Source organism: Nitratireductor sp. XY-223, from assembly GCF_004959855.1.
Lineage (GTDB): Bacteria > Pseudomonadota > Alphaproteobacteria > Rhizobiales > Rhizobiaceae > Hoeflea_A.
Map to the genome: position 1 here is coordinate 1 of NZ_SPNT01000008.1, position 215,228 is coordinate 215,228.

Annotated in this window: 192 protein-coding genes and 1 tRNA gene; 114 read left to right on the forward strand and 79 right to left on the reverse strand. The window is 60.5% G+C overall.

Annotation, left to right across the window (positions count from 1 at the left end; genetic code table 11):
- Positions 1–70 precede the first annotated feature (70 nt).
- A complete protein-coding gene (locus tag E4M07_RS22145; RefSeq protein ID WP_246660566.1) occupies positions 71–280 on the forward strand; it encodes a DUF2274 domain-containing protein in 210 nt (69 codons plus the stop codon).
- A gap of 385 nt (positions 281–665) precedes the next feature.
- Here E4M07_RS22145 and vsr read toward each other — a convergent pair whose 3' ends face one another.
- Complete coding sequence (gene vsr / locus E4M07_RS22150; protein ID WP_136660598.1) at positions 666–1,079, reverse strand: DNA mismatch endonuclease Vsr; 414 nt, start codon at positions 1,077–1,079, stop codon at positions 666–668.
- A 312-nt stretch (positions 1,080–1,391) separates the two neighbouring features.
- On the opposite strand from vsr, the gene E4M07_RS22155 reads away from it, so the two are divergent.
- The 9 genes from E4M07_RS22155 (at position 1,392) to E4M07_RS22195 (ending at position 11,759) form a co-directional block, all read left to right on the forward strand.
- Complete coding sequence (locus E4M07_RS22155; protein WP_136660599.1) at positions 1,392–2,546, forward strand: DNA cytosine methyltransferase; 1,155 nt, start codon at positions 1,392–1,394, stop codon at positions 2,544–2,546.
- A 14-nt stretch (positions 2,547–2,560) separates the two neighbouring features.
- Positions 2,561–3,376, forward strand: a complete 816-nt coding sequence (locus E4M07_RS22160) for a NotI family restriction endonuclease (protein WP_136660600.1) — start codon at positions 2,561–2,563, stop codon at positions 3,374–3,376.
- 83 nt (positions 3,377–3,459) lie between these two features.
- Positions 3,460–5,373: an AAA family ATPase gene (locus E4M07_RS22165; RefSeq protein ID WP_169054343.1), complete on the forward strand. Its 1,914-nt coding sequence runs from the start codon at positions 3,460–3,462 to the stop codon at positions 5,371–5,373.
- Positions 5,370–7,298: an ATP-dependent helicase gene (locus E4M07_RS22170; protein ID WP_136660602.1), complete on the forward strand. Its 1,929-nt coding sequence runs from the start codon at positions 5,370–5,372 to the stop codon at positions 7,296–7,298. Before E4M07_RS22165 ends, E4M07_RS22170 begins: the two co-directional genes overlap by 4 nt.
- A gap of 151 nt (positions 7,299–7,449) precedes the next feature.
- Positions 7,450–8,655 (forward strand): IS110 family transposase, encoded by a 1,206-nt coding sequence (locus E4M07_RS22175; protein WP_246660557.1) that lies wholly within the window; start codon positions 7,450–7,452, stop codon positions 8,653–8,655.
- Between the two features lie 358 nt (positions 8,656–9,013).
- Positions 9,014–9,202, forward strand: coding sequence for a hypothetical protein (locus tag E4M07_RS22180; RefSeq protein ID WP_136660604.1), 189 nt, complete (start codon positions 9,014–9,016; stop codon positions 9,200–9,202).
- Positions 9,199–9,366, forward strand: coding sequence for a hypothetical protein (locus E4M07_RS29590; protein WP_246660558.1), 168 nt, complete (start codon positions 9,199–9,201; stop codon positions 9,364–9,366). Before E4M07_RS22180 ends, E4M07_RS29590 begins: the two co-directional genes overlap by 4 nt.
- Positions 9,367–9,685: 319 nt before the next feature.
- The gene (locus E4M07_RS22190; RefSeq protein ID WP_136660605.1) at positions 9,686–9,943 is read left to right on the forward strand and encodes a hypothetical protein; all 258 of its coding nucleotides are present in this window, start codon (positions 9,686–9,688) and stop codon (positions 9,941–9,943) included.
- A 202-nt stretch (positions 9,944–10,145) separates the two neighbouring features.
- Positions 10,146–11,759, forward strand: a complete 1,614-nt coding sequence (locus E4M07_RS22195; RefSeq protein WP_136660606.1) for a recombinase family protein — start codon at positions 10,146–10,148, stop codon at positions 11,757–11,759.
- On the opposite strand, the gene E4M07_RS22200 is transcribed toward E4M07_RS22195, so the two are convergent.
- Positions 11,727–11,800: transfer RNA gene (locus tag E4M07_RS22200), tRNA-Gln, on the reverse strand. The two genes, E4M07_RS22195 and E4M07_RS22200, sit on opposite strands and share 33 nt — an antisense overlap.
- Positions 11,801–12,002: 202 nt before the next feature.
- On the opposite strand from E4M07_RS22200, the gene E4M07_RS22205 reads away from it, so the two are divergent.
- The 5 genes from E4M07_RS22205 (at position 12,003) to E4M07_RS22225 (ending at position 18,392) form a co-directional block, all read left to right on the forward strand.
- Complete coding sequence (locus E4M07_RS22205; protein WP_136660607.1) at positions 12,003–13,526, forward strand: Ppx/GppA phosphatase family protein; 1,524 nt, start codon at positions 12,003–12,005, stop codon at positions 13,524–13,526.
- Positions 13,523–14,221: an RlmE family RNA methyltransferase gene (locus E4M07_RS22210; RefSeq protein WP_136660608.1), complete on the forward strand. Its 699-nt coding sequence runs from the start codon at positions 13,523–13,525 to the stop codon at positions 14,219–14,221. Before E4M07_RS22205 ends, E4M07_RS22210 begins: the two co-directional genes overlap by 4 nt.
- Before the next feature lie 33 nt (positions 14,222–14,254).
- The gene (locus E4M07_RS22215) at positions 14,255–14,704 is read left to right on the forward strand and encodes a hypothetical protein (RefSeq protein WP_136660609.1); all 450 of its coding nucleotides are present in this window, start codon (positions 14,255–14,257) and stop codon (positions 14,702–14,704) included.
- Between the two features lie 500 nt (positions 14,705–15,204).
- On the forward strand, positions 15,205–16,707 hold the full coding sequence (guaB, locus tag E4M07_RS22220) for an IMP dehydrogenase (RefSeq protein ID WP_136660610.1): 1,503 nt from the start codon (positions 15,205–15,207) through the stop codon (positions 16,705–16,707).
- A 311-nt stretch (positions 16,708–17,018) separates the two neighbouring features.
- Positions 17,019–18,392: an MFS transporter gene (locus E4M07_RS22225; protein WP_136660611.1), complete on the forward strand. Its 1,374-nt coding sequence runs from the start codon at positions 17,019–17,021 to the stop codon at positions 18,390–18,392.
- Between the two features lie 19 nt (positions 18,393–18,411).
- On the opposite strand, the gene E4M07_RS22230 is transcribed toward E4M07_RS22225, so the two are convergent.
- From E4M07_RS22230 to E4M07_RS22255, 6 genes are all read right to left on the reverse strand, one after another.
- A complete protein-coding gene (locus tag E4M07_RS22230) occupies positions 18,412–19,104 on the reverse strand; it encodes an ATP-binding cassette domain-containing protein (protein ID WP_136660612.1) in 693 nt (230 codons plus the stop codon).
- Positions 19,101–20,843, reverse strand: coding sequence for an ATP-binding cassette domain-containing protein (locus E4M07_RS22235; protein ID WP_136660613.1), 1,743 nt, complete (start codon positions 20,841–20,843; stop codon positions 19,101–19,103). Before E4M07_RS22235 ends, E4M07_RS22230 begins: the two co-directional genes overlap by 4 nt.
- Positions 20,821–21,672 (reverse strand): branched-chain amino acid ABC transporter permease, encoded by an 852-nt coding sequence (locus E4M07_RS22240; RefSeq protein ID WP_246660559.1) that lies wholly within the window; start codon positions 21,670–21,672, stop codon positions 20,821–20,823. The genes E4M07_RS22235 and E4M07_RS22240 overlap by 23 nt, the downstream gene beginning before the upstream one ends.
- Positions 21,673–21,693: 21 nt before the next feature.
- On the reverse strand, positions 21,694–22,851 hold the full coding sequence (locus E4M07_RS22245) for a substrate-binding domain-containing protein (RefSeq protein ID WP_136660614.1): 1,158 nt from the start codon (positions 22,849–22,851) through the stop codon (positions 21,694–21,696).
- Positions 22,852–22,872: 21 nt separating this feature from the next.
- Positions 22,873–24,282, reverse strand: a complete 1,410-nt coding sequence (gene iaaH, locus E4M07_RS22250; protein ID WP_206057355.1) for an indoleacetamide hydrolase — start codon at positions 24,280–24,282, stop codon at positions 22,873–22,875.
- 105 nt (positions 24,283–24,387) lie between these two features.
- Positions 24,388–24,966, reverse strand: coding sequence for a dihydrofolate reductase family protein (locus E4M07_RS22255; RefSeq protein ID WP_136660615.1), 579 nt, complete (start codon positions 24,964–24,966; stop codon positions 24,388–24,390).
- A 137-nt stretch (positions 24,967–25,103) separates the two neighbouring features.
- Here E4M07_RS22255 and E4M07_RS22260 point away from each other — a divergent pair, with 137 nt between their 5' ends.
- Both E4M07_RS22260 and E4M07_RS22265 read left to right on the forward strand, forming a co-directional pair.
- Complete coding sequence (locus E4M07_RS22260; protein ID WP_136660616.1) at positions 25,104–25,421, forward strand: metalloregulator ArsR/SmtB family transcription factor; 318 nt, start codon at positions 25,104–25,106, stop codon at positions 25,419–25,421.
- Positions 25,422–25,423: 2 nt separating this feature from the next.
- Positions 25,424–25,897 (forward strand): SRPBCC domain-containing protein, encoded by a 474-nt coding sequence (locus E4M07_RS22265; RefSeq protein ID WP_246660567.1) that lies wholly within the window; start codon positions 25,424–25,426, stop codon positions 25,895–25,897.
- A gap of 7 nt (positions 25,898–25,904) precedes the next feature.
- Here the strand turns inward: E4M07_RS22265 and E4M07_RS22270 are convergent, their stop codons facing one another.
- The 3 genes from E4M07_RS22270 to E4M07_RS22280 form a co-directional block, all read right to left on the reverse strand.
- On the reverse strand, positions 25,905–26,318 hold the full coding sequence (locus E4M07_RS22270) for a hypothetical protein (protein WP_136660618.1): 414 nt from the start codon (positions 26,316–26,318) through the stop codon (positions 25,905–25,907).
- A gap of 70 nt (positions 26,319–26,388) precedes the next feature.
- The gene (locus E4M07_RS29445; RefSeq protein WP_210237220.1) at positions 26,389–27,153 is read right to left on the reverse strand and encodes a LuxR family transcriptional regulator; all 765 of its coding nucleotides are present in this window, start codon (positions 27,151–27,153) and stop codon (positions 26,389–26,391) included.
- 94 nt (positions 27,154–27,247) lie between these two features.
- Positions 27,248–27,718 carry a hypothetical protein gene (locus E4M07_RS22280; RefSeq protein WP_136660619.1) on the reverse strand — a complete coding sequence of 157 codons (471 nt, stop codon included), beginning with the start codon at positions 27,716–27,718 and terminating at the stop codon, positions 27,248–27,250.
- Between the two features lie 215 nt (positions 27,719–27,933).
- Here E4M07_RS22280 and E4M07_RS22285 point away from each other — a divergent pair, with 215 nt between their 5' ends.
- Positions 27,934–28,350, forward strand: a complete 417-nt coding sequence (locus tag E4M07_RS22285) for an MAPEG family protein (RefSeq protein ID WP_136660620.1) — start codon at positions 27,934–27,936, stop codon at positions 28,348–28,350.
- Positions 28,351–28,371: 21 nt separating this feature from the next.
- Here E4M07_RS22285 and E4M07_RS22290 read toward each other — a convergent pair whose 3' ends face one another.
- Positions 28,372–28,722 (reverse strand): hypothetical protein, encoded by a 351-nt coding sequence (locus E4M07_RS22290; protein WP_136660621.1) that lies wholly within the window; start codon positions 28,720–28,722, stop codon positions 28,372–28,374.
- Positions 28,723–28,981: 259 nt separating this feature from the next.
- Here E4M07_RS22290 and E4M07_RS22295 point away from each other — a divergent pair, with 259 nt between their 5' ends.
- The 4 genes from E4M07_RS22295 to guaA all read left to right on the forward strand — a co-directional run bounded on the left by E4M07_RS22295 (position 28,982) and on the right by guaA (position 32,988).
- Positions 28,982–30,271 carry an RsmB/NOP family class I SAM-dependent RNA methyltransferase gene (locus E4M07_RS22295; protein ID WP_136660622.1) on the forward strand — a complete coding sequence of 430 codons (1,290 nt, stop codon included), beginning with the start codon at positions 28,982–28,984 and terminating at the stop codon, positions 30,269–30,271.
- Between the two features lie 84 nt (positions 30,272–30,355).
- A complete protein-coding gene (locus tag E4M07_RS22300) occupies positions 30,356–30,742 on the forward strand; it encodes a PaaI family thioesterase (protein ID WP_136660768.1) in 387 nt (128 codons plus the stop codon).
- Positions 30,739–31,377, forward strand: a complete 639-nt coding sequence (locus tag E4M07_RS22305; protein WP_136660623.1) for a 5'-methylthioadenosine/S-adenosylhomocysteine nucleosidase — start codon at positions 30,739–30,741, stop codon at positions 31,375–31,377. The genes E4M07_RS22300 and E4M07_RS22305 overlap by 4 nt, the downstream gene beginning before the upstream one ends.
- Positions 31,378–31,425: 48 nt before the next feature.
- Entirely contained in the window at positions 31,426–32,988 is a 1,563-nt protein-coding gene (gene guaA, locus E4M07_RS22310) for a glutamine-hydrolyzing GMP synthase (protein ID WP_136660624.1), read from the forward strand.
- Between the two features lie 277 nt (positions 32,989–33,265).
- On the opposite strand, the gene E4M07_RS22315 is transcribed toward guaA, so the two are convergent.
- On the reverse strand, positions 33,266–34,063 hold the full coding sequence (locus E4M07_RS22315; RefSeq protein ID WP_169054345.1) for an IclR family transcriptional regulator: 798 nt from the start codon (positions 34,061–34,063) through the stop codon (positions 33,266–33,268).
- A 390-nt stretch (positions 34,064–34,453) separates the two neighbouring features.
- On the opposite strand from E4M07_RS22315, the gene E4M07_RS22320 reads away from it, so the two are divergent.
- The 8 genes from E4M07_RS22320 (at position 34,454) to E4M07_RS22355 (ending at position 43,378) form a co-directional block, all read left to right on the forward strand.
- Positions 34,454–35,638 carry an acyl-CoA dehydrogenase family protein gene (locus E4M07_RS22320; protein ID WP_136660626.1) on the forward strand — a complete coding sequence of 395 codons (1,185 nt, stop codon included), beginning with the start codon at positions 34,454–34,456 and terminating at the stop codon, positions 35,636–35,638.
- Positions 35,592–36,740: an acyl-CoA dehydrogenase gene (locus tag E4M07_RS22325; RefSeq protein WP_206057357.1), complete on the forward strand. Its 1,149-nt coding sequence runs from the start codon at positions 35,592–35,594 to the stop codon at positions 36,738–36,740. The genes E4M07_RS22320 and E4M07_RS22325 overlap by 47 nt, the downstream gene beginning before the upstream one ends.
- A 45-nt stretch (positions 36,741–36,785) precedes the next feature.
- Complete coding sequence (locus E4M07_RS22330) at positions 36,786–37,544, forward strand: electron transfer flavoprotein subunit beta/FixA family protein (RefSeq protein ID WP_136660627.1); 759 nt, start codon at positions 36,786–36,788, stop codon at positions 37,542–37,544.
- Positions 37,544–38,479, forward strand: a complete 936-nt coding sequence (locus E4M07_RS22335) for an FAD-binding protein (RefSeq protein WP_136660628.1) — start codon at positions 37,544–37,546, stop codon at positions 38,477–38,479. The genes E4M07_RS22330 and E4M07_RS22335 overlap by 1 nt, the downstream gene beginning before the upstream one ends.
- 156 nt (positions 38,480–38,635) lie before the next feature.
- Positions 38,636–39,658: an IclR family transcriptional regulator gene (locus tag E4M07_RS22340; RefSeq protein ID WP_136660629.1), complete on the forward strand. Its 1,023-nt coding sequence runs from the start codon at positions 38,636–38,638 to the stop codon at positions 39,656–39,658.
- 482 nt (positions 39,659–40,140) lie between these two features.
- The gene (locus E4M07_RS22345; protein WP_136660630.1) at positions 40,141–41,334 is read left to right on the forward strand and encodes a C4-dicarboxylate TRAP transporter substrate-binding protein; all 1,194 of its coding nucleotides are present in this window, start codon (positions 40,141–40,143) and stop codon (positions 41,332–41,334) included.
- Positions 41,335–41,416: 82 nt separating this feature from the next.
- The gene (locus E4M07_RS22350) at positions 41,417–41,941 is read left to right on the forward strand and encodes a TRAP transporter small permease (protein ID WP_136660631.1); all 525 of its coding nucleotides are present in this window, start codon (positions 41,417–41,419) and stop codon (positions 41,939–41,941) included.
- A gap of 93 nt (positions 41,942–42,034) precedes the next feature.
- On the forward strand, positions 42,035–43,378 hold the full coding sequence (locus E4M07_RS22355) for a TRAP transporter large permease (RefSeq protein WP_136660632.1): 1,344 nt from the start codon (positions 42,035–42,037) through the stop codon (positions 43,376–43,378).
- A gap of 214 nt (positions 43,379–43,592) precedes the next feature.
- Here the strand turns inward: E4M07_RS22355 and E4M07_RS22360 are convergent, their stop codons facing one another.
- The 13 genes from E4M07_RS22360 to E4M07_RS22420 form a co-directional block, all read right to left on the reverse strand.
- Positions 43,593–44,450 carry a MaoC/PaaZ C-terminal domain-containing protein gene (locus E4M07_RS22360; protein WP_136660633.1) on the reverse strand — a complete coding sequence of 286 codons (858 nt, stop codon included), beginning with the start codon at positions 44,448–44,450 and terminating at the stop codon, positions 43,593–43,595.
- 102 nt (positions 44,451–44,552) lie between these two features.
- Positions 44,553–45,674 carry an acyl-CoA dehydrogenase family protein gene (locus E4M07_RS22365; protein ID WP_136660634.1) on the reverse strand — a complete coding sequence of 374 codons (1,122 nt, stop codon included), beginning with the start codon at positions 45,672–45,674 and terminating at the stop codon, positions 44,553–44,555.
- A 6-nt stretch (positions 45,675–45,680) separates the two neighbouring features.
- Entirely contained in the window at positions 45,681–46,874 is a 1,194-nt protein-coding gene (locus E4M07_RS22370) for an acyl-CoA dehydrogenase family protein (RefSeq protein ID WP_136660635.1), read from the reverse strand.
- 405 nt (positions 46,875–47,279) lie between these two features.
- A complete protein-coding gene (locus E4M07_RS22375) occupies positions 47,280–47,672 on the reverse strand; it encodes a Zn-ribbon domain-containing OB-fold protein (protein ID WP_136660636.1) in 393 nt (130 codons plus the stop codon).
- Positions 47,669–48,844, reverse strand: a complete 1,176-nt coding sequence (locus E4M07_RS22380; RefSeq protein WP_136660637.1) for a thiolase domain-containing protein — start codon at positions 48,842–48,844, stop codon at positions 47,669–47,671. The genes E4M07_RS22375 and E4M07_RS22380 overlap by 4 nt, the downstream gene beginning before the upstream one ends.
- A 116-nt stretch (positions 48,845–48,960) precedes the next feature.
- Positions 48,961–49,770 (reverse strand): SDR family oxidoreductase, encoded by an 810-nt coding sequence (locus tag E4M07_RS22385; protein WP_246660560.1) that lies wholly within the window; start codon positions 49,768–49,770, stop codon positions 48,961–48,963.
- A gap of 304 nt (positions 49,771–50,074) precedes the next feature.
- Positions 50,075–50,887: a nitronate monooxygenase family protein gene (locus E4M07_RS22390; protein WP_246660561.1), complete on the reverse strand. Its 813-nt coding sequence runs from the start codon at positions 50,885–50,887 to the stop codon at positions 50,075–50,077.
- Between the two features lie 265 nt (positions 50,888–51,152).
- Positions 51,153–51,962 (reverse strand): enoyl-CoA hydratase/isomerase family protein, encoded by an 810-nt coding sequence (locus E4M07_RS22395; protein WP_136660638.1) that lies wholly within the window; start codon positions 51,960–51,962, stop codon positions 51,153–51,155.
- A 52-nt stretch (positions 51,963–52,014) separates the two neighbouring features.
- Entirely contained in the window at positions 52,015–53,217 is a 1,203-nt protein-coding gene (locus tag E4M07_RS22400; protein WP_136660639.1) for a CoA transferase, read from the reverse strand.
- Positions 53,214–55,187: an AMP-binding protein gene (locus tag E4M07_RS22405; protein ID WP_136660640.1), complete on the reverse strand. Its 1,974-nt coding sequence runs from the start codon at positions 55,185–55,187 to the stop codon at positions 53,214–53,216. Before E4M07_RS22405 ends, E4M07_RS22400 begins: the two co-directional genes overlap by 4 nt.
- Positions 55,184–55,678 carry a MaoC family dehydratase gene (locus E4M07_RS22410; RefSeq protein ID WP_136660641.1) on the reverse strand — a complete coding sequence of 165 codons (495 nt, stop codon included), beginning with the start codon at positions 55,676–55,678 and terminating at the stop codon, positions 55,184–55,186. Before E4M07_RS22410 ends, E4M07_RS22405 begins: the two co-directional genes overlap by 4 nt.
- 5 nt (positions 55,679–55,683) lie before the next feature.
- A complete protein-coding gene (locus tag E4M07_RS22415; protein WP_136660642.1) occupies positions 55,684–56,562 on the reverse strand; it encodes an aldolase/citrate lyase family protein in 879 nt (292 codons plus the stop codon).
- A gap of 8 nt (positions 56,563–56,570) precedes the next feature.
- Complete coding sequence (locus E4M07_RS22420) at positions 56,571–57,734, reverse strand: acyl-CoA dehydrogenase family protein (protein WP_136660643.1); 1,164 nt, start codon at positions 57,732–57,734, stop codon at positions 56,571–56,573.
- Between the two features lie 895 nt (positions 57,735–58,629).
- Here E4M07_RS22420 and E4M07_RS22430 point away from each other — a divergent pair.
- The gene (locus tag E4M07_RS22430; protein WP_136660645.1) at positions 58,630–59,454 is read left to right on the forward strand and encodes an enoyl-CoA hydratase; all 825 of its coding nucleotides are present in this window, start codon (positions 58,630–58,632) and stop codon (positions 59,452–59,454) included.
- 651 nt (positions 59,455–60,105) lie between these two features.
- On the opposite strand, the gene E4M07_RS22435 is transcribed toward E4M07_RS22430, so the two are convergent.
- From E4M07_RS22435 to E4M07_RS22450, 4 genes are all read right to left on the reverse strand, one after another.
- Positions 60,106–61,191, reverse strand: a complete 1,086-nt coding sequence (locus E4M07_RS22435) for a tripartite tricarboxylate transporter substrate-binding protein (RefSeq protein WP_136660646.1) — start codon at positions 61,189–61,191, stop codon at positions 60,106–60,108.
- A 72-nt stretch (positions 61,192–61,263) separates the two neighbouring features.
- The gene (locus tag E4M07_RS22440) at positions 61,264–62,700 is read right to left on the reverse strand and encodes a sulfatase-like hydrolase/transferase (RefSeq protein WP_206057358.1); all 1,437 of its coding nucleotides are present in this window, start codon (positions 62,698–62,700) and stop codon (positions 61,264–61,266) included.
- A gap of 20 nt (positions 62,701–62,720) precedes the next feature.
- On the reverse strand, positions 62,721–64,694 hold the full coding sequence (locus E4M07_RS22445; RefSeq protein ID WP_136660648.1) for a tripartite tricarboxylate transporter permease: 1,974 nt from the start codon (positions 64,692–64,694) through the stop codon (positions 62,721–62,723).
- A 37-nt stretch (positions 64,695–64,731) separates the two neighbouring features.
- Complete coding sequence (locus E4M07_RS22450; RefSeq protein ID WP_136660649.1) at positions 64,732–65,250, reverse strand: MarR family transcriptional regulator; 519 nt, start codon at positions 65,248–65,250, stop codon at positions 64,732–64,734.
- 321 nt (positions 65,251–65,571) lie between these two features.
- Here E4M07_RS22450 and E4M07_RS22455 point away from each other — a divergent pair, with 321 nt between their 5' ends.
- The 3 genes from E4M07_RS22455 to E4M07_RS22465 all read left to right on the forward strand — a co-directional run bounded on the left by E4M07_RS22455 (position 65,572) and on the right by E4M07_RS22465 (position 69,577).
- Positions 65,572–66,468 carry a TAXI family TRAP transporter solute-binding subunit gene (locus E4M07_RS22455; RefSeq protein WP_169054346.1) on the forward strand — a complete coding sequence of 299 codons (897 nt, stop codon included), beginning with the start codon at positions 65,572–65,574 and terminating at the stop codon, positions 66,466–66,468.
- A gap of 125 nt (positions 66,469–66,593) precedes the next feature.
- Positions 66,594–68,864, forward strand: a complete 2,271-nt coding sequence (locus E4M07_RS22460) for a TRAP transporter fused permease subunit (RefSeq protein ID WP_206057359.1) — start codon at positions 66,594–66,596, stop codon at positions 68,862–68,864.
- Positions 68,865–68,917: 53 nt separating this feature from the next.
- Positions 68,918–69,577, forward strand: coding sequence for a dienelactone hydrolase family protein (locus E4M07_RS22465; protein ID WP_136660651.1), 660 nt, complete (start codon positions 68,918–68,920; stop codon positions 69,575–69,577).
- Between the two features lie 454 nt (positions 69,578–70,031).
- On the opposite strand, the gene E4M07_RS22470 is transcribed toward E4M07_RS22465, so the two are convergent.
- From E4M07_RS22470 to E4M07_RS22480, 3 genes are all read right to left on the reverse strand, one after another.
- Positions 70,032–71,303 (reverse strand): TRAP transporter large permease, encoded by a 1,272-nt coding sequence (locus E4M07_RS22470; protein WP_246660568.1) that lies wholly within the window; start codon positions 71,301–71,303, stop codon positions 70,032–70,034.
- Between the two features lie 32 nt (positions 71,304–71,335).
- Entirely contained in the window at positions 71,336–71,962 is a 627-nt protein-coding gene (locus E4M07_RS22475) for a TRAP transporter small permease (protein WP_169054347.1), read from the reverse strand.
- A 61-nt stretch (positions 71,963–72,023) separates the two neighbouring features.
- A complete protein-coding gene (locus E4M07_RS22480) occupies positions 72,024–73,052 on the reverse strand; it encodes a C4-dicarboxylate TRAP transporter substrate-binding protein (RefSeq protein WP_206057360.1) in 1,029 nt (342 codons plus the stop codon).
- A 122-nt stretch (positions 73,053–73,174) separates the two neighbouring features.
- Here E4M07_RS22480 and E4M07_RS22485 point away from each other — a divergent pair, with 122 nt between their 5' ends.
- The 12 genes from E4M07_RS22485 to E4M07_RS22540 all read left to right on the forward strand — a co-directional run bounded on the left by E4M07_RS22485 (position 73,175) and on the right by E4M07_RS22540 (position 87,777).
- Positions 73,175–74,065, forward strand: a complete 891-nt coding sequence (locus tag E4M07_RS22485; RefSeq protein ID WP_136660654.1) for a LysR family transcriptional regulator — start codon at positions 73,175–73,177, stop codon at positions 74,063–74,065.
- 406 nt (positions 74,066–74,471) lie between these two features.
- Positions 74,472–75,926 (forward strand): OB-fold domain-containing protein, encoded by a 1,455-nt coding sequence (locus tag E4M07_RS22490; protein WP_136660655.1) that lies wholly within the window; start codon positions 74,472–74,474, stop codon positions 75,924–75,926.
- Positions 75,927–75,938: 12 nt separating this feature from the next.
- Positions 75,939–77,144, forward strand: a complete 1,206-nt coding sequence (locus E4M07_RS22495; RefSeq protein WP_136660656.1) for an acetyl-CoA acetyltransferase — start codon at positions 75,939–75,941, stop codon at positions 77,142–77,144.
- A 28-nt stretch (positions 77,145–77,172) separates the two neighbouring features.
- On the forward strand, positions 77,173–78,327 hold the full coding sequence (locus E4M07_RS22500; protein WP_169054349.1) for a CoA transferase: 1,155 nt from the start codon (positions 77,173–77,175) through the stop codon (positions 78,325–78,327).
- Between the two features lie 51 nt (positions 78,328–78,378).
- Positions 78,379–78,858 (forward strand): MaoC/PaaZ C-terminal domain-containing protein, encoded by a 480-nt coding sequence (locus tag E4M07_RS22505; protein ID WP_136660658.1) that lies wholly within the window; start codon positions 78,379–78,381, stop codon positions 78,856–78,858.
- Between the two features lie 51 nt (positions 78,859–78,909).
- The gene (locus E4M07_RS22510) at positions 78,910–80,439 is read left to right on the forward strand and encodes a 3-hydroxyacyl-CoA dehydrogenase (RefSeq protein ID WP_136660659.1); all 1,530 of its coding nucleotides are present in this window, start codon (positions 78,910–78,912) and stop codon (positions 80,437–80,439) included.
- A gap of 57 nt (positions 80,440–80,496) precedes the next feature.
- A complete protein-coding gene (locus tag E4M07_RS22515) occupies positions 80,497–82,161 on the forward strand; it encodes an acyl-CoA dehydrogenase family protein (RefSeq protein WP_136660660.1) in 1,665 nt (554 codons plus the stop codon).
- 19 nt (positions 82,162–82,180) lie between these two features.
- Positions 82,181–83,410 carry a CoA transferase gene (locus tag E4M07_RS22520; protein ID WP_136660661.1) on the forward strand — a complete coding sequence of 410 codons (1,230 nt, stop codon included), beginning with the start codon at positions 82,181–82,183 and terminating at the stop codon, positions 83,408–83,410.
- Between the two features lie 260 nt (positions 83,411–83,670).
- Positions 83,671–84,258 (forward strand): hypothetical protein, encoded by a 588-nt coding sequence (locus E4M07_RS22525; RefSeq protein WP_136660662.1) that lies wholly within the window; start codon positions 83,671–83,673, stop codon positions 84,256–84,258.
- A gap of 92 nt (positions 84,259–84,350) precedes the next feature.
- Complete coding sequence (locus tag E4M07_RS22530; RefSeq protein ID WP_136660663.1) at positions 84,351–84,998, forward strand: TetR family transcriptional regulator C-terminal domain-containing protein; 648 nt, start codon at positions 84,351–84,353, stop codon at positions 84,996–84,998.
- A gap of 104 nt (positions 84,999–85,102) precedes the next feature.
- On the forward strand, positions 85,103–86,182 hold the full coding sequence (locus tag E4M07_RS22535; protein WP_246660569.1) for a pyridoxal phosphate-dependent aminotransferase: 1,080 nt from the start codon (positions 85,103–85,105) through the stop codon (positions 86,180–86,182).
- A complete protein-coding gene (locus E4M07_RS22540) occupies positions 86,179–87,777 on the forward strand; it encodes a 5-guanidino-2-oxopentanoate decarboxylase (RefSeq protein ID WP_136660665.1) in 1,599 nt (532 codons plus the stop codon). Before E4M07_RS22535 ends, E4M07_RS22540 begins: the two co-directional genes overlap by 4 nt.
- A 32-nt stretch (positions 87,778–87,809) precedes the next feature.
- Here E4M07_RS22540 and E4M07_RS22545 read toward each other — a convergent pair whose 3' ends face one another.
- From E4M07_RS22545 to E4M07_RS22565, 5 genes are read right to left on the reverse strand one after another with little or no spacing between them, the layout of a single operon-like run.
- On the reverse strand, positions 87,810–88,433 hold the full coding sequence (locus E4M07_RS22545) for a TetR/AcrR family transcriptional regulator (protein ID WP_169054350.1): 624 nt from the start codon (positions 88,431–88,433) through the stop codon (positions 87,810–87,812).
- A gap of 52 nt (positions 88,434–88,485) precedes the next feature.
- Positions 88,486–89,109 carry a sarcosine oxidase subunit gamma family protein gene (locus tag E4M07_RS22550; RefSeq protein WP_136660667.1) on the reverse strand — a complete coding sequence of 208 codons (624 nt, stop codon included), beginning with the start codon at positions 89,107–89,109 and terminating at the stop codon, positions 88,486–88,488.
- Positions 89,096–91,996: a sarcosine oxidase subunit alpha family protein gene (locus E4M07_RS22555; protein ID WP_136660668.1), complete on the reverse strand. Its 2,901-nt coding sequence runs from the start codon at positions 91,994–91,996 to the stop codon at positions 89,096–89,098. The genes E4M07_RS22550 and E4M07_RS22555 overlap by 14 nt, the downstream gene beginning before the upstream one ends.
- The gene (locus E4M07_RS22560; protein ID WP_136660669.1) at positions 91,996–92,262 is read right to left on the reverse strand and encodes a sarcosine oxidase subunit delta; all 267 of its coding nucleotides are present in this window, start codon (positions 92,260–92,262) and stop codon (positions 91,996–91,998) included. Before E4M07_RS22560 ends, E4M07_RS22555 begins: the two co-directional genes overlap by 1 nt.
- Before the next feature lie 19 nt (positions 92,263–92,281).
- Positions 92,282–93,535: a sarcosine oxidase subunit beta family protein gene (locus tag E4M07_RS22565; RefSeq protein WP_136660670.1), complete on the reverse strand. Its 1,254-nt coding sequence runs from the start codon at positions 93,533–93,535 to the stop codon at positions 92,282–92,284.
- Between the two features lie 202 nt (positions 93,536–93,737).
- On the opposite strand from E4M07_RS22565, the gene E4M07_RS22570 reads away from it, so the two are divergent.
- Together E4M07_RS22570 and E4M07_RS22575 are read left to right on the forward strand one after the other, a co-directional pair.
- On the forward strand, positions 93,738–94,622 hold the full coding sequence (locus E4M07_RS22570; protein WP_169054351.1) for a LysR substrate-binding domain-containing protein: 885 nt from the start codon (positions 93,738–93,740) through the stop codon (positions 94,620–94,622).
- Between the two features lie 113 nt (positions 94,623–94,735).
- Positions 94,736–96,274, forward strand: a complete 1,539-nt coding sequence (locus E4M07_RS22575; RefSeq protein ID WP_136660672.1) for a trimethylamine methyltransferase family protein — start codon at positions 94,736–94,738, stop codon at positions 96,272–96,274.
- Here E4M07_RS22575 and E4M07_RS22580 read toward each other — a convergent pair.
- Both E4M07_RS22580 and E4M07_RS22585 read right to left on the reverse strand, forming a co-directional pair.
- Positions 96,271–97,548 carry a Xaa-Pro peptidase family protein gene (locus tag E4M07_RS22580; RefSeq protein WP_206057361.1) on the reverse strand — a complete coding sequence of 426 codons (1,278 nt, stop codon included), beginning with the start codon at positions 97,546–97,548 and terminating at the stop codon, positions 96,271–96,273. The two genes, E4M07_RS22575 and E4M07_RS22580, sit on opposite strands and share 4 nt — an antisense overlap.
- Before the next feature lie 29 nt (positions 97,549–97,577).
- Positions 97,578–100,001 (reverse strand): FAD-dependent oxidoreductase, encoded by a 2,424-nt coding sequence (locus tag E4M07_RS22585; RefSeq protein ID WP_136660673.1) that lies wholly within the window; start codon positions 99,999–100,001, stop codon positions 97,578–97,580.
- 449 nt (positions 100,002–100,450) lie between these two features.
- On the opposite strand from E4M07_RS22585, the gene E4M07_RS22590 reads away from it, so the two are divergent.
- Genes E4M07_RS22590 through E4M07_RS22605 form a run of 4 tightly spaced genes read left to right on the forward strand, consistent with a single transcriptional unit; the run spans position 100,451 to position 104,278 of the window.
- Entirely contained in the window at positions 100,451–101,308 is an 858-nt protein-coding gene (locus tag E4M07_RS22590) for an ABC transporter permease (protein ID WP_136660674.1), read from the forward strand.
- Positions 101,305–102,090, forward strand: a complete 786-nt coding sequence (locus E4M07_RS22595) for an ABC transporter permease (protein WP_136660675.1) — start codon at positions 101,305–101,307, stop codon at positions 102,088–102,090. The genes E4M07_RS22590 and E4M07_RS22595 overlap by 4 nt, the downstream gene beginning before the upstream one ends.
- A 22-nt stretch (positions 102,091–102,112) precedes the next feature.
- On the forward strand, positions 102,113–103,207 hold the full coding sequence (locus E4M07_RS22600; protein WP_136660775.1) for an ABC transporter ATP-binding protein: 1,095 nt from the start codon (positions 102,113–102,115) through the stop codon (positions 103,205–103,207).
- A 57-nt stretch (positions 103,208–103,264) separates the two neighbouring features.
- Positions 103,265–104,278, forward strand: a complete 1,014-nt coding sequence (locus E4M07_RS22605; protein WP_206057364.1) for an extracellular solute-binding protein — start codon at positions 103,265–103,267, stop codon at positions 104,276–104,278.
- A gap of 432 nt (positions 104,279–104,710) precedes the next feature.
- On the opposite strand, the gene E4M07_RS22610 is transcribed toward E4M07_RS22605, so the two are convergent.
- Positions 104,711–105,403: a TetR/AcrR family transcriptional regulator gene (locus E4M07_RS22610; RefSeq protein WP_246660562.1), complete on the reverse strand. Its 693-nt coding sequence runs from the start codon at positions 105,401–105,403 to the stop codon at positions 104,711–104,713.
- Between the two features lie 154 nt (positions 105,404–105,557).
- On the opposite strand from E4M07_RS22610, the gene E4M07_RS22615 reads away from it, so the two are divergent.
- The 9 genes from E4M07_RS22615 (at position 105,558) to E4M07_RS22655 (ending at position 114,767) form a co-directional block, all read left to right on the forward strand.
- Entirely contained in the window at positions 105,558–106,427 is an 870-nt protein-coding gene (locus tag E4M07_RS22615) for a xanthine dehydrogenase family protein subunit M (RefSeq protein WP_136660677.1), read from the forward strand.
- A complete protein-coding gene (locus tag E4M07_RS22620) occupies positions 106,424–106,903 on the forward strand; it encodes a (2Fe-2S)-binding protein (RefSeq protein WP_136660678.1) in 480 nt (159 codons plus the stop codon). The genes E4M07_RS22615 and E4M07_RS22620 overlap by 4 nt, the downstream gene beginning before the upstream one ends.
- Positions 106,903–109,284: a xanthine dehydrogenase family protein molybdopterin-binding subunit gene (locus E4M07_RS22625; protein ID WP_136660679.1), complete on the forward strand. Its 2,382-nt coding sequence runs from the start codon at positions 106,903–106,905 to the stop codon at positions 109,282–109,284. The genes E4M07_RS22620 and E4M07_RS22625 overlap by 1 nt, the downstream gene beginning before the upstream one ends.
- 77 nt (positions 109,285–109,361) lie before the next feature.
- Entirely contained in the window at positions 109,362–110,624 is a 1,263-nt protein-coding gene (locus E4M07_RS22630) for an ABC transporter substrate-binding protein (RefSeq protein WP_136660680.1), read from the forward strand.
- A gap of 121 nt (positions 110,625–110,745) precedes the next feature.
- Positions 110,746–111,630: a branched-chain amino acid ABC transporter permease gene (locus E4M07_RS22635; RefSeq protein WP_136660681.1), complete on the forward strand. Its 885-nt coding sequence runs from the start codon at positions 110,746–110,748 to the stop codon at positions 111,628–111,630.
- Positions 111,627–112,625: a branched-chain amino acid ABC transporter permease gene (locus E4M07_RS22640; protein ID WP_246660563.1), complete on the forward strand. Its 999-nt coding sequence runs from the start codon at positions 111,627–111,629 to the stop codon at positions 112,623–112,625. The genes E4M07_RS22635 and E4M07_RS22640 overlap by 4 nt, the downstream gene beginning before the upstream one ends.
- A complete protein-coding gene (locus E4M07_RS22645) occupies positions 112,622–113,380 on the forward strand; it encodes an ABC transporter ATP-binding protein (protein ID WP_136660682.1) in 759 nt (252 codons plus the stop codon). The genes E4M07_RS22640 and E4M07_RS22645 overlap by 4 nt, the downstream gene beginning before the upstream one ends.
- Positions 113,380–114,087 carry an ABC transporter ATP-binding protein gene (locus E4M07_RS22650; RefSeq protein WP_136660683.1) on the forward strand — a complete coding sequence of 236 codons (708 nt, stop codon included), beginning with the start codon at positions 113,380–113,382 and terminating at the stop codon, positions 114,085–114,087. The genes E4M07_RS22645 and E4M07_RS22650 overlap by 1 nt, the downstream gene beginning before the upstream one ends.
- A gap of 35 nt (positions 114,088–114,122) precedes the next feature.
- Positions 114,123–114,767, forward strand: a complete 645-nt coding sequence (locus tag E4M07_RS22655) for a carbon monoxide dehydrogenase subunit G (protein ID WP_136660684.1) — start codon at positions 114,123–114,125, stop codon at positions 114,765–114,767.
- A gap of 240 nt (positions 114,768–115,007) precedes the next feature.
- Here E4M07_RS22655 and E4M07_RS22660 read toward each other — a convergent pair whose 3' ends face one another.
- The 8 genes from E4M07_RS22660 to E4M07_RS22695 are packed head-to-tail and all read right to left on the reverse strand — an operon-like array spanning position 115,008 to position 124,017.
- Complete coding sequence (locus E4M07_RS22660) at positions 115,008–115,799, reverse strand: SDR family NAD(P)-dependent oxidoreductase (RefSeq protein ID WP_206057365.1); 792 nt, start codon at positions 115,797–115,799, stop codon at positions 115,008–115,010.
- Positions 115,781–116,812: an alcohol dehydrogenase catalytic domain-containing protein gene (locus E4M07_RS22665; RefSeq protein WP_136660686.1), complete on the reverse strand. Its 1,032-nt coding sequence runs from the start codon at positions 116,810–116,812 to the stop codon at positions 115,781–115,783. The genes E4M07_RS22660 and E4M07_RS22665 overlap by 19 nt, the downstream gene beginning before the upstream one ends.
- Positions 116,813–116,826: 14 nt before the next feature.
- Positions 116,827–117,924: a mandelate racemase/muconate lactonizing enzyme family protein gene (locus E4M07_RS22670; RefSeq protein ID WP_136660687.1), complete on the reverse strand. Its 1,098-nt coding sequence runs from the start codon at positions 117,922–117,924 to the stop codon at positions 116,827–116,829.
- Between the two features lie 3 nt (positions 117,925–117,927).
- Positions 117,928–118,920, reverse strand: coding sequence for an ABC transporter permease (locus E4M07_RS22675; protein ID WP_136660688.1), 993 nt, complete (start codon positions 118,918–118,920; stop codon positions 117,928–117,930).
- A gap of 2 nt (positions 118,921–118,922) precedes the next feature.
- Entirely contained in the window at positions 118,923–119,924 is a 1,002-nt protein-coding gene (locus E4M07_RS22680) for an ABC transporter permease (RefSeq protein WP_136660689.1), read from the reverse strand.
- A complete protein-coding gene (locus E4M07_RS22685) occupies positions 119,924–121,447 on the reverse strand; it encodes a sugar ABC transporter ATP-binding protein (protein ID WP_206057366.1) in 1,524 nt (507 codons plus the stop codon). The genes E4M07_RS22680 and E4M07_RS22685 overlap by 1 nt, the downstream gene beginning before the upstream one ends.
- Before the next feature lie 60 nt (positions 121,448–121,507).
- Positions 121,508–122,491, reverse strand: coding sequence for an ABC transporter substrate-binding protein (locus E4M07_RS22690; RefSeq protein WP_136660690.1), 984 nt, complete (start codon positions 122,489–122,491; stop codon positions 121,508–121,510).
- A 56-nt stretch (positions 122,492–122,547) separates the two neighbouring features.
- Positions 122,548–124,017 (reverse strand): aldehyde dehydrogenase family protein, encoded by a 1,470-nt coding sequence (locus E4M07_RS22695; RefSeq protein ID WP_206057368.1) that lies wholly within the window; start codon positions 124,015–124,017, stop codon positions 122,548–122,550.
- A gap of 220 nt (positions 124,018–124,237) precedes the next feature.
- Here E4M07_RS22695 and E4M07_RS22700 point away from each other — a divergent pair, with 220 nt between their 5' ends.
- The 24 genes from E4M07_RS22700 (at position 124,238) to E4M07_RS22815 (ending at position 151,996) form a co-directional block, all read left to right on the forward strand.
- A complete protein-coding gene (locus tag E4M07_RS22700; RefSeq protein WP_136660691.1) occupies positions 124,238–124,978 on the forward strand; it encodes an FCD domain-containing protein in 741 nt (246 codons plus the stop codon).
- Positions 124,975–126,594, forward strand: coding sequence for a GMC family oxidoreductase N-terminal domain-containing protein (locus tag E4M07_RS22705; RefSeq protein ID WP_136660692.1), 1,620 nt, complete (start codon positions 124,975–124,977; stop codon positions 126,592–126,594). Before E4M07_RS22700 ends, E4M07_RS22705 begins: the two co-directional genes overlap by 4 nt.
- A gap of 282 nt (positions 126,595–126,876) precedes the next feature.
- The gene (locus E4M07_RS22710) at positions 126,877–128,136 is read left to right on the forward strand and encodes an ABC transporter substrate-binding protein (protein ID WP_136660693.1); all 1,260 of its coding nucleotides are present in this window, start codon (positions 126,877–126,879) and stop codon (positions 128,134–128,136) included.
- Positions 128,137–128,217: 81 nt separating this feature from the next.
- Entirely contained in the window at positions 128,218–129,339 is a 1,122-nt protein-coding gene (locus E4M07_RS22715) for an iron-containing alcohol dehydrogenase (RefSeq protein ID WP_136660694.1), read from the forward strand.
- Between the two features lie 14 nt (positions 129,340–129,353).
- Positions 129,354–130,784, forward strand: coding sequence for an aldehyde dehydrogenase family protein (locus E4M07_RS22720; protein WP_136660695.1), 1,431 nt, complete (start codon positions 129,354–129,356; stop codon positions 130,782–130,784).
- A gap of 170 nt (positions 130,785–130,954) precedes the next feature.
- Complete coding sequence (locus tag E4M07_RS22725; RefSeq protein WP_136660696.1) at positions 130,955–131,779, forward strand: AraC family transcriptional regulator; 825 nt, start codon at positions 130,955–130,957, stop codon at positions 131,777–131,779.
- Positions 131,780–132,048: 269 nt separating this feature from the next.
- Positions 132,049–133,062, forward strand: a complete 1,014-nt coding sequence (locus tag E4M07_RS22730; protein ID WP_136660697.1) for a branched-chain amino acid ABC transporter permease — start codon at positions 132,049–132,051, stop codon at positions 133,060–133,062.
- Between the two features lie 3 nt (positions 133,063–133,065).
- Positions 133,066–134,133, forward strand: a complete 1,068-nt coding sequence (locus E4M07_RS22735; RefSeq protein WP_136660698.1) for a branched-chain amino acid ABC transporter permease — start codon at positions 133,066–133,068, stop codon at positions 134,131–134,133.
- Positions 134,130–134,921 carry an ABC transporter ATP-binding protein gene (locus E4M07_RS22740; RefSeq protein ID WP_136660699.1) on the forward strand — a complete coding sequence of 264 codons (792 nt, stop codon included), beginning with the start codon at positions 134,130–134,132 and terminating at the stop codon, positions 134,919–134,921. The genes E4M07_RS22735 and E4M07_RS22740 overlap by 4 nt, the downstream gene beginning before the upstream one ends.
- Entirely contained in the window at positions 134,914–137,076 is a 2,163-nt protein-coding gene (locus E4M07_RS22745) for an ABC transporter permease (protein WP_136660700.1), read from the forward strand. The genes E4M07_RS22740 and E4M07_RS22745 overlap by 8 nt, the downstream gene beginning before the upstream one ends.
- A gap of 3 nt (positions 137,077–137,079) precedes the next feature.
- The gene (locus tag E4M07_RS22750; RefSeq protein WP_136660701.1) at positions 137,080–137,910 is read left to right on the forward strand and encodes a phosphoenolpyruvate hydrolase family protein; all 831 of its coding nucleotides are present in this window, start codon (positions 137,080–137,082) and stop codon (positions 137,908–137,910) included.
- Positions 137,911–137,922: 12 nt separating this feature from the next.
- Positions 137,923–141,102 carry a flotillin family protein gene (locus E4M07_RS22755; protein WP_136660702.1) on the forward strand — a complete coding sequence of 1,060 codons (3,180 nt, stop codon included), beginning with the start codon at positions 137,923–137,925 and terminating at the stop codon, positions 141,100–141,102.
- Entirely contained in the window at positions 141,103–141,540 is a 438-nt protein-coding gene (locus tag E4M07_RS22760; protein ID WP_136660703.1) for an SRPBCC family protein, read from the forward strand. It begins immediately after the preceding gene.
- A 32-nt stretch (positions 141,541–141,572) separates the two neighbouring features.
- Positions 141,573–142,043 carry a nuclear transport factor 2 family protein gene (locus tag E4M07_RS22765; protein WP_169054352.1) on the forward strand — a complete coding sequence of 157 codons (471 nt, stop codon included), beginning with the start codon at positions 141,573–141,575 and terminating at the stop codon, positions 142,041–142,043.
- Positions 142,044–142,053: 10 nt separating this feature from the next.
- A complete protein-coding gene (locus E4M07_RS22770) occupies positions 142,054–142,497 on the forward strand; it encodes an SRPBCC family protein (RefSeq protein WP_136660705.1) in 444 nt (147 codons plus the stop codon).
- A 2-nt stretch (positions 142,498–142,499) separates the two neighbouring features.
- Positions 142,500–143,300, forward strand: coding sequence for an FAD binding domain-containing protein (locus tag E4M07_RS22775; RefSeq protein ID WP_136660706.1), 801 nt, complete (start codon positions 142,500–142,502; stop codon positions 143,298–143,300).
- A complete protein-coding gene (locus E4M07_RS22780; protein WP_136660707.1) occupies positions 143,300–143,782 on the forward strand; it encodes a (2Fe-2S)-binding protein in 483 nt (160 codons plus the stop codon). Before E4M07_RS22775 ends, E4M07_RS22780 begins: the two co-directional genes overlap by 1 nt.
- On the forward strand, positions 143,782–145,611 hold the full coding sequence (locus E4M07_RS22785; protein ID WP_136660708.1) for a molybdopterin cofactor-binding domain-containing protein: 1,830 nt from the start codon (positions 143,782–143,784) through the stop codon (positions 145,609–145,611). The genes E4M07_RS22780 and E4M07_RS22785 overlap by 1 nt, the downstream gene beginning before the upstream one ends.
- 3 nt (positions 145,612–145,614) lie before the next feature.
- The gene (locus E4M07_RS22790; RefSeq protein WP_136660709.1) at positions 145,615–146,637 is read left to right on the forward strand and encodes a molybdopterin cofactor-binding domain-containing protein; all 1,023 of its coding nucleotides are present in this window, start codon (positions 145,615–145,617) and stop codon (positions 146,635–146,637) included.
- A gap of 3 nt (positions 146,638–146,640) precedes the next feature.
- Complete coding sequence (locus tag E4M07_RS22795; RefSeq protein ID WP_136660710.1) at positions 146,641–147,522, forward strand: MoxR family ATPase; 882 nt, start codon at positions 146,641–146,643, stop codon at positions 147,520–147,522.
- Positions 147,519–148,616 (forward strand): VWA domain-containing protein, encoded by a 1,098-nt coding sequence (locus tag E4M07_RS22800; protein WP_136660711.1) that lies wholly within the window; start codon positions 147,519–147,521, stop codon positions 148,614–148,616. The genes E4M07_RS22795 and E4M07_RS22800 overlap by 4 nt, the downstream gene beginning before the upstream one ends.
- Entirely contained in the window at positions 148,613–149,500 is an 888-nt protein-coding gene (locus E4M07_RS22805) for an amidohydrolase family protein (protein WP_136660712.1), read from the forward strand. Before E4M07_RS22800 ends, E4M07_RS22805 begins: the two co-directional genes overlap by 4 nt.
- A 24-nt stretch (positions 149,501–149,524) precedes the next feature.
- Entirely contained in the window at positions 149,525–150,373 is an 849-nt protein-coding gene (locus E4M07_RS22810) for an N-acyl homoserine lactonase family protein (RefSeq protein WP_136660713.1), read from the forward strand.
- A 36-nt stretch (positions 150,374–150,409) separates the two neighbouring features.
- The gene (locus tag E4M07_RS22815) at positions 150,410–151,996 is read left to right on the forward strand and encodes an isochorismatase family protein (RefSeq protein WP_136660714.1); all 1,587 of its coding nucleotides are present in this window, start codon (positions 150,410–150,412) and stop codon (positions 151,994–151,996) included.
- 226 nt (positions 151,997–152,222) lie between these two features.
- On the opposite strand, the gene E4M07_RS22820 is transcribed toward E4M07_RS22815, so the two are convergent.
- The 4 genes from E4M07_RS22820 to E4M07_RS22835 form a co-directional block, all read right to left on the reverse strand.
- Positions 152,223–153,236, reverse strand: a complete 1,014-nt coding sequence (locus E4M07_RS22820) for a LacI family DNA-binding transcriptional regulator (RefSeq protein ID WP_136660715.1) — start codon at positions 153,234–153,236, stop codon at positions 152,223–152,225.
- An 83-nt stretch (positions 153,237–153,319) separates the two neighbouring features.
- Entirely contained in the window at positions 153,320–154,777 is a 1,458-nt protein-coding gene (locus E4M07_RS22825; protein WP_206057369.1) for a TRAP transporter large permease, read from the reverse strand.
- The gene (locus E4M07_RS22830; RefSeq protein WP_136660716.1) at positions 154,774–155,322 is read right to left on the reverse strand and encodes a TRAP transporter small permease; all 549 of its coding nucleotides are present in this window, start codon (positions 155,320–155,322) and stop codon (positions 154,774–154,776) included. The genes E4M07_RS22825 and E4M07_RS22830 overlap by 4 nt, the downstream gene beginning before the upstream one ends.
- Before the next feature lie 142 nt (positions 155,323–155,464).
- Entirely contained in the window at positions 155,465–156,460 is a 996-nt protein-coding gene (locus tag E4M07_RS22835) for a DctP family TRAP transporter solute-binding subunit (RefSeq protein ID WP_169054353.1), read from the reverse strand.
- A gap of 224 nt (positions 156,461–156,684) precedes the next feature.
- Here E4M07_RS22835 and hisD point away from each other — a divergent pair, with 224 nt between their 5' ends.
- On the forward strand, positions 156,685–157,998 hold the full coding sequence (gene hisD / locus E4M07_RS22840; protein ID WP_136660718.1) for a histidinol dehydrogenase: 1,314 nt from the start codon (positions 156,685–156,687) through the stop codon (positions 157,996–157,998).
- A 25-nt stretch (positions 157,999–158,023) separates the two neighbouring features.
- Here hisD and E4M07_RS22845 read toward each other — a convergent pair whose 3' ends face one another.
- From E4M07_RS22845 to E4M07_RS22875, 7 genes are read right to left on the reverse strand one after another with little or no spacing between them, the layout of a single operon-like run.
- Positions 158,024–159,400 (reverse strand): FGGY-family carbohydrate kinase, encoded by a 1,377-nt coding sequence (locus E4M07_RS22845; RefSeq protein WP_136660719.1) that lies wholly within the window; start codon positions 159,398–159,400, stop codon positions 158,024–158,026.
- A 3-nt stretch (positions 159,401–159,403) separates the two neighbouring features.
- Positions 159,404–159,718: an L-rhamnose mutarotase gene (gene rhaM, locus E4M07_RS22850; RefSeq protein ID WP_136660781.1), complete on the reverse strand. Its 315-nt coding sequence runs from the start codon at positions 159,716–159,718 to the stop codon at positions 159,404–159,406.
- 4 nt (positions 159,719–159,722) lie between these two features.
- The gene (locus E4M07_RS22855; RefSeq protein ID WP_136660720.1) at positions 159,723–160,724 is read right to left on the reverse strand and encodes an ABC transporter permease; all 1,002 of its coding nucleotides are present in this window, start codon (positions 160,722–160,724) and stop codon (positions 159,723–159,725) included.
- Positions 160,721–161,701, reverse strand: a complete 981-nt coding sequence (locus E4M07_RS22860) for an ABC transporter permease (protein WP_136660721.1) — start codon at positions 161,699–161,701, stop codon at positions 160,721–160,723. Before E4M07_RS22860 ends, E4M07_RS22855 begins: the two co-directional genes overlap by 4 nt.
- Entirely contained in the window at positions 161,698–163,251 is a 1,554-nt protein-coding gene (locus tag E4M07_RS22865; protein WP_136660722.1) for a sugar ABC transporter ATP-binding protein, read from the reverse strand. Before E4M07_RS22865 ends, E4M07_RS22860 begins: the two co-directional genes overlap by 4 nt.
- Positions 163,252–163,302: 51 nt before the next feature.
- Positions 163,303–164,295 carry a rhamnose ABC transporter substrate-binding protein gene (rhaS, locus tag E4M07_RS22870; protein ID WP_136660723.1) on the reverse strand — a complete coding sequence of 331 codons (993 nt, stop codon included), beginning with the start codon at positions 164,293–164,295 and terminating at the stop codon, positions 163,303–163,305.
- Between the two features lie 40 nt (positions 164,296–164,335).
- Positions 164,336–165,145: a DeoR/GlpR family DNA-binding transcription regulator gene (locus E4M07_RS22875; protein ID WP_136660724.1), complete on the reverse strand. Its 810-nt coding sequence runs from the start codon at positions 165,143–165,145 to the stop codon at positions 164,336–164,338.
- A 172-nt stretch (positions 165,146–165,317) separates the two neighbouring features.
- On the opposite strand from E4M07_RS22875, the gene E4M07_RS22880 reads away from it, so the two are divergent.
- Complete coding sequence (locus E4M07_RS22880) at positions 165,318–167,420, forward strand: bifunctional rhamnulose-1-phosphate aldolase/short-chain dehydrogenase (protein ID WP_136660725.1); 2,103 nt, start codon at positions 165,318–165,320, stop codon at positions 167,418–167,420.
- 35 nt (positions 167,421–167,455) lie between these two features.
- A complete protein-coding gene (rhaI, locus tag E4M07_RS22885; RefSeq protein WP_136660726.1) occupies positions 167,456–168,730 on the forward strand; it encodes an L-rhamnose catabolism isomerase in 1,275 nt (424 codons plus the stop codon).
- Between the two features lie 59 nt (positions 168,731–168,789).
- On the opposite strand, the gene E4M07_RS22890 is transcribed toward rhaI, so the two are convergent.
- From E4M07_RS22890 to ehuB, 4 genes are all read right to left on the reverse strand, one after another.
- Entirely contained in the window at positions 168,790–169,518 is a 729-nt protein-coding gene (locus tag E4M07_RS22890; protein WP_136660727.1) for a GntR family transcriptional regulator, read from the reverse strand.
- A 22-nt stretch (positions 169,519–169,540) separates the two neighbouring features.
- On the reverse strand, positions 169,541–170,206 hold the full coding sequence (gene ehuD, locus E4M07_RS22895; protein ID WP_136660728.1) for an ectoine/hydroxyectoine ABC transporter permease subunit EhuD: 666 nt from the start codon (positions 170,204–170,206) through the stop codon (positions 169,541–169,543).
- Positions 170,203–170,931 (reverse strand): ectoine/hydroxyectoine ABC transporter permease subunit EhuC, encoded by a 729-nt coding sequence (gene ehuC / locus E4M07_RS22900; RefSeq protein WP_136660729.1) that lies wholly within the window; start codon positions 170,929–170,931, stop codon positions 170,203–170,205. Before ehuC ends, ehuD begins: the two co-directional genes overlap by 4 nt.
- A gap of 62 nt (positions 170,932–170,993) precedes the next feature.
- Positions 170,994–171,881 (reverse strand): ectoine/hydroxyectoine ABC transporter substrate-binding protein EhuB, encoded by an 888-nt coding sequence (gene ehuB / locus E4M07_RS22905; protein WP_136660730.1) that lies wholly within the window; start codon positions 171,879–171,881, stop codon positions 170,994–170,996.
- Positions 171,882–172,091: 210 nt separating this feature from the next.
- On the opposite strand from ehuB, the gene E4M07_RS22910 reads away from it, so the two are divergent.
- Both E4M07_RS22910 and ehuA read left to right on the forward strand, forming a co-directional pair.
- Positions 172,092–173,864 carry an MOSC domain-containing protein gene (locus tag E4M07_RS22910; protein ID WP_169054354.1) on the forward strand — a complete coding sequence of 591 codons (1,773 nt, stop codon included), beginning with the start codon at positions 172,092–172,094 and terminating at the stop codon, positions 173,862–173,864.
- The gene (ehuA, locus tag E4M07_RS22915) at positions 173,833–174,645 is read left to right on the forward strand and encodes an ectoine/hydroxyectoine ABC transporter ATP-binding protein EhuA (protein ID WP_281404996.1); all 813 of its coding nucleotides are present in this window, start codon (positions 173,833–173,835) and stop codon (positions 174,643–174,645) included. The genes E4M07_RS22910 and ehuA overlap by 32 nt, the downstream gene beginning before the upstream one ends.
- Before the next feature lie 74 nt (positions 174,646–174,719).
- Here ehuA and E4M07_RS22920 read toward each other — a convergent pair whose 3' ends face one another.
- Both E4M07_RS22920 and E4M07_RS22925 read right to left on the reverse strand, forming a co-directional pair.
- Positions 174,720–175,754, reverse strand: a complete 1,035-nt coding sequence (locus E4M07_RS22920) for a LacI family DNA-binding transcriptional regulator (protein WP_348640532.1) — start codon at positions 175,752–175,754, stop codon at positions 174,720–174,722.
- 5 nt (positions 175,755–175,759) lie between these two features.
- Positions 175,760–176,842, reverse strand: a complete 1,083-nt coding sequence (locus E4M07_RS22925; RefSeq protein WP_136660732.1) for a LacI family DNA-binding transcriptional regulator — start codon at positions 176,840–176,842, stop codon at positions 175,760–175,762.
- A 194-nt stretch (positions 176,843–177,036) separates the two neighbouring features.
- On the opposite strand from E4M07_RS22925, the gene E4M07_RS22930 reads away from it, so the two are divergent.
- The 5 genes from E4M07_RS22930 to E4M07_RS22950 all read left to right on the forward strand — a co-directional run bounded on the left by E4M07_RS22930 (position 177,037) and on the right by E4M07_RS22950 (position 182,140).
- On the forward strand, positions 177,037–178,119 hold the full coding sequence (locus E4M07_RS22930; protein ID WP_136660733.1) for an ABC transporter ATP-binding protein: 1,083 nt from the start codon (positions 177,037–177,039) through the stop codon (positions 178,117–178,119).
- Between the two features lie 43 nt (positions 178,120–178,162).
- The gene (locus tag E4M07_RS22935; protein WP_136660734.1) at positions 178,163–179,494 is read left to right on the forward strand and encodes an extracellular solute-binding protein; all 1,332 of its coding nucleotides are present in this window, start codon (positions 178,163–178,165) and stop codon (positions 179,492–179,494) included.
- 71 nt (positions 179,495–179,565) lie between these two features.
- Positions 179,566–180,543: a sugar ABC transporter permease gene (locus E4M07_RS22940; protein ID WP_246660565.1), complete on the forward strand. Its 978-nt coding sequence runs from the start codon at positions 179,566–179,568 to the stop codon at positions 180,541–180,543.
- On the forward strand, positions 180,543–181,439 hold the full coding sequence (locus E4M07_RS22945) for a carbohydrate ABC transporter permease (RefSeq protein ID WP_136660735.1): 897 nt from the start codon (positions 180,543–180,545) through the stop codon (positions 181,437–181,439). The genes E4M07_RS22940 and E4M07_RS22945 overlap by 1 nt, the downstream gene beginning before the upstream one ends.
- Positions 181,436–182,140 carry a cytochrome b561 domain-containing protein gene (locus E4M07_RS22950; protein WP_136660736.1) on the forward strand — a complete coding sequence of 235 codons (705 nt, stop codon included), beginning with the start codon at positions 181,436–181,438 and terminating at the stop codon, positions 182,138–182,140. The genes E4M07_RS22945 and E4M07_RS22950 overlap by 4 nt, the downstream gene beginning before the upstream one ends.
- 28 nt (positions 182,141–182,168) lie before the next feature.
- On the opposite strand, the gene E4M07_RS22955 is transcribed toward E4M07_RS22950, so the two are convergent.
- Genes E4M07_RS22955 through E4M07_RS22965 form a run of 3 tightly spaced genes read right to left on the reverse strand, consistent with a single transcriptional unit; the run spans position 182,169 to position 184,334 of the window.
- Positions 182,169–183,059 (reverse strand): NAD(P)-dependent oxidoreductase, encoded by an 891-nt coding sequence (locus E4M07_RS22955; protein ID WP_136660737.1) that lies wholly within the window; start codon positions 183,057–183,059, stop codon positions 182,169–182,171.
- Positions 183,056–183,592 carry a gluconokinase gene (locus E4M07_RS22960; protein ID WP_136660738.1) on the reverse strand — a complete coding sequence of 179 codons (537 nt, stop codon included), beginning with the start codon at positions 183,590–183,592 and terminating at the stop codon, positions 183,056–183,058. The genes E4M07_RS22955 and E4M07_RS22960 overlap by 4 nt, the downstream gene beginning before the upstream one ends.
- Positions 183,561–184,334: an SDR family oxidoreductase gene (locus E4M07_RS22965; RefSeq protein WP_136660739.1), complete on the reverse strand. Its 774-nt coding sequence runs from the start codon at positions 184,332–184,334 to the stop codon at positions 183,561–183,563. Before E4M07_RS22965 ends, E4M07_RS22960 begins: the two co-directional genes overlap by 32 nt.
- A gap of 91 nt (positions 184,335–184,425) precedes the next feature.
- Between E4M07_RS22965 and E4M07_RS22970 the strand changes: the two genes are divergently transcribed.
- Together E4M07_RS22970 and E4M07_RS22975 are read left to right on the forward strand one after the other, a co-directional pair.
- Positions 184,426–185,373, forward strand: a complete 948-nt coding sequence (locus E4M07_RS22970) for a 2-hydroxyacid dehydrogenase (protein ID WP_136660740.1) — start codon at positions 184,426–184,428, stop codon at positions 185,371–185,373.
- A gap of 10 nt (positions 185,374–185,383) precedes the next feature.
- Positions 185,384–186,415: an L-idonate 5-dehydrogenase gene (locus tag E4M07_RS22975; protein ID WP_136660741.1), complete on the forward strand. Its 1,032-nt coding sequence runs from the start codon at positions 185,384–185,386 to the stop codon at positions 186,413–186,415.
- A gap of 4 nt (positions 186,416–186,419) precedes the next feature.
- On the opposite strand, the gene E4M07_RS22980 is transcribed toward E4M07_RS22975, so the two are convergent.
- Positions 186,420–186,842 (reverse strand): heme-binding protein, encoded by a 423-nt coding sequence (locus E4M07_RS22980; RefSeq protein ID WP_136660785.1) that lies wholly within the window; start codon positions 186,840–186,842, stop codon positions 186,420–186,422.
- A gap of 66 nt (positions 186,843–186,908) precedes the next feature.
- Between E4M07_RS22980 and E4M07_RS22985 the strand changes: the two genes are divergently transcribed.
- A complete protein-coding gene (locus E4M07_RS22985) occupies positions 186,909–187,808 on the forward strand; it encodes an SMP-30/gluconolactonase/LRE family protein (protein WP_136660742.1) in 900 nt (299 codons plus the stop codon).
- Positions 187,805–189,220 carry an NADP-dependent phosphogluconate dehydrogenase gene (gndA, locus tag E4M07_RS22990; protein WP_136660743.1) on the forward strand — a complete coding sequence of 472 codons (1,416 nt, stop codon included), beginning with the start codon at positions 187,805–187,807 and terminating at the stop codon, positions 189,218–189,220. Before E4M07_RS22985 ends, gndA begins: the two co-directional genes overlap by 4 nt.
- Before the next feature lie 16 nt (positions 189,221–189,236).
- Here the strand turns inward: gndA and E4M07_RS22995 are convergent, their stop codons facing one another.
- Positions 189,237–189,524 (reverse strand): DUF1330 domain-containing protein, encoded by a 288-nt coding sequence (locus E4M07_RS22995; protein WP_136660744.1) that lies wholly within the window; start codon positions 189,522–189,524, stop codon positions 189,237–189,239.
- A gap of 33 nt (positions 189,525–189,557) precedes the next feature.
- Complete coding sequence (locus E4M07_RS23000) at positions 189,558–189,998, reverse strand: globin family protein (RefSeq protein ID WP_136660745.1); 441 nt, start codon at positions 189,996–189,998, stop codon at positions 189,558–189,560.
- Positions 189,999–190,114: 116 nt separating this feature from the next.
- Between E4M07_RS23000 and E4M07_RS23005 the strand changes: the two genes are divergently transcribed.
- Positions 190,115–190,975 carry a LysR substrate-binding domain-containing protein gene (locus E4M07_RS23005; protein WP_136660746.1) on the forward strand — a complete coding sequence of 287 codons (861 nt, stop codon included), beginning with the start codon at positions 190,115–190,117 and terminating at the stop codon, positions 190,973–190,975.
- On the opposite strand, the gene E4M07_RS23010 is transcribed toward E4M07_RS23005, so the two are convergent.
- Positions 190,972–191,988, reverse strand: coding sequence for a LacI family DNA-binding transcriptional regulator (locus E4M07_RS23010; protein ID WP_206057370.1), 1,017 nt, complete (start codon positions 191,986–191,988; stop codon positions 190,972–190,974). The genes E4M07_RS23005 and E4M07_RS23010 overlap by 4 nt on opposite strands.
- A gap of 135 nt (positions 191,989–192,123) precedes the next feature.
- Here E4M07_RS23010 and E4M07_RS23015 point away from each other — a divergent pair, with 135 nt between their 5' ends.
- From E4M07_RS23015 to E4M07_RS23025, 3 genes are read left to right on the forward strand one after another with little or no spacing between them, the layout of a single operon-like run.
- The gene (locus tag E4M07_RS23015) at positions 192,124–193,659 is read left to right on the forward strand and encodes a sugar ABC transporter ATP-binding protein (protein ID WP_136660747.1); all 1,536 of its coding nucleotides are present in this window, start codon (positions 192,124–192,126) and stop codon (positions 193,657–193,659) included.
- Positions 193,646–194,668 (forward strand): ABC transporter permease, encoded by a 1,023-nt coding sequence (locus E4M07_RS23020; RefSeq protein ID WP_136660748.1) that lies wholly within the window; start codon positions 193,646–193,648, stop codon positions 194,666–194,668. The genes E4M07_RS23015 and E4M07_RS23020 overlap by 14 nt, the downstream gene beginning before the upstream one ends.
- 25 nt (positions 194,669–194,693) lie before the next feature.
- Positions 194,694–195,791 carry a substrate-binding domain-containing protein gene (locus E4M07_RS23025; protein WP_136660749.1) on the forward strand — a complete coding sequence of 366 codons (1,098 nt, stop codon included), beginning with the start codon at positions 194,694–194,696 and terminating at the stop codon, positions 195,789–195,791.
- Between the two features lie 85 nt (positions 195,792–195,876).
- On the opposite strand, the gene ugpC is transcribed toward E4M07_RS23025, so the two are convergent.
- The 4 genes from ugpC to E4M07_RS23045 form a co-directional block, all read right to left on the reverse strand.
- Positions 195,877–196,950, reverse strand: a complete 1,074-nt coding sequence (gene ugpC / locus E4M07_RS23030; RefSeq protein ID WP_136660750.1) for a sn-glycerol-3-phosphate ABC transporter ATP-binding protein UgpC — start codon at positions 196,948–196,950, stop codon at positions 195,877–195,879.
- Positions 196,951–196,954: 4 nt separating this feature from the next.
- Complete coding sequence (locus E4M07_RS23035) at positions 196,955–197,824, reverse strand: carbohydrate ABC transporter permease (protein ID WP_136660751.1); 870 nt, start codon at positions 197,822–197,824, stop codon at positions 196,955–196,957.
- Positions 197,817–198,698: a sugar ABC transporter permease gene (locus E4M07_RS23040; RefSeq protein WP_136660752.1), complete on the reverse strand. Its 882-nt coding sequence runs from the start codon at positions 198,696–198,698 to the stop codon at positions 197,817–197,819. The genes E4M07_RS23035 and E4M07_RS23040 overlap by 8 nt, the downstream gene beginning before the upstream one ends.
- Positions 198,699–198,766: 68 nt before the next feature.
- A complete protein-coding gene (locus E4M07_RS23045) occupies positions 198,767–200,041 on the reverse strand; it encodes an extracellular solute-binding protein (protein ID WP_136660753.1) in 1,275 nt (424 codons plus the stop codon).
- Positions 200,042–200,268: 227 nt separating this feature from the next.
- Here E4M07_RS23045 and E4M07_RS23050 point away from each other — a divergent pair, with 227 nt between their 5' ends.
- Genes E4M07_RS23050 through E4M07_RS23070 form a run of 5 tightly spaced genes read left to right on the forward strand, consistent with a single transcriptional unit; the run spans position 200,269 to position 207,166 of the window.
- A complete protein-coding gene (locus E4M07_RS23050; protein ID WP_136660754.1) occupies positions 200,269–201,009 on the forward strand; it encodes an IclR family transcriptional regulator in 741 nt (246 codons plus the stop codon).
- The gene (locus E4M07_RS23055; protein WP_136660755.1) at positions 201,006–202,079 is read left to right on the forward strand and encodes a Gfo/Idh/MocA family oxidoreductase; all 1,074 of its coding nucleotides are present in this window, start codon (positions 201,006–201,008) and stop codon (positions 202,077–202,079) included. The genes E4M07_RS23050 and E4M07_RS23055 overlap by 4 nt, the downstream gene beginning before the upstream one ends.
- A 16-nt stretch (positions 202,080–202,095) precedes the next feature.
- The gene (locus tag E4M07_RS23060) at positions 202,096–203,994 is read left to right on the forward strand and encodes a thiamine pyrophosphate-dependent enzyme (protein ID WP_136660756.1); all 1,899 of its coding nucleotides are present in this window, start codon (positions 202,096–202,098) and stop codon (positions 203,992–203,994) included.
- A gap of 21 nt (positions 203,995–204,015) precedes the next feature.
- Complete coding sequence (locus E4M07_RS23065) at positions 204,016–205,476, forward strand: NAD-dependent succinate-semialdehyde dehydrogenase (protein ID WP_136660757.1); 1,461 nt, start codon at positions 204,016–204,018, stop codon at positions 205,474–205,476.
- On the forward strand, positions 205,466–207,166 hold the full coding sequence (locus tag E4M07_RS23070; RefSeq protein WP_136660758.1) for a dihydroxy-acid dehydratase: 1,701 nt from the start codon (positions 205,466–205,468) through the stop codon (positions 207,164–207,166). Before E4M07_RS23065 ends, E4M07_RS23070 begins: the two co-directional genes overlap by 11 nt.
- Positions 207,167–207,224: 58 nt before the next feature.
- Here E4M07_RS23070 and E4M07_RS23075 read toward each other — a convergent pair whose 3' ends face one another.
- Positions 207,225–208,187: a LysR family transcriptional regulator gene (locus E4M07_RS23075; RefSeq protein WP_169054355.1), complete on the reverse strand. Its 963-nt coding sequence runs from the start codon at positions 208,185–208,187 to the stop codon at positions 207,225–207,227.
- 272 nt (positions 208,188–208,459) lie between these two features.
- On the opposite strand from E4M07_RS23075, the gene E4M07_RS23080 reads away from it, so the two are divergent.
- From E4M07_RS23080 to E4M07_RS23105, 6 genes are read left to right on the forward strand one after another with little or no spacing between them, the layout of a single operon-like run.
- Complete coding sequence (locus E4M07_RS23080) at positions 208,460–209,413, forward strand: tripartite tricarboxylate transporter substrate binding protein (RefSeq protein ID WP_136660760.1); 954 nt, start codon at positions 208,460–208,462, stop codon at positions 209,411–209,413.
- Positions 209,414–209,448: 35 nt separating this feature from the next.
- Positions 209,449–209,943 (forward strand): tripartite tricarboxylate transporter TctB family protein, encoded by a 495-nt coding sequence (locus E4M07_RS23085; RefSeq protein WP_281404997.1) that lies wholly within the window; start codon positions 209,449–209,451, stop codon positions 209,941–209,943.
- A 2-nt stretch (positions 209,944–209,945) separates the two neighbouring features.
- On the forward strand, positions 209,946–211,478 hold the full coding sequence (locus E4M07_RS23090; RefSeq protein WP_136660762.1) for a tripartite tricarboxylate transporter permease: 1,533 nt from the start codon (positions 209,946–209,948) through the stop codon (positions 211,476–211,478).
- 15 nt (positions 211,479–211,493) lie between these two features.
- Positions 211,494–213,224, forward strand: coding sequence for a thiamine pyrophosphate-binding protein (locus tag E4M07_RS23095; RefSeq protein ID WP_136660763.1), 1,731 nt, complete (start codon positions 211,494–211,496; stop codon positions 213,222–213,224).
- On the forward strand, positions 213,224–213,565 hold the full coding sequence (locus tag E4M07_RS23100; RefSeq protein ID WP_136660764.1) for a hydroxyisourate hydrolase: 342 nt from the start codon (positions 213,224–213,226) through the stop codon (positions 213,563–213,565). Before E4M07_RS23095 ends, E4M07_RS23100 begins: the two co-directional genes overlap by 1 nt.
- A complete protein-coding gene (locus tag E4M07_RS23105) occupies positions 213,562–214,989 on the forward strand; it encodes an FAD-binding oxidoreductase (protein ID WP_206057371.1) in 1,428 nt (475 codons plus the stop codon). The genes E4M07_RS23100 and E4M07_RS23105 overlap by 4 nt, the downstream gene beginning before the upstream one ends.
- A 45-nt stretch (positions 214,990–215,034) precedes the next feature.
- Here E4M07_RS23105 and E4M07_RS23110 read toward each other — a convergent pair.
- On the reverse strand, positions 215,035–215,228 hold a 194-nt coding region (locus E4M07_RS23110; protein ID WP_206057372.1), incomplete at its 5' end, for a CoA-binding protein.

A 215,228-nucleotide genomic window follows, 5' to 3' on the forward strand; every position in this document is an offset into this window, starting at 1 on the left:
TGTCCTCGGGCAAGCCCTGCGGGAACGGTTGACCCGGACGTTTGCGTGCTCCCCCGCAAGCACGGCAGTCGTGGAAACGCCGCGCCATGATGAGACAGGTACAAAGAGTCCGGATAATGCCGCCCTTTACCGCGCCACCTACGGCGAAACCGAATCCGTCGCCGATCTCATCCCCTTCATGCTCGAGGCCTTCCTCGAAAGCGACCGCACCTTCGCCAAGGCGCAAAGGGGTGAAGGCCGACTGCCCAAAGGGCAGGGATCACATGCCAGTGGCATGTGATCAGAACCGAACGCCAGAAGCGCAAGCAAAGGGCTGTTGCCAGGATGAAGACGAATACCGTCAGCGGACAGACGGCCCCGGAAAGCTGGCCCGCAACGCTCGTCCGTCCCGCGCCGGCGATGCAGCCTTCAGGCGGTAAACCAACGGCTCTGGCGGCTCTCCAGACCGGTACGTACTACACGGGCGCCCATCTTGGGGGTGGCATTCGCAGACCCGGCAAAGAACCATGTGCCCGGTGGCGACCGGCCTTCACACTGACTTCAGATTGCTGCAAGTGCGGCCAGCCTGACCGGACATCTGCAAAACCAGCAACCGGTGGCAGAATTGTGCGTGAAGCTGACTGTAGTTGGGGAGTTCTGAGCATTGTTGGAGGATCTCACTGATATCATCCATCGAGAAAACGCCGAGTTCGGTGCGCCAGTTCTACTGTGTCCTTGAGTTCGCACTCCCAAATCTCAAGAACCTGCCAGCCCATCTCTTCGAGGCGTTTTACGTTCTGCATATCTCGCTCCTTTGTGCGTTCGAGTTTGGGTTCCCAATACGACAGGTTCGATTTCGGTTTGTGCGCGATTGGACAATTTGGATCGCGATGGCTGTGCCAGAAACAGCCATGCACAAAGATCACCTTTTTACGGTTGGAGAAAATCAAGTCAGGCCTGCCCGGTAGGTCTTGACGGTGGAGCCGGTATCGATATCCGAGGCCATGCACAAGCCTTCGTACAAGCATCTCGGGCTTCATGCCCTTACTCTTGATCTTCCGCATGTTCGCGCTGCGAACTTCCTTGCTGACCCTATCCACAATGCAGGTTCCGGCCTGAGTTCATGTTTGTTGAAACAGAATGCAAAGTGATGCACCTTGATGCAAGGTGAAGAATCAGCTTGCCGAACAAAAGTAGAACATTTACAATGGTCAAAGTGAAGAAGGGGCCGCGCATCACGGTAAGCCTATCAGAGGCGGACCATGAAGCCCTACAGACAATGGCATCCAGATACGATGTCTCATTGTCTTGGCTTACGCGGCATGCGGTCGCTGAGTTCATTAAGAGGCAGAAGGACGGGCAACTCCAATTGCCTTTGGCAAACAAGAGAGTGCCGGAAAGGAAAACATCGAATGGCTAAAGGCGGGGAATTCACAGCCATTGATCTTTTTTGCGGAGCTGGGGGCCTGTCCGAGGGTTTCCGCCAGTCGGGTTTCCACATTCTTGCTGGAAACGACTTTGATGAATGGGCAGGGGCGACTTTTGCCAAGACTCATAGCGAGGCAAAATTCCTTGGTGGTCCCATTCAGGACATTACCACCGGTGCACTTCTTAAGGCCGCCGGCCTCAAGAAAGGTCAACTGGATTGTTTAATTGGGGGTCCGCCCTGTCAGGCGTTCAGCGTCTATAACCACCAGCGCGGCATGCATGATGACCGTAGCCAACTCTTCAAAGAATACCTGCGCATGGTTGAAGAGCTGGAACCGAATTGGGTTGTTATGGAGAACGTCACCGGCATCACATCAGCCGGTCAGGGCGCAGCAGTGAAAGCGATATTGAGCGGACTCGAGAAGCTCGGCTACACGGTGGACAAACAGATATTGCGCGCCGAAGAATATGGCGTGCCTCAGGAACGCCGCCGCATCGTGTTCATCGGCAACAAGCTGGGTAAGCCAATCCTGTTTCCGGAGGCTACACACGGAGAGGGTTTAACGCCGTTTACGACCATCTTCGATGCAATCGGTGATCTACCAGAATTAGAGAACGGCGAAGATAACGGTGGCACCGGTTACCTAACGGCACCCGAAACGGATTACCAGAAGTTGCTGCGCGGCAATTCAGCCGAGGTTCTAAACCATTCAGCGCCGCGCCTTGCACCGATTAACATGGAGCGTATGAAGCATATTCCGCAGGGGGGCAGTTGGCGGGATATTCCGTTCGAACTATTGCCAGATGGCATGAAGCGTGCGCGGCGATGCGACCATACAAAACGCTACGGGCGCATGTCGTGGAGCGGCCTGTCCTGCACGATCTTAACCAAGTGCGATTTGCATTGGGGAGCATATCTGCACCCAGAACAAGACCGATCAATCACAGTCCGTGAAGCTGCCCGTATTCAGTCCTTCCCTGACTGGTTCTGTTTTGAAGGGCCGAGGACCGAACAGTACGTTCAGGTTGGCAACGCGGTTCCGCCTTTGCTTGGCCGAAAAATTGGAGAGGCTGTACTTAGAGCCGATGCTATAGATGTACGCGACAACAGCCAGAATGATCTCGCCTTGGCAAGTTAACAAAGGACCATGTCGTGTATGATCCGGCAAGTTACATTGAAGAGGTTTTAGGAAAACGTGCAATCATCGGTTTTGATCCAGGAACTGAAGGTTATTTTTGCCCCTTTATTGGTCGGGCCTGCGTCAAACGCAGCACTGCCAATACGAACAACCCTTATCCTGTTTGCACAATCAGGCAGAAAACATCCCGCGCTCCCGTTTGTGTTTGCCCCAAGCGATTTTACGCGATCGATTTTTTGCAAGACGTCATAGAGCACGTCTGGCCGGGTGAGAAGCCGGTCAACCCGCGCATCGCTAGCGAAGTGAAGATGGAAGGGTTCGGTAATGTTGATTTTGTCATTGCTGATACCCCGGACGGCGAAGATATAAACCAGTTTTTGTCGGTCGAATTGCAGGCAATCGATATCACGGGTTCAGTGCGTTCGGCCTACGACGCTCTGGTTGCAGGTGAGCATATGGAGAAGTCACCGACCTACGGCTTGAACTGGAAGAACGTCTATAAGCGCTACATCAATCAGTTGATCAGCAAGGGCTACTACCACCATCATTGGGGCACCAAGGTCGTCGCCGTCATCCAGGACGCTGTCTACAATTACATTTGTAACGACGCAGATTTTATGAGGCAGACAGACATCGATACGCCTCAGGTCAATATCATCTTCATGTCGTACAAATTTGAGGACGATGATGCCAACCTAGGGCGAAAGAAACTCACCTTGGATAAGGTTGAAGGAACGCACCACACTAATCTGCAGAATGCGGTGCTCTATAAGAGTGCGCCCGCACGTGAAGAATTCTGCAAGCGTATCCGAAACGCTTTGGCGCGGTAGGTGTGAATGAGGGGACCAACCACAGCGATTATAAATGAACTTGCCCTCAATTGGCGACCGGCTCTTGTAGGGCGCGCATGCTAATGAGAGTTACAGAACTGCGGATTCAGAATTTTCGCTCGATCAAGAACCTTAATCTTGAGTTAGGTAAGACGACGGTTTTCATCGGCCCCAATAATTCCGGAAAGACTGCAATTCTTGACGCAGTTCGAATAGCGCTCACTAGGAAATGGGGACAACGTGGCACCGGTTTCACCGAGTATGATATTCACCTCGCGACGGAGTCAGATGATCCGAAGGTTTCCCCTGGCGTCTCTATAGAAATACGCACTGAGGAAGAGCAACCGGGTGAGTGGCCGGATGAATTGCAGCAAGACCTCGATGACATTTCGCAACTTGATGCCGTCACTGGAAAGAGCTTTATCACGCTTAGAGCAAGTTGCGTATGGAACGCAGCAGACGCCGCCTTCCTGCCTGCATGGGAGTTTTTAAATGCTGCTCGTGCGCCGCTAGTAGGCCGATCAGGCCGGCGCGTGAATTTGGAGCGTTTCTGGCAGTATTTGCCCGTGTTTTACCTAGGTGCACTTCGTGATGCCGACGATGAATTTTCGTCCCGTTCACAATTCTGGGGACGCCTCCTCAAAGCGATGGAAATTCCTTCTGCCCTGGAGGCTCGTGTACAGCGACTTCTGGATATCTTAAATCGCAAGCTGCTCCAAGCAGACCCGAGACTGGCACAGGTCGCGGATGTCTTGTCAGGGGCGACAAGGGTTGCGGCAAGAGATCGTGCTGGAAGCGTTGATTTGCGCCTTGTCCCCCTCAAGTCGTGGGACCTGCTTTCGAAAGCAGAAATCATCTTGCGTAACGAACCGGACTGGCCCTGGCTGCCACTCCAAAGACACGGCCAAGGCGTCCAAAGCCTGTCGGTCGTATTCCTTTTTCAGGCTTTCGTAGAGCATCTTCTTGCCGAGCTTTACGAGGAACATAGCGTGCCAGTGTTGGCGCTCGAAGAACCTGAAACTCATCTGCATCCGCAAGCGGCGCGAACGCTGTGGGCGCATGTCAACGAACTTCCAGGCCAAAAGATTATAACAACGCATTCGCCCTATTTTGTTCAGCATGTTCCGTTTCGTGACATTAGGCTTGTCCGGCTCACGGAGGATGGCACGGAAGTCCGATGGTTGCCTCCAAGCTTTTCCGTACAGGTTCCAGACAACGCCGAACTTGCAGCGTTGGTCGGCAACAACGCGCAGTTACTGGACTTCGATACGGCGACACAAACCCTGACGGTTGGCGGAAAGCTCGAAGAGCCATTGTATCGAGATTTGCTAACTTGCTACGGCATCCATGCTGATCGGGCGGTAATATCTGGCGTCCTCCACGATCTAAAGGACCGATCACAACAGTTCATTTCTGACGATGAACTGAAAGCACTTGAAACTTATGCAAGGAGAATTCGCGGCGAAATATTCTTTGCTCATCGTTGGTTCATTGTAGAAGGCCAAGCGGAGTATCTAATCGTACACGCTCTTGCGCGTGAATTAGACTACGACCTCGATGAGCATGGGGTGTCTTTGATTGATGCCATGAACAACGGCAATCCCGCGACGTTTGCAGCATTGGCCAGGGCATTTGGCATACCTTGGTGTGCCGTATTTGACGGAGATCAGGCTGGCAACCAGTACATCCAATCGATCAAGGATCGGGACTTTGATGATGCATATGTCGATCAAAGATGTGCAGTGCACCCTAACGGAGACCTTGAAGGCCAATTGTTGGCGGACGGCCTAGAACCAGAACTGCGCACAGCTCTAAACAATACAGGGCAAGCTGATGCGATGACCATCGACAGGCCTACGCTTGAACTACGGCTGGGAAACAGTAAGGTGCATTATGCAGCTGAGCTTGCGGCTATGTTGCGGGGCAATCCGGAACTTGCCGCAAGGATGCCACAGACCTTTCGTGACGCGATAGGCGGATTGAGAGGTCTTGCATGACCGATAATCTACTTGATGCAACTCGCATAAAATTAACAGAGATTCAAAAACGAGCCGTTGATTGGAACGAGGGGGCCATGCTTGTGCTGGCCGGTCCTGGGTCCGGCAAGACACAGGTTCTTACTTGCCGAATAGCAAGGTTGCTAGACGCTTCTCGTGAGAAGAGTTTTCGGGTGCTGGCTCTCACCTTTACGAACAAAGCCGCTGATGAAATGAAGGAACGCGTGGCTGGTTTCGTACCCGGACTTGAGGAAAGGGCCAATATAGGCACTTTTCATAGCTTTTGTGGGCAAATCCTCCGGCAGCACGGCGTTCACCTCAATATCAAACCCGACTTTGCGATTTATTCGCAGCTGGATGATCGCAAAGTTGTGCTCGAAGATGCTCTCAAGCGCGCAGCCGGCGAAGGTCAGCCACTCTCGGTAGATGATGTCCGATATCTGAAAATCATAGATCAATTGAAGTCGTTGCTGATTGGCCCGGAGGAAGCCGAGTCAAAATTGTCGCGTTTCGACGACAAGGCTCGTATTGCTATGACCTACAAAGCATATGAGAATGATCTACACCAACTAAACGTGTTGGATTTCAATTCTTTGATTTTTGAAGCGCATCGGCTGATTACGAAATTTCCAGCAATTGCGGCCAGATACCGGCGGTCCCATCCCTACTGGCTGCTCGATGAGTTCCAGGACACAAATGATGCGCAGTACCGATTGATACATGCGCTAGCCGGAGACGAATTCCAGAATGTGTTTGCGGTGGCAGACGACGATCAGATCATCTACCAGTGGAACGGTGCAAGCTTCCGACAAATCCAGAGACTGCGAAGTGATTTTGGAGTTGAGTTGATACAACTCCCAACAAATTATCGTTGCCCGCCATCCATAGTCGAGGCTGCAAACAAGCTGGTCTCCTACAATGCGCACCGCACTGAAGCAAAGAAACCGCTTCAGGCCGGAAAGACTAAGCTGAAGTTTCCAGAGTCCGAGCACATACAGCTTCTTGTGTATGGATCCCAAGAGGAAGAGGCTGAGGGTGTTGCCTTAATGATCAGCCGACGTGATCGAACGGAGTGGGGACAAACCGCGGTTTTGGCGCGCAATCGCTCACTGTTGGAAAAGATCCATCAGGCACTGCAAGAAAAAGGAGTGCAGGCAGTTATAGCGCAAAGACGCGACGACTTTTTGTCACCCGAATTTCGTTGGCTCGTAGCTTGTCTGGTACAGACCGTTAGGCCGCTCGATAACCGAAACATCACTGTCCTGATCGAGGCATTTAATCGGATTGCCGGCATCGAGGTATCTGTAGATCAAGTCATTGCTGATGCGGAAGCGACGGGTCACGGTTATTTTGGCACGTGGTTGAATGCTGCCAAGCAAATCATCTCCGATGATAAACACTCAAAACTCCTGGAAATGGCAGGCCGATTAGCGGATGAGCCGTTCGCAGCAAAGAAGATGTTAAGGGATTTGATTACAGAGTTCCGGGCGACGCTTGATGGAGATGAACCGGATCGAGACCTTTCGCAGGATTTGAAGGCATGGACTGAAATCGGTCGGGACATCGCCATGCACGTAGGTGGGCAAGCTCCATTGGACCAGTTTCTGCAAGAACTTCAGCTCCGTTCGAAAGAACCGACACCTCAGCCGGGTACGGTTACACTTATGACTGTGCATGCTGCCAAAGGGCGTGAATTCGACACCGTTCATCTAATTGGCATGGCCGAAGACATTCTTCCCTCCTACCAAAGCCGCCAGAAAGGTGACAGCAGTCCTGAAATGGAAGAGGAGCGCAGGAATTGCTTTGTTGCCATCACTCGTGCGAAAGAGTGTCTCATAATCAGTAGATCGCAGGAGTATCGAGGTTGGTCAAAACAACCGTCCCGGTTTCTTATTGAAATGGAACTCGCTGATACTGAGCAGTAGTGGCTGCGATTGCTGTATTGGACCCTGAATTTGACGTCGACGCATTACCGACCATGCTCACCGCCTTGCGGTGGCCCGGTTTCCACCACCACTGGGAACGCTTCGCTCAACAGCCGACACCGCGAGAACTGGCACTGGATCGTAAGACCGTATGTCCGTTTCTACCGTTGAGGTGGCTCGCCCTACACTGCACGTTCGAGGGTTGCTCGGACGGGCTGAGCCGATCCTCATCACAGGAGGACGAGCCGTGGCAGATTATAGAGAAGCATTTGTCGGAATCGATGTTGCCAAATTGAGAAACGCCATCGCGATTGCCGATGCGGGCCGTGAGGGAGAGGTTCGCTTCTTCGGAGAAGTTGACGCTTGTGTCGCAAGCATGCGCCGGACCATTCAGCGGATCGCCGACAGATTTGATCGACTGCATTTTTGCTATGAGGCCGGACCGACAGGCTATGGGCTCTATCGGCTCATCCGTTCTCTCGGGCATGAATGCACGGTCGTCGCCCCGTCGCTGATCCCAAGGAAGCCTGGCGACCGGGTGAAGACGAACCGCCGGGACGCTCTCTCGCTCGCCCGGCTTTTGCGTGCCGGCGAGCTTACTGCGGTGTGGGTTCCCGATGCAGGCCACGAGGCGATGCGGGATCTCGTCCGCGCACGGTCGGCAGCGGTCGAGATGCTGCGGGTCCATCGCCAGCAGGTGAGCGCTTTCATGCTCAAGCACGGCCGCGTCTATCCGCGCAAGAAAGGCTGGACGATGCGCTATTTGCGCTGGTTGCAGGAACAGGTGTTCGATCACCCGGCGCACCAGATCGCGCTGCAGGAAATGGTTGAAGCCGTACGCATCTCCAAAGAGCGGGTTGAACGGCTGGAGCGCACCATCGAGGAGTTCGTTCCGGCCTGGTCGTTGGCACCGGTCGTACGAGCGCTACAGACCTTGCGTGGCGTGGATCTGATCGTCGCTGTGACATTCGTCACCGAAGTTGGCGACGTGAGCCGGTTCGAAAGTCCGCGCCAGCTCATGGGATATCTCGGCCTCGTTCCCGGTGAGCGCTCGACTGGCGACACTATCAGGCGCGGCGGCATCACCAAGGCAGGAAACAGCCGGGTGCGCCATATGCTGGTTGAGAGTGCCTGGGCCTATCGGCATCCGCCCAGGGTCGGCGTAAAGAAGCTGTACAGACTGGAGCAGGCGTCACCGCGCGTGCGCGAGATCGCATGGAAGGCGCAGAACCGCTTGACGGCCCGATACCGCATGCTGAGTGGACGCGGCAAGCGGCCAACGGTGGTCTGCACTGCGGTCGCCCGCGAACTGGCCGGCTTCATGTGGGCCATTGCCAGGGAGGCGCAGGCAAGCTGATCTTGCCCTTGTGGCAACACGAAACTCGCGCATGGGCGGAGGCGGGACCACGGCAGGGAAATGTCCGTCGAATGCTTTGTGGCCGGCTACTGGCCGACGCCCGCTGTAAGACAGGAACAGACCCGGACGCACAATCGGAAATGCGGTAGCCAACCCGCGCATCAGAGCTTGATCACCGACGTCCTTCAGTTCCGCCTCCACCCATGCGCGATCAATATCATGAACAGCCGATCTCCTCCTCGTTCTGGATCGGCCGGATATTCGACGTGCCAAACCTTGACAGCGGACATCAGAGCATTCGCGGAGGGCCGCCTTGTTGCATCGTTTAATTTGATGCCTGATTGGGGTATGGAACTCGATGGCATCAATCAAGCGGCTCGGCTTTCTGGCCGAGCGACATCCGGACGGGCGGGTATTGGTCAAGCAGGCCAATATCCGCTTGACCAAGGGCCATGCCAAGCTCGATCCCACGCTGGTGTGCGACCGGCTGGTCACGCGCTGGCGGCTGCGTGTACCGTCAAGTTGGCTGAAAGGCGGTGCCCCATGATTGGTAAGCCGGAATTACTTGGCATCGCCAGGACGCTACGGCTTACGCCACATGTTGTCGAGAAGGACTATGCGCTCGGCTGGGCGCTTGCCGGTATTTTTGCTCATAAAGAGCTTACCGATAGCTGGGTCTTTAAAGGCATGCCTGAAGAAGTGCTACTTTGAAACGTACCGGTTCTCCGAAGATCTGGACTTTACACTTAAGGCTCGCACCTTGATGAGGCGTGCTTGAAGCGTGTCTTTGCGGAAATCGCGGACTGGATATACGAACGGAGCGGACTCGAATTCCCTGCCGACCTGCAGGACTTCGAAATATTCGAAAACCCGCGCGGCAACCCGAGTTGCCAAGGCAAGCTGAGTTAATGCAATTCCGTCCTCGGGCGCGCATCGTCGTATATAAAGGATATAAGCGTTTTTCATGCCCTGTAGCATTCTCGTTCTTGTCCGGCGGAAGCTTCTTCCGCGTATTCGGGGGCTGGACGAGATGACGGATCGGCGGCGTAATCGGGGTGCGAGAGCAAACGGCCATGCGGAAGCTGTTTCCGTTCCGCCGTCGCATCGCGCCATTGATGAGTCGTTTCTGGATAGGACGATCGAGATTTTCCAGACCCGCACGGATCGGCCGCTCACCAGGGAAGACGCGCGTGAGATGATCGAGAATGTGACGGGGTTCTTTCGCATTCTTGGCGAATGGAACCAGGCGGAACAGGAATCGCGGGATTCTGATCCGGCCGAGGAATGATGCTTCCGTCTTGACGGCAAGCATCACGGGACATGAAATCATCGTCAGACTTGAATTTGCCGTTTTCCCTTGAAGCAGAAACAATTGCGTTTATGCTTCAGGAAGCGGTGAAGTAAACAAACAAAACAGATGATGAGCGACGCAGCCGTGATCCGGGGGCGCATGCCCCAAACACGAAATCTGGCTGTAAAGGAATTCATCCATGGCGCGACGCATCAAAAACACCGCTCGCAAGAACGTTCAGACTTCCTCCGAACCGAATCAGACCGTCAAGGCGCTGCTTTATGCGCGGGTATCGTCGAAAGAGCAGGAGAAAGAAGGCTTCTCCATCCCGGCGCAATCCAAGTTGCTGCGCGATTATGCGGCACAGAACGGCTTCAGGATCGTCGAGGAGTATATAGACGTCGAAACGGCAAAGAGCACCGGGCGCACCAACTTCGGCGAGATGATCAAATATCTGCGCAAGCATCCTGGCGTGCGGGTGGTGCTGGTGGAGAAAACCGACCGGCTCTATCGCAACCTCAAGGATTGGGTGACGCTTGACGAGTTGGATATCGAGATACACCTCGCCAAGGAGGGCACGGTCCTCTCGGCCAATTCTCGCTCATCGGAAAAGTTCATGCACGGCATCAAGGTGCTGATGGCGAAGAACTATATCGACAACCTCTCCGAGGAGGCGCGCAAGGGGCAGATGGAGAAGGCCGAACAGGGCATCTGGCCGTCCAGGGCGCCGCTGGGCTATCTCAACGTCACCGCGAAGGACGGCAAGAAGATCATCGAGCCGGATCCGGCGATGGCGCCCATGGTCACCAGGCTGTTCGAGCGCTATGCGACCGGCCATTATTCGCTGAAGGCACTCACCAGGGCGGCCCATGCCGACGGCTTTGTCTACCCGAGGAGCGGCAACCGCGTTCCGGTCAGCACGATCCACGCCATCCTGCGCAACCGTCTCTATTCGGGAATGTTCGAGTGGAACGGCAAACTGCACCAGGGCAGGCACGAGCCGTTGGTTTCGATAGAACTATGGGAGCGGGTTCAGGGCGTCCTGACGGGGCGGAACACGACGCCGATCCATTCCTATGGCCGCGAATTCGCCTTCTCCGGCCTCATGAAATGCGCCGATTGCGGCTGCGCCGTCGTGGCTGAAATCAAAAAGGGCAAATACATCTACTACCACTGCACCGGCCATGCCGACGGCAATCGCGGCAACCCGTCCGACTGCCGGCGCAAATATGTGCGTGAGGAGGCGCTGGAGACGCAATTCGCGGCGCTGCTGGATCAGCTCTATTTCGACGAAGAAGTGCTGGAATGGGTGCGCGAGGCGCTCAAAGCCAGCCATGCGGACGAGCGGCGCGAGCATGAGGAAGCCATCAAGCGCTGCCAGGCCGAATACAAGCGGCTGGAGGACCGGCTGAATGCCATTTATCTCGACAAGCTCGACGGGCGGATCGATCAGGCCTTCCATGATCGCATGGCCAAGGCGTGGAAGACAGATCAGGTGAAGTTGTTGCGCGAGATCGAGCGGCATACGGATGCCGAACATTCATATATGGACGATGGAGTCAGGCTGCTCGAATTGGCCCGGAATGCCCGCGAACTTTTCGCCAAACAGGAAGCTCACGAGAAAAAACGGCTCCTGAACCTGGTGCTGTCGAACTCGATCTGGCGGCAGGGAGAGGTTGAGGCGACCTTCCGGCAACCATTTGATTTACTTGCAAAAACGACCGCAGAAATCGCGTCCAGAAATGATCCTAAAGGAGATTTATCCACAGGTCATACAGTTTGGCTGGGGAACCTGGATTCGAACCAGGACTAACGGAGTCAGAGTCCGCGGGTCTACCGTTAACCTATTCCCCAATCAGCGCCGCCGGCGCGGCGGCGTTATAGCCAGAATTATAACGCCATGTAAATGGCGGTGCAAAATTTATTTCCGCGCCGGTTTAACGCCGATTCAAATAATCGTTTGGCGAACCATGACGGCGCTGTTACAGTTTCCGCAACGCAGAACAGACAAGCGCCCGCTGCCGCATTTCGCTGGCGCGGCGCGACAGGAAACAAAGTGACAGACCCCGATGAGGACGCTGAGCCGTCCGCAAATGGGGCGCTGAGAACTGGCGAGGCAGCAGGGCGAGAAACGAACGTCCGATCCGCTGCCGGGGGCGAAGCAGGCGAAGACCGCCGCGACGCCGACGCCGCGAGGGATGCCGGGCAAGACTCGGAATCCCGGCGCTCCGAACAGGTCAATAACAGCCCCGCCGGCGCTGAGCCGCAGGACGGCGCGTACGGCTCGGCAAAGGGCCGCAAGCGGCGCCGGCGGTCGCGCCGCGGCAAGGGCGGACGCGGTGATGGCGGCCAGCCTTCGAGCGGCGACGGGCGCGAAGCCGGGCAGCAGCAATCCCAGGACAATCAGGAAAATAAGCAGGCGAAACGCGGCAACGGCCGCGACCACGCGGCCGGGGAGAAGCAACACGCCCGCCACGCCTCCAATCCGTGGCGGCACAAGCGCCAGCACCCGAAGGGGCCGCTCTATGCGGCGCTCGATCTTGGCACCAACAATTGCCGGCTGCTCGTCGCGGTGCCGACCAAGCCCGGCCAGTTCCGGGTGGTCGACGCGTTCTCGCGCATCGTGCGGCTCGGCGAGGGCCTGGGGGCGAGCGGCGAACTCTCGCAGGCGGCGATGGACCGCGCCGTCGACGCGCTGAAGGTCTGCGCCACCAAGATGAAGAACCGGCCGGTGCGCCGCCACCGGCTGATTGCCACCGAGGCCTGCCGCTCGGCGAAGAACGGCTCGGAGTTCCTCGACCGCGTCAAGGACGAGACCGGGCTCGATCTGGAGATCGTCAACCGCGAGACCGAGGCGCGGCTCGCCGTTTCCGGCTGCTCGTCGCTGGTCGGGCGCGAGACCGACGGCGTCGTCCTCTTCGACATCGGCGGCGGCTCGTCGGAAATCGCCGCCATCGATCTCTCCGGCAGCCGCTCCAACCGGCTGGCCAACCACATCGCCGCCTGGACATCGCTGCCGGTCGGCGTCGTCACCCTGTCGGAGCGCCACGGCGGCCGCGACGTGACCGACAAGATCTTCGCCGAGATGGTCGAGGAGGTCTCCGACCTGCTCGAGGGCTTCCGCTGCCCGGAGATCCCGGGCTGCAACGGCGGCGGCGAGGGCGTCTTCCACCTGCTCGGCACCTCCGGAACCGTGACCACGCTGGCCGGCGTTCATCTCGACCTGCCGCGCTACGACCGGCGCCGCGTCGACGGGCTGTGGCTGTCGAGCCGCGACGTCGACCGCATGACGCAAAAGCTTCTGTCGTGGGATTTCCACGCCCGCTCGTCCAATCCCTGCATCGGCTCCGACCGCGCCGACCTGGTACTCGCCGGCTGCGCCATCCTCGAGGCGATCCGCCGCCGCTGGCCGTCGGAGCGCCTGCGCGTCGCCGACCGCGGGCTGCGCGAGGGGCTGTTGACGGAAATGATGGCCGCCGACGGCATCTGGCGCCGCGGCCGAGGCCGGCGCAACTATTACAAGCGCCCGCAGGGGCCGAAGCGCGGCGAGCGTCCGGGCGAGGGGGAGAAAAGCCGATGAGCGGCCCGTCCTCGGGAAACAGGACCGGGCGCAAGCTCGGCCAGAAGATCAAGAAGCGCGGCAAGATCAAGGCCTCGTCCAGGCGCTGGCTGGAGCGCCATATCAACGATCCCTACGTGCAGCGCGCCCAGCTCGAGGGCTACCGCGCCCGCGCCGCCTTCAAGCTCCTGGAGATCGACGCCAAGCACAAGATCCTCGAAGGCGCGAAGCGCATCGTCGATCTCGGCTCGGCGCCCGGAAGCTGGTCGCAGATCGCCGCCAAGGTGACGGATTCGACCGACGGGGACCCGCGCGTCGCGGCCATCGATTTCCTCGAGATGGACCCGGTGCCGGGCGTGAAGTTCCTGCAGATGGATTTCCTCGACGACGACGCGCCGCAAAGGCTGATCGAGGCCTGCGGCGGCGCGCCGGACCTTGTCCTCTCCGACATGGCGGCGCCGACCACCGGCCACCGCCGCACCGACCACCTGCGCACGATGCACCTGTGTGAGGTGGCGGCCTATTTTGCCGTCGATGTTCTGAAGGAGGGCGGCCATTTCCTCGCCAAGACCTTCCAGGGCGGCACCGAGGCGGACCTGCTTTCAATGCTGAAGAAGAACTTCAAACAGGTCATCCACATCAAGCCGCCCGCCTCGCGCGCCGAATCGGTCGAGATGTACCTGCTCGCGAAGGGCTTCAAGGGACGGCCGGCATAAGGCCAATTATTCTGCCTGCGGAGATTGCTGCTCATGACCCACATAATGTCTGACGGTACGCCCTTCTGTTTTTGCGATATTGGGGATGCCGAATGCCGCATTGATTCAATCGAAGAAATCCACAGCACGTTATTGCTCACTGCATGGCGGCCGATAGAGCTGCTCTCTGACAAGCTAGAGGATGCGATCAGGAGATTGTTGTCCAAGGGGGCAATAAACGTCATCTGCATCGGACAACATTCGGAGGCACTGCACGATCTCATTGATGACGTCATTGTGTCGATGTCGTCGGATGAGGGGTCGGATTTGTTGGACAGCGTGACGGTGTGGATTGAGGCCGAAGAATTTCCAGGGGCCGTGCGTCGGTATATATACAAACATGAATTTGATACCGAGAATGAGGATAGTTTTTCCCTCATTTTCATTGGCAACACCGATGATCGAAAAGATAAATCTGTGTTCGAGTGCCTGATGCGACTTTAACAAGTCGCCTGATTCGGAAATGTTCACGCCCCGATCGATGGCAAAGCATGCGCGGCTTAAAGTTTATTGGATAATTCTGGCCAATCCGCCGGACAATTTTGTGCACCAACGTGGAATAGGAGTGACCGCGCTGGGTAAGGCGGACGCGATAGATCTTGTCAGGGAACACGTGGACGGGGCTGGCTCACCTGAATACGAACTCGTTGTTTGCGAAGTGTTGGATTTTCAGGAGCTGGATCAAAATCATGTTGTTCCCAACATGGGTAACCACTTGCGACGCGGCGTGTGGTACCCGGACCTTTATTGGACCTGAACACAACGCTGCCCGCTTCATTCAAACATTACGGATCGTTGGCTATATCCATTTGGCCTTGTACTTTTTCTGTTCCCTTTGCCGCCTTTCCGTGGTACCAGCCAACGCCAACTTCTGATCGAGCAACGAGACTGCAGCGGCGCCGAAGCGGCGGGCCGTCGCATTCCCACACCTTAGAGGATTGGCCATGGTGCGCATTATCGAATCGGCGACCGGACACGAAGCCCTTACCTTTGACGATGTGCTGCTGCAGCCCGGCCACTCGACGGTGTTGCCCGGCGAGACGGACATCCGCACACGTATCGCCCACGATATCGACCTTAATCTCCCCATCGTCTCCTCGGCGATGGACACCGTCACCGAGGCGCGCCTCGCCATCGCCATGGCGCAGGCCGGCGGCATCGGCGTCATCCACCGCAATCTGACGCCCGAGGAACAGGCCGAGGAGGTCCGCCAGGTCAAGAAGTTCGAATCCGGCATGGTCGTCAACCCGGTTACAATAGGCCCGGACGCGACGCTCGGCGACGCGCAGCTCCTTATGAAGACGCACGGCATTTCCGGCATTCCGGTGGTCGAGAACGGCGGCACGGGCGGCCAGAACAGCGGCCGCCTCGTCGGCATCCTCACCAACCGCGACGTGCGCTTCGCCTCCGATCCGGGACAGAAGATCAGCGAGTTGATGACCAGCGAGGGGCTGGTGACGGTCGGCGAGAATGTCGAGCAGCACGAGGCCAAGAAGCTGCTTCACCAGCACCGCATCGAAAAGCTGCTGGTCGTCGACCCGGACGGCCACTGCATCGGCCTGATCACCGTCAAGGATATCGAGAAGTCGCAGCTCAATCCCGATGCGTCCAAGGACGCGCAGGGCCGCTTGCGCGTCGGCGCCGCCACCACAGTCGGCGAGGACGGCTTTGAGCGGGCCGAGCGGCTGATCGACGCCGGTATCGACCTCCTCGTCATCGACACGGCCCACGGCCATTCGCAGCGCGTCCTCGACGCCGTCTCCAGGGTCAAGCAGTTGTCCAATTCCGTGCGCATCATGGCAGGCAACGTGGCAACGTCGGATGGCACCAAGGCGCTGATCGATGCCGGCGCCGACGCGATCAAGGTCGGCATTGGGCCGGGCTCCATCTGCACGACGCGTATCGTCGCCGGTGTCGGCGTGCCGCAGCTCTCGGCCGTTTTGAGCGCCGTCGAGGCCGCCGCCGAGCGCAATATCCCGGTGATCGCCGACGGCGGCATCAAGTATTCCGGCGACATGGCCAAGGCGATTGCCGCCGGCGCCTCGGCGGTGATGATCGGATCGCTCCTTGCCGGCACCGACGAAAGCCCCGGCGAGGTCTATCTCTACCAGGGCCGCTCCTTCAAGGCCTATCGCGGCATGGGCTCGGTCGGCGCCATGGCGCGCGGTTCGGCGGACCGCTATTTCCAGGCCGAGGTGCGCGACACGCTGAAACTGGTGCCGGAAGGCATCGAGGGGCAGGTGCCCTACAAGGGGCCCGTGGCCGCCGTGCTGCACCAGCTCGGCGGCGGCCTGAAAGCCGCAATGGGCTATGTCGGTGCCGCGAACCTTGACGAGCTGCACGAGCGCGCCCGCTTCGTGCGCATCTCCGGCGCGGGCCTGCGCGAAAGCCACACCCACGACGTGACGATCACCCGCGAAAGCCCCAACTATCCGGGCAGTGTCTGACGCAGCCGCCGATCGCCACGTTAATCGCGCCTCCTGGTGGGACCGGGCGGTGTGAGACCCCTGGCGAATTCAGTGCAGTGGCGAGTACGCCTCCGGATGGCCGCCCGGTCGCCTTTTGCCGCGGCCTCATGCATTTATCGAATTGCGATTGACAGCGCCCGCAGCCGTGCCAATTTGCCGGGTGGGAGCGGCTGTGCCCGCGCATATTCGAGCCTCAAGGAAGAAACTGCTTGACCTCAAGTTAACTTGAGGAATTAGGATCAATATCAGATAGGTAAAGACCGGGGGAGGGCGGCATCGAGCGCGACCAGGTGCAATGGAGGGAAATCACGGCGCCGGGCCTGCGCGTTCCGCTCGCCGCCGCCTGCCTTGGCGTCTGGCTGCATGCCGCCGACGGGCTGCTTGTCTCCACCATGACCCCGGCGATCGTCGCCGATATCGGCGGCGTCGCGCTCGTTCCCTGGACCTTCGCCCTCTACGAGATGGGCACCATCGTCGTCGGCGCTGCGGGCGGCCTCTTGTCCATGCGTTTCGGCATCCGCCTGCCGATGGCGCTGGCCGGTGCCCTGTTCGCCCTCGGTTGCGCGGTGAGCGCGCTGGCGCCGGCAATGGAAGTGCTTCTCCTGGGCCGCATATTCCAGGGCCTCGGCGGCGGCGGCCTGATGGCGCTCTCCTTCGTGCTGACCGCCGTTCGGTTCCCGCCGCGGCTCGTCCCCCGGGTCATGGCGGCGATCTCGACCATCTGGGGCGTATCGGCCTTCACCGGGCCGCTGATCGGCGGGCTCTTCGTCGAGTTCTCGAACTGGCGCAACGGCTTCTGGTTCTTCGCCCTGCAGGCGCTCGCCCTTGCGGCCTGGATGTTCCTGCAGAAGGACAAGGGCGACGGACCGAAGGCGGCGGAGCACGAACGCTTTCCGCTGCAGCGGCTGATGTGGCTTTGCGCCGGCGTCGTGCTGGTCGCCTATGGCGGCATCGACGTCGCGCCGCTCGGCACGACGGTCTTCGTCCTTCTCGGCCTTTTGTGCCTGGCGCTGTTCGTCCGCCTCGATGCCGGCCACACGGAAAGCCGCCTGCTGCCGCCGCGGCCCCTCAGCCTGTTCGACCCGATCGGCGCGGCGATCGTCATGATCATCTGCTTCGCCGCCGCGACGACGGCCGTCACCATCTACGTGCCGTTGCTGATCACCAGCCTGCACGGCGTTTCGGTGCTGGTCGCCGGTTATGTCATCGCGCTCGAATCCATCGCCTGGACGGTCGCCGCGCTGCTGGTCTCCGGGCAGCCGCCGTCGCGCGACCGCATGTTCATCCTCACCGGCATGACGATCATAACGGTCGGCACCGCCGGCCTCATCTACGCCGTGCCGCAAGGTCCTGTCTGGCTGGTGGCGGTCTTCGCCTCGATGCTGGGCTTCGGATTCGGGACGGCCTGGACGTTCATCCTGCGCCTTGCGACCGGCATCGCGCCGCAGGAAGAGACAAGGCGGGTCTCAAGCGCTCTGCCGACCGTTCACCGCCTCGGTTTCGCGCTTGGCGCCGCCTTCATCGGCATCGTCGCCAACGCGTCCGGCATAGACGATCCGGCGCGGCTGAAATTCGTCGCCGCGGCGGTCTTCATCGCCAGCCTGCCGCTGGCGCTGCTCGGCCTCTTCGCGGCGACGCGGTTCGTCGCCGGCACGCGGGCCTGACCATCAAGGGCGTTTGAGTTCAGATCTGCAGCCGTTCCGATAGCGTCTCGCGCAGATTGTCCGTTCGCGCGGTCTCGAAGACGCATTCCCCGTGGTCGAGCAGATAGACATGGTCGGCGGCTTCCTCGACGAGCGTCAGGTTCTGCTCGACGATCAGGAACGACCGCCCGGCGGCTTTCGCCTCGAGGATGAATTGCGCCATCCTGTCGATGTTCTCCGGCTGCACGCCCTCCGACGGCTCGTCCAGGATGACCAGCGGCGTGTCTTCAGCGAGCGCCCGGCAGAAGGAGAGGATCTTCTTTTCGCCGCCCGACAGCGTGCCGGCTGTCTGCTGCAGGCGCTCCTCGATGCGCGGAAACTGTCCGAAGAGCTCGCGGTACCGCGTAAGGTCGCGGTCCGGCCGGTGCAGCGTCAGGTTCTCGAAGATCGAAAGGCCGTCGAAAACGACGCCCTCCTGCGGCGCGTAGCCGATGCCGCATCGTCTGCGGCCATGCGCGGGCAGGGCGGTGACATCCTGTCCCTTCATTGAGATCGTGCCGCTTTCTGCGGGGAGCTGGCCGGCGATGAGTTTCACCAGGGTCGACTTGCCGACGCCGTTGCGGCCGGTGACGAACACGGCCTGCCCGGAGCCGGCGGCGAGCGATACGCCGCGCACGACGGTGACGTCGCCATAACCGCCGGAAAGGCCGTTGACATCGAGCAGGGCGGTCATTTCGTGCCTCCGCTATAGACCGCCTGGACCTCCGGATCGGCCCGCACGGCGGCGATGTTGCCCTCGGCCAGGAGCCGGCCCTGGTGCATGACGAAGACGTGGTCGCTCAAGCGCTCGACCACGCGCATGTCGTGCTCGATGATGATGGCGGTCGAACCGATCGACGCGTTGATCGCGGCGATCGCCTCGATCATCTGTGCCGTCTCGCCGGTGGAAAGCCCGGCGCAGGGCTCATCCAGCAGCACGAGCCGCGCCTCGGTGAGATAGGTCATCGAAAAGTCCAGCATCTGGCGCTGGCCGAGCGACAGCGCGCCGGCGGTCGTCCCGCCGTCCTTCAGGAAGACAAAGCGTTCCGCCAGTGCTTCGAAAAGATCGCTGCGCCATGCGTGCGGCCGCATGGAAAACAGCGCCGCGAGGCCGATCCGGTTCGCCCACAGCGCGATATCCAGGTTTTCATCCACCGTGAGATCGGCGAACACGGATGGGACCTGGAACTTCCGGGAGATATCCCGGCGCGCCACTTGATACGGCTTGAGGCCGGCCAGCGAATGGCCGTGCCACGCGATGTTGCCGGCGGTGAGGGGCAGGCGGCCCGTCATCGCATTGAAGGCGGACGTCTTGCCGGCGCCATTCGGACCGATGATGGCGTGGATCCCGGGCTTGTCGATCCGCAGACTGAGGCCATCGAGAATGCGCACGGGGCCGATTCTCACCCCCACGCTGTCGAAGACGAGGGACGGCGCGTCATCGCTCCTGTGCGGGGGAGCGGCGACATCCCGGCGTCGCGAGGGTCTGCGCGCGGCGTCCGAAAACCACCCGGGCAGTGCGCCGGCGAGCCCCACCAGCCCTTGCGGGAACTTCAGCACGGTGACGATGAAGATCAGCCCGATCACCGCTTCCCAGTAGCGGAACGCGTCGCGCAGCTCGGAAGCGAGGAAGCCGATGACGACGGCGCCGATCACCGGCCCGGCGATCGATGCCCGCCCGCCCACCGCGGTCCAGATGACGAATTCGGCCGACAGCAGGAAGCCCACCGATTGCGGCGTGACGATGCCCTGATGCGGCGCGTAGAGCGCGCCGGCAAGGCCCGCGAGCCCGGCGCTGATGCCGAAGGCCGCGGCCTTCAGGGCGCTGGTGTTGAAGCCGAAGAACTGCAGCCGCTCCTCGTTCTGCGCCGTTGCCGAGAGCAGGACGCCGAACGGCGTCTTCAGCAGCCAGTAAAGGCCGAGGCTGACGACTGCGAGCACGCCTACGATGACGAAATAGAGATTGCCGAAACTGTCGATGCCCGGCAGACCCGGAATGCCGGTCATGCCGTTGAAGCCGCCCGTGATCGTGTCGGCGCTGTTGGCGAGCTGGAAACCCAGCATCGTCAGCGCCAGCGTGATCAGCGAGAAATAGGGGCCGGAGCCGATCTGCCGGTTGAAGACCAGCAGTCCGACCAGCGCCGCCAGCAGCGCGGGAACCGCGACTGCAACCGCCAGCAGCGGGACGAGCATGAAGACATTCCCGTCTGCGCCCTTGAGGGCAGCGCCCGCGATATAGGCGCCGATGCCGAAGAACAGCGCCTGTCCGAGCGGCAGGAACCCGGCCCGCCCCCAGCACAGCGCGATGCCCTGGCCGACCAAGCCGAAGATCAGGTAGAGCCCGAGCTGGTAGGCCGTGAACATGCCGGACAGCGCCGGCACCGCAAGGAGAAGCACGAAGGCAAGAAGGCTAGCGACGCGAGAATAGGCCATCGGGTCTCAGCCACAGGAAAAGGATGGAGATCAGGAGCACGGCCATGTAGCCGCTGGTCTTGGCGAACAGCGTCGAAATCACCGCATCCGTGCCGCCGATGACCGTGGAGCCGATCAGCAGCCCCTCGAGCGAACCGAGCCCGCCGACGACCAGGATGAAGAAGGACGACAACAGGTAGTCGATGCCCATATAGGGTTCGACCCGCACCAGCGGCGCAAGCGCGACGCCGGCGAGGCCCGCCGTGCAGACACCGAAGACGAATGTCATGCGCGCCAGGCGCGCCGTGTCGATGCCGACGGCTGCCGCGAGCGGCGGATTGGACACCATCGCCTTGATGCGCGCCCCGGTATTGCTGCGGCGATACCAGATAAAGAGCAGGCCGAAGAAGCCGGCGATCACGGCGAGCAGCACAAGGCGGTAGGAGGGATAGGCGATGCCGAAAAGGTCGACGGTTCCGGGAAGCACCTGGTCGATGCTCTTGTAGTCGCGGCCGAAGCTCACCTCGACGATCTTGCGCATCAGGATGGAAAGCCCCCATGTCGCCAGCAGCGTATCGAAGGGGCGGCTGTAGAGGTGCCTGACGATCGACCACTCGACGCAGTAACCGACGATGCCGCAGACGCCAAGCGCCAGCGGCACCGCCGCGAGGATTGGAAGCCCTGCCTCCTGTGTCACGTAGACGCTGAACGCACCCAGCATGACGAACTCGCCGTGGGCCATGTTCATCACGCCGAGCAGGCCGAAGACGACAGCGAGCCCCAGCGCGATCAGCGCCAGGGTCGCGACGGCATAGACGAGGTTCATGCCGTTTGTGAGGATCAGATCCAATTCCGTTGGCTTTCCAACCGCTTACTGGCAGTTCTTACCGGCGCTTACGGCGGGGAAGACCTCCACCACCTTGAAGCCCGCGCCGTCTGCCTCAGCGAGGAAGACGTCCCTTGAAACGTGCCGCTCACTCATGGTCGCCCGTCCGCGCGGCCCGTCATAGCTGGTCCCGTCGGCCGCGTTCTCCAGGTCGGCCACATCCAGCGAGCCAGCCTTTTCCGCCAGCGCCTGGAGCAGCTTCATGCCTTCATAGCATGATTCACCCAGCGTATTGAGGGCGGCCGCGTCGGCGCCGAACTTGCCGTGATAGGCTTTCGAGAAGGCGGTTGCCGCCGGCGTGTCGATTGCGGCGAAATAGCCGGCCGAGGAATAAAGGTTCTTCGAGTTCTCGGCGCCGATGCCGGCCAGCGTGTTCTCCTCGATCAGCGTTCCGAGGCGCACGACGGAATCCGGCAGGCCGAAACTCGCGAAGGCGCGGTTGAAGCCGACGGACGCGCCGCCGACCAGCGTGATCAGCACCGCGTCGGCGCCGCTGCTCTTGATCTTGGCGAGGTTGCTGTCGAAATTGTCCGCCGTGAACGGCAGGTATTCCTCGCCGACAATCGTGCCACCGGACGCCTCGATATAACCCTTGGCGGCGGTATTGGTGTCGCGCGGCCAGTTGTAGTCGTTGCCGATCAGGTACCACTTGCTGGCCCCCTTGTTGGCGGCCATCCACGGGATCACCGGCTCAAGCTGTTGCGCCGGCGTCTCGCCGAGCACATAGGTTCCGGCCGCGCATTCGCCGCCCTCGTAGACCGGCGTATAGATATAAGGCACCTGTCCCTTGAAGAGGTTGGTGAGCGCGCCGCGCACGGCGCTGTCATGCATGCCGATGAAGGCGTCGACCTTCTCGCCCTTCCACAGCTTGAGGGCCGCCTGGTTGGCGTCCGACGGCGGGCCGCCGACATCGGCGAAGATCGGCTCGATCATGCGCCCCAGAATGCCGCCGGCCCCGTTGATCTCGGCGACGGCGAGGTTGGTGGCGTTCTCGCAGGACGGGCCGAAAAGCCCGCCCGGGCCGGATTGCGGCAGCAGGACGCCGACCTTGATCGGATCGGCGGCGAGCGCCGCGCCGACCGCGGGAACGGCGCTCATTGCCGCCGTGGAGGCGGCGAGTTTGATGAACAGTCTGCGGTCCATGATCTGTACTCCCTGTCGTTCTTAGAGTTTCGGCGCTTCGCCGGGCCCGAGCACGGCCTCGACCGCCGCCGCGATCGCCAGCAGTTGCTCGTCCGATCCGGCCGGCCCGTCGAGCTCCATCCCGACGGGCAGGCGTTCCGCGGTCAGGCCCGCCGGCAGGCTGATGCCGGGAATGCCGGCGTTGCTCGCGGGATCGGTGTTGCGGATGAAGGTGGTGAAGGTCGGCACGCGCGCGCCGTTGAGTTCGACGGTCTCGTCCTCGCCGATCGGACGCGCCGGCAGCGGTGCCGTCGGAAACAGGAGGGCGGCGATCCCGTTCTCGGCAAAGCAGGTCTCGTAGGCCTTTTGCAGTTTCGGCCGCTCGATGCTCATGACCTGCCGGTAAAGTGCTTCGGGAATGGCCTCGTCGCCGAGCTGGGACCCCATCACGCCCTTGACGTCGGGACTTTCGACGCCAGCGTGGATGTCCTCAAGCGTCAGCGAGAGCCCGTTCCGGGCGAGGTAGTCGGCAAGATCCACCTTGAACTCGTAAAGCGCCACCGGAAAGCCGACCGCGTCGTTCAACGCGGCGATATCGGGCAGTTCGACATCGACAAGCCGGGCGCCCGCATTGCCAAGCTTCTCAAGCGTCCGTTCGGCGATTTCGGCGACATGCGGGTCGAGATCGTCGTAAAAATGCGCCTTCGGAACGCCAATGCGCACGGAATCAAGGTCGGCTGTCTCGCCGGAGGAGCGGCAGCCCGACATGACCGCGTCGAGAAGCCGCGCATCGGCGACGCTGCGGACCATCGGCCCGGCCGTGTCCCGCGTATGGGAGATCGGCACGATGCCCGTACCGGAATAGCGGCCGACGGTCGGGCGATAGCCGACAATGCCGCAGAGCGCCGCCGGCAGGCGCACGGATGCGCCGGTGTCGGTTCCGATGCCGCCGGGCATGAGCCGCGCCCCGACGGCGGTGCCGACGCCGCCGCTGGAGCCGCCCGGTATCATTTGCCTGTTGAAGGGATTGCGCGACGCGCCCGTCACCGCGTTGTTGGTGGTGATGCCGAAGGCAAGCTCGTGCATGTTGCCCTTGGCGCCGAGCAGGGCGCCTTCGGCAAACAGCGCCTCAGCGATCGGGGCGTTGCTGCCGGCGACCCATCCGCGAAGCGCGCCGGTGGCGGCGCTGGTCGGCAGGGTGCTGGTGTTGATATTGTCCTTCAATACCAGCGGTATGCCGGCAAGGCCCTGTCCCGCGTTGCCCTTTTCGTCGGTCGCGCGCGCCGCCCGGCGAAGGGCATCCCAGTCATGCGAGACGACGGCGTTCAGATCGGCGTGTTTCTCGCACCTGTCGATATGGGCCTCGACATAGTCCGAGCTCGAGAGCTTTCCCTCCCGCATCTCGGAAAGGGCCTCGGTGATGGTCAGTTCGACCGGATCTGGACGTGACAATACGGCATCTCCTCCATGCGTTTTGTCCCATCCTGTCCTGTGCGCCGGTCGGGCGGTATCCTCACAAATGAGGATATTTCGGTATTGCCGCTTTCGGGATTGGGTTCAGGACCGCCGGTAAATGCTCATGACGACACCGTTTTTCGTCGTCTGCGATCGCGAAAGCGAAAGGCGTGCCGGCGCGGTGTCCCCTTCGAACAGGCGTTTTCCGGCCCCCAGCACGACGGGAAAGGTGAACAGGCGGAACTCGTCGACAAGGTCATGGGCGGTCAGGGTCTGGATGAGGCCGGCGCTGCCGTGCACCTGGAGCCGCGGGCCGTCCTGCGCCTTGAGGTGCCGCAGTGCCTCGACGCAATCGCCCGTGATCAGCTCCGAATTCTGCCATGCGGCGGTCTCAAGCGTCGAGGTAACGGCATATTTTTTCGAGCGGTTCAGAAGGTCGCCGTGTTCACTGCCGGTCACGTTCGGCCAGTGCCGGGCAAACATCTCGTAGGTCTTGCGGCCGAAGAGGAAGGCCACCGGTTCTTCCATGAGTTCCCGGTTCACCAGCGTCATGACCTCTTCCAGATAGGGGGCCGACCAGCCGCTTTGCGTGAATCCGCCGGAGGTGTCTTCGTCCGGTTGAACAGGCCCCTGCATGACGCCATCGAGCGAAACGAAACTCAGAACTGCGATCTCTCTCATTGTTTTTCCTTGAATATCAGTCTGTTGTGAGGTTTTGAGGTGACGATTCCGTTGCCTCGAAATAGTCAAGTAATTGCTTGACTTTATGGGCGGCGTATGAAACAGTCAAGTAGTTGCTTGAGTTTTCAGGAGATCCCATGCAGCATCTCGACCAGACCTTTGCCGCACTCGGCGACGAAACACGCCGTGCCATCCTTGAACGGCTCTTGCGGGGCGAGGCGTCCCTGTCGGAGCTGGCAGAGCCCTTCGACATGTCGTTGACCGGGGTGTCCAACCACGTCCGCGTCTTGAGCGACGCGGGGCTTCTGGTGGTCGAAAAGCGCGGGCGCACGCGCCATTGCCGGCTTAGGGCGGAGGCCTTCAAGGAGGCATCAGATTGGCTGGATGATTACCGCGGCTTCTGGACGCGCCAGCTCGACAACATGGCTCAGGTCCTCAAGGAGATGGACAAGTGACGATGCAGTTCGTCAAGACGGAGATCGGTGCCGATCCCATCGTGGTCGAGGGGTATTTTTCCGCGCCGCCGTGCGATGTCTTCAGGGCATGGACCGATCCGGACATCGTCATGAAATGGTTCGGCCCGAGGCCCGGTTCGCTGCACGCCGCTGAGATTGACCTGCGCCGCGGCGGCAGGTGGCGGTTTCTGGAAACCGTAGACACCGGAAAGACGGTGGGATTCGAAGGGGAGTACCTGGCCATAGAAAACGATCGCCGGCTTGTCTTCACCTGGTCGAAATTCGTCGCGCGGGCCTCCGGCGAACGCGAATCCACACCGGGGTCCCAGGTGGAGATCGTGCTGACGCCGAAAGGTTCGGGAACGGACATCCGCATCGTCCATTCAGCCATCCGCGACGAGCCCATGCGGCGCGGTTTTGCCGGCGGATGGGAGCAGGGCATGATCAATCTGTGCGCCATCCTCGAAAAGGTCTGACGGACCGTCAGACATCGAGCGTTTCGGCAGCGCGCTCGTACTCCTCGGGCGGAACGTAGATAATGTAGCCGTAACCGCCTTTGCCGTCGGCGACGCCGGTGGAGGCAAAGACGTGCACATTGGCGTCGAGGAGTTTCTCGTGAATGCGCGCCAGTGCCCCGATCTCGTCATCTCCCCGCACAAGCAGTGCCGGATGCGGACCTTCGAGCGGGATATTGGCTCTCTGGGCGGCGCTCTTCATCTTGCCGGTGTCCTCGGGAAAAACGGTGAACTGCGTGCGCGCGGGACCGGCGGGAACCGCGGTAACGGCGGCGAGATTGACGCTCTGCTCCGCCAGCCCGGAGAGAACCTCGTAGCCCAGCCCGGCGGTTTCGGTGACCGTGATGTAGAAATAGTCGATGCGGCGAACCGTGTATGCCATGATCGCTTTCCCCCTTTTTTCGGGGACATGCGATCATTCTACGCCCGGCAGGCGGCTTCGTCCACTCGACCTAATGAAGTGCTATCCGGTGCATCAGCTGCGAGCGGCTGGAGACACCGAGCTTGCGGAAGAGATGTTTGAGGTGAGTCCGCACGGTGGTTACCGAGATAAACAGTTCCCCGGCAATCTGCTGATCCGTCTTGCCGAGCATCACCGCAGCGGCAATCTCCTTTTCGCGCTCGGTTAGGTGTACCCGCGCGCTTTCGCTTTCGATGGCGTTGGTCAGGGAGATGCGCGACTCGTTGATATCCTCCCGGGAGAGGGCGCGGCGCATCGCGTGAGTGAATGCAGGGCCGATGGCGTCGACGATTTCCAGATCCCGCCGGTCGAAGTCCTCGCGGCCACGACCGCGCCAGATCCGCAGGTCGCCGATATTCTGGCCGGCGATGTAGGCGTAATAGTTGATGCCGAAATGGAGTCCGTCCCGCGCGAGGAAATCGTTGAAAAACTCGCTGCGCTCCAGGGCGCGTCGCGAGATGATCTCGGCGACCGCGGTTGTTCTGCGCTTTCTTTGCAGCAACGGGGTGATCGGGTCGTGGAACTGGTAGTAGCTTTCGTAGGTTTTCAGATTGTCATCGCTCATATTGAGCGCGATCCTCTTTCCGAACGTTCCGCTCCTGTCACTCCACACATAGGAGGCGAAATACTGTGCATTCAAAAGGTCGAGCAGCATCGGACCGATCGAGTTGCGCAGCGTCTCGCAGGAGTGGTCCGCGGACAACTCCCCCATAATGCGGAAAACAAGATCGCTTTCCCGTGCTGTCAGGCTCACCATTCCACTGCTCCGGACTTGCAGGGCAAAGTTTAGCAAACCGGTAACGGTTTTCAAATTCGGTCGGGAAACCGGCGGTCGCTGCCTTCAGTAACAGTCAGTCGCCGTCGAAATCATCGTCATCGTCGTCGTCGCGATTGGAATCGAAATCGATCTTCGCCATGCGGATGTCGTTGAGCGCGCCTTCAAGCGCGCTGTGCGCGTCGGCGATCATGTCGGCCGTCTTGTCGAGCCGGGCGAGCAACACCTGGGGCAGGCCCGCCGTTGCTTCGGTGAGTGCCGCGATCTCGGCCTCGGCCGCCCGGACTTCGTCAAGCGCGCTCTCGGCCTCGTCGATGAATGCCGATTCGATCCGTCCCGTCTCGCTCACTTCCTCGGCATGCGCCTTGGCCCGATCGACCAGCTTGAAGACGGACTGGCACTGGGTTTCGAAGGCGCCCATGCGGTGCAGGAACTGCGCCTCGTCAAGGCCGTTGTCCGGCATCCCGGTATCCGCCGATGGTGCCGCGCGGTGCATGTCGTGGACAGGATCGGAAGAAAAGATCGCCTGAAGCAGCTTTTTTAACATGCCGGACCTCCGCCTGTATTTCGGCAGCTGCGGCGCCGGTCCGCCGCCTGGTGCGGTATCGCCCTGGCTGGGGCCGCCGGACGGTTGCCTGCGCCATGCAACCTTTTGCGTATCATTCTCATATGGTTCCTCGCCGCATTATCTCAAGTGACGCTGTTTCCTCGCGCGGCGAATGGCTCTACCGTTCGCCGGAAGATTCGCAGCGGGGACCCACCATGAGCAACACGGCGATATTCTGGCCGCTGATCGTCCAGACCGGCCTTATTTACGCGATCTATGTGATCGCATCACGGCGGCGCCAGAGCGCCGTTCGGGCCGGAAAGGTGCGGGCGTCGGAATTCAAGGTTCCGATGATCGAACCGGAGCCGAGCGCGACGGCGATCCGCAACCTGATCAACCAGTTCGAGCTGCCGTTCCTGTTCTATGTCGTTTGCGTGGTGCTCTACATGGTCAACGGCGTGAACTACCCGGTGCTGTTCCTCGCCTGGGTCTTCGTCGTGAGCCGCATCGCCCACGCCTATGTGCACATCACCAGCAACGACGTGCGCAAGCGCCGTCCGCTCTTCATCGTCGGCTACTTCGTCAACGCGATATTGTGGCTTTGGCTTGCCTGGGTGCTGCTGCGGGCGTGATGACCGCGACGGCGGACGCCGTCAGTTCCTGTGCGCGGCGATCCAGTCGTCGATTGCGGCGACCGACTTCTTGATCAGGTCGCGCAGGCGGGCGAGGTCGGCTTCAGCCTGTTTTTCGACGGCCAGGACATTGTCATTGAGATGCCGGTCGGCGGCCTCCATCGCGGCCGCGAGGCTGTCATTCGCGGGAACGCCGCTCTTCAACTCTTTTGAGGCTGCGGCCATCGGCCCTGTGTGGCGGACGGCAAGGTCCCTCAGCCAGACGTCTTCGGGCGTGTATTCAAATTCGTCGAGGCGGGCGGCGAGCTCGTTGCGGCGCTGTGTCCAGTCGGCAATGTCCTTTTCGCTTGGCCGATTGTCTTGAACACTCATCTTGAAGCTCCTTGTTCTGGCGGCGGAAGTACCGCCGAAAATCCGATACCTGCGATATGGGTTGATTCTGCAACCCTTGCAACCATCCGGGACCGTGCGGCAGGGGTGCGCATTTTGCAAGGCTCAACTGTGTCGCAGGCATCGGCCCGGTGTCGGCCGAACAGCGCGGTGCAAGGCGCACTTTCGAGCCGTGCCGGCTTTCCTTTGCGCGCCGGCCGCGTTATGGCTCTGCCCCGTTGAATGAGACAGGACCCGAAACATGCGGCTTGGCGGTCGGATGGCTGCGGCCATCGAGATACTTGGCGATATCGAACAGCGAAGGCGGCCCGTGTCGGACGCGCTGAAGGACTGGGGGCTGTCCCACCGCTTTGCCGGTTCCGGAGACCGCGCCGCCATCGGCAATCTGGTCTATGACGCGCTGCGGAAGAAGCTCTCGCACGCTTTTTTGATGGATGACGACAGTCCGCAGGCACTGGTTCACGCGGTGATTTTTCGCCAGTGGGGGATCGGCCCGGAGAAGCTGCGAGAACTGCTGTCCGGCGACCGCTTCGCACCGGAGCGGTTGCCCGGGAAGGCAGAAAAGGCCTTCGCTGGCCGCCGGCTGGACAAGGCACCGCCGCATGTACAGGCCGATATCCCGGAATGGATCCTCTTCGCCTTCGAAGAGAACTTCGCCGACGAATGGATGGCGGAAGCGCAGGCGTTCTCGGAACGGCCGCCGCTTGATCTGCGTGTCAACACGCTGAAATCGACGGTGGACAAGACCTTGAAGTCGCTGTCACGCAGCGGCGCGGTTCGCACCGGCCTGGCGCGTAACGGCCTGCGCATCGCGCCGGGCGAGGGTCCGGCGCGGCTGCCCAATGTGACCGCCGAACCTGCCTATCAGAAGGGCTGGTTCGAGGTCCAGGACGAGGGCAGCCAGGTCGTTTCCGACCTGATATTCGCCGGAAGCGGCGAACAGGTGCTCGACTATTGCGCGGGTGGCGGCGGCAAGACGCTGGCGCTGTCGGCAGCGATGGAAAACAGCGGCCAGATCCACGCCTACGATATCGACAAGCAGAGGCTGGCGCCGATTTTCGAGCGGCTCAAGCGCGCCGGCACGCGCAACGTGCAGGTCCACGAAGCCGGTGCCGATCTGAGCGCGCTGGCGGACCGCATGGACCGGGTGGTCATCGACGCGCCCTGCACCGGCACCGGAACCTGGCGCCGCCGGCCGGACACAAAGTGGAAACTGACGCAGAAGAACCTCGAGGAACGGCTCGATCAGCAGCAGGCGGTGCTCGCATCGGCCGCGCCGTTCGTTCGGCCCGGCGGGTTCCTGATCTACATCACCTGCTCGGTGCTGCCGCAGGAAAACGAGGCGCAGGTCTACGGCTTTTGCGAGGACCACGGCGCCTTCGAGCCGGTTTCGGCCGGCGAGGTCTGGCAGGACCTGTTCGGCGAGAACAGGCTGCAGCCCTGGTCGGCCGACATGAAGACGGTCACGCTGACTCCGGCCGCCACAAAAACGGACGGATTCTTCTTTTCCGTGATGCAAAAGCGCCAGTAAGAGGAGACGGAATTGCCCGACTTTCAACCGAGAAACCCGGATTACGAGGCCCGCTGCCAAAACAGCTTCGAGCGCCAGAAGGCGATGGAGACGCTGGGCATGAAGCTTGTGAGCGTCGGCCCCGGCCGGGTCGAGATGGAAATGCCTTTCCATCGCGATTTCACCCAGCAGCACGGCTTCATGCATGCCGGCATCATTTCGACGGCGCTGGATTCGGCCTGCGGCTATGCGGCCTTCTCGTTGATGGCGGCCGATGCGGCGGTGCTGACCATCGAATTCAAGATCAACCTGTTGTCGCCGGCAAAGGGCGAACGCTTCGTCTTCCGGGCCGAGGTCACCAAGCCCGGCAGCACCATCACCGTGGCGGGCGGGCGGGCCTTCGCGGTCCGCGAGGACGGCACGGAAAAACTGGTAGCGACGATGACCGGCACGATGATGGCGGTGGTCGGCCGCGAGGGGATCGAGGGATGAAGGACAGGATAAAGACCGTAGCCGGACGCCGGCTGTTTTATGTCATGGCTGCCGAACAGGAATACGGGCCGGCGCTCAAGGAGCGTTTCGAGCCCCTGATCACCGGTGTCGGCCCGGTCGAGGCGGCCATCAAGGTGACAGCGGCCCTGTGCGGGCTGGAGGCGGCCGGAATGCGCCCCGACCTCGTGGTGTCCCTCGGCTCGGCGGGCTCCGCGGAGCTGGAGCAGACCGGTGTCTACCAGGTGTCGTCCGTTTCCTATCGCGACATGGACGCGAGCGCCCTCGGTTTTGAAAAGGGCGCGACGCCCTTTCTGGACCTGCCGGTGACGGTGGAGATGCCGATCAATGTGCCGGATATCCGGGCCGCCGCCCTTTCGACCGGTGCCAACATCGTATCCGGCGATGCCTACCGGGGCATCGACGCGCATATGGTGGACATGGAAACCTTCGCGATCTTGCGGGCCTGCCACCATTTCGACATCCCTCTGATCGGCCTGCGCGGCATTTCCGACGGCAAGGAGGAACTCAAGCATGTCGATGACTGGACAGAGTATCTGCACGTGATCGACGGGAGGCTGGCGGATGCGATCGATCAGGTCGAAAGCGCCATCGAAAACGGCCGGATTGCCGTCTGATCCGGCCGCGGCCTTGCGCTCGTGCCAACGAATCACTAAAGCCTTGCCATGAACAGCCCGTCCCATCCCGACACAGTCCTCATCATCGATTTCGGCTCGCAGGTCACCCAGCTTATCGCCCGGCGCGTGCGCGAGGCGGGGGTCTATTGCGAAATCGTCCCGTTCCAGTCCGCCGAGGCGGGTTTTGAGCGCATGCAGCCGAAGGCGGTCATCCTGTCCGGCGGCCCGGCCTCGACCGGCGACATCGACTCGCCCCGGGCGCCGCAGGCCATCTTCGATGCCGGTGTTCCGATCCTCGGCATCTGCTACGGCCAGATGACGATGTGCGTGCAGATGGGCGGTCAGGCCGAATCCTCCGACCACCGCGAATTCGGCCGTGCCTATGTCGAGGTGCTCAAGGACTGCCCGCTGTTCGAGGACGTGTGGACGCAAGGCCAGCGCCATCAGGTCTGGATGAGCCACGGCGACCGGGTCATCGACCTGCCGCCCGGTTTCGAGATTCTCGGCCGCTCGGAAGGCGCGCCCTACGCCGTCTTCGGCAATGTCGAGCGCAAGACCTATGGCATGATGTTCCATCCGGAGGTCATGCACACGCCGGACGGCGCCAGGCTGCTCGGCAATTTCGTCCACAGGATCGCCGGGCTGAAGGGCGACTGGACGATGGCCGCCTACCGCGAACAGGCGGTGGCCGCGATCCGCGAACAGGTGGGCGAGGGGCGCGTCATCTGCGCCCTGTCCGGCGGCGTCGATTCCTCCGTCGCGGCGCTGCTGATCCACGAGGCGGTCGGCGACCAGCTCAACTGTATCCTCGTTGACCACGGGCTGATGCGCAAGAACGAGGCGGCGGACGTGATGGCCATGTTCCGCGAGCATTACAACATCCCCCTGACCCTGGTCGACGCCTCCGATACCTTCCTCGACGCGCTGGAGGGCGAGGCGGATCCGGAGGCGAAGCGCAAGACCATCGGCAGGCTCTTCATCGACGTTTTCGAGGAGGAGGCGAAGAAGCTCGGCGGCGCCGATTTCCTGGCCCAGGGAACGCTTTACCCGGACGTGATCGAGAGCGTCTCCTTCACCGGCGGGCCGTCGGTTACGATCAAGTCGCACCACAATGTCGGCGGTTTGCCGGAGCGCATGAACATGCAGCTCGTCGAGCCGCTGCGCGAACTCTTCAAGGACGAGGTGCGGGCACTCGGCCGCGAGCTCGGCCTGCCCGAGAGCTTCATCGGCCGGCACCCGTTTCCCGGGCCTGGCCTTGCCATCCGCTGCCCGGGCGGCGTCACCCGCGACAAGCTCGACATCCTGCGCGAGGCCGATGCCGTCTATCTCGAGGAGATCCGCAATGCCGGTCTCTACGATTCCATCTGGCAGGCCTTCGCTGTGTTGTTGCCGGTCCAGACGGTGGGCGTCATGGGCGATGGGCGCACCTACGAATATGTCTGCGCGCTGCGCGCCGTCACCTCCGTCGACGGCATGACGGCGGATTTCTACCACTACGACATGGAATTCCTCGGCCGCGCCGCCACCCGCATCATCAACGAGGTCCGCGGCATCAACCGCGTCGTCTACGACGTCACCTCCAAACCCCCCGGCACGATTGAGTGGGAGTGAGGAGCGTTTGAAGCGCACAGCGCTTCAACGATGAGGTCCAGTGGACCTTTTCGAGCGACGAACGCCCTGAGAGCTGTGCTCGAAGGGCTAGCGCGTGGATTCGTGTTGATGGCGGTTGACCAGTATTCCCGCAAGCGATTGATATCAGAAAATTTTTCATCATCATCCAATGTCCGCCATGCGCGGATATCGTGGTGAAGCGAGAATTATTGACGGTATATTTGACGGACCGGTGCCGCGATTTCCGCGCAGGCGGCGCAAACGCAAAGTTTGTCCGTCAGCTACGGCCGCCAAGTTCCGCTGCTGCCTCAAGGAGAGTTACTCCGTAGCTTCCATGAAGCACTTGCGGTGAAACCAGAAAAGACGGGCCGCCGATATTCAGACCGTAGATCGAGGTGCCATCCAATGAGCGCACCGGAGCAGCAATCGAGTTGATCTCGGCTTTCCAAGCACCGAAACTGGTGCAGTATCCATAAGTCGTGTAGTCCCGCAACGCCTCTTCTATGCTTTGCTCCATCCGGTGTTTCTGTTCAGGAAATTCCGCTATCCCTTCACGCAGGATCTTCTGCCGGTTTTCTTCGGATTCACCGACAAGTATGGCTCTTCCGATGCCGGAATAAAACAGCGGCAGGCGAGAACCCACCGCCATCGTCAAGGATACAGCCTGGCGCGATCGGCTCGTCGCCAGGTATACCGCACGATTACCGCTGCGCTCGGCCAGCGCCACCGTGATGTAAGGATTTGGCCCGCCACAGATACGGTCCATAGTCTCGCTGCTTCGCTCGATTACATTCACAGCGGCAAGGGCGCCAAAGCCGATTTCCAACACCTTTGCTGCAAGACGGTATTCGCCGCTGGCATCGTCGCGATGAAGATGTCCGGTTTTGGTCAGTGTATAGGTCAGGCGCGACACGGTGGGACGCGCAAGACCGGTTCGGTTCGAAATCTCCAGATTGGAAAGGTATCGGTCGTCGCCGGTAAAACACCCCAAAACCGAAAGACCTCTCGACAAGGACGTCACGAACTGGCGGTCAGCCTGGTCATCCCCATCCCTTTGTTCAGTGATGTCTTCCACAACGCGACCTTTCCAATCCGGTTTAGCCTGAGCGGGCATCGCGCCCGTGTAGCGAAAAAACTGTACCCCGTTTGCGATGCAAACACCAGTTCCACGTTTTGAAGGCTGTTCAATAACACAAGCGCCAAATTCCTTCCGATGCGGAAGGGATTGGAGGCTTTGCGCTTAGCAGTTGACTTTCGATCAGTGAATGTTTACAGATTTCGTATAGCAGTCATTAAATTCGCATTGCGAAATCACGCGATGGATAAATGATCGCGTTCTGTGGAGAGCGAAGTGTGCCTTTCGAAGCCGAGCGGAATGCCGTCGGTGTAAAGCCCAGAAATGTCTCCAACGAAGAACGCGCCGGCACTGGCGCGCGTTTTGCCGATGTGAACATGGAGACAGCGAATGGATCTTGAATTCACCGAAGACGAAAACCGGTTTCGCAATGAGGTGCGAACGTTCCTCAAGCAGAAGTTGCCGAGCAGCATTTCCAAAAAGGTCAGATGCGGCATCGAACTCGACCGCGAGGATTATCTGCGCTGGGGCGCAATTTTGAACGCCCGGGGCTGGCTTGCAACGACCTGGCCCAAGGAATATGGGGGCCCCGGCTGGACGGCAGTCGAGCGTCATATCTTTACCGAGGAATGTGCCGTGAACGCTGCGCCGCGCATGCCGGCGTTCGGGTTGACTATGCTCGGCCCGACCATCATCAAATTTGGAAGCGAAACGCAAAAGCAGGAAATCCTTCCCCGGATCCTCGATGGCACGGATTGGTGGTGTCAGGGCTTTTCAGAACCGGGCGCGGGCTCGGACCTGGCCAGTCTGAAGACAAGGGCGGTCAGGGACGGCGACCACTATGTCGTCAATGGCCAGAAAACCTGGACAACGCTGGGCCAGCACGCCAACAGGATATTCTGCCTGGTGCGCACGGCGACCGAAGGCAAACCGCAGGGCGGCATCAGCTTCATTCTGGTTGATCTGGACACGCCCGGTGTGGACATGCGGCCAATTCGGTTGATCGACGGGAGTTGCGAGGTCAACGAGGTCTTTTTCACCGACGCCCGCGTGCCGGCGGAAAACCTCGTCGGAGAGGAAAACCAAGGCTGGAGCATCGCGAAATACCTGCTGACGCATGAGCGGACAAATATCGCCGGTGTCGGATTTTCGATGCTGGATCTGGAACGCTATCGCAATCTGGCCGCCACGACCTGGCGGGACGGCCGCCGGATTGCAGACCATCCGGTGTTTGCCGCCCGTGTCGCAGAAATCGAGACCGATCTCGAAGCGCTGCGCATCACCAATCTGAGGATGCTTGCGGATGCCCGCGACGGCGCGGCGACCGGCGTGGGAAGCTCGCTTTTGAAACTGAAAGGCACCCAGGTGCGTCAGGCACTGCAGGATCTTTACCGTTCGGCGCTGGGACCGCATGCCGCGCCGGTCGCCGATGAACTGTCGGAAAACGAACTGGCACTGCCGGTTGAAGCCGCCCGCGCGGCGCCGGTCTATTTCCAGCACCGCAAGCTTTCGATCTTCGGCGGCTCCAATGAAATCCAGCGCAACATTGTTGCCAAAGAGCTTTTATGGGAGTGAACCGATGGACTTCAGACTTTCCGAGGATCACCAACTGCTGTCCAACTCACTGCGCCGCTTTCTCGCAGACAACTACGATATCGAAGCACGCAATACCCGTGCGTTTGAAGCGCCGTATCACATGAAAGAGATCTGGTCCGGCCTGGCTGAGCTCGGCGTGCTCGGAGCGTTTGTCAGCGAAGAACGGGGCGGTTTCGGCGGTAGCGCCCCAGATGTCGCGGTGATTTTCGAGGAGCTCGGCCGCAGCCTTTGCACCGAACCGGTTTTGGGCACATTGATGGGTTTGCGCTTGCTGGCGGCGTTTGGGCGCGAACAGGAGGTCCGGTCTCTCATCGCCGGAGAAACCCGCACGGCCCTGGCAGTCTACGAGCCGAATTCTGCGTGTGACATTTCCTTCATGGAAGCCGTTGCCCGCCAGGACGGCGATGCCTGGCGTCTTTCAGGCCGCAAATCGGCCGTCTACGGCGCGCCGGGTGCCGGGCCAATCCTCGTCGCGGCCAAAACGGATGCGGGCATCGGATTGTTTCTGATCGAGAAACCGGACCTGATCGCCGCAGCGATGACAGACGGTGGAGGTGTCGCCGACATTGTTCTGGAAGATGTCGTCGCCGAATGTATCTCGACCGATGCCGGTGCGGAACTGGAGGACGCGCTTGATCTGGGGCGGATTGCCCTTTGCGCCGAAGCCGTGGGCGGCATGACCATGCTGCTGGAAATGACCGTTGACTATCTGAAGCAACGCAAACAGTTCGGCCAATCCCTCGCCACCTTTCAAGCGCTGCAGCACCGAGTTGTGGATATGCAGTTGGAACTCGAACAGTGTCGCTCGATCGTTATCGCAGCCGTCGCAGGCCATGGCGGCGCCGATCAGTCTCGGACGGCCTCGATGGCCAAAAACCTGATCGGGCGTGCGGGACTGGCGATTGCCGAAGAAGCCATCCAACTGCACGGCGGCATCGGCATGACCTGGGAACTCCCGGCGGCGCATTACGCAAAACGTCTTGTCATGATCGATCACCAGCTCGGAGACCGAAATGATCACGCATTGCGCTTGATGGCGATAGACAAACAACAGGCAGAATTTCGAGCGCGGCACCAATAGCGGCGGATAATCAAAGACCATCCAAACATTGGAGCAAAAGCGGAAATGAAGATACTCGTACCTGTCAAGCGTGTGGTTGACTATAACGTCAAGGTTCGTGTGAAGGCGAACGGCAGCGGTGTCGATCTGGCCAATGTGAAGATGTCGATGAACCCGTTCGACGAGATTGCGGTGGAAGAGGCGATCCGTCTGAAGGAGGCGGGCAAAGCGACAGAGATCATCGCCGTTTCCATCGGCGTGAAGCAGGCACAGGAGACGCTCAGGACCGCGCTCGCAATGGGCGCTGACCGGGCCACTCTGGTGGTCGCGGCCGAGGATGTGCACGCAGATATCGAACCGCTGGCGGTGGCCAAAATCCTCAAAGCGGTCGTGGACGACGTCCAGCCCGGCCTGGTGCTCTGCGGCAAGCAGGCGATCGACAACGACATGAACGCCACCGGCCAGATGCTCAGCGCTCTGCTGGGCTGGTCGCAGGCGACCTTCGCCTCCGAAATCGATATCGAAGGCGACAGCGCCAGGGTCACCCGCGAAGTCGATGGCGGGTTGCAGACCATTTCGGTCAGGATGCCGGCCGTTGTGACAGTGGACCTGCGCCTCAACGAGCCGCGCTACGCGAGCCTGCCCAACATCATGAAGGCCAAGAAGAAGCCGCTGGACGAGAAAACCGCCGCCGATTACGGCGTGGACGTCACCCCGCGGTTGCAGGTTGTCAAGACCAGAGAACCCGAGGCCCGCAAGGCCGGGGAAATCGTCGGCTCTGTGGACGAGCTGGTGGCGAAACTCAAAGAAGCGGGGGCTGTGTGATGGCTGTACTTCTACTTGCCGAGGTTACGAACGGCGAACTGGCGCTCGACGCCACCGCCAAGGCCGTCACCGCGGCTGCGAAACTGGGCGATGTGACCGCGCTTTGTGCCGGGGCCTCTGCCGCTGCTGCGGGAGAGGCCGCTGCCAGGATCGAGGGCGTGTCGAAGGTGCTGGTCGCCGAGGACGCCTCGCTGGGCCACCGTCTGGCGGAGCCCACCGCTGCGCTTATTGTCTCGCTCGCCGGCGAGTACGAGCACATCATGGCTCCAGCCACCACCGACGCCAAGAACGTGATGCCGCGCGTTGCAGCACTCCTCGACGTGATGGTGATCTCCGATGTCTCCGGCGTGGTCGATGGCGACACGTTCGAGCGCCCGATCTATGCCGGCAACGCTATCCAGACGGTGAAATCCACCGACCCGAAGAAGGTTGTCACCATCCGCACCTCGACCTTTGACGCCGCCGGTCAAGGCGGGGCTGCGCCTGTCGGCACCGCGTGCGCTGCTGCCGATCCCGGGCTGTCCTCCTGGATCGAGGACAAGGTGGCCGAGAGCGACCGGCCCGAACTCACTTCCGCCGGCGCCGTCGTTTCGGGAGGCCGCGGCGTCGGGTCGGAAGAGGACTTTGCGCTGATCGAGAAGCTTGCGGACACGCTTGGCGCGGCTGTCGGCGCCTCACGCGCCGCGGTGGACTCGGGCTATGCCCCCAACGACTGGCAGGTCGGGCAGACCGGCAAGGTGGTTGCTCCTGACCTCTACATCGCCGTCGGCATCTCCGGCGCGATCCAGCACCTGGCAGGGATGAAAGACAGCAAGATCATCGTCGCGATCAACAATGACGAAGAAGCCCCGATCTTCCAGGTCGCAGACTATGGGCTGGTCGCCGATCTCTTCAACGCCGTGCCGGAGCTGACCGAGAAAATACAGTCTGCCTAAGCTAGCGAGAATCGAGAGCAGGACCGGTTCTGGCGCCGGTTCTGCTTCCTTGCTGCACTCGCTTGGTGAGTATGTACCGCACATAGGACGCAATTCATCCGCATTGCGAAACCTTGGTGCAAAGGACATCAACACCATTTCGGCGGCCCGACCAGATTGCAAATTCTTGCGATTCTGCAAAGTCCTATTCGACCGGCTAAAACGCGGCCTCAGCAAATTGCCTGCTACGGCGGCAGCGGCCCAAATATCCAATCTGCACGCGACTCGGACCGACGTGCGGGCTGGATTTCTGTATTTGACCCGGGAAGCAATCGTCTTTACGAATTCCATTCACTGTCTTATCTTTTCGCATATGTGAATAGTGCGCCAAAAAACAAACTGGAGTTCTTGATGGCTAAGGGAAACGTCAAAGCAGAGGGTCCGATGGTGCTACCACGGGCATTTTCCCTGCTCAGGATGCTGGCAGAAAACTCTCAGGGTTACAGCCTGTCCGCCATCGCCTCGCATCTCGACGTACCGAAGAGTTCCCTGTCCTCGACTCTCAGGGCGTTGACGGACCAGGGGTACATCAGGCGCCAGGGTACCTTGTACATTCTCGGTTCCGAGGCCTTTTCCCTGGCCTCGGCGATACTGGCGGGGCAGACATTCCGGCAGATCGCCCGGCCCTATCTGGAACAGATACGGGAAAAGACCGGAGAAACGGTGGTTCTTGCCGAACTGGATGCCGATCAGAGGAATGTGATCTATGTCGATGCGGTCGAATCCCAAAAGAGTGTCCGGTTCGTCGTTCAGATCGGAATGCGCAGACCACTATATGCAGCATCGCTAGGCCGGATATTTCTGGCCAACATGCCGGACGCGCAGCGCGAAGCGTACTATAACAACGTCGTCCTGGAGAGGTTTACCGAAACGACCATATCCGACCGCGTAGAATTGGAAAAAGCGGTAGAATTGATCCGTGAAAAAGACATGGCGGAAGCATTCGGACAAGTCTCCGCTGAAGTCGCAGGTTTTGCCGCTCCCATACGCAATTCCGATGGGCTCGTCGTTGCCGCAATAGCCGTCGGTGTACCGATGTCGCGGGCGATGAAGGAGAGAAAGGTGTGCGTAGACGCGGTGGTCAAGGCGGGAGCTGCGATATCCAGGGTCCTGGGATACAGACCGGGCGGAACCGGTTGAATAAGCATCAAGACAGCGAGTTCCCAGGCGGCGCCGTTACTTAAAGAGTGATGGCGCGCCACTTCTTTCGCGGGTGAGCATTTCCCGGCGACACTCAATCAAAATATAGGCCCGCTACAATAGCGGCCTGCCGAACAGCATTTTCAGTGTCGGACCACGGGACTGGCTCGGCGCTGGGTCGCGGCAGAAACAATCCCTGCTCGTCCAATTACACAAACGCTCAACTTCTCACACACGCCACCGATCAATCTGAACTTTCCGGACGACTTCATACTCGAGATTTGTGAAAAAAATCGATCTGGCTGGGCAATTTATTGCATTTGACCCGTGACAGGATTGATTTTTGGCTGTATATCCGAATATAATATGATTATACGAACAAGCGGCCGCCGCCATGAACGCGGATACATTTGCGAACAGCGGCGCGGACCGGGGCCACAAGAAGGGCTTAATCCGCTCGCCGGGCCCAGCGAGTTGCAGGAGTGCTTGAGGATAAAACATGCCGTCAAGCCGACCGTGAAACCGATTTGCTCCTGACAACCGGCAATTCCGCCGTTTTGGAGCATCATGATCTTTCAAGTCAGGGAGGACTGTATATGTGGAAGATTTCTCAAACCGTGCTGGCGGCCGCGCTTCTGGCGATTCCGGCCGTCTCATCTGCACCGGCCTTAGCGTCCGACAAAACGTACGAGCTGCGTTATACGGAACATGGCCCTTCCCGCGGCCCCCGGGCGGAGACGTTTATGTGGTGGGCAGATGAGCTAGAAGCCCGTTCCAACGGGCAGATAAAGGTTGAATTCTTCTGGGGCCAGTCTCTCGCCAAAGCCAAGGATGCGATCAAGGCGGTCCGGTCCGGCTTCGCCGACGCGGGAACAGTTGTCGGCATCTATGCGGCGTCCGATCTTCCGGTTTGGAACTTTTCAAATACGCCGTTTTTCTTCGAGGATGAATGGGTCGCCCTGCGGACGATGACGGAGGCCCGCGAAAAAATTCCCGCGCTGCGCGACGAGCCCGAAAAACTCGGCATCAAGGTTCTGTTCAATCTCGTGTCAGGCCCCGTGCAGTTGATGAGTGCAAAAAAGCCGATCGTGTCGCAGGAAGACCTCAAGGGCATGAAGGTCAGGACTGCAGGTGGCTGGACGGCGCTCTTGGATGCGCTTGGCGCCGTTCCGGTCAAGATCGGCTATGGCGAGCTCTATGCCGCATTTGATCGGGGTACGATCGACGCGACCATCAATTACGTACCGCAGGTCAAAGCCACCAAGCAGTACGAGGTGGCCTCGCACATTACCGAGGCCAACATGGGTCAGATTGTCGGCTGGGGCACGGGTATCAATCTTGATCTCTTTGAGTCCATGCCGGAAGAGCTTCAGGAAGTCGTTATCGACGTGAGCGACGAGGTGGTCGATATCTTCGCGCAAAAACTGATTGAATCGTATAATCAGGCAAAGGTGGATCTCGCGGCCGGCATCGATGGCAACACGGTGTCCTTCCATACTCTCAGCGACGAAGAGCGTGAGAATTGGAAGGCCCTGGCTCAGCCGATCATTGATAAATGGCTCGATACCATGGAACAGAAGGGCATTGACGGCCAGGCTATTCTCTCCGAAATAACGGAAATACGAGCCAAATATCGGAAAGAGCTGGCCGATAACGGATATCCTTGGGAGCGCTGAGCCTGCGGAAGGTTCCACCTGACCGCCTTCTTGCTGCGCGTCGGGTGGAACCCCAAGCATAAAACGGCCCGGCGGAGCACGCATGCGTATCCTGGACTGGATTGAAAGATCGTTGGTTCTGGTGTCGGTGTCGGCGCTGATCTTCATGATGAGCTTGATCACGACATCCGTATTTGGACGTTACTTCGTCTCCAAACCGATACCTGACGACCTCGTGCTCAGCGAAATACTGATGGTTTTCGTCGTGTTCCTGCCTCTGAGCTACGTCCAAGCCCGCAAAGAGCACATCTTTGTCTCCGTATTCACGGATTGGATGTCCAACGACTCCAGGGCTGCATTGGAGACCTTCGGCACTCTGTTGGGCGCGATCATTGTCTCGGTCATCGCCTGTGCGACCTCCATGGATTTCTATCGGGCTTGGGACGTCGGCGCTTATTACGACGGACCGCTCGAATTGCCGGAGTGGCCGGGACGGTTGATTGTCGCAATCGGGCTGTGGCTCTTTGCAATCAGACTCGCTCTTGATTCCATCGTGTCCTTGATGGGCCTGGTGAGCGGGTCCGCCCGGGCCAGCAACAGTCGGTTTAACAAAACCAACGACGAATAATCGCCGGTTGCAGGGATGATCCACATAAGTTCTTGGTGCTCTGGAAACCGTTTTGAGGCGCCTGATCGCGCTTTGGAATTTTGAGGTACTGAAATGGACCCTGTTGTTCTTGGCAGTCTTGGTCTGGCGGCGATGTTGCTGTTGGTCATGCTCAGGGTGCCGATTGCCATTGGAATGGCGACCGTCGGTTTTGTAGGGATGACCCTGGCAATCGGATGGCCAAAAGGGCGTGATTTCGACCTCGAAAGAGGTTTCACAGGCGCGTTCTCATATGTGTCATTCGAACCCTATTCCTTTATTGCGAGTTTTCCGCTGGTTGCCGTCCCGTTGTTCCTGATGATGGGGTATGTGGCGTATCACGCCGGATTTACGCGGGACCTGTTTGATGCGGCCAGAATCTGGCTGGCTCCATTCAAGGGCGGGCTGGCCCTGGCGTCGGTCGTCGGCTGCGCGATGTTTGCGGCCGTCAGCGGTTCCAGCCTTGCAACAGCCGCGGCAATGGGCAAATTCGCGGTGCCCGAAATGCTGCGGTACAAATACGATAAAGGCTTGGCCACCGCCGTGGTTGCCGCAAGCGGAACGCTCGGTTCACTGATACCGCCCAGCATCTTGATGATCCTCTATGGGATTTTCACCGAAGTTTCGGTGGGACGCCTGATGCTCGCCGGGTTAATTCCAGGTGCTTTGTCTGCGTTAATCTACATGGCGATGATCTGGGTCCGGGCATCGATCAATCCGGAGCTTGCGCCTTCCGCCCAGGCCGTTACGTGGAGAGAAAGACTTGGAGCGCTGAAAAACACCTGGACGGTCATATTTTTGTTCAGTGCCGTGATGGGGGGAATCTATCTCGGTATCGTTACGCCGACAGAAGCTGCCGCGGTCGGTGCCGCGAGTGCCTGGCTTCTTGGATTCATCTCGCGGCGTCTGGGTTGGCAGAAAAGCCGGGAAACGCTGGTTGAGTCGGTAAGGCAGTGCGCCAATATTTTTGCGATCGTCTTGGGAGCCAAGATCTTTGTCGCGTTTATCAGCCTTACCGGCGTGGCAAGCGCGCTCACGTCCTGGGCGGTCACGCTGGATGTTTCACCGATCTGGATCGTCATCAGCCTTTCGCTTGTCTATGTAATCCTGGGTACATTCATGGACCCTCTCGGCATCATGCTGCTGACCCTGCCGGTCGCGATACCGGTCGTGGAAGAGCTTGGCTTCAATCTGATCTGGTTTGGCGTTTTGATGATCAAATTTCTCGAGATCGGTTTGATCACGCCACCTATCGGCCTCAACGTTTACATATTGAAAGGGGTCGTTGGAAGCGAGGTACCGTTGGAGGCGATATTCAAGGGAATCTTGTGGTTCCTGGTAATGGATGTCTTCACTCTGGCGCTGCTCATCGCGTTCCCGCAAATCAGTCTATGGCTGCCGAGCATGATGTTCGGTTGACGCGACCCGACGGCGCTCCCGACCCAAACAGGATGCACAAAAAAGTGGGAACACAATCAGCGCCGGCCTTTCGTCGGCGTTGGGCGGAAGCTTTCAGCAATAGACAGATGTTGTGGTCCGGCGTGATGGGAGTGCCGTTCGAAGCGCGTGTCCTAAAGGACCCGGCCAAAAAGCAAGGGAGGCAGTTCCGCGAACGGCCTGCCTCGTCCCAAACTCAGTTTCCGATCATCGCCAGACCGCGATCCAGAACCACTTCTTTTCGTTCCGGCACTGTGACCAGGAATCGCGTGCCTTCGGATGTGTTCCAGATGTCGGTTCGCAATTCATCGCCCGGGTAGACCGGGCGCGTAAACCGGCAGGACATGCTGCTGAACAGTGACGGATCGCCGGCGCCCACTTCCTCGAGCAACTGATGGCCGACGATACCCATCGTGCAGAGCCCTTGCAGAATGGGCTTGCTGAACCCGGCCTTGGCGGCGATCGGCGGCCAGGCATGGATAGGGTTGTAATCGCCGCTCAACCGGTAAATCAGTGCCAAGCGCGGATCGACGATCGTGCTCAGTGTGCTGTCGGGATCGGTGGTCGGGATCGTCGGCAAAGGCTCCGGAGCCTCGCCATGATCTCCGCAACCGCCGTCTCCGCGGCAGAAATAGCCTGAAGTTACACGAGCGATTTCGTCATTGCTGTCCGGATCGCTGATGACTTTTTGAAAATAGAGAATACTGCCTTTGCTTTGCCCTTTGTCGGCGATACCACTCACGTGGAAATTGACTTTGACACGGCCGCTGGGCGGCAATGGCCGATGGACTTCCAGCGACTGCTCGGCATGAAGTATCTTGACCCAGTCAACTTCAAGAATCGGATCCTTGAGCCAAAACCCTGGATGGCCGAGCGTCATTGCATAGCCAGGCAAAACCTTGAGCCCGTCTTCGTAGAGATAGCGAAGATCGCGCTGGTTCAACGGATCGAGTCCCAGATTGACACCAAGCCCGTAGAGAATGGCATCGCGTTCCGAATAGCTGACTTCGGTTTCTTCGAAAGTGTAGTTCAGTACCTCGTCGACGTTCATCATGACCTCTTGCTGGTATTTCGGCGTTCATATCCATCCGGCCGCCACTGTCTGCATCTTGCATCTCCAGCGCTTGTGCATAATGCGGCACCGCCGGACCCGTTTTCAGATTGCACTTGCGAAGTGATTCAGGTGGTGGTTGGTGTCGCCGAACATGGCTTCAATGGCCATCAGTCGCTTGTAGTAATGGCCGACGGGGTACTCGTCGGTCATGCCGATGCCGCCATGCAACTGCAAACCCTGCCCACCGACAAAGCGTGCCGCGTCGCCAACCTTGACCTTCATCGCCGATATCTGCGCTGAAATGTCCGGTACGCCCTCATCAAGCTGCATCGCCGTCATCTCCGTGATGGCCTTGGCCTCTTCAAGAGCAATGGACATATCCACCAGCCGGTGCTGCACGACCTGATTGTCACCGATCGCGCGCCCGTACTGTTTGCGGGTGCTGACATATTCTTTCGTGATATCCAGCACCGCCTGCATCACGCCCACCGCCTCGGCGCAGACCGCACAGGTCGCGGCGTCAATGACCGCATTTAGCGCAGGCGCGGCACATCCTTCAGCACCGAGCAATTCGCCGGGCGTGTTTTCAAGCCAAAGATCCGACGCACGTTGTCCGTCAACCGTCGGGTAATCCTGCCGTCGCAGACCGGAGGCTTCGGCGTCGACCACAAATGCGGATAGTCCCTTGGCATCCGCGACTCCACCCGAAGTACGGGCCACGACAATGATCCGGTCCGCACTTGCCGCCTGCAGCACCACGGATTTTCGCCCGTTGAGCACGAAACCTTCGCCGCTTCGTTCGGCGGTGGTCTCCACATAAGTGAGAACAAAACGCGCGTTTGGCTCACTGTACGCCAGCGCAAGTTTCGTTTCGCCGGCTAGAACGGACGGAATGATTGCCGACTTCTGGGTGTCACTGCCTAGCGTTTCCACCATACGGCCGCCCAGCAGGGCAGACGAGAACAATGGTTCGAGCGTTATCCCGGAGCCAAGGGCCTCCGTCAAAACCGCCACATCCACCGCCTGGCCGCCCAAACCTCCGTTTTCCTCGGCAAACGGCAAAGCCAGCCATCCCATCTCGGCGAAGATCTTCCAGTTCTCGTCTGAGTGGCCCAGTACTGTCTGCGCCAGCGCCTTGCGCTGCGCGAAATCGTAGTGGTCCTGAACGAAGCGAACCACGCTGTCGCGCAGCATGATCTGTTCCTGGGAAAGTTCAAAATCCATTGCCGCTCACCCCGCAATCGCCTTGGCTACGATGTTCCGCTGGATCTCGTTGGTTCCTCCGTAAATCGTCGCAGCGCGCTGATAGAGGTGATCGGCCATCGCACCATGCAGGTGTTCGGGCCCGATCGGTCCATCGTTGCGGCGCCGGAACACGTCATCGGGCTCGTAGGCCAGGCCGTAGGGGCCCAGTGCCGTTACCGTCAGAGACCTGATTGCCTGAATGATCTCGGCGCCGCGAATTTTCAGGATTGATGTTTCCGCTGTCAGCTTCCGGCCGGCAATTTCCTGGCTGAGATAGCGCAGTTCCATCGCTTCCAGCGCTTTGAGTTCTATCTCTATTCTGGCGATCTGGCTGCGAAAGCTGGCGTCATCGATCAGAAGGCCATTCCCCTGATGCTCGACACCGGCGATCTGCTTCAGTTTGGCGAGTTGATACTGTGATCTTGCAACGCGGGCGATACCGGAACGCTCGTTGCCCAGCAGGAACTTTGCGTAAGTCCAGCCCTTGTTTTCTTCGCCAATGAGGTTCTGGACCGGCACGCGCACATTGTCCAAAAAGACCTCATTCAAGGTATGATCGAGGTCCAGTCCGACAATCGGGCGAACCTCGACGCCGGGACTATTCATGTCGATCAGGATGAAGGAAATGCCTTCCTGCGGCTTGCAATCCGATTTGGTCCGCACCAGGCAGAACATCATGTCGGCCCAGTGCGCAAAGGTGGTCCAGATTTTCTGGCCGTTGATCACATAGGCGTCTCCGTCACGCACCGCCCGGGTGCTGAGGGATGCCAGATCCGATCCGGAACCGGGCTCGGAAAAGCCCTGGCACCACCAGGTGTTCGATTCCAGGATATCCTGCAGATAAGTATCTTTTTGTTCTTGTGTGCCGAACGAAAAGATTACCGGTCCAACCATTCTCAGTCCGAATGAAATGGTCTGCGGTGCGCCCGACAGGAAATACTCCCGGTCATAGATGTATTTTCGGGTGAGGGACCATCCGGTTCCCCCATATTCAACGGGCCAGTTCGGAGCGATCCAGCCCTTGTTGTGCAATACTTTCTGCCAGGCGACGATGTCTTCTTTCAGCGGATGGAGGCCGCGATCGGATCGATCCAGCAGACCGGCGGGCAGATTTTCTTTCAAAAAGGTGCGGACCTCTTTCTGAAAGGCCAGATCCTCGGCACTAAAACGAAGTTCCATTTTCAGAACCTCATGCCGTATTGATTGATGTTTTGCATGGTGCGAATTCGGTTTCTCGGTGCGTGCCCTTGCCGGTTCAGTTCCGCTCTGGCGAATGACGGGCCACTTGAATATGCGCTCGGTTCCCGTTCGGGATAAAGACCAGTAATTCCAGAAGAAATTCGAGTTGCGTCGGACATATCCTGAGTCGCACTGCGACAGGGGTCGATGTGGCAGCTCAATTCCGTTGGACTAATCATGCTTCGCTCGCTCCCGTCGCGCGCCGATCTTTGAAGGGTGAATTATTCATATAATCGAATTTTTTTCTTATATACATAAACCAGATTTGAGCCGAAAACTCAAGCCATAACCTGGAATGAGCCGATCAGGCCGACCGGCCGCCGCGGTCGCGGGAAATGACGTCAGTCAGTCTTTCAGTGGACGGAACACCGGCAGCGCCTGACCGCTTTCGCTCTTGCGGAACGTCACCTCGACGGGCATTTCCACCCGCAATTCGTCGAGATCCGCCTCGACCAGGTTGGTCAGCATGGTCACGTCTTCTTCCAGCCTTACGTAAGCGATTGCGTAGGGTTGCTTTGCGCGTCGCATCACAGAGTACGAATAGACGTGCCCCTTGCCGCTCGCCTCCATCCAGGAAGTCTCGTTAGAAAAGCAGCACGGGCAAATGGAACGGGGATAGAAATGCGTTTTGCCGCAAGCGTCGCATTTCTTGACCAGCAGTTTGCCGTCATTCGCCGCCTGCCAATAGGCCTCGGTCTCTACGCTAATGTCCGGGTCGGGATAGGTATGTTTACTCATGCGTCGTTGCTCCCCAAAATGACGGTTGCCGCCCCGGTGCGTTGCGCAATCCCGCCGCCTGTGCCGTGGGCCAGCGCCAGGGTACAATCAGGAACCTGCACTGCCGGGTGCGCCTCCCCACGCAGCTGACGAACCGCCTCTATGACCTTGGTCATGCCACCGCGGTTCGCCGGATGATTGTTGCAAAGCCCGCCACCGTCGGTGTTGAAGGGCAATCTGCCTACGCCCGAGATCAGGTTTCCGTCTGAAACGAAAGCGCCGCCTTTGCCTTTTTCGCAAAAGCCGAGATCTTCCAGTGTTTCGAGAACCGTTATGGTGAAGCTGTCGTAGATCGAAGCGTAGTCGATATCTGTCGGTACAACGTTGGCCTCGTTGAACGCAATCGGCCCGGATATGGCCGCGCCGGTGTAGGTCAGATCGAAACGCCCGCCATTAAGGTGCTTGATCCCCACGCCTTGCCCCAGGAGTTTGACGCTACGGTCGCCCAATGACTTTGCAATTTCCGGGCTGACCACCACCAGCGCTCCGCCCCCGTCCGATATCACGCAGCAATCAAGGCGGTGCAGGGGATCGGCGATCATCGGCGAATTCACGACGTCCTCAACGGTCACGATATCGCGCAACATGGCATGCTGGTTGTGATGGGCATGGTGGCTGGCGGCAACCTTGATCCAGGCCAATTGTTCGGATGTCGTTCCGTATTCATACATGTGCCGCATTGCGGCCATTGCGTAGAGGTTTGCAACCATCGGCCGGTAGGGATGTTCGAAGCCCCATTCCGGCGGTTGCCCGCCGCTTGCCGTCCCGCTTTTTAGCTGTTGCATACCTTCGGCGCGCGGACGGCCGGCAAGTGTGATGAGACCCACATTGCACTTGCCGGCGGCAATGGCATCTGCCGCGTGCCCGAGATGCACCAGATAGGACGATCCTCCGGTTTCGGTCGTATCGGTGTATTTGAGGTTCAGGCCCAGATATTCCGCCATTCCGAGCCCGCCCAATCCGGGAAGCGAGCTGTCGGAAAAGAAACCGTCAACATCGTCCTTGCTCAGCCCTGCATCGGCCAACGCACCGCGCGCCACTTCGGCGTGCAGCATCGGCACAGTCTTGTCGACGGCCTTGCGTGTGGGATGTTCATAGATTCCAGCGATATAAGCCCTGGCTGCTCGTGCCATAATAATTCCCCAATGCGTTCGGACGGGTGTGCGGGCAGGCGACTATTCAGGCCTTCCGGCCCGGTCGTTGTGCTGCGTTCCAATCAACGCGGCCGATCTCTGCCCGCACCACGGCATCAAACACCGATTGTGTAGCCGCCGTTTACAGAGACGTGCTGGCCGGTCATGTAACTCGCCCCTTCCGACAACAGGAAGCACACCGGCTTGCTTACTTCTGCGGGTGTGGCGACGCGGTTCATGGGGATTTGTGCCATCAAGCCATCGCGAAACTTGTCGGACAGGATGACTTCGGTCATCGGGGTTTCGACTGCGCCGAAGAGGACCGAATTGACGCGGACACCGAACTGGGACCACTCCCGGGCGGCGCTCATGGTGAGGCCCAGGACACCGGATTTGGCCGCGCCGTAGTTGATCTGTCCGATGGTGCCGCGCCGGCCCGCATCCGAGCTGATATTGACGATCGCGGCTGGAGACGTATCCCCATCCTCGATGCGCTTCAGCATGTGCTGCCCAACCGCCTGCAGGCAATAGAAAGCGCCGGACAAGTTGACATCGATGACCGATTGCCAGGTTTCCTTTGTCATATTCTTGGCCATGGCCGCCCGCACGATCCCGGCATTGTTCACAAACCCGTGGATCGCGCCGCAGGAGTCCGCTGCTTGTTGCACCATCCCCTGAACGAAGTCGTAATCGGCAACCGATCCGGCGTGGGTCTCCACCCGCTCGCCAAGGTCGCTCGCAACGGATTCAAGCTTTTCCTGGTTCAGGTCATTCAAAATGACTTTTGCCCCCAACTGATGGGCAAGGCGCGCGACGGCCTCGCCGATACCCTGGGCCGCGCCGGTAACCAATATGTTTCGCCCGGTAAGTTCCATTGGATTGATCATGCCGTGTCCTCCTGCGTCGTCACATGCATAGTTGTTCATATATACGAATATTATTCACTTATACATAAAGCAGAAATGGTGTTCAGATTCAAGTTCCCAAAACTTCAATTCTCACATTGGCCGTCACCGGCAGGTTTTCATTTGGAACGGCTTTGATTTTCGAAGGACCTTGACCGATCATTCGACAATGCGCGCAGTCGTCCTGCGACGCCGCAATTGCGTAATTGTCGCCGTTTTGGTTATCTGCCCGTCTGCCAAACAGCCGGTTCCCGGCGCGCGAATATGGTTGCCTGATCGACTGCAGGGCAGGGACCCTTCACCGGCGGCCGGGCATTTCACGTGCTCACCAGCCCCTAACTTGCTCCAGCGCCGCAAAATACTCGGAAGCAACCCGATCGACGACCTCGCCGGCGGGGCAGATCGCCTTGACTGCGCCGATCCCCTGGCCCGAGCCCCAAATCTCCTTCCAGGCTTTTGCTTCATTCATCCTTTTCTTGAAGTCCATCGAGGGCGGATCCGCACTGGCCAGCTCGTCGGGATCAAGTCCGGCCCGCGATATCGAAGGCTTCAGGTAGTTTCCGGAGATGCCGGTAAATAGCGACGAACTCACGATGTCCTCGGCGCTGCTGTCGACGAGCATCTGCTTGTAGTCTTTGACCGCGTTTGACTCATTCGTGGCAATAAACGGCGATCCGATATAGCCGAGATCGGCCCCCACGGCGCGGGCGGCCAGCAGTGCCCTGCCGGTGGCGATCGAGCCGGACAACAGAAGCGGGCCGTTGAACCACTCGCGTATCTCGTGAACGAGGGCGAAGGGCGATTGCGGGCCGGCATGTCCCCCGGCGCCTGCGGCGACGGCGATCAAACCGTCGGCGCCTTTATCGATCGCTTTCTTCGCGAATGTGTTGTTGATGACGTCATGGAGCGCGATTCCGCCACAGGAATGCGCAGCCTGATTCACTTCGGGACGGGCCCCGAGCGAGGTGATCCATATCGGCACCTTCCAACGGGCACAAATCTCCAGATCCCGCTCCAGGCGCTCATTTGACCGGTGCACGATCTGGTTGACCGCGAAGGGCGCCGCAGGGCGATCCGGATTGGCCTGGTTGTGCCGATCGAGCTCGACGGTGATCTGCTGCAGCCAGCGTTCGAGCATGATCGGTTCGCCCTCGGCCTCGCGAGCGTTGAGTGCCGGAAAGCTGCCAATGATTCCAGCCTTGCACTGGGCAATGACCAGCGCGGGTACGGAGACGATGAACAGGGGCGCAGCAACGGCCGGAATGCGAAGGCCCCGCAAAGCATCTGGCAAATGTGCGTCGCGCGAAGAATGGATGTTCAAGGGCTGGCCTCCTTAAAAGGGACTGGTTTGGACGTTGCTGCCGCCCTTCGCCGGGCGTCGTCTAAACACGATCTTGTTTCCACTAAAGCGGGGAATTCGGTGAAAAGACCGGTGCACGTTTTTCCCGATGCGACGCCAGCCCCTCGACAACCTCCGGGCCTGTGAAGCCGAGCATCTCCAGCGCCGTTGAAACGTCGAACGAAGGACCGGCCATCCGCAACCAGTTGTTCATTGCGTATTTGGTCCAACGGATGGCATTTGGTGCTCCGCCTGCAAGCCGTGAGGCGATTTCAATGGACTTTGCTTCAAGATCGGCTTCGTCGACGCAAAGAGAAACCAATCCAACCTCGGCCGCGCGCTCGCCGGTCATCGGCTCGCAAAGCAACAGATGATATTTTGCCCGCGCCATTCCGCACAGGAGGGGCCAAATGATGGCCGCATGGTCCCCGGCAGCCACACCAAGCCTTGTATGACCGTCGACAATCTTTGCATTCGGCGTAGCGATTGAAATATCGGCCAGAAGCGCGGCAACCAGGCCCGCACCGACGGCTGGACCGTGAATAGCCGATACAATGGGCTTGCCGCAATTGATGATGTTGTAGACGAGATCGCGTGTTTCTCTCCACAGGCGAGCACGCGCATCGAAATCTTCTATGAGTTCTTCGATCATTTCGAAGTCGCCCCCGGCCGAAAAACCGCGGCCGGCACCTCGGATGATAACGGCGCTGATACTTTGGTCCTTGTCCACTGCACGCCAGATTTCCGTAAGCTGGCGGTGTCCTTCGGAGTCCAGCGCATTCAGCCGTTCCGGTCGATTCAGGGTAATTCGCAAAACGCCTTCAGCCGGGTGGTCAAATGACAGCTGGTCATATTCAGAGAAGTCGAAACTCATGTCAGGGTTTCCTCCGGTCTCATTTTGTTTGACGGTTTAAGGCGAGATCGGTCTAGTCGGCCGCCAGCGCCGTGCCGTCTCGGAGCAAATCGTCGATTTCTGATCTCATCAGCCCTGCCTCTTCCAAAAGCTCCACCGTATGCTCGCCCAGCATTGGCGGAGCCGTCCGCGGCTTCCGGTCGTAACCGTCGAACAGCAACGGCATACTCAGAGCATTGATTTCGCCGACGGCTGGGTGCGGCATTTTCGAAATCATGTCTCTTGCCTGCGCCTGCGGATGGTTCAAAGACTGCTCGATGCTGTGCAGCAGCGAGTTGGGAACTCCGGCCTCGGAAAGGCGAGCCGCACATTCTTCTGCCGTCAGATTTCTGACCTTGTCGGCGACCAGTCCGACCGTCTCATCGAAGTTCTCAACCCGGGCGGCGTTGGTCGCATAACGCGGATCGTCTACAAGCTCCTCGTAGCCCAGAACAGAACAGAGTTTCTTCCAGAGCGGATCGTTTCCGACAGCAATGAGGATGTATCCGTCGCTTGCCTTGAAGGCCTGATAGGGGCACACCGACTCATGTCCGGATCCCAAACGCTTTGGCTGAACACCATTTGTCCAATAAATCTGCGAGGGGTAGCCAAGGAACGAAAGCGCCGTTTCGTACAAAGACGCCTCTATGAGTTGCCCCTGACCGGTTTGGTCGCGATGGCGAAGAGCGGCGAGAATGCCGAGCGCGGTGTGCACGCCTGTCGTCTGATCCAATGGAGAAAACGCGCTGCGAACCGGTCCGCCGCCCTTTTCTCCTGTTATACTCATGATCCCGCTGAAAGCTTGAATCATCATGTCGTAGCCCGGTTCCTTGGCAAGCGGGCCGCTTCGTCCGAACCCCGATATGCTCGCGTAGATCAAATCGGGCTTCACTTTCGTCATTGTGTCGTAGTCGATGCCCAGACGTTGCGTGACTCCGGTTCGGAAACTTTCGACCAGGACATCGGCATCGGCGACCAGGTTTTGCACGACGCGTTTGCCTGCATCCGTCTTCAGGTTGATAGCAAGGCTACGCTTGTTCTTGTTGACGCTCAGGTACACGGCGCCGTCTCGCCCTGAAAAAGGCGGCCATGCGCGCGTGTCATCGCCGCCGCAAGGCTCGATCTTTATGACGTCCGCGCCAAGATCACCAAGATATTGCGTGCAAAGTGGTCCGGCCAAAACCTTTGACAGATCAATGACACGGATACCGGACAACGGGCTGAAGCGTTCAGTCATGCGGGGTCTCCTTTGCTACCCACCTGTCGCACTTCGGCCGTTGCCTGTGCGATTGCATCAAGTGTTTCTGGATTTACGATTGAAGTGAGATCACCTGGATCTTGCTGAAGGCAGGCGGCCCGTATGACCCGGCGCATGACCTTCATGTTGCGGGTTTTCGGAAGATCGGCGACCGGTATGATGAAAGAAGGCCGATAAGGGGCGCCAAGTCCGTCAATGATCACAGCTTCCAGCTGCTTTGCCAGCTGATCGCTCCAGGCAACGTCCGGCATCAAAACCACGACGCAACCGACCGATTGCCCCTTGACCGGATCCGGAATTCCGATTGCGGCCGCTTCGGCGACCTTGCCGGTTCCAGTGAGCAGCTCTTCGATTTCCGACGGGCCCGTCCGCTTGCCGGCAATCTTCAGCGTGTCGTCGGAGCGACCGAGGATATACCAGTATCCGTCGGAGTCCTTGTAGGTCCAATCTCCCTGGCACCACACGCCTGGGATCTTTTCCCAGTAGCTTTGCAGATACCGTTCATCGTCGTTCCAAAGGCTTCGGCTGAGGCCGATGGAATGGTCGCGCAGTACCAGCTCACCCACCTTGTCTGCGGGCAACGACCGACCGAGTTCGTCGACGACGTCCGCGCTCATTCCGGGAATGCAAGTGGTGAAAGCACATGGCTTCATGCGGTGCAGCACGCTCCCACACAATATGCCCCCGCCGACTTCGGTGCCTCCCGAGTAATTGAGGATGGGCACCCTGCGGCGGCAGACCTTCTCGAACACCCAGTGCCAGGCTTCCGGAGTCCATGCTTCACCGGTGGAGGCCAGAACGCGCAGTGATGACAGGTCCCTTTGATCGATGCCGCCGCCGCCGCTCTTGATGAAAGCTCGCGCAATCGTCGGAGCCATGCCCAGGAACGTCAGTTGGTGCTCGTCGATAAGCCGCCACAGGCGGCCGGGATCGGGGTAGTCCGGTCCACCTTCGACGATCAGCATCGTTGCACCGATCAAAGTCGTGCCAACAGCGATTATCGGTCCGACGAGCCAGCCCATGTCGCTGATCCAGAGCAGCCGGTCTGACGGCTTTAGATCCAGCATCAATTCCATGTCCAGGATCAGCTTGGCCAGGAAACCGACATGGGAATGGACGGTACCTTTGGGCTTTCCGGTCGTTCCCGACGTGTACATCAGCATCAACGGATGTTCAGCTTCCAGCACCTCGGTTGAGCGGTCGCCGGATTCGGAAAGGACTAGCTCCTGGTAGTCATGATCCCGGCCCGGTACAAACGGACAATCAAGCTTGCCTGACTGGAGAACGACCACTCTTGCCAAATCCGGCAGTTGCGCGGCAGCTTCATCGAGTGTGGCCTTGAGCGGCACGAGGCGTCCGCGGCGGGATGTGCCGTCAGCTGTGATCACCGTGGTCGCACCGGCATCGGACAGCCTGGAAGCAAGTGCGGCGGCACCGAAACCCGAAAACAGCGGTAAAGCGACGGCACCTATTTTCGCGACAGCCAGTATTGAGGCGATCGCTTGAGGCAAATTGGGAAGATAGATTCCGACAACCTGCCCGCGGCCGCATCCGATTGCACGCAGGCCAGCGGCGAGCGCGTCAACCTCATCCGTCAATCGTTGGTAGGTCCAGCGTTCAACGACGCCGGCTTCGCTTTCGAATATGATCGCGTCTTTGTTCCAGACAGGTGTGCTGCGGTACCGGTCGAGGCAATTCAGAGCAACATTCGTCTGTCCCCCAACACACCATTTCGTAAATGGTATACCGCGGCTCTCGTCCCGTAATTTGGTGAAGGGAAGATAAAACATAAGGCGCGCAAGAATCGCATTCCAGAACCAGTCGGAATTGGCTGTTGCGGCCGACAGCAGGTGGTCGAAATTGTCAAGGTCATTTTCCTTGATGAATTGTGTGAGATTGGCCTGATCTACCAGCGACTGGGGCGGATGCCACACGAATGCATCGGTCATGCCGTCGCTCCCGATTGGCCGGTTTCTGAGGTCTTGCGCTTCATGAGCGCCTTGCGGCACGCCCTGACAACGAGCTTTTCCTCCTGATTGAAGCCACGCATCTCGAACTCGACGATTCCCGCGTTCGGGCGGGATCGGGACTCGCGCTTTGACACAATCTCTGTCTCGGCACGGATTGTGTCGCCGATCCGAACGGGGTGTGGAAATTCGATTTCTCCGAAGCCTAGATTTCCGAAGGTGGTTCCCAAGGTGAGTTCGCCAACGCCGACCCCCGAAACCAGACCGAGGGTGAAAATGCTGTTCACGAGCCGCGTCCCGTGCATTTGGCCGCGAGAAAACTCGACGTCCAGGTGAAGCGGCTGCGTGTTGTGTGTCAGCGCCGTAAACAGAAGGTTGTCCGTCTCGGTCACGGTCCTGGTAACCGCGTGACGGTAGACCTGTCCGGGCTCGAACTCCTCAAAGTAGCGTCCGATCGGGCTCTCGATGATCATTTCAGTCAACTCCGATCCAGATTGCGGGCGTATTCGAGGATCTCGTTCGCCGTCTTGACATGAGCGTGATCGATATGTTCGCCCCTGAAGACGACCGCGGCCTTTCCTTCGGCCTGCGCGCGCCCGAAGGCGGCGATCATGTCCGTGTAATATTCAATGTCCTGCTGCGATGGTGAGAAGGCAGCGTTGATTACCGGTACATTGGACGGGTGCAGAGCCAGTTCGCCATGAAAGCCAAGCTGGCGGTTGAATGCAGCCCAACTTGAAAGTCCCTTCAGGTCGTGGACGTCCTGCCAAAGGCCGCCGATGGCAAGTTTTCCAGCCGCGCGCGCCGCAGCGACCGCACTTGAACGCAAATAAAGAGTCTCCAGACCTTCCAGCGACCACTGAAATCCGAGTGACCTTGAAACATCGCCGTTTTTAGAACTCGCCGCGATCAACAGCGCGACACGCGGGTGACGCGCTATTTCGCGGGCAAGAACAAGCGAATTCGCAGTCTCAAGCACGGCTGCGAACACGATACTATTCAAAGGCAATCCAGCGCGGCTCTCGGCTTCGCTCACCATTGCATGCGCGACATCTATGTCGGACATGTCATTGGGCTTCGGCAGCACGATGCCTTCCAGGCCCGGCTGCGCCAGGCGGAGAATCTCATTGAAATCGTAAATATGCACCAGGCGATTGATGCGAACGTAGACACGCTGCCCCGCCCGTGACAGTTCCTTGACCTTGTCGGCGGCCACCGCGAGCGCCTCTGCCTTTGCGCTTGCGGGAACACTGTCTTCCAGGTCCAAAATTATGGCATCCGCGCCGCTATGAGCCGCTTTGTCGATCCAGCCTGGCTTGCTTGCGGGTGTAAAGAGTAATGATCGAATAGTACGCATGAAGATAACTAGTATGATTTTGGAAGATCTAGGATTTTTTCTGCGATGTTGCACAGGATTAACTGCGGACTTACTGGCGCAATGCGCAGTATCATGATTTCCCGAAGCAGCCGTTCCACGTGATATTCTTTCGCGTAGCCGAAACCGCCATGGGTCAGCACTGCGTTTTCACATGCCGTGAATGCGGATTCGGACGCCATCAGCTTGGCGGCGTTAGCTTCCGGGCCGCAGGAAATCCCCGCGTCGTAAAGTCGGGCAGCATTGAATGTCAGCAGGTTCGAAGCCTCGAGCTCCACCCATGAACGCGCCAGCGGGTGCTGTATGCCCTGGTTGGCGCCGATCGGCCGACCAAACACGACCCTTTCGCGTGCGTAGCGTGCGGCACGCGAAAGAGCCGATCGTCCTATGCCGACCGCTTCCGCAGAGACAAGGATGCGCTCGGGATTGATCCCGTGCAGAATGTACTTGAAGCCTTGCCCCTCCTCTCCGATCCGGTCTTCAACCGGAACCGGAAGCCCGTCGATGAAGAGCTCGTTTGAATCGACCGCTTTGCGGCCCATCTTGTCGATCTCGCGGACATCCACGTATTTTCGATCGAGCTTGGTATAAAAGAGGGAAAGCCCTTCCGTCGGTCGCTCCACCTCCTCAATCGGCGTGGTGCGGGCGATGATCATCATGTAGTCGGCGACCTGCGCCGTGGAAATCCAGACCTTCTGCCCGGAAATGTAGTAGGTGTCGCCTTTGCGAACGGCCTTCGTTTTCAGTTTTGTCGTGTTCAAGCCGGTGGTCGGCTCGGTAACTGCGAAGCATGCTTTTGCGTCACCGCTGATGAGCGGAGCCAGCATACGTTGCTTTTGTTCCTCGGTGCCGAATACGACAACGGGCTGCAATCCGAAAATATTGAGGTGAATGGATGATGCCGCGCTTAGGCCGCCGACCTCGGCAACCTCCTGAAGCATTGCGGCCGCCTCGGTAATACCCAATCCCGATCCGCCATACTCCTCGGGCATGGCGATCCCAAGCCATCCTCCGCGGGCCATTTCCTTATAGAAATCTTCCGGAAACCCGCCCTTGGTGTCGAGATTCAGCCAGTATTCATCGTCGAACCGGGAGCAGAGCGCCTTGACCTGTTGACGGATTTCCGAGTGCTGTTCCTCATTTGTGAAACTCATGGATGCCGTGCCCTGTCTGGAAATTGCGGTTCAACTGTTCGTTCTGATATATGAATTTATTTCTTATATACGATCACAAAAGACCCTGATATGTCAATAGGGCGGGAAAACTGCGGCCCGGATCCATAACTCATTTACAGAATTCGACGAACTGCAATCACGGCCGCCTCTGCACGCCAGAGCGTTTTCTAAATCGGCAACCGAGACAGTTGAGGGCGAGACAGATGTAAGGTCCGGCGCGATGTTGGAAGCGCGATAAGAAGCTGCTTTTATATTATAATTCCCTGCGCGCCCGGCCACATGGTTTTCGAAGCAATACGCGTCTGGGCTGCCAGTGTGGACCGAATGCTACAGAACCAGAAAACGATCCCATTCAGTCATCTCGGCCCGGAGAGACCAACAAGCCCCGAGGCGGTACGACAATGGCTCCGGGACGGTTTTCCTTATGCCACGTCGATCCGCCCTCCGGACTCAATTGCATAAATATGCTCGCATAACTTGAGGAGATTTTCGGGTTTAGGCCGACATTCCTCCACTAATTCGATCGCAGATTTCGTATATTAGTCCATTTTCCGTATTTACGGTTGACAGATGGCCGATAGCCCATGGTACTTAAGGCAGACGTGACCGCCTCAAAGGGGAAAGCAATGACGGCCGGATCGATTAATGCGTGGCAAAAGGCATCGAAATTGAAGCCGATCGGGCAAGCCCGTTTCAAGCACAGGCAGGTGATCGGCCACCCTGCCACTGCCCTGATCATCAGAAACTTCTGCTCGTCACAGCCACCACGTTCATTTGCAACCGGTTCGGCATTTGGGTGGCTTGATCTGCATATGCATCACGAGATTTCGGGTTCCCGAATGCGCATTCCAAACTGGTTTGGATAGGACTGAAAATGACCGAAAAAGTAATTGAGACGGGTACACCAACGCTGATTTGCTCGGTTTCGAATCGTGTCGCGACCATCGCTTTCAACTACCCGGAAAAGAAAAATGCCATGGCGCGCGAGATGATGAGCGCGCTTGGTGAAACACTGACGAGGATCGAAAGCGACAGCGACATAAGAACAGTCGTGCTGACCGGCAAGGGCGGGGCGTTCTGCTCCGGCGGCGATGTGGGTGGCATGGGCAGTGCTTTGGGAGGTGGCCGGGAACCGGACGCCGAGGCCTTGATCGCACACATCCGAAAATCGCAGACAGCCGGCACCTTCCGCATATACGAATTTCCCAAACCGGTGATTGCCGCCTTGCCCGGTGCAGCCGCCGGAGCCGGCATGTCGCTGGCACTGGCCTGTGACATCCGGGTGTGCGCCGAAAGCGGGTTCCTGCTTCCGGCTTTCGGAAAAATCGGACTGAGTGGGGATCACGGCGGCAGCTGGCTTCTCAGCCGGCTTGTCGGACCGGGAAGGGCACGCGAGATCTATTTCACCAACCGCAGGATTCTGCCGGACGAAGGTCTTGCCCTTGGCCTTTTCAACCAGGTGGTGCCCGATGAGGAACTCGTGTCGGCAACGAAGGAACTCGCCGAGAAAATCGCCGGGTTTGCTCCCCTGGCGCTGCGGTACATGAAAGAAAATCACAATCGCGCCGGTTTTTGCGATTTCCGGACCGCGCTGGACTGGGAGGCCGACAGGATGATCCGAACGATGTTGAGCGAAGATCATCGCGAGGGTGTAAGAGCTTTTGCGGAAAAACGGCCACCGGAGTTCGGAAAGCACTGAACGCGGAAAGTCCGACGTCGAGCCTCGCGCCGAATTCCGAGCGAAGGCCGGTTCGCGCAGCAGAGCTAATTCTAGGATTTGAACTGCAATGCCTGTTCGACAAAGTTGGCAAAATTTCCAGTCGTGCGCTTAGCGATTGCCCACGATTTTTTTGTTTGCGGGGCCAGGGGAATAAATAAAGCAATTTCAGTAATTTAGAAATATGACGGTATATCTGACGGTATGCGCGAATTGTCGCAGAAATATCTGCAATAATATCAACAGATTACCGGTCCAATTGATCATCGAATGGGAGTGAGGAGCGGTTGAAGTGCGCAGCGCTTCAACGGAAAGGTCCAGTGGACCTTTTCGAGCGACGAACGCCCTGAGAGCTGTGCTCGAAGGGCTAGCGCGTGGATCCGTGTTAATGGCAGTTGACCAGTGTTCTCACAAGCAATTGATTATATGTCTTCTGGGGACTATGAGTTTTGTCGTAACTGTCGGATTAACGCACGGCGGACTGTTTGCAACCACCGCCAACAGGAGAATGCGGTTTCTAATCCTGCCCCGCCGGCATTCCCTTTATTGTCGCCGAGATCTGAGGCTGTAAAAAAATGGCAGAGAATAGGGTCAGCCCCCAGTTCGGGCTGACCAGATGACACACAAATTCTGTTACCTGCGTGCCTGCTCGGAATAGGATTTCAGAAACTCAATTGTTTCCGCATCGGTCTCCATGAGCGCGTTGAATTTCGCCTGTGCATCCGCGCCCGACAATCCAACCGGGACGAAACCGGCTATTTTCTTGAAGTCTTCCTGAAATAGCGGGTCTTCCAGGGTCGCTGCAAAAGCCTCCCGCAGCGCAGCCACCGTTTCTGCCGGCGCGCCCTTGGGGATCACGACGGCCCGAAGCGCTGTGGCGCGGATCTGGCCGATGACACGCAGAACGTCATATTCCGGCCCGGATGGTTTCTTGCCGAATTGTGCCTCATAAAACTCGTCGAAGGTTGGAACGTCTGAAAGGCTTCCGGGCGCCCGTTGCATGGTGCCGTCCTCGGAAGGCACGCCCAGGGAATAAAGCGGGATCGACTGGCCGGTGTCAACGAGATTGGGAACAACCCGTGAGATATAGCCGGTCATCGAGTCGGCCGTCATATCCACATCCCCCTTCAGCAAGGCGGCGCGGATTTTGCCCGCGGATTTGTACCCTGTAACGTTCTCGTATTCGACACCAAGGAGATCCAGCGTGGTGCGCAGCATCAGGTCCTTGGCGCTTGCCGGACCGTGCCCCGCGCTTTTGATCGGCTCGTCCAGCGTGAAGATGTCGGTCGGTTCCTTCAGATTGTCGGAGGTCCGGATGTGGAAGATGAAGTCTTCCGGGATGCCGCCGATGAAATCGAAATCCCCATGGGACACGGTCAACGCCTCATCCCCCACGATCTCGGCCATCAGGGTCACGGAAAAGACACCGATATTGTACCCGTCATTCGGGACGGCGCTGCCGACATAATTGATCCCGACGATCCCGCCGGCACCGGGTTTGTTGTTGAAGACCACGCGCGGCTCTCCCGGCAGATGGCGTTCCATATGGGAGAGCAGCGAACGGGCCGTGATGTCCGTGTTGCCGCCAACACCAAAATTGATGAACACGTTCAGCGGCTTTCGGTCGTACGGGCCGTCCGCCAAGGCGCTGGTGCCCATGGACACCGTACCCGCGATAACGATCACTGCGGATGCCAGGATTGTCCTAAGTCTCTTCATTGTAACTCCTCCTGTGTTTTGCAATGAGATTTGCAGATTGCGGATTGTTCCGCTTCTATCGGCCAAGGACCGCTAGAGGGTCGGTGGCGGTGTGCCGCTCATTCCTCCTGTTGCAATCACGGCGGCGGCGCCACCGTGCCGATCGACAACGGCTTCCTGGTCACGGTTGGCCCGCTCATCCACGTGCTCGGGATCGCAGATGCGCCGAAGCTCCGCCTCCAGGCGCGCGCAGACGTCCTGGTGTTGGTCGCTGCGGCCCAGGTCGGTCAGTTCGTCAGGGTCGTCGGTCAGGTTGTAAAGCTGCGGTGGCAGGCCGACGTAGTAGATGAATTTCCAGGAGCCTTGCCGCAGCATGAATGCGCCGGACTTCGCGCCCATCGCATGGTATTCGGAAAAAACCGCACGGTTCTCGTTGTCCGGTTCTGCGACAATGTCCATCAGGGATCGACCGGGCAGGGATGTGTCGTCTTCAGCCGCATCCCCCGCCGTTTGAACGATGGTGGGGTAGATATCGGTCAGGTTGATCGCTGTCCTGCAGACGTGGTTTTGCGGCACGTCAGGGCCGGCCATTATGAACGGGACGCCCACCGATTCTTCGAAGAAATTGGATTTGCCCCAAAGCGCACGCTCGCCAATGTTGTCGCCGTGGTCGCTGGTGTAGATGGTCAGTGTGTTGTCGGCGAGGTTCGACCGCTCGAGCGCATCAAGAACGCGGCCGATATTGTGATCCATAAAGCTGACCAGCGCATAGTAGGATGCGAGCGCTATTTTCGTGCGGTCTTCGGTAAAATTGTCGAACAGAATGCACTGCCGCATGGCCGCATGCCATTTATGCTCATTTTCCGGAACCGGTTTTGAAGGGAAAAGACCCTGATCCGCATAGATTTCATAGAATTCGGGTGGGGCGATCAACGGGAAGTGCGGGGCAATGAGCGAGACGAAAAGCGTCCATGGCGGATCATCCGGCGTCCTTTTGCAAAGGAACTCGACCGCCTGGTCGGTGATTTGAGTATCGTAGCGAATGTATCGCGTATCGCCCGGCCCGATGTTCTTTGCCATGTTGCGCGATTTGGGTCGCAGTGGCAGGGGTTTGCGGACCGACCCCAGGATATCGCCGACACCATTGATGACATGCATCGGGATTTGCGTGAAGCCGAACCCGCCATCGCAATCATTGTCCCGGTAGTGGAGCTTGCCGATGGAGCCGACTTCGCGCCCCATGCCCCGCAGGACATGCGCCCAGGAGTTGGGTGTGCCTTCATAGGGGTGCGCGTTGTCCCAATGTCCGGTCTGGTGGATGTAGCGCCCTGTGGCGATCGAAGCGCGGGCAGGAACGCAGATCGGTGAGGGCGTGTAAGCATCGCTAAAGAGGGTGCCGCGTGCCGCCAGCCGATCGATGTTTGGCGTACGGACATCCGCGTTTCCGTAGCAGCCGAGGACTTTGCGCGTATGCTCGTCCGACATCAAAATGAGTTGGTTGAGATGGGAATTGTCGGTTTGCTCTGACACGTCAGGCCTCATTCATTTGACTACGGGAAAGTAAAGAACGGTGACGGGTACCAGATGACCGGCACTATTTTTTCAAACAGCAGATAAAGAACCGCCGCCATCGCGGCGGCGTAGGCTGCCGTGATCTTGACGCCGTATTTTCCCCAGATCAGCAGGTACGCGATGACGAACGCGATCAGCGCAAGGAACTGCCCAATCACAAAAAAGGTCAAAAGGAGCACGGACAATAGCAGGAGGGCGAACTTCAGCGCCGCCGTGAGTTCCGTTTGCGCCAAGGACCTGAGGTCCTTGTACAGCTCCGATCTCAGTCCTGTTACGCTTTTGATGTCGTTGAACAAGACCGCCGCCGCGAGGGGCAGGGTCACGGCCACCACCACAAGCGGGAAGAGCTTTGATCCGTAGGTCCAGTTCAGGGCGGCCAGTCCTGCAAAGCAGGTTGTTGCGAAGACGAACAGTGAAACCGGCATGGACAGGCCATGCGCATAGATCGCGGCCCCCTCGCTTTGCGTGGCCTCGACATTTGCGCCGGTCTTGCGGTGTCTGCGAACTGCCAGCACCACGGCGGCTGCGAAAAGTGCGGCAAGGACGATGACAACGGGGCGCTGGAAGGATGCCGCGCCATGGGTCTGCGCGCTGAGATGCAGTGCGCTTTCCATGATGCCGCCCAGGATAAAGCCCAGCACCAGTGGTGGCCGGGACCACCCGCCCTTTTTCATGAAATACCCAAGCGCGCCGAAAGACAGCAGGAGCATCCAATCGCCGAGGGCGCTGCGCTCAATCCAGGACCCCATGAATGTGAACAGCATGACCGCGGGGACCAGAAGGTGACCGCTTACAAAGGTCAGCTTCGCAACCTGGTTGCCCCAGACAAGCAGTGCGATCGCGCCCAGGAGATTGGCGATGGCCAGCGACCAGATCAGGCTGAATGTGATGTCGATATTGCTCAAAAGCATCTGCGGTCCGGGCTGCAAACCCTGCATGGTGAAGGCGCCCAGCAAAATGGCCATTGACGCACTTCCCGGGATCGCGAATGCGATGGTTGGCAAGAGCGCGCCACCTTTCATGGCGTTGTTGGCGGCCTCGGGCGCAATGACGCCACGGATATCGCCTTTTCCAAACCGGCTTTTGTCCTTGGCGGTCTGTACGGCATGTCCGTATGCAACCCAGTCCACGATTGCCCCGCCGAGCCCAGGCAGCATGCCGATATAAACACCGATCACCGTAGACCGCAGTCCCAGCCACCAATGGGTGAAGGCGTCTCTCACGCCCTCCAGCATTCCGGACTTGGCCATGTTCCTTTTTACGCGGGAGATCGAACTGTTGCTGACCGCCAGGTCCAATATTTCAGGGATAGCAAACAATCCAAGCACCATCGGAAGCAGTGGGATGCCGTCCAGAAGATAGGTGAAGCCGAACGTATAGCGCGGCTGACCGCTGAATTCCGCGAATCCGATGGTTGCCAGCAACAAGCCGAAGGAAGCCGCCGCCAGGCCCTTGAGCATGGAGCCCCCGGCCAAAGAGCCCACCATGGTCAGGCCCAGAACACCCAGCGCGAAATATTCGGGATCGGAAATGGCAAGGGTCAGCGGTTCCACGAGAGGAAGCGAAAACGCGAGGATGACGGCGCCAAGAACCCCTCCGATAGCGGAGACGGTGAACGCGGCGCCAAGAGCGCGCGCCGCCTGGCCATTTTGTGCCATCGGATATCCATCGAGAATCGTCGCTTGTGACGCGGCTGTTCCGGGCACGCCCAGCAGGACCGACGCGAGTGTGTCGCTGGTTGTCGTCACCGCATACATGCCGATCAGAAAAGCGAAGGCGGATGCCGGCTCCATTCCGATCGTGAAAGGCAGCAGGATCGCCATTCCGACAAGGCCGGAAAGGCCGGGGACGGCGCCGAAGAACAGGCCCAGAATGATACCCAGACCAAGGTAGCCGAAGGCCTGAGAGCCGACGACCAAGGCCAGGCCATCCCATGCACCTCCCACATCCATCCACGCTCTCCCCTGTTAAAGCGCACCGCAACTCGCTTTAGACCGATACCGCATGGCTTCTTGACGTTTCCAAATCAGAACTGGTTTCGGCAAGGTGGGTTTCGAAACGCGTGATCAACCCCAGAAAGGTTTCCATCTCGTCGGCGGTGAACGCTTTCGCAAGGGCTCTGCGGCGCGCCTTCATGACGGGAGCCGCGCGCTCATAGGCACGCCGCCCCTTGGCCGTGACGTGCACCAGGGAATTGCGTTTGTCCTCGGCGCTTCGCTTCGTGGTGATGTAGCCCTTACTCCGCATCCCCGGGAGCGCGCGGCTGATCAATGAGTGGTCCGAGCGCTGGATCAGGGCAATGTCCTGCACGCTGAGCGGCCCGGCCTCAACCGTGTCCCAGAGGATTCGCCACTCAGTAATCGTCAGCTCGCCGGTCGACTTCAGCAGTCGCTGGGCTTGAACGCTCGATGCCGTCGAGGCTGCGAGCAATCTCAGGAAAAGATTCGCATCCTGATTGCCGCATCGGCTGGCAACACGTGCCGCTCGGGCCTTGGCGTCGCTTCCCATATCTCCTCCTCTCTACCCAATGTAAATCGCAGTTATTTTTGTATGACATGTCACGCAGTTGACGAATTACGTGACAAGTCATATAATTTTTTCTTACTGGTGTAAATGGCAAGGCGTCCTGTTTCGGGCGCACCTGATCTGACGGCACATGGGAGGGAAATCATGCTGAAGTCATCCATAATCGCTTCGTTCGTCGCGCTGGCGCCGGTTGCCGCCGCGGCGCAGGTCACCCTGACGGCGGAAACGACATCGCCGGGCTCGACCCCGCATTACATCGACACTACGCTGGCGGCTGTCCTGGAAAGTGCAGGCGTGGCAAAAATGCAGATCACGGAAGGCGCAACACTGACCAATTCGGTTCAGGCCGTCGCGGAAGGACAGCTGGACATGACGCCCGCGCCGATGATCTTGCCGTTTTTGTTGGCACGGGGCATCGGACCTTACGCCGGCATCGGCGAAGAAAGAGGAGCAGAGCTTGCAGGAAACATGCGCGCCTTGTTTTTCTCGTCATCCTCCGCCTTCGTGTTCACCCACTACAACAACAGCGACATCACCGACATCAGGAATATCGAGGGCAAGCGGATCTGGAACGGCCCTGCGCGCGGCGCGGCGCTGACATCGGGGCGTGCGCTGATAAAGGCGTTGTCGGGGCTCCAGGACGGCACGGGATACGAAGGCGTGCAGACCAATTGGCCGGACATGGTCTCGACCATTACGGGCGGCGGGGTGGATGGCTGGGTCAGCCCGGAAGGTCTGCCCTCGGGCCGGCAAATCACCATCGCCGCAACGGGCGGGATCACGATCCATGACATGCCGTCGGATATTCTGAACAGCGAGTTGGGCCAGCAGGTCGTCAATGCGCCGGGGCATGCCCGCTACACCGTACCGGTGGATGAATATCGCGCGGCCTACGAAGGCAATGACATCACGATCGTCACCGACGATGACACGTTTGACACGTTTGCGGTTGCCTTTGCACAGAGCGTGCATGCCTCGATGGATGACGACTTGGCCTATGCTATCACTAAAGCCTATCTTGACGCCGAGGAGCGCTTCGCGACAGGCGCCCCAATCGGGCAATATCTGTTCCTGAGCTTCGGCGATATCGACGGCGTCCGCGAAGGCGCCTGCGGCCCTGTTCAGATGAAGATGCATCCCGGTGCGATCCGCGCCTATGAGGACGCGGGTCACAACATCGCAGACTGCTTGCGGCCCTGACCTGACACCGCGGCGGTCGGGCGTATGCCCGGCCGCCCTCGCAACCATACCAGTTCAGACCCATGACACAGATCACATCGAAATCCCCATTCGGGCGGCGCCTCGCATTGTGCCTTGCTGTGATGTTGGTCGTCGTCGGCATGGTGAATACGATGCCGGAAATTCCCGGCCTGCAGGATTGGGCGCGCGAAGTCACAGGCATACGCTTTTTCCGGGTATCGGGATTCCCGCCCGAATATCTCTACCCGCCTCTTTTTGCGTTGATGATGCTGATCGTCGCGCTCGACGCCAGCGTCTATCGCGCATGGAAAAAGGAGCGGCCTCGCAGGGCATGGCTTGGAGCGGCGCTCGACATAGGCCTGGTCACGGCCGCGATCCTCGGTGCCATCGGGTTCTGGGTCGAAATCGACTCGATCTGTCTCATCGACCAAATCACCGGCGAGCGGCAACGGTTGATCCAGGACGCGCTGGAGCGGTCGACGGACGCGATCCCGGGCATCACGCTCGAAGCGGAGGTGCCGGCTTGTCAGGCGCGCTTCGGAATCTGGATCATTCCGCTGCTTTTTGCGATCATCGCGCTGTTCTTCCTTTACAGCATTCGCGTATGGGGACTGCCCCTGGTGATCGTCGCAAGTGTGGTGGTTCTCTACACCGTTGCGACAGCGCTGATCTGGTTTTTTGGCATCAGCGAAAACAACTTTCTCGTGACCAAGCTGGGGGCCGACGGGGGTGATCCCCTCACGGCGGCGATCCAGAAGGCAACCAATGTGTTCATAACGCCCGACGGGTTCATGGGCCGGTTTATGGACATCGTGATCAACCAGGTATTTCCCTATGTGATTTTGGGCGCGCTTTTCGGGACCTCCGCCGGCGGCGTCTCGCTGATCAAGGCGGCGGTGCGATGGACGCGCAACCTGAGAGGCGGCCCGGCCCACGCAGCAATCGCGTCTTCCGCCGTTTTCGGAACGATCACCGGCGGCCCGGTGACGAATGTCCTGTCCACCGGAAGGCTTACGATACCGATGATGCGGCGCAACGGGTTTTCGCCCCAGTTCGCCGGTGGCGTCGAGGCGGCAGCGTCGTCCGGCGGACAGATCATGCCGCCCGTTATGGGCGTGGCCGCGTTTGTTCTGGTGGCCCTCACCGCAGTGCCATACGCGAAAGTCATCACGGCAGCTTTTATCCCCGCGCTCGCGTTCTTTTTCTCTTTGTTCCTGGCGGTGATGTTTCAGGCGCGCCGCGAGAGGGTCGAACCCGTGCGCAAGGTCCCCGATGACCTGGTCATGGTTCGGCAGGACTGGTTGAACCTTGTCATAATCGTTATACCGATCTTGACGATCCTCGTCCTGCTCCTGGGCAACAAAGATGCTTTGGGCAACAGCGTTCTGGCCGCGATTTTGCCCGCTGGTGTGATGCAGACCATCGTAAACGCCACCGGCGACGCGGTGTCCGCGGGCTGGTGGGCGGTTGCCGTACTGATACCGCTTCTGCTTCTTGACCCCGATACGCGGGCGCGGCCATCGCGGATACTGGTGTCCCTGGGCGAAGGCGGCATTCTCCTCTCGCGACTGTTCCTGCTGCTTTTCGCTGTGTCGATCATCGCCGCCTTCCTCAATGAAAGCGGTCTGACCGGTGAATTGACCCGAGGTGTCAACACATGGCTGGAGCGCGCGCAGACATTGCACGTCTTCGGTCAAGAGGTGCGGATTGTCGGTGGTGTGTATCTGATGCTGGCTTTGATCTGTGCGATGTTGAGCGCGATCTTGCTCGGCATGGGGATGCCCACGGTTCCGGCCTATGTGAATGTGGCGCTTCTGATGGGACCGCTTCTTTCCAGTCTTGGCATAAGTTACTTCACCGCCAACATGTTCGTGTTTTATTTCGCGGTTGCCTCGGCCATCACTCCGCCCGTCGCCATTGCCGCTTTCGCGGCCGCATCCGTCGCACAAACCGAACCCATGCGCACGGCGTTCGCAGCAGTGCGGGTGGGCATTGTGATGTTCACCATCCCGTTTGTCTTTGCGTGGTATCCGGAGCTTCTGCTCATTGAGGACGCGATCACCATCAAGGACGACAACGGCCGCAGTGTCCTGATCGAGGGATACACCGGTCAATTCAACGGGGCAGCGCTGGCTTTTCTGGTCCTCCGGCTGGCCCTTTCACTCTATCTGATCGCGTCCGCCCTGACCCGGTTCGACATTGGACCGATGTCACGATGGGAGGTGGCAATCCGTCTGGTCCTGGCGGTTTTGATCCTTTGGAAAGTCCCCACGATTATGTGGATCGGAATTGTTGCTGCGAGTCTCGTCCTTGCAGCGCATATTGCCATGAACTGGAACGGAAAAAATGACTCGCATCCGAGCTATGAGCGATCCGCGCGACACACCGGCAGGTGACCTTTGTCGGAGGCCGAAGCCTGAACATGCTTCACATAGGAGACTGGAGAACCATGCGAATTGAACTGGCGGCGGCGGATGGTCACAGACTGGCGTGCTGGATGGTGCCTGCAGAAGGTGCGCGAAAGGGCGGGCTTGTTGTTCTGCAGGAGATATTTGGCGTCACGGACCAGCTCAAGGGGGTGGCGGAACGCTATGCGGCTCTGGGGTATGACGTGGTCGTTCCCGCCCTTTTTGATCGGGTGCAGAAGGAGACGGTGGTTCCGTTCACGGAGGCGCCGCGCGGCCGCGAAATGATGCTGTCATGCAACCCGGAGAAGGTCATTTTGGATGTCGATGCAGCTGTTCAGCATTTGAAGGCCAAGGGCGATAATGTCGGCGTTATCGGGTTTTGCTGGGGTGGTGCGTTGGCCATTCGGGCCGCGCAGATTCTTGATATCGCGGCAGCAGTGTCCTTTTACGGCACGCGTTTGCCGCACTATCAGATCGCACCGATACAAGTGCCTGTTCAAGGCCATTGGGGGGATGCTGATGGCCATGTTCCGGCAGACATGCTCGCGGCTGCCCAAGCCTTTTTTCCGGACATGGAAGTGCATCTTTACCCGGGAGCCGGTCACGCCTTCGCCAACGACGCGCGGCCTGCGGACTACATCGCCGAAGCGGCCGAACAAGCGCACAAACGCACGGCTGTTTTCCTTTCGAAGCATATGTGAAGGGACACACCACTTATGTGCAATTGTCCTGATCAAAGATGATCTAACTCGCCGCCGACCAATTGGATGTCATCGCCATGACGGCCATTTTGCTGTCAGAGATTTACCCACCCCATTGATCATCGAGTGGGAGTGAGGAGCGATGGTGCGCAGCACCAAAAAACACCAACGATTTGGTGTTTTTAGCGCCGAACGCGCGAAGCCATAGCGGAGCGCTGGAGCGATGGATCTGGTTTTCGCGCGATTGACCGGAATTCTCACAAACAAATGATATCAAATAATCTTCGACGCGTTTGCGGTGGCGAAGCGAGAGTTCGTGACCGGGGGGCGGGCGGCAAGGTGGTGTGCCTGTCCAACTTGAGGCCGGTTCGTATTGGTCTGATATCGCCGGCAGGTCCGATAAGATCGATCCCGACCATGCCGATATTGTTTTACCGGATAGCAGGTGCTGTTGTCAGTTGCCGACGAGATTGGGAAGCCACAATACGATGCCCGGAAAAGCCAAAAGGAGCGCCACGGTCACCACATCGGCGATAAAAAACGGGCCGATTCCCTTGAACACGTCCTGCAGGGGTATGTCCGGACGTACGCCGTTGACCACATAGCAGTTGAGCCCGATAGGCGGCGTAATGAGGCAGATCTCAGCCATCTTCACGACGACGATGCCGAACCAGATCGGGTCGTAACCGAGGGAAATCACCGCTGGGTATACGACCGGCAACGTCAAGAGCAGCATGCCGATCGCGTCCATGAACATCCCCAGAATGGCGTAGAAGATGAGGATGCCGATGATGATCACGATGGGGGAAAACGGCAGTTCGACAACCCAGTTGGCGAATGCCTCCGGCAGGCCGGCGAACCCGAGGAAGCGGACAAATACGAGGACGCCCCAAATGATCGAGAAGACCATGACCGTGAGTTTGGCGGTTTCCTTCAGCGCTTCCTTCAGGGAATTCCAGCGCATGCCGTTGAACAGAGCGATGATGAAGACGACGCCGGCGCCAAGCGCACCCGTTTCGGTCGGAGTCGCCCAACCCAGATAAAGCGCCGAGAATATAATCGCGACCACCAGGATGATCGGAAAGGTGCCCGGAAGCGACTTTATCCGTTCCGACCAGGTGAATCCGCGAATGGGAGGGCCAAGCCCGGGCTTCGCCTTTGCCATCGCGATGATCATAATCCCGTAGATCGCGGCCGAGAAAATCCCGGGGATAAACCCTGCCAGCAGGAGCGCTCCAACAGATTCCTCGACGATAATGGCGTAGATCACCAGTATCGCGCTCGGCGGAATGAGCGACGCCAGTGTACCGCCGGCGGCCACCACCCCTGCCGAGAGCTTCCGGTCGTATCCGTATTTCAGCATCTCGGGGATCGCCACACGGCTGAACACCGCTGCGGTGGCGGTGCTGGCGCCGGAAACCGCTGCGAAACCGGCCGCGGCAAATACCGATGCAACCGCCAGGCCGCCCGGCATCCAGCCCAGCCATTTACGGGCCGCATCGAATACGGAATTGGTGAATCCGGCGTGGAAAGCGAGAAATCCGATGAGGATGAACATCGGCAGAACGCTCAAGGTGTAGGATATCGACTTCGAATGCGGAATCGTGCCGACCACGCCGGCACCCGCCTCCCATCCAATGATAGCGACAATGCCGACCAGGCCGACGATCGATGCCGCGTAGACGACCCGCACGCCGGCAAACACCAGGACCACCAGCGCACCCACGCCAGCCAAGCCAATTTCCAGGGGTTCCATGTTCACGACTCCCGTGTTTCTTCAACACCGACCGCGTCGCGGATTTCGTGCGCCGCCTGCTCGGAAACGGATTCGATCAGCGGCACGGCGACCGGCAGCGCGGCGGGTCGAAGCGCAAGGCGTGCGAACCCGAAGAACTGAACCCACAGGCGCAGCCAAAGAACGGAAAAGGCCAGCGGAACCACCATTTTCGAGGGCCACAGCGGCAGCTCGGCATCAATCGTGCTGTCGCCGATCTGATACGCGCGCCAGGTGTGCTCGAATCCGTAGAAGACAAGTACCGAAACGACCACCAGCGCAACGGCGGTTCCGAACAGCTCGAACAGCCAGAGCGGCCGTCCTTTCATCTGCGCCAGGAACATTTCCATGCGGACATGCCCTCCCAGGCGCTGGCAGTATGCAATGCCGAGAAAGGCGAAGCTGGCCATGGCCAGTTCAACCATGTCGATATAGCCAAAGATCGGTGTGTCGAATACCTGGCGGCAAACGACCTGGGCGATTCCCAACACCATCAATGCGAAGATGAATAATCCTGCGATCAGGTCGAGCAGGTTTTCGATGGCGCCAAGTCGCAGGTCGACGGCGCTCAGTTTCTCGGCCGCGGATCCCGATTTCCGAATTGGGGACATGGTTGGTGCTCCCGATAGCATTTGAACCGGGGCGCCGGCGGCGCCCCGGAAGGGAACGCGCCTAGTTTGTCTTGTTGGCCGTCTCGAAGACGAGGTCCAGTATGCCCTGGGCGTCGAACTTGTCCTTGTTCTCAGCTACCCATTCGTCCCAGACCGGCCTGCCGGCGGCCTCGCGGAGCTGTTGGATATCTTCATCCGAATAGACGATCTTCTGCAGTTTCTCTTCGAACTGCGGAATGTTGATCTCATCGTGATCCTGGTAGGCCTTGATCTCTGCCTCCAGGACCGCGGGCTTGGCATCCCTGACGATCTGCTTGTAATGCTCCGGCAGGTCCGCCCAGGCGTCCTTGTTGAAGACAATGGGGCAATCGATCGTGCCGATCGCAAGGTTGCTGGTATACCAGTCGGAGACGTCGTCGATCTTGAACGCGGCAAAGGCGTAAGTGTAGGGAAACGAGATGGCGTCCACGGTACCGCGTTGCAGTGCCGTGTAAACTTCCGGCCCGGGCATGGTGGTCCGGGTTGCCCCCAATATCTCCATCGCTTTGCCAAGCCCACCGCCGGCACGAACCCGCATGCCGTCCCAGTCCTCGAGTTTCAGCGGCGGCGAACCCGTGCCCATGAACTCGTAGCTGGGAATGACCGTGGAGGCGTAGACCATCGCATTCCAGCGGTCCATGCTGCTCACCAGGTCAGGGTGCTGATACAGCGCCTCGCTGACAGCAATCAGCGTTTGCGGATCGCCTAGAGGCAGAAACGGCAGTTGGAATACCATGAAGGGCGGGTTTTTCCCCGGATGATAGTAGTGGCAGACCAGAGTCGACTGGAATGCACCCAGCTTGATTCCGTCCAGGTTCTCCTTGGGTTTGGAAAGCGCGCCTCCATAGTGGATCTTGATGGTAAACTGGCCGTCGGTCTTCTCACTGACAATTTCCGCCAGTTTCTCGATACCCGCCGTCAAAGCGCGTTGCTTGCCCCAAACGGAGAAGTTCCACTGCACGCGCGGGTCTTCGGCATCGCCAGCGAATGCAGCGCCACCGGCACCGGCAATCATCGCAGCGGAAAGGGTAAAGGCAGACAGTCGTTTCATTTCAATCCTCCCGGAATTTGCAAACATGTCCATTGTTTTTCGAATTATTGCCTCAACCCTAGTTTGACATGATAAATCACACAAATTAGAATATTGGTGGAATTAATCATGAAATTTTAAAAATGAATCTTGACCTAAAACACTTCCGGGCATTCGTGGCCGTCGCCGACAAACTGCATTTCACCAAGGCAGCCAACGAGATCCACGTATCTCAACCGACCCTGACTTTGCTCATCCAGCAATTGGAAGCCGCAGTGGGTGTCGCTTTGATCAACCGGAGCACAAGGCAGGTCGAATTGACGGATATGGGCCGGGAACTTCTTCCGATGGCTGTCAATGTTGTCAACGGAACGGAAGCGGCAATCGACTACATGCAGGATTTCGTCAAGTTGAAGCGGGGAAAAGTCACCATCGCATCCCTGCCGTCCGCGTTAATCAACTTGCTGCCAAAACCCATTGTCGAGTTTCGGCGCAATTCTCCAAATGTCTCGTTGAGGATCATCGACGGGATCACCGATGTTGTGACTGCGAATGTGCGGGAGGGGGTGGCCGATTTCGGTGTTGCCCACGTTGCGCCCGACACGTCTGAATTCAATTTCACGCACCTTTATGACGATGACCTCATGTTATTGATGCTCAAGGACCACCCCTTTGCGCGCAGGCGATTCATCCCCTGGGAAGCGATCCGCGGAAAAGAAGTTATCATGTCGTCACAGGAAACCGGCATTCGCCATTTGATCGACAAGGTCCCTGCTGCGCGGGAAGCGGTTTCCAATGTCATCCTTGAGCCGACCATGATCAGTACGGTCGTGGCAATGGTCGCTGCCGGAGCGGGGCTTGGCGTTGTACTGTCATCTTATATCGATGCCATTGCGGACGACCGACTGGTGGCCAAGCATTTTGTCGATCCGACGATCAGCCGAAGCGTCGGCATTATCACGCGTGCCAATTACACATTGACGCCGCCTGCCCGGACCATGTTCGACATGATCGAACAGGAAGCCCGAAACTAGCTCATCCGGCGCTTGCCGGTTTTGGGCGTTCGGATTCCATCCGTCGTGTGCTGGGTGGGTCGGGGGAGGCGCTGGGACGGAAATTAGGCGCTGTGGGTTTTCCGGGATCTTCAAGTTCTCATAGGTCGTTTTGCCCATGCCTGAAACCTGCCGGTGGGCCGCAGCGGAATGCCAGAGAGGCCGTTTGCCTCGATTGATTTATCGATCTATCAATCAAAAAAGCATTTCAATTTATCTTTTTTGATTAATTCATATACATGATTTGGCAAGCCGTTGTGCGTCCGATGAATCCGGGCGACCAGTCCGGACCGATGCGGACTTTGCGGTTGCCTTGTCTCCATGGCCGGCGCCATGGGGATGCGCGGCACTTCATCGGACGACACGGGCGAAACGAACGGGGCTAAAAATGACTACCGGAATCCTCTCCTTCGGCGCCTACCTTCCGCGCGCCAGATTAAGCCGGCAGGCGATCTTCGAAGCCAATGCATGGTTCAACCCCGGGCTGAAGTCTCTGAGCGTCGGCGAGCGCACGATGGCCGGTTGGGACGAAGATGCGGTGACCATGTCGACGGAAGCCGCCCGCGCCTGCCTGGAGGGCAAAGATCGGCGCAACATTGGCGGCCTCTACATGGCCTCGACCAGCTATCCGTTCCTGGACCGGCAAAACAGCGGCATCGTCGCCGACGCACTGAATCTTCGAAGCAACGTTCAGACGCTCGATTTCGCATCGAGTCAGCGCGCCGGTACCTCGGCGCTGCTGGTCGCGCTCGGTGGCGGCTCGAATGCCCACCCGTGCATCGTGACCGCCGCCGACAAACGTCGCACAAAGTCGTCGACGGAACTGGAACTGACATCCGGCGATGGAGCCGCCGCCTTGCTGGTGGGTGACGGCGAGCCGCTGGCTGTTCTGCTCGCATCCCACACGGAAACCGTGGACTTCGTGGACCATTTCCGAACCGAGGAAAGCGAATTCGACTACACCTGGGAACAGCGATGGGTGCGGGATGAGGGGGTCATGAAAATCGTGCCGGGAGCGGCACAATCCCTCTTCAGCAAAACCACGGTTTCGCCGGATCAGGTGACGCATGCGTGCTTGCCGTTTCCGCAAAAACGTACAAACCGGTCTTTGGCAAGCAAGATTGGCCTGCGGGAGGGCGCGGTTCGCGACAATCTTCAGAGCAACTGCGGCGGGACCGGTACGGCGCATCCGCTTTTAATGCTGGCGCACGCTCTCGAAGACGCAACACCGGGCGATATTATTCTTGTCGCCGGGTTCGGTCAGGGGTGCGATGTCCTCCTGTTCCAGGCAACCGAAGCCCTCGCAAGTTTCAGGAAGCGCGCCGCGGTTGAAGGGCAGCTGGCGCTGCGCCGCGAGGAAACGAACTATCAGAAATTCCTGGCGTTCAACGACCTCGTTGTCATGGACCGGGGCTTGCGCGCCGAAACCGACAAGATGACCGGGCTGACCACGCACTATCGCAACCGGGACATGACCCAGGGACTTGTCGGCGGTAAATGCGACAGGTGCGGAACCGTCCAATATCCCAAGGCGGACATCTGCGTGAACGCTGAATGCAACGCGGTCTCGTCCCTGCAAGATCACCCTCTCGCGGACATGGCCGCCAAGCTCAATTCCTATACGGCCGACCGGCTGACCTATTCGGCGGATCCTCCTGCCTATTACGGCATGGTGCAATTCGATGTCGGCGGCCGGTTGATGACCGACATTACCGACGTCGATCCGCATGTCGGGCTGCGCGTGGGTATGCCCATGCGCATGATGTTCCGTGTCAAGGATTACGACCCGAAACGCGGGTTTCGGCGCTATTTCTGGAAGGCCGCGCCGGCTGACATTCAATAGGAGGACGTGCTCATGACCACCGGCATCAGGGACAAGGTCGCTATACTCGGCATGGGTTGTTCGAAGTTCGGCGAGCGCTGGAGCGACAATGCGGAAAACCTCATGGTGGAGGCTTTCCAGGAGGCTCTGGTCGACGCGGGAATAGAGACAAACGAAATCGACGCGGCCTGGCTCGCCACGGCCATCGAAGAACAGCATGTGGGCAAATCCGGTGTGCCGCTGGCCATGGCTCTGCGGCTTCCCTACATCCCCGTCACCCGGGTCGAGAACTATTGCGCCAGTGGCTCCGACGCCTTTCGCGGGGCCGCTTATGCCGTGGCCTCGGGCGCTTGCGACATTGCCCTGGCTCTCGGTGTGGAGAAACTGAAGGACACCGGTTACGGCGGATTGCCGCAAAGAAGCCGCGGCACCGTCAACGACATGTATTGGGCAAATGTCTCGGCTCCGGGCGCCTTCGCACAATTGGCCACCGCCTATATGGCTGAACATCGCGTCAGCCGTGAAGATCTGAAGAAGGCAATGGCACACATCTCGGTGAAGAGCCATGACAACGGCTCGCGCAACCCGAAAGCCCACCTCAGAAAGAAGATCAACGAAGATCTCGTGCTCGAAGCGCCGATGATTGCCGATCCGCTCGGCCTTTTTGATTGTTGCGGCGTCAGCGACGGCGCTGCCTGTGCCATCGTGACGACCCCGGAAATCGCACGATCCCTCGGCAAGCGCCGACTGGTCACGGTCAAGGCACTGCAACTGGCTGTGTCCAACGGCATCGAAGCCCAGCACAATTCCTGGTCCGGCAGCCATTTCGCCACGACCCGGGTGGCCGCCAAACGTGCCTACGAGGAGGCGGGAATCTCAAAACCGCGCGATCAGATCAGCCTGACCGAAGTGCACGACTGCTTCTCCGTCACCGAACTTGTGACCATGGAGGATTTGTTCCTTTCGCCGTTCGGCGGATCGGTCGCGGACGTGCGGGACGGGTTTTTCGATGCCGGGGGTGCGATACCCTGCCAGATCGATGGAGGACTTAAGTGTTTCGGCCATCCCATCGGCGCTTCCGGCCTTCGCATGATTTACGAAATGTACCTGCAGATGCAGGGGCGCGCGGAAGAAAGGCAACGCCAGCAGGAGCCGGTATTCGGATTGACCCACAATCTGGGAGGCTTTCCGCACCAGAATGTGTGTTCCGTTGTCATCGTCGGACAAGAGGGGGCCTGAAGGCTGCAGCGCATGCAAACAGAACGGGATGGAGCACCAGATGCTTAATCAAGTCCGCGTCATCGAAATCGGCCAGGCTTTCTCGGCTCCCTTTGCCGCAGAAATCCTCGGCTTTCTCGGCGCCGAGGTCATAAAGATCGAACGTCCCGGCGGCGACGACACACGGGGCTGGGGCGAACACTACAAAGACGGATCATCGATCACGTTTCACATGGTCAACCGAAACAAGAAGTCGGTTGTTCTCGATCTGAAGGATTCGCAAGACAAGGCCCGCCTGGACGAGCTGATCGGCACGGCCGATGTCTTCGTGCATAATCTGCGTCCCGGATCTGCCGAAAATCTCGGCCTGGGCAGTGAAACGCTGTGCAAACGGTTCCCTCGTCTCATTTATGCCGAGCTGGGTGCCTTCGGACATGTGGGCCCCAAACGGCATGAGGCCGGTTACGAGATGCTGATGCAGGCGTTTTCCGGAATTATGAGCATTACCGGGGAAACCGACGGAATACCCGTTCGCTCCGGCCCATCGATCTGCGATTTCGGTTCCGGCATGTGGCTGGCCCTTGGTGTGGTCGCTGCGCTGAACCAGCGTTTTCAGACCGGCAAAGGCTGTGTCGTCAATACCTCAATATACGAAACGGCGTTGAACTGGCTTCTGGTGGCGTCAGGCGACTACCTGGCCTATGGCAGAAGCCCGGTGCGCGGCGGCAACGGCCACCCAGCCATCGTGCCCTACGGGCTTTTCCAAACGAAAGATGGCGCCCTGATATTGGGAGCGGGCAATGACCGCTTGTTCGCAAAACTGCTCAAAGTTTTCAATCGGGAAGACCTGCTGGATAATCCGAGGTTTCAAACCAATGCCGTGCGCGTGAGGAACCGAAAGCTGGTGGAGGGAGAAATCGCCGCCATTTTCGTCAACGAAACGACGCAACACTGGATCTCCGCACTGACCGAGGCGGATGTTCCGTGCAGCGCTTTGCAAACGGTACCGGAAGCTCTTGAGCACCCACAGACAAAGGCGCTGAAGATCCTGCAGGCCACGCACGATCATCCGGAACTGCGCTTCATCGGCATGCCCCTTTCCTTCAACGGTGAACGCCCCGAACTCAGAACGACTGCCCCGAGCGCCGGCGAGGACACCGAAGAGGTCCTGGGGTTGCTTGGAATGAATGCCTCGGCTTCGTGACGAAGATTTCGACGCGAAGAAATTCAGGCCTGAAATGCAAGGAACACGATTATGGAAGAGCAGAGCGGAAAGCAGCGACCGAAACTACCGCCATCCAAATACTTCGAAGACTTCGAGCTCGGCGATCGCTACGTCATTCCCTCACGGACACAGACCGGCGGTTTGTTCGCCATGTTTCAGGCCGCGTCCGGCGACAATGATCCCATCCACTACGATGTGAATTACTGCCGGGAACGGGGTCATAGAGACATGCTCGCCCACGGCATGCAGGTGATGATCCAAACGGCGGCGGGCGCCGGTACGTTTCCGTGCGAAGTTGCGGACTCCCTGGTGGCAATGCTGGAGGTCACGGGAAAGTTCCTCGGACCTGTCTATCGCGAAGACACGCTGTATCCGCAACTCGAAATCGTTGAACTGACACCGCAGAACTCGACCGGGATCATCACCATGAGGGCCACCGTCTGCAATCAGGAGGACAAGCTGGTCTTCGAGGGCACCCATCGGTACCTGATCCGCAAGAGGCCGGCGTGATCCCGATTTCTCAGGCCTTTTTCATCTTCCCGGAAGATTGAGGACGAACACATGGCTTTTCCCGATCATTCGAATTCCCAAATCGGTGTTGTCGGAGCAGGTGCAATGGGGCGCGGCATTGCCCAGATAGCGGCTTCGGGCGGAGACGATGTGGTGATTTGGGACGCCCAGGCTGGGGCTGCCGAAGACGCCTGTCAGTTCATTCATTCGATGTTCAGTCGCGCTGCCGAGAAGGGACGGATCAGCCGATCCGACGCCGACGCCGCGGCTCAGCGTATCCGGATAGCAAACGGCCTTGAGGATTTCGCATCGGCAGAGCTTGTCGTCGAAGCCATTGTCGAACGGCTCGACGCAAAGCGCGGCCTGTTTCAGCAGCTTGACGGGATCGTTCCCGACAAGACGGTTCTGGCGACCAACACATCGTCGTTGTCGGTTACGGCTATCGGCGCGGGAACACGAAACCCGGAACGGGTCGCGGGATTTCATTTCTTCAATCCGGTACCCCTGATGAAGGTGGTTGAAGTGATCCCGGGGGCGCGCACCGCGCCAGCCGTTGTCGAGGCGCTCTGCGGCCTCGCCGAACGGTGGGGGCACCGCGCGGTCAGAGCGTCCGATACGCCGGGATTTCTGGTCAATCATGCGGGCCGCGGCTTGTACACCGAGGGCTTGCGCATCGTGCAGGAGGGGGTGGCCTCGCCGGAAACGGTGGACGCGATCCTGCGTCAAATGGCCGGCTTTCGCATGGGTCCGTTCGAGCTCCTGGATCTCACGGGGATCGATGTGTCTTTTCCGGTCATGGAACAAATCTACAGTCAGTTCTATCAGGAGCCGCGCTTTCGTCCGACGCCTCTTGCAGCCCAGCGGGTTTCTGCCGGGTTACTGGGCCGCAAGTCGGGAGAGGGGTTTTACAAATACGAGGATGGCCGCAAGATCGAACCCGCTTCAGCGCCATCGCGCCCGGCCCCGGAAAATGCACGTTTTTGGATCGACGCCGATGTCCCGGAACATGGCGTCATTCTTCGCGATCGGCTGTCGCAAGCGGGCTTTTCGGTAGAGACCGGGGCGAAACCTTCCGCCGAGGCCACATGCTTGCTGGCAACGATCGGGGTGGACGCATCTACCGCCGTATCGTCGCGCGGATTGAACCCGGCGCGGTGTCTGGCCGTCGATATGCTGTTTGGCGTCGACTCGGGTTTGACCCTGATGACGAACCCGGCAACGGCGGAATCCGCTCGCATTGCGGCTCACGGCGCTCTTTCGGTCGACGGAAAACCGGTTTTTGTGATCAGCGACAGTGCCGGGTTTGTGGCCCAGCGGGTTGTCGCCATGATCGTCAATATCGCCTGCGACATTGCTCAGCAGAAGATTGCGAGTCCGCAAGACATCGATGACGCGGTGACCCTGGGCCTTGGGTATCCAAAGGGACCGCTCGCTCTTGGCGATCAAATTGGGGCGCCGCGAATCCTGAACATTCTGGAAGGACTTCAATCCTGCTACGGTGATCCGCGATATCGCCCCAGCCCGTGGCTCAGACGGCGCGCGCAGCTCGGACTGTCCTTGAGGTCCGGCGAGGGCGCCTGACCACACCTTGTTGAAGAATATCCTGATCGATAGGGAGCCCGTCCGGGCATATCAAAAATGAAGAATGGTTCGAGTTTTGAAGATCTCCTTTCCGATTGCGAGGAAGCGGCTGGCGCCGCCGGGAAGGTCCTGCATGCCTGCCGCATGTCCGTTTCGGCACGGCTTTTGGTCGACGGCCGTGTCTCGCCGCAAGCCGCCGAAGCGGAACAGTTTGCGGGTCACGGGTTTGCCTGGCTTGCCACCTATGTCGAAGCGCTTAGGCAGATGCTCAGCTGGGCCCGGCGTCTGGATGATGCCGGCGATCTTGGCGAACTGGAATCTCTCCTGCTGCAGGCCGCATTCGGTGAGTATCTGAACCAGATTGCCGGGGGTATCGCCGTATCGCAGGTGGAAATCGTCCGTCCCGCGGATTTGGGACTTACCGAGTTGGACGTTGCACCCTTGTGCGAAGGAGCTGCAGCGCGCCTGCGCGCTGACGGTAATTCCGCAGCGGTTCGTGGCCGAATTGCGGAACTCATGGCCGACGGCCACTATGGTGATCCGGGCTTTGGCGATGAGGCCCTGCTAATGGTTCGCGACCAGTTCCATCGCTTTGTCGAGGAAAGGATCGTGCCCGATGCCCACCGCTGGCACCTCAACGACGAATTCATTCCGATGGACGTGGTCGACCAGATGTCCGAACTCGGGGTTTTCGGTCTGACCATACCCGAAGAGCTGGGCGGCTACGGCATGGGCAAGATTGCCATGTGCGTCGTTACCGAGGAACTCTCTCGCGGCCATATTGGTGTTGGATCTCTGGGCACGCGCTCCGAAATCGCGGCCGAGCTGATACGCCTTGGCGGCACCGAGGAGCAAAAGCAGGCATATCTGCCAAGGATTGCCTCCGGTGAAATCCTGCCAACCGCCGTATTTACCGAACCCAACACCGGTTCGGATCTCGGCAACCTGCGCGCCCGCGCCGAAATTGTGGACGGCGCCTACCGTGTAACGGGCAACAAGACCTGGATCACCCATGCTGCGCGTGCAGACATGATGACGCTCCTGGTTCGCACCGACCCGGATTCATCCGACCACAGGGGCCTGTCCATGTTCCTGGCGGAGAAGCCGCGCTCGGAAGATCCGGCGGACCCTTTCCCTGCGGACGGCATGACCGGCGGGGAGATCGAAGTGCTTGGTTACCGCGGCATGAAGGAATACGAGATCGCGTTCGATGGTTTCGAAATCCCGCAGGGTCAGCTATTGGGCGGGCAGGAAGGGCAGGGTTTCAAGCAACTGATGGCGACCTTTGAATCCGCCCGCATTCAGACCGCTGCCCGCGCCGTCGGTGTCGCGCAAAATGCCATGGAACTGGGAATGGCTTACGCGCAGGAACGCATCCAGTTCGGTCAGCCGATCTATCAATTTCCGCGCGTGTCCGGAAAGCTCGCATGGATGGCGGTGGAGACGATGATCGCCCGTCAGCTCACCTACTTCGCGGCCCGCGAGAAGGACTCTGAAAAGCGTTGTGACATCGAGGCCGGGATGGCGAAACTGCTTGCCGCACGTGTTGCCTGGTCGAACGCCGACAATTCGCTGCAGGTGCATGGCGGCAACGGTTACGCGCTGGAATATCCGATCTCGCGCGTGCTTTGCGACGCACGCATCCTGAACATCTTCGAGGGCGCCGCCGAGATCCAGGCGCAAATAATTCTACGCGGCCTGCTTGCCGCCGGCCGCAACTGAGGTAACAAGAGAAGTTCGCATGTATGACCTATTGAAGCACGTTCGTGTTGTGGAGGGTTCAGCCTTTGTTGCGGCTCCCCTGGCCGGCCTGACGCTCGCCCAGCTGGGCGCCGATGTCATTCGCTTCGATATGATCGGCGGGGGCATTGACTATCGCCGCATGCCACGATCGGAGGAGAGCGGCACGAGCCTCTACTGGACCGGTCTCAACAAGGCCAAACGATCCGTCGCGGTCAATCTGCGCGATCCACGCGGTCGCGCCCTGATACAGGATCTGATCACCGCTCCCGGTCCGGATGGAGGCATTTTGCTGACAAATTTTTCCAATGTGGCGTGGCTTGCATACGAGGAGTTGGCCAAGCGGCGATCGGACCTGATCAAGGTCGCGATCCAGGGCAATCATGACGGCTCCAACGCAGTGGACTACACGGTGAACTGCGCCGCCGGTTTTCCGATGGTGACCGGGCAGGGCCAGTCGGAGCAACCGGTCAATCACGTGCTGCCTGCATGGGACGTGACCACGGGGGTTCAGGCTGCCTTCGGGGTGCTCGCCGCGCTCATCGACCGGATGCGCAGCGGTAAGGGAAAAAACGTAACGCTCGCTCTGTCCGATATGGCCTTCTCCGTCACCGCCCATCTTGGCTATCTGGCCGAAGCCATGGTGAATGAGACGCAGCGACCGGCAACCGGCAACGATCTCTACGGCGCCTTCGGACGGGACTTCGCCACCGCCGATGGGCGACGCATCATGATCGTGGCCATTTCACCAAAACAGTGGAGCGCGCTTTGTCGGGCCTGCAGCATCGAGGGTGACGTGGGCACCTTGGAACGTGAACTGGGTGTCGACCTGTCGCTTGAAGATCAGCGGTTTGACGCGCGGGACCGGATTTCGGAGCTGGTCGCGCCCTGGTGCGCAGCGCGGACACTGTCCGATATCGCGCGCTGCTTCGATGCAGAGGGCGTATGCTGGGGACCTTATCAGAGCTTTTCGCAGATGAGCCGCATCGACCCGCGCGTTTCCACCGACAATCCCCTTTTTCAGTTGATCGAACAATCGGGCGTTGGAAACATTCTTGCGCCGGGTTCGCCGCTCACATTTGCCGACCTCGGGCGTGGAGACGTCCGCCCGGCGCCCGCAATCGGAGAGCATACCGACGAAGTCCTGCTGGAAACACTGGGTCTTTCGTCCGGAGACGTTGGCCGTTTGCATGACGCAGGCGTCGTTGCCGGACCGGATGCCTCATCGTGAGCAACGCGTACGAGAACTGGATCGACCGGGAAGAGAGGACCACCGGGTACCTTGATGGCTGGCAGGCCGAGGCACTGGCGGCGACCCTCGACATGACGCCATGGCAAAGCGGGCGGGCTTCGGCTCTTCCGCTTTCGTGGCAGTGGATATTCTTTCGTCCGGTGACGCCGAGACACCGGGTAGCGGCCGACGGTCACCCGCCGAAGGGCGGTCTATTGCCGCCTGTAGCACTGCCGCGGCGCATGTTTGCAGGCGCGCGTATGGAACAGCTGACGCCGTTGATGCCGGATGCCCCGGCCGAACGCCTGGAGCGGGTTGCGGCCATAAAGCGAAAAGCCGGCCGCAGCGGTGAATTCGTGATCGTTACGCTGGAAACGAACTACAGTCAGCACGGTCAACTCTGCATTCGCGAGGAGCGTGACATTGTCTACCGCGATGCGCCGCGAAACGATGCGCGGAACTCTCTGCAGGATGAGAAAAAGCGGCCGCCGCCGGCGGCTTCATTGGCATTGGACTTGATACCCGATCCGGTTTTGCTGTTCCGATTTTCCGCGCTTACCTTCAACAGCCACCGTATCCACTACGACCGCGAGTATGCCATGTCGACCGAAGGCTATTCCGACCTGGTTGTCCACGGGCCGTTGAGTGCGGTTCTGCTGGCAGAACTTGTTCGCAAACACAGCAAGGTGCCGATCCGGGATTTCAGTTTCCGGGCCGTAAGGCCGCTATTCGCCAATCGCCCGCTGCACCTGAGGGGTGAGTTTCATGATGGATCGTTTGCACTCGCTGCCTACGACGATCATGGGTTCCTTGCGGTCGAGGCGCAAGCCGGCCTGGGGGCGCCGTGATGATCAAATTCCGACGAATTAGACGGCTTGAAATCTGACCGCGTTCCCAATAATTATACGAATGTATAATTAAAATCGCTTGGGGGCATGCCTTGAGTGCGGAACGGCGGAAATTCAAACACGAGCCACCCGACCGGAGGAAGCTCGACCTGATTGAAGCGGCACTGTCGTTGATCGCGGAAAAAGGGGTGAAGGGGGCGACGGTGCGGGATATTTCGCGGCGTGCGGAAGTCACGCAGGGCCTGATCCGGCACTATTTCTCTTCGAAGGAAGACCTGATCGTCGCGGCCTACCGGTACCACATGACGCAGATGACGGAAGTGACCTACACGTCCGCCTCGCAAATCGATGGCACGGCGACAGAACGATTGGCGGCCTTTGTTCAAGCATCGCTGACACCACCGGTCGTTTCGCCGAGAGCGGTTGCCTTGTGGGCCAGCTTTTTGGTTCAGCTTCAACAGGATGCGAATGTGAAGACGACACATGAACAAACATACACCGAGTTTCGGGACCATCTGGAAGATCTGATCGGGGCCGCGTTGAAAGAAGCCGGGTGCTCGGTGTCGCAAGGACGATTGCGGTATCTGGCAACCGCCTGCAATGCGGTGATCGACGGTCTGTGGCTCGAGGGCGGCGCACTGCCGCATGCATTCGCGGCCGGTGAACTTCCCGACATTGGGTTGCAATCAATCGGATCGATCATCGCGATCGACCTGCGTCAAAAGGTGGATCAGGCATGAAGATGACTGCGATTACCGAACGGCTTTCGGGTCTCGGAGGTTCCAAGTGGGAAGTGCATATCAAGGCCCGCAAACTGGTCGCCTCCGGTGCCGATATTGTGGAAATGACCATCGGTGAGCCGGATGTGCCTTTGCCGGCCGAACTGGCGGACGCGGCCGCTGCGGCAATCCGGTCGGGGCGGACGGGATATTCCGACGGCCGTGGAGAAATCAATCTGCGCAAGTCGCTGGCGGAACGCTATAGCGTCAGCCGGGACCGGCCGTTTGGACCGGAGAATTTTCTGTGTTTTCCGGGTACACAGACAGCATTGTTCGCGGTCCTGCTCGGTGTCGCGCAGGAAGGCGACGACGTGCTTGTCGGTGATCCGATGTATGCCACGTACGAAGGGGTCGTGCGCGCCACGGGTGCGGACATGGTGCCGGTTCCGCTGCGCCCCGAGCATGGTTTTCGCATGCAGGCGGACGATATCGCGGCACGGATCACGCCGAAAACCAGCGCGCTTTTGCTGACGACGCCGCACAATCCGACGGGTTCGGTTCTGACCAAAAAGGACATCGAATCCATCTGTTCCCTGGCAGTGGAACACGATTTCTGGATCATCTCGGATGAAGTCTACGAACACCTGATTTTTGAAGGCACAAATTTTGTGTCGCCACTGTGGTTTCCCGCCTTCGCGGACCGGGTGGTCGCAGTGTCGTCGATTTCGAAATCCCATGCGGCACCGGGGTTTCGCAGCGGCTGGTGTGTCGGACCGCAGGCATTCTGTGACCGGCTGTTGCCATTGGCGGAGACCATGCTGTTCGGCAACCAACCCTTTATCGCTGACATGACAGAGATGGCGGTTCGCGATGGGTCATCGGTTGCAGAAGGCATGTGTCACCGATTTGCGGCCCGGGCGGCGTTGCTGGCGGACCGGCTCGAGCAGGAAACAGGTTTGAAAGTGCATCGGCCCGAGGCGGGAATGTTCGCGCTCGTCAATGTCGCGACAACTGGTATGGATGGCGAAAGCTATGCGATGGACCTGCTTGCAAACGGGGGCGTGGCGGTCATGCCGGGAACCTCTTTCGGCAAAGGTTTGGGGTCCTGGGTCCGCGTTGCGCTGACGATTTCCGACGCCGATTTTGAAACCGCACTGGACAGGATCGTGCACCATGCCAACGCCTTGACGAGGAAGAGCGCATGACAAGCGTTGGCGAAGCACTGGCCGAACAGCTTAAGCAAAGGGGCGTCGACACGGTTTTCGGCATTCCCGGGGTCCACACGGTTGAACTCTACCGCGGTCTCGCGGCCTCCGGCATCCGGCATGTCACGCCGCGCCACGAGCAGGGGGCCGGTTTCATGGCTGACGGCTATGCGCGGGTGTCCGGAAAGCCGGGGATTGCGCTGGTGATCACCGGACCTGGCCTCACCAACACCTTGACGCCCATGGCGCAGGCGCGGGCGGATTCTGTGCCGGTCCTGGTTCTGTCCGGCGTCAACCGGACGGCAACGCTCGGTAAAGGGATGGGCCATCTGCACGAGTTGCCGGATCAACACGGGCTGGCGGCTGGTGTCGCGCTCGTGTCGGAACATGTCGCGGCACCCGATCAACTCGCAATGGCGCTCGACAGGGCGTTTGCGCCTTTTGTCGAGGGTCGCCCCGGTCCGACGCACATCCAGATCCCGCTGGATGTGGCGGCGGCGGCATATAAAGGCGGGATGTCCGCCACGCCGCTGCAGCCGCCTGTCGCCGATCAGGCAAACATTGCCGCCGCTGCTGAGGCGATGGCGAATGCCAATCGCCCGGTCATTCTGGCCGGCGGCGGCGCAAGGTGGGCCGGAGTGGAACTCAAAAGACTTGCAGAACGTCTTGATGCACCCGTTGTGCAAACCGTGAACGCACGCGGCGTAATTTTCGACCACGCTCTGAGCGTACCGGCCAGCCCGAGCCTGCAGGCCGTTCGCCGTTTGATCGAGGAGTCGGATATCGTGCTCGCTGTCGGCACCGAACTCGGCCCGACCGACTACGATATGTACGACACCGGCACGATGCCGCGGATGAACGGTTGTATCCGGGTCGACATCTGCCCGGATCAACTGGCGCGCCATGATGCCGATATCCCGTTGCCCGGCGAGGCGCGACAGACGCTTTCGGCGATCCTGGCGTGTTTGCCGGATACAACCCGTGGCGCGGACGGACCGGCACGGGCGGATCGGGCACGTCAAGCGGCGCTCGAAGAGATCGGACCGGAATACCGGGCCCAGGTCGAGGTGCTCAACGCGCTGAGAGACGCGGTGCCGGGATGCCTGCTGGTCGGAGATTCCACGCAACCGATCTATGCCGGAAACCTTTACTACGACCACGACAGGGCCGGTGGCTGGTTCAACGCGGCCACGGGCTACGGGGCACTGGGTTACGGCATTCCCGCGGCAATCGGTGCCTCAGTTGCCGATCCCGCGGCGCCGGTTATCTGTATCGCGGGCGACGGCGGCGCGCAGTTCTCGCTGCCCGAGATCATGACGGCGGTGGATGAGAAACTGCCTGTCACATTCCTGGTCTGGAACAATCGAGGATACCGCGAAATAGCAGCTTCGATGCAGGCCGCGGATGTCGAAGTGATCGGCTGTGACCCCAGCCCGCCAGACTTCGTCAATCTGGCTGCGTCCTTTGGCATCCCCTTTCGCAATTGCGCTCCCAATCCGGATGCGGTGATCGAATCTGTCTTGCAGGCGCGCGAACGGCCGGGACCGCACTTGATCGAAGTCGAAGCCCCGCCGTTTTCGCCGGAACAGCGCTGACCGATATTCGGCTGGTGCCTCTGCCAGGTTTGTCAGGTACCGCGCTTTTCTTTGGCGGCCATGTAACACTCCAGCCAGTCCCAGCAGAATTCCTCAATGCTGTCCTTGTCCACGGTCTTCGGATTGAGGCAGCTTTCCAACCAGACACCTTCCAGGAAAACCAGAAGGAAGGTGGCAAAGGGTTTGGTTGAAAGTCTGAGGCCGCGTTCATCGACAAGATCGTGAATAAGTTGCTCAAACACCGTAAGCTGCTGTTGAAAGGTGTCTTCAAATGCTGACTTCAGTTCGGGGATGGTCTGCGACAGGCTCCAAAAGCTCGTATAGGTGCCGATGATATCATCCGCGGCCCAGCGCCTCGAGAAGTACAGCCGGAACAGCTCCTTCAACCGGCCCTCGGCAGATAGTTTCCCGTTTCCGGCCGCTGCCTCCATTTCGCGCAGGTAGCCTTGAGCCATGTCTTCGTAGGCTGCAAGGAACAGGCTTTCCTTGCCGGCGAAATAATGGGTCAGAAGGCCGGGAGATACGCCCAATGCGTTGCAGATTTCCCGCACGCCGGTGCCCTGGGCACCATATTTCGCCAACGTGTCCCGTGTCGCCTGAAGCAGGAGCTGGCGCCGGTTTTCCGGTGTCAGGCGTTGTTGTTTTTCTTTGGCCACACGGACTGCTCCTTGCATTCTGGTTGCAGTCTTCCCGGCAATTCGAGAGGCGTCAAGCGGCGCTCGCCGGTTCGTCATTTGCAGCCAATTCCACGTCCATTCCGAATTCTGCCGCCGACATGCAGAGCCATTCCCAAAAACTGGCGGCATGGCTGGCGGGCATCATCAGTTCGTACACTTTCCCGGACATGCGGTGAATATGGAGTCTGGTATGCGCCATCAGGGTGACCGCGCAATGACCGGGAAGAAAATGATCGAGGTCCAGAACACATCCCTTTGCCATGAGGGAAGCGGCATCCTTTCCGGCGATCTCCATGCGGAAGAGGCCGTCACTGGCGTTCGTTACCGCTGCAAGACCCCCGAGCACTTCCTTCAGTTCCTGCTCCTCAGTCGCATCGGCGGGTGAGCACATCAGGTGCCAGCAGTTCCGGCCCGCCCAGGCCAGCCGATACTGACCGGCCTCGCTGAAACGCCCCGGTGCAGGCAGGCGTTCAAACCCGAAGCGGGTCAAAGCGGCTTCCGCGGCCTGCCGTTTGTTCAGGTACGGGATGAGCCTCAAGATTGTCGTATCAGAATTCAACCTGACGATGACATTTGCCTCGCTGGATCGGTCTTGAACGCCGGCAAGATCCATGCCTTCAAGGCAAAACGGGGTGCTGGTATCAGCTGCGTACACGCTCGTTCTCCGGATCAAAAAAATGATGGGACACGATTTCTGCGGGAACGGGCCTTTCACCGTGCAATGGATCGACGATTTCGATCACTTCACCCAGCCGCTCCCGCCCGCGGCGGACCAGTGCGATGCCAATGTGAGACCCAAGCGTCGGGCTCCAGGCGCTGGACGTCACATAGCCGTCGTCACTTTCGGGCGCTATCGCCGCGCCCTTGGAGAAGATATGGGCGCCCTGGCGGAAGGAATGGGACGGATCCAGCGGTTTAAGCCCGACAACCGCCTCGCGGTCCGAATCGGCAAGGCCAGGGCGGGCGCTGAGGGTGCGCCCGACATAGTCCTTTTTGGTCGACATCATCATGCCAAGCCCCAGATCGGAGGCCGTGGTAAAACGATTCAGCTCGGAGCTGACATGCCCCTTTTCGATCCGCAAGACGTCCAGCGCTTCGACACCATAGGGTGTGATACCGAATTCCTGCCCCTCGCATTCCAGCGCCTCGGCGAGCGCGCGGCCATGGCGGGCGGGCACGTAGATTTCAAAGGCCAGCTCGCCCGAAAAGCTGATGCGGAACAGGCGCGCACGCACACCGTCCAGGATCGTGCCTTCCCGTGCTGCAAGGAACGGCATGGCGTCGTTGCTGACGTCCATATCCGGCGCGATGCGCTGCAGCACGCTGCGTGCGTGCGGTCCGGCCAACGCAATCCCCGCCCAATCCTCGCTGACATCGGCAAGCGCGATATCCATTTGCGGCCACAAAACCTGGTGACAGAACTCAATGTGGCTGAGAACGCTGTCGGATTCCGCCGAGGTGGTGGTTATAAAGTAGTGCTCTTCTCCAAGGCGCGTTACCGTTCCGTCGTCAAAGACGATCCCGTCCTCGCGCAGCATCAGACCATAGCGGGCCTTGCCGACAGGCAGTTTTGCGAAGCCGTTGCAGTAGACCTTGTTCAAAAAAGCAGCGGCATCCGGCCCCTGCAGGTCGATTTTGCCGAGGGTCGACACGTCGCAGAATCCGACCGTGTTGCGCGCCGCCAGAACCTCGCGTTTTATCGCCTGCTGCATTGTTTCCCCCGGTTCCGGGAAATACTGGCTGCGATGCCACAGGCCGGATTCGACGAAGACGCCCCCCTTTTCCTCGACCCAGCCATGAAGGGGCGTGCGCAGGATAGGGCGCCATTGCCTGCCGCGAGAGCGGCCTGCCAGCGCCCCAATACTCACCGGCCGATAGGGCGGGCGGAAGCCCGTCGTTCCCACTTGTCCCATCGATTTGCCGAGCGATTTCGACATCGCGGCGATGCCGTGAATATTTGAATTCTTACCCTGATCCGTTGCCATGCCCATGGTCGTGTAGCGCTTGACATGTTCGACCGAGCGATAACCTTCGCGTGTCGCAAGGGCGACGTCTCCGCGGGTAACATCATGCTGCAGGTCGATGAACTTCTTTGACCCGCCGACGGCCGATTCAAAGAAGGGGTGGCGGGCGGCACTTGCTTCCGCCTTTTCCAGAAAGCCGTAAAATTCGGCCAGGTTCGCGGAAGCGGGACAAGAATATCGATGCGCGGCGAGTGCGCCGGTCATGCGGGCATGGGCGACGCAATCTGCCCTGGTTTCCAGCCCGGCAAGGCTTCCCGTGCAGAGGAAATCGTCCCCTGCCATATGCTGAGGCAGAAATGCCTGGTGGTTCTCGCTCCAGCGTGGTTTTTGCCCGCGTTGCGCCAGCAGTTGCACCGCCGGGTTCCAGCCGCCCGAGACACAGACCAGATCGCAGGCAATAGTGCGGGTCCGCCCGTCCGGGCCCCGCAGGGTGACGGCTCTGACGGCGGTCGAACCACGGACGTCCTCTATTTCCTCGCCTTTGGAGGCATCGACAATGGCGGCCAATTCGATCCCGGCCTCACGCATCGTTTCGACAAGGGCATCGCATTTGTCACCGGCGGTGAACACGACTGCCCGCCGGCCCGGTCTGACGCCATATTCGCGAATATAGCGTTCTGCGGCAGAGGCCAGCATGACGCCGGGCCGATCATTGTTTGCAAAGGTCAGCGACCGCTCGTGCGCGCCTGTGGCAAGGATCACCTGTTTTGTGACGATCTTCCACATTCGCTGGCGCGGCTGATTGGCTCCGGGTACCTCGAGATGATCGGACACCTGCTCGACCGCGCCGAATGTATTGTCGTCATACCAGCCGAACACCATGGTGCGGGGCAGGATGCGGACATTCTCCATGGCCTCAAGCCGGGCAATACTGTCCTCAAACCCGGCACTGTCCAAGCCACCCAGCCGGGCGTGTTCTTCGACCAGGGTGACGCGTGCACCGCATTGCGCGACGACCCGGGCGGCTTCAATCCCGGCGACCCCGCCTCCGATCACCAGGATATCGCAATGGTGATGTGTCTTTTCGTAGCTGTCCGGATCGATCTTGCCCGACAGGCGGCCAAGGCCGGCCGCACGGCGAATGACCGGCTCGTAGATTTTGGTCCAGAATTTGGCCGGCCATTTGAAGGTCTTGTAATAGAACCCGGCCACGAAGATCGGAGCCAACAACTGGTTCACGGACAGAAGGTCGAACCGCAAAGAGGGCCAGCGGTTTTGGCTGCTGGCCTCAAGCCCGTCGTAAAGCTCGATCATGGTGGCGGGGATGTTCGGTTCCTGCCTTGCGCCGTTGCGCAGTTGCACCAGGGCGTTCGGTTCATGGGGGTCGCAGGTGAAAACGCCACGCGGCCTGTGATATTTGAAACTGCGCGCCACGAAGGTGACGCCATTGGCCAGCAGGGCCGAGGCCAGCGTGTCTCCTTCATAGCCGACGAAGGATTTTCCATCGAACGTGAAGCGGAGCGGTTTTTCCGGATTGATGCGGCGGCCGCCTGAAAGCCGGTTGATCTGGCCGCTCATTACCTGGCGTCCCCGGACGGGCGGACTTCCGCGACCCGGGTGATCTCGTGGGTCAGCGTATTGCGGTCGACAATCAGCCAGCTTCCGCAGCCCGCGACATGGCGCCAATGCTCGCGGTGCGCGCCTTTGGGGTTGTTGCGCAGATATACGTAACTCACCCACTCCTCCATCGGTGCGCCTTCTTCGGGGCGGGTGACCGTGGCATCGCCGCGATAGACGAACTCCTCCAGGGGACGTGCGCCGCAAAGTGGACAGGGGATGCGCATGGCGAAACTGGTCCTCTTATTAATGGTGGTTGGGGAAGGGCCCGCCGCCTGTGGCATCCACGGGGCGGCCTTCGGCAAAACGATCCAGGTGAAAGGGGGCGTTGAATTTATGCGGTGCGCCATTTGCCACCGTGTGGGCAAAACACCAGGCCGCACCGGGGATCGCCTTGAATCCGGTGTAGTTCCACCCGCCGTTGAGGTAGAGGTTTTCAAGTGGTGTCTTGCAGATGAAGGGCGAGCCGTCCATCGTCATGTCGACGACCCCGGCCCAGTGACGCAAAAGGCGCACGCGGCCAAGTGCCGGCATGAACATCATCATGGCCTCGGCGACATCTTCGACAATCGGCAGATTGCCGCGTTGCGTATAGCTGTTATAGCCATCCACCATGCCGCCGAACACCAGTCCGCCCTTGTCTGACTGGCTGATGTAAAGATGCCCGACGCCGAAGGTGGCGACCGTATTGACACAGGGTTTCACCGCCTCCGAAACAAAGGCCTGCAACGTGTGGCTTTCGCATGGCAGCTTCATGCCGACCATTCCCATCACCTGGCTGGTGTGGCCCGCCACGGCGACGGCGACCTTGCCAGCGCTGATCTGACCCCGGTTGGTTTCGACCCCCGTGACCTCTCCGTTGGGTCCGCGGCAAAAGCCTGTGACTTCGCAATTCTGGATGATATCGGCGCCCATCCGATCAGCCGCCCTCGCGTATCCCCAAGCCACCGCATCGTGACGCGCATTGCCGGCCCGTGGCTGCAGAAGACCGCCGAGAACAGGGTATCGGCCGTTGTTTTCGTCGACCAGCGGCATCATGTCGAGAACCTGCTTGCGGTCGAGCATGACCGCATCGACGCCGTTCACGATCATCGCGTTGCCGCGTCGCACCGCTTCATCGCGCTGACCGTCGGTGTGAAATATGTCGAGCACGCCGCGTTGAGAGAACATAACGTTGTAATTGAGTTCCTCGCTCAGGCCTTCCCAAAGCTTGAGCGACCATTCGAGCAGAGGAATCTCGCTGTTCAGAAGATAGTTGGATCGCACAATGGTGGTGTTCCGGCCGACATTTCCGCTGCCGATCCAGCCTCTTTCCAACACCGCCACATTCGTTATCTCGTGGTTTTTGGCCAGATAGTAGGCGGTGGCCAGACCATGCCCGCCACCTCCGACAATGACGACGTCATAGTGCTTTGCCGGCTCCGGATGGCGAAAGGCCTCGGGCCATCCGCTGTGGCCCCTGAAAGCCTGTTTCACCAAAGAACTGATCGAATACCGCATGGCCTTCCGGTTTCCGCTGATGACTGCGTTTGGCTGGTATATCCGCCACGCCAGATTGGCTTGATTGCGCATCACGCTGGAAGGGAAAAAAATTCAGTGGTGCCCGAAAAAAAAATCAATTGATGGTCGAACGCCTTACAGACAGAGTGTGCAAATTTTCGATACGTGAGCGATGAGAAGACGACTACCTCCGTTTGCGGCTGTGAAGGCATTCGAAGCCGCGGCCCGCCACTGCAACTTTCAGCTTGCAGCGCAGGAACTGGGTATCTCTGCCTCGGCGGTCAGCCATCAGGTGAAGTCGCTGGAAGATTTCACGGCGACCCCTTTATTCATCCGCCGAAACAACCGGCTCATTCTGCGTGACGAGGGAAAGGCCTATTACGAACAGCTCGGTACGGCGCTCGACTCAATCGGATTCGCGACGGAGAACCTGATCCGTTCATCCGGTCGCGGTCAGATCACGGTAAACCTGTATCCGTCCCTGGCGGATGTCTGGCTGGTTCCCCGCTTGGGAGACTTTCACGAAAAACACCCCACCATTGCCGTGCGTCTGAACACTTCGGAACTTGTTGGTAACAGCCTGGATCGGGAAGCGGACTTCGCGCTGGTCTATTCGCCCAGAACCGAAGTACCAAGCGGTGCGACTGTGCTGTTTTCCGACGATATCGTGCCGGCGGTCGCGCCAAACTACCTTGCCCAGAACGGGCCCGTTGAAAGACCAGAGGATCTGCTTGATCATCCGCTGATCGCGAGCCTTTCCGAGGATGAGGAGTGGAAAAACTGGTTCCAGGCGCAAGGAATCAACGAGATCATGCAAGTCCGGCAAATCGAAATGGACATGTGTTCCAGTTGCCTGAAGGCGGCAAAGGAGGGGCTTGGTTTTGTCATGGGGCGCCGGCCATATCTGGATGACGATCTGAAATCGGGCAAGCTTGTCGTGCCCTTGGAGAACAAGATGTCGACCGGGTACTGTCTTTCCCTCGTCACGACCCTGCGGGGCCAGGACCTGCCCTTTGGTGCACGGTTCCGTGACTGGATCATCGAGGCCAGCCGAGAATCAGAGGCCGTCTGGGACAAAGTGGCCTGACGTCATCAAGCCAACGACCGCACAACTGTACATTTGTGCAATAAGCGTTGCGTCGACGCGCGCGGCGTGGTTATTTATTGTACAAGTGTTCAATAGGTTTTGCAGGAGATCCGATGGCACGAAGCTCCACACGCAGACGCGCCCGCAGCGGCGCGCGCTCGGATCGCACGGGTGGCGGCATTGCGCAGCAGCCATGGGCGCAGGTGCGGTATCGCTCGGCGCCGATTGACATTTTAAGCGAAGATCAGATCGAGGCTATCCACGATGCGTCGCTGACCGTCCTGGAGGAAATCGGCTGCAAAGTTCTTGACCCCGATGCGCGACGGTATTTCGAAGAAGCCGGCGCCAGGGTGGATCATGGTGAAGAAATGGTCTGGCTGGAACGTGGATTGGTCGAAGAAAAACTTGCGCTGCCGCCATCGTCATTCACGCTGCATGCGCGCAATCCGGCCAGAAATGTGCAACTGGGTGATGACTGCGCCGTTTTCACCTCTGTCGGAGGCCCGGCCTTCGTGTCCGACCTGGACCACGGGCGGCGGCAGGGCAGCTTTGCCGAGATGTGCGATTTCATTCGCCTTGTGCAAAGCCTGAACATCATCCATCAGGAGGGCGGCGGCCCGTTCGAGGCGCTGGACCTGCCACAGGAAAGCCGCCACCTGGACCTTCATTTCGCGCAGATCACCCTGACGGACAAAAACTGGCAACCTTGGGGCCTGGGCGCCGAAAGGGCGCGGGACGGGCTGGAAATGGCGGCGATTTCAATGGGGTGTTCGCGCGAAGATCTGATTGACAAACCGGTCTTCACCACCGTGATCAACACAAATTCCCCGTTGCAGATTGATGGGCCGATGGGTGAGGGGCTGATCGAAATGGCCAAACATGGCCAGCCCGTCATCGTCACCCCGTTCACGCTCGCCGGGGCGATGTCTCCGGTGACGATCGCAGGCGCTCTCACCCAGCAGAATGCCGAGGCGCTTGCGGGAATCGTGCTGGTCCAGTGCGTGCGTTCCGGCACGCCGGTGATTTATGGCGGCTTCACCTCGAACGTGGACATGAAGACGGGTTCGCCGGCCTTTGGGACGCCGGAATACACACTGGCCGCGCAGGCGACGGGGCAGCTTGCGCGCCGCTATGGCATTCCGTTCCGGTCGAGCAACGTCACCGCCTCAAACGCCGTGGATGCGCAGGCAGCCTATGAAAGCCAGATGTCGCTTTGGGGCGCCATGACCGGTCATGTGCATTTGCTGAACCAGGGTGCGGGTTGGCTCGGCGGCGGGCTGGTTGCCTCGTTCGAAAAGCTGATTGTCGATGCTGAGATGCTGCAGATGATGGCCGCCGTTCAGCAACCGTTCGAGGTGTCGGAGGCCGCCATCGGGCTGGATGCGATCCGCGACGTCGGCCCCAGCGGACATTTCTTTGGCACCCAGCATACGCTGGAACGCTACGAGACGGCCTTTTACACGCCGCTTGTCTCGAATTGGGACAATTACGAGAACTGGAGTGACCGCGGCAGCGAGGATACCGCGCAGCGGGCGAACAAAATCTGGAAACAGTTGCTGGCCGAATACGAACAGCCGCCGATCGACGAAGGCATTGAAGAAGCGCTCAGGGATTACATGTCACGACGCAAGGCCGAGATCCACGGGTCTTAGTCCTCAAACTCCTCCAGGGGGTAGTGGGAGAGCAATTCCCATCCCGTGTCGGTCACGTGGATCATCTGCTCCAGCTTGACGCCCTCCATCGCGCCTTCTTCGCCAATATAGGATTCGACCGCAAGCACCATGCCGGGTTTGACAACGCCGTCATATCCATATTCCTCAAGGTCTTCGCGGTAGGGGATCGACGGGTATTCATCGCAAAGCCCAACGCCGTGCGCCAGGCAGCCGTAGCGGTTCTTTTTGAAACGATCCGGTATCGGCCAGGAATTTTCGGCAATCTCGCGATAGGACATGCCCGGTCTGATCACGTCCATGTTGAATTCGACCTGATCCCTCGCCATCCGGTAGAGCTCGACCTGCTCCCGCGACCACACATCACCGCACACCCAGGCCCGGGAGATGTCGGCGCAGTATCCATATGGCCCGATCAGGTCGGTGTCGAAGGAAACCATGTCACCCGCTTCGATTATTCGCATCGAGCTTTCGTGAAACCAGGGATTGGTGCGCGGACCCGAAGCCAGAAGCCTGGTTTCGATCCACTCGCCGCCTTCCGCAACATTGACTTCGTGCAGTTTCGCCCAAAGCCCGTTTTCCGTGATGCCGGGCTCCAGCGCTTTGCGCATGGCGGTCATGCCCTTGTCGGCAACAGCGATGGCGGCTTTCATAAGCTGCAGTTCTTCCGCCGACTTGACCGAGCGCGCCACCTCGGCCACCCGTTGCCCGTCTACGATCTCAAAACCCAGCGACTGAATCGCGCTGCCCCCCAGATGCGACAGGCGGTCGATGGCCAGCCGTTTTTCACCGGGGCAGTACTTGTCCATCAACCCGCCAATCTGGCGGCCGAAGGCAGCGGCCCATTCTTCCATTCGGTTGCCGGCGGCAAAAAAGTAATGGGCCGACATGACACCGTAATTGTCCACGGTCGGCAGCCCTTCTGCCAGGAAGGGCATGTCGGCATAGTCCAACAGCGTCACAGGCCCTTCGGCCGGTACAAAAACGCAGCGGGTCTCGAAGTGCATGCACCAGATCTGCATGTTGGTGCAGTCCGTGACGTAGCGGGTGTTGATCGGATCAAGCAGCAGGAGACCTGGGACGTCCTGTCGCTGCATCTCCGCCTGCACCCGGGCCAGACGATAGCGGCGCACGGTATCCAGATCGGCGGGTGGCCGGGAATGATCCATTGCGCCGTGTTGCACCGGACCCGGGCCGCGGTCCATGCGGATCGGCCATTGCCGGTCGTGATTGCTGATGACTTTGTTCTTTGCCATTTACCCTGCAACTCCCAGCCGGTTCGGTGTCAGGTCCGCATGCGCAGGCCTTCGGGGTCGATCGGCGGGGCCGTCAACAGGCGGGCATCGCGCATCTCACCGACCAGTTCGACCTGATAGACGGCGTTCGCATCGACCTCTTGGGGGAAGATATAGCCCAGCGCGAGGCTTTTCCCCGCGCAGAACCCGTATCCGCCGGAGCTGGTGTAGCCCACCAGTTTGCCGTCCCTGTAAACTGGTTCGCCGCCATAAGCGTCGGACGCGCCGGCATCCACGGCAAACTGAACGAAGCTTTCGCGTGGTCCGGCTTCCCTGGCATCCAAGGCAGCCTGACGCCCGATGAATTCTTCCTTGCTGTAACGCACAAACCGGGCGAGGGCGGTTTCGTGCGGATAATAATCCGAGGTCAGTTCCATTCCCCATGCGGCGAAACCCTTTTCAAGCCGCAGCGCCATCAGCGCGTGACCGCCGGCAAGGGTTAGCCCGTGTGGCCTGCCCGCATCCATGATCTCGTCATAGACCGACCTCTGGTATTCCATGGGCATGTAGATCTCGTATCCGCATTCGCCCGTGTAGGAAACGCGGATGACATAGGCGCCGGGGCAAGGGCCGATCTCCATTTCCCGACCGGACAGGAAGGGGAAATCGGCGCCGTCGAAGCTGGTGCCAGGCGCCAGCGCCGCCATGATCTTGCGGGCATTGGGCCCGGCCAGGTGCAGACCCGCATAACGGTTGGTCAGGTTTTCATAAGCCACTCCGCCTTCCGGCATCTGTTCAAGGAACCAGCGTTCGTGGATCTTCTCCATGGACCCCGACCCCAATACCAGACAACTTTCCTCGCTCGGCCGTGTCACGGTGAAATCACCGATGACCTTGCCGCCACGGCTGAGCATGGGGCTGAGTGCGGATTTTCCGATTTTCGCAGGCATTTTGTTGGCCAGCAGCTTGTCCAGAAACGCAACCGCGCCCTTGCCGCTGAAGCGATACTTGCCATAGCTTGTCAACTCGAACAGACCGGCAGTTTCCCGGACCGCGCGGCTTTCACGTTCCACCGCCGCATACCAGGCGGGGCGTTCGTAAGAATTGGTCTCGGTGCGCTCTTCCTCGTTTGCAGCATACCAATAGGCATCTTCCCAACCGCAGGTCTCGCCAAACACGGCCCCGGCCTCTTTCAGGCGGTCATATACGGGCGACGTTTTCATCGGACGGGCCGCTGGAAAGGTCTGGTACGGATAAACCCGGCTGGAGCGGTTTTCATACCAGTATTTCGTCATCTCCCTGGAATAGCGCGTACCGGCATAATCCGCATAGCGGGCCACATCCCAGAAACTGACATCGAGGCTCGGTTCACCCTCAATGATCCATTCCGCCAGGACCTTGCCGATGCCGCCACCCTGGTTGAAGCCGGTCATGACGCCGTTGGCGCAGAAATAGCCGGGCTTGCCCGGATACGGACCGATCAATGGCCCGAGATCGGGGGAGAAAATCATCGGGCCGTTGATCACGTTTTTGATCCCTGCGTCGGCAAGGCTCGGGATCAACTCGACCGCCTCAAGGAATTCGTTTTCCATACGGCTGAGGTCATTGGGCAGAAGTTCATGGCCAAAGTCGAGCGGAGTGCCTTCTTCCGCCCAGTGTACGCACTTGCTCTCATATGCACCGATCAGCAACCCCTTGCCCTCAGGACGCATGTAGAGGTTCGCATCGGCATAGGACAAAAGCGCATGGCCGGTTTCAAGGTTTTCCATCTCAGGGATATTCTCGGTGACCAGGTAGTGGTGCTCCACTGGCATCAGGGGCAGTCTGATCCCCGCCAGCGCCGCCACTTCGCGCCCCCACAGGCCGGCGGCATTGACCAGATAGTCGGCGCAGATGGTGCCGTTTTCGGTCACCACCTCCCATTTGCCGTCGTCGCGTTGATTGGTTTCCAGCACGGGCGTATGGCGATGGATGGTGGCACCGTAATTGCGCGCCGCCTTGGCAAAAGCGTGGGTGACACTGGCGGGATCACAGTAGCCGGCTGCCTTTTCGTACAGGACTGCCGTCAGATCGTCGGTGTTCAGCGCCGGAGCCAGTTCTTTGGCCCGTTCGGGCGAAATGAACTCGGACTCAATGCCGAAGCGCTTGCCGAAGGCATGGGCAATGGCCAGCGTCTTGACCTCTTCCCTGTCTTTCGCGATCAGCAGTTCGCCATTGTAGTGCAGACCGCATTCCTGTCCGCTCTCCCGCTCCAGTTGGGGATAGAGGTCGATGGTGTATTTCTGCAGCAACGCCGCGTTTCCGGGGGCGGTCAGGGTAAACAGATTGCCGGCGGCATGCCAGGATGATCCGGCTGTCAGTTCCTGACGTTCCACCAGCACCACATCCTTCCAACCGCTCTTGGCCAGATGGTAGAGGACACTGCAACCAACGACTCCACCGCCAATTATGACCACTTTCGCATCTGATTGCATGGCACCCACGTCACCTTTGTCGATCGTTCCCGGTGCGAAGACTGTCAGGCAGGGTGGAAAGGAGCTCAAACAAATTTAATTCCGGTGTCCTTAAATTTTTTTCGGCCGGACCGCCGGCCGTTTTTGTCGGGCCCGGGGTATTCGGCATGTTTCTCTCGGAATTTTTCTTGCCGACGTTCAAATTTTTTTCGTTTGAGATTGAATCGCGGCTGTCGGAACCTCTCTGGAAAACAATTTTTGAGCGCAACGGCTTTCCGGTTTTGCGATGGGGCGCGGTGAGGAGCAGCCTCGGCAGTGGAATAGTGGTCCTGGAACCTCATGCGCAGGTCACTTGATCGCGTGTAGAAAAAGCCGCCTTCCCGGGTGCCAAACCCGATGGAATTTTATGCGTGCGCCAAGCGGGGTGGGTGTTAGCCTTTGGAAGCAATTGTGCCCGAGAGGAGCAAAGGTTGAATTTAAGAAGCGAGACGGCCAAGGGCACCGCGCTAAGCGCACCGGCCACCCTCTATGTGGGTCTTCTCGTTGCGGCTCCGCTGATTATTCTCATTGCCTATTCCCTATGGACACAAACCTATGTCGATCTGGACCGAACGCCGACGCTGGCCAATTATCGGGAGGCGCTGACCGATCCGTTGGTCCGGCACCTTATGATCCGGTCCATATTGATCTCTGCGGCTGTCACCGTTGTCACAGTGGCGCTCGCCTATCCGATCGCCTATTTCATAGCGCTGAAAGCAAAGAAGAAAACGCTTTGGCTTTTGCTGATAACCATTCCGTTCTGGTCAAGCTACCTGCTGCGTGTGTTTGCCTGGAAACTGATTTTGGGCTTCAACGGAGTCATGAATTCGGCGTTGCTGGCGCTGGGGTTGATCGACGAGCCGCTGACCTTCTTGTTGTACAACGAGTTTGCGGTGGTTCTCACGCTGGCGCACGCCTGGGCGCCCTTTGCCATTCTGCCGATTTTCGTGTCAATCCAGAAGATCGACCCGAGTCTTCTGGAAGCCGCAACGGATTTGGGCAGCAACAAGCTGGAGAGCTTCCTGCGCGTGACCCTGCCGCTGACCACTCAGGGGATCATCGCCGCCTGCCTGATCATTTTCATTCCGACCGTTGGTGATTATGTGACGCCGTCGCTCGTTGGCGGATCCGATGGCAAGATGATCGCAAATCTCATCCAGGTGCAGTTCGGCGCGGCCAACAACTGGCCCCTGGGCGCCACCCTTTCGCTGCTGGCGATGCTGTCGGTCGGATTTGTCGCCATCGTCTTTGTGATCGGCGCGTCGACACTGGGGAGGCGGATCAGGTGAAGCGCTTATCCGGACTTCAGACCTATGCTATTTTGTATCTGGTCTTCCTCTATGTGCCGGTTCTTTTGTTGCCGCTGTTTTCTTTCAACGACGGCACCATCGTGGCTTTCCCGATCAAGGGCTGGACCCTTGAGTGGTACCGGCAGCTGGCCGGGGAGGCAACGCTGTTGAATTCGCTGGTCAACAGTTTGATCGTCGGATCGGTTGCAGCTTTACTGTCCACCTCAATGGGGCTTTTCGCAGCGAGGGCCTTTGTCCGCTACCAGTTCACCGGCAAGAGGTTTTCAGAGGGCATAGTCATGCTGCCGCTGGTGGTTCCCGGCATCATCGTGGCCTCTTCGATGCTGGTTCTGTTTATATCGGTTGGCCTCAGACCTTCATTGACCGCTGTGATACTCGGGCACACATTACTTGCCCTGCCATTTTCGGTTTCAATATTGAAATCGGCTTTTGACGATTTCGACATATCGCTGGAAGAGGCGGCCTTCGATCTTGGATCCGGCGTATGGGAAACCTTCCGTCGTGTGACCCTGCCCATCGTTGTCCCCGGGATTGTCTCCAGCATTTTGGTCACCTTCACGGTCAGTTTCGATGAATTCGTCCTGGCCTTCTTCCTGAGCGGAAACGATCCAACGCTTCCGGTTTACATCTGGAGCCAGATTCGTTTCCCCGCCAAACTGCCCAACACGTTGGCGCTGGGCTCGCTGCTGCTGTTGGCCTCGGTGCTGCTTTTGGTCGTTGCCGAACTCTTCCGCCGCCGCTCGTCGAACAAGCTTGTATGAGGCCAGCATGACTGAAAAGAACATCATCGAAATGACCGGCGTGCAGAAACGCTTCGGATCATTCCAGGCGGTGTCCGATCTGACACTTTCATTGCGCGAGGGCGAGTTCTTTTCACTGCTGGGGCCGTCCGGCTGCGGCAAAACGACGGCCCTTCGCATGATTGCGGGTTTTCAGGAGCCGACGGAAGGCAAGGTGGTCATCGACGGCCAGGACATGGACGGCATTGCCGCCAACAAGCGTCCGACCAACATGGTGTTCCAGAGTTATGCCATTTTTCCGCATCTCGATGTCGGCGACAACGTGGCTTACGGGTTGCGCAATCGCGGCATCGCCAGGGCGGAAATAAACAGGCAGGTCAGCGAAGCGCTGGAAATGGTCGAACTTGGCGGGCTGGAGAGGCGGGGCGCAAACGAGTTGTCAGGCGGACAGAGACAGCGTGTGGCGCTGGCGCGCGCTTTGGTGATGCGCCCCAAGGTGCTGTTGCTGGACGAGCCGCTGTCGGCGCTCGACAAGAAGCTGCGCGAGCAGATGCAGTTCGAGATGCGGCATCTGCAGCAAAGCCTTGGGATCACCTTCGTGATGGTGACCCATGACCAGTATGAGGCGATGACCATGTCTGACCGGATCGGCGTGATGTTTGAGGGCCGGCTGGTTCAGGTCGATGCGCCGGCGACGCTTTACGCCAGTCCGTCCAACCGCGAAGTCGCGTCGTTTATCGGTGAGATGAACTTTATGCCGGGTGCGGTGAAGGAGGAAACAGATACATCGCTTACAGTCGAGTCGCCTGGATTCGGCACCATGACGATACCGCGCAACCCGAATGTAGAGACCCCAGGCAAATCGGTGTTGCTGGGAATCCGGCCGGAACAGTTGGAAATCGCCAAGGAACAGCCGCCTGAATACGATGCCACTGTCGAAGGCGTCGTTCGAGACGTCGCCTTTTACGGAGAGAATGTCCACTACCATGTGCGCGTGGACGGCGTCGATTCGCGCATAGCAATCTCCGTACCGAACTATTTTCACACGGTAGACCATGGGCCGGGCGACAAGGTCTGGCTCGGCGTGCAAGGGGAATCCGTGATCGATCTGGGACAACAATCAGACAAACCAATCTAAGGAGGAAGACAAATGCACTTCAAGACTATCGGAGGTGTAGCGCTGGCTGCGTCCTTGGTGGCGACCACGGCGCTTGCCGATGCTGGAAAACTGACAGTCTTCGACTGGTCAGGTTACGAGGACCCGGGTTTTTTCGGCAGTTATGTCGAAAAACATGGCGGCCCGCCCAGCTATACCTTCTTTGGAAGTGTGGATGAGGCCTTTACCAAGCTTCAATCGGGCTTTGCGGCCGACCTCGCGCACCCCTGTTCCGACGCCGTCCGCAAATGGCATGCCGCCGGGCTGTTGCAGCCGTTGGATACCTCCAAACTCAAGAACTGGGACGCTCTGTTGCCCGAAATCAAGAACGTCGACGGTGTTACCATTGATGGTGAGGTATGGATGATGCCATTCGAATGGGGCAACACCGGACTGATCTACCGTACCGACAAGATCTCCGACGATGAGATTTCCCTGCAACTGCTCGCTGACCCGGCCTATCAAGGAAAAGTCGCCTTGCCGGATGGCGCCATGTCTTCCTACGCGCTGGCCGCCCTGGCAACGGGCAACGGTGCCAACTACACGAACATGACGGACGAGCAATTCAAGGCCGCGTCGGATTTCCTGCGCTCGGTGCATCCCAACGTGCGGTTCTACTGGGCCGATGCCGGTCAGATGGACCAGGCGATGGCCAGCGGCGAGCTGGATATGGGCTGGGCCTGGAACCAGTCGGAGTTGAACCTGATCTGGAACGGCACCGAAGCCAAAATGATGCGCGATGTGGACAAGGGTGTCGCCACCTGGGTTTGCGGCTATGTGCACCTGAAGTCCTCGACCACGCCGACGGATCAGGTCTACGATCTGCTCAACGCGCTTAGCGAACCCGCTTCCGGAAAATACATCATCGAAAGTTGGGGCTACCCGCACGCAAACGAGCAAGCATATCCGATCTCGGATCAGGCGATCATCAAGCAGTACGGATTTGATGATCCGAACGCGTTTTTCGAAGGCTCCTTGTTTTTCGACGCGGTGAATCCGGAACTCGAGGCCAAAATGCTCAAAGAGTTCGAGCGCATCAAGGCAGGTTTCTGAAACCGTCGCTTCCGGGGGTGACAGCCCCCGGATTCCGTGGGCGCCGCCTGATATCCGCCGGTCCGGCCAGAGACTTGCGCGTAAACGTTGATATGGTCCTCGGCACATTAACCGAGATTCGTGCCGCGGCAGGGATGCGGCATATGCGTTCCTTTGCGCTTGTAATCGCACGGCTGTTTTAACTCAACAAACGGCGTCGGAACGCCGGCCAGCGTCCAGTTCAAGGACTCAATCGAAGAGTGATCCGAAGTATCTCAAGGCGCTTCCGTCAGTGGATTGGACCAGTCTGGACCACCATCATGCCGCCGTTTGGACAGCGTATGCTCACCGATTTAGAGCTTAATTTGCGGATCGGCGGACGACACGAGCAAACACGCAACTTGTAGATTTGAACCGGCCGCGGACCCGTTTGGAGCTGAATGGAAATACCATTCACCCGTCGGCATTTTCCAGCATGGAACCGTGAATGGCGCGCGCGCCGGTCACGAAAATCCGGACATCGTTCTCGATGGCGCGATCAATGTTCTTGGCGATCGGCAGCCCGTAAGCAAAATGGCGCACAGCGCGATAGAAGAACATGCCGTGAAGTCCCCATACGAGCTCCAGTTCCTCGCTGGTGATCGGCACTTTTTCCATTGACGGCAATCCGTGTTCGTGGCGCAGTTCCCGGCAAACCGGCACAAGTATCTTGTCTTTGATGATGGCCAGATAGCGATCGTTGATATCAACGCCTTTCAAGCCCGAATAGAGAAAGATCCGCACCCAGACAAAGTCGTACACCGCTCGCGCATACTGCCTGTAAAATGTCGTCAGCCGATCCGCCAGCGGGCGGTTGCGGTCTGGAATGAGGCTTTCCCATTCGGAATTCCAGCGCTGCAGGTAGATTTCCTGATAGACCCTTTCAATGAGGCTCTCCTTGCTGGGAAAATATCTGTAGAGGAGCGGCTGCGTGATACCGAGTCGCTTCGCCAGGTCCCGCGTCTTGCCTTCGAAACCGTATTCGGCAAAAAAACCGATTGCCCCGTCAACGATCAGAGCCTCGCGCTCCGAAGGATTCATCCGTTTGCGCCTGTCCTTCGAAGTCTTCGTTGCACCCTGATCCGGGACGGGTAATGGGTCATCCATCGCTTCCACCGCCAATGCTAGCTGGTTGTCCGTTCCGCCATCATGACGAAGCGGCACGGGTTCGTCTGCTCCTATTTGAGTGTTGACTCGTTATTTATCAAGCGATATATAACTAATTATCAAATGATAAATAACGGCAGCGGGAGGAACTGGCTTGAAGCCGACGGCGTTCGAATATGTCCGAGCCGGATCATTGGACGAGGTTCTCACGGTGTTGGAGGAGAGGGGCGACGAGGCCAAGGTGTTGGCCGGCGGACAAAGCCTCATCCCCACCATGAACATGCGATTTGCCGCCCCCGAGGTTCTTATTGACATTTCCGGCGTGACCGAGCTTCGCGGGATCGAGGTGCGGGACGATGTGCTTCGCATCGGCGCCATGTGCCGTCATGTTGAGGTTCTCAATGCGCCCGAGGTGGCAGAACATGCCCCGTTGATCGCGATGGCTATGCCGAACATCGCGCACGCGGCGATCCGCAATCGCGGCACCTTTGGCGGATCGCTGTGCCACGCGGATCCGGCTGCGGAGTTGCCTGCCTGCGTGCTGGCCCTCGATGCCCGCCTCAACATCGACGGAAAATCCGGCCCGCGTTCGATATCCGCACGGGACTTCTTCCTGGGCACCTATATGACGTGTCTGGCCGACGATGAAGTTCTCATTTCGGTCGATGTGCCCAAGGTGATGTCCGAAAATGTGACCTTTTTTGACGAAGTTGCGCGACGCAGGGGCGACTACGCGATGGCGGGCCTTGCCTCCCAGGCAACCGTGCGCAGCGGGTTCATCACCGATGTGCGGCTGGCGTTTTTCGCGGTGGGTGAGGTGGCCGTGCGTGCGCCGCACGCCGAGCAGGCATTGCAGGGAATTCTGCTTCAGGACATGGACGCCGATGCCATCTGCAGCGCCATCGCCGACGACATTTCCCCGTTCGACGATCTCACCACGTCGGGCGCGGCCAAGCTGACCATGATGCAGGTGTTGACACGGCGTGCGGTGGAAAGTTTTGCAAAGCAGGGAGCGCACGCATGACCGGGCCGCTTGCCATTACCATAACAATCAACGGCGAGCCGGCGACGCGCGCAGTCGAACCCCGGCTCAGCCTGGCCGACTTTCTGCGTGCGGAAGGGTTTACCGGCACGCATGTCGGATGCGAGCACGGGGTATGCGGCGCCTGCACGATCCGGGTCGACGGCAGAACGGCCCGGGGCTGCCTGACATTGGCCGTCCAGTGCGACGGTCTGGAGGTCGAGACGATAGAGGGTGCCACGGGCAATGGCTGTGTTGCGGACCTGCAGGATGCGTTCATAGAAAACAATGCACTGCAGTGCGGATTTTGCACGCCCGGAATGCTGCTGACGGCGGATGAGCTGTTGCAGGAAAACGTTTCACCGACCCGTACCGAAATCCGTGAACATCTGTCGGGCAATTACTGCCGGTGCACCGGCTACCAGGCGATTGTCGATGCCGTCGAGCAGGTCGCCAGGCAACGGGCGGAGCGGACGTGATGAACGAGCATCTGAAACCCTCCGTTCTGGACCGGCCCAACTCCTATGTCGGCAAGACCGTGCCGAGACCGAACGCCAGGCGGCTGGTGCAGGGATGCGGCACCTATGTCGATGATATCTGTCTGCCCCGCATGGTGCATCTGGCGTTTCACCGCAGCGCCTTCGCCCATGCAAAAGTTGTTTCTATCGATACGGACGAGGCGCGGGCAGTTCCAGGCGTTGTCGGTGTCTTCACGATGAACGACATTCGCGATGTCATAACACCCTGGACCGGCGTGCTCGATCATCTGAAAGGCATCAAGTCCGCCGAGCAGTGGCCCCTGGCGAACGGCAAAGTATTTTGGCAGGGAGAACCGGTAGCGGCGGTCGCGGCCGTTTCGCGGGCCGTCGCGGAGGACGCCGCCGAACAGATATTTGTCGAATATGAGGAGCTGACGCCGGTCACGGACATGGAAACGGCCCTGGCGCCTGATACGCCGGTAATCCACCCGGAGCTGGGCGATAATCTGTGCTTTCACCGCGTAATTGACTCGGGCGACGTCGATGCCGCCTTTGCCGATGCCGCAGCAGTGGTTGAAGATACCTTCCATTTTAATCGGCACACGGGCGTGCCGATGGAGCCGCGCTCAATCATCTGTGACTACAGCAGGGCGGAAGGCGAACTGACGCTCTACATGTCGGTGCAGTGTCCGCATATGTCGAAGAACCTCTTTGCCAAGCACCTCGGGCTTGACGAGAACAAGGTCCGTGTCATCTGCAGGGATGTAGGCGGTTCTTTCGGCATCAAAATCCACACCTATTCGGACGAGATGGCGGCCGGAGCCATAGCTGTGATTCTGGGCCGTCCGGTCAAGTTCATCGCCGACCGGCTCGAAAGCTTCGTCACTGACGTCCATGCCCGCGATCATGTGGTGAAGGCGCGTGCGGCGTTCAACAGCGGCGGCGAATTGCTGGCCATAGACATGGATGATGTCACGGGAATTGGTCCCTATTCAGTCTACCCGCGCACCAGCGGCATTGAACTGAACCAGGTGGTCAACCTGACGGGCGGACCCTACAAACATGCCAGTTACCGGGCCGACGGCAAGGTTGTCTTTCAAAACAAAAACGTCATGTGCCAATACCGCGGCGTCGGCCACCCGATCGCGGTGGCGGTCGGGGAGCACCTCATGGATCTGGGGGCGCGGAAACTGGGGCTCGATCCGGTCGATGTACGGCACAACAGTTTCATCCCGGATGACGCATACCCGTATACATCGCCCTCCGGTGCCATCTACGAACGCCAGTCCCACCGTCAGTGTCTCGACAAGCTTGTCGGGATCATGGACTACGCCGGGTTGCGTGACGCTCAGGCACAAATGCGCGACAGGAATATCTATCGCGGCATCGGATTTGCCAGCCTCATAGAGGTGACAAATCCGAGTCCGGCTTTCTACGGCGTTGGCGGTGCGCGTATTGCGTCGCAGGATGGCTGCACGATCCGGCTTGACCCGACCGGCGGCATTACCGCCACGACCGGCGTCACCGAGCAAGGACAGGGCACCGAAACGATCATCGCACAGATCGCCGCAACCGCGGTCGGTGTGCCACTTGATCAGGTGCGTGTACTGACAGGCGACACCGAAATCGTCCCCTATGGAGGCGGTACCTGGGCATCGCGCGGCGCCGGGATTGGCGGAGAAGCAGCCCTGCAGGCCGGAAAGGCGCTCAAAGAGAATATTATCGCCCTGGCGGCGGCAATCCTGCAAGCCAAGCCGGATCGCCTGGATGTGCGCGACGGATCCATTGTCGACATTGCCACCGGACAGGAGCGCATGCCGCTTTCCGAGCTCGGTGGAATTGCTTATTTCCGCGGCGACACGCTGCCCAAAGATGTGCAGCCCGAGCTGGTCGCCACCCGGCACTACACCCAGCGACAGTTTCCGTTCGTATTCACCAACGCCGCCCATGCCTGCCATGTGGAAGTCGATGTCGAGACCGGTATCGTCAACCTGCTCAATTATTGGGTGGTCGAGGATTGCGGCCGTGTCATCAATCCAAAGCTGGTGGCCGAACAGACCCGCGGCGGCGTCGTCCAGGGCCTCGGACCGGCGCTTTACGAAGAATGCCTCTACAGCAGTGAAGGGCAGCTCCTGAACGGTTCGCTCGCCGATTACCTTGTGCCGATGGCGGCCGAAATGCCGGATATCGTGGTCGATCATATAGAGACACCGACCGGAACCTCGGAGCTGGGCGCCAAGGGCGTAGGCGAAGCCGGAACCGCCGGCGCTCCGGCCGCGGTCATGAACGCAATCAATGACGCACTTGATCCGTTTGGCGTGACACTGACCCACATGCCATTCACACCGGACAAAATTCTGAAGGGTCTTGGGAGGGCGTAGCGCGGATTTTGAGTGGGAGAAAACTCGAAGCCCCGCGTTGCAGTCAATGCATGAAGTTGAGATCAGGGAGGATCAAAATGAGACACGACAAAGGAAAAACGAGGCGGACCACGGTAAGCAGACGCGATGTCTTGAAATCGGCGGCCGCTGGCGCCGTGGTGCTGGGCACGAGCCCGTTCTCGTTCAATATCGCAAGGGCCGCGGGCGATCCCATCAAAATCGGTTTTCCCGTTCCGCTGACCGGGCCCTACGGCTCGGAAGCAAAGGAACAGGCACGCTGCGCGCAAATGGCCGTCGACGAATTCAACGCGGCCGGCGGGATGAACGGCCGCATGGCGGAACTGCTTGTTCGCGACGACAAGCTCAAATCCGGTGAAGCGGCAAAGCGCGCGCAGGAACTGATCGAAAATGACGGCGTTCACTTTGTTTCAGGATCGCTGTCTGCATCGGTGCAACTGGCCGTCAACACCATCTGCAAGGATCGCGGCATACCTTATGTCTCCATCTCGCAATCCGACGCGATCAACGAGGAGAAACATTTCTCGAAATACACGTTCCATGAGGCGATGAACCCGCATATGACGGCCGGCGCAGTTGGCCGCTACGTATTCCCTCGCGAGAACAAGCGTGTCGCGTTTCTCATCGCCGACTATGCCTACGGCCATGAAATGGCACGCGGTTTCAAGCGCGCGGGCGAGGAGTTCGGCATTGAAGTCGTTGCCGAGGTCAAACACCCCCTGGCGACCAAGGATTATTCCACGTTCCTGCCGCGCATTCAGGCTGCCAAGCCGGACGTTCTTTGCCTTTGCAATTTCGGCTACGACCAGATGAATTCGCTGAAACAGGCAACCAATTTCGGCATGAAGGAGCGCATGCGCATGGTTGCGCCGGCTCTTTTGTACAATCAGCGCCGCGCCGGTGGGGCCGATGCCTATTCCGGTGTCGTAGGCGGCACCAATTTTTACTGGGGTATAGAAGACACGGTGCCTACCGCAAAGGCGTTCAACGATGCCTATCGCAAGCTGAATGACGGTTCGCCGCCCTCCGACTACGGCGCTTATGGCTATGCCGGCGTCGGTGGATTGCTTAAGGCCGTTTCCGCGGCAGGCACGACCGATGCGGACGCGGTTGTGGCCGCCTTGGAAAATCTCAAATACGATCTCTACAAGGGCCAGCAATACTATCGGCAATGCGATCACCAGTCTGTGCAGCCGGTCTACATCATCGAAAGCAAGGATGCTGGCGACCAGGCCGATGAATACGATGTCTTCAATGTCGTTTACGAAGAAACGGCCGATGAGAAAATGCTGCGGACCTGTGGGGAACTGGGGCACGGGTAGGCCTGCAGTCCCAGTGCGGGCCGCTTCTCACCCTCGCCGGTGCGGCCCGCAAGTTTCTTTCAACAATCGTATTTCCGGAACCGTTCAGCGATGAACGCGGCCGGTTGATGGATGATAGCTCATGAGTGGAATTACGCCGGACCTCCTGGCTCTTCAGCTGTTCACGGGACTCGCACTCGGGTCGGTGTTCGTGCTGCTGGCGGTCGGATTGTCGTTGATATTCGGTCTCCTGACGGTGGTCAATTTCGCGCATGGCGCGTTCTATATGGTCGGCGCCTATGTCGGCGTGTTTCTGCTGGGGCTGACCGGAAATTTCTGGATTTCACTCGTGTTCGCGCCGATTCTGGTCGGAACGCTGGGATTGGCGGTGGAACGGTTCCTGGTGCGGCCGCTTTATGGCCGTGGTATCGATTATCCGCTGCTTTTGACCTTCGGCCTCGGCCTGGTTCTCGTCGAGCTGGTTCGCATCCTGTACGGCCTTGAGGGCGTGCCGTTCGATACGCCGCCATTGCTGCGTGGCGCCGTTGATATCGGCATCGGCTATTTTCCGCTGTACCGGCTTTTCCTGATTGCGGTGACGGCGCTGCTCGTCCTTGCCCTTTGGCTGTTTATCGAAAGGACATCCTACGGGCTGATCATCCGCGCCGGTGCGCGTGATCCGGAAATCGTGCGGGTGCTCGGCGTCGACATATCGAGGGTCTGGCTCATTGTCTTCGCCATCGGTACCGGTGTTGCGGGTCTTGCCGGCATCCTGTCGGCGCCGATGCGCAGCGTGATCCCGGATATGGGATCGACGGTGCTGGTCGAAGCCTTCGTGGTCACGGTTGTCGGCGGAATGGGGTCGCTGATCGGTGCCGTGGTTGCCGGATTGCTGGTTGGCGTCGTTGTCGCTTTCACGTCGCTGTTCTGGCCGGACTTTTCCGACCTTTCCATGTTTGTCCTGATGGCGGCGGTTCTGCTGATCCGCCCGCAGGGCCTGTTCGGGCAGAAGGGACTGATGGGATGAACAAGCCGATGGACAATGTCGCGGAAGTGCAGATTTCAGGCCGCCGGCTGGCCGGGCTGGTGCGTCTCATTGCCGAGCACAGGGTTGCTGCGGTGATCATATTCCTAATGGTGTTTCCGTTTCTCGCTCCCTACAAGGCGTTGGCCATCGACGTGCTGATATACGGCCTGTTCGCGCTCGGCTTCAACATGGTTTTCGGCTATCTGGGCGTGCTGTCATTCGGCCATGCGGCATTTTTCGGTGCTGGCGCCTATGCGACCGGCATTGCCATGGTCCACTTCGGCGTACCCTGGATGCCGGCGATCTTTGTCGGTGTGTTGATGTCCGGCTTGACCGCCGCGATCATGGGCGCGATGGCGATCCGCACAAGGGGAATCTACTTCGCCATGGTGACGCTCGCCCTGGCCCAGTGCGTCTATTACATCATCTATCATATGGAGGAGTACTCCGGCGGCGAGGACGGATTGACCGGCGTATCGGTCAGGACGGTCGACTTTGGCATCGCGACTGTGGACATGATGCAGGACCCGATGGGCAAATACTACATCATGCTGGCGTTCACGGCTGTCGCGATCTTCCTGTTCTCGCGCATCCTCAACTCTCCCTTCGGTGCTGTGCTGGAGGCGATCCGCGAAAACGAGAACCGGGCGCGCGCTTGCGGTTACAACGTGCTCTTGACCAAGTGGGTCACTTTCGTTCTGTCGGGACTGTTTTGCGGCCTTGCCGGTGCCTTGAGCGCCATTCACCTGTCCGTCGTGCCGATCGAATATCTGCACTACCACCAGTCCGGCCTGGCCGTGATGATGGCTCTTCTGGGCGGCATGGGGACGTTCTTCGGACCGTTTATCGGGGCGATGGCGTTTTTGATGCTGGAGGACGCGATAACCCTGATGACGACACACTGGCAGCTGTTTCTGGGTGCCATATTCATGATTTTCGTGCTGTTTTTCCCGCGCGGGATCTGGGGTTCATTTCTGCACTGGATTTCACGATGACGCCCACGACCACAGACATTATTCGCGCCGAAGGCGTGACCAAGCGTTTCGGAAAATTCACGGCCCTGAACAATGTCAGCGCATCGTTTCCGCGGGGTCAGCTCACTGCTGTTATCGGCCCGAACGGGGCGGGTAAGAGTACATTTTTCAATGTTATTTCAGGTGCATTTCCCCCAACTGCGGGGCGGGTGATATTTGACGGTCATGATATTACCGGCACCCCGCAATACGCGTTTGCACGGCTCGGCATCGCCAAGTCGTTTCAGATCACCAACGTGTTTCCGGAGTTGACGGCGCTGGAAAATGTGCGCATCGCCATCCAGGCCATGCACCGGCGCTTCGATATCTGGACTCCCCGCAGCCGGCTGACCGAGATGCGGGAGCAGGCCGCTGACCTGCTTGACCTGGTCGGCCTGCGGCAGCACCGGACACGTCATGCGGAAAATCTCGCCCATGGCGAGCAGCGGGCGCTGGAAATTGCCATGGCGCTGGCCTGTGATCCGCGGCTGTTGCTGCTTGACGAGCCCACCGCCGGCATGAGCCCGGAAGAAACGCTGGTCATGATGGATCTGATTACCAGGCTTGCCGACGAGCGCACCGTGATACTGGTCGAGCACAAGATGAAACTGGTGATGGGCATTTCCAACCACCTGATCGTGCTCCACCACGGCGAACTGCTCGCGGAAGGGACGCCCGACGATATTCGCGACAATGACGAGGTCCGCCGTGTCTATCTTGGACAGGGGAGCCATTGATGCTGACCGTCGAAAATCTCCATGCCTGGTACGATCACAGCCACATAATTCAGGGTATTTCACTTACCGTGAATACCGGCGAGATCGTGTCTGTCATCGGCCGCAACGGGGCAGGCAAGACCACCACGCTGCGCACGGTCATGGGACTGGTCGCCAAGCGCAAGGGCCGGGTCGGCTTCGATGACCAGGGCGACATTCTGATGGAATCGACCCATGCCCGGTATCACCACGGTCTGGGATATGTGCCGGAGGACCGGCGCATCGTGCCGGCACTGACCGTACGCGAGAACCTGCGCCTGGGACTGGTCGCGTCCGCGCTGAAAGGGCAGGAGGAAGCGGTCATAGACAGGATCGCAGAAACGTTCCCGCGGCTGAAGGAACGTCTGAATCAGGTTGCCGAGACCATGTCCGGCGGTGAACAGCAGATGCTGGCGATCGCGCGTGCCACCGCATCGGAACCGAAGATGATCATGCTGGACGAACCGTCCGAGGGGATCATGCCGGTTCTGGTGGACGAGATGTTCGATCTGTTCATCCGGCTGAAGGATCAGGGCACGACCATTCTTCTCGTTGAACAGAATGTGGAGCGCGCGCTGGGCATATCGGACCGGGCCTACATCATGGACCAGGGTGTCATCGTGCACGAAGCGCCCGCCGCGGACCTGTTGGAGAACAAGGAAATCCAGGACCGCTACTGCTCGGTCTGACCGCTCGTTCGGCCTTGAAAGGGAGCACTTGCAGCATGAATCTGACCGGCCAGTACACCATCGCCGCCCCGCGCCAGGAAATCTGGGCGGCCCTGAACGATCCGGACGTGCTCAAGCGTTGCATTCCCGGATGCGAGTCGCTTGAAAAGATCTCCGATACGGATTTCACCGGCCGGGTCACCATGAAGGTGGGCGCCGTGAAAGCACGGCTGAAGGGCAACGTGGTCCTGTCCGATATCGACGCACCGAACGGCTATACGATTGTCGGTCAGGGGCAGGGGGGTGTCGCAGGTTTTGCCAAGGGCCGCGCACAGGTCACGCTGGCGGAGACAGACGACGGCGGTACATTGCTGCGCTATGAGGCAGCCGCGGAACTTGGCGGCAAGCTGGCGGCAGTGGGCAGCCGGGTGCTGCAGGGAATCGCCAAGAAAATGGCCGATGACTTCTTCGGAAAATTCGCCGCCCATTTTGGCGATGCAGATAAGGAGCGTGCGGCGGCTGCGCAAGCGGCTTCCGTTGAAACGAACCCGATGGCCGAAACAAGTCCCGTCCCGGCAGTCCCGATGGAGACAGCGCGCTCATCCGACATTCGCAATCTTGCCGGTACAGCGCGTGACCTGCTTTGGTTTGTCATCGGTATGGCCGTTGGTGCCGGCTTGATTTTGGGTTTTGCCGTCTAAAAAAAGCAGTCCGCAGAGCCTGATTGGCGGGCGATGCAGGACACGGGCAAGGCCGGGAACGGATCGATGGTCCGCTGTCATCCGCGAAACGTGCCAGTCGGAATATCCGCGCTGTAGAAACAGCGCCTCCGTACGTTGGTTGTTCACCGGAGGGAGGCGGAGCATATGGTGACGCAGGGCGTGAGCCTCGCTGGTGATTTCCTTGTCTGCAACAAGATCCGGCCAGCGGAGCCAACGATATCACCTGCCCATCCAGCCGCCATCAACGGTGACGATCGTTCCGTGCATGTAATCGGATGCCTCCGAGGCGAGAAAGACGATGGGGCCGGCGAAATCCTCTGGTGTGCCCCATCGGCCCGCCGGGATCCGCTCCAGGATCGCCCGCGAGCGGTCCGGATCGTTTCTCAATGCCTCGGTGTTGTCGGTGTCGATGTATCCTGGCGCGATGGCGTTTACATTGACGCCCTTTGACGCCCACTCATTGGCGAAGGCCATCGTCAGCTGTCCGATGCCGCCCTTGGATGCCGAATATCCCGGAACGGTAATGCCGCCCTGGAAAGTCAGCAGGGAGGCGGTGAAGATGATCTTGCCGGCCCCCCGCTCGATCATCGCGCGGCCGATTTCCCGGGTCAGGACGAACTGGGCCGAGAGATTGACCTCGATGACCTCGTCCCAAAGAGCGTCGTCATGGTCGACGGCCGGCGCACGCCTGATGGTTCCGGCATTGTTGACGAGGATGTCGATCTTCGGGTGTTCGCGTAAAGCCGTCTCGGCGAATTGCCGGACATTCTGCCGATCCGAGAAGTCACATCGATAAGCGCTGAATTTTCTGCCGAGCGCCGCCACGGCCTCCTCGACGGCACTGCCGGACGGCTCAAGGCTGGCACTGACACCGATGATGTCGGCGCCGGCACTCGCCAGCGCCTCGGCCATACCGCGGCCGATACCGCGCTTGCACCCCGTTACAAGAGCGGTTTTTCCCGTAAGATCGAATTTGTCCAATACGCCCACGCTCAGGCCTCCGCATTGCATTTGATGAGTGTTTTCATGGCGCGCGGGTTGCCTGCGAGCTCCGCAAACGCGTCTCCCAATTGCTCCAGGCCCCTGATATCGGTGATCATCTCATTAACATCGATAACACCGTCGAAAAGCAGTTTCATTGCCTCTTCATAATCCTGAGGCTCGTAGACGCGCGCGCCGAACATCTCGATCTCCCGCCAGAAGAACTGGAACAGATCGACCTTCGGCGCGGTCGCGTGAATGGCGACCATGACAATGCGGGCCCTTGTCGCCGCAACGGCAGTCATCAGATCGACACCCGGCTGGCTGCCGGAGACCTCGAAGATCACGTCCGCGCCCTTGCCGCCGGTCGCATCCGCAATTTCCCCGGCGACATCGGTCTCGGCCGGATTGACCGCCGCGAAGCCGAGCTTGCGGGCAAGAGCAATGCGGTTTTCGTTGATTTCGGAAATCGTCACGGTGCCACCGGCGTTGCGGGCCACCATGGCCACAAGCATGCCGATCGGGCCGCCGCCGATCACCAGCACATCATCGCCGTTGCCGACCCTGCCGCGCCGAACGTCGTGGCAGGCAACGGCCAGCGGCTCGATGAGGGCCGCATGGGCGAGGGCAAGCCCGGGGGGAAGACGGTGCAGCGTATGGGCGGGAACGGTCCATTTCTGCTGGAAGGCGCCGTCCGTGTCGAGCCCGAGAAACTTCAGGTTCTGGCAGATGTGCTGATGGCCGCGTTCGCAGGCCGGGCAGGCGCCGCAATGATCGAGCGGCCTGACCACCACCGGATCGCCGGGCTCAAATCCGGTCACGCCTTCGCCGACAGCCGCCACGGTGCCGGACATCTCGTGCCCGATGACCCGGTGCGCGCCGACACGCGCGTCCATGTGGCCCTGATACACATGGAGATCGGTTCCGCAGATGCCGCAATAGGCAACGTCGATCTGGACTTCGCCTGGACCAGGTGGCGGTGTCTCCACATGTTCGATCGAAAATCGTCGGTCGCCCACATAGAAGGCGGCGGTGGTTTCCATGATCATTGTCCTGTCTAAGCGGCGAGATCGTGTGCGGCGTGCAGTTTCTGCCAGTCGAATGTGACGCCCGTGCCGGGTGTGTCGGGTGCGACTGCCAGATGATCTTCAACCACCAGCGGCCGGGTCGTATAGCTGTCGATCGGGAAGGAGTGCACCTCCAGCCACCCGGCATTCGGCTGTGCCGATACCAGGCTGACATGCAGCTCCTGCATGCCATGGCTGCAAACCGGGATGCCGGCCTTGTGCGCCAGAGCCGCGGCGCGCAGCCAGCCGGTGACGCCGCCGCAATTGGAGGCGTCAGGCTGGAGATAGGAGAGCTTTGCCTGGGCGATCGCGTATTCGAACTCGTGGATGGTGTGCAGGTTCTCGCCCATGGCGAGCGGCATGCCGGTGGCATCGGCAATGCGGCCGTAGCCGGCATAGTTGTCCGGAATGATCGGCTCTTCGAACCACAGGAGATCGAAGGGTCTAAACGCCACGCTGGCCGCGATCGCCTGCTCGACGCTCATTCCGTAGTTGGCATCGGCCATGAAGGTGATATCGGGTCCGATGAGATCGCGCACCGCTGCGAGCCGTTCGACGTCTTCGCTAAGTTCCGGCTGACCCACCTTGATTTTGACCGCATTGAAGCCGTTTTCCAGATAGCCGCGAACACTGTCGAGCAGTTTCGGCAGCGGGAAGTTCAGGTCCACGCCGCCACGGTAGGCCTTGCAGCGCGAGGACGTGCCGCCGGCCATGACCCAAAGCGGTTCGTTGCGCGTTTTGCCGCGCAGGTCCCAGAGCGCGATATCCAGCGCGGAGATGGCGAAGGACGCGATGCCGCCGCGCGCAACATAATGGACATAGAGCTGCATAGCGTCATAGAGCGCTTCGACGTCCTCTGCGTCCCGGCCGACAAGGAAGGGCGCCAGGTCGTTCTCGATCATGGCCAGGATGGATCGACCGCCGCGCCCGCCCGTATAGGTGTATCCGATGCCCTCCATTCCGTTGTCGAGGCGAATGGTCGTAGTGATCAATTCGAAATGGGAATGGTCGCCGTGCATGGCATCGCTCAGCACCTCGCTGAGCGGCACCGCGAAGTATCCGGCCTCGATGTGTTCAATCCGCGCCATTTTCTAACCTGCCTTCTGTCTTGAAGCGTTCATGCGTGTCTGCAGCAGGATGACAACGAAGAGGAATCCGCCGCGAATAACCATCTGCCAGTAGGCGCTGAGGCTGATGGTGCCGCGCCCGTTCTCGAAATTGAGAATGTTGAAAACCAGACCGAGCAGCAGGGCCCCGGCCACCGTTGCCGTCACCGATCCGAGACCGCCGGTGAGGAGCGTGCCGCCGACAACGACGGAGGCGATGGCCGAAAGCTCCCAGCCGATGCCCTCGAGCGGCTGCCCGGCACCGAATCCCGATGCGAGAAAGACACCGGCAAGCCCGGCGCAACCGCCGCTCAGCAGATAGACGAACACCTTGGCCCGATTGACCTTCAGGCCCATCAGATTGGAGGCGTCCTCGCTGCCGCCGATGGCAAGGACCGTCCGGCCCAGCGAGGTTTGCTCCAGAACCACCCAAAGGACGATGGCGACGATGGCAACGATGACGATGGTCCATGGAAGGATGTTGAAGGCCTTCTCCATGCCGAGCTTGGTGAAGTTGCTGCCCCAGTCGACGGAGATCGTCTGCGCGCCGCTGATCACCAGCGCGCCGCCCTTGGCCGCGAGCATGGTCGCGAGTGTCGCGATAAAGGGCGGAATGCGCATGGCGATGATGCAAAAGGCGTTGATCGCGCCGAAGGCCGCTCCTGCGAGCACGCCGCCCGGCAGGGCAACCTCGATGCCGTAAGGGCTCAGGTACGCGGCCACGACCGACGCGAAGGCGGCGACAGAGCCGACGGACAGATCGATGCCGCCGGTCATGATGACGAAGCACATGCCGATCGAGATGATGATGAACATCGAATTGTAGTTGAGGAACGATACGATGTTGTAGGCGCTGCCGAAGTTCTCGTAGCGGGCAAGACCGAAGAGGATCAGCGCCGCCAGCGCGATCCAGACGCCGGCATTGCGCCCGTCGCCGCGCAGGAACTGTCGAAGGTCGAATGCGTCGGAACCCGGCATGGCTACTCCTTTCGCGCCTGTTGGATGTAGACGGCCAGCACGATGATCGCAGCCTTCGCGATCAGCGCGACCTCGTCCTCGACGCCGTTTGCAAGCAGGGTGTATTTCACGAGCTGGATGATGACCGCTCCGAGGATGGCGCCGAAGATTGGCGCCCGGCCGCCCTGCAGCAGCGCGCCGCCGACGACGGCAGCGGCGATGGCGTCGAGCTCCATCAGGTTGCCGTTGCGGGCGGCATCGGAGGCCGAATTGATGGCGACGACAATCAGCCCCGCGATGCCGGAAAGGAAGGCGCACAGGACATAGGCGCCGATCTTGACCATGCGGACGGGAGCACCGGCGAGGCGGGCGGCCCTTTCATTGCCGCCGACGGCGAGGAGATAGCGGCCGAATATGGTGCGCGAGACCAGCCAGTAGACCGCTAGGGCCAACACCAGCGCGAGCCAGCCCTGGAACGGAAGTCCGAGGATCTTGCCCGTTCCGAGATAGCTGAAATAGGGATTGCTGAAAGTCTGCAGGTTGCCGTTCGTCAGCACCTGCGCGATGCCGCGCCCGGAGATGAACAGGATCAGCGTCGCGATGATCGGCTGGACATTCAGGTAGCTGATCATGATCCCGTTGAAGAGACCGCACAGCGATGCGGCAAGCAATGGCAGCACGAATGCCGCGGCTATTCCGAGAGCCGGATAGGCCTGGCCGAAATCCGACAGGAAGATCAGCGGGGCGAGGGCGCCCGCCAAGGCCATGACCGCGCCGACGGAAAGGTCGATCCCAGCGGTCGCGATTACCAGTGTCATGCCGATGGCGACGATGGCGATGGTGGCGACCTGGCTGATATTCACAAAAAGCGTCTGGACCTGCAGGAAGTTGGGCGTGAACAGCGCGTTGAAGGCAAGAATGAGGACGAGAGCAATGAGCCCGCCATGGTTGCGTAAAGTGCCGAGCGAGAGAGGCGCCGGAGCCCGGGAAACAGCCTTGCCGTTGGAAAGGGAGCCGTCGGACATCACGCGTGCTCCCCGGTGTGGTGATGGGCGATCGCCTTGACCAGCGCATCTTCGGTAATGCCCGGATTTTCGAGCGTCGCGACGGAATGGCCGTCCTGCAGCACGACGATCCTGTCAGCGCCCTCGACCAGTTCCTCGAATTCGGAGCTGATCAGCACGACACCGAAACCGCGGTCGACATATTGACGGATAATCGCCTGGATCTCGAGCTTGGCGCCGACGTCGACACCGCGCGTCGGCTCGTCCAGGATCAGCAGTTCCGGTTCGGTCGCCAGCCAGCGCGCAAGAAGAACCTTCTGCTGATTACCGCCGGACAGCTCCCTGATCGGCTGATCCATATTGGATGTCTTGATTCCCAGCGCCTTGATGTATTCCTCGACGATCTGGCGTTCGCGGCCGGTCTGGATCTGGCCGTTGCGGCTCAGCCTGGGCAGCAGCGCCAGCGTCATGTTCTCGCGGACCGACATGTCGGGCACGATGCCTTCGGCCTTGCGGTCCTCGGTCAGCATGCCGATGCGGTCGCCGATGGCGCCGGCCGGGCCGGTCGGCGCCCAGCGTTTGCCCTTCAGCCGGATTTCGCCGGCCGTCAGGGCATCGACACCGAACAGTGCGCGTCCGGCTTCGGTCCTGCCCGATCCCAGAAGGCCGCCGAGGCCGACGATCTCGCCGCGGCGGACAGAAAGGTCGAATTCAAAAAGCCGCCTGCCAGTGGCGATGCCGTCGGCTTCGAGAAGCACGTCTCCAAGCTGTTTTTCTCCGCCGCCGAGATCGGTCATGCCGGCGGCCTCGATGTCTTCGACATTGCGCCCGAGCATATCGGCGATAAGCTCCAGTTTGCTGGTCTCCGCGATGCTCCTGACGGCGACGGTCTGGCCGTCGCGCATGGTCGTCACCCGGTCGCAGATCTGAAACAGTTCGTCGAGAAAGTGGGACACATAGAGCACCGAGACGCCAGAGTTCTTCAACTCCCGGACGACGCCGAAAAGCACCTCCACTTCCCGGTCGTCGAGCGAAGAAGTCGGCTCGTCCATAATGACGAGTTTGGCATCGAGCGATACGGCTCGCGCGATCGCGACGAGTTGCCGAATGGCCGTGGAGTAACTGCCAAGCGGCGCCCTGACGTCGATATCGATGCCGAAGCGCGCCAGGATTTCGCGTGTGCGGCGATGCGCGGTGCGCCAGTCGATGAGCATTCCCAGCCGTCTGGGTTCGTAGCCCATGACGACGTTTTCGGTGACGCTGCGCAGCGGCACGAGATTGAGTTCCTGATAGATTGTGGCGATGCCGGATTTCTGCGCCTGTCCGGGGTTCGAAATATCGGCCGGCTTGTCGTCGAAGCGCACATCACCGCCATCCCTGCGATATACGCCGGTCAATATCTTGATCATCGTGGATTTGCCGGCGCCGTTTTGTCCGATCAAAGCATGGACTTCCCCGGGGGCAACCTCCAGATGTGCCTGCCGCAGGGCAGGCACACTCGAGAAGGCCTTGTCGATGCCTTTCATTGACAAAAGAGAATGCATGAGACGCTCCGAATAAAGCGGGAGAGGCGGCACAAGTTGGCGCCTCTCCCGCAGGGAGGATCAGTAGGCTTCGTCTACGTGATCGGCGGCGTTCTCTGCCGTGAAGATGCGGTCCTTGACCTGCACCCAGTGCTCGATGTCCTCGCCCGCAGCGTAGCGGTTCATCGTTTCGCAGGCCAGCGGCCCGAAGAAGGGCGAGGATTCGACGGTCACGCCCATCTTGCCGTCGATGATCGCCTGGAGCGCGTCACGCGTTCCGTCGATCGAAACGACGAGTACGTCATCGCCCGGCTTGCGGCCGGCCAGTTCCAGGGCCTGGATGGCGCCGATCGCCATTTCATCGTTATGGGCATAAACGATGTTGACGTCGGGATGCGCCTGCAGCAGCGTTTCCATGACCTGGCGGCCTAGGTCGCGGGCGAAATCGCCGCTCTGCGAGGCCACAATGGTCATGTTGTCGTGCTTTGCCATGACATCGTCGAAGCCCTTCTTGCGGTCATTGGCCGGAGATGATCCGGTGGTTCCCTCAAGTTCCACGATAATGCCCTTGTCACCCTTGAAGTTGGCGAGTGTCCATTCGGCGACGCGCCGGCCCTGGTCGACAAAGTCGGAGCCGAGAAAGGCGACGTAGTGTTCGCCCGGCTTGGCGACGTTCGGGTCGACCGAACGGTCGACGAGGAAAGTCGGAATGCCGGCTGCCTTGGCCTTCATCACGGCCGGGATGAGCGGCTTTTCCTCGCGTGGCGGAAGGAACAGCACGTCGATGCCCTGGGCGATCATGGAGTCGACATCGGCGACCTGCTTGGCGGCCGAACCTGCAGCATCGGTGGCGACAAGATCCCAGTTGCATGCCTCAGCCGTTGCATGGAACGATTTGGTTTCGGCGATGCGCCAGGGATTGTTGCTTTCCATCTGGGCAAAGCCGACCTTGTAGCGGTCCTTCTTCTCCAGCGGCGGCAAATCGCTGGTAAATCCGGCGGTCGCGAATCCGGCAAAGCCGATTGCGGCGGCGGCCACTGTGCCAAGCAAAGTTCTTCTGTTCATAGTCTCCTCCATTATCGACGGCGCGGCTCCCCCGCTCCGTTCCTCTGCCGGGCCCGTTAGGCCCAATTTACATAAGATGTCTGCTTGCGCAGATACCCGTCGAAGCCGTACTTGCCGTCTTCGCCTCCCAGTCCCGACTGACCCCAGCCGGTATGGAATCCCTGAACCTGTTCGCCATTGCTGCGGTTGAAGTAGATCTCGCCGAAATTCAATCTGTGAGATACCTCCATCAACCGTTTGATATTTTTAGTGAAAAGGTAGGCGGACAGCCCGTACTCCGTATCGTTCGCCAGTGCCACGGCCTGCTCGAAATCGCCGACCTTCATGATCGGTACGACCGGTCCGAAGATTTCCTTCTGCATCAGCGGCGAGCTGTTTTCGTCGACGGCGAGGACGGTCGGTGCATACCAGTGGCCACGGCTGTAGCGGCCGGATGTCAACGGGCCGCCTTCGAGCAGGATTTCGGCGCCGGCCCCGACACCGTCATCGACGATGGCCTTGATCTTTTCCACTTCGCCGCCGCTGATCTTGGCTCCGATATCGGGATTTGACAGTGGGTCGCCGATTGACAGGTCCCGTGAGACCGCGACAAATTTATCGGTGAATTCGTCGGCGATGCTGTCATGCAGATAGATCCGCTCGCTGCAGGTGCAGACCTGACCGCAATTGGTGTAGCGGGCCTGCACGGCGGCGGAGACGGCGGCGTCGATATCGGCGTCCTCCATGACGATGAACGGTGCCTTGCCGCCGAGTTCCAGTCTCAGGACCTTCAGTTGCGCGGCGCCTGAGCCGTAGATTTCTCGTCCCGCACGGGTGCTGCCCGTCATGGTGACGAGGTCTGAGAGGCCGCTCTCCACCAATGCCCGTCCGATGACGGGACCACGCCCGGTGACAACGTTGAAAACGCCTTGCGGTAATCCGGCTTTTTCAGCGAGCCGGGCGAGCTCCAGACCGGAAAGCGGCGTGAATTCATGCGAAAGAAGCACGAAGCAGTTGCCGGCAACGAGAGCCGGACCGAGCTTTCTCGCCGCCAGCGCGGCCGGATAGTTCCAGGCCGTCAGGCCGACGGCGACGCCGTAGGGCCGCCGTCTGATCCAGATTTCCTCATCGGCATTGTCCGAGGGCAGGATATCGCCCTCGATGCGCCGGGCGTTTTCCGCCGCATAACGCAAAAAGGTCTCCACTGCGCCGATTTCGCCCACGGCCTGGTTGAGTGGCTTGCCTTGCTCGGAGACCACGATGCGCGCAAGCCGTTCGCTGTGGGTCGACACGGCATCAGCCAGGCGCGATACGAGACGCCCGCGCTCGATCGCCGGAAGCGCTTCCCATCCGGGCTGTGCTTTCGCCGCGGCTTCCAGGGCTGCCCGCGCATCCTCGGCGCTGCCTTCGGGAATGGTTGCGATAATTGACTGATCCGCCGGATTCTCGACCTCGATGACGGCACGATTGCCGCTCTCGACCCATTTGCCATTGATGAACATCGCGTAGCGGGCGGTGCTTTGCTCACTGGATGTCAGGTCGAGCATGTATCAATTCTCGCTTTTTGGTATGACCAAACTTATAAAAAATAAAATCTTAATCAGTCCAAATGTCAATAGAGTTTGTGAAAAAACGTCTGAACATGCACCATATGGAACAATAGTCCATTCAATTTTTCACTTTTAATCGTACCAAAATTCCGCTATGGATTGCGCGTCCGGCGATTAAATTTGTCGGCGCGTGAGCATCAGGGAGGAGCGGACGGACGTGAGTGGAAGCGATCATGGGACACACGGCAGCGTAGCGGTGCAGTCTGGCCGCGCAGCCGATACGGTCATCGCCGAACTGGAGCAACAGATTGTGACCGGCGCGCTCGAAAACAACGCACCGCTGCCGGCGGAGCGCAATCTGATGGAGCAGTTCAACGCGAGCCGCACGGTCATTCGCGAGGCGATCGCCACCTTGTCGAGCCGCGGCCTCATCGAGAGCAAGCCGCGCTATCGCCCCATCGTCAGGAAGCCGGACTATGTTACGGCGTTGACGGCCGTCGGTGGCATTGTCCGCCACCTGCTGAGCGAACACGGCGGCGTCAAGAATCTCTATGACAGCCGCGTCTTCATCGAACGCGCGCTCGTGCGCGAAGCGGCGTTGTCGGCCCAAAAGGACGATATCGGACTGCTCAGACAGGCGTTGGCGGAAAACGAAAGCGCCATCAGCGATTCCGATGCGTTCTACGCGACGGACACGGCATTCCACGGCGTGCTCTACCGCATCCCGAAAAATCCGATCTTTCCCGCCATCCATGAGGGCTACAAATCGTGGCTTGCGCCGCACTGGGAGAAGATGCTGCGTTCGCCGGAGCGCAACCTCGTCAACTTCAAGAGCCATGAAGCCATATTCACGGCGATCGTGGAGAGGGACCCCGATGCCGCCGAGGAAGCGCTGGTCAATCACCTTAAGGCGGCGTGGGAATATGTCCGGGTGACCTTTGACACGGACCAGCTATGACCGAGACATTCGATCATATCGTGGTGGGGGGCGGCTCCGCCGGCTGTGTCGCGGCGGCGCGCCTGGCGAGCGACGGCGGCGCGCGGGTGCTGCTGCTCGAGGCCGGCTACTCCAACCGGCACCCGCTGCTCGACATGCCGCCCGGCATCTTCAAGATGATCAACGGCTCGAAATATATGCGCTACCACAGGACGACGCCGCAGGATCACCTGGACGGGCGGGTCCACGAGATACCGCAGGGCCATGTCCTGGGCGGCGGCTCCTCGGTCAATGCGCAGGTCTATATGCGTGGGCGACCGGCCGATTATGACGAATGGGATGACATCCTTCGCGGCAACAACGACCGTGTGGGCTGGGGCTGGGATGACGTGCTGTCGCATTTCGTGCGCATGGAAAGCAACAACCGCCTGAACGGCGCGTATCACGGCACCAAGGGCCCGATGCTCGTGTCGGATCCTGGACATATCGACCAGTTCTCGCGCTGGTTCGTGCAGGCCGTTCAGACCATGGGAGAGCCGTTCAATTCCGACTTCAACGGGCCGAGCCAGCGCGGCGTCGGCTTCTACCAGTTCATGAACCGGCACGGAAAGCGCAGCTCGGCCGCCTACGCTTATGTGGCGCCGCAGGAATCCAACCCGAATTTGACGGTGCGCCTGCGTTGCGAGGTGCAGAAGATACTGGTGGAGAACGGCCAGGCCGTCGGTGTCGTCTACAAGGACAAGCGCGGAAACATCCGGCAGGTCCGCAGCGATGGCGAGGTGATTGTGTCGAGCGGCGCGCTGGTAACGCCCAAGGTGCTCATGCTGTCCGGCATCGGACCGGCCGCGCACCTGGCTGAGCACGGCATCGATTGCAAGGTCGACCTTCCCGGCGTCGGGCAAAACCTGATCGATCACCCCGAGGTGCCCATCACCGCGCTCGCCAACGGCCGCTATGGCTACTACAAGCAGGGCGAGGGCTGGCGCATGCTGAAAAACGGCATTCAGTTCAAACTGTTCGGATCGGGCCCGGTCACGTCGGCGGGCGTGGAGGCGGGGGCCTTCGTCAACCCGGAACAACCGGACGCGCCGCCGACGATCCAGGCCTTTTGCGTTCCCATCGTCTACCTGGACCGCGATACGCTCGACCTGGTCGAGGACGGGTACGGGCTGACCGTGACCACCGTCGTCATCAAACCGCGTTCGCGGGGCGAGGTACGCCTTGCGTCGGCCGATCCTTCGGCGATGCCTGTCGTCTCGCCGAACCTTTTGAAGGACCCCGACGACATGAACGACATGATTGCGGGCCAGCGGTTCTTCCTGCGCGCCTTTGCAACGCATCCGCTTGCCGAGCGGCTGGAGCGGGTTGCAATACCCGCTCCGGAAGATTTGTCCGAGGCGGCGCTCAGGGCCCATTGCAAGCGCTTTGTCAAAACCAACTACCATCCGGCCAGCACGGCCCGCATGGGTGCCGACGGCGATCCCATGGCCGTGCTCGATTCCAGGATGCGGGTACGCGGGGTCGACAAATTGAGGGTGTGTGACATGTCGGCCGTGCCGAACATCAATGCCGGCAACACCAACGCTCCGGCGATGATGCTCGGTGATCGCTGTGCCGACCTGGTCATGGACGCCTGAAACACCTGCAGGATCCATGGCGGCCGAGCCGCATTGCCGATGTTCAAACCGACCCGTGACACCGTCTGATCTCCCGGCCGGCGGACGCGTCGGTTTTGTCGGCCCCGGCGGGCGGATTGGGGGCCGCCGCGTGCCCGATTCCATCAAAACACGCGAAAATCAGACGGAGAGATACGCCGCAAAACTCTCCGGGATCACCCTATTGAGCCACGCAAAGCACTCTTGAGCGATCCGTCCTCAGGCTGACCAGGCCCGGGGATGTGTTTGCAAAGGGAGGAGTGTATGAACTCGAAATTATTGACAACGCTGTCGGTGGCCGCGCTTGTGGCGGCCGGTTCGACGGTGGTTTCGGCCGAGCCGCTCAAGGTGGGCGTGCTGGCGACGCTGGAAGGCACCTACACCGTGCTCGGCGAAGACGGTGTGCGCGGGCTGAAAACGGCACTTGCGCAATCGGACAACAAGGCCGGCGGCCGCGAGATCGAACTTGTTATCGGCGCCACCGATGCCAGCCCGGACAGCGCCGTGCGCGCCGCGCGCAAGCTGGTTGAGCAGGACGGTGTCGAGATCGTCATCGGACCGCTCTCCGGTTCCGAGGGTATTGCCATACGCGACTACTCGAAGACCCAGCCGCAGGTAACCTTCATCAACGGGATCTCGGGGGCCCAGGAAACCACCTATGTCACCCCGTCGGACAATTTCTTCCGATTCAACATGGACGGCGCCCAATGGTCGGCCGGCCTTGGCGACTACATCTTCAACGAAAAGGGCTACAAGACGATCGCCACAGTGGGCGAGGACTATTCCTTCGTCTACACACAGGTCTTCGGTCTCGTGACCGAGTTTTGCGCCGCAGGCGGGGAAGTGACCGAACGGCTTTGGGTGCCGCTCGGCACGAAGGACTTCGGCTCGATCATCGCCGCGCTTCCCGACGACGTGGACGCCATTTATCTCGGCCTTGGCGGCGGCGACGCCGTCAACTTCCTCAACCAGTACCAGCAGGCCGGTGGCGATGCGAACCTGATCGGCGGAACGATCATGGTCGACGGTACGGTTCTTTCGTCCAAGGGTTCGGCCAAGGATGCGCTTATCGGCGTTCCGTCGTCGGGACCGCAGGCCGATACCTGGGACGATCCGAAATGGCAGTCCTATGTGAAAGCCTATCAGGACACGTTCCCGCCGGATCAGCGTTTCCCGAGCCCCTCGCTGCTGGCGACCGGCTACTACAACGCGACCAACGCGGCGCTGTCCTGCCTCAACGAAACCGGCGGCGATCTATCCGACGGCCAGAAGGCTTTCAGGGCGTGCCTGGCGGGCCTGGAACTCGACGCGCCCAACGGCAAGATTGCGTTGGACGGCAATCGTCAGGCGATCGGCACGAACTTCGTGTCTGAGGTGGTCGAACTGGATGACGGCACGCTGGCGACGAAACTCGTCAGCATCAAAGAGAACGTCAACCAGACGCTCGGAATCGAGCCGGCGGCATTCGCCAAGATCGGGTTGCCGAGCCGCGAAACGCCCGAGTGCAAGACCGCGTACGAATAGTCGCGCGTTGACCACGACATCCGGGCGGGCCGACCGCCCGGATGTGAGCAGCCTTTTGTCCGGACCGCCGAGAGTTTCCCGATGGCGCTGATCACCTACCTGACGCGGGTACATTTTGCCGACGGGATCCTGGAGGAGGCCCTTCGATCCGAACTCGAACATCACGGCCGGAAGCGGCCTGTGGTGATCGCAGACAAAGGTGATTTTTCTTCCGGATTCGCCGACCGGCTGTTCGCGAGCTTTCCGATCCGGACAAAAGCGGTCCAGTGCGAGATTCCGGATAGCATGTCCTCGAGGGAGGCGCTGAGCCTCATTCAGAAAAAGTATATCGGTCACAGGGCGGATGCGCTTATCGCCTTCGGAAAGGGGCGCCTGATCGGGCTTGCCCAGTTTGCGCGGTTCCCCCTGGCCGAGCTCGGATCGGCGGATTCCAAATCCGCGGACACGAAGCCAGGGCGCTGCAAGACAAAACTGCCCAATCTCTTCGCGGTGCCGGGGATCGACGGCCTGACGGCGGCGCCGATCGTCTCGGCGGATCACAGCGCGCTGACCAACACGCGCTATTCCATGAGCGAAAGGCTTCCGACCGCAATCATCTGCGATCCGACCCTGACGCTCGGCGCCGATTCCAAGTCAAGCGCCAGCGCCGGCGTCAATGCGATTACCCGCTGCATCGAGGCCTATCTTTCCAACGCCTATAATCCGCCGGCGGACGGAATCGCACTGGACGGCCTGCAGCGTTCGGCAAGCAACCTTCACCGGGTTCTCAACGATGACCGGCTGGAAGTCCGGCGAGAGATGATGGCGGCCAGCCTCAACGGGGCGCTGGCGCAGCAAAAGGGGATCGGCGCAAGCCAGGCCATGGGCGCGGCCCTTAGCAGCGCCGCCCGTGCCGAACTGGATCAGGGGGCGCTGTTGCGCCTGTTCCTTCCGGGAGTCCTGCGTCTCAATGCCGTCCCGCTCAAGGACAAGTATCAGCCAATCCGCCGTATCCTCGGCATCAAGCCGCGCCTCAGCCTGGCGGACGGGGTGCGCGTGTTTTTCGATCGGCTGCCGTTGCCGGCGCGCCTGTCCGAAATGGGGGTCACCAGGAAGCACATCGGCCGGGCGTCATCGATGGTGGTGGAACACGGCGAACCGCCGGCTTCAGCGACGCTGCCCGACAGGGCGGACGTCGCGGCGATAATGCATTCTGTTCTCTAGCCGGAGTGGTCGAGATGAAACCGCTGCTGATCGGCGGCGAATGGGTGGACACACCCCAGGCCGTCAGCAACATCAACCCGTCCGATGTCAGCGACATCGTCGATCGCTACGCACAGGCGGGCATCAGCGAGACCCAGAGCGCGGTCGACGCGGCGGCACACGCGTTTCCGCAATGGTCCCGGACAACGCCGCAGGCCCGCCACGACATCCTCAAGGCCACTGGCGACGAGATCCTGGCGCGCAAGGAGGAAATCGGGACTCTGCTCAGCCGCGAGGAAGGCAAGATACTGCGCGAGGGGATCGCCGAGACGGCAAGGGCCGCTCATATCTTCCTTTTCTTTGCCGGCGAGGCGCTGCGTGTAACCGGCGACAGCCTTGCATCCGTGCGGCCCGGAATCGGTGTCGAAGTGACGCGTGAGCCGGTCGGCGTGGTCTCGATCATTACGCCGTGGAACTTCCCGATTGCCATTCCGGCCTGGAAGATCGCGCCGGCCCTGTGTTTCGGCAACACGGTCGTGTTCAAGCCGGCGGAACTCGTGCCCGGTTGTTCGTGGATCATCGCAGACATACTGAAACGCAACGGTCTTCCGGCCGGCGTGCTTAACCTGGTCATGGGCCGCGGCTCGGTCGTCGGGCAGGCGATGCTGGATGACGAGCGGGTGGATGCGGTCACGTTCACGGGCTCGATCGAGACCGGAAACCGTGTCGCGGAGGCGTGCGTCCGGCACATGCGGAAGGTCCAGCTCGAAATGGGCGGGAAAAACCCGCTGGTGGTCCTGGACGATGCCGATCTCGACGTGGCGGTCGAATGCGCGGTCGACGGATCGTTCTATTCCACCGGCCAGCGCTGCACGGCATCGTCGCGGCTGATCGTGACGGAGGGGATACACAACCGGTTCATCGAGGCGCTTGCCGAGCGGATGCGGGGCCTCGTCGTCGATCATGCGCTGAAAACGGAAACGGAAATCGGCCCGGTCGTCGATGCGGCGCAGCTCGAACAGGATCGCAACTACATAGACGGCGCGCGAAACGACGGCGGCAATATCCGTTGCGGCGGTGGCGTGCTGACACGGCAGACCGACGGTTTCTTCCTTGAGCCGACGCTGATCACCGAAACCCACCCGCATATGCGCATCAACCGGGAAGAGGTTTTCGGCCCCGTTGCATCCGTCATCCGGGTGCGCGGCTACGATGAGGCTCTTGCCGTGGCCAATGACACGCCGTTCGGGTTGTCGGCGGGCATCTGCACCACAAGCCTCAAACACGCGTCCCACTTCAAGCAGAACGCCGAGGCCGGTCTGGTAATGGTCAATCTGCCGACGGCCGGTGTCGACTACCATGTCCCGATGGGCGGCCGTAAGCGCTCGAGCTTCGGACCGCGTGAACAGGGCAGTTACGCGCGCGAGTTTTTCACGGAGGTCAAAACGGCATATACGCGTCCATAGTCCCCGGTTTTCGTACGTAACGGTGAATTTGCCGACATAACCGAAAGTCTCTTTCTTGATCTGCGGGTCTTGCCACGGACACGAAAAAAGCCGCACCATGACCGATTAACGTATACAGTACGTGTGCACGAGGTGCCGAAGAAGCAACCGTGCAGTTTGGAGGAACGACCATGAGCCATGCCTTATCCGTGTGCCACGGAGAGTTCGGGCGTGCTGCGCTCTACATGCTCGACCGAACGATCATCACCCACGCACACCGGGAAGGTCACCTGATTTTTTATCTCGGCGGGCGTGATGGAAGGGTCATCATCAACGGCTTCCCGTATGCCTGCGACGGCAGTCACGCCATCGCGGTCAGCCCGTGGGAACCCCACAGTTTTGAAACCAACGGCGACGGGGCCTGCTTCTGCCTTGTCATGTACATCAAGCCGATGTGGTTTTTGGAAAACAACGCCTCGGCGGAATATGCGCTGAATTTCGGCGCGCCCGCGGTACGTATCACGCCGAAGATATCGGACTGCATTAAGCGCCTGACCGGCCTTTTGATGGACGATGAAAGCCGTGATCTTTTCGACACGATGCTTTTCGAAACCACCCGCATCTGTTTCGAGCACTCGTGGAAGAACGCGCGGCCGCTCAGCCCTTTGCAAAGGGCGCGGTGCCGGTTCTCGGATTTTCGTGTGAGGCGGTCGCTTCGCTTCATGCAGGAAAACCTGACCTATGATGTCGAAATGGAGTGCCTCGCCCGGCAGGTCGGTCTTTCCCGCGCGCATTTCTTCAAGCTTTTCAAGCGCCAGATGGGCGTGACACCCAACATCTATCTCAACACGCTGCGGTCGGAACAGGCGATTGACGACCTGCTGACGACGCCGAAAACGGTGACCGATATCGCCTATGATCTCGGGTTCTCGTCGCAAGCGAGTTTCACACGGTTCTTCTCGTCGAATGTTGGTATCTCGCCGAGCGAATACCGGCGTGTCGCTCACGTGTCCTGACGCCGATTTTTCTCCCCCAGTGCCGGTGCTTTCGATTGAATGCGCCGGTTTTTTGTTGCGGCCGGTCGAAGCGTTCACCTCCTCGAAAACCAAGACATAAAGCGGCTCTAGGCCAACCGAGAAGACTTTCGGGTATGCCGATTCCTCGGGCCAGCATTTAGCCTTTTCCCATTGTTCGCTCGGCCTTCGGGCGTATCGGGAGGAGAACCTTTGGTCACCAGAAAACTCCGTTGGGCCGCACAACGCGCACCGCGTGGGAAAAGCCGGCCATGAGGGCATTCGCCGCAAGGCATCCGTGGTGGACCGCCGTGATCGCGATCGCGGCGGCCGTGCTCCTGATGCTGATCTTCCTGGTGTGGCCGCAATGGCTGGTGGCGGGCATCGGCCGCAAGAAGGTGTTCCTCAACGCGCTGTTCAACGGGATCACGCTCGGCGGGTTGTATTTCCTCGTCGCCAGCGGCTTCACGCTGATTTTCGGCCTCATGCGCAATGTCAACCTGGCGCATGGTTCCCTCTACCTGCTTGGCGGCTATATCGGCTTTTTCGTTGCCGAATGGACCGGATTCTGGCTGCTCGCCTTTCCGGCGGCCTTTCTCGTTGTTGCACTTCTCGGTGTGGTGCTCCAGGTCGTTGTCTTCCAGCGCATGGAGGGGCAGGACCTTCGCCAGACCCTGGTGACGATTGGCATCTCTATCGTGGCGGCTGACCTGATGCTTTGGGCCTTCGGGGGCGACTTCTACAATATCGGCACACCGAGCTGGCTCTCCGGGCCCATGGAGACGTTCTTCGTGACCGGCGTCAAACGCTCTTCCGGCGACCTTATCTTCCTGAAATACCCGCTTGTGCGCATTGTCATCTTCGCTGCATCCGTCGGCATCGGCGTCGGCATGTGGTTGCTGCTCAACCGCACGCGCATCGGCATGCTCGTGCGGGCCGGCGTCGACGACAGTGCCATGCTTTCGGCGACCGGCGCGCGCATCAATCTGGTCTTTGTGGGCGTCTTCGCGTTCGGCGCCGGTCTCGCCGGTGTCGCGGGGGTCGTCGGCGGAACCTTCCAGTCCATCGCACCCGGTGAAGATATCCGCTTCCTGCTTGCCTCGCTCATCGTGGTGATCGTCGGCGGCATGGGGTCGATCCCCGGGGCGGCGCTCGGTGCGCTGATGATCGGCCTCGCCGAGCAGTTCGGATCCGTCTACTTCCCCACCTACGCGGTGGTGCTGACCTTCCTGATCATGGTCGCCGTGCTGGCCTTCCGGCCGCAGGGCCTGATGGGGAGGGCCTAGGCCATGGCCGTTTTCGAGACCCGGTGGCAGCCGGCGCGCCCGGCGGGCGGATGGCGCGAATGGGTCGAGAAGATACCGATCGGCTACTGGGCCGTCGGAATAATCCTGCTGATCATGCCCGCCGGGGCCAGCGACTTCGTGCTTTTTCAGATTTTCGGCTGGACTTTCATCCTCGGGATGATCGCCCTCAGCCTGATGCTTCTCGGCGGCTATGGCGGCATGGTCAGCCTTGCGCAAATGTCGGTGGCCGGCGTTGCGGGCTACATGGTCGCCATTTTGGGCGACAGTGCCATTACCGATATCAGCCAGGGCTGGCCCTGGTTCGTGGCGATCCCGCTGGCGCTCGTCATCGCGGTCCTGTTCGCGACCGTCACCGGCTGGCTGGCGGTGCGCACGGAAGGCATCTACACCATCATGATCACGCTCGCGATCGCGGCGGCGTTCTTCTATTTCTGCCGGCAGAACTACACGGTCTTCAACGGCTTTTCCGGCTTTAACGGCGTTCTTCCGCCGAAGCTCTTCGGTGTCGACTGGCGCGGGCCGAAGGCATTCTACTACCTGACGCTGTTCTGGGCCGCGGTATCCTATTTCGCAGTCGTCTACCTTTCCCGCGCCCCGTTCGGGCTGGCGCTCCAGGGCGTTCGCGACAACCCGCGGCGCATGGCGGCGCTCGGTTACGATGTCACCGCCCACCGCGTGGCGGCCTACGCCTTCGCGGCCATCCCGGCCGGGATCGGCGGTATCCTGCTGACCTGGCAGTCGGCGCAGATCTCTCCAGGCACTGTCGGGATCGGGCCGGCGATCGATGTCCTGGTGATTGCCGTCATCGGTGGCATGCGGCGGCCGGTCGGCGCTTTCATCGGCGCCTTCATCTATGTGCTGTTCAAGACTTTCGCGCTCGACGTGCTGGTCGCTCTCGGCCTCAGCGGCGAGCGGTTCCAGTTGCTCATCGGGCTCGGCTTCCTGCTGATCGTCTTCTTCTCGCCGGATGGATTACTGGGCCTGTGGGACCGCTGGCAGACATCGCTCAGACGCGATCCGCTGACCGGCGGCGAACGGGGCGCGCCATGAGCGACGTCGCATCCGTCAGCACGCGGCTCGCCGCCACAGGAACCGCGAACGCGCTGGAATTGCGTGGCGTCTCCAAGATGTTCGGGGCGCTGGCGGCCCTGAGCGACGTGGCGATCACCGTGCACCCCGGCGAGCGGCGGGCGGTGCTCGGCTCCAACGGCGCCGGCAAGACGACGCTGTTCAACTGCATCACCGGCGACTTCCCGCCCACATCCGGCTCGATACGCTTTTTCGGTGAGGATATCACCGCGTTTCCGCCGCATGAGCGGATCCGGCGCGGTCTCAGGCGCACCTACCAGATATCGCTGCTTTTCACCGGCTTGTCCGTTCTCGACAATGTCTACCTTGCCTGCCGGGGCGTTTCGCGCGGCCGGTTCTCCTTTATCCGCCCGCGCCGCAGCGACGCGCTCATGGCAAGCGCGGAGAACTTGGTGGAGATCGTGCATCTCCACGATGTTCGCGATTCGACCGTCTCGGAACTCTCCTACGGGCAGCAGCGGCAGCTCGAGATCGCCATGGCGCTGGCCGGTGCGCCGCGGTTCATCCTGTTCGACGAACCGGCCGCCGGACTGTCGCCGACGGAGCGCCGGGAACTGGTCGATATCCTGACCGGGCTGCCGTCGCACATGGGCTACATCATCATCGAGCACGACATGGACGTGGCGCTGCGCGTCGCGGAATCGGTGACGATGATGCACAACGGCCGAATCTTCAAGGAAGGAAAACCGGCGGAAATCGAGGACGATCCGGAAGTGCAGGCGCTGTATCTGGGAGTTAACGATGGCTGAGGCGTCGACACCGATCCTGGACGTTCGCGGGCTGAATGTCCTCTACGGCCACAGCCACGCGCTGCAGGGCGTCGATCTGACGCTCGCGAGTGGCGTCCTTTCCGTTGTGGGCCGGAACGGCATGGGCAAGACGACCCTGTGCAATGCCATCATGGGCCTCGTTCCCGTGGCCTCAGGCTCGATCAGCGTTGCCGGCCACGCGCTGGTGGGGTTGGGTCCGGCAGATATTGCCCGGCTCGGCATCGGCTACGTGCCGCAGGGCCGGCGCCTGTGGCGCTCGCTGACCGTGGACGAGCACCTCAGGCTGGTGGCCAGCCGGCGCGGCGCCTGGACAGTGGAGCGCATCTATTCGCTGTTTCCACGCCTGGCGGAACGCAAGGGCAATCTGGGCGCGCAACTGTCCGGTGGGGAGCAGCAGATGCTGGCCATCGGCCGGGCGCTGCTGCTCAACCCCAGGCTCCTGGTCATGGACGAGCCGACGGAGGGGCTGGCGCCGGTGATCGTCAACCAGGTGACAGACATGCTGCTCAGGCTTGGCGCGGAGAGCGACGTCAACGTGCTGGTGATCGAGCAGAACATCGGCGTTGCCTGCGCGGTGTCGGAGCAGGTCGCCATCATGGTCAACGGGCGGATCAACCGGGTCATGGATTCGGCCCTGTTGTCGTCGGACAGGGATCTCCAGCAGGCGCTGCTGGGTGTCGGCCGGCACGCCCATGACGAAACGCCCGACAGTGTCGTTCCCGAAGCCGCCGAAGCGCCGGATGCGGAAACGGCACGCCAGACACGGATCTACCTTTCGAACCCAGAGATACCCACGCGATGGTCGCAGCCGGTTCCGGCAAGGGTCATCGAAAACGCCGCACGAACCGTCACGTCGGTCGAATCCCCGGCCGCGATGGTCACCCGGCTCAAGACCTCGGGCAGCCGCGGCGGTTCGGTCTTCGTCTGCGGCACCCTCGATACGAAGGGAGAGGAGCTCCGCTTTATCCGCGACGTCATCAAGGACGCCGGCCTCAGGGTCCAGATGGTCGATCTGTCGACCAGCGGAAAGCCGTCCGGTGCCGATGTCCCGCCGCACGCCGTGGCGGGCTTCCATCCGCGCGGCACTTCGGGCGTTTTCACCGGCGATCGCGGCACCGCTGTCGCGGCGATAACCGTTGCGTTCGAGAACTGGATGCGCAGCCGCGATGATATCGCCGGCTTGATCGGCGCCGGCGGGTCGGGCGGCACGGCGCTGGTCGCGCCGGCCTTCCGGGTGACGCCCGTCGGCGTGCCGAAGGTCATCATCTCCACCGTGGCTTCGGGCAATGTCGGTCAATATGTCGGCCCTTCGGATATCCTGATGCTGCATTCCGTCGCCGACGTGCAAGGCATCAACTCGATCACCCGCGAGGTGCTGGCAAACGGCGCCGGTGCGCTGGTCGGCATGGTGCAGGCCAGGCAGTCTTCACGGCCGCGCCAGGACGACAAGCCGGCCGTCGGCATCACCATGTTCGGGGTGACGACGCCGTGCGTCCAGCAGGTCACCGCCCAGCTCGAGGACGACTACGACTGCCTTGTCTTCCACGCCACCGGCACCGGCGGCCGGTCGATGGAAAAGCTGATGGACTCGGGCATGTTGTCGGCGATCATCGACCTGACCACCACCGAGGTCTGCGACATGGTGGCCGGCGGGGTGTTCGCCGCCGATGAAGACCGTTTCGGCGCTTCGATCCGCGCCGGACTTCCCTATATCGGTGCCTGCGGCGCGCTCGACATGGTCAATTTCAACGCGCCGGACACGGTTCCCGAGAAATATCGCGGCCGCACCTTCTACGAGCACAACCCGCAAATCACCCTGATGCGTACGACGCCGGAGGAAAACCGGCAGATGGGGCGCTGGATTGGCGAAAGGCTCAACCGGATGAACGGGGTCGTGCGGTTCTTCCTGCCCGAGGGCGGCGTTTCGCTGCTCGATGCACCGGGCATGGCGTTCTGGGACCCGCAGGCGGATGCGGCGCTGTTCGAGGCGCTGGAGGAGACGGTGCGGCAGACGGCCAACCGGCAGCTGGTGCGGGTGCCGCACAACATCAACGATGCGGAATTCGCCGACCTGATCGTCAAGACATTCAAGAGTTTTCACGCAGCGCCGCGGCGCAGGGCAAACGGGGCATAGAGCATGTTCGAGCGCAAGGAACTGATGAAGAAATATCGCGGCATGATCGCTAGCGGCGAACCGATCATCGGCGGCGGCGCCGGCACCGGCCTCAGCGCCAAGTGCGAGGAGGCTGGCGGCATCGACCTCATCGTCATCTACAACTCCGGCCGCTACCGGATGGCCGGGCGCGGCAGCCTCGCCGGGCTGATGCCCTATGGCGACGCCAACGGCGTGGTGATGGATATGGCGGGCGAGGTCCTGCCGGTGGTCCGGAACACGCCGGTGCTGGCCGGGGTGTGCGCTTCCGACCCGTTCCGCCTGATGGACAGGTTCCTCGATCAGGTCAAGGCGGCCGGTTTCTCGGGTGTCCAGAATTTTCCGACGGTCGGCCTCATCGACGGGAATTTTCGCGCCAATCTGGAAGAAACCGGTATGTCCTACGGCCTCGAGGTCGAAATGATCCGTCTGGCGGCCGAGCGGGACATGCTGACGACCCCTTACGTGTTCTCGGCCAAGGATGCCGCAGCGATGGCGCAGGCGGGTGCGGACATTATCGTGTGCCATCTCGGCCTGACCACCGGCGGCTCCATCGGCGCCGAGACCGCCATGACGCTCGAGCAGTGCCCGGCCGTTGTCGATGAATGGGCGGCGGCGGCGCTGGCGGTCAACGCCTCGGCGATCATTCTCGTCCACGGCGGACCGGTGGCGCAGCCCGAGGATGCGGAATTCGTTCTTCGCCACACCAAGAACTGCCACGGCTTTTACGGCGCTTCGTCCATGGAACGTCTTCCGACGGAAGTCGCGCTTACGGAACAGACCAGGAAATTCAAGCAGATCGGCCGCCAAGGCTGACGGGAGGACCCAATGACCGGACAACTGATCGGACAACTGATCCTTTGGCTGATACTGGCCGTCATTGTCATTTTCATTCTCTATTGGGTGATGAACTGGCTCTATCGCCGGTCCACCAAGGAAGTGGCGTTCGTCAGGACCGGCTTCCTCGGCGAGAAGGTGGTGATCGACGGCGGCGCATTCGTCTGGCCGATCATCCACGACATCACGCCCGTCAACATGAACTCGCTTCAGCTGGCCGTGGTCCGGGAGAAGGACGACGCGCTCAACACCAAGGACCGCATGCGTGTCGATGTCGACGCCGAATTCTATGTGCGGGTCAAGCAGGACCGGCAATCGGTGAGCCTTGCGGCATCGACACTCGGCAAGCGCACCCTAGAGCCGGAACGCATCCACGCCCTGCTGGCCGGCAAGTTCATTTCCGCCTTGCGCACCGTTGCCTCCGAGATGACCATGGAGGAGTTGCACGAAAGCCGGCACGACTACGTGGCGCGGGTCCTGAGCCTGGCGCAGGAAGGCCTCGACAAGAACGGCCTCGAGCTTGAAAGCGTCGCCATCACCGATATCGACCAGACGGATATCGAGTATTTCAACCCGTCGAACCGGTTCGACGCGGAGGGCCTGACGCTCGTCATCGAGGCCATCGAGGGCCGGCGCAAGATCCGCAACGACATCGAGCAGGAGACGATGACCAAGATCCGCGCTCGCAATCTCGAGGCGGAAAAGCAGTCGCTCGAAATCGAGAAGCAGAGCGAGGAAGCGCGCCTGGTGCAGGAGCGCGAGATCGAGTTCCGGCGGGCGCAGCAGCGTGCCGACTTAGCGCGCGAGCGCTCCGAACGCGAGAAGGAAGCCGAGCAGGCCACGTTCCTGTCGCGCGAAGCCATAGAAACCGCGCGCATCGCCAATGAGCACCAGATCGCGGAAGCCCGGATCGCTTCCGAAAAGGACATCCGTCAGAAGGAAATCGAGCGGCAGAAAATCGTCGACGAGGCGGAAATCCTGTCGCGGGAGGCTGTCGAGAAGGCCCGCATCAACCAGGAGAAGGTGCTGACCGAGGAACGGATCCGCACCCAGCAGGAAACCGAATCGGCCGACATTACCGCGAAGGAGGCGATCGAGAGGGCAAGGATCGAGCAGGAGAAGTCGGTGACCGAGGCCCGGATCGCCAAGGACCAGGAAACGCAATCGAAGGAGATCGAACGGCAGCGGACGGTCGACGAGGCCGACATTGCCGCGAAGGAGATTGTCGAAAAGGCACGCATCGCTCAGGAGCGCAGTGTCACGGAAGCCCGGATCGCCCTCGAGCAGAGCACCCGTGAAAAGGAGATCGCCCGCAACCTGTCGGTCGAGCAGGCGGAGATCGCGTCCCGCGAAGCGGCGGAAAAACTGCGCATCGCGCAGGAAAAGACCGTCAATGCCGAGCGCATCACGTCCGATCGCGATACCCGCACGCTCGAAATCGAGCGCCAGAAGGTCCTTGAAGAGGCGGAGATCGCCAGCCAGCAGGCGACGGAAGCCGCGCGCATAGCCCGGGAAAAGACCCTGTCGGCCGAGCGTATCGCCGCCGAGCAGGATACGCGTTCCCTGGAAATCACCCGCCAGCGCGAGCTCGACGCGCAGCAGATCGAAGCTGCCGAGGCGACGTCCAAGTCGCGTATCGAGCAGGAAGAGCGTGTCCGCTCGCTCGAGATCGCCCGCAACCGCAATATCGACGAGAGCGAAATCGCGTCCAAGAAAGCGGTCGAGACAGCCCGCATCGAGAGCGAGGAAACAACCAGGCAGCGTGACGTTGCGCGCGAGCAGGCCGTTGAATCGGCCGCGATTGCCATGACAGAGGCCGTCGAGGCGGCGCGTATCGCCAAGGACAAGAAGGTCGCGGCCGAACGCATCGCCTTCGAGCAGGACCTGCGCGAGCGGGAGATTGCGCGCAACAGGGCTGTCGACGTCGCCAATGTCGAGGCGCAGAAGACGGTCAACGAGGCCCGCATCGACGAAGAGAAGAAGACGAGGGCCGCGGAGATCGCCAAGGAAGGCGAGATCCGGGCCCGGGAGATCGAGAAGAACGAGGCGGTCGAGGCCGCCGAGATCTCTTCCCGCCGGCTTGTCGAACAGCAGCGCATCGAAAAAGACGCGGAAACCACGGCCGACAAGATCAGCCGCGACGAGAAGATCCGCAATCTCGAAATCGAGCGCAACAAGGCCCTGGATTCGGCGCAGATCGCCGCCGATCAGGCCATCGAGGCGGCCCGCGTCTCAAAGGAGAAGACGGTGGACGCCGAGCGCATCCTCGCAGAGCAGGAGCTCGATGCCCGCAAGCTCGAGCGCAAGAAGGTGCTGGAACAGCTCGAAATCGCGCGCGTGCAGGCGCTGCGCGAGGCCGAAATCGCCAGCCAGGAGGAGGTCGAGCGCGCCCAGATCGCGTCCGAGCGCGGTCTCGACGAGGCGCGCATCGGCCACCAGACGGAGCGGCGGCGGCTGGAGATCGACCGGGAGAAATCGGTCGAGGAAGCGTCGATGGAGAAAGCCATCGCGCTCTACCAGAAGTCGCTGGACGAAAGCGCCGCTGCCGTCGAGGCGGAGCTCGCCAAGGCTCGTGCCGCGGAAGCCGCCGAGAAGGTCAAGACAGCCCGCGAGACCGAGGAAGCAAGCCGGCGCAAGTCCGTCGATGTGGTGATCGCCGAAAAGGACGCCGAGGAAAAGCGGATCGCGGCGGAGGCCGAGCGGATCCGGGCGGCTGTCGAGGCGGAAGCCCAGAAGCTCATCAACGAGGCGGAGAACGTGCTCACCGACGGTGCACGCCACTCGCTGTTCAAGCGCAAGATGCTGGAACATGTCGAGGGCATCGTATCGGCCTCGGTCAAGCCGCTCGAGAAGATCAAGGACATCCGCATCATGCAACTGGGCGGCGGCGCCAACGGCCTTGGCTGGGCCAATGGCGACGGCGTGGAGGGCGCGCTCGGCAGCGGCTCGGGCGGAAGCCCGACCGACGAGGTCATCAACTCGGCGCTTCGTTACCGCGTCCAGGCCCCGATGATCGACAACCTGTTGTCCGATATCGGCATTGACGGCTCGAACCTTGCCAAGCAGGGCGGGCTGATCCGCGAGGCGTCCGATCTCACGCGGACCGCCAACGAGCTCTCCAAGCGACAGCCGAAGCCGAAGGAAGACGGCAAAAAGAAGGGGGGCGAATAGATGGCGCGCGCCTATGTTTCGTCCGTCATAAACGCGCCGGCGTCCAATGTGTGGGAACGGGTGCGCGATTTCAACGGACTGCCCAAGTGGCATCCGCGCATACGCGACAGCCGCATCGAGGAGGCGATGCCGTCGGACAAGGTGGGCTGCATCCGCAACTTCAACCTGCAGAACGGCGACAATATCCGCGAGCAGCTCCTTGGCCTGAGCGACTACGACATGTTCTGCACCTACGCGATCCTCGACAGCCCGATGCCGCTTTCTGACTACATCGCGACCCTGCGCTTGACACCGGTGACCGACGGCGACCGCTGCTTCATCGAGTGGTCCGCCGAATTCGAGTGCAGCCCGGATAACGAGGCCGATCTGGTCTCAGGAATCAGCACCAATGTGTTCCAGGGCGGCTTCGACGCCCTCAGGCGGCACTTCGGTGGCTGATGAACCCGAAAGGGAAACAAAGGGAGGAGAAAATGAAACGAGTAATTGGTCTGACAGCAGCCCTGCTGCTTCTGACAGCCGGCGGCAGTGTGGCCCAGGACGCGGCAAAGAAGCTGCCGCCGCTGGTCACCCAGCCGAATGCGGAAATGGTGACGTTCGAGCATATCGATGCGCTCAACGCCTGTGACTGGGATCGGCTGATGGCGCAATATCCGGAAGAGGTCCTCTTCATACTGCCCAACGGCACCTGGATCGAAGGTCGCAGCGCGATCGGTGACGTGTTCGCCGGCTTCTGCACCTCGAGGTCCGATGGCGGCTTCAAGGGGGCGACCTTCATCGCCGAGAAGGTGAAGACCGTCGGCGATACGGTGAATGTGTCCTGGCGTGTCGAGGCCGACTGGCTGGCCGAGCCTTACAAGGGTGCCGACGCCTATGTTACCCATGACGGGCTGATGTATGTGCAGGTCACCACCTTCGATCCGGCCGACATGAAGTTCAAGTGAGGCTAAGGTCGTGGTCAGGGTTATCCGCAGTACAGTCCTGCCCGTGCCGAGCGATCGGCTGTGGGAGGAATTGCGCGATTTCAATGGCCACGACCGCTGGCATCCGGAGGTGGAAAAAAGCCAGATCGAGCGCGGCGAGCCATCCGACCGGGTGGGCTGCGTCCGCAGCTTCAGGCTGAATGACGGCAGCGAGCTGCGCGAACGGCTGCTGACGCTCTCCGACATGGAGCAGACCTACTCCTACTGCCTGCTGGATACGCCCATTCCGCTCTTCAACTACGTCGCGCATGTGCGCCTCTATCCCGTGACCGACACCAACCAGACTTTCTGGGAATGGGAGGGGCGCTTTTCGACGCCGGAGGGCCGGGAGGGGGAACTGGCCGGGTTGGTCGGTGACGACATCTACCGCGCGGCGTTCGACGCCATTCGCAGCCACATGGGACTCGGGGATTAGCAATGCTCTCGGTTGAGACATTTGAGACGATTGAGGAGGCGGCGGGCGCCGTCGGCGAACGCAGCCGCTTCATGGCCGGCGGAACGTTGCTCATGGTCGCCGTCAATTACGGCAATCAGGGGTTCGACCGGATCGTGCGCACAAGCGACCGGCGGCTCGGTGAGATCAGTAATGCCGGGGACCGTGTCCACATCGGTGCCGGCGTGACCATGGCCAAGGTGGCCGCTTCGCGCGATCTGGCGTTTCTGGCGCCCGCCGCGCGCTCGGTCGGCGGGCCGGCGATCCGCAACCGGGCGACGGTCGGCGGCAACCTTTTCGCGCCGCACCCCTATGGCGACTTCGCGACGGCGCTGCTGGCGCTCGACGCGACCGTCCACTGGGCGGACGGCCGGGAGGAGCCGATCGAGACGGTGCTGCAGAACCGCGGACAATCGATCGGTCTCGCAGCTGCCGTCAGCGTGCCGCGTCCGCAGGCCGACGAGTTCCGGTTCCTCAAGGTCGCGCGGGTGAAACCGAAGGGCGCCTCCGTCATGGCTCTGGCCGCATGGCTGCCGAAGTCGGCCGGGCGGCTGGAAAACACGCGTATCGCTTTCGGCGCCATGGGGGCTACGGCGGCAAGGGTCAAGGCATGCGAGGCGGCGCTCAACGGCACCAATCTCGATGAGCGCGGTATCGAACCGGCCCTGCAGGCTGCCACGGAAGGGCTTTCGCCGCAGGACGATGCGCTGGCAAGCGGCTGGTACCGGCGCGAGGTGGCGCCCATCCACCTGAAGCGCCTGCTTATTCCCGAAAGGCGGCTGTAATGGAAAAGACGGCTTTGAATTTCACGCTGAACGGCGCCGAGACGGGCGTGTTCGTCGACGCGGGGGCGAACCTGCTCGACGTGCTGCGGCGCGGCGTCGGCGACCAGACGCCGAAATATGGCTGCGGGCAGGGAAGCTGCGGGGCTTGCTCCGTGCTGATCGACGGCGAACTGCACCTATCGTGCCTGACACTCGCCGAAACCGTTGCGGGCAAAAGCGTCGAGACCACGGCGGGACTGGCCGGCGGGCCCGAACTGCACGCACTGCAAAAGGCGTTCATCGACGGATTTGCCGCGCAGTGCGGCTATTGCACACCGGGCATGCTGATGGCCGCCAGGGCGCTGCTCGACAGCAATCCGAATCCGAGCCGCGACGACGTTGCGGAGGCCATCTCCGGCAATATCTGCCGCTGCACCGGGTATGAGCCGATCATCGACGCCATTCTTGCGGCAGCCTCCGGTTCCGGGCGGAGGTTCGGCTGATGACGACGATCGAATTCCGCAAGGATCTCTTCGCCGACGAGCGCGTGGACGATCTGAAGCAGATCGGCAAGCCGACGGTGCGGCAGGACATTCTCGGCCATGTGACGGGGCGCTCGCCTTACTATGACGACCATCTGTTCGACGGGCTCCTGCACATGCGCTGCGTGCGCTCGCCGCACCACCACGCGCGCATCCGCTCGATCGACACAAGCGCCGCCGAACGCATGCCGGGCGTGCGGCGCATCGTCATGCCGTCGGACGTGCCGCACAACATCAATACGCTGCTTTCGCTGATCAATTTCGGGCGGGACGACGAGCCGCTCCTGTCGCATACGAAGGTCAGTTACCGAGGCGAGCCGGTCTGCGCGGTGATCGCCGACACCGAACGGCAGGCGCGCGCGGCTATCGCCGCGGTGCGGGTCGACTGGGAGGTGCTGCCGCATGTGCTCGATGTCGAGGAGGCGCTGGAGCCGGATGCGCCGGTCGTCAACGAGGAATACCCGAACAACACCTTCGACTATCACGAACGCTACGATCACCAGAAGCTGCGGTTCGGCGATATCGGGGCCGGATTTGCGCAAGCCGACCGGGTCATCGAGGGACGCTATCAGATGTCGCCGATCGAGCAGGCGCCGCTTGAGACCTGCGGCGCCATCGCAGCACCCGAAACCAATGATCGTTTCGTCTGCTACACGTCGACCCAGGCCTTGTTCTTCTCGCTCGGCACGACGGCGAAACTGCTCGACATCGCCTCGTCGCGGCTGCATTTCGTCGGCGGTACCGTCGGCGGCGGCTTCGGCGGCAAGGTGGACAGCATCGTCGAGCCGATGGCAACGCTGGGGGCGGTTCTGACCGGCCGTCCCGTCAAGTTCATGTGGGACAGGCCCGAGGAGATGCAGGTGGGCGCGCCGCGCGGCGGCGAGCGCTGGTATATCAAAGACGGGGTCATGAATGATGGGCGGATCGTCGCCCGCTCGTTCACGGGATTCTTCGACTGCGGCGCCTATACAAGGCTGTCGTCCTACGCCATCATCAAGGCGACGGGCCATCTGCCGGGGCCGTATACGATCCCCAACGTCGCCTCAAACGTCTACTGCGTCTACACCAACAGGACGCCGGCGACGGCGATGCGCGGTTTCGGCATCACCGGCGTCGATTTCGCCATCGAAAGCCACATGGACAAGGTCGCCGAAGCGGTCGGGATGGATCCGGTCGAGCTGCGCATCCTCAATGCCTATCGCGACGGCGACATGAAGGCGCATCGCAGGCTGGCCAAGAACACGGCGCTGATCGAGTGCTGCCAGGTGGCCGCTGACAAGGCCGGATGGCGGATCGGACCGCAATTCGCCGCGGCCTCGAGCCTTTCCGACGGCGGCGGCGACAGGGCGCTGATCGGCGAGACCGTCACCGACCAGGAGGGCAGGATCGGCGAGCGGCGCCAGCGCCGAATTCCCTTTGCGCCGAGCGAGCGGGGCACGGGCCGCATCGCGGCCGGAACGGCCGGCGAGGCGGTCTCCGCCGCGCGGCCGCAACGGGACGACATGCAGCCCGAACCGGAACGCATCGGACACAAGGTGAGCGCGGCGGACCCGGAACGGCCGGCACAGCCGGCCGCTCCGCCGGCTCCGGCGGCACCGCCGCCCCAGGCGCCGCAACCGGCGCAAGCCACACCGCCGCCGGTGTACGAGCCGCAGGCGCCCGCGGAACCGCCCGCACCGCAAAGCCCGCCGCCGGCGCAGCCCGAACCCTATCGCCCGAGCGAACCCTTCCAGCGCGGCGTCAAGCGGCCCGGCGCGTCGCGCTTCATTTCCGGAACACGGAGGCGCTAGACCATGGCAGTTCATCACGGCCGCGGCTTTGCCTGCATTAACTATCCCATCGGCATGAATCTCGGCGGCGACCCCTCGCAGGCGCTGGTTCATTCGACCCCGGACGGCAAATTCATGGTGACGCTGTCCTCCATCGATCTCGGACAGGGCATGAAATCCGTCACCCGCCAGATCGCCTCGGAGACGCTGGGTGTGCCGGTGGAGGATGTCTATGTGGACACCGCCGACAGCGATACCGGACCGCACTGCATGGGGTCCTTCGCCTCGCGCGGCACGCACCGTGTCGGCAATGCCGTCATCCGCGCCGCCACCGAGGCCCGCCAGCAATTGCTGGAAGCCGCGGCGGAGGAATTGGAGGTCAGCGCCGCGGACCTCGACACCGACGGCGCCGGAAATATTCATGTGAAAGGTGCCCCCGGACGGTCCATCACCGTCGCCGACACGGCGATCGCCGCCCAGTTCAAGCAGGGGCGCACGCTTTCCGGGCGCGGCATCTTCCTCATTCCGCCGTCAGAGGCGGATCCCGACACCGGCGAGATGACGCCGGTCTCCTGCTTTGCCCATGCGGCGCTGGTCGTTGACCTGGAGGTTGACGACGAGACGGGTGTCGTGGAGGTCAAGGAAATCAACTCCGCCTACGAGGTCGGCCGGGCGCTCAATCCGAAGCTTGTCGAACAGCAGCTCATCGGCGGCGCGTGGATGGGCGTTTCCCACGCGCTCTACGAGACGACCGAACCCTATTATCCGGACCGCGAACACGGGCCGCAGGATTTCAACCACTATCTGATGCCGGGACCGGCCGAGGTCGTGACCCACAACATCGCCGTGCTGGAACGGCCTGCCGAGGACGCGCCCTACGGCGGCAAGGGGCCCGGCGAAATGTGCGCCAATCCCGTTCTGCCGGCGATTGCCAACGCCGTCTACAACGCTGTTGGCGTGCGCTGCGACACGCTGCCGATCACGCCGGAAAAGATCCTGCGCGGCCTGCGCGAGAACGGCGGCGCCAAGCCGCAAGGGCGGAGGTAGACGATGCCCGTGCGGCCGAACATTGAGGGCATCGATTCACCGGACATCCTGCGCCGGGCGCTGATCGACGCCCAATACCTGGCCGATTCGGAACTCGCGACCGCCATCTATCTCGCGCTGGCGCTCGGCAAGCCGCTGCTGCTCGAAGGAATGCCCGGTGTCGGCAAGACGGAAGCCGCCAAGGCGCTCGGCGGCGTGCTTGGGCGGCAGGTTGTCCGGCTGCAATGTTTCGAGGGCATCGACGCGGCCGCGGCGCTTTACGAGTGGAACTACCCGCGGCAGATGCTGGCCATCCGCCAGGCGGGAGACGACTACATCAACATCTACGAGGATTCGTTCCTGCTCGCCCGGCCGCTGCTGCTGGCGCTGCAGTCGCCGGCACAGACACTGCTTCTGATCGACGAGATCGACCGGTCGGATCACGAGTTCGAGGCCTTCCTGCTCGAGTTCCTCTCCGACTTTTCGATATCGATCCCGGAGACCGGCACCGTGCGCGCCAGCCAGCCGCCGGTGGTGGTTCTGACGTCCAACCGGACACGCGATCTGCACGAGGCGTTGCGCCGGCGCTGTGTCTACCACTGGATCGACTATCCCGACCCGGTCCAGGAGGCGGAAATCGTCATGACGCGCGCAAGCTCCGTCGTGCGGGAAACGGCGGACGCCGTGGTGGCGGCGGTCGGCCGCTTACGGGCTGAACCCTTGAATAAGCCGCCCGGCATCGCCGAGACCGTTGAATGGGCCGAGGCGGCAACGCTGTTGCAACGCCTGGGCGCGCAATGGCCGGACGCGTTCCGCCGCGCCATCGGCGTTGCCGTCAAGGATCACGACGACCTTGTCTATGTGGCGGACCGGCTGGCGAGCGTGATACCGGGAGAGGCGGCATGATGCTTCCCAAGGCCGTCCAGCCCCTGCTTGAATTCGCCGTTGTCCTGCGCCGGCACGGATTTGCCGTTTCGCCGGACCAGGACATTGCGTTTATCGAGGCGGTCGGTGTGCTCGGTCCTCGGGACATCTGGGATATCCGCCGCGCCGCGGTCGCGCTGTTCGCCATCCCAAAAGAGCGCGAGCCCGAGTTCGACGCGCTGTTCCGCGCGGTCTTTTTCGGTCAGACGATTGCCGCCGAGGCCGTATCGGAATCGGAGGAGGTGGATGCGCTTGAACCGACCGGCGAGACGGTGGAGGTGGAGCGCGGCGACGAGCAGTCCGAAGTCGGTCTCGAGGCGACGGCGGCCGAACGGCTCGGCGAACGCCGGCTCTCGCATGCCGGTGACGAGGCGGCACTCGCCGCCTTTGCCAATGCGGCAAGGGACGGCCTGCCCACACGCCGGTCCTACCGGCGTACGCCGGCGGCCAAGGGCGATGCGCTCGATTTGCGCCGCACGCTCCGCCGTGCCGTGCGGCAGGACGGCGAGATCTTCCGGCTGAGCGTCAGCCGCCGCAAGCGCAGGCAGCGCAAGGTCCTGCTTCTCGTTGATGTGTCGGGCTCGATGAAAGACCGCACCGATGACCTGATGCGGTTCGCCCATGCGCTTGCGCACGCCGCCGGCCGTTTCGAGGCCTATACGCTCGGCACGCGGCTGACCCGCATCACCAGGGCGCTGGCGACGTCCGACAGGTCAGAGGCGTTGCGGAAGGTGGAGCAGGCCGTCGCCGACATCGACGGCGGCACGCGGATCGGCGATGCACTGCAGGCATTCCTCGCCGTTCCGCGCTATGCCGGCTTTGCCCGCGGCGCTGTCGTGATCGTCCTTTCCGACGGGCTGGAACGCGGCAATCCGGATGCCATGGTCGATGCGACGCGACGGCTGTCGCGTATGGCCTGGCGGCTCGACTGGCTGACGCCGCTCGCAGCCGATCCGCAATTCGAGCCGAAAACCGCGGCGCTGTCGGCGGCCCGGCCGTATCTGGATTCGCTTTCCGACGGCAGCGACCTCGGCAGCATCTGCCAGCATGTCCTCAACTTGTCGAGGGCGGCATGATCGACGCGCACCACCATATCTGGCGGCAATCGGACCTGCCCTGGCTCCTCGGGCCGGAACAGCCGCGCATATTCGGCGGCTACGCCGCGATCAAGCGCGACTATCCGATCGACGAATATCTGGACGATGTGAAGGGGACCGGGATCACGAAGTCCGTCTATGTCCAGGCCAACTGGGCGCCCAACTGGTTCACCGACGAGGCGGCCTGGGTGCAGTCGGTTGGCGACCGGCACGGGTGGCCGAACGCGATCGTCGGTTACGCCGATTTCACGGTCGAGGATGTTCGCCCGCAGCTCGACCGCCTGTCGCAATTCCCGTTGATGCGGGGTATCCGCCAGCAGTTCCATTGGCACGAGAACCCGCAATACCGGTTTGCATCCCGCCCCGACCTCGTTGCCGATGAGGCCGTTCAGCGCAACGTCGCGCGGCTCGCGGATTACGGATGGTGCTTCGACCTGCAGGTGTTCACCGGCCAGATGGCTGACGCCGTGAAACTGACCCAAGCCTGCCCGGACGTGACCTTCATCCTGCAACACGCCGGCATGCTGGAGGACACCAGCCGTGGCGGCTGGGCCGCCTGGCGCAAGGGCATGAAGGGGCTCGCCGGTTGCCCGAACGTCGTCACCAAGCTTTCCGCCTTCGGAACCTTCATTCGCGAAAACGATCCCGAGTTCATCGCCCGCATGGTGGCGGAGACCGAGAAGATCTTCGGCGCGGACCGCTGCATGTTCGGATCGAACTTTCCGATCGAGAAGATCTGGACGAACTACGACGCACTTTTCAGTGCCTTCCGCGCGGCGACCACGTCGATGCCGAAGGCCAAACAGAAGGCAATTTTCAATGACACGGCGGAACGGGTTTACCGGCTGCAAGAGGGGCAATAGCCCGGCGATACAAGGGAGACTGAAATGGCGCTGACCATACATGTACTGGATTACGGCGATATCGAGCTGGAGACGAGTTTCCTCGTCCTCGGCCATGAATGCGGACGCGTCAGGCGGGTGCCCGTCTACGGCTTCCTCATTCTCGGCGGGACCTACCCGGTGCTGGTGGACACCGGCTACCGCGACAACGCGATCATGGAAAGCCTCGGCATGCGCGGCCTGCAGTTCCACGACAACATGATCGAGAACCAGCTCGCCAAGCACGGCCTGAAACTCGGCGATATCCGCTACATCCTGCATACCCACCTGCATATCGACCATGCCGGCAAGGACGACCTGTTCCCGATGAACACGACGGTGGTGCTGAACCGCCGGGAGATGGAGTTCTCGGTTTCCGGCATCATGTATCCGCAATATCCGAAGCCCGACATCAAGCACTTGGTGGACCGGATCTACGAGCCCGAGGCGATGCGTTTCCTCGACCTCGAGATCACCGGCGCCGAGGAGATCATTCCGGGCGTGTGGTGCGAGGCGGCGGGCGCCCACACGGAAGGGTCGATGAACGTCATGGTGGAAACCGCGGAGGGCCTGGCCTGCATCTGCGGCGACGTCATCTACGATTTCAACGACCAGATCGTGAACCACGTCTACACCAACAACTGGATGGAGCCGCGGGTCACCGGCAACCATGCCGGCTCGAAGCGGGAGGAAAAGGGCGCGATCAAGAAGCTGCTCAACAACTATACCTTCCTGCTTCCAGTCCATGACAAGGCGGCGAAGATCGAGAACCAGCAGGTGGTCGGACGTCTCGGCATGACGATACCCGGACCGATGACGGAAACGCTGCCGAGCCGGCAGTGGTTCGCCGCCTGACGGCCAAGTCCGGCCGGCGGGCAGGGGAGGTAAGACATGTCGCATGAAGCAGTCGAACAGGGCTTTCACGAGCTGATCGACGAATACGCGCCCGTCAGGCAGCTCGGCACAGGCTTCGCCTTTACCGAGGGGCCGCTCTGGCACCCGCTGGACAAGCACCTGATCTTCTCCGACATGCCCGGCGATGTGCGCCGCAAATGGCGGCCGGGCGAGGGTGTCAGCGAATTGCAGCGCCCGTCCAACATGGGCAACGGCATGACCTATGATGCCGACCTCAACTTGCTGGTCTGCGAACATGCCACCAGCGCGGTTGCCCGCATCCGCCGGGACGGCGTGCGCGAGGTCCTTTGCTCCCATTTCGAGGGCAGGGAACTCAACTCGCCGAACGACATCTGCGTGCGCTCGGACGGGCGCATCTATTTCACCGACCCGACCTATGGCCGCATGCCCTATTTCGGGGTCGAGCGGCCGACACAGCAGGGGTTCCAGGGCGTCTACATGCTGCCGGCGGACCATCGCCCGGGCGACGAGCCGGTGCTGGCGTCGGACCGCTATACCTTCACCCAGCCGAACGGGCTGTGCTTTTCGCCCTGCGAGCGCTGGATGTGGGTCAACGACACGGAGCAGGCCAATATCCGCATGTTCGATGTCGCCGATGACGGGCGGCTGACCAACGGGCGCGTCTTCGCATCGGGCATCAAGGATACGCTCAAGCCCGGCGTTCCGGACGGCATGAAGGCCGACATCAAGGGCAATGTGTGGGTGACGGCCCCCGGTGGCGTCTGGGTCTATTCCTTCGACGGGCAGCTGATCGGCAAGATCGCGGTGCCGGAGCTGGTGGCCAATATCCACTGGGGCGACGACGATTGGCAGACGCTGTTCATGTGCGCATCGACATCGCTCTACAGCGTTCGCACGAAAATTCGCGGGCGCACCGAGCCGTTCATGAACCCGAGGGCGCCGACGGCCCCGCGCGCAGCGGCCCCGACCGCCGGTGCTTCTCAGGCTGGCCCGCCGCTGCGAAAGATCGACCCGGCGCGCACCGCGCTGATTATCCAGGATCTGCAGAATGACGTTATCATCGATGGCGGCGCATTCGCAGACAGCGGTTCGCCACAGCATGCGCGGGCGCAGAACGTTGTCGAAAACACGCGGCGGCTGGCCGAGGCCTGCCGTGCGAAGGGCATGCTTGTCATCCATGTCTGGATGGTCTGTGAGCCGGGACATCCGAAGCTCGCGCAGCACGCGGCCCTGTTCCAGGGGCTGAAAGGCGAGAACGCGCTGGTGCGCGGCACCTGGGGCGTGGCGCCAGCCACGGGGTTGGAACCGCAGGGCAATGATCTCGTCGTCGAGAAGATGTCGATGAGCGCCTGGGAAACGAGCAGGCTTGAAAGTTACCTGCGCCACGCCGGATGCGACACGATCATCAACACCGGCGCCTGGACCAATATGAGCGTCGAACACACGGCGCGCACCGGGGCGGACAAGGGGTTCCGGATTATTGTTCCGGAAAATGCCTGCTCCACCATGAATGCCGACTGGCACCGCGCGTCCATCGGATATGCGATGCAGAATGTCGCGGACATCACCCATGTCGATGCGGTGGTCGCGGCGCTAGGATAGACCCAATGTGGGCGAATGGAAGTTAAGGCGGATATACTTGAAAATTCACCAATTTCAACAGCTTGGCAAATTGACGGCATTGCTGACGGTATGCGCGAATTGAGGCAGTGAATTTCGTTATGATTTCAGCAAGTTAGCTGTCCAATTGACCATCGAGTGGGAGTGGGGCGCGCATGGATCCGCGTTTGTCGCGGTTGACCTGTGTACCGACGGGTTCTGAGCGCATTCAAAAGACCTTCGGGCGGCGCGCCGAGCCGCGAAGGATGAGCTCGCCGGGGATCAATGTCCTGGGTTCGGGGGTGTTTCCGCCAATCCTGTCAAGCAGTATTGCAATGGTTTTCTCGACCATCCTGTTTACCGGTTGTCGTATTGTCGTAAGATCGTAGGTCGGCCATCCAGCAAGAGGGACATCGTCATAACCGACGACCGAAACGTCGTCGGGTATCGAAAGACCGAGCTCGAAACGCAGCACGTCGAGAACCGCAAAGGCCATGTGGTCATTCCCGACAAAGACCGAATCCGGCCGGTCCCCGCTTCCGAAAATCCGTCTTGTCTGCTGCTTGGCGACTTCCGGATCGAACATCCCATCCACCACGACCGTCGGCTCGAGACCGTGCTCGGCGAGGCCATCTACGAGTCCCTTCGCCCGATCTCGGCCGGTTGAGGTTTCTTTCCATCCTGAAATATGCGCAATCTTCCGATGCCCGCCGGCGACGAGGAAATTTGCCACGTCTGAACCGCCAACATAGTTGTCCGATGTGACGGAATACAGGTCCGGATCGTCCTGTTCGCGGTTGAAGAGTACCACGGGGATGCCTTCTTCGGTGCAACGTGCCGAGAGCTCGTTGCTGATCGCGACCGAGGCCATAATGATGCCGTCGACTTTATAGTCGATCAGGTCTTGCAGTACGCTGGGTGTGCTCTCCGCATCATTCTCGGCCATAAATATCAGCACATGATAGCCTTGAGCCTGGAGTTGGCGACTGAGCAGTTCGAGCGCCGTCGGATAAAACTGGTTGTCCAGATAGGCAACCAGGAGCCCAATGATCCGGCTTTTGCCGGTGATCATTGTGCGGGCGATGCGATTCGGCCGATACCCAAGTGCGTGCGCTGCGCGTTCGACCTTTTCCTTGGTGGGTCGAGATACGCTTGCCCCGGGGGTAAAGGTCCGACTGACTGCCGCAATGGAAACGCCGGCTTTCTTTGCGACGTCGTTGAGAGTGACCTTCTGTTTCGCCATGATCCACCGCCGAGTTGACATACTGGGCATCTCCGCACGAACCGTAAAACGAGGCGCGCGCAGTTGCACGCCCCGTCAGATCACTAGAAAGAAATCGCCTCAGAAAAGGGCATGTCCCTCATGAAATACTTCGGCAGGAACATCGTCAACTGCGGGACATAGGTCAGGATCATCAAAATCACGATCATCGTGAGAATGAACGGACCGATCGATCGACAAATGTCGGAGAAGCTCGTTCCCGTGACACTGGAGGCGACAAAGAGGTTCGCTCCAAGAGGCGGCGTGATGTACCCGATGGCCAGGTTGACGCACATGATCAGGCCGAAGTGGACAGGGTCCAGGCCGAGCACCTTGACGAGACCCAGCAACATTGGAGCAAGGATGATGATTGCCGCGAGCGTCTCCATGAAAGTGCCCACGATCAGCAGCAGGATGTTGATCATCAACAAGATGACGAGTGGATTGTCCGAGATTGAAGTGATGAGTCCCGCAATTTTTGTCGGGACCTGCTCGATTGTAAGAACCTGGCCGAACGCGTTCGAAGTGCCGATGATGACCAGCAGAACTGCCGTGACCGCAGCCGACTCGAGAAGGTCTTTTGGCAGGCTTCTGAAAGAAATCTCCTTGTAAACAAAGACGCCTATGATCCACCCGTAAACGACCGCGATAACGGCCGCTTCCGTTGGCGTGAAGACGCCTCCGTAAATTCCGCCGAGAATGATGACGGGCACCAGGATCGCCCATTTGGCATCCCAGAAGATCTCGAATTTCTCACGGCGCGTATAGACGCGGTCGCTACCGACATAGCCTTTCTTCTTCGAGTGGAAATAGGCGTACACCATCATGCCGACCCCGAGCAGGAGCCCGGGAATAATGCCGCCCATGAACAATTCCGGGATCGACGCATTCGTGGCCACACCGTAGATGATCATCGACAGGCTTGGCGGAATGATTGCACCGAGCGAACCAGCGGATGCAATCAAAGCGGACGAGAACGGCCGTCCGTAACCCAATTTGACCATGTCGGGCACCATCAGAACACCAATTGCGGCAACCGTCGCGGCAGCGGACCCGGAGATCGCACCGAAGAACAGGCAGGCCGCGATCGTCACCAGCGCCAGTCCACCAGTCATTCGACCGAAACCGACGGATGCCAGGTTAAGAAGTCTCTTTGACACGCCACCGCTGCTCATGAATGTCCCGGCAAGAACAAAAAACGGCACAGCCATTAGCGGAAACGAATTGGCGCCCTGGTAAAGCGATCGAATGATCGTGCTGAAGTTCATGAGATCCGATGAGGCGATTGCGGCGAGCGTCGCAACACCCAGGGCGATGCCAACCGGAATTGTCAGAAGGAAGCAGAGAAGGAACGTCGAAAACAGAATGACCGTTGGCCAGCTGACGTCCGGATACTGCTCCATGAGACCATCAAGACCACCCAATAGCAGCCATGCCAATGAAACGAAGACAATCGCCAGCAGACCAAAGGCCTTCCAAGGGCCGCGGCGAGGTGGCATCGGTGTGTTTTCTGCAAGGCTCATGGGGTGTTCTCCTTGTCAGAGATGAAGAACAGTGTGTCGTCCTTGAACGCACGGATTCTTGAATAGATCAGTTGCGCGAGTCGGAATGCACAAAGGGCGTAACCGATTGGAATTGCGGCGTAGATTGTCCAGATCGGCAACCCGAACAGCGACGCCGTTTTCTGCCCCCGCTGGAACAGGGTCTGGGTATATTCGTACCCGAGGTAGACGATCGTGAGGGCAAAGAGCACAAACACGACATCGGCAAAGATGGTAACGATCTTCTTGTCGTCTCGCGAAAACAGGCCTGGGTACATTCGAGAGAAGAATCCGATCCGCAAGAGAACATCGACCTTGATATGTCTGTCGTGTTTTGCAGCGTAGCTAATGCCCAGGTAGATCAGCCAAATGAACATGTACCTTGCGGCCTCTTCGGACCAGCTCAGGCTACTGTCGAAAACGTACCGCATGACGACTTGGGAAAAGACGATAACGGTCGCAAATCCCAAAAGCGCTATCATGAGATAGGCTTCCAGATTTCGATCCAGGAAACGAAGTACATTCATGAATGCTCACCTCTTGTGTCGGCGCTTCTCCGGCGAAGCATCGATCGCCATGGACGACGTTCCGGAGGGTTCGCACGAAGAGAACGGTGGATTTAGGTGCAGGATCGCGAGCGCCCGGTGAGATTCCGGGCGCCCGATCCGGTCATTGTGAGCGCGCTTCTTCAGCACCGCCGACGAGCACATCGTAGGCTTCACCGGCGCGTTCCTTAGCCATCTCGTTTGCTTCGCCAAGAAGCGCTTTCATCGCATTCTTGGCTTCGCTGCTAAGTTCGACGACGCGCAACCCGGACGCCTTGATTGCATCAAGAGCCTCCTGCTCCTTCGCACGGGCGAGTTCGCGCTGATAAGCGATTGCTTCCGGCGCTGCCTTGTCAATTGCGGCGCGCTGCTCATCAGTCAGGCTTGAATAAAAGCCCAATGAAGAGAGAAAGACGAAAGGCGTATACGTATGTTGAGATATCGTCATGTCGGTTTGCGCTTCATAGAAACGCTGGGACTCGATCAACTCGATAGAGGTTTCCTGTGCATCCACGGTCTTTTGCTGAAGTCCCGTGAAGAGCTCGCCCCAGGCCATTGGCGTGGGATTTGCGCCAAGCGCCGACCAGGCGGCAATCTGAACCGGATTCTCCGCAACGCGGATCTTGAGGCCGGCGATGTCATCGACGCCCTCAACCGGTCCGCGCGAATTCGTCATTGAGCGAAACCCGTTCTCCATGAAGCCGAGCCCGTGGATGCCGATGGGTTCGAGGTACGTGAGGAGTTTTTGCCCGGCCGGTCCGTCGAATGTGCGGTCGGCATGTGCGTGGTCATCAAACATAAAGAAAACGTCGAACGCAAAAAACTCGGACGCGAACGGTGCCAGATTGGTGCCGCTTACTGCCGTGATGTCGACGCTTTCAAACTGCAGTCCTTCGATCAACTCGCGATCGCCGCCCAACTGCTGGTTTGGGAAGATTCGAAACTCAAGAGTGTCGTTCGAATACTCAGTTGCCAGTTCTGCGAACTTCTCCAAACCGAGATGAAGCGTGGCAGTTTCCGGGACGCCGTGCCCGATCTTCACGAGGCGGCTTTCTGCGGCTGCGCCGCTTGCAGACAGAAGTCCGACGGCGATTGCGGTGAATGTCAGTAGATTTCGCATGCTGTCCTCCCAGTTGAGCGAAAGCTGTTTGAAACAAACGCATGAACGTAAACGTTTGCAAAATTTACATATCATTTTCAAATGTCCGGTGTCAAGCGACGGCAATTAACGGTCAAAATCCCTTTAAAAATGGCAAAAATTCGCGATAAAGATACCTTGTATTATTCTTCGTATATATGTAAACGTTTGCAAAATGATGATTGAAAACCGATTGGGAGAAACTTATGGCCATCAGATATCTGAAGCGTGGCAAGCCTGACGCAGAACGCTCCGAGGACGACAAAAAGACCAGAGATGCAGTTCAAGCCATCCTGTCTGACATCGAAGATCGTGGAGATGCGGCGGTGCGAGATCTGAGCGAGAGGTTCGACAGCTACGCGCCCAGCACCTTTCGTCTTGCCGACGGTGAAATCGAAGCCCTGATCAACAAAGTGTCGAGCCGCGATATGGACGACATCAAATTTGCGCAACAACAAGTACGCCAGTTTGCAAGGGCGCAAAGAAACTCAATGCTCGATATCGAGGTTGAGACGCTGCCCGGCGTGGTGCTGGGCCATCGTAATATTCCCGTTCAATCAGTTGGCTGTTACATCCCAGGCGGGAAGTTTCCGATGGTTGCTTCCGCACATATGTCTGTCGCGACGGCCGACGTTGCCAAAGTGCCCCGCATCATCGCGGCAACACCGCCCTTCAAAGGCGAACCGAATCCGGCTGTTATTGCGGCCATGCATCTTGGCGGCGCCCATGAGATCTATGTCCTGGGAGGTATTCAAGCTGTTGGTGCGATGGCGCTCGGCACGGAATCCATTGAACCCGTTCACATGTTGGTCGGCCCCGGAAACGCATTTGTCGCCGAAGCGAAGCGTCAACTCTACGGACGCGTAGGCATCGACTTGTTCGCCGGCCCGACGGAGACCATGGTTATTGCTGATGAAAGCGCCGCTGACGCCGAACTCTGTGCAACAGATCTCCTTGGTCAAGCCGAACACGGGTATAATTCGCCATGTGTGCTTCTTACGAATTCAGAAAAACTCGCGAAGGCCACGCTGGACGAAGTTGATCGACTGTTGGCGGTCTTGCCGACAGCCGACACGGCGCGGGTATCCTGGAGCGACTATGGCGAGGTCATTGTCTGCAATACGTACGAAGAGATGCTCGATGTCGCAAACGATATCGCGTCAGAACACGTTCAGATCATGACCGATCGCGACGACTGGTTCCTGGATAACATGCATAGCTACGGTGCGCTGTTTCTCGGGGCCCGAACAAATGTGGCAAACGGAGACAAGGTCATCGGTACCAACCACACTTTGCCGACAAAGAGGGCAGGTCGCTATACCGGCGGACTGTGGGTCGGCAAATATCTGAAAACGCACAGTTACCAACGAATAACGACCGATAAGGCGGCCGCGGAAATCGGAGCATATGGCTCTCGGCTCTGTTTGCTCGAGGGCTTTGTCGGCCATGCCGAACAATGCAACGTTCGTGTGCGACGCTACGGAAGACAGAACGTCGAATACGGAGCAGCCGCCAACTGATGGATCTACTTCATACGCCGCCGCCTCACACACGGTGAAGCGTTTCCTGCAGCCATTTATCCGCATAGTGATTCAGCGAACTGTCACCCGGATCGTACCGGGCAATCCCACCGGTACCGGCTTGCGAACCTGGATCCCGGAGCATCGCCGCGCCAACGCTCGTCCCCGTTCCACTGACCGCAACGACATCACGGCGGGTTGCGGCGGCCAGCATGGTGCAATAGGCGCGGTTCTTTGAAAACGGACCTTCCACAACTGTCTCGCCGCGGGCGCCAACCATTTCCAGACAAACCGCCGTCATGCCCGCCAGATAGAAAGAAAGAGCCGCAAATCGCCAGCCATCCGTCAGATCATCCTCGTCCCCGATCCATGCAGATTTCCTTCCCTGGAAAGGGCCGGATCGGTTCTCGACAGCGGGCAGCAGCATGATGCCGTTGTCCAACACGTGTTGCAAATCGTCATCCGTGCAGGATGCGGCTCGGCCGCCCAGTACCAGCTCATGCTCGCGCCCACCCATGAAACGGGCTGACGGGACCGGTTCGCCGAACGCGTTGACATTTATCAGCGTGTCACGATCAGGCGCCAATTGCACCTGACGGCCGCCGACGGACATGACGATGACCCAGGTGCCGCTGGAAACGACCGAGAAGGGAGGCTTCCGGGCATGGAGGTGCGGCACAAGTGACGCGTTGGAATCATGTATGCCACAGATGACCGGTACATCCGCGGCTATTCCTGTGGCACGGCAGATCTCCGGCAACAATGGACCGAGTGTCTCGCCGGCGCTGTGAACCGGTGCCATCTTGGTCAGCCACCCCTGCGTCTCCACCAGCGAGGAAAAACCGCCCTTTTGCGGACACCACAGATCGGTGTGGCAGCCAAGCGATGTCGGTTCCGTCGCAGCAATGCCGGTAAGCCGGAACGCCCAATATTGAGGGTAGGTGAGGATCCGGTCCGTGTGCTCGAACAGGCCGTCGACGGTCCGGAACAGCCAGTACAACTGCGCGCCGACATTGAGGCCGAGCGGCAGCCGGGGAGAACCGGTTTCCGAAAATGGCGGTCGCACCGCGTCGTAGTCCGCTGCAAGCGCATCCGGTCCGCTGTGCTCATAATCCAGCATTGGAACAGCCAGATCGCCGGATTTGTCTATAAGTACAGCCGACGCGCCATGGGTCGTGACAACGATGGCGTCGATCCCATGGGATTGCTGCATTTCTTCCAGCCCGTCGAGGATGAACCGCCACAGCGCTGAAAGGTCGAAATGCGGATAGGGCGGACCCGACAAAGTCGCATTCTGGCGTTTGATCACCGCCAGTTCCTGCCAGCGGTGATTGTCCACCAAGACAATCTTGGCATTCGTCTTGCCGATATCGATGACTGCCGTATTCCTGCGCGCCGTCATTGATCATTCCATGTGAAATACGGTTGTCAGCGGCACTGCGATCGGCTGATTGCCGGATCCTGTTTCCATGATGTCGGCCATGTGGGCCCACCAGCGTTGCATCACTTCATGGGAGGGCAAGGCGTCCATGGTGTGGTTATCGGTTCGCCAAAGCACGCCAAACAGAATGTTGGTCTCGGGATCCAGATGAATAGAATAGTCGGATATGCCCGCCTGTCTGAGCAACTCGACCAGGTCCGGCCAGATCTCCTCGTGACGCCGGCGGTATTCGGCTTCCATCCCCGGATTCAGGCGCATCTTGAATGCATGTTTTTCCATGACGTCACGCGCTTCTTTTTTCAGCAAACTGCTGCCACATCCGCGGCAGGGCAATCACGCCGATCAGCAGCATCCCGATGACAATTGACATCACAATTCCGGGCACGTTGAGCAAGCCGAGCCCGAAGGTCACAAGACCCATTACGAAAGCCGCAATGACGACGCCGGGAATGGACCCCGATCCGCCCAGAATGTTGACGCCACCCAGAACCACCATGGTGACGACCTCCAGTTCCCATCCGACGGCGATGGAGGGACGCGTTGATCCGAGACGTGACGTCAGGCAGATCGCAGCGACGCTGGCCATCAATCCGGTGCTCAAAAAGAGGATGAATTTCACCCTTGCCACCCGAATACCGGAAAACATGGCGCCGACAGGGTTGTTGCCGATCGCAAAGACGGCACGGCCGAAATTGGTCTTGTGAAGGACAACCCCATAGATGATCGCCAGCACGAAGAACAATACGAGTTCGAACGAGATCACCCACCAGACATAGCCCTGCCCGAAAAAGGAAAAACTGGCCGGATAGCCGGTATAGGCCTTGTCGCCGAGAACAATGTAGGAAATACCCCTGAAAAGGCTCATCGTACCGATTGTGACCACGATCGACGGCAGACCCAGCCCGGTGACGAGCGCGCCGTTGAAGGCACCGCAGATCAGTCCGACGGAAAGTCCGATTGCAACAATTTCCGGCGTTCCCGCGCCGAACTGGATTGCCGCGCCCATCGCGGTCGATGCGAGCGCAATGATCGAGGCAACTGAAAGATCGATCTCGCCGGAAATGATCAGCAGCGCCATGGCGAATGCGATCATCGCCTTTTCCGTGAAATTGAATGTTGCGTCGCTCAGGTTCCAGGCATCCAGGAAATAGGGGGACGCCAGCGAATTGAGCAGGAACACGAAAACCGCAACCAGGAGCAACAACGACTCCCAGCTCTTGAGATAGCGTTGTGCCGGCGATCCGAGCCTGTCGGGTATGGACCGGTTTGTTGCCGTGATGCTCATGTCGCGTGTTCCGCTTTCTTGAGAATGACGCGACCTTTCGACCGCTGGGTCTGCGCATTGAAGGCAACCGCGATAATGATGGCGGAACCGGAAATCGCAAGTTGCCAGAACGGCGAAATATTGACGACGGGAAGAGCGTTTTTGATGACACCCAGAAAAACGGCGCCTAGAACTGCACCGCCAACCGAACCGATGCCTCCGGCAATCGAAATTCCGCCGATCACACAGGCGGCAACCACTTCGAGTTCAAAGCCGGCTGCGATATCGACATAGGCGACGGCGTAGCGGGCGACCCACAGGTATCCGGTAAGTCCGGCGAGCATGCCCGAAAGCAAAAAGGCGATGAATTGGGTGCGTCCGACATTGATGCCCGTATAGACGGCGGCATCCGGATTGCCTCCGACGGCAAAGAAGGCCCGTCCTACCGGCGTCCTCGTAATCAGCAGATAAAACAGTGCGACGATCGCAATGGCGATCCACGACATCACCGGCAGGCCCAGGACAATGGCGCGTGGAAACGCCTTGAAATTTTCGCCCATTTCATGGGCGTTGATCCATTCGCCGCCGGAGATCAGGAAGATAACGCCACGGAAAATTGTCATCGTGCCAAGCGTGACGACAATCGGGGGAATGCGCATTTTCCAGACGAAGAATCCGTTGATCGAGCCCATGACGGCGCCGAGGCCGATGGCAATCATGATTATGGCAGGCGCGGGAAGCCACGGCGCAGCAGTGTTGAGCATGGCCACCACCATCCCGGTGAGGGCAAGGTTGGCGGCAACCGAAAGATCGATGCAGCGCGTGAGGATTACGGCCATCTGGCCCAGCGCAAGAATAATCAACGGCGCCGTGTCATTGAAGGCGTTTGCCAGATTGGAAGGTGCGACGAATGCGGGAAAGCGTGTCGAGATCACCACGATCAGCGCAATGATCGCACCGAACAACACCGCCTCGCGGCTCTTGAGCAGAAGCGTCAATGCACCGACTCCGCAATGCCGGCGGCGTGTCGAACCAGACTTTCCGGAGTGAGTTGTTCGTTTTCGACCTCCGCCACTATTCTTCCCTCTCGCATTACGATGACGCGATCTGACATGCCCAGAATTTCAGGGATTTCCGAAGAGACCATAATCACGGCCAGGCCCTGGGCAGCGAGTTCGGCCATGAATTCATGCACTGCGGCTTTGGAGCCGATGTCGATCCCCTTGGTCGGCTCGTCCAGGATTATGACGCGCGGCCGGGTGGCCAACCATTTCGCGATAACAACCTTTTGCTGATTGCCGCCGGAGAGATTGCCCACGTCCTGATCGAGCGAAGCCGCACGCAGATCCAGCCTTTCGGCATAGGTGCGGGCCAGCGAAAATTCCTCGGCGAGCCGGATAAAGCCCCGCTTCGAGGTGCGATCGAGCGACGGCAAGGTGATGTTCTCGAAAATCGGCAGGCCGATGATCGTCCCCTGCTTTCCCCGATCCTCGGGCACATAGACGATGCCGGCCGCGACTGCCCGTGCCGGGCTGTCGATTGCAGCGATTTCGCCTTCAATTCTGACGACGCCTTTCGAGGGTCTGGTAATTCCAAAAAGAGACTGCATGAATTCGCTGCGGCCGGCGCCGACCAGTCCGTAAAAGCCCAAGATTTCTCCCTTGCGCAGTGTGAAGGAAATGTCTTCAAACTCGGTCGGATGACAGTAGTCGGAGACCCGGAGAATTTCTTCTCCCTGATGCGTTTCACGATGCGGAAAGATCTGGTCGACTGACCGGCCAACCATCATTTGGACGAGGGCGTTCTCGTCCACATCCGCGATGTGGCCCTCGCCGACGAACTGTCCGTCCCGAAACACGGTGTAGCGGTCGGCGATCTGAAATATTTCATCGAATTTGTGGCTGATGAACAGAATTGCTTTGCCCTGGTCGCGCAATTGACCGACCAGTTCGTACAATTCCTGGATCTCCTTGTGAGAAAGAGCAGCGGTCGGTTCATCCATGATGACGATGCGTGCGTCGATCGACAAAGCACGGGCAATCGCCACGAGGTGCTTGTTGGCAATGCCCAGCTCCCGCAGCTTTACGGTGGGATCGATCTCGGCGTCGATGCCCGTGAGCAGTTCCTGAGCCCGCCTGTTCATTTCCGCAAGATCGATCAGGCCCGTGCGCGTTTTCGGAGCATGTCCTATGAAGATATTCTCGGCGACGCTGAGTTCGTCGAACAGGACGGTTTCCTGGTGGATAGCGGTAACGCCGGCATCCGACGCATGATGGGCGGTTGGAAATCTGACGATAGTGCCATTCAGCTTCATATCTCCGGAGTCCGGCTGATAGATTCCCGTCAGGATCTTGACGATCGTTGACTTGCCTGCGCCGTTTTCACCGATGAGCGCCGTGACCTGTCCGGGATACAAACGAAGGCTCACATCGGACAGAGCCACGACACCGGGAAATTTCTTTGTGATCCCGCCCAGTTCGAGGATAGGCGCTACGCCGTCTGCAATCTGGCTCTCGTTGGGTTCGCTGTGCACAGCATTGCTCGACATTGCCGCCTCCGCGAAAAGGGGCGCGGCCGGAAGACCGGCCACGCTGCTTGGCTAAAAGATGTCCTTAAAATCGTCGATATTTGACGAGTCGTAAACAAAGGGGTCCGCCATCGCGCCGGCGTTTGTCTCGTCGAGCACAACCTCGCCCATACGACCCATCGGGATTGAGCCGCCGGGTTTCGCCTCAGCCTGATCGGTCGCAAGATTGTAAGCGATCATTGTCGCTGCGTATCCAAGATCAATGGGATTCCAGATGGCAAAGGACTTCGACGCGCCGGAGGCCACGTGGCCGGCCATTTCCGATGGCAGCCCCAGTCCGGTCACGTTGACCTCGCCGGCTTTTCCCTCATCGGTGACTGCCTGTGCGGCAGCGACAATACCGACGGACGTCGGCGCGATGATTGCCTTGAGGTCCGGATAGGTTTTCATAAGCCCTTGCGCTTCGCGATAGGATTTGTCCGCCAGGTCGTCTCCATAGACCGTGGCCACGACATTGATGTTGGGATAGTTGCCTTTGACCTTGTTCATCTCCTCGATCCAGGTGTTCTGGTTCGTGGCGGTCGCGGATGCCGAAAGGACAGCAACATCGCCGCCGTCCGGCAGGTGATCCGCTGCCAGCTTGATGATCATGTTGCCGATCAGTGGGTTGGATGACGGATTGAGGTGCATTTGCCGGCCCTCCGGCGCGACGCCGGAATCCCAGGAGATGACCGTGATGCCGCGATCCATCGCTTTCTTCAGCGCCGGCACGAGAGCATCCTGGTCGTTGGCGGAAACGGCAATCGCGTCCACCTTTTGCGCGATCAGTGAATTGATGACCTCGATCTGCCCTTCGGCCGTGGTATCGGTCGGGCCCGTATAGATGATTTCGACATCACCCAATTCGGCCGCGGCTTCTTCGGCACCCTTGGCAGCGGCTTCAAAGAAGCCTATTCCCAGCGCCTTGACCACAATGGCTATGCGTTTCTCATCGGCCGCTGCAGGCGATGCGATCAACGCTGCCGCGACGGACGCGGAAACGAGAAGTTTCTTCAGAATGCTCATGAATATCCTCCGTTGAGCTCTTTTCGGATCTCCACCGGTGTCAACCGGAGTTCGAATCCTCGGTTTGCGCCGACGCTGTAACCGCGGCGACGATCAGTCTGACGCCGGCCGCCTCGATCATTCGGGCTGCCTTATCGTCAATCCCATCATCCGTGATGACGGTCGTGATCCGTTCGAGCTGGCACAACACAAGGCTCGACCGGGATGCGAATTTCGAAGAGTCGACCATGACGACCAGTTCGTCGGCCTGGTCGATGAGTTTCGATTCCGCCTGGATCAACAGGGGGTCGCTTTCCATGAGTCCGATCGGGCCGAGCCCTTGGGCTCCCATGAACATGCGTTTGGCATAAAAATTCCTTGTCACATCGTTGTCGAACGGTGACAGGATGATGTTCTGCTCGCGGTAGATCACACCGCCCGACAGCAATATTGTGTTTTTGGAATGCTTGAGCAGATGTTCCGCAATCGGGAAGGAATTGGTGAATATCTGCATGCGCCGATTGGCCAGCGGATGCACCATCTGGAAGGTCGTTGTCCCGCCGTTGATGATGATGGAATCGCCATCATTGCACAGCGCAACCGCTTCCCGCGCGATCGCCTGTTTCTCGGCCGTGTGGCGTGTCTCGTTGATGGAAAAGGGGCGGCCGGCCAGTCCGACGAATTGGGGAGGTGTGATTGCTTCGGCGCCGCCGCGTACGCGTCGCAGCTTGCCCTGCTTGTGTAGTGCCGCCACGTCGCGGCGTATCGTTGCCTCTGACGAGGCGGTCATTTCCACCAGATCGGAGATGGTGACCACCGGCCGATCCTGAACGGCGGACAGGATAATTCGGTGGCGTTCTTTTTCGTGCATAGATTCCTCCCACCGCCACTAATTGACACCAAATTCTGCCATTGTCAATCATAATCAATCAAAACTGGTGATATTGCGGTGCAATATTGATCGTTTATGATTGAATATGATTGACTTTTGAGATGCTGACCTGTATCAGCGTGTCATTGCCGTATGCCTCAGGGAGTCACTCATGCGAAACGAACCGATCTCCAGTCGCCTGGAGAACAGATGGGACGATGACGTTGCAGGGGGCATGAGTGAACCTGAGCGGTTGCTGTATCGATCAAATCTGCTGGGCTCGGACAAGCGCATCACCAACTATGGCGGCGGCAATACCTCTGCCAAGGTTCTTGAGAAGGACCCCCTGACCGGTGACGATGTCGAGGTTTTGTGGGTCAAGGGGTCAGGTGGCGATGTCGGAACAATCGGGATCGACGGCTTCGCCACGCTGTACATGGACAGGCTGAATGCTCTTAAGGGCCTGTACCGCGGTGTGGAATTCGAAGATGAGATGGTCGGCTACCTGGCGCACTGTACCTTCAACCTGAACCCTCGCGCCGCCTCGATCGACACGCCGCTGCACGCCTATGTTCCGCGTAAACATGTCGATCACATGCATGCCGACGCAATCATTGCCATCGCCGCGTCGAAAAATTCGGAAGAACTGACCAGGAAGATCTTTGGCGACCGGATCGGCTGGTTGCCGTGGAAGCGGCCCGGTTACGAATTGGGTCTGTGGCTTGAGAATTTCTGTCGGGAAAATCCCGATGCTGACGGCGTCGTCCTGGAAAGTCATGGCCTTTTCACCTGGGGAGACACGGCCGCGGATTGCTATGCGGTCACCATCGATATCATCAATCAGGCCATTGCCTGGCTCGAGGAGGAGATCGGCGACACGCCCGCATTTGGTGGGCGCGCAACCGAGAGCCTTCCGTCATCTGAACGCCGCGCCGTTGCTGCACGCCTGATGCCGGCAATACGCGGAATGATCAGCGACCGGCATCACATGATCGGTCATTTCGAAGACTGTGACGCCGTGCTTGAGTTCGTAAACGCACAGAACATGCGGCAATTGGCGGCGCTGGGCACATCCTGCCCCGATCATTTCCTGCGCACCAAAATCCGGCCTCTGGTCGTGGAATTCGATCCGGCAAAGCCCGATATCGATGCCACGTTGAACGGCCTCGGCGAGGCGATCGCCGCCTATCGGACAGACTACAAATCATACTACGATCGCTGCAAGCATGCCGATTCGCCACCGCTGCGCGATCCCAATGCCGTGGTCTATCTGGTGCCCGGCGTCGGCATGCTGACTTTTGCCAGAGATAAAGCGACCGCAAGGATTTCTGCCGAGTTCTACGTCAACGCAATCAACGTAATGCACGGCTCCTGCGCAGTCAGCGAATATTGCGGCTTGCCCGATCAGGAGGCCTTTGACATCGAATACTGGCCGCTGGAAGAGGCCAAGCTTCAGCGCATGCCCAAAGCCAAGAGCCTGGCTGGCCGGATAGCCATGATAACCGGAGCGGCCGGCGGCATAGGTTCCGCCACTGCTGAGCGTTATCTCGCCGAAGGTGCTTGCGTGGTGCTGGCCGATATAGACGAAAATCTGCTGAACGCGACGGCCGAAACCCTCATCAATCGCTATTCCAGTGATGTCGTTCGTACCGTGGTCATGGATGTTACCGACGAAAACGCGGTCGCTGCGGCCTATGCCGAAACCATGATGGCCTTTGGCGGGCTTGATATTCTCCTGTCCAATGCGGGCATTGCGTCATCGGCACCGGTTGAGGAAACCACGTTGAAAATGTGGACCAGGAATATGGATATCCTGTCCACGGGCTATTTTCTGGTAAGCCGCGAGGCATTCAGGCTGATGCGAGACCAGGGCATGGGCGGCGCGATCATCTTCATTGCCTCGAAAAACGGCCTGGCAGCCTCACCCAACGCCTCGGCTTACTGTACGGCCAAGGCGAGCGAAATCCACCTGGCGCGTTGCCTTGCCCTGGAGGGAGCTGAGATCGGAATAAGGGTCAATGTGGTCAACCCGGACGGTGTGTTGCGGGGTTCAAAAATCTGGACCGGCGAGTGGCTTGAGCAGCGCGCCAGCACCTACAAGACCGATAAGGAAGGCCTTGAGGAAATGTATCGTCAGCGCACTTTGCTGAAACGATCGGTTTATCCGGAAGATATTGCCGAGGCGGCCTATTTCCTTGCCTCCGACAGCGCCTCGAAATCGACCGGCAACATTGTCAATGTTGACGGTGGCAACGCGCTGGCATTCACACGATAAACGGTCGCAGGCCGTATGGGCCGCGGGAGGTGCAAATGATCGATTATGATGTAATCGAAAACGCAAATGCAAAGACCGAGGCCGGCCTGCGCGCAGACTACGACTGGCTGGGCGACCATCTTGCCCGGCGGGGGATCGATATAGAAGCCATCAAGACGAAGGTCTCTGCCTACGGCGTTGCGGTTCCGTCCTGGGGCGTCGGCACCGGCGGCACGCGCTTCGCCCGCTTTCCCGGTTCGGGCGAACCGCGCAATATTTTTGACAAGCTCGACGATTGCGGCGTCATTCAACAGCTTGCCGGCGCTACACCCTCCGTTTCGCTGCACATTCCATGGGACAAGGCGCCGGCCGCTGACCTCAAGGCCAAGGCGGATGTTGTCGGACTGACTTTCGACGCCATGAATTCCAATACGTTCCAGGACCAGCCCGGCCAGCCATTGAGCTACAAATTCGGCTCGCTCAGCCATGTTGATGCCGCCACCCGACAACAGGCCATCGAGCACAATCTGGAGTGTATCGAGATTGGCAGGGCCATAGGCTCCAGGGCGTTGACGATCTGGATTGGTGACGGCTCCAATTTCCCCGGGCAGTCGAATTTCACCCGCCAGCTCGAGCGCTATCTGGATTCGGCCAAGAAAATCTACGGCGAATTGCCGTCCGACTGGCGGTTGTTCACCGAGCACAAAATGTACGAACCGGCCTTCTATTCGACCGTTGTTCAGGATTGGGGCAGCAACTACCTGATCGCCCGGGAATTGGGTCCGCAGGCCTTCTGCCTGGTCGATCTCGGCCACCATGCACCCAATGTCAATATCGAGATGATCGTTGCCAGGCTGATCCAGTTCGGCAAGCTTGGGGGCTTCCATTTCAACGACAGCAAATATGGCGACGACGATCTCGACACCGCTTCCATCGATCCCTACCGGCTGTTTCTTGTTTTCAATGAACTGGCCGATGCCGAGGGAAAGCCGGGATTTGAACCGGCTCATATGCTCGACCAGTCGCATAACGTGACCGATCCCATAGAGAGCCTGCTGGTGAGTGCGATGGAAGTGCAGCGCGCCTACGCGCTGGCCCTGCTGGTGGACCGGGCAGCGCTCGCCGAATTCCAGGAAAACAACGATGCGGTTATGGCGGCAAGAGAACTCAAGACCGCTTTCCGAACCGATGTGGAACCGATCCTGGCCATGGCGAGGCTCGAAAAGCACGCCGCCATCGATCCGGTGGCCACGTTCCGGTCATCCGGATACAGGGCGAAAGTCAGCGCTGAACGGCCAATGACATCCGGTGCCGGAGGCGGCATCGTATAGCGGTCAATGCAGCGGAATTGGTACAATTTGAACATCGAACGCCTTGGGAGCTGCGGTCGTCACAAAGGAGAAGCGTGGCCGCCGCGCGCGCCCTCACGCATCACGTCAGTAAATATGCTGAGCGACATGAACTGATGGTTGCGCATCAAAAGGCCGAGCCCGACCGGATCATCGTTTCCGATCACCCGAATGAGGTCGTCAATCTCGACGGAAACCGCCTCGATGATCGGCCCCCACTCCATTTCAGGCAGCATGATCAGCCACATGCGTGTGGTTTGAAAGAACAGGCTGCGCTGAATCTCGCGCATGTAGCTGTTGTCCAGCAAGCCGGTCAGTTCGGTATAGTAGCGCACATTGATATCGGCAAACCCGTTGATATCGCCAGGAGCGAGTGCCTGGAATTCGTGCTTGCGTTGTACCAGGACTTCGCGAATTGAAGGATCGAAGGGCGTCTTGAAATACGGGCCGGAGTTCGTGGCAAGGATCATGCGGATCTCGTAGACCTCAGTCAGTTCATCGGGGTCTATGCGGGTGACGCGCGTCCCGACGCCATGCTTGATCTCAACCAGCCCCTCATGTTCGAGCTTGGACAAAACGCGGCGTATCGGTGACCGGCTGACTGAGAATTCCTTGGCCAGAACCTCCTCGAACAGGATGGTGTCCGGCGGATAGCGATTGGTGCAGATCCGGTGGCGCACGGTCTGATAAATGTCTTCCGTGCGCTGCTGCAGCGCCGAAAGGTCGTTGCTCGGTGGCCGATGCGGTACCATTGCGTCGCTGAATTTCATGTCATGGCTCCTCGTCGGTCGGTCAACGGCCCGGCTGCGGCAGTGCGAAACGCCAGTTGAGGTATCGCATGAACTGCGCGGCCATCAGGCTCAGGATCAGGAAGAACAAGCCGGCCAACGTGATCGGCTCAGTATAGCGGAACGTATCGTTGCCGATGATACGGGCCGTCGCCACCAGTTCGATCACGGTAATCGCCAGAAGAACCGGCGTTTCCTTGAACATGGCGACAAAATAGTTGCCGAGGGGCAGGATAATGGGCGGCACCGCTTGCGGCAGAATGATCCGCCTGAAGGTGTCGGCGGTGCTCAGATTAATGGCGCGGGCGGCCTCCCACTGGCCGCGGCTGACCTGCTGGAAACCGGAGCGGTAGACTTCGGCGCAATAGGCGGAATAGTGCACGCCCAGCACCAGGACCCCGGTCACCATGGCAGACAGGAAGATGCCCGCCATGGGCAGGAAATAGTAGACCGCAAAGAGCTGAATCAGCAGCGGCGTGCTGCGGATGAATTCGATGAAGAGGCGTACCGAGAAGGTCACGACCGGTATCTGCATGAGCGAGATGATCGCCCAGACCAATCCCAAAGCCGCCGCAACGGCAAAACCAAGAACCGTGACCTGCAGCGTCACGAGCGACGCCTGTGCCATCACCGGCAGGATTTCGATCGCGTAGTTCCAGTCCCAGATCATCGAACCGCCACCTTGGCCACGCCACGGGAGAAACGCTGCTCCAGCAGCTTCATGGCGATTGTGATGCAAAGACCGATGGCAAAATACATGAACAGAATGATCGTGAAGACCGCCACGGTGCGATAGGTGGTCTGATTGAGCTGATAGGCGGTGTAGGTGAGGTCCGAGATCCCGATGAACGAGACAAGCGCCGTCAGCTTGAAAAGCTGGATCGCCAGATTTCCGAACGGGGGGATCATCATCCGGATGGCCTGCGGCAGGATGATGCGCCGCATCCTGGTCCAGCCCGTCATATTGATTGCCGTGGCCGCTTCCAGTTGTGCCTTCGGCACGGCGCGCACCGATGCCTCAACGACAATGGCCGCATAGGCCCCGACATTGAGCGACACGGCCAGAACACCGGCAACAAACGGATCGAGCCGGGGCCCGAACAGGGGCAGGACATAAAAGAGCCAGAAGAGCTGAACCAGTGCCGAGGTGCCGCGGAAGATTTCGACATAACCGGCGGACAGCCATCGCACCGGCGCCCAAGGGGCCAGTCGACCGAGACCGGCTGTAAAGGCGATCACCACGGTGATCACGGACGAGACGACCACGATCTTCAGCGTCACCAGCGCCCCGTCTACAAAAACCTCTCCGTTGGCGGCAAAGGGCGAACTGAAAAAGTAGACGAGGCCGAGTGCGACCGTCACCAGAAGAGTGATCACCAGGGCCCGGATCGACATGTTAGCTCATTTCTCCATGGCAAGCGCGCCGCGTGGCTGATTGCGGCGCGCCTGGAAACTGATCACAGGCCAGCTTTACACAGCTCCTTCTGGGCCAGGGCCGGGCCGTCTGCATCGGTGAAGCCCCAGGCGGATGCCATCTTGAGGTAGCCGCCGCTTTCCATATAGTCGGCCTGGATCGCGTCGAATGCATCCCGGAAGGCCATGTTGGCGGCCAGATCGTCTTCGCTCTGGCCTTTCGGAAAGGCGATCGCGCCGTGGCCCTTGTAGACCTCTCCGGCAATCTCGGTAATCGAACCGGAGCTTTCCACGCCGATCAGTTCACCCGCGGTGCGCACGATGTCGGCGATCGCAAACGCCGACAATGCGAAGCCGTCGGCGCGCCCGGCCATGACGGCCGAAATGCCGGCAGCCTTGTCGGATACCTTCAGCAGTTTTTCGTCGGGAACGCCGTCGCGCTTGGCCAGTGTCTCTTCCGTGCCGCCTGCAAGCACTGCAAGTATGGCGCCATCGGTTTCAGCGATATCCTTGAAATTGTGCAAACCCTTCGGGTTGCCCGCCTTGACGACATAGGCCGCACCCTGACCGAAGGTCGGCTCAGCGAACAGCACCTGCTTGCAACGCTCGGGCCGGATATAAATGCCGGCGGCGGCCAGATCGATGCGGCCGGCAACCAGGGAGGGGATCAGCGCGCCGAAGTCCATGGCGACATATTCGATGTCGGTGATGCCCATTTCGTCGAGAACATGCTGGACCACCTCGACCTGCTCTCCGGTAAAGCTGCCATCGGCCTGTTTGTATCCATAGGGCGCATATCCGGCGATGCCGACCGTTACGCCTTCCGATTTGAACTGCTCAATGAGTGAATTGTCCGCCGCGGAAGCGGCGGCCGCACCCAGAGCAATTGCGCCAGCGCAGAGTGTGCCAACCAAAAACTTTGCAACGTCCATGGAAATCTCTCCTTTGATTTCGTGTGCAGCGGTCACGCCAAGTGTCACATATGCATCCTTCCGCAACACGTGATCAAAATCCAGAGAAAAATACAAGTTCAGACGAATAACACTGAAATAAGCCCAATTTCAGATGGTTCGTCTGCAAGAACCCAGATACCTGTATACCTGTGGGAAGTTTTTCAGATGCCGAACGACGGACAATCCAACATGAAAAATGAGGTCATCGACCTGTTTCTCGGCAAAACCCGGCAGGAACGCATCGCCGGAGTGCGGGAGCCGACAGCCTATATGCGTCATTCCGTTTCCGGACGCATCGGCGTGGGTCCTGATGGCCTGCAGGAAAATGAACTCGGCACCGCGCGCCGGCTGGGCCGGCGGAGCCATGCTGTCTATCTTCTGGCACAGGACCACTACCTGTATTTTTCGCAACTGCTCGAACGTCAGCTTCCCGCCGGCATACTGTCTGAAAACGTCACCTATTCCGGTCCTGATGAAACCCGTTTGCGGATCGGCGATACGATCAGGGTTGGAACGGCTTTGCTGCGGCTCGTGCTGCCGCGCGTGCCATGTTATAAAATGGCGCATTTTGTCGGCACCGGGCCCGGTTTTCCTGCCCGGTTTTCAGCCAGTGGAAAGACGGGGATTTATGCGGCTGTGGTGGAGGAGGGCGAAGTCTGGCGTCAGGCGCCGTTTGTGGTCGAAAGCACCTGCCCGGAAAACGCGACCATTGCGGAACTCAACCACGCCATAACGGCTTTTGATCTCGACCCCGATACCGTCGAGCGTGTGCTTGCCTCGCCCGATCTCGACCCGGCGCTTGGTGCAACGATCAAGGAGCGTGTCCTGGCCTTCAGGCCCGGGATCGCCGTGCCATCCGCCTCCGGCCGCATTGTTTCACGGCATTATGCCGCCCCCGATGTGGCTGTGCTCGACATCGAACCGGCCAGCGGGGCAGGGGCCGTCGCGAAGCCCGGCCAGTTCATAACGGTCGGGGTGGAAACCGCCGGCGGTGACACGCATTATCGTTGCTATTCGTTGATTGATGGGCCGGGGGCGGCTGCACCGTACGCGCCTTATCGCATTGCCGTACGCCGCGAATGCGACAGCCACAACGAACCGTCGGTCTCGGCGCTGTTGAACGGGCCGGATGTGGCCGGCAGGCCGTGCCGCATATATCCGCCTGCCGGCGATTTCGTGTTGCCTGAACGTCCTGACCGGCCGATCCTGTTTATAGCCGGAGGGATCGGCATCACGCCAATCCTCATGCAGATAAAGGCCCTGCTTGCAGGGGACCGACCAGTGCCCCTGTCGCTCCATTATATCTGCCGTGACCGCTCGCATGCGGCCTTTGACGACGAATTGGCGGCTCTTGCCGCTGCGGATGGCCGTTTCAGCTACAGGCTGCATCTGACACGGCCAAGTCCGGAACACTCCATCGACGGTCACATCTCATCCGGGCGGCCCGATATTGCAAGAATCGTCGCGGCGGCCGGTGTGGACATCGAGCTTTTCGTTTGCGGTCCGTTGGGGTTGATTGAGGCTGTGCGCGAGACTCATCATGCGATGGGCGGCGATGGAGACCGCCTGCATTTCGAACTCTTCGACGTCAGCGGTGCGCAGGGCACAACAGCGCAACCGGCACCAAAGGCGCATGTGACCATCGCATCCCATGATGTCGATGGCGATTGGACACCTTCACGTGGACCGCTTCTGGCCTGGGTCGAGACCGAGACCGGTCTGCGCCCGCCGGCGGCCTGCCGGTCCGGCCTTTGCCGCACCTGTGTCGCCGGGCTTGAGCGGGGGCAGGTGACCTATCCGTCTTCCGTCAAAGCTCCGCCGCCTGATCAGGTTCTTTTGTGCTGCGCCCAGCCGACGACGTCTGAACTTGTCGTGAATCTGCCTGCCGGCACGCCATCCGGACCCCGGCTTGAACAACAGGAAAAGGCCCATGAACGCCAGCACGTACCGAGCCTCGATTGAAGGTCCCGAGCGTCCGATGGTCCGCTTTTCCGGGGTGACCAAACGCTACGGCGAACTCACCGTTCTCGATGGGCTGGACCTTGATGTCTCCGCCGGTGAAATGGTGACGATCATCGGACCTTCCGGTTCGGGCAAGACCACCGTTCTGCGGGTGCTGATGACATTGGAAAACATCGATGACGGCATCATCTATGTCGACGGCCAGCCGCTGACGCATATGCAGAAGGCCGGCACTCTGGTGCCCGCCGATGCCCGCCATCTTCGCGAAATGCGCGCGCAGATCGGCATGTGTTTTCAGCACTTCAACCTGTTTCCCCACATGACCGCACTCGGCAATTGCATGGAGGGGCCGGTCTACTCGCTCGGCATGTCAAAAACCGAAGCCAGGGAGCGGGCCGTCGAACTGCTCGACATGGTGGGACTGGCGGACAAGCGCGATCATTATCCGAGCCAGCTCTCGGGCGGCCAGCAGCAACGGGTGGCGATTGCCCGGGCGCTCGCCATGCGCCCCAAGATCATGCTCTTTGATGAAGTGACGTCTGCGCTCGATCCCGAGGTGATCGGCGAGGTGACGAATGTCATCCGCAAGCTTGTCGAAGAGTACAAGCTGACCATGCTTATGGTGACCCATCAGATGGGCTTTGCCAAAGACATCTCCGACAGGGTCTGCTTCTTTTACGGCGGCAAGATCGAGGAGCAGGCCCCGCCCGAAGAGCTGTTCGCAGATCCGCAGCGCGCGCGCACGCAGCAGTTCCTCAGCGCCGTCAAGGCAGCAATCTAAATATCGTGTGTCTTGCTTTTGATTGCGCTGGACCGGTTGTCGCAGCGTCAAAATCACTGTGTGGCGATCCGCATTCAGCTTGATCGCCGCGCCGCGTTCGTCGTGCTGTCGCGGGCAATGAGCCGCGGTGTCACTTTGCTCTCGGGTGCCAGGGTTCCCTCGGCGAGCCCCAGTGCCCGCAAGAGCACGGTTGCCGTGCGCACGCCGATTTCCTCGCACGATACGTCGACGGTCGTAATCGCCGGTATCGCGTGCTCGGAAAGGGCGTCGGCGCCGAAGCCGGCCACCGCGATGTCTTGCGGGACCTTCAAGCCGGCCCGTTGCGCCTCGGTCATGGCGCCGAAGGCGGCCTGGTCGGAGACGCACATGACCGCCTCGGTGTCCGGCCACCGGTCCAGCATGCGGCGCATCGAAAGCGCCCCCTCGCGCATGGTGATCGGCGGTGGGCCGGTGGCCACCAGCCGGTCGGCCGCAAGCCCGTTCGCCTCCAGCGCCGCAACGAATCCCCGCCGCCGGTCGAGACCGCGCGTGTCGCGCGAAGTGTCGCCGCCGATGAAGCCGATCTTGCCGTAACCCTGTTCGATGAAGTGCTCGACCATGAGCCGTCCTGCGGCCGCGTTGGAGAAACCGACCACATCGCCGAGCGGCATTTCAGGCAGGTCCCAGGTCTCGACCACGGGCACGCCGGAATTGCCGATCAGCCGCCGGCAGCGCTCCGTGTGCGCGCCGCCGGTGACCACGATCGCCTCGGGCCGGCGGCGCAGGAACTGTTCGATCAGTCGTTCCTCCTCGTCCTTGGAATAGTCGGTGTAGCCGAGCAGGACCTGCAGGTCGGTGCCGCGCAGTGTATCGACAATGCCGCGCAGCGTATCGGCGAAGTTGGAGTTGTTGATAGACGGGATGGTCACCGCGACGAAGCCCGTCTTGCGCGACGAAAGGTTCGCGGCCGAACTGTCCAGCACATAGCCGAGCGCATCGGCGGCTTCCTGGATCTTTGTGCGCGTCTTTTCGCTCACCGACGTGTCGGGCTTGAGCGCCCGCGAGACCGTCATCGTCGAAACGCCTGCCGCCGCCGCGACATCCGCCATTGTCGGCGCTTTTGGTTTCATCCCAGTCATCCCCTCTTGTTGGCGCCAGCATCTAACACAGGCCGAAATCCGGAGGAAGCGCGCAGCGGTCGTGTGGTTTCGCCGGCGAAGAGCTCCACCGGCATGCAGATGGATCGTTCGGTCTTCGCGCCGAGGATCTTTGCGACCAGCATGCGCGCGCCGGTCGCGCCCATCAGCGTGCGCGGCGTGATCGAGGTGGTAAGCGGTTTTTTCAGCACGGCATTGATATTGAGCCCGTTGAAGCCGGCGATGCCGATGTCGCGCGGCACGTCCAGACCGTGTGCCTCGCAGGCCATCAGTCCGCCGAAGGCCATGTGGTCGTTGAGGAAGTAGAGGACATCGGGGTTGTCCGCCAATTCGCCAAGCGCCCGTTCGGCGGCACACCGGCCGCTTTCGAACGAGGCCCGCCGGTCGGCGCGAAAGTCCGGGACGCGGGTCACGCCCTTTTCCGAAAATGCTTCGCAAAATCCGTGAAACCGTGCTTCCGCGCGCCGGTCCCAGCCGCACTCGATGCCGACATAGGCCGGCCGCCGGTAGCCGAGTGCGACAAGGTGGCGGCCCACGGCCCTGCCGGCGGCAAAATGATCGACGCCGACACAAAGGTCGATCGGGTCGTCCGTATGGTCCCAGATTTCCAGCGTCGGGATGCCCGCGTCGACGAGCTGGCGTCGCGCCCGGTTCGTGTGGTCGATCCCCGACAGGATGATGCCTGCCGGATGCCAGGAGACCATGCGGCTCACCCAGCGCCGCTCGCGGTCCGGCTGGTATTCGGTCGTGTCCATGACGGTCTGGAAGCCGGCCTTGGAAAAGATATCGCGCATGCCGGCAAAGATCTCGGCGAACACCGCTTCGAACAGCGTCGGCACCGACACGCCGATGAGCGTGGAATTGGCTGCCGCCAATGAGCCCGCGACGCGGTTTGGCGCGTAACCCAGGCGCTTGGCGATTGCCAGGATTTCGGTGCGCCGCTTGGCTGAAACGCCCTCCACACCGCGCATGACGCGCGACACCGACATGATCGAGACACCGGCCTCGCGCGCCACATCCTCGATCTTGGCGGGGCGTCGGTCGGTTCTCCCGTCAGTCATACGCTTCTCGCTTTGAATGGGTTTTATTCATGTTTGTCAGAGGCTTAAGTTCTGTTTTTGCAACCTAGAATCAACGTTAGCGCTAACGTTGATTGCCGAATATTCGTTTGCAATCGGTTCTCCCAGTGATGATGTTATCGGTAACATAAACTGGTCGGAGGAGCCAGTGCGGACTTTGTCGGGAGGCCATTCGTTTGCCAAAGATCCATTTCGACCACATCGAAAAGAGCTTCGGGACGGTGCGTGTATTGCCGCCGCTCGATCTTCAATTGAACGACGGCGAGTTCACCGTCCTCGTCGGTCCGTCCGGCTGTGGGAAATCGACGACACTGCGCATCCTGGCAGGCCTCGAATCGCTGTCCGCCGGCGAAATCTATTTCGATGACGCGCCGATCAGCCACCTGGCCCCCAAGGACCGCGATCTCGCGATGGTGTTCCAGGACTACGCGCTCTATCCGCATATGGACATCGCACGGAATATGTCCTTCGCCCTGCGGCTGCAGCGCGCGCCACGCGCCGAAATAGCCGCCAAGGTGCAACGCGTCGCCGAAATGCTCAACATCGCCCACCTGCTGGATCGCAAGCCGGCGGAGCTCTCCGGCGGTCAGCGCCAGCGCGTCGCCATGGGCAGGGCGCTGGTGCGCGATGCGTCAACATTTCTCTTTGACGAGCCGCTGTCGAACCTCGACGCCAAATTGCGCGCCAAGATGCGCACCGAGCTCGCGGAGATGCGCGACACGCTCGACAAGAACATGATCTACGTCACCCACGACCAGATCGAGGCGATGACGCTGGGGGACCGCATCGTCGTCATGTCGGAGGGCGTCATCCAGCAGCAGGGCAGCCCGGAAGAACTGTTCAAGACACCGGCCAACCAGTTCGTCGCCGGCTTCATCGGCAGTCCGACGATGAATTTCCTCGGCGGCAGCCTGGCCCGCGAGGCGGACAGGCTGTGGGTGCGCGGCGACGGTTTCCTGTTGCCGCTGACGGATGAACAGTCCGGCCGGCTCAACGGAAATACCCCCGGCGATGTTTCCGTCGGCATCCGGCCGTCCTCCTTCAGTGCCGACCCGAAAGTGGGCGCGCCGATCGAATTGCATCTCGCCGTTTCCGAATATCTCGGCGCTCAGTCCGTGCTCGTGACCCGCTGCGGCGAGGAGGAAGTGCTCGTCGAATATGACAGTGCCACGCCCATGAAATCGGGCGTCAGCATGACCTTCGGCGTGCGCCCCGAGGACATCATGCTGTTTGACCGCGCCAGCGGCGCGCGGCTGTGAACCCGTTTGATTTTCCGCTTTCAGCAAAAGGGAGGAACCACATATGCTGAAACTCTTGAAGACCACATCACTGGCCGCGGTCGGGCTTGCCCTGTGCGCCGCCGGTGCGCTGGCCGATCCCTACGAGGAGCATCGCGGCAAGACCCTCGTCGTGAATTTCCCCGCCCACCCGCATTTCAACGCGGTGATGAAGGTGTTGCCCGAATTCACCAAAGAAACCGGCATCAATGTCGAGGTCGACCAGTTGCAGTATCTTGCGATGCGCGAGAAGCAGACGCTGGAGTTGACCAAGAACAAGGGCGACTATGATCTGATCGCCTATGTCGTCTTCTCCAAGGCCGACTATGTCTACGCCGACCAGATCGAGCCGCTGGCGCGTTTCTTCATGGACCCAGAACTTGCCAATCCGAACTACGACCCCGAGGATCTGATCGACGGCTATGTCCAGAATATCGGTGTCGCCGGCGGCAAGAAGGGTTATCTGCCCGGGCCCACCGGCGCGCTCTTCGGCATTCCCTTCGGCTCCGAGACCTCGGTGCTCGGCTACCGCAAGGACATTTTCGACAAGCACGGCCTGAAGGTTCCCGAGACCTATGACGAGCTACTCGAACTCGCCTGCAAGATTCCCGAGCTCGAGCCGGGCATGGGCGGGCTTGCCTCGCGCGGCAAATCCGGCCATCAGACCAGCCACGCCTTCCTCCTGCATCTCGCGCCGATGGGCGGAAAGGTGCTTGACGACCAGTGGAACCCTGTCATCAACAGCCCCGAGGCCGTCAGGGCCGGTGAGGCGCTGAAGACGATCCTCGACTGCGGCCCGGACGGGGCGACTTCCTTCGGCTTCGCTGAAGCCAAGAACGCTTTCCTGCAGGGTCAGACGGCCATGTTCCTCGATTCGACCGTGGTCGCCGGTGAAGTCGAGAACCCGGAAAAGTCCAAGGTCGTCGGCAAGGTCGGCTGGGCGCCGCATCCGATTGATGTCCGCGCCGGCTCGCAGACCGGCGGTTTCGGCATCGCCATCCCGAAGAATGCCCAGGAGAAAGAAGCCGCCTTCCTTTTGATGCAGTGGCTGACCGGCAAGGAGGCCGACAAGAAGATCGCCCTCGAAGGCGGCAACCCGTCGCGCTTTTCGACCCACGCCGATCCGGACGTGAATGCCAAATACCCGCACATGGCGGTCTTCGGCGAGGCGCTGAAGAACGCCGATCCCGACTGGCGCCCGATCATCCCGGTCTGGGGCAAGATCAACTCGGAACTCGGCACCACCTTGTCCAAGGCGATGACCGGCGAAATGAGCGTCCAGGAAGCGCTCGACATCGTTGCCGAGCGGACGCAAGGCATCATGGCCGACGCCGGCTACGACACCTGGAAACAATAATCTCCTGAAAACCGGGTGGGCGGATCCTTCCGCCCGCCCGAAATGAACGTTAAGCACAAGCGGGCAACGCGATGGTCAGCCACGAACTCACGACACCGGACCTGAAGAGCGAACGCAGGGTGCGCCATGCGCCGCGGTTCTTCAACATGAACCGCCTGACGCCGTATTTCTTCCTGGCGCCGGCCGGCGCCGTGCTTGCCGTCGCGCTGCTCTATCCCATCGGCTACATGATCTATGCCAGTTTTCTCAGTTGGAACCCCAGCCAGCGCATCCACGAAGCCGATTGGATCGGACTGCGCAATTACACAAACCTCCTCAAGGATCCGAATTTCATCGAATCCTTCTTCGTCACGCTGAAATTCGCGTCGGTCGTCGTCACGCTCGAAATGGTCATCGGCGTCGGCCTCGCGCTGCTGCTCGACCGCAAGATCCGCGGCATGTCGGTGCTGCGCACCATCTTCATCCTGCCGATGATGATCGCGCCGATCGTCGTCGGCCTGATGTGGCGCTACATGTATCACCCGAGTGTCGGCATCCTGAACCGCACGCTGAAGGGCTGGGGCCTTGACCCGATCCCGTGGCTCTCCGATCCCGACTGGGCGCTGCCGTCGGTCATCATCGCGGATGTGTGGCAGTGGACGCCTTTCATCTTCATCCTGTCGCTGGCCGCCCTGCAGTCGCTGCCCCAGTCGGCGCTCGAGGCCTCGCGCATCGATGGTGCGTCGACCTGGCAGCAGATCATCCACATCAAGCTGCCGCTGATGCTTCCCGTGCTGATCATCGCCGGCCTTTTACGGCTGATCGATGCCTTCAAGGTGCTGGAGGTGATCCTGGTGCTGACCAATGGCGGCCCGGGCCTGTCGACCGAGATCCTGTCGCTGCGCATCTCGCGCACCACATCGGAATTCAGGGAACTGGGCGAAGCGGCGGCAATGTCGAATTACCTTCTTCTGCTGCTCCTCATCATCACGCTCGGCATGTTCCTCTTCAACAAGGTCATGGACATGCGCCAGCAAAGGCTGCGCGCCGCGGCCCAGGAGGCAGGCTGATGTCGGCACCCGCCACCAACGAGCAACGCGCCGACATTTTCTTCTACGGCTTCCTGATCGCGCTTGTCGTCATCTCGCTCGGACCCATTGTCCTGATGCTGCTGACCTCGCTCCGGCTGAAGGTCGATATCGTCAGCGACACGGCGAGCCTCATATTCCTGCCGACCATGCGCAACTACGAGACCGTTCTGTGCAATATCCTGTGGTACACGCCCCAGCACGTCGAATACTGCAATCCGACTTTCGGCCGCGCGCTCGGCAATTCGCTTTTCGTCGCCACGGTCTCCACCGGCATCACCCTGGTGTTCGGCTGCATGGCCGCCTACGGCATCGTGCGTTTCCGCTTCCTCGGCCGCGGCACGGTTTCGCTGACGACACTTCTGATGCGCATGGTGCCGCCGGCCGTGCTTCTCGTTCCCGTCTTCGGCATCTGGTCGTTCAATTTCTGCTTTGGCGAGGACGCCTGTCTCGCCGGCACACATGGCGGCATCGTCCTCATCTACGTTGCCATGAACCTGCCCTTCGTCATCTGGATCCTGCAGAGCTTCATCAAGCAGGTGCCGATCCAGCTCGAGGAGGCGGCGAAGATGGATGGCGCCAACGCCTTCCAGGTTTTCTTCCTCGTGGTGCTGCCGGTTATCAAGCCCGGCCTGGCCGCGGCGGCCATTTTCACCTTCCGCATCGCCTGGAACGAGTTCCTGCTCGCCAACGCGCTGCTCGACCGCAGCACGCGCACGGTGCCCGTGACGCTGGTGAACTCGTTGACCGAGCATGATATCGACTGGGGCGTGATCATGGCGACCGGCATGCTGCTGGCGATCCCGCCGATCATCTTCACCTTCATCGCCTCGCGGCAGATCATCACCGGCATGACGGCGGGGGCCGTCAAGGGATGATCGAATGGCTGCTTGCGCCGATCGATCAGGTCCGCCTGCACGAGGTCGGCGCGCATGTCTCCTGGCACGGCCGTTTCATGGTGCTGGCCTGGTCGTTCCTGTTTCCGCTCGGCATCATCATCGCCCGCTTCTTCAAGATCATGCCGCGCCAGGACTGGCCGCGTCATGTCGACAACCAGGCCTGGTGGGTTGCTCACCGCGTGCTGCAATATGGCGGCGGTGTCGTCATCCTGGCAGCGCTCTGGCTGATCTGGCAGGCGCCGACGACCGGCGAAGCGGGCACGCTGCACCGCGTCTTCGGCTGGGCGGTCGTCATCCTGTGCGCCTTCCAGATCCTCACCGGTGTATTCCGCGGCTCAAAGGGCGGGCCGACGGATGCATCCGATGACGGATCGCTGGCCGGCGATCACTACGACATGACCGTGCGCCGAAAAATGTTTGAGCATTTCCACAAGAGCGTCGGCTATCTCGCTCTTTTCGTTGCATGTATTGCGACCGCATCCGGGCTCTGGCTCGCCAATGGTCCAAGGTGGATGTGGATCGCTACCGCCTTGTGGTGGGCGCTTCTGATTGCAGTCTTTATGCTGCTGCAGCGCCGGGGCCTTGCGGTCGACACCTACCAGGCGATCTGGGGGCCGGACGAAAGCCACCCCGGCAATCGCATGAAGCCGATCGGCTGGGGCATCGTCCGGCGAAAATAGGTGTCGCCGTGATCGAAAACGCTGTCTGTTATGAAGGCAGGTTCTCCTTTGCGGGTCCCCTGAAATACTCCATCAGCGCCGCTTCATCTTCGCCGCCAAGACCGGCCGCGGTCAGCATGCGATGCACCTCGGCGCAGACCGCCGTTAACGGCATGGACGTATTGGTCTGGCGGGCCAGATCCTGGGCACCGTTGAGATCCTTCACCATGTTGTCGATACGGCCGGTGCGCCGGTAATCCTTGGCGACATAGCGTGGCATGTATTCCTGAAGCAGCGCGCTGTCGGCGCGCCCGCCCTTCAGCGCCTGCGGGATTTTCGCCGCATCGACGCCGGCATCGAGCGCCAGTTGCGTTGCCTCGGCAACGGCGAGAAAACCCAGCCCGCACAGCACCTGGTTGATCAGTTTCGTGGTCTGGCCGGCCCCGCTCGGCCCCATATGGGTGTAGTTGGTCGCAACGTGTTTCAGGACATTGTGGGCGTCCGCAACGTCCCGTTCATCGCCGCCGGCCATCAGTGTGAGTTCGCCGGTCAGCGCCTTCGGCGCGCCGCCGGACAGCGGCGAGTCCACCCAGCGCAAACCCTTCCGCGCCGCCTCGGCTGCCAGGTCCCGGGTGGAATTCGGATCGATCGACGACATGTCGATGATCAGTGTTCCCGGTTTCGCGCCCTCGGCAACGCCGCCGGCACCGAACACCGCGGCGCGCACGATATTTGCCGAATTGAGGCTGGTGATGACGTAGTCGGCCTTTGAAGCGGCATCGGCTCCCGAGGACGCCGCAAGGGCGCCTTTCGCGACAAGCGCGGCGACTTTTTCCGCATCGAGGTCGAACACATGCAGCTCATTGCCCGTTTCGGCAAGGCGGGCGCCGATGGCGCCGCCCATGGCGCCGGCGCCGATCAATGCGATCCTGTTGGTCATGGTCCGTCCTTTCCGATTTGCGCACAGATGTCCTCGACGACCTGCGCCTGGTCTTTGGAGATGTCGACGACGATCGCCCGTTCGTCAGGTTCGGGTTTCTCGAGCGCCGCGAACTGACTGTCCAGGAGCGAAAGCGGCATGAAATGGCCCTCCCGGGCATTCATGCGTTCGGCGATCAGGTCCCGAGTGCCGTCCAGGAAGACAAATGTCACCGGCTCGCCCGCGACTTCTGCGATCGTGTCCCGGTAAATCCGCCGCAGCGCCGAACAGCCCGCGAAAACCTTTCCCGGCCGGGCCGCCATTTCGCGGGCGACGATCTTCAGCCAGGGCCACCGGTCATCGTCGGTCAGGGCCTCGCCACGGCTCATCTTGTCGATGTTGCGGGGCGGGTGAAAATCGTCGCCGTCGAGATAGGTCGCGCCGAATTTTCTGGCAACGGCCGCCCCGACCGAGGATTTTCCGCATCCGGCGACGCCCATTACGACGTAAAGCCGCGCGGTGTCAGAGACAGGCCGTGATTCCGCCGTCGACATAAAGGATGTGTCCGTTCACGAAGCTGGAAGCAGGGGCGCTGAGGAACACGCAGGCGCCGACAAGTTCCTCGATTTCACCCCATCGTCCGGCGGGCGTTCTTTTTTCAAGCCAGGCGCTGAATTCCGCATCGGCCACCAGGGCCGCGTTGAGGGGCGTGTCGAAATAACCCGGCGCGATTGCGTTGACCTGCAGGCCGTATTTCGCCCAGTCGGTCGCCATGCCTTTCGTCAGGTTGCCGACGGCTCCCTTGGTGGCCGTGTAGGGCGCGATGCCGGGCCGGGCGAGGGCGGTCTGGACCGACGCGATGTTGATGATCTTGCCGGCGCCGCGGGTGATCATGTGCCGCGCCGCCGCCTGTCCGACATTGAAGACGGACGCGATATTCGTCTGCAGCAGCTTGTCGAACATTGCGGGATCGAAATCCTCAAGCGGCGTTCGGTGCTGCATGCCGGCATTGTTGACCAGTATGTCGATGGCGCCGACATCGGCTTCCAGACCGTTGATGCTGCTCTCGACGGCCCCGTGGTCGGTAACGTCGAAGGCGCAGGAATGGATATTCCAGCCTTCGCCGCGCAACACCTCTGCGGCGCTTTCCAGCTTCTGCGGATCGCGGCCATTGAGGATGATGCCGGCGCCCGCCTTGGCCAGGCCGCGGGCAAGCGCAAAGCCGATGCCCTGTGATGAACCGGTGACGAGCGCTGTCTTTCCGGACAGGTCGAAGAGCGTTTTTCCCTGGGTCAAATTTAATTCCTTTTGTCTCGACAACGCCTGGAAGGTTTGTATATGTTATCGATAACATTTTGCAAGCGCTTTTATGGAGAATGGCACAAAGATGGGCAAAATTGGCATTTTACAGGTCGGACCCTATCCGGCCTGGGATGAGGAACCGCTCAACGCCGCTTTCGAGATGCACCGCTATTTCGAGGCGGACGACAAGCCGGCCTTTCTGACCGGTTGCGCCGGCACCGTTCGCGGCATCGCGACCCGCGGCGAGATGGGCGCCGACCGGGCGATGATCGAGGCGCTGCCCAATCTGGAGATCATCTCCGTCTACGGGGTCGGCTTCGATGCGGTGGACCTCGAGGCCGCGCGGGAGCGCGGCATCAGGGTGACCAACACGCCCGATGTGCTGACCATGGACGTTGCCGATCTCGGCGTTGCCATGATGCTTGCGCAGGCGCGCGGCATGATCGCGGCGGAGAGCTGGGTCCGCAGCGGCAACTGGGCGGGCAGGGGGATTTATGAACTGAAGTCCCGCGTGCATGGAAAGCGTGCCGGGATCCTCGGACTGGGGCGGATCGGCTACGCCGTCGGCAAGCGTCTGTCCGGTTTCGACATGGACATTGCCTATTGTGACATCGCGCCGCGTGATTTTGCCCCGGACTGGACGTTCGTCGACACGCCCGCCGCCCTGGCCGAGCGGTCTGATTTTCTGTTCGTGACGCTCGCCGCGTCGGCGGAGACACGGCACATCGTCGGAAGGGACGTGATTTCCGCGCTTGGCCCGGACGGCATGCTGATCAACATCTCAAGGGCCTCGAATGTCGACGAGGAGGCGTTGCTCGACGCGATGGAAACGGGCGCGCTCGGAAGCGCGGCGCTCGACGTGTTCGAGGGCGAGCCGGATATCAATCCGCGTTTTCTGAAATTGGACAACGTGCTTTTGCAGCCCCATCATGCATCGGGCACCGTCGAGACCCGCAAGGCGATGGGCAAGCTGGTGCGCGATAATCTCGCCGCGCATTTTGCCGGCAAAGAACTGCTCACGCCAGTGCTCTAGGAACCCAGCCATGCAAGCGATTGTCATCCACAAGGCCGGGGATCTGCGGATCGAGGAACGACCGTCGGCCAGGCCGGGGCCGGGAGAGGTCCTTGTCCGCCTGGCGGTCGGCGGCGTCTGCGGATCCGACCTCCACTATTACAACCACGGAGGCTTCGGCCCTGTCCGCCTCAAGGAGCCGATGATCCTTGGCCATGAGGTGTCCGGACATGTCACCGAACTTGGCGCGGGCGTCGAGGGTCTCTCGGTCGGTGATCTAGTCGCCGTCTCGCCGTCGCGGCCCTGCGGGCACTGTCGGTACTGCACGGAAGGCTTGCGTAACCAGTGCCTGAATATGCGGTTTTACGGATCGGCCATGCCGTTTCCCCACGTCCAGGGCGCCTTTCGCGAGGAACTCGTGGTGGACGCTTCGCAATGTGTGGTAGCCAACGGCTTGAGTGCCGCGGAAGCGGCCATGGCGGAGCCGTTGTCGGTGACCCTGCACGCGACCCGCCGGGCGGGCGAGATGCTGGGCAAGAAGGTCCTTGTGACGGGATGCGGGCCGATCGGAACGCTCGCCATCCTCGCCGCCCGCCGGGCGGGCGCTGCCGAAATCGTCGCGACCGATCTGGCGGCCAATGCGCTTGCCGTCGCATCCAGTGCGGGAGCGGACCGGCTCATCAATGCCGCCGATGATCCCGAGGCGCTCTCGGCATACGAGGAGGGCAATGGCGCATTCGATGTGTTTTACGAATGCTCCGGCGCTCAGCCGGCGCTGGCCGCGGGGATCGCGGCGATGCGCCCGCGTGGCGTCATTCTGCAGTTGGGCCTGGGCGGCGACATGTCCGTGCCGATGATGGCGCTGACGTCCAAGGAGTTGGAGCTTCGCGGCTCTTTCCGTTTCCATGAAGAGTTTGCCGTAGCGGTTTCGCTGATGCGGTCCGGCCTGATCGACGTCAAGCCGCTGATCACGCATACGGTGCAGTTGCGGGAAGCCGAGACGGCGTTTGAGATCGCCAATGACCGCAGCCGAGCGATGAAAGCCCAGATCGATTTTTCCTAAATCGTCAGTCGATATCGTCCGCGCCGACCGCTGCAAGAGCCGCCCGTGCGACCGCGATGTCCTGATCGCCGGATCCCGATCCGACACCGATGCCGCCCAGGAGCGCGCCGTCCTTGCGGATCGGCAGCCCGCCGGGAAGGCCGGTCACGCCGCCTTGCGTGGCAAGGCCCGCGGCCGTGCGCACCGCCTCCGGTATTTTTGCGCTGGGCGCGCCCGTGGAGGCGGCCGTCAGCGCCTTCGCGCTGGCGCTGCGCCGGCTCAGGAACTTGGCCCCGGTCATACGCAGTTCACCAAGGAGTTCCCCGCCCGCATCGACAATGACGATACATTGCGGCTGGCCGATCTCCTCGGCCTTGGCAACGGCGGCCGCCAGCATTGCCATGACGGCGTGATGTGTCAGTTGGGTCTGTGTGATAAACAGGTTCATGAAATTGGCCCTTGCCAGAGTGTCGAGATATGTTATCGATAACATATCTATAGTCAGGGTGGAAACATGACATTTTTCGAGGCGACCGATCCGGTCTTCAACACCTATGTGCTTGGCAATGCGCCGGTCAGGCAGCTCGAGACCGGATTCTCCTGGGTCGAGGGGCCGGTCTGGTTCGGCGATGCCGGCCAACTGCTGTTTTCCGATATTCCCAACAACCGCATTATGCGCTGGATCCCCGATGTCGGCGTGTCGGTTTTCCGGGCGCCGTCGAATTTCGCCAACGGCCACACGCGCGACCGGGAGGGGCGCCTGGTATCCTGCGAGCACGGCACGCGGCGCGTCACGCGAACCGAGCATGACGGCGCGATCACGGTCATCGCCGACGGCTTTGACGGCAAACGGCTCAATTCGCCGAACGACGTCGTGGTCAAGTCGGACGGAACGATCTGGTTCACCGACCCGCATTACGGCATCATGACGGACTATGAGGGCTACAAGTCCGATCAGGAGCTGCCCTGCCATGTCTATCGTGTCGATCCCGATCGCGGATCGATCGACGCGGTGCTCACCGATTTCCAGTGCCCCAACGGGCTTGCATTCTCGCCCGACGAGAGCGTCCTTTATGTTGCCGATACGGGCACCATGTTCGACCCCGAGGGGCACGGTCACATCCGCGCTTTCGGTGTCTCGGACGGCGGCCTTTCCGGCGGCGATGTCTTCCACGTTGTCGATCCCGGAAAATCCGACGGGTTCCGCGTCGACAGCGACGGCAATATCTGGACCTCCGCTGCCGATGGCGTTCATTGCATCAACCCGTCCGGAACGCTTCTTGGCAAAATCCTCGTGCCGGAACTCGTGTCCAATGTCTGTTTCGGCGGACGTGCCAAGCATCAGTTGTTCATCACGGCAACGACCAGTGTCTATTCGGTCATATTGAACCGTACGGGCGTACAGCGGCCATGAGTGATCGAGCACCGCATTTCGGCCTCGTCGGCCTCGGCACCATGGGAAGCAACCTGGCGCTGAACATTGCCGAGAAGGGTTACGACATCGCCGTCTACAACCGCACCGTCGAGCGGACGCGGGCTTTCCATGCGGAGGCCGGTGAACTGGCGTCCCGGCTGGTGCCCTGCGAGACCCTGGAGGCCTTCGTTGCGGCGATCGCGCCGCCGCGCAACATAATCCTCATGGTGCCGGCCGGGCCGGTTGTCGACGCGCACATCGAGGCCCTGCGGCCGTTGCTCGATAGCGACGACCTGATCATCGACGCGGGCAACGCGAACTTCCGCGATACCAATCGAAGGTCGGAACAGGCCGGAAAGAGCGGCGCGCTGTTCCTCGGCATCGGCGTCTCCGGCGGCGAGGAGGGCGCCCGGCATGGACCGTCCATCATGGGCGGTGGTCCGCGGCCCGCCTGGGACCGCGTCGCGCCCATGCTCGAGGCGATTGCCGCGAAATATGAGGGAACGCCCTGCGCCACCTGGATGGGTGAGGGCGGCGCGGGTCATTTCGTCAAGATGGTGCACAACGGCATCGAATATGCCGACATGCAGATGATCGCCGAGACCTATGGCATGATGCGCGACGGGCTCGGAAGAAGCGCCGCGGACATCGCCGGCGTTTTTGCCGCATGGAACGAGGGGCCCCTGAAATCCTATCTGATCGAGATTTCCGCCGCCGCGGCCGGCGCGATCGATCCGAAGACCGGGCTTCCCGTCCTTGACGTGATCCTCGACCGCGCCGGGCAGAAGGGCACCGGCCGCTGGACCGTGATCGAGGCCCAGCACCTGGGCACGCCGATCACGGCGATCGAAGCCGCGGTCGCGGCCCGCAACATGTCCGCCCGGCTGGAGGAGCGCCGGGCCGGCGAGTGCCTGTTCGGACCGGCGCCGCAGCCGGTGAACCCGGAGACCATTTCCGTCGGCCTTTTGGAAAATGCGCTGCTTGCGGGCAAGATCGCCTGCTACGCGCAGGGCTTCGCCATGCTCGGCGCAGCTTCCGGGGAATTCGGATGGTCGCTGCCGCTGCCGGATATCGCCCGCGTCTGGCGGGCGGGTTGCATCATCCGCTCGACTTTGCTGAACGACATGGCCGAGGCGCTTGCCGCGCATGAGGACATGAACCTGATGTTCGCGCCGTTTTTTGCCGACATCCTCAAGCGCACCGGGTCGGATCTCCGGACGGCGGTCGGCGAGGCGACCAGGAGCGGCAACCCGGCTCCGGCCTTGTCGGCGGGGCTCAGCTATTTCGACATGATGCGCACCGGCCGTTCGACCGCCAATTTGATCCAGGCGCAACGGGACTTTTTCGGCGCCCACTCCTTCGAGCGGGTCGACGAGGCGGGCGCCCATCACGGCCCCTGGGGCGGCACCTGAAGCGCCTTCTGTTCGGTCAGGCACCCTCGACGATCAGGAAATCGGCGTCCGCATTGGCCGCCCTGATCTTCTGCGCCGCCTGGTATTCGGGCGACTGGTAGCAGGCGAGCGCCGTGTCGTAGTCGCGGAATTCCACGACGACATTGCGGTCGCGGGCCACGCCCTCCGGCGCGTTGTAGCGGCCGCCGCGCACCAGGAACCGGGCGCCGAATTTCTCGAAAGCCGGTTTGGCGGCAGCCAGGTAGTCCGGATAGTTGTCGGCGTTTTTGACCGAAACGCGGACAACCCAGTATCCCTTCGTCATGGTGGATTCCTTTCCTGTTCCCGTGCGAACGGGTTACACGGCACGGCGCGAATCGCCATTTCGGTGCGTATTTGCACCCTTTTGCATCTGGCCGGCGATCAGTTCGTAAGCCGCGGCCCAGGCCTTGGCCGCCTCGTCCGACCAGCGCTCGCCGAGGCCCTTTTCGAGCGTCCAGATGAGCGCCTCCGCTACCACCGCGTAATGCGCCGGCTGCACGCCGTAGGCCGCATGCTTGCGCCCCAGTTCTTCCAGGTCGCGCAGCAGCGTGGTGGACGTGTTGAGGCCGGCGATGGTCGATGCCAGCGTCGCAAGCAGCTTTGCCTTCTGCGCCGACATGTCCGTTTTGGCGAACAGATCCCTCACGCCGGGGTCCAGTTCGAACAGCCGGTCGTAAAAGAGATCGGCGGCCACCTCCGCGATCGGCAGAACGTGCTGCCAGGTATCCTGGACAATTGTAATCTGGTCTCGGTTCATGGTGTCCTCCCATCTCGAGCTTCGGGATCGGACGTCCGACCCGGGCGCTGTATAGGTCTTTTCTGGCGTGCAAAAAAATGAATAATTAGGATGATTTCATTCTCAGGGAGAGATGGATGGAACTGAGCGATCTGAGGATATTCACCGCGGTGGTGCACGAAGGCGGTATCACCCGGGCAGCCGAGAAGCTGAACCGCGTACAGTCCAACGTCACCACGCGCATCCGCCAGCTTGAGGACAGGCTGCGGACAAGGCTGTTCGACCGGCAGGGAAAGAAACTCATCCTGACGCCGGCGGGCAGGACGCTGCTCGACTATGCCGACCGGCTGCTGGCGCTCGCCGACGAGGCGGAATCGGCGCTGCATGACAAGAACCCGCGCGGCCTGTTCCGGCTGGGATCGATGGAGAGCACGGCGGCGGTGCGGCTGCCCGGACCGCTTTCCGCCTATGCCGAGAAGTATCCCGAGGTGGTGCTCGAGATGCGTACCGGCAATCCGACGCAGCTCGCGAACGCGCTCCTGGCGGGAGAGATCGACGCCGCCCTGGTCGCCGAACCTATCGCCGAGGCGAAGTTCGACTGGATTGTCGCGTTCGAGGAAGAGCCGGTGATCGTCACGTCCCATGACCATCCGGCCATCGATGAAAACTCACCCGTGCCGCGCACGGTGATCGTGTTCGAACACGGCTGCCCGCACCGCCGGCGGCTTGAAGAGTGGTATGCCGGTCGCAAGGACCTGCCCGAACGCACGATCGAACTTGGGTCCTACCACGCGATGCTGGGCTGCGTGCTGACCGGCATGGGCGCCGCGCTGGTGCCGCACAGCGTCATTTCCTCCTTTCCGGAAAAGGAGCGCCTGCGCGTAAACCACCTTCCGACCGGGCAGAACACGCTGCGCACGCTGATGATCTGGCCGAAGAACGTCAAATCGGCCAAGGTCGAAGCCCTGTGCGGCGTGCTGGAGGACTTGGGAAACTAGACCGTGTTGCCGGGAACTAGCCGGGTCGGCGCGACGATGACGTCGTCCACCGGTTCACCGCGAATGCGCGAGATCAGCGCCTCGGCGGCGGATTTGCCGAGGCTTTGCGTGCCGACCGCCGTTGTCGTCAGCCGCTGCGGTATGACCGAGGCGACCTCCATGCTGCCCCAGCCCGCAATGCCGACATCTCCTGGGATGTCGATGCCCTTCGACTGGCAATAGAACATGCCGCCGATCGCCATGGCATCGTCCTGGAAGTAGATCGCGTCGATATCGCCGGCCCGGTTGAGAACCGTCTCCGTGCCGTAGAACCCGGCATAAAATCCCGGCCGGTCGATCAGCACCTCTTTGGTCGCGAGCGGCCGATCCGATGCGCGCAAGGCTTCCTCGAAACCTTCGAGCCGCGCGGCGCCCATGCCCGGCGCATTGGCTTCCGCGCCCACATAGCCGATCCGGCGCCGCCCTTTCGAGAGCATGTATTGGCCCATCTCGCGCCCGCAGTCGTAATGGTTGAAGCCGACGGAGATGTCGAGCGGGCTGGTGTTGAGGTTCCAGATCTCGACGATCGGAACCGCCTGTGCCTTCAACAGCTCGATCGTCGCCGTCGTGTGGGTGCGGCCGCTGATGATCACCCCGGCCGGCCGCCATGACAGAATGTTGCGCACCCAGGCCTCTTCCGCCTCCGGCTCGTTTTCGTGCGAACCGATGATCGTCTGGTATCCGAAGCGGGAAAAGGCGTGGTTGATGCTGTCGAGCACGGTTCCGTAAAGCGTGCTCGAAAGATGCGGTACGCACACGCCGACAATGGTCGATGTCTGCTCCGAGCCGAAGGCGGCGGCGATACGGTTCGGAACGTAGCCGAGCCGCTCGACCTCGCGCATCACCCGGTCGCGCGTTTCGGCGGAAAAACCGCTCGCATTGCGCAGGACGCGCGAGGCGGTCATCTTGGAAACACCGGCCGCCTTGGCGACTTCCGCAAGGCTCACACCGCTTCGTTTATGGCTCTTCGACACCTGCTGTTCCCGAATTGTCGACGTTTAAGTTATCGATAACATTCTGCTTGACTCGCATCCGAGGTGCAACATATGCTGCCATTGAGTTACCGGTAACGCAACCAAAAAAGTGCGCTGCCGGCGGGGAGGAGCGCTATGGCCGTCGATTCGCGCAGCGGTTTGTTTTTCGACAATGTCGTCAAAACCTTTGGCGGCACGCATGCGCTGCGCGGCGTTTCGATGCATGTCGACCGTGGCGAGATCGTCGCACTGCTCGGCGAGAACGGCGCCGGCAAATCGACCCTGATCAAGGTACTCGGCGGCATTCACAAGGCCGACAGCGGCGGCGTCTATATCGACGGTGAGGTCTATGCGCACGCACCGGGCCGCGTCGACCACCGCCAGGCGGTCGCTTTTATCCACCAGGATCTCGGCCTCATCGAATGGATGACGATCGCCGAGAACATGGCCCTGGCGCAGGGCTACGCGCGCAGGGGCGGGCTGATCAACTGGTCCGCAGCAGATGAGCGTGCAGCCGAGGCACTGCAGAAGGTCGACTGCGATTTCGACCCGACGACCCGTATTTCCGATCTCAGCCGGACGGAAAAATCGCTCGTGGCGATCGCCCGCGCCCTGGCGGTCGAATGCGACTACCTTGTTCTCGACGAACCGACGGCCAGCCTTCCGGCTGACGAAGTGGAACGCCTGTTTGCCGCGCTGCGCCCGCTGAAGGAAAAGGGTGTCGGCATGATCTACGTGTCGCACCGCCTCGACGAGATCTTCAAGATCGCCGACCGGGTATCCGTCCTGCGCGACGGGATGATGGTCGGCATGCGCGACATCGCCCACACCACGCCCGAGGAACTGGTCAGCCTGATCGTCGGCAAACGGACCCGCGAGGTGGACCGCCCGGACAGCGGCGACGGATCGGCGATCCTGTCGGTCCGCGATCTGCGAACCGAGACCGTCGGTCCCGCAAGCTTCGAGGTCCATGAAGGCGAGATCGTCGGGCTTGTCGGCCTGCGCGGGGCCGGTCACGAGGATATCGGCCGCAGCCTCTTTGGCGAGACGGAGCACTTTGGAGAGGTTCAGCTCGGCGGTGCCGCGCCGGATCTTTCCTCGCCGCGCACGGCCATGCAATCCGGCATCGGGCTCGTTGCCCGTGACCGCGTCGTCGAATCCATCGCGCCGGCGCTCACCATCCGCGAGAACGCCTATCTCAATCCTGAAGTCACGGGCAGGGGGCTGTTCTCCTTCAAGTCCGTCGGAGACGAGGACGCCGACACGATCGCCCTTGGGCAAAGCCTCGGCCTCAGCCCCAACGATCCGACCCTGGCCATCGAAGCGCTTTCCGGCGGCAATCAGCAGAAGGTTGTGGTCGGACGCTGGCTTGCGGCGAACCGCAGGATGCTGATCGCAGAAGATCCGACGGCCGGCGTCGATGTCGGCGCCAAGGCCGAGATCTACGCGCTGCTATTCGATGCGGTCTCGCGCGGCATGGCCGTTCTCGTCGTTTCCACCGATTTCGAGGAAGTGGCGGCCATCTGTCACCGGGCGATCGTGTTCAGTCGCGGCCACGTCGTCACCGAGCTGTCCGGCGTCGGTCTTTCCACCGAGACACTGATCCAGGCGGCATCCGCCGGCGAGGCCGAGGATGCCATTGGCGAAAGGGTCAACCATGCAGTCAATTGAATCAAACGCCCTCGAGCCGACCCGTGCCGAGATGAAGGAACTGTCGCTGACGGCCAAATTGATACGGCTGGCCCCGGTCTACGGCCTCGTGCTTTTGACCCTCGGTCTCATCATCCTGTTCTCGATCCTCTTGCCGGATACGTTTCCGACCCTTTTGAACCTGCGCGCGATTATCTCCGACAAGGCGATCATCGCGCTGCTGAGCCTCGCGGCGATGATCCCGATGGCGGCGGGCCGCATCGACCTAACGGTCGGCTACGGCATCGTTTTGTGGCATATCCTTGCCATATCGCTGCAGACGATGTTCGGCATTCCTTGGCCGATTGCCGTCCTCATCGTGCTGTGCCTTGGCGCCTTCGTCGGCTTCCTCAACGGCATTCTCGTTGAAATCGCCAAGATCGACGCCTTTATCGCAACGCTGGGCACCGGGACGGTGCTTTATGCGCTGGCGCTCTGGCACACGGGCGGACGACAGGTGGTGGGCGTTTTGCCCGAAGGTTTTTATGCCGTGAACGGCACGTTCCTGTTCGGTCTGCCGATCACCGGCTACTACGTGCTGGCAATCACCGTCGCCATGTGGCTGCTGCTCGAATACACGCCCATCGGCCGCTATCTCTACGCCATCGGCGCCAATCCGCGGGCCGCCGAGCTCAACGGCATTCCGACGCGCAAATTCGTGGTCGGCGCCTTCATTTCATCGGGTCTCATGACCGCGCTTGCCGGTGTCATCCTGGCCTCCAAGCTGCGCATCGGCCAGGCGAGCGTCGGCCTTGAATACCTGCTGCCGGCGCTGGTCGGCGCCTTCCTCGGCTCGACCACGATCAAGCCGGGCCGGGTCAACGTGTGGGGCACCATTGTCGGCGTCGCGATCCTGGCGGTCGGCATCTCCGGCATTCAACAGTTCGGGGGCTCGTTCTGGGTCGAGCCCATGTTCAACGGCGTGACATTGCTCGTTGCCATCGGCATTGCCGGTTATGCGCAGCGCCGCAAGGGCGCGTCCCGAAAATAACGCAACACCGCTCAGGGAGGAAAACATGCTGAGAAGAACCTTTGTCACCGCAATGCTTGCAGCCGGCGTCGCGCTGCCCGCGCTGCCGGCCGCCGCCGACGCCGTCTCGGACGCCATGGATGCGGTGAAGAAACATGCCGGCCAGAAGAGCGCCTGGGACGGGCCGACGTCTGGCCCGAAAGCCGCCGACGGAAAGACCATCGTGGTGCTGGCCGCCGACATGAAGAATGGCGGCATCCTCGGCGTCACCAACGGCGTCGAGGAGGCGGCCGACCGGATCGGCTGGGAGGTGCGCGTCCTTGACGGTGCCGGCACCATCTCCGGCCGCACCGCGGCCTTCGGCCAGGCCATGGCCCTGAAACCGGACGGCATCATCATCAACGGCTTCGACGCGGTCGAACAGCAGGCCGGCATGGCACAGGCCCGCGAGGCCGGCATACCGATGGTCAGCTGGCATGCCTCTCCGGTCATCGGGCCGGATCCCGACAACGGCATCTTCGCCAACGTCTCGACCGACGCCATGGAGGTCTCGGCGGCAGCGGCGCAATGGGCCTTCGCCGATGCCGGCGGCGCGCCGAAAGTGGTGATCTTCACCGATTCGACCTATGCCATCGCCATCGCCAAGGCCGACCGCATCAAGGAGACGATCGAGGCGCTTGGCGGCACCGTTCTGGAATATGTCGACACGCCGATTGCCGACACGTCGAACCGCATGCCGACCCTGACCACGGCGCTGCTGCAGCGCTACGGCGATGACTGGACCCACAGCCTGGCCATCAACGACATCTATTTCGACTTCATGGGACCGGCACTCGCCGCCGCCGGCGTCAAGGGCGATGCCAATCCCAAGGCGGTTGCGGCCGGCGACGGATCCGAAAGCGCCTACCAGCGCATCCGCGGCGGACAGTATCAGTCGGTCACGGTTGCCGAGCCCCTCAATCTTCAAGGCTGGCAGCTCGTCGACGAGCTTAACCGCGCCATGCAGGGTGAGGACTGGTCCGGCTACACCTCACCGCTCCACGTGGTGACGGCGGAAAACATATCCTCCGACGGCGGCGACAAGAACATCTTCGATCCGGGCAACGGCTACCGGGACGAATACGCAAAGATCTGGGGCAAGTAGGATCTTCCACACTCCCAAGGCCAGCATGTCCGCTGGCTGAGTTGAGGCGCTTTTCGAAGCGCCTCTTTTTTGCAGCTGGGTGGGTTCAGACCACCGTTCCGCTCGGGTCGAAGAGATGCATCTTCGATCGGTCGATATGGACCGGCGCCATGTCTCCGGGCTGCAGCCTGTACTCGGGCGAGACCCGCATGGTAACCGGCTCGGCCGAGAACTCCGTTTGCAGATAGATGAGGGATTCGGCCCCGAGTTTCTCAATGATTTCGATCTTGGCCTCGAAGTCCGCCGCGCCGTTGTCGGCCATGGACAGGTGTTCGGGCCGGATCCCGAGCGTGACGGGACCGGGCGCCGCCTTGATTTCATGCCGGTCGGCGGTCACCGTCGTCGAACCGAACCGGACGGCGGGAACACCGTTCTCCTGCGTGACGTCAGCGGAAACGAAATTCATGGAAGGCGCCCCGATGAAGCCGGCCACAAAGGTGTTGGCCGGATTGTCGTAAAGCTCGATCGGTGTTCCGATCTGCTCGATTCGCCCAGCATTGAAGACGACGATGCGGTCGGCCAGTGTCATGGCCTCCGTCTGATCGTGGGTCACGTAGATCATCGTTGCGTCAATGCGGTTGTGCAGCCTGGCGATCTCCAGCCGCATCTGCACGCGCAGCGCTGCATCCAGGTTCGAAAGCGGCTCGTCGAACAGGAAGACCTTCGGATCGCGTATGATCGAGCGGCCGATGGCAACGCGCTGTCGCTGGCCGCCTGAGAGCTGGCGCGGCGTGCGGTCGAGCAGCGGTTCGATCTGCAGGGTGGCCGCGACTTCGCGCACGCGGCGGTCGATTTCGGCGCGTGGCGTCTTGGCAAGCTTCAGGCCGAAACCGATGTTTTCGGCCACCGTCATATGCGGGAAGAGCGCATAGGACTGGAACACCATGGCGATCTCGCGCTTGGCGGGCGCTACGTGCGTGACGTCGCGCTCGCCGATCACGATGCGGCCTTCCGTGGCGCTTTCGAGTCCCGAGATCATGCGCAGCATGGTGGACTTGCCGCAGCCCGACGGTCCGACGAAGACAACGAACTCACCATGCCGGACGGCAAGGTCGACGCCGTTGATGACCTGCACGTCGCCGAATGATTTGCGGATGTTTTCGAGAATGAGTTGTGCCATTTTCCTAACCTTTGACCGCGCCCATCGTCATGCCCTTGATGAAGTAGCGCTGGAAGAACAGGAACACGACCAGCGTCGGCAGGGTGGCGATCAGCGACAGCGCGCCCTGAACGCCCCAGGCGACGGAATACTGACCGCGCAGGTTGACGAGACCGAGCATGATGGTCCGCTTTTCGTCCGACTGGGTGAATATCAGCGGCCACAGGAAATCGTTCCAGATCCAGGTGAATTGCAGCGTTGCCAGGACGGCAAGCGCCGGCAGGCTGAGCGGCAGCGCAACCTTCGTCAGCACCTGCCATTCGTTGGCGCCCTCCAGGATAGCGGCCTCCCGCAGCGCGTTGGGCACCGTTGCGAAAAAATTGCGCATCAGGAGCGTGCAGATCGGGATGCCCATTGCCGTGTGGATGAAGATGAGCGGCCACAGCGTGTCGATGAGGCCGACCGCGTTGAACAGGCGGAAAAGCGGGATGAGAATGACCTGCGGCGGAAAGAACATGCCGGAGACGATCGCCAGGAACAGAAGATCGCTGCCGCGAAACGGCATCTTGGCAAAGACGTATCCGGTGAGCACGCCGAGCGCGATGGAGGCGGCGGTTGCAGGCGCGGCGACCAGCAGCGTGTTGATCAGGTACCGGTGGACCGCCGGATTGTTCAGCACCTCGGCGAAATTGCCGAGATAGAGTTGCGTGGGGATCGACCATAGTTCGCCGAGCGCGATGTCCCTTGTCGTCTTGACCGACGACAACAGCACGCCGATGGTCGGCGCCAGGAACAGCACGGCAAGGCACACAAGCACGACAAAGATGACCGCCGGCCAGGGATTGAACGGCTTGCGCGGTGTTTCGACGGCGTCGAGGATCTGCGCGTCAGCCATAAATCTCGTCCACCTTTTTTAGCTGGCGGAAGTAGATGCGGATGATGGTCAGCGCCAGAAGGAACAGGACAACCGAGATCGCACTGCCGTAGCCCATCAGATATTTCTTGAAGGATTCGTTGTACATGTGCATGGCGAGCGTGTCCGAACTGTTGAACGGGCCGCCGCCGGTCATGATGAAGAGGATGTCGAAGCCCTTCAGCGAGTTGATGACGCTGAGCGCAACGACCACCACGGTCGCCGGGGTCAAAAGCGGGATGATGACATGGCGGATGCGCTGCCAGGCCGAGGCGCCCTCGATCTCGCAGACTTCAAGGAGGTCCTCGGAGATTGAGGTCAGACCGGCGAGATAGATGACCATGGAAAGCCCGGTCTGCTGCCACGACCAGGCGACGATGACGGAGCCAAGCGCCGTGTCGGGTTTGGCAAGCCAGGCATAGTTGAGTGTGTTGCCGGTCACCTGGCTGATGACCGTGTTCAACAGCCCCCAGTCGGGCTGGTATATCCACACCCAGATCTGGCCGACGACGATCGCCGAAAGGCAGATCGGCAGGTAGAAGATCGACTTGAACACCGGGCCGCCCGGTATGCGGCTGTCGATGAGGAGCGCGAGGCCGAGGCCGAGCAGCGTCGGCAGCAGGATCGCGGCGGCAATCCAGATGGCCGTGTTGATGGCGGCGCCCAGAAACAGCCTGTCGGTGTAGATCTTGGCGAAATTCTCGAACCCGACGAAATCGTAGTCGGAGCTGAAGCCGTTCCAGTTTGTGAAACTGTAGTAGAATGAACTGACAAGCGGCCAGACCACCAGAAGCGTGAAAACACCGAGCGGCAAGGCCAGCAATACGATCCGCCAGAAACGGTCTTCCCGCTCCATCGATTTTTCCCTTTGCAGGCGGCCGCCGGATGGCTCCCGGCGACCGCGGAATCGAGCTGTGACTCAGCTTACTGCTTGAACGCGCCCGCGGCATCGCTCGAGGCTTGAGCGAGGATGTCGTCGACCTTGCTCGGATCATCCATGAATCGTGCGAACATGGAAAGACCGACTTCGGCGACGGGCGGCGGCGTCGCCAGGTCGTAGTTGAAGGCGAAGGTTTCCGCATTGGCAACGGTGGTGAACGCCTTCTGCATGACGGCGTTGTAGTTGGCCGGGTCGACATTCACATTCGCCGACAGTGCGCCGTAGGTTTTCGTCCACTCGGTCTGAACGTCGACATTGGCGGTCATGTAGTCGACAAAGGCTTCCGCGCCCTCGACGTTCTCGGCGTTGGCGGCGATGACCAGGCCGTCGACCGGACCGACCACGGCGTTCGAAACGCCGGCGTTGATTTCCGGGAACGGGAAGAAGTCGTAGTCGTCGGCGGGAACCAGTCCGATGCCGTTCCAGTAGCCGGTGATCCAGGTTCCCATAAGCGTCATGGCGGCATCGCCGCGCGCCACCTTGTCGGACGCGTCGGTCCAGCCGTCGGCGTTGGCGTTGGCAACGAAATAGCCCTTGTCGACGAGCTCCTTCCAAAGGCCCATGGCGTGTTTGACCTCTTCATCGTCATAGGAGGCCGATCCATCCATCAGCTTGGCGCGGTATTCCGGTCCGGCGGTGCGAAGCAGCAGGTAGTCGAACCAGAACTGGGCAGGCCAGCGGTCCTTGGAGCCGAGGGCGATGGGCGTTACGCCTTTGCCCTTGAGGGTTTCGCAGGCCGCGAGGAATTCCTCCCAGGTCTTCGGCATCTCGGTGATGCCCGCATCGGCCATGACCTTGGTGTTATAGAACATGCCGGCATAGTGGTAATTGAACGGCACCAGGTAACGCTTGCCGTCGTAGACCGTCGCGCTGTCGGCAACGGACTTTGCGATGACCTTGTCGAGGCCGTCCTTTTTCCACATGTCGTCGATGGGATGCAGCGCGCCGGAATCGACAACGAACTGGACGCGGGCACCCGCCCAGTAGCTGAACACGTCGGGAAGGCTCTTGCCTGCGGCCTGCACCAGAATCCCGGTCTTGAAGTCCTCGTGACCGATCGGGCTGTTCTTCAGCTTGTAGCCGGTGTCCTTTTCAAATTTGGCGACCTGCTCGTTGAAGACCTTCTGGCCGAACTCGCCGGTAAAGTAGTGGCTGATGGTGACATCACCCTTGTCCTGTGCCGTTACCGGGCCGGCGATCATCAGGGTCGGCGCGACGATCGCGGCTGCAAACAGCTTTCGCCTGCTGAGATTGGGCATGTGTTCCTCCCGTCTAAGTTTACACATATTACACTTTTGAGCTGTGTATGCTCATGTCATCCCATAATTTCGACAATTGTCAACAAAAAGTATTGCATATCTGAAAGAATTATGAAGATATTGGCACATTATCCGCAAAAGGAGCAATAAGTTTAATCATGTTGAACTTTCAGTACAACACTGGTAAACATTCAACAATTGAACCGATCCGGAAAGGAACTGCTCCAATGCGACTTCTGCAATCTTTGACCCGCGGCCTGCAGGCAATCGATTATATGAGCGGGCACACCGGACCCGTTCGCCTGACCGATGTGGCCAGCGCATTGGGCGTGGAAAAATCCAATGCATCCCATGTGCTCAAGACGCTGGTCGCGGCCGGGTTCGCGCAGCAGGATCCGAGCCGCCGCTACCGGTTGACGGACAAGGTCGCGTCATCGGCGCGCCAGCAGCATTCCCTCGAAGAAATCGTCGCCTGCAAGCAGGCGTGGCGACCGGCGCTGCAGAGCCTCGTTGCGCAGACCGGAGAGTGTGCCCATCTGGCCGTGCTGGTAAAATCCCAGGTCTGGTACATCGACAAGATCGACTCGACCCTGCCGTTGAAAGTGGATCACCCGATCGGCTCGCTGTCGCCGTTGCACTGCACAGCGCTCGGCAAAGCGTTTCTGGCATTCGGCGCGGCCGAGCCGGAGATGCCGCTCAGGACATACACGGACAAGACCATCACGTCGCCCGACAGGCTGCGCGACGAAACGCAGCGGGTGCGGGCAAAAGGCTATGCCGTCGACGACGAGGAGTTTGCGCCCGGCATCCGGTGTGTGGCGCGGCCGGTTTTTGATGCCGAAGGCAGGATGATCGCCGCCATCGGCGTGTCCGGCCCGACCGTGCGCATCGACGATGCCCGCCTTGCCGAACTCGGCGCCATCGTCGCGGAAGTCTCGAATGAACAAACGGAGGAAATGGGTGCATGACCAATCAGCCCATCAGGGTCGGTTTTGTCGGAACGGGCCGGATTTCCGACCTGCATGCCATCGAGTATCGGCAGAATCCGCATGCCCGGATCGTCGGTCTGTGCGATCGCGATGCGGCGCTTGCCAAGGGCAGGGCTGAGGCCTGGGGCGTCGGCGAGGCGTTTGTGTCAGACGACATCGACGCGTTTCTGGCGCGACCCGATATTGACCTGGTCGAGATACTGCTTCCGCATCACCTCCACATGGACGCCGCGGAAAAGGCCATCGATGCGGGCAAGATCGTTTCGCTGCAGAAACCGATGTGCATGTCGCTGGAAGAGGCCGACCGGCTTGTTGCCGCTGCCGACGCATCGGAGCGGCCGTTCAAGGTGTTCGAGAACTTCATCTTCTATCCGCCCGTTATTCGGGCAAAGCAGCTTATTGACGAAGGCGCGATTGGCGAACCTTTGTCGATCCGCATCAAGAGCAATCCGGGCACCAGCAGCACCGCCTGGAACGTGCCGAAAGGGGCAACGGCTTGGCGGCAGAACAAGTCTGAAGCCGGGGGCGGGCCGCTGGTGTTCGACGACGGGCACCACAAATTCGCGCTCGCCTGGCATTTCATGGGCAATCCAGAGGAGGTGCACGCCTTTATCGGCAGCACAAGGGACCGGGACGGCGCCTATCTCGACGCGCAATCGATCATTTCGTTCCGCTTTCCGCAGAACCGCATCGGCAATCTGGAAGTCGTCTACTCGCCGGAACTGGAAATCGACACCCGTCACTACGCACAGGACGACCGGGTGGAAATCACCGGCTCGAAGGGCGTCATCTGGATCAATTGCGGACACGGTCGGTTGGGCAACCCGCCGCCGGTTGCGCTCTATCGCGACGGCCGGATGACCGAGTATCTGGATGTCGCGACCGGCTGGGAACAGAGCTTCGTCCTGTCGACACGACACTATATCGAGGCGCTCAACAACAACGGAAAGCCGGTCCTCACGGCAGACGAGGGCAGGCAGGTGCTGCGTTTCGCGCTTGCCGCCGAAGAGTCGGCCCGGACCGGCCGGCCGGTTGCCGTCAACGGCTGATCGGGGGCGAAGGATCGTGGCGGACACAGTCAATACTGCATCATTACCGGCCAGCGCGGAGGCGAGGGCGGCCTGGCTTTCGCAAAGCGGGGGGCTGAATGCGGCGATCGACGCCGGCCTGCTTGACGCGACCGTTACCCTGCCGCTCGCGGAGGCGCTGGTCCTAGGGCTGATGCGTCAGGGTGTCACCAAATACCTGGCCATCTTCGGACACGGCTCGACGACCTTCGGCGAGGTCCTGCGCGTTTACGAGGAACACGGCCTTGTTCGCTGCTGGCAGTGCCGCAACGAAGTGGAAATGGCCCACGCGGCAACGGCCCTTCGCTGGGTCTATGGCGAGCCCTGTGCCGTCGTCACGTCCATCGGGCCGGGCGCCCTGCAGGCGATGGCGGCCTCGTTGGCGGCCAGTTCGAACGGGGTCGGCGTTTATCACCTCTACGGGGACGAAACGACCCATGGAGAGGGCTACAACATGCAGCAGGTGCCGAAACCGGCACAGGGGCTGTTCGGTCAGATAACCGCCCTGATGGGGCAGTCCTATACGCTGCACAGTTCCGGTGCGTTGCGCGACGCGCTGCGAAAGGGTGCAATGACGGTCTTCCATCCCTGGCGGCCCGGACCCTTCTATCTCAACCTGCCTCTCAACACGCAGCCGCAGGAGACAATGCTTCGACCGGAGTCCCTGCCAGTCGTTCCGGCGTTCGAGCCGGCGGTTCCTGCCGGCGACGACGGAGTTAAGGAGGCGGCCGGGCTGATTGCCGGCGCACTGCGGGTAGCGATCAAAGCCGGCGGCGGCGCGCGTCCATTCGCGCGGCAGCTCCGTGAACTCGCCGAGCGGGCAGGGGCTGCCGTGGTTCTAAGCCCCGGATCGACCGGGGTGCTGCCGGACGCGCATCCGCAGAATATGCATGTCGGCGGCTCGAAAGGATCGATCAGCGGCAATTTTGCCATGGACGAGGCCGAGCTGCTCGTGGTCGTCGGAAGCCGGGCCGTGTGCCAGAGCGACTGTTCGGGTATCGGCTGGCCGCGCGTCCGCAACGTGATCAACATCAATGCCGATCCCGTCGACGTTCAGCATTACAATCGGACCGTAGCCCTGTGCGGCGATGCAGGAAGACTGCTGGAGATGCTCGCGGACAGGATCCGAAGTGATCACCCGCAATGCGCCGACGGCAAAACCGCCTGGTTGGCCGCCTGCGCCGAGAAAAAGGCCGAATGGCTGGGATTCAAGGCAGCGCAATACGAAGCGAACAGTCCGGTTGACGAGGTCTGGGGCCGGAAGGTGCTGACGCAGCCGCAGGCAATCAAGACAGTCGCCGATTTCTGCAAGGAAAAGCAGGCGATCAAATTCTTCGATGCGGGCGACGTGCAGGCCAACGGGTTCCAGATCGTCGAGGATGACCGGCCGTTCGAGACCTTCACGGAATCGGGTGCCTCCTACATGGGATTTGCAGTCTCCGCGCTGCTCGCCGGTGCGATGGCCGAAAGGGGCCGGTATTCGGTCGCCTTCACCGGTGACGGATCGTTCATGATGAACCCGCAGATCCTCATCGACGGTGTCGAGCACGGCGTAAATGGCACGATCGTGCTCTTCGACAACCGCCGGATGGCGGCAATAAGCCACCTGCAGATCGCGCAGTATGGCAGGGACTTCCGCACCGCCGATTCCGTGCCGGTTGACTACGTGCAGATGGCGGCGTCCGTGAACGGAGTCCTCGCGCTGTCAGGCGGTTTCGATCGCCGGTCGCTCGGCGCTGCGCTTGAACGGGCATATGAACACGCCGGCCTGAGCCTGATCCATGTGCCTGTCTACTACGGGCCGGATGCGATCGGCGGAATGGGCGCATACGGCCAGTGGAACGTCGGCAGCTGGTGCGATGATGTTCAGCGGCAATATGCCGAAACGCTGATCTGATCCGATGCACGAGGAACAATTATGTATGACGCGTATGGCCTTCTGATCGAAGGCGAGTGGCGGACCGCGGAAAACGGCGGCCGCCAGGAGGTTTTCAGCCCCGTCACCGAGACGGCCGTCGGTTCCGTTCCGGCCGCCGCAGAGGCCGACATCGACGCGGCCCTGCAGGCGGCCGATCGCGCTTTCGGTCCCTGGTCGAAGACTGCAGCGTGGGACAGGGCAGCGGTTCTGCGAAAGGCAGCCGACCGCATTCGCGAGCGCAATGGGGAAATCGCGCGCCTCATGAGCACCGAGACCGGCAAGCCGCTTGCGGAGGCGGCGGCGGAAGTCAATGCGGCGGCCGATCAGTTCGAATGGTACGGCGAGGAGGCCAAACGCGTTTATGGCCAGCTCATTCCGGGGCGCAATGCCGAGGAGCGCCTGTCGGTCTCCTATCAGCCGGTCGGTCCGTCTCTTTCGCTTTCGGCCTGGAACTTTCCGGCCCTTCTCCCGGCCCGCAAGATCGCCGCGGCGCTGGCCGCCGGATGTTCGGTCATCGCGCGGCCGGCGTCCGAAGCGCCCGGTTCCTGCCTTGCCATCGGCCAGGCGCTCATTGACGCAGGGCTGCCGGCCGGCGCGCTGTCCATCCTGACCGGGCCGGCCGTCCCGATGGTCGGTCAACTGATCGCCTCGCCGGTCATCCGAAAGGTCTCCCTCACCGGCTCGGTTCCGGTCGGAAAGGAAATCCTGCGCCAGTGCGCCGAAGGCATCAAAAAGGTGACACTGGAACTCGGCGGACATGCGCCGGTGATTGTCCATGCCGATTTCGACCCGTTGGCAGCCGCTGAAAAGCTTGCCGCCACCAAATTCCGCAACTGCGGCCAGGTCTGCATTTCGCCAAGCCGCTTTTACGTGCACCGGTCCATCTGCGCAGCCTTCGAGGAGCGATTTGCCGCCTATGCGAAAAGCCTTGTCGTCGGCGATGGCCTCAGGGAAGGCGTCACCACAGGCCCGCTGATCAGGCGGCGCGCGCTCGACGGCGCCTTGCGCCTCATTGAAAATGCTGTCGAGGAAGGCGCGCGGCTGGTCGCCGGCGGCGGCCGGCCGAACGGCCTGAACAACGGACATTTCCTTGAACCGACTGTCCTTGCCGGTGTTCCGGACAAGGCCCTGATTATGTCGCAGGAGCCCTTTGCGCCGGTTGCGCCTATTGCCGCCTTCGAAGATTTCGACGATGTTGTTGCGCGCGCCAATGCAACCCCGTTCGGTCTTGCATCCTATGTGTTTACCCACGACAGCGCACTCGCTGCCGAAACCGCGGACGCGCTGGAGGCCGGAATGGTCGGCATCAACGAGACCCTGCTCGCCACCGCGGAGGCGCCGTTTGGCGGCACCAAGGAGAGCGGTTTCGGACGCGAGGGAGGAAGTCTGGGCATTCTCGACTATCTGACGCCGAAATATATCCGCCACCGCCTGGTACCCGGAGGTATCCATGCCGTATAGGCCGAAAGGGCTCGACAACGGACTGACGGACTATGGCGACCGGGACTTCGCCCGCTATCTGCGGCGCTCGTTCGCCAAGTCCATGGGCTACGCGGAAAAGTCGCTCGACAAGCCGATCGTCGGCATCTGCTATACCGAAAGCGGCTTCAACAACTGCCATCGCCACTTTCCCGAAATGCTCGAAGCGGTCAAACGGGGTATCACGGCCGAGGGCGCGCTGCCGGTGCCGTTTCCGGTCATTTCTCTCGGAGAGGTGTTTCTCAGTCCGACATCGCTGGTCTACCGCAACCTCATGGCGATGACGGTCGAGGAGATGATCCGCGCCCAGCCGATGGATTCCGTTGTGCTGATGGGCGGCTGCGACAAGACGGTTCCGGCGCTGTTGATGGGCGCCGCCTCGGCCGGCAAGCCGGCGGCGCTTGTCGTTGCCGGCCCGATGATGACCGGCCGCCACCGCGGTGAGCGTCTCGGGGCCTGCACCGATTGCCGCCGTTTCTGGGCCGATTTTCGTGCCGGCAAGGTGGACGGAACGGAGATCGCACAGGTCGAAGGCCGGCTCGCCGTGACCGCGGGCACCTGTGCCGTGATGGGCACGGCAAGCACGATGGCACTGATTGCCGAGGCGCTCGGCATGATGCTGCCCGGCACCGCGGCGATTCCGGCGGTTCATGCCGACCGTCTGCGGGCGGCGGAGGAGACCGGGGAAACCGCTGCGCGGATGGCTATCTCAGGCGGCCCGACGCCGGACAGTCTGATTACGCCTGAATCGGTGGAAAACGCACTGCGTGTCCTACAGGCCGTTTCCGGCTCCACCAATGCCGTCATCCATCTTGCCGCCATCGCCGGGCGGATGGGGATCGAGATCGATCCCGAACACTTCAACAGGCTGTCGGACGAAACGCCGGTCCTGGTCGATCTGAAGCCGGTCGGCGCCGGCTATATGGAAGATTTTCACGCTGCCGGAGGCCTGGAAGGCGTGCTGCGCGGTCTCAAGGACAGGCTGCAACTCGGCTGCGGGGACGTTGCCGGCCAGACGCTCGGCGCGCGGCTCGACAAACCGCTTCAGGATCCCATCGACACGCGCGTCATTCGCACCGTTGGCGACGCGATCAGCAAAAATGGCGGTCTCATCGCACTGCACGGATCGCTGGCGCCGCAGGGAGCCGTCCTGAAACGCGCCGCCGCCACGCCCGAACTGCTTGAACATGAGGGCAGGGCAGTGGTGTTTTCATCGCTTGAGGACCTGTCCGAACGCATAGACGATCCTGATCTTGATGTTGCCGCGGACGACATTCTCGTCCTGCAGAATGCAGGGCCGAGGAGCCCTTCGGGCATGCCCGAGGCGGGCTATCTGCCGATCCCCAGAAAGCTTGCCCAAAACGGCGTCAAGGACATGGTCCGCATCTCGGATGCCCGCATGAGCGGCACCGCCTTCGGCACCATCGTCCTGCATGTGACGCCCGAGGCCGATCTGGGAGGACCGCTGGCGCTCGTGCGGAACGGCGACCGCATCCGCCTCTCCGCTGCGCAAAAGACGGTGGACCTGCTGGTGGAGCCGGATGAACTGGAGCGAAGGCGCGCCGAACGGACCGAAAGGCCCGCACCGGCCGAAAGGGGCTACGCAAAACTCTATCGCGACAGCGTGCTCCCGGCCTACGCGGGCTGTGATTTCGATTTCCTGAAGGGCTGAGGGGGAGGGGGCTGCCGTATACTCAAGCGGCCGGGAACCGAAGCGCGATGCGCGCGGTTCATCCGGTTTCCTCAAGCATCGTCGCGTTTCCACTCTCGACAATCACGCCGCCGCGCCAGTCTCCGGTTTCGACATCCCGGACCATGACGTCCCTGACAATGTCATAGGCAGCCTTCGCGGCACGTGAGAGCGGGCGTGAATTGGGGACGGCCAGGCAGACCGTCCGCGTCAGGCCCGGGTTGATGATCTTGCGCGCATCCAGATCGCCCGTGTGCCAAAGGTCGGCCATCGACGGCCAGTTCATCACGGTTGCGCCGAGTCCGGCGCTTACCATGCTCCGGATCGTCAGGAGAGACTGCTGCTCGAAGCGGATGTTCAGCTGCCGTCCGGCCTTGATCATCATGTTTTCCAGATTGCGTCGCACATGCACCCTGCGATTGGGCATGATGAGCGGCACGCCCTCAAGATCGGCAAGCTCGATATCGGTTGTGTTGGGATCGGGATGTTCCCGCTTGACGAAGAAGAACAGGCTTTCCCGCAGCACCGGATCGAAGGTGACGTTCTGCAGATGGCCGACATTCGCGATGATCCCGAAATCAACCTTGCCGGAGTCGATTGCCTGTCCCGCCTGGTAACCCAGGCCGTCCTCGATGTTTACGGAAAGCCCCGGGTGGCGGGTATAGACCGCCTGCACGATGTTGACCGCGAGCTGCGAGGCCATGCCCACCGGCAGGGCGATGCTTATTGCGCCTTCCAGCCGGTGTGAATCCGTTCGCATCTCGGCCTTGACGACATCGACCTTCTGGAGGATGGCGCGCGCGTGGGCGTAGAATTTCTGTCCTGCCTCTGTCACTTTCGTGCCGCCCGGGCCACGGGAAAACAGAATACATCCGACTTCTTTCTCAAGATTGGAAATCTGCCTGCTGAGCGCGGGCTGGGCGACGTTCAGTTCGCGTGAAGCCGAGATGAATCCGCCATATTCGACGACCCCGCAGAAGTACCGGAATTGTATGAGCTTCATCTTGCGCCTGCCGTTTCTGTGATACTCATTTGATATTCGATGTGCGTCGAAGTGGTCAACCTGGACGAATTTAGCGGCCTGATCTGCAAAAATGTGCTTCAATTGCCGTCGGGATAGCGAATTCGACAATTCAAGTCGGAGATCACCGGCATCTTGATAGCAGAACGGCATCAGGTAAATGCCGTGAAACAATTAGCCTTCGACCGGGCGTGCCCTACGATGGACCCGATAAGGCCGATACATCGAGCGGCTGAAATCGTGGGAGGAATACGATGAGATCTCTGAAGGCACTGTGTGGCTCAGCCGTGGCAGCGGCATTATGCCTGGGCCTTGGCATGCAGTTCGCTGCGGCGGATGAATATCCGAGCAAACCCATTGAAATGGTGATCGGGTTCAAGCCGGGTGGATTTTCTGACGCCATGGCGCGCAAACTGTCCGAACCGCTGACGGAGGCCCTGGGCCGGCCCATCGTGCACACCTATATGGGCGGAGCGGGCGGCAGCATCGCAGCGACAGCCGTCAAGGAAAAGGACCCGGACGGCTACACGGTCGTCGTCGCCACCAGTCTGACCTTCGCGTTCAATCCGCTTCAGGGCGAGGTCACCTACACGAAAGACGACTATGACTACCTTTTGACCATGGCGCGGTTCGAAGGTGCCTTCGTGTCGCTGGCCGACAAGCCGTGGACCGACTTTTCGTCGATGATCGAACACGCGAAATCCACGGGCACGCCCATCAAGTTCGGCTCGCTCGGTCCGGCGGACCGGGCGCAGATGGATGCCGTGGCCAAGGCGACGGGTGTCACGTTCATCCCGCTGCCGATCAAGGGCGGTGCGAACATGATGCAATCGCTTCTCGGCGGCCATGTCGATTTCGGCATGAGCGGCGGGCCGCACGTGAAATACGTCAACTCGGGCGAGATGATTGTCCTGGCCGCATCCGGTTCGGAGCCTTTGAATGCAACGCCGGACGCGGCAACCATGGCCGGATTGGGGTTCCCCGCCGTCAGCTACAACTCGGTGATCGCAGCGCCCAAGGGCCTGCCCGCCGGGGTTAAGGCCAGACTCGAGGCAGCCCTGCTCGACGCGGCCAACAGCGCCGAATTCCAGGAACTGGTGCAAAGCCGCTTTGTCGGGATACCGCCGATGGGCGCTGACGACACCGCCGCCTCGATCAATGCAATTTCCGAAACCATGAAATCGGTGCTCGCGGATTCGGGCAACTGAATCGTGGTGAAGACCGAGCGCGGGGGCACGGGTCGGTGACAAACCGGAACATCGCATCGTTGGTCCTTGTGATACTGGCAGGGATTGCTTTGTGGATGTTGCCGGCCCATGTCCGTGGCGACAACCGGCTGTTCGCGATGAACGGAACCCTGCTGCCGGCACTGGCGATCGCGCTGATCCTCGCACTGTCGCTTCTTGATCTGATTTTCGGTCTTTTGTCGTCGGCGCGCTCCGGGGCGAATAAAAGGACACCTGGACCGGACGACGTCCGGCTGTCGGGGGCCAGTCTTTACGGTCTGGCACTGGTGACGGTTGCCGGCGGACTGTTTGCCTTTGCCCTGCCGTGGGCCGGGTACCTGCCGGCTTCATTTGCGCTGGTTCTCGTGCTTATGATCGGCACCGGCGGCCGGAGTCCGGTCATCCTTTTATCCGTTGCGGTCGCGGCGGTGATCGTATTGTTTCTCGGCCTGCGCTACGGCCTTGGCGTTCATCTGCAGATCTGGCCCGATCTGGCCGGTTTGGTGGCCTGACCATGGACGCGCTTTTGACAGGTGTCCAGAACGCCCTGACTCTGGGACCGCTGATTGCCATAGCGGCAGGCGTTTCCGTCGGCATTTTCATGGGAGCGGTGCCGGGCCTGACGGCGGCGATGGCCATCGCATTGCTGGCGCCGATTACCTTCGGCATGGATCCGCTGACGGCCATCGCTTTCCTGATCGGCATCTACAAGGGCGGGACATTCGGCGGATCGATCTCGGCCATTTTGCTGAATGTACCCGGTTCCCCGGAAGCGACCGCGACCGCCTTCGACGGCTATCCCCTGGCGCGATCCGGCCGTGTGAAACAGGCGCTGCAGATGGCGCTGTTCGCATCGGTCGGCGGTGCGTTGCTGGCCGATCTGCTGCTCTATGTCGTGGCCGCGCCGTTTTCGACGATCGCGCTCAAGTTCGGGCCGACCGAGCTGACATTCGTGGTGCTGTTCGCATTCACCTTCGTTGCCGGGCTTACCGGAAAATCCATGCTGCGGGGCATGACGGCCTGTGCCTTCGGGGTGCTGTGCGCCATGGTCGGCCTTGACCCGATGTCGGCTTCGCCGCGCATGACTTTCGGGTATGTGGAGTTGCTCGACGGGTTGCCGCTTTTGCCGATCGCCATTGGAATGCTTGGATTGGCGGAGGTGATGATGGCGGCCGAACGCGCCGTCAAGCGCCGGCGATCCGGCGCTGATATCGGTACGGCCGCTATCAGCAGCACCAGCGGTCCGTCCTTGTCGATCGGTGTGTTCCTGTCCCACTGGAAAACGGTTCTGCGATCCAGCCTCATCGGATCGGCCATTGGCGCCCTGCCGGGGATCGGCGCATCGATGGCGGCATTCGTGGGATACGGTTCGGCGCGCCGGTACTCCAGGACACCGGAAAATTTCGGCAAGGGCTCGCTGGACGGTGTCGCGGGGCCGGAAGCGGCCAACAGTGCGGTCGTCGGCGGCAGCTTCGTCCCGCTGCTGACACTCGGAATACCCGGCAATGTCATGACCGCACTCCTGATCGGCACGTTTCTTGTTCACGGCATCGAACCGGGACCGCACGTCTTCAAAACCGAGCCGGTTCTGATCTACGGGATCTTCACAATCCTGTTTGCGGCGAACTTCTTGAACCTCGCCATCGGCCTCCTGGGCAGCGGGCTTTACAGCCACATCGTCAAGGCGCCGGAATATGTCAGCTACTCGATCATCGGGCTGACTTGCCTGACCGGTGTTTTCGCCTCGACCAATAGCCTTTTCAGTCTCTACATCATGATCATCTTCGCCGTGATCGGGTACCTGATGAAGAAGTTCGATTATTCCTTTGTCGCGTTTCTGATCGGCTTTGTGCTGGCCCCGGAGTTCGAGGTGTCGTTCCGGTCATATCTGCTCGTCGCGCAGGGAGATCCGGTGGGACTTCTCCTTCAAAGGCCCATTGCGCTGGTGTTTTGCGCCCTGACGATCATCGCCATCATCCGGATCTGCTGGACAGAGCACAAAAATCGCGATGCGGCGCCGTCGCACCTCAAATCAAGCGAACACTAACACCCGGAGCCCCTCATGAACGTCCAATCGAAAATCCGCGGCGGCACGATCCTGGCGCGGTCCCTGAAGGAGAAGGGCGTTGAACATGTCTTCACGCTGGCCGGGGGATTCTGCAATCCGGCGCTGGAGGGGTTCATGGAATGCCAGATGCCGGTGATCAACTGTCCCCACGAGCAGGTGGCCGGACACTTGGCCGACGGGCACACGCGGATCACGCGCAAACCCGCGGTCTGCCTGGTGGGTCCGGAAGGCTTCGCCAATGCGGTGCCGGCGATGCTGGAAGCCTGGGGCGAGCGAAGCCCGGTGATATTCGTAACCGGCTCGTCGACGCTCAAGCGCCAGGGTGCGGGCGGGTTCAAGGAAATCGATGACGTGGCCATCGCCGCGCCGCTGACCAAATATTCGGTGCAAGTCACCGACGGCACACGCATCAGCGAATTCGTGGACCGCGCCTGGCATGCCGCCACGACCGGCTATCCCGGCCCGGTTCACCTGGCTTTGCCCGTCGACATCATGTTTTCGTCCTTTGCCGAGGACGCGGGCCGCGACGAACGCCCGTTTGACCGGACCGGCCGTCCCGTCCCCCGCGCCTGGCCCGATCCGGAACGCCTGGAGGAGGTGCTGGCACTCGTTAGAAGTGCCGAGCGGCCGGTATTGATCGGCGGACACGGCGTCTGGTGGTCGGGCGGTGAAGAAAAACTGGCCATGGCCGGCAACAAGCTGCGCATGCCGATTTACAACGTTCCCTACCACACGAAGATGCTGGCGACGGACTGCGAGGCCTATATGGGATTGGCCGATTTCCATCAGTACCAGCCCTCCAGATCTGCGATCCAGGAAGCCGACCTGGTGCTGATGGTCGGCTGCCGGCTCGACAATCAGATGAGCTTTGGCAACCCGCCGTTCATCCAGGCCGAAACAAGGCTCGTTTGCGTGAACGGCAGCCACGAGGAACTCGACTACAACATCGGCGCCGATGTCCAGCTCCTGTCCGATGCCGGAGCGTTTCTCGACGCCCTGCGCGATGTCGGCCGGACCTGGACGGACTGGTTCGATCTCCAGCTGGCCAGGCGGACACAGTGGGTTCAAGAATGGTCGGATCACATCGCCGGCGAGACGGCAAAAGACATGGCACAGGGCCGAAAGATCCACCCGTTGCAGCTGGCGCTGGACGTACAGGCCAATATGAAAGACGGCGACTGGCTGGTGTTCGATGGCGGCAATACCCATTTCTGGAACGAGATTGCCACGAACATCTCAGCGGCCCGGGGTCGGGTTCTGGGCGGGATCCTGCACCCCGGGAATTACAGCCTTTTGGGGGTGGGGGTCTCGTACGCGCTGGCGGCCAAGAACGTGCATGCCGACAGGACCGTCGTCCTGGTCACGGGCGATGGCGCATTCCTGTCGGGCGGACTGTCGGTCGAAGCCTGTTTTCAGGAAAACATACCCGTCGTCGTGGTGGTGGACAACAACGGCGGGCTCGACTGCATCAGCCAACAGCAGGAGCGGCTGTTTGGCAGTAGCAGGCACTTCGCCACCGATTTCCGGGACATTCCGTTTCACACCATGTTCGAGGGTCTGGGCGGGCACGGCGAGCTGGTGACAAGGCGCGACGAGTTGCCCGGAGCGCTGGAGCGCGCGATTGCCAGCGGCAAAACCGCCTGTGTGAACGTCAAATGTCGCGGTGTGATCAGCCCCATCGTCGCCGCCACGGCCGACAAGCGCGAAAAGGCGTCGATTGAATAATGGCGGTTGTTACTTCGCATGTCCTCAATGCAGTCGACGGCACCCATGCCGGCGGTGTCGAAGCCACCCTCTATCGCTGCGGCGAACCGGACCCGGTCTTCGCCACGCGAACGGATGCCGGCGGGCGGTTGTCGCAGGAGATCGATCTCGGCACGGCGGATCCGGACACCCAATACGAGCTTGTGTTTGCCACCGCATCCTACTGGGCCGGCCGCCCTGAAGGCGCAGGCCGCATTCCCGAAATCGTGCTGCGGTTCACGATGCCGGACCGGAACGGCACGTACCATATGCCCCTTATCCTCAGCCCGAATGCATATACAGTGTGGAGTTCAGACGGTTGACTGACAGACAAGCCGGCGCCGGCGAAGCACCTTCACTGGATGCGATCTGCGATCGCCTCAAGGAGATCGTCGGTCCGGGCGGATGGCTCGCGGGCGCCGATACCGGCCGTTACACGCAGGACCCGCGCGGACGTATCACGGCGTCTGCAAAACTTGTGCTTCGCCCGAAGGAGACGAACGCCGTCGCGGACATCCTGCGGACCTGCAATTCCGCCGGCATCGGTGTCGTCCCCTACGGCGGCGGGACGGGCGGCGCCATCGGGCACATGGATCCCCGCGGCGGCGCCCCCATTGTCCTGTCGCTGGAACGCATGAACAAAATCCGCAGCGTTTGCGCCGAAGACAATGCGATCGTGGCCGAGGCGGGGGTTACCCTCGCCGAAATCCGAATGGCGGCGGCGCAAGCGGCGCGCTGCTTTGGGCTGTCGCTTGCCTCTGAGGGAAGCTGTACGATCGGCGGCAATCTGTCCAGCAACGCGGGCGGAAAACAGACCATCCGATACGGCAACGCGCGTGATTTGTGCCTTGGGATCGAAGCCGTGATGGCGGACGGTTCCATCCTGAACGGGCTGAGCCCCTTGCGCAAAGACAATACGGGCTACGACTTGCGTCACCTGCTGATCGGCTCGGAGGGTACGCTTGGTGTCATCACCGCGTGTTCGCTGAAGCTCGATGCGAAACCGCAGGAGGAATGCACCGCGATGTGCCCTGTCGCCTCGCCGCAGTCGGCCCTTGATCTGCTTCATCATTTGCGCGGTTCGCTTGGCGAGGTGATATCGGCCTTTGAGCTGATGTCGGCCACCGGAATGACGCTGGCACTCAAACATTTTCCTGAGCTGCGCAATCCGTTCGACACGCCGCATGACTGGTATGTCCTGGCCGAAATCGCCGGACCGGAAGGGATCAGGAAAGCCCTGGAACGGGGACTGGCGGAAGCCCTCGAGAAGGAACTGATCCAAGATGCCGTGTTGTCCGGGTCCGAACGCCAGTCGCAGGCGCTGTGGGCGCTGCGCGAAAACGCCTTTGAATACAACAAGCGCGAGGGCGTCCTCTACAGCTCTGACACTTGCGTGCCGTTGAGCAGGATCCGGCAATTCGTCGAAACGACGCAGCGCAATCTCCGCGCGCTTGACCCGGGGCTTCGGATCAACGTTTACGGCCATGTCGGCGACGGGAATATTCACGTGAACGTCTTCCCGCCGGACGCAGGAGGACACAATTCAATCACATCGGCGGCCGTCGCTGAGGTCATCTACGAGGCCACCCACGGATGCGGTGGCTCGATCAGTGCCGAGCACGGCATCGGGCGCGCCAAAAAGACGACGCTGCTGCGCTATGGCGATCCCACAAAGCTCTCGGTGATGCGCGGCATCAAGAAGGCGATCGATCCCAACGGGATCATGAATCCCGGGGCGCTGCTGTGAGGGCAGCGTGATGTCCGCAGGGCGCGCTCTTGCTTCGACGGTCGGTTATATTCCGAGGTCGAGTCTTGGTCTCCAGAAGGGTCTGAAGAGTTCGATCTTTGGGCAGCGGTCCATGACGACCCTGAGGCCGGCGTCCTCGGCGAGCTTGGCGGCGTCGTCGTCATAGACGCCGATCTGGCCCCACAGCACCTTGGCGCCAATGTCGATCGCTTCCTGGGCGATGCCGTAGAGCTCCTCCT

What these genes read in the sequence shown, in the direction of transcription:
- E4M07_RS22445 (WP_136660648.1), bottom strand. Translation starts at nt 64,694, where the DNA reads ATGGATGTGGGAGGTGCATGGGATGGCCTGGCCTTGGTCGTCGGCTCT.
- E4M07_RS22390 (WP_246660561.1), bottom strand. Translation starts at nt 50,887, where the DNA reads ATGCTCGAACGCTGGCTGCAGCAGATCACCGTCGAGCTCGATCGGCAC.
- E4M07_RS22680 (WP_136660689.1), bottom strand. Translation starts at nt 119,924, where the DNA reads ATGTCCGACGGCTCCCTTTCCAACGGCAAGGCTGTTTCCCGGGCTCCG.
- E4M07_RS22720 (WP_136660695.1), top strand. Translation starts at nt 129,354, where the DNA reads ATGAAACCGCTGCTGATCGGCGGCGAATGGGTGGACACACCCCAGGCC.
- E4M07_RS23050 (WP_136660754.1), top strand. Translation starts at nt 200,269, where the DNA reads ATGCGACTTCTGCAATCTTTGACCCGCGGCCTGCAGGCAATCGATTAT.
- E4M07_RS22940 (WP_246660565.1), top strand. Translation starts at nt 179,566, where the DNA reads ATGGTCAGCCACGAACTCACGACACCGGACCTGAAGAGCGAACGCAGG.
- E4M07_RS22475 (WP_169054347.1), bottom strand. Translation starts at nt 71,962, where the DNA reads ATGTCCCCAATTCGGAAATCGGGATCCGCGGCCGAGAAACTGAGCGCC.
- E4M07_RS22495 (WP_136660656.1), top strand. Translation starts at nt 75,939, where the DNA reads ATGACCACCGGCATCAGGGACAAGGTCGCTATACTCGGCATGGGTTGT.
- E4M07_RS22540 (WP_136660665.1), top strand. Translation starts at nt 86,179, where the DNA reads ATGACAAGCGTTGGCGAAGCACTGGCCGAACAGCTTAAGCAAAGGGGC.
- E4M07_RS22635 (WP_136660681.1), top strand. Translation starts at nt 110,746, where the DNA reads ATGAGTGGAATTACGCCGGACCTCCTGGCTCTTCAGCTGTTCACGGGA.
- ehuC (WP_136660729.1), bottom strand. Translation starts at nt 170,931, where the DNA reads ATGTCGATCCGGGCCCTGGTGATCACTCTTCTGGTGACGGTCGCACTC.
- E4M07_RS22245 (WP_136660614.1), bottom strand. Translation starts at nt 22,851, where the DNA reads ATGGACCGCAGACTGTTCATCAAACTCGCCGCCTCCACGGCGGCAATG.
- E4M07_RS22560 (WP_136660669.1), bottom strand. Translation starts at nt 92,262, where the DNA reads ATGCGCATCCCCTGTCCACTTTGCGGCGCACGTCCCCTGGAGGAGTTC.
- E4M07_RS22710 (WP_136660693.1), top strand. Translation starts at nt 126,877, where the DNA reads ATGAACTCGAAATTATTGACAACGCTGTCGGTGGCCGCGCTTGTGGCG.
- E4M07_RS22375 (WP_136660636.1), bottom strand. Translation starts at nt 47,672, where the DNA reads ATGAGTAAACATACCTATCCCGACCCGGACATTAGCGTAGAGACCGAG.
- E4M07_RS22420 (WP_136660643.1), bottom strand. Translation starts at nt 57,734, where the DNA reads ATGAGTTTCACAAATGAGGAACAGCACTCGGAAATCCGTCAACAGGTC.
- E4M07_RS22350 (WP_136660631.1), top strand. Translation starts at nt 41,417, where the DNA reads ATGCGTATCCTGGACTGGATTGAAAGATCGTTGGTTCTGGTGTCGGTG.
- E4M07_RS22265 (WP_246660567.1), top strand. Translation starts at nt 25,424, where the DNA reads ATGCAGTTCGTCAAGACGGAGATCGGTGCCGATCCCATCGTGGTCGAG.
- E4M07_RS22750 (WP_136660701.1), top strand. Translation starts at nt 137,080, where the DNA reads ATGTTCGAGCGCAAGGAACTGATGAAGAAATATCGCGGCATGATCGCT.
- E4M07_RS22565 (WP_136660670.1), bottom strand. Translation starts at nt 93,535, where the DNA reads ATGCGGTATTCGATCAGTTCTTTGGTGAAACAGGCTTTCAGGGGCCAC.
- E4M07_RS23100 (WP_136660764.1), top strand. Translation starts at nt 213,224, where the DNA reads ATGGCGGTTGTTACTTCGCATGTCCTCAATGCAGTCGACGGCACCCAT.
- rhaI (WP_136660726.1), top strand. Translation starts at nt 167,456, where the DNA reads ATGATCGATTATGATGTAATCGAAAACGCAAATGCAAAGACCGAGGCC.
- E4M07_RS22165 (WP_169054343.1), top strand. Translation starts at nt 3,460, where the DNA reads ATGAGAGTTACAGAACTGCGGATTCAGAATTTTCGCTCGATCAAGAAC.
- E4M07_RS23015 (WP_136660747.1), top strand. Translation starts at nt 192,124, where the DNA reads ATGGCCGTCGATTCGCGCAGCGGTTTGTTTTTCGACAATGTCGTCAAA.
- E4M07_RS22715 (WP_136660694.1), top strand. Translation starts at nt 128,218, where the DNA reads ATGGCGCTGATCACCTACCTGACGCGGGTACATTTTGCCGACGGGATC.
- E4M07_RS22285 (WP_136660620.1), top strand. Translation starts at nt 27,934, where the DNA reads ATGAGCAACACGGCGATATTCTGGCCGCTGATCGTCCAGACCGGCCTT.
- E4M07_RS22980 (WP_136660785.1), bottom strand. Translation starts at nt 186,842, where the DNA reads ATGAACCTGTTTATCACACAGACCCAACTGACACATCACGCCGTCATG.
- E4M07_RS22520 (WP_136660661.1), top strand. Translation starts at nt 82,181, where the DNA reads ATGTATGACCTATTGAAGCACGTTCGTGTTGTGGAGGGTTCAGCCTTT.
- E4M07_RS22180 (WP_136660604.1), top strand. Translation starts at nt 9,014, where the DNA reads ATGGCATCAATCAAGCGGCTCGGCTTTCTGGCCGAGCGACATCCGGAC.
- E4M07_RS22875 (WP_136660724.1), bottom strand. Translation starts at nt 165,145, where the DNA reads ATGCACGAAAAAGAACGCCACCGAATTATCCTGTCCGCCGTTCAGGAT.
- E4M07_RS22815 (WP_136660714.1), top strand. Translation starts at nt 150,410, where the DNA reads ATGTCGCATGAAGCAGTCGAACAGGGCTTTCACGAGCTGATCGACGAA.
- E4M07_RS22450 (WP_136660649.1), bottom strand. Translation starts at nt 65,250, where the DNA reads ATGGGAAGCGACGCCAAGGCCCGAGCGGCACGTGTTGCCAGCCGATGC.
- E4M07_RS22975 (WP_136660741.1), top strand. Translation starts at nt 185,384, where the DNA reads ATGCAAGCGATTGTCATCCACAAGGCCGGGGATCTGCGGATCGAGGAA.
- E4M07_RS22515 (WP_136660660.1), top strand. Translation starts at nt 80,497, where the DNA reads ATGAAGAATGGTTCGAGTTTTGAAGATCTCCTTTCCGATTGCGAGGAA.
- E4M07_RS22255 (WP_136660615.1), bottom strand. Translation starts at nt 24,966, where the DNA reads ATGAGAGAGATCGCAGTTCTGAGTTTCGTTTCGCTCGATGGCGTCATG.
- E4M07_RS22585 (WP_136660673.1), bottom strand. Translation starts at nt 100,001, where the DNA reads ATGCAATCAGATGCGAAAGTGGTCATAATTGGCGGTGGAGTCGTTGGT.
- E4M07_RS22500 (WP_169054349.1), top strand. Translation starts at nt 77,173, where the DNA reads ATGGAGCACCAGATGCTTAATCAAGTCCGCGTCATCGAAATCGGCCAG.
- E4M07_RS22950 (WP_136660736.1), top strand. Translation starts at nt 181,436, where the DNA reads ATGATCGAATGGCTGCTTGCGCCGATCGATCAGGTCCGCCTGCACGAG.
- E4M07_RS22295 (WP_136660622.1), top strand. Translation starts at nt 28,982, where the DNA reads ATGCGGCTTGGCGGTCGGATGGCTGCGGCCATCGAGATACTTGGCGAT.
- E4M07_RS22665 (WP_136660686.1), bottom strand. Translation starts at nt 116,812, where the DNA reads ATGGAAACCACCGCCGCCTTCTATGTGGGCGACCGACGATTTTCGATC.
- E4M07_RS22330 (WP_136660627.1), top strand. Translation starts at nt 36,786, where the DNA reads ATGAAGATACTCGTACCTGTCAAGCGTGTGGTTGACTATAACGTCAAG.
- E4M07_RS22395 (WP_136660638.1), bottom strand. Translation starts at nt 51,962, where the DNA reads ATGAGTTTCGACTTCTCTGAATATGACCAGCTGTCATTTGACCACCCG.
- E4M07_RS22765 (WP_169054352.1), top strand. Translation starts at nt 141,573, where the DNA reads ATGAAACGAGTAATTGGTCTGACAGCAGCCCTGCTGCTTCTGACAGCC.
- E4M07_RS22380 (WP_136660637.1), bottom strand. Translation starts at nt 48,844, where the DNA reads ATGGCACGAGCAGCCAGGGCTTATATCGCTGGAATCTATGAACATCCC.
- E4M07_RS22535 (WP_246660569.1), top strand. Translation starts at nt 85,103, where the DNA reads ATGACCATCGGTGAGCCGGATGTGCCTTTGCCGGCCGAACTGGCGGAC.
- E4M07_RS22280 (WP_136660619.1), bottom strand. Translation starts at nt 27,718, where the DNA reads ATGTTAAAAAAGCTGCTTCAGGCGATCTTTTCTTCCGATCCTGTCCAC.
- E4M07_RS22300 (WP_136660768.1), top strand. Translation starts at nt 30,356, where the DNA reads ATGGAGACGCTGGGCATGAAGCTTGTGAGCGTCGGCCCCGGCCGGGTC.
- E4M07_RS22660 (WP_206057365.1), bottom strand. Translation starts at nt 115,799, where the DNA reads ATGCAATGCGGAGGCCTGAGCGTGGGCGTATTGGACAAATTCGATCTT.
- E4M07_RS23025 (WP_136660749.1), top strand. Translation starts at nt 194,694, where the DNA reads ATGCTGAGAAGAACCTTTGTCACCGCAATGCTTGCAGCCGGCGTCGCG.
- E4M07_RS22955 (WP_136660737.1), bottom strand. Translation starts at nt 183,059, where the DNA reads ATGACCAACAGGATCGCATTGATCGGCGCCGGCGCCATGGGCGGCGCC.
- ehuD (WP_136660728.1), bottom strand. Translation starts at nt 170,206, where the DNA reads ATGATCTGGGACTGGAACTACGCGATCGAAATCCTGCCGGTGATGGCA.
- E4M07_RS29445 (WP_210237220.1), bottom strand. Translation starts at nt 27,153, where the DNA reads ATGGTGAGCCTGACAGCACGGGAAAGCGATCTTGTTTTCCGCATTATG.
- E4M07_RS22910 (WP_169054354.1), top strand. Translation starts at nt 172,092, where the DNA reads ATGAAAAATGAGGTCATCGACCTGTTTCTCGGCAAAACCCGGCAGGAA.
- E4M07_RS22610 (WP_246660562.1), bottom strand. Translation starts at nt 105,403, where the DNA reads ATGGATGACCCATTACCCGTCCCGGATCAGGGTGCAACGAAGACTTCG.
- E4M07_RS23005 (WP_136660746.1), top strand. Translation starts at nt 190,115, where the DNA reads ATGGAACTGAGCGATCTGAGGATATTCACCGCGGTGGTGCACGAAGGC.
- E4M07_RS22755 (WP_136660702.1), top strand. Translation starts at nt 137,923, where the DNA reads ATGACCGGACAACTGATCGGACAACTGATCCTTTGGCTGATACTGGCC.
- E4M07_RS22630 (WP_136660680.1), top strand. Translation starts at nt 109,362, where the DNA reads ATGAGACACGACAAAGGAAAAACGAGGCGGACCACGGTAAGCAGACGC.
- E4M07_RS22760 (WP_136660703.1), top strand. Translation starts at nt 141,103, where the DNA reads ATGGCGCGCGCCTATGTTTCGTCCGTCATAAACGCGCCGGCGTCCAAT.
- E4M07_RS22305 (WP_136660623.1), top strand. Translation starts at nt 30,739, where the DNA reads ATGAAGGACAGGATAAAGACCGTAGCCGGACGCCGGCTGTTTTATGTC.
- E4M07_RS22920 (WP_348640532.1), bottom strand. Translation starts at nt 175,754, where the DNA reads ATGAAACCAAAAGCGCCGACAATGGCGGATGTCGCGGCGGCGGCAGGC.
- E4M07_RS23045 (WP_136660753.1), bottom strand. Translation starts at nt 200,041, where the DNA reads ATGCCCAATCTCAGCAGGCGAAAGCTGTTTGCAGCCGCGATCGTCGCG.
- E4M07_RS22685 (WP_206057366.1), bottom strand. Translation starts at nt 121,447, where the DNA reads ATGCATTCTCTTTTGTCAATGAAAGGCATCGACAAGGCCTTCTCGAGT.
- E4M07_RS22235 (WP_136660613.1), bottom strand. Translation starts at nt 20,843, where the DNA reads ATGGCCTATTCTCGCGTCGCTAGCCTTCTTGCCTTCGTGCTTCTCCTT.
- E4M07_RS23035 (WP_136660751.1), bottom strand. Translation starts at nt 197,824, where the DNA reads ATGGCTGACGCGCAGATCCTCGACGCCGTCGAAACACCGCGCAAGCCG.
- E4M07_RS22415 (WP_136660642.1), bottom strand. Translation starts at nt 56,562, where the DNA reads ATGCGTACTATTCGATCATTACTCTTTACACCCGCAAGCAAGCCAGGC.
- E4M07_RS22650 (WP_136660683.1), top strand. Translation starts at nt 113,380, where the DNA reads ATGCTGACCGTCGAAAATCTCCATGCCTGGTACGATCACAGCCACATA.
- E4M07_RS23095 (WP_136660763.1), top strand. Translation starts at nt 211,494, where the DNA reads ATGAACGTCCAATCGAAAATCCGCGGCGGCACGATCCTGGCGCGGTCC.
- E4M07_RS22645 (WP_136660682.1), top strand. Translation starts at nt 112,622, where the DNA reads ATGACGCCCACGACCACAGACATTATTCGCGCCGAAGGCGTGACCAAG.
- E4M07_RS23080 (WP_136660760.1), top strand. Translation starts at nt 208,460, where the DNA reads ATGAGATCTCTGAAGGCACTGTGTGGCTCAGCCGTGGCAGCGGCATTA.
- gndA (WP_136660743.1), top strand. Translation starts at nt 187,805, where the DNA reads ATGAGTGATCGAGCACCGCATTTCGGCCTCGTCGGCCTCGGCACCATG.
- E4M07_RS22405 (WP_136660640.1), bottom strand. Translation starts at nt 55,187, where the DNA reads ATGACCGATGCATTCGTGTGGCATCCGCCCCAGTCGCTGGTAGATCAG.
- E4M07_RS23040 (WP_136660752.1), bottom strand. Translation starts at nt 198,698, where the DNA reads ATGGAGCGGGAAGACCGTTTCTGGCGGATCGTATTGCTGGCCTTGCCG.
- E4M07_RS22370 (WP_136660635.1), bottom strand. Translation starts at nt 46,874, where the DNA reads ATGGAACTTCGTTTTAGTGCCGAGGATCTGGCCTTTCAGAAAGAGGTC.
- E4M07_RS22740 (WP_136660699.1), top strand. Translation starts at nt 134,130, where the DNA reads ATGAGCGACGTCGCATCCGTCAGCACGCGGCTCGCCGCCACAGGAACC.
- E4M07_RS22835 (WP_169054353.1), bottom strand. Translation starts at nt 156,460, where the DNA reads ATGCGAAATCTACTGACATTCACCGCAATCGCCGTCGGACTTCTGTCT.
- E4M07_RS22890 (WP_136660727.1), bottom strand. Translation starts at nt 169,518, where the DNA reads ATGAAATTCAGCGACGCAATGGTACCGCATCGGCCACCGAGCAACGAC.
- E4M07_RS22555 (WP_136660668.1), bottom strand. Translation starts at nt 91,996, where the DNA reads ATGAGCGGCCAGATCAACCGGCTTTCAGGCGGCCGCCGCATCAATCCG.
- E4M07_RS23065 (WP_136660757.1), top strand. Translation starts at nt 204,016, where the DNA reads ATGTATGACGCGTATGGCCTTCTGATCGAAGGCGAGTGGCGGACCGCG.
- E4M07_RS22795 (WP_136660710.1), top strand. Translation starts at nt 146,641, where the DNA reads ATGCCCGTGCGGCCGAACATTGAGGGCATCGATTCACCGGACATCCTG.
- E4M07_RS22725 (WP_136660696.1), top strand. Translation starts at nt 130,955, where the DNA reads ATGAGCCATGCCTTATCCGTGTGCCACGGAGAGTTCGGGCGTGCTGCG.
- E4M07_RS22155 (WP_136660599.1), top strand. Translation starts at nt 1,392, where the DNA reads ATGGCTAAAGGCGGGGAATTCACAGCCATTGATCTTTTTTGCGGAGCT.
- E4M07_RS22800 (WP_136660711.1), top strand. Translation starts at nt 147,519, where the DNA reads ATGATGCTTCCCAAGGCCGTCCAGCCCCTGCTTGAATTCGCCGTTGTC.
- E4M07_RS22845 (WP_136660719.1), bottom strand. Translation starts at nt 159,400, where the DNA reads ATGACGGCGCGCAGGAATACGGCAGTCATCGATATCGGCAAGACGAAT.
- E4M07_RS22170 (WP_136660602.1), top strand. Translation starts at nt 5,370, where the DNA reads ATGACCGATAATCTACTTGATGCAACTCGCATAAAATTAACAGAGATT.
- E4M07_RS22775 (WP_136660706.1), top strand. Translation starts at nt 142,500, where the DNA reads ATGCTCTCGGTTGAGACATTTGAGACGATTGAGGAGGCGGCGGGCGCC.
- E4M07_RS22825 (WP_206057369.1), bottom strand. Translation starts at nt 154,777, where the DNA reads ATGAGCCTTGCAGAAAACACACCGATGCCACCTCGCCGCGGCCCTTGG.
- guaA (WP_136660624.1), top strand. Translation starts at nt 31,426, where the DNA reads ATGAACAGCCCGTCCCATCCCGACACAGTCCTCATCATCGATTTCGGC.
- E4M07_RS22985 (WP_136660742.1), top strand. Translation starts at nt 186,909, where the DNA reads ATGACATTTTTCGAGGCGACCGATCCGGTCTTCAACACCTATGTGCTT.
- E4M07_RS22360 (WP_136660633.1), bottom strand. Translation starts at nt 44,450, where the DNA reads ATGATGAACGTCGACGAGGTACTGAACTACACTTTCGAAGAAACCGAA.
- E4M07_RS22230 (WP_136660612.1), bottom strand. Translation starts at nt 19,104, where the DNA reads ATGACCGCCCTGCTCGATGTCAACGGCCTTTCCGGCGGTTATGGCGAC.
- E4M07_RS22455 (WP_169054346.1), top strand. Translation starts at nt 65,572, where the DNA reads ATGCAGATCACGGAAGGCGCAACACTGACCAATTCGGTTCAGGCCGTC.
- E4M07_RS22695 (WP_206057368.1), bottom strand. Translation starts at nt 124,017, where the DNA reads ATGCTCGACCTGACATCCAGTGAGCAAAGCACCGCCCGCTACGCGATG.
- E4M07_RS22510 (WP_136660659.1), top strand. Translation starts at nt 78,910, where the DNA reads ATGGCTTTTCCCGATCATTCGAATTCCCAAATCGGTGTTGTCGGAGCA.
- E4M07_RS22925 (WP_136660732.1), bottom strand. Translation starts at nt 176,842, where the DNA reads ATGACTGACGGGAGAACCGACCGACGCCCCGCCAAGATCGAGGATGTG.
- E4M07_RS22435 (WP_136660646.1), bottom strand. Translation starts at nt 61,191, where the DNA reads ATGAAGAGACTTAGGACAATCCTGGCATCCGCAGTGATCGTTATCGCG.
- E4M07_RS22355 (WP_136660632.1), top strand. Translation starts at nt 42,035, where the DNA reads ATGGACCCTGTTGTTCTTGGCAGTCTTGGTCTGGCGGCGATGTTGCTG.
- E4M07_RS22175 (WP_246660557.1), top strand. Translation starts at nt 7,450, where the DNA reads ATGTCCGTTTCTACCGTTGAGGTGGCTCGCCCTACACTGCACGTTCGA.
- E4M07_RS29590 (WP_246660558.1), top strand. Translation starts at nt 9,199, where the DNA reads ATGATTGGTAAGCCGGAATTACTTGGCATCGCCAGGACGCTACGGCTT.
- E4M07_RS23075 (WP_169054355.1), bottom strand. Translation starts at nt 208,187, where the DNA reads ATGAAGCTCATACAATTCCGGTACTTCTGCGGGGTCGTCGAATATGGC.
- E4M07_RS22730 (WP_136660697.1), top strand. Translation starts at nt 132,049, where the DNA reads ATGAGGGCATTCGCCGCAAGGCATCCGTGGTGGACCGCCGTGATCGCG.
- rhaS (WP_136660723.1), bottom strand. Translation starts at nt 164,295, where the DNA reads ATGAGCATTCTGAAGAAACTTCTCGTTTCCGCGTCCGTCGCGGCAGCG.
- E4M07_RS22745 (WP_136660700.1), top strand. Translation starts at nt 134,914, where the DNA reads ATGGCTGAGGCGTCGACACCGATCCTGGACGTTCGCGGGCTGAATGTC.
- E4M07_RS22210 (WP_136660608.1), top strand. Translation starts at nt 13,523, where the DNA reads ATGAGCGGCCCGTCCTCGGGAAACAGGACCGGGCGCAAGCTCGGCCAG.
- E4M07_RS22735 (WP_136660698.1), top strand. Translation starts at nt 133,066, where the DNA reads ATGGCCGTTTTCGAGACCCGGTGGCAGCCGGCGCGCCCGGCGGGCGGA.
- E4M07_RS22465 (WP_136660651.1), top strand. Translation starts at nt 68,918, where the DNA reads ATGCGAATTGAACTGGCGGCGGCGGATGGTCACAGACTGGCGTGCTGG.
- E4M07_RS22260 (WP_136660616.1), top strand. Translation starts at nt 25,104, where the DNA reads ATGCAGCATCTCGACCAGACCTTTGCCGCACTCGGCGACGAAACACGC.
- E4M07_RS22945 (WP_136660735.1), top strand. Translation starts at nt 180,543, where the DNA reads ATGTCGGCACCCGCCACCAACGAGCAACGCGCCGACATTTTCTTCTAC.
- E4M07_RS22705 (WP_136660692.1), top strand. Translation starts at nt 124,975, where the DNA reads ATGACCGAGACATTCGATCATATCGTGGTGGGGGGCGGCTCCGCCGGC.
- E4M07_RS22430 (WP_136660645.1), top strand. Translation starts at nt 58,630, where the DNA reads ATGACCGAAAAAGTAATTGAGACGGGTACACCAACGCTGATTTGCTCG.
- E4M07_RS22830 (WP_136660716.1), bottom strand. Translation starts at nt 155,322, where the DNA reads ATGAATGTACTTCGTTTCCTGGATCGAAATCTGGAAGCCTATCTCATG.
- E4M07_RS23070 (WP_136660758.1), top strand. Translation starts at nt 205,466, where the DNA reads ATGCCGTATAGGCCGAAAGGGCTCGACAACGGACTGACGGACTATGGC.
- E4M07_RS23000 (WP_136660745.1), bottom strand. Translation starts at nt 189,998, where the DNA reads ATGAACCGAGACCAGATTACAATTGTCCAGGATACCTGGCAGCACGTT.
- E4M07_RS22690 (WP_136660690.1), bottom strand. Translation starts at nt 122,491, where the DNA reads ATGAACAGAAGAACTTTGCTTGGCACAGTGGCCGCCGCCGCAATCGGC.
- E4M07_RS22880 (WP_136660725.1), top strand. Translation starts at nt 165,318, where the DNA reads ATGCGAAACGAACCGATCTCCAGTCGCCTGGAGAACAGATGGGACGAT.
- E4M07_RS22525 (WP_136660662.1), top strand. Translation starts at nt 83,671, where the DNA reads ATGGAACAGCTGACGCCGTTGATGCCGGATGCCCCGGCCGAACGCCTG.
- E4M07_RS22675 (WP_136660688.1), bottom strand. Translation starts at nt 118,920, where the DNA reads ATGCCGGGTTCCGACGCATTCGACCTTCGACAGTTCCTGCGCGGCGAC.
- E4M07_RS22805 (WP_136660712.1), top strand. Translation starts at nt 148,613, where the DNA reads ATGATCGACGCGCACCACCATATCTGGCGGCAATCGGACCTGCCCTGG.
- E4M07_RS22640 (WP_246660563.1), top strand. Translation starts at nt 111,627, where the DNA reads ATGAACAAGCCGATGGACAATGTCGCGGAAGTGCAGATTTCAGGCCGC.
- E4M07_RS23055 (WP_136660755.1), top strand. Translation starts at nt 201,006, where the DNA reads ATGACCAATCAGCCCATCAGGGTCGGTTTTGTCGGAACGGGCCGGATT.
- ugpC (WP_136660750.1), bottom strand. Translation starts at nt 196,950, where the DNA reads ATGGCACAACTCATTCTCGAAAACATCCGCAAATCATTCGGCGACGTG.
- E4M07_RS22290 (WP_136660621.1), bottom strand. Translation starts at nt 28,722, where the DNA reads ATGAGTGTTCAAGACAATCGGCCAAGCGAAAAGGACATTGCCGACTGG.
- E4M07_RS22620 (WP_136660678.1), top strand. Translation starts at nt 106,424, where the DNA reads ATGACCGGGCCGCTTGCCATTACCATAACAATCAACGGCGAGCCGGCG.
- E4M07_RS22195 (WP_136660606.1), top strand. Translation starts at nt 10,146, where the DNA reads ATGGCGCGACGCATCAAAAACACCGCTCGCAAGAACGTTCAGACTTCC.
- E4M07_RS22655 (WP_136660684.1), top strand. Translation starts at nt 114,123, where the DNA reads ATGAATCTGACCGGCCAGTACACCATCGCCGCCCCGCGCCAGGAAATC.
- E4M07_RS22855 (WP_136660720.1), bottom strand. Translation starts at nt 160,724, where the DNA reads ATGAGCATCACGGCAACAAACCGGTCCATACCCGACAGGCTCGGATCG.
- E4M07_RS22960 (WP_136660738.1), bottom strand. Translation starts at nt 183,592, where the DNA reads ATGTCGACGGCGGAATCACGGCCTGTCTCTGACACCGCGCGGCTTTAC.
- E4M07_RS22215 (WP_136660609.1), top strand. Translation starts at nt 14,255, where the DNA reads ATGACCCACATAATGTCTGACGGTACGCCCTTCTGTTTTTGCGATATT.
- E4M07_RS22410 (WP_136660641.1), bottom strand. Translation starts at nt 55,678, where the DNA reads ATGATCATCGAGAGCCCGATCGGACGCTACTTTGAGGAGTTCGAGCCC.
- E4M07_RS22400 (WP_136660639.1), bottom strand. Translation starts at nt 53,217, where the DNA reads ATGACTGAACGCTTCAGCCCGTTGTCCGGTATCCGTGTCATTGATCTG.
- E4M07_RS22385 (WP_246660560.1), bottom strand. Translation starts at nt 49,770, where the DNA reads ATGAACAACTATGCATGTGACGACGCAGGAGGACACGGCATGATCAAT.
- E4M07_RS22995 (WP_136660744.1), bottom strand. Translation starts at nt 189,524, where the DNA reads ATGACGAAGGGATACTGGGTTGTCCGCGTTTCGGTCAAAAACGCCGAC.
- E4M07_RS22490 (WP_136660655.1), top strand. Translation starts at nt 74,472, where the DNA reads ATGACTACCGGAATCCTCTCCTTCGGCGCCTACCTTCCGCGCGCCAGA.
- E4M07_RS22790 (WP_136660709.1), top strand. Translation starts at nt 145,615, where the DNA reads ATGGCAGTTCATCACGGCCGCGGCTTTGCCTGCATTAACTATCCCATC.
- E4M07_RS22320 (WP_136660626.1), top strand. Translation starts at nt 34,454, where the DNA reads ATGGATCTTGAATTCACCGAAGACGAAAACCGGTTTCGCAATGAGGTG.
- E4M07_RS22670 (WP_136660687.1), bottom strand. Translation starts at nt 117,924, where the DNA reads ATGGCGCGGATTGAACACATCGAGGCCGGATACTTCGCGGTGCCGCTC.
- E4M07_RS22325 (WP_206057357.1), top strand. Translation starts at nt 35,592, where the DNA reads ATGAAATCCAGCGCAACATTGTTGCCAAAGAGCTTTTATGGGAGTGAA.
- E4M07_RS22785 (WP_136660708.1), top strand. Translation starts at nt 143,782, where the DNA reads ATGACGACGATCGAATTCCGCAAGGATCTCTTCGCCGACGAGCGCGTG.
- E4M07_RS22935 (WP_136660734.1), top strand. Translation starts at nt 178,163, where the DNA reads ATGCTGAAACTCTTGAAGACCACATCACTGGCCGCGGTCGGGCTTGCC.
- E4M07_RS22505 (WP_136660658.1), top strand. Translation starts at nt 78,379, where the DNA reads ATGGAAGAGCAGAGCGGAAAGCAGCGACCGAAACTACCGCCATCCAAA.
- E4M07_RS22485 (WP_136660654.1), top strand. Translation starts at nt 73,175, where the DNA reads ATGAATCTTGACCTAAAACACTTCCGGGCATTCGTGGCCGTCGCCGAC.
- E4M07_RS22780 (WP_136660707.1), top strand. Translation starts at nt 143,300, where the DNA reads ATGGAAAAGACGGCTTTGAATTTCACGCTGAACGGCGCCGAGACGGGC.
- E4M07_RS22480 (WP_206057360.1), bottom strand. Translation starts at nt 73,052, where the DNA reads ATGAAACGACTGTCTGCCTTTACCCTTTCCGCTGCGATGATTGCCGGT.
- rhaM (WP_136660781.1), bottom strand. Translation starts at nt 159,718, where the DNA reads ATGGAAAAACATGCATTCAAGATGCGCCTGAATCCGGGGATGGAAGCC.
- E4M07_RS22625 (WP_136660679.1), top strand. Translation starts at nt 106,903, where the DNA reads ATGAACGAGCATCTGAAACCCTCCGTTCTGGACCGGCCCAACTCCTAT.
- E4M07_RS22270 (WP_136660618.1), bottom strand. Translation starts at nt 26,318, where the DNA reads ATGGCATACACGGTTCGCCGCATCGACTATTTCTACATCACGGTCACC.
- E4M07_RS22970 (WP_136660740.1), top strand. Translation starts at nt 184,426, where the DNA reads ATGGGCAAAATTGGCATTTTACAGGTCGGACCCTATCCGGCCTGGGAT.
- E4M07_RS22335 (WP_136660628.1), top strand. Translation starts at nt 37,544, where the DNA reads ATGGCTGTACTTCTACTTGCCGAGGTTACGAACGGCGAACTGGCGCTC.
- ehuA (WP_281404996.1), top strand. Translation starts at nt 173,833, where the DNA reads ATGAACGCCAGCACGTACCGAGCCTCGATTGAAGGTCCCGAGCGTCCG.
- E4M07_RS22820 (WP_136660715.1), bottom strand. Translation starts at nt 153,236, where the DNA reads ATGGCGAAACAGAAGGTCACTCTCAACGACGTCGCAAAGAAAGCCGGC.
- E4M07_RS22365 (WP_136660634.1), bottom strand. Translation starts at nt 45,674, where the DNA reads ATGGATTTTGAACTTTCCCAGGAACAGATCATGCTGCGCGACAGCGTG.
- E4M07_RS22575 (WP_136660672.1), top strand. Translation starts at nt 94,736, where the DNA reads ATGGCACGAAGCTCCACACGCAGACGCGCCCGCAGCGGCGCGCGCTCG.
- hisD (WP_136660718.1), top strand. Translation starts at nt 156,685, where the DNA reads ATGGCCATCAGATATCTGAAGCGTGGCAAGCCTGACGCAGAACGCTCC.
- guaB (WP_136660610.1), top strand. Translation starts at nt 15,205, where the DNA reads ATGGTGCGCATTATCGAATCGGCGACCGGACACGAAGCCCTTACCTTT.
- E4M07_RS22810 (WP_136660713.1), top strand. Translation starts at nt 149,525, where the DNA reads ATGGCGCTGACCATACATGTACTGGATTACGGCGATATCGAGCTGGAG.
- E4M07_RS22190 (WP_136660605.1), top strand. Translation starts at nt 9,686, where the DNA reads ATGACGGATCGGCGGCGTAATCGGGGTGCGAGAGCAAACGGCCATGCG.
- E4M07_RS22580 (WP_206057361.1), bottom strand. Translation starts at nt 97,548, where the DNA reads ATGGCAAAGAACAAAGTCATCAGCAATCACGACCGGCAATGGCCGATC.
- E4M07_RS22865 (WP_136660722.1), bottom strand. Translation starts at nt 163,251, where the DNA reads ATGTCGAGCAATGCTGTGCACAGCGAACCCAACGAGAGCCAGATTGCA.
- E4M07_RS23020 (WP_136660748.1), top strand. Translation starts at nt 193,646, where the DNA reads ATGCAGTCAATTGAATCAAACGCCCTCGAGCCGACCCGTGCCGAGATG.
- ehuB (WP_136660730.1), bottom strand. Translation starts at nt 171,881, where the DNA reads ATGGACGTTGCAAAGTTTTTGGTTGGCACACTCTGCGCTGGCGCAATT.
- E4M07_RS23090 (WP_136660762.1), top strand. Translation starts at nt 209,946, where the DNA reads ATGGACGCGCTTTTGACAGGTGTCCAGAACGCCCTGACTCTGGGACCG.